At 67.9% G+C, this 229,296-nt stretch carries 213 protein-coding genes (2 of these 213 only partly in view); 118 read left to right on the top strand and 95 right to left on the bottom strand.

What is annotated here, in order from left to right; all coding sequences use genetic code 11:
- Positions 1-370, top strand: the 3' portion of a protein-coding gene (locus JOF56_RS40110) for a S1 family peptidase (protein WP_209644720.1). It extends 1,052 nt beyond the left edge of the window; only the last 370 of its 1,422 coding nucleotides appear in the window; the start codon falls outside the window, past its left edge; it ends in the stop codon at positions 368-370.
- A 226-nt stretch (positions 371-596) separates the two neighbouring features.
- Here JOF56_RS40110 and JOF56_RS40105 read toward each other — a convergent pair whose 3' ends face one another.
- The 5 genes from JOF56_RS40105 to JOF56_RS40085 all read right to left on the bottom strand — a co-directional run bounded on the left by JOF56_RS40105 (position 597) and on the right by JOF56_RS40085 (position 9,797).
- Positions 597-1,403 carry a hypothetical protein gene (locus JOF56_RS40105; RefSeq protein ID WP_245378569.1) on the bottom strand — a complete coding sequence of 269 codons (807 nt, stop codon included), beginning with the start codon at positions 1,401-1,403 and terminating at the stop codon, positions 597-599.
- Position 1,404: 1 nt separating this feature from the next.
- Positions 1,405-5,826, bottom strand: a complete 4,422-nt coding sequence (locus JOF56_RS40100; RefSeq protein WP_209644719.1) for an nSTAND1 domain-containing NTPase — start codon at positions 5,824-5,826, stop codon at positions 1,405-1,407.
- A 44-nt stretch (positions 5,827-5,870) separates the two neighbouring features.
- Positions 5,871-6,485, bottom strand: coding sequence for a hypothetical protein (locus JOF56_RS40095; RefSeq protein ID WP_209644717.1), 615 nt, complete (start codon positions 6,483-6,485; stop codon positions 5,871-5,873).
- 118 nt (positions 6,486-6,603) lie between these two features.
- Positions 6,604-9,045, bottom strand: coding sequence for an ABC transporter permease (locus JOF56_RS40090; RefSeq protein WP_209644715.1), 2,442 nt, complete (start codon positions 9,043-9,045; stop codon positions 6,604-6,606).
- On the bottom strand, positions 9,045-9,797 hold the full coding sequence (locus JOF56_RS40085) for an ABC transporter ATP-binding protein (protein WP_209644714.1): 753 nt from the start codon (positions 9,795-9,797) through the stop codon (positions 9,045-9,047). The genes JOF56_RS40090 and JOF56_RS40085 overlap by 1 nt, the downstream gene beginning before the upstream one ends.
- A 111-nt stretch (positions 9,798-9,908) precedes the next feature.
- Here JOF56_RS40085 and JOF56_RS40080 point away from each other — a divergent pair, with 111 nt between their 5' ends.
- The 4 genes from JOF56_RS40080 to JOF56_RS40065 are packed head-to-tail and all read left to right on the top strand — an operon-like array spanning position 9,909 to position 13,183.
- Positions 9,909-11,117, top strand: coding sequence for a sensor histidine kinase (locus JOF56_RS40080; protein ID WP_209644712.1), 1,209 nt, complete (start codon positions 9,909-9,911; stop codon positions 11,115-11,117).
- A gap of 9 nt (positions 11,118-11,126) precedes the next feature.
- The gene (locus tag JOF56_RS40075; protein WP_209644710.1) at positions 11,127-11,774 is read left to right on the top strand and encodes a response regulator transcription factor; all 648 of its coding nucleotides are present in this window, start codon (positions 11,127-11,129) and stop codon (positions 11,772-11,774) included.
- A gap of 46 nt (positions 11,775-11,820) precedes the next feature.
- Complete coding sequence (locus JOF56_RS40070) at positions 11,821-12,600, top strand: SDR family NAD(P)-dependent oxidoreductase (RefSeq protein WP_209644708.1); 780 nt, start codon at positions 11,821-11,823, stop codon at positions 12,598-12,600.
- Entirely contained in the window at positions 12,590-13,183 is a 594-nt protein-coding gene (locus JOF56_RS40065; protein WP_209644706.1) for a TetR/AcrR family transcriptional regulator, read from the top strand. Before JOF56_RS40070 ends, JOF56_RS40065 begins: the two co-directional genes overlap by 11 nt.
- On the opposite strand, the gene JOF56_RS40060 is transcribed toward JOF56_RS40065, so the two are convergent.
- The 5 genes from JOF56_RS40060 to JOF56_RS40040 all read right to left on the bottom strand — a co-directional run bounded on the left by JOF56_RS40060 (position 13,180) and on the right by JOF56_RS40040 (position 18,454).
- Positions 13,180-13,437, bottom strand: coding sequence for a fructosamine kinase family protein (locus tag JOF56_RS40060; protein WP_209644705.1), 258 nt, complete (start codon positions 13,435-13,437; stop codon positions 13,180-13,182). The two genes, JOF56_RS40065 and JOF56_RS40060, sit on opposite strands and share 4 nt — an antisense overlap.
- A 209-nt stretch (positions 13,438-13,646) precedes the next feature.
- On the bottom strand, positions 13,647-15,485 hold the full coding sequence (locus tag JOF56_RS40055) for an ABC transporter ATP-binding protein (RefSeq protein WP_209644703.1): 1,839 nt from the start codon (positions 15,483-15,485) through the stop codon (positions 13,647-13,649).
- A gap of 142 nt (positions 15,486-15,627) precedes the next feature.
- Entirely contained in the window at positions 15,628-16,422 is a 795-nt protein-coding gene (locus tag JOF56_RS40050; RefSeq protein ID WP_209644700.1) for an isocitrate lyase/PEP mutase family protein, read from the bottom strand.
- Between the two features lie 71 nt (positions 16,423-16,493).
- On the bottom strand, positions 16,494-17,405 hold the full coding sequence (locus tag JOF56_RS40045; protein ID WP_281065555.1) for a TauD/TfdA dioxygenase family protein: 912 nt from the start codon (positions 17,403-17,405) through the stop codon (positions 16,494-16,496).
- 53 nt (positions 17,406-17,458) lie between these two features.
- Positions 17,459-18,454 carry a LacI family DNA-binding transcriptional regulator gene (locus tag JOF56_RS40040; protein ID WP_209644698.1) on the bottom strand — a complete coding sequence of 332 codons (996 nt, stop codon included), beginning with the start codon at positions 18,452-18,454 and terminating at the stop codon, positions 17,459-17,461.
- 121 nt (positions 18,455-18,575) lie between these two features.
- Between JOF56_RS40040 and JOF56_RS40035 the strand changes: the two genes are divergently transcribed.
- The 5 genes from JOF56_RS40035 to JOF56_RS40015 are packed head-to-tail and all read left to right on the top strand — an operon-like array spanning position 18,576 to position 25,695.
- Entirely contained in the window at positions 18,576-19,667 is a 1,092-nt protein-coding gene (locus JOF56_RS40035; protein WP_209644695.1) for an ABC transporter substrate-binding protein, read from the top strand.
- Positions 19,667-21,193, top strand: a complete 1,527-nt coding sequence (locus JOF56_RS40030) for a sugar ABC transporter ATP-binding protein (protein ID WP_209644692.1) — start codon at positions 19,667-19,669, stop codon at positions 21,191-21,193. Before JOF56_RS40035 ends, JOF56_RS40030 begins: the two co-directional genes overlap by 1 nt.
- Positions 21,186-22,148: an ABC transporter permease gene (locus tag JOF56_RS40025; protein WP_209644689.1), complete on the top strand. Its 963-nt coding sequence runs from the start codon at positions 21,186-21,188 to the stop codon at positions 22,146-22,148. Before JOF56_RS40030 ends, JOF56_RS40025 begins: the two co-directional genes overlap by 8 nt.
- Positions 22,145-23,170 (top strand): ABC transporter permease, encoded by a 1,026-nt coding sequence (locus tag JOF56_RS40020; RefSeq protein ID WP_209644686.1) that lies wholly within the window; start codon positions 22,145-22,147, stop codon positions 23,168-23,170. Before JOF56_RS40025 ends, JOF56_RS40020 begins: the two co-directional genes overlap by 4 nt.
- A gap of 23 nt (positions 23,171-23,193) precedes the next feature.
- Positions 23,194-25,695: a LamG-like jellyroll fold domain-containing protein gene (locus tag JOF56_RS40015; RefSeq protein ID WP_307855468.1), complete on the top strand. Its 2,502-nt coding sequence runs from the start codon at positions 23,194-23,196 to the stop codon at positions 25,693-25,695.
- On the opposite strand, the gene JOF56_RS40010 is transcribed toward JOF56_RS40015, so the two are convergent.
- Positions 25,684-26,028 (bottom strand): acyl-CoA-like ligand-binding transcription factor, encoded by a 345-nt coding sequence (locus JOF56_RS40010; protein ID WP_443667633.1) that lies wholly within the window; start codon positions 26,026-26,028, stop codon positions 25,684-25,686. The two genes, JOF56_RS40015 and JOF56_RS40010, sit on opposite strands and share 12 nt — an antisense overlap.
- Here JOF56_RS40010 and JOF56_RS61125 point away from each other — a divergent pair.
- Positions 25,985-26,203, top strand: a complete 219-nt coding sequence (locus JOF56_RS61125) for an SDR family oxidoreductase (protein WP_443667632.1) — start codon at positions 25,985-25,987, stop codon at positions 26,201-26,203. The genes JOF56_RS40010 and JOF56_RS61125 overlap by 44 nt on opposite strands.
- 1 nt (position 26,204) lies before the next feature.
- Here JOF56_RS61125 and JOF56_RS40000 read toward each other — a convergent pair whose 3' ends face one another.
- Positions 26,205-27,284, bottom strand: a complete 1,080-nt coding sequence (locus JOF56_RS40000) for an FAD-dependent oxidoreductase (protein WP_209644680.1) — start codon at positions 27,282-27,284, stop codon at positions 26,205-26,207.
- Positions 27,281-27,946 (bottom strand): TetR/AcrR family transcriptional regulator, encoded by a 666-nt coding sequence (locus tag JOF56_RS39995; protein ID WP_307855467.1) that lies wholly within the window; start codon positions 27,944-27,946, stop codon positions 27,281-27,283. The genes JOF56_RS40000 and JOF56_RS39995 overlap by 4 nt, the downstream gene beginning before the upstream one ends.
- Before the next feature lie 180 nt (positions 27,947-28,126).
- Between JOF56_RS39995 and JOF56_RS39990 the strand changes: the two genes are divergently transcribed.
- The 9 genes from JOF56_RS39990 to JOF56_RS39950 all read left to right on the top strand — a co-directional run bounded on the left by JOF56_RS39990 (position 28,127) and on the right by JOF56_RS39950 (position 57,865).
- On the top strand, positions 28,127-28,984 hold the full coding sequence (locus JOF56_RS39990) for a 3-hydroxybutyryl-CoA dehydrogenase (protein WP_443667651.1): 858 nt from the start codon (positions 28,127-28,129) through the stop codon (positions 28,982-28,984).
- Between the two features lie 52 nt (positions 28,985-29,036).
- A complete protein-coding gene (gene pip, locus JOF56_RS39985) occupies positions 29,037-30,014 on the top strand; it encodes a prolyl aminopeptidase (protein WP_209644675.1) in 978 nt (325 codons plus the stop codon).
- Positions 30,015-30,148: 134 nt separating this feature from the next.
- Positions 30,149-31,459: a lysine N(6)-hydroxylase/L-ornithine N(5)-oxygenase family protein gene (locus JOF56_RS39980; RefSeq protein ID WP_209644672.1), complete on the top strand. Its 1,311-nt coding sequence runs from the start codon at positions 30,149-30,151 to the stop codon at positions 31,457-31,459.
- A 32-nt stretch (positions 31,460-31,491) separates the two neighbouring features.
- A complete protein-coding gene (locus JOF56_RS39975) occupies positions 31,492-32,529 on the top strand; it encodes an iron-siderophore ABC transporter substrate-binding protein (protein ID WP_209644671.1) in 1,038 nt (345 codons plus the stop codon).
- A gap of 72 nt (positions 32,530-32,601) precedes the next feature.
- Positions 32,602-51,357, top strand: coding sequence for a non-ribosomal peptide synthetase (locus tag JOF56_RS39970; RefSeq protein WP_209644668.1), 18,756 nt, complete (start codon positions 32,602-32,604; stop codon positions 51,355-51,357).
- 109 nt (positions 51,358-51,466) lie between these two features.
- The gene (locus tag JOF56_RS39965; RefSeq protein WP_209644666.1) at positions 51,467-52,618 is read left to right on the top strand and encodes an RES domain-containing protein; all 1,152 of its coding nucleotides are present in this window, start codon (positions 51,467-51,469) and stop codon (positions 52,616-52,618) included.
- 94 nt (positions 52,619-52,712) lie between these two features.
- Positions 52,713-55,631: a M36 family metallopeptidase gene (locus JOF56_RS39960; RefSeq protein ID WP_209644664.1), complete on the top strand. Its 2,919-nt coding sequence runs from the start codon at positions 52,713-52,715 to the stop codon at positions 55,629-55,631.
- Between the two features lie 93 nt (positions 55,632-55,724).
- Positions 55,725-57,194, top strand: a complete 1,470-nt coding sequence (locus JOF56_RS39955; protein ID WP_245378566.1) for an aldehyde dehydrogenase — start codon at positions 55,725-55,727, stop codon at positions 57,192-57,194.
- The gene (locus JOF56_RS39950; protein ID WP_209644661.1) at positions 57,191-57,865 is read left to right on the top strand and encodes a gamma-glutamyl-gamma-aminobutyrate hydrolase family protein; all 675 of its coding nucleotides are present in this window, start codon (positions 57,191-57,193) and stop codon (positions 57,863-57,865) included. The genes JOF56_RS39955 and JOF56_RS39950 overlap by 4 nt, the downstream gene beginning before the upstream one ends.
- Here JOF56_RS39950 and JOF56_RS39945 read toward each other — a convergent pair.
- Genes JOF56_RS39945 through JOF56_RS39915 form a run of 7 tightly spaced genes read right to left on the bottom strand, consistent with a single transcriptional unit; the run spans position 57,849 to position 63,812 of the window.
- Positions 57,849-58,421, bottom strand: a complete 573-nt coding sequence (locus tag JOF56_RS39945) for a MarR family winged helix-turn-helix transcriptional regulator (RefSeq protein ID WP_307855466.1) — start codon at positions 58,419-58,421, stop codon at positions 57,849-57,851. The two genes, JOF56_RS39950 and JOF56_RS39945, sit on opposite strands and share 17 nt — an antisense overlap.
- A gap of 38 nt (positions 58,422-58,459) precedes the next feature.
- The gene (locus JOF56_RS39940; RefSeq protein ID WP_209644659.1) at positions 58,460-59,308 is read right to left on the bottom strand and encodes a fumarylacetoacetate hydrolase family protein; all 849 of its coding nucleotides are present in this window, start codon (positions 59,306-59,308) and stop codon (positions 58,460-58,462) included.
- Positions 59,305-60,186, bottom strand: a complete 882-nt coding sequence (locus tag JOF56_RS39935) for a 3,4-dihydroxyphenylacetate 2,3-dioxygenase (protein WP_209644646.1) — start codon at positions 60,184-60,186, stop codon at positions 59,305-59,307. The genes JOF56_RS39940 and JOF56_RS39935 overlap by 4 nt, the downstream gene beginning before the upstream one ends.
- A complete protein-coding gene (locus JOF56_RS39930) occupies positions 60,179-61,639 on the bottom strand; it encodes an aldehyde dehydrogenase (protein WP_209644643.1) in 1,461 nt (486 codons plus the stop codon). The genes JOF56_RS39935 and JOF56_RS39930 overlap by 8 nt, the downstream gene beginning before the upstream one ends.
- On the bottom strand, positions 61,636-62,430 hold the full coding sequence (locus tag JOF56_RS39925; protein ID WP_209644642.1) for an acetoacetate decarboxylase family protein: 795 nt from the start codon (positions 62,428-62,430) through the stop codon (positions 61,636-61,638). The genes JOF56_RS39930 and JOF56_RS39925 overlap by 4 nt, the downstream gene beginning before the upstream one ends.
- Before the next feature lie 9 nt (positions 62,431-62,439).
- On the bottom strand, positions 62,440-63,630 hold the full coding sequence (locus JOF56_RS39920; RefSeq protein ID WP_209644640.1) for an NAD(P)/FAD-dependent oxidoreductase: 1,191 nt from the start codon (positions 63,628-63,630) through the stop codon (positions 62,440-62,442).
- Positions 63,627-63,812, bottom strand: a complete 186-nt coding sequence (locus JOF56_RS39915) for a ferredoxin (RefSeq protein WP_209644638.1) — start codon at positions 63,810-63,812, stop codon at positions 63,627-63,629. Before JOF56_RS39915 ends, JOF56_RS39920 begins: the two co-directional genes overlap by 4 nt.
- 138 nt (positions 63,813-63,950) lie before the next feature.
- On the opposite strand from JOF56_RS39915, the gene JOF56_RS39910 reads away from it, so the two are divergent.
- Genes JOF56_RS39910 through JOF56_RS39900 form a run of 3 tightly spaced genes read left to right on the top strand, consistent with a single transcriptional unit; the run spans position 63,951 to position 67,940 of the window.
- Positions 63,951-65,312, top strand: coding sequence for a glutamine synthetase family protein (locus tag JOF56_RS39910; protein WP_307855465.1), 1,362 nt, complete (start codon positions 63,951-63,953; stop codon positions 65,310-65,312).
- Positions 65,313-65,321: 9 nt separating this feature from the next.
- Entirely contained in the window at positions 65,322-66,581 is a 1,260-nt protein-coding gene (locus JOF56_RS39905) for a cytochrome P450 (protein ID WP_209644635.1), read from the top strand.
- An 18-nt stretch (positions 66,582-66,599) separates the two neighbouring features.
- Complete coding sequence (locus JOF56_RS39900; protein WP_209644632.1) at positions 66,600-67,940, top strand: pyridoxal phosphate-dependent decarboxylase family protein; 1,341 nt, start codon at positions 66,600-66,602, stop codon at positions 67,938-67,940.
- A gap of 89 nt (positions 67,941-68,029) precedes the next feature.
- Here the strand turns inward: JOF56_RS39900 and JOF56_RS39895 are convergent, their stop codons facing one another.
- From JOF56_RS39895 to JOF56_RS39875, 5 genes are all read right to left on the bottom strand, one after another.
- The gene (locus tag JOF56_RS39895) at positions 68,030-68,995 is read right to left on the bottom strand and encodes an NAD(P)-dependent alcohol dehydrogenase (RefSeq protein ID WP_209644630.1); all 966 of its coding nucleotides are present in this window, start codon (positions 68,993-68,995) and stop codon (positions 68,030-68,032) included.
- Positions 68,992-69,156: a helix-turn-helix transcriptional regulator gene (locus JOF56_RS39890; protein WP_209648754.1), complete on the bottom strand. Its 165-nt coding sequence runs from the start codon at positions 69,154-69,156 to the stop codon at positions 68,992-68,994. Before JOF56_RS39890 ends, JOF56_RS39895 begins: the two co-directional genes overlap by 4 nt.
- Positions 69,157-69,209: 53 nt before the next feature.
- On the bottom strand, positions 69,210-69,626 hold the full coding sequence (locus JOF56_RS39885; RefSeq protein WP_307855464.1) for a hypothetical protein: 417 nt from the start codon (positions 69,624-69,626) through the stop codon (positions 69,210-69,212).
- Between the two features lie 92 nt (positions 69,627-69,718).
- Positions 69,719-69,925 (bottom strand): hypothetical protein, encoded by a 207-nt coding sequence (locus JOF56_RS39880; protein WP_209644627.1) that lies wholly within the window; start codon positions 69,923-69,925, stop codon positions 69,719-69,721.
- A gap of 97 nt (positions 69,926-70,022) precedes the next feature.
- Complete coding sequence (locus JOF56_RS39875; RefSeq protein WP_209644625.1) at positions 70,023-70,355, bottom strand: hypothetical protein; 333 nt, start codon at positions 70,353-70,355, stop codon at positions 70,023-70,025.
- A gap of 186 nt (positions 70,356-70,541) precedes the next feature.
- On the opposite strand from JOF56_RS39875, the gene JOF56_RS39870 reads away from it, so the two are divergent.
- The 3 genes from JOF56_RS39870 (at position 70,542) to JOF56_RS39860 (ending at position 74,130) form a co-directional block, all read left to right on the top strand.
- Positions 70,542-71,996: an Asp23/Gls24 family envelope stress response protein gene (locus JOF56_RS39870; protein WP_209644623.1), complete on the top strand. Its 1,455-nt coding sequence runs from the start codon at positions 70,542-70,544 to the stop codon at positions 71,994-71,996.
- 159 nt (positions 71,997-72,155) lie between these two features.
- Positions 72,156-73,580: a serine/threonine-protein kinase gene (locus tag JOF56_RS39865; RefSeq protein WP_209644620.1), complete on the top strand. Its 1,425-nt coding sequence runs from the start codon at positions 72,156-72,158 to the stop codon at positions 73,578-73,580.
- Positions 73,581-73,650: 70 nt separating this feature from the next.
- Positions 73,651-74,130, top strand: coding sequence for a helix-turn-helix transcriptional regulator (locus JOF56_RS39860; RefSeq protein ID WP_245378565.1), 480 nt, complete (start codon positions 73,651-73,653; stop codon positions 74,128-74,130).
- Positions 74,131-74,135: 5 nt separating this feature from the next.
- Here JOF56_RS39860 and JOF56_RS39855 read toward each other — a convergent pair whose 3' ends face one another.
- Positions 74,136-75,695, bottom strand: coding sequence for an alkaline phosphatase D family protein (locus tag JOF56_RS39855; protein WP_209644617.1), 1,560 nt, complete (start codon positions 75,693-75,695; stop codon positions 74,136-74,138).
- 289 nt (positions 75,696-75,984) lie between these two features.
- Here JOF56_RS39855 and JOF56_RS39850 point away from each other — a divergent pair, with 289 nt between their 5' ends.
- Positions 75,985-77,109 (top strand): MFS transporter, encoded by a 1,125-nt coding sequence (locus JOF56_RS39850; protein WP_209644614.1) that lies wholly within the window; start codon positions 75,985-75,987, stop codon positions 77,107-77,109.
- Here JOF56_RS39850 and JOF56_RS39845 read toward each other — a convergent pair.
- Together JOF56_RS39845 and JOF56_RS39840 are read right to left on the bottom strand one after the other, a co-directional pair.
- On the bottom strand, positions 77,098-77,556 hold the full coding sequence (locus JOF56_RS39845) for a heme-degrading domain-containing protein (protein WP_209644612.1): 459 nt from the start codon (positions 77,554-77,556) through the stop codon (positions 77,098-77,100). The genes JOF56_RS39850 and JOF56_RS39845 overlap by 12 nt on opposite strands.
- Positions 77,553-78,584, bottom strand: a complete 1,032-nt coding sequence (locus JOF56_RS39840; RefSeq protein WP_209644609.1) for a Gfo/Idh/MocA family protein — start codon at positions 78,582-78,584, stop codon at positions 77,553-77,555. Before JOF56_RS39840 ends, JOF56_RS39845 begins: the two co-directional genes overlap by 4 nt.
- 55 nt (positions 78,585-78,639) lie before the next feature.
- Here JOF56_RS39840 and JOF56_RS39835 point away from each other — a divergent pair, with 55 nt between their 5' ends.
- From JOF56_RS39835 to JOF56_RS39800, 8 genes are all read left to right on the top strand, one after another.
- Positions 78,640-79,698 (top strand): ROK family transcriptional regulator, encoded by a 1,059-nt coding sequence (locus JOF56_RS39835; RefSeq protein WP_209644607.1) that lies wholly within the window; start codon positions 78,640-78,642, stop codon positions 79,696-79,698.
- Between the two features lie 12 nt (positions 79,699-79,710).
- A complete protein-coding gene (locus tag JOF56_RS39830; protein WP_209644604.1) occupies positions 79,711-80,349 on the top strand; it encodes a sulfotransferase family protein in 639 nt (212 codons plus the stop codon).
- Positions 80,350-80,491: 142 nt separating this feature from the next.
- Entirely contained in the window at positions 80,492-81,802 is a 1,311-nt protein-coding gene (locus JOF56_RS39825; protein ID WP_209644602.1) for a GlnX family signal transduction membrane protein, read from the top strand.
- A complete protein-coding gene (locus tag JOF56_RS39820; RefSeq protein ID WP_209644598.1) occupies positions 81,799-82,779 on the top strand; it encodes a glutamate ABC transporter substrate-binding protein in 981 nt (326 codons plus the stop codon). Before JOF56_RS39825 ends, JOF56_RS39820 begins: the two co-directional genes overlap by 4 nt.
- A 3-nt stretch (positions 82,780-82,782) precedes the next feature.
- Positions 82,783-84,108 (top strand): GlnX family signal transduction membrane protein, encoded by a 1,326-nt coding sequence (locus JOF56_RS39815; RefSeq protein ID WP_209644595.1) that lies wholly within the window; start codon positions 82,783-82,785, stop codon positions 84,106-84,108.
- On the top strand, positions 84,105-85,133 hold the full coding sequence (locus tag JOF56_RS39810; protein ID WP_209644593.1) for a glutamate ABC transporter substrate-binding protein: 1,029 nt from the start codon (positions 84,105-84,107) through the stop codon (positions 85,131-85,133). Before JOF56_RS39815 ends, JOF56_RS39810 begins: the two co-directional genes overlap by 4 nt.
- 17 nt (positions 85,134-85,150) lie before the next feature.
- Positions 85,151-85,531, top strand: coding sequence for an effector-associated constant component EACC1 (locus JOF56_RS39805; protein ID WP_209644590.1), 381 nt, complete (start codon positions 85,151-85,153; stop codon positions 85,529-85,531).
- Entirely contained in the window at positions 85,531-86,769 is a 1,239-nt protein-coding gene (locus JOF56_RS39800; RefSeq protein WP_209644587.1) for a caspase family protein, read from the top strand. Before JOF56_RS39805 ends, JOF56_RS39800 begins: the two co-directional genes overlap by 1 nt.
- A 46-nt stretch (positions 86,770-86,815) precedes the next feature.
- On the opposite strand, the gene JOF56_RS39795 is transcribed toward JOF56_RS39800, so the two are convergent.
- Complete coding sequence (locus JOF56_RS39795) at positions 86,816-86,965, bottom strand: hypothetical protein (RefSeq protein WP_209649135.1); 150 nt, start codon at positions 86,963-86,965, stop codon at positions 86,816-86,818.
- Here JOF56_RS39795 and JOF56_RS39790 point away from each other — a divergent pair.
- The 3 genes from JOF56_RS39790 (at position 86,958) to JOF56_RS39780 (ending at position 90,639) form a co-directional block, all read left to right on the top strand.
- Positions 86,958-88,892 (top strand): serine/threonine-protein kinase, encoded by a 1,935-nt coding sequence (locus tag JOF56_RS39790; RefSeq protein WP_245378564.1) that lies wholly within the window; start codon positions 86,958-86,960, stop codon positions 88,890-88,892. The genes JOF56_RS39795 and JOF56_RS39790 overlap by 8 nt on opposite strands.
- A 14-nt stretch (positions 88,893-88,906) precedes the next feature.
- Positions 88,907-90,172 carry a vWA domain-containing protein gene (locus JOF56_RS39785; RefSeq protein ID WP_209644583.1) on the top strand — a complete coding sequence of 422 codons (1,266 nt, stop codon included), beginning with the start codon at positions 88,907-88,909 and terminating at the stop codon, positions 90,170-90,172.
- Positions 90,173-90,240: 68 nt separating this feature from the next.
- Positions 90,241-90,639 carry an FHA domain-containing protein gene (locus JOF56_RS39780; RefSeq protein ID WP_209644580.1) on the top strand — a complete coding sequence of 133 codons (399 nt, stop codon included), beginning with the start codon at positions 90,241-90,243 and terminating at the stop codon, positions 90,637-90,639.
- Positions 90,640-90,773: 134 nt separating this feature from the next.
- On the opposite strand, the gene JOF56_RS39775 is transcribed toward JOF56_RS39780, so the two are convergent.
- Positions 90,774-91,271 carry a hypothetical protein gene (locus tag JOF56_RS39775; protein WP_209644578.1) on the bottom strand — a complete coding sequence of 166 codons (498 nt, stop codon included), beginning with the start codon at positions 91,269-91,271 and terminating at the stop codon, positions 90,774-90,776.
- Positions 91,272-91,362: 91 nt separating this feature from the next.
- On the bottom strand, positions 91,363-92,298 hold the full coding sequence (locus JOF56_RS39770; RefSeq protein ID WP_209644576.1) for a helix-turn-helix domain-containing protein: 936 nt from the start codon (positions 92,296-92,298) through the stop codon (positions 91,363-91,365).
- Positions 92,299-92,400: 102 nt separating this feature from the next.
- Here JOF56_RS39770 and JOF56_RS39765 point away from each other — a divergent pair, with 102 nt between their 5' ends.
- The gene (locus JOF56_RS39765) at positions 92,401-93,432 is read left to right on the top strand and encodes a saccharopine dehydrogenase family protein (RefSeq protein WP_209644574.1); all 1,032 of its coding nucleotides are present in this window, start codon (positions 92,401-92,403) and stop codon (positions 93,430-93,432) included.
- A 79-nt stretch (positions 93,433-93,511) separates the two neighbouring features.
- Here the strand turns inward: JOF56_RS39765 and JOF56_RS39760 are convergent, their stop codons facing one another.
- Both JOF56_RS39760 and JOF56_RS39755 read right to left on the bottom strand, forming a co-directional pair.
- On the bottom strand, positions 93,512-95,251 hold the full coding sequence (locus JOF56_RS39760) for an alkaline phosphatase D family protein (protein ID WP_209644571.1): 1,740 nt from the start codon (positions 95,249-95,251) through the stop codon (positions 93,512-93,514).
- A 19-nt stretch (positions 95,252-95,270) separates the two neighbouring features.
- Positions 95,271-96,104, bottom strand: coding sequence for an RDD family protein (locus JOF56_RS39755; protein ID WP_209644566.1), 834 nt, complete (start codon positions 96,102-96,104; stop codon positions 95,271-95,273).
- A 40-nt stretch (positions 96,105-96,144) separates the two neighbouring features.
- Between JOF56_RS39755 and JOF56_RS39750 the strand changes: the two genes are divergently transcribed.
- Entirely contained in the window at positions 96,145-97,152 is a 1,008-nt protein-coding gene (locus tag JOF56_RS39750; protein WP_209644564.1) for a stage II sporulation protein M, read from the top strand.
- Here JOF56_RS39750 and JOF56_RS39745 read toward each other — a convergent pair.
- Positions 97,149-97,544 carry a winged helix-turn-helix transcriptional regulator gene (locus JOF56_RS39745; protein WP_209644563.1) on the bottom strand — a complete coding sequence of 132 codons (396 nt, stop codon included), beginning with the start codon at positions 97,542-97,544 and terminating at the stop codon, positions 97,149-97,151. The two genes, JOF56_RS39750 and JOF56_RS39745, sit on opposite strands and share 4 nt — an antisense overlap.
- Before the next feature lie 96 nt (positions 97,545-97,640).
- Between JOF56_RS39745 and JOF56_RS39740 the strand changes: the two genes are divergently transcribed.
- Positions 97,641-98,495, top strand: coding sequence for an SDR family oxidoreductase (locus tag JOF56_RS39740; protein ID WP_209644561.1), 855 nt, complete (start codon positions 97,641-97,643; stop codon positions 98,493-98,495).
- A 9-nt stretch (positions 98,496-98,504) separates the two neighbouring features.
- Here JOF56_RS39740 and JOF56_RS39735 read toward each other — a convergent pair whose 3' ends face one another.
- The 8 genes from JOF56_RS39735 to JOF56_RS39700 form a co-directional block, all read right to left on the bottom strand.
- Positions 98,505-99,791, bottom strand: a complete 1,287-nt coding sequence (locus tag JOF56_RS39735; RefSeq protein WP_209644559.1) for a DUF58 domain-containing protein — start codon at positions 99,789-99,791, stop codon at positions 98,505-98,507.
- Between the two features lie 4 nt (positions 99,792-99,795).
- The gene (locus JOF56_RS39730) at positions 99,796-100,749 is read right to left on the bottom strand and encodes an AAA family ATPase (RefSeq protein WP_209644557.1); all 954 of its coding nucleotides are present in this window, start codon (positions 100,747-100,749) and stop codon (positions 99,796-99,798) included.
- 10 nt (positions 100,750-100,759) lie between these two features.
- A complete protein-coding gene (locus tag JOF56_RS39725) occupies positions 100,760-101,857 on the bottom strand; it encodes a DUF4350 domain-containing protein (RefSeq protein ID WP_209644555.1) in 1,098 nt (365 codons plus the stop codon).
- Entirely contained in the window at positions 101,854-102,456 is a 603-nt protein-coding gene (locus tag JOF56_RS39720) for a DUF4129 domain-containing protein (protein WP_307855463.1), read from the bottom strand. The genes JOF56_RS39725 and JOF56_RS39720 overlap by 4 nt, the downstream gene beginning before the upstream one ends.
- Positions 102,453-103,484: a YciC family protein gene (locus JOF56_RS39715; protein WP_209644554.1), complete on the bottom strand. Its 1,032-nt coding sequence runs from the start codon at positions 103,482-103,484 to the stop codon at positions 102,453-102,455. The genes JOF56_RS39720 and JOF56_RS39715 overlap by 4 nt, the downstream gene beginning before the upstream one ends.
- A gap of 155 nt (positions 103,485-103,639) precedes the next feature.
- Positions 103,640-103,852, bottom strand: a complete 213-nt coding sequence (locus tag JOF56_RS39710) for a DUF5703 family protein (protein WP_209644553.1) — start codon at positions 103,850-103,852, stop codon at positions 103,640-103,642.
- Positions 103,849-104,841, bottom strand: a complete 993-nt coding sequence (locus JOF56_RS39705; protein WP_245378563.1) for a YncE family protein — start codon at positions 104,839-104,841, stop codon at positions 103,849-103,851. The genes JOF56_RS39710 and JOF56_RS39705 overlap by 4 nt, the downstream gene beginning before the upstream one ends.
- Before the next feature lie 79 nt (positions 104,842-104,920).
- Positions 104,921-105,898: an aldo/keto reductase gene (locus tag JOF56_RS39700; protein WP_209644551.1), complete on the bottom strand. Its 978-nt coding sequence runs from the start codon at positions 105,896-105,898 to the stop codon at positions 104,921-104,923.
- A 118-nt stretch (positions 105,899-106,016) separates the two neighbouring features.
- On the opposite strand from JOF56_RS39700, the gene JOF56_RS39695 reads away from it, so the two are divergent.
- Together JOF56_RS39695 and JOF56_RS39690 are read left to right on the top strand one after the other, a co-directional pair.
- A complete protein-coding gene (locus JOF56_RS39695) occupies positions 106,017-106,844 on the top strand; it encodes an undecaprenyl-diphosphate phosphatase (protein ID WP_209644550.1) in 828 nt (275 codons plus the stop codon).
- Positions 106,845-106,858: 14 nt separating this feature from the next.
- The gene (locus JOF56_RS39690; RefSeq protein WP_209644549.1) at positions 106,859-107,560 is read left to right on the top strand and encodes a histidine phosphatase family protein; all 702 of its coding nucleotides are present in this window, start codon (positions 106,859-106,861) and stop codon (positions 107,558-107,560) included.
- A 6-nt stretch (positions 107,561-107,566) separates the two neighbouring features.
- On the opposite strand, the gene JOF56_RS39685 is transcribed toward JOF56_RS39690, so the two are convergent.
- Both JOF56_RS39685 and JOF56_RS39680 read right to left on the bottom strand, forming a co-directional pair.
- Positions 107,567-107,989, bottom strand: a complete 423-nt coding sequence (locus JOF56_RS39685; RefSeq protein ID WP_209648750.1) for a PPOX class F420-dependent oxidoreductase — start codon at positions 107,987-107,989, stop codon at positions 107,567-107,569.
- Positions 107,989-108,864 (bottom strand): NAD(P)-dependent oxidoreductase, encoded by an 876-nt coding sequence (locus JOF56_RS39680; RefSeq protein WP_209644548.1) that lies wholly within the window; start codon positions 108,862-108,864, stop codon positions 107,989-107,991. The genes JOF56_RS39685 and JOF56_RS39680 overlap by 1 nt, the downstream gene beginning before the upstream one ends.
- A 50-nt stretch (positions 108,865-108,914) precedes the next feature.
- On the opposite strand from JOF56_RS39680, the gene JOF56_RS39675 reads away from it, so the two are divergent.
- Entirely contained in the window at positions 108,915-109,304 is a 390-nt protein-coding gene (locus JOF56_RS39675; protein ID WP_209644547.1) for a MerR family transcriptional regulator, read from the top strand.
- On the opposite strand, the gene JOF56_RS39670 is transcribed toward JOF56_RS39675, so the two are convergent.
- Complete coding sequence (locus tag JOF56_RS39670) at positions 109,301-110,113, bottom strand: TetR/AcrR family transcriptional regulator (RefSeq protein WP_209644546.1); 813 nt, start codon at positions 110,111-110,113, stop codon at positions 109,301-109,303. The genes JOF56_RS39675 and JOF56_RS39670 overlap by 4 nt on opposite strands.
- Positions 110,114-110,177: 64 nt before the next feature.
- Here JOF56_RS39670 and JOF56_RS39665 point away from each other — a divergent pair, with 64 nt between their 5' ends.
- The 3 genes from JOF56_RS39665 (at position 110,178) to JOF56_RS39655 (ending at position 114,772) form a co-directional block, all read left to right on the top strand.
- Positions 110,178-111,812: a right-handed parallel beta-helix repeat-containing protein gene (locus tag JOF56_RS39665; RefSeq protein ID WP_209644545.1), complete on the top strand. Its 1,635-nt coding sequence runs from the start codon at positions 110,178-110,180 to the stop codon at positions 111,810-111,812.
- 288 nt (positions 111,813-112,100) lie between these two features.
- Positions 112,101-114,044 (top strand): DUF8729 domain-containing protein, encoded by a 1,944-nt coding sequence (locus JOF56_RS39660; RefSeq protein ID WP_209644544.1) that lies wholly within the window; start codon positions 112,101-112,103, stop codon positions 114,042-114,044.
- A gap of 137 nt (positions 114,045-114,181) precedes the next feature.
- Positions 114,182-114,772, top strand: a complete 591-nt coding sequence (locus JOF56_RS39655) for a Uma2 family endonuclease (RefSeq protein WP_209648749.1) — start codon at positions 114,182-114,184, stop codon at positions 114,770-114,772.
- Here JOF56_RS39655 and JOF56_RS39650 read toward each other — a convergent pair.
- The 3 genes from JOF56_RS39650 to JOF56_RS39640 form a co-directional block, all read right to left on the bottom strand.
- On the bottom strand, positions 114,750-115,736 hold the full coding sequence (locus tag JOF56_RS39650) for an LLM class flavin-dependent oxidoreductase (RefSeq protein ID WP_209644543.1): 987 nt from the start codon (positions 115,734-115,736) through the stop codon (positions 114,750-114,752). The two genes, JOF56_RS39655 and JOF56_RS39650, sit on opposite strands and share 23 nt — an antisense overlap.
- Before the next feature lie 148 nt (positions 115,737-115,884).
- Positions 115,885-120,165 (bottom strand): GH92 family glycosyl hydrolase, encoded by a 4,281-nt coding sequence (locus tag JOF56_RS39645; RefSeq protein ID WP_209648748.1) that lies wholly within the window; start codon positions 120,163-120,165, stop codon positions 115,885-115,887.
- A 133-nt stretch (positions 120,166-120,298) separates the two neighbouring features.
- The gene (locus tag JOF56_RS39640; RefSeq protein WP_307855462.1) at positions 120,299-120,880 is read right to left on the bottom strand and encodes a TetR/AcrR family transcriptional regulator; all 582 of its coding nucleotides are present in this window, start codon (positions 120,878-120,880) and stop codon (positions 120,299-120,301) included.
- Between the two features lie 102 nt (positions 120,881-120,982).
- Between JOF56_RS39640 and JOF56_RS39635 the strand changes: the two genes are divergently transcribed.
- Both JOF56_RS39635 and JOF56_RS39630 read left to right on the top strand, forming a co-directional pair.
- Positions 120,983-121,906, top strand: coding sequence for an oxidoreductase (locus JOF56_RS39635; protein ID WP_209644542.1), 924 nt, complete (start codon positions 120,983-120,985; stop codon positions 121,904-121,906).
- 159 nt (positions 121,907-122,065) lie between these two features.
- Positions 122,066-122,722 carry a class I SAM-dependent methyltransferase gene (locus tag JOF56_RS39630; protein ID WP_209644541.1) on the top strand — a complete coding sequence of 219 codons (657 nt, stop codon included), beginning with the start codon at positions 122,066-122,068 and terminating at the stop codon, positions 122,720-122,722.
- On the opposite strand, the gene JOF56_RS39625 is transcribed toward JOF56_RS39630, so the two are convergent.
- Positions 122,700-123,794, bottom strand: coding sequence for a tyrosine-type recombinase/integrase (locus JOF56_RS39625; RefSeq protein ID WP_209644540.1), 1,095 nt, complete (start codon positions 123,792-123,794; stop codon positions 122,700-122,702). The two genes, JOF56_RS39630 and JOF56_RS39625, sit on opposite strands and share 23 nt — an antisense overlap.
- 36 nt (positions 123,795-123,830) lie before the next feature.
- The gene (locus tag JOF56_RS39620) at positions 123,831-124,409 is read right to left on the bottom strand and encodes a TetR/AcrR family transcriptional regulator (RefSeq protein ID WP_209644539.1); all 579 of its coding nucleotides are present in this window, start codon (positions 124,407-124,409) and stop codon (positions 123,831-123,833) included.
- Between the two features lie 164 nt (positions 124,410-124,573).
- Between JOF56_RS39620 and JOF56_RS39615 the strand changes: the two genes are divergently transcribed.
- Complete coding sequence (locus JOF56_RS39615) at positions 124,574-125,443, top strand: NmrA/HSCARG family protein (protein WP_209644538.1); 870 nt, start codon at positions 124,574-124,576, stop codon at positions 125,441-125,443.
- Positions 125,444-125,468: 25 nt separating this feature from the next.
- On the opposite strand, the gene JOF56_RS39610 is transcribed toward JOF56_RS39615, so the two are convergent.
- Positions 125,469-126,623, bottom strand: coding sequence for a winged helix DNA-binding domain-containing protein (locus JOF56_RS39610; protein WP_209644537.1), 1,155 nt, complete (start codon positions 126,621-126,623; stop codon positions 125,469-125,471).
- 98 nt (positions 126,624-126,721) lie between these two features.
- On the opposite strand from JOF56_RS39610, the gene JOF56_RS59700 reads away from it, so the two are divergent.
- From JOF56_RS59700 to JOF56_RS39600, 3 genes are all read left to right on the top strand, one after another.
- Complete coding sequence (locus tag JOF56_RS59700; protein ID WP_281065553.1) at positions 126,722-126,847, top strand: MerR family transcriptional regulator; 126 nt, start codon at positions 126,722-126,724, stop codon at positions 126,845-126,847.
- Position 126,848: 1 nt separating this feature from the next.
- On the top strand, positions 126,849-127,484 hold the full coding sequence (locus JOF56_RS39605) for a PadR family transcriptional regulator (RefSeq protein WP_209644536.1): 636 nt from the start codon (positions 126,849-126,851) through the stop codon (positions 127,482-127,484).
- A gap of 132 nt (positions 127,485-127,616) precedes the next feature.
- Complete coding sequence (locus JOF56_RS39600) at positions 127,617-128,915, top strand: glycoside hydrolase family 18 protein (protein ID WP_209644535.1); 1,299 nt, start codon at positions 127,617-127,619, stop codon at positions 128,913-128,915.
- A 46-nt stretch (positions 128,916-128,961) separates the two neighbouring features.
- Here the strand turns inward: JOF56_RS39600 and JOF56_RS39595 are convergent, their stop codons facing one another.
- Entirely contained in the window at positions 128,962-130,068 is a 1,107-nt protein-coding gene (locus tag JOF56_RS39595) for an FAD-dependent monooxygenase (RefSeq protein WP_209644534.1), read from the bottom strand.
- A 142-nt stretch (positions 130,069-130,210) separates the two neighbouring features.
- Between JOF56_RS39595 and JOF56_RS39590 the strand changes: the two genes are divergently transcribed.
- Both JOF56_RS39590 and JOF56_RS39585 read left to right on the top strand, forming a co-directional pair.
- The gene (locus JOF56_RS39590) at positions 130,211-131,119 is read left to right on the top strand and encodes a TetR/AcrR family transcriptional regulator C-terminal domain-containing protein (RefSeq protein WP_307855461.1); all 909 of its coding nucleotides are present in this window, start codon (positions 130,211-130,213) and stop codon (positions 131,117-131,119) included.
- A 35-nt stretch (positions 131,120-131,154) separates the two neighbouring features.
- Positions 131,155-131,727, top strand: coding sequence for a PadR family transcriptional regulator (locus JOF56_RS39585; RefSeq protein WP_209644532.1), 573 nt, complete (start codon positions 131,155-131,157; stop codon positions 131,725-131,727).
- Here JOF56_RS39585 and JOF56_RS39580 read toward each other — a convergent pair.
- Together JOF56_RS39580 and pdxR are read right to left on the bottom strand one after the other, a co-directional pair.
- Positions 131,689-132,561: a PhzF family phenazine biosynthesis protein gene (locus JOF56_RS39580; RefSeq protein ID WP_209644531.1), complete on the bottom strand. Its 873-nt coding sequence runs from the start codon at positions 132,559-132,561 to the stop codon at positions 131,689-131,691. The two genes, JOF56_RS39585 and JOF56_RS39580, sit on opposite strands and share 39 nt — an antisense overlap.
- Before the next feature lie 42 nt (positions 132,562-132,603).
- A complete protein-coding gene (pdxR, locus tag JOF56_RS39575; protein WP_209644530.1) occupies positions 132,604-134,001 on the bottom strand; it encodes a MocR-like pyridoxine biosynthesis transcription factor PdxR in 1,398 nt (465 codons plus the stop codon).
- 66 nt (positions 134,002-134,067) lie between these two features.
- Here pdxR and JOF56_RS39570 point away from each other — a divergent pair, with 66 nt between their 5' ends.
- Together JOF56_RS39570 and JOF56_RS60355 are read left to right on the top strand one after the other, a co-directional pair.
- Positions 134,068-135,267, top strand: a complete 1,200-nt coding sequence (locus JOF56_RS39570; protein WP_209644529.1) for an MFS transporter — start codon at positions 134,068-134,070, stop codon at positions 135,265-135,267.
- A 58-nt stretch (positions 135,268-135,325) separates the two neighbouring features.
- Positions 135,326-135,880 (top strand): TetR/AcrR family transcriptional regulator C-terminal domain-containing protein, encoded by a 555-nt coding sequence (locus JOF56_RS60355; protein ID WP_209644528.1) that lies wholly within the window; start codon positions 135,326-135,328, stop codon positions 135,878-135,880.
- Here JOF56_RS60355 and JOF56_RS39560 read toward each other — a convergent pair.
- Positions 135,840-136,808 (bottom strand): Lrp/AsnC family transcriptional regulator, encoded by a 969-nt coding sequence (locus JOF56_RS39560; RefSeq protein WP_209644527.1) that lies wholly within the window; start codon positions 136,806-136,808, stop codon positions 135,840-135,842. The genes JOF56_RS60355 and JOF56_RS39560 overlap by 41 nt on opposite strands.
- A 105-nt stretch (positions 136,809-136,913) precedes the next feature.
- Between JOF56_RS39560 and JOF56_RS39555 the strand changes: the two genes are divergently transcribed.
- The 3 genes from JOF56_RS39555 (at position 136,914) to JOF56_RS39545 (ending at position 140,611) form a co-directional block, all read left to right on the top strand.
- Positions 136,914-138,095, top strand: coding sequence for an MFS transporter (locus JOF56_RS39555; RefSeq protein ID WP_209644526.1), 1,182 nt, complete (start codon positions 136,914-136,916; stop codon positions 138,093-138,095).
- Positions 138,096-138,105: 10 nt separating this feature from the next.
- Positions 138,106-139,236, top strand: a complete 1,131-nt coding sequence (locus JOF56_RS39550) for an epoxide hydrolase family protein (protein WP_209644525.1) — start codon at positions 138,106-138,108, stop codon at positions 139,234-139,236.
- Between the two features lie 82 nt (positions 139,237-139,318).
- Positions 139,319-140,611 carry an RNA polymerase sigma factor gene (locus JOF56_RS39545; protein ID WP_372448296.1) on the top strand — a complete coding sequence of 431 codons (1,293 nt, stop codon included), beginning with the start codon at positions 139,319-139,321 and terminating at the stop codon, positions 140,609-140,611.
- Positions 140,612-140,672: 61 nt separating this feature from the next.
- On the opposite strand, the gene JOF56_RS39540 is transcribed toward JOF56_RS39545, so the two are convergent.
- On the bottom strand, positions 140,673-141,209 hold the full coding sequence (locus JOF56_RS39540; protein WP_209644524.1) for a DUF3558 family protein: 537 nt from the start codon (positions 141,207-141,209) through the stop codon (positions 140,673-140,675).
- Between the two features lie 56 nt (positions 141,210-141,265).
- Here JOF56_RS39540 and JOF56_RS39535 point away from each other — a divergent pair, with 56 nt between their 5' ends.
- A complete protein-coding gene (locus JOF56_RS39535; protein ID WP_209644523.1) occupies positions 141,266-141,895 on the top strand; it encodes a CatB-related O-acetyltransferase in 630 nt (209 codons plus the stop codon).
- On the opposite strand, the gene JOF56_RS39530 is transcribed toward JOF56_RS39535, so the two are convergent.
- The 8 genes from JOF56_RS39530 to JOF56_RS39495 form a co-directional block, all read right to left on the bottom strand.
- Entirely contained in the window at positions 141,892-142,323 is a 432-nt protein-coding gene (locus tag JOF56_RS39530) for a nucleoside deaminase (protein WP_209644522.1), read from the bottom strand. The two genes, JOF56_RS39535 and JOF56_RS39530, sit on opposite strands and share 4 nt — an antisense overlap.
- Before the next feature lie 154 nt (positions 142,324-142,477).
- Positions 142,478-143,296: an LLM class flavin-dependent oxidoreductase gene (locus JOF56_RS39525; protein WP_209644521.1), complete on the bottom strand. Its 819-nt coding sequence runs from the start codon at positions 143,294-143,296 to the stop codon at positions 142,478-142,480.
- A gap of 9 nt (positions 143,297-143,305) precedes the next feature.
- Entirely contained in the window at positions 143,306-144,124 is an 819-nt protein-coding gene (locus JOF56_RS39520; protein ID WP_209644520.1) for a pentapeptide repeat-containing protein, read from the bottom strand.
- A 42-nt stretch (positions 144,125-144,166) separates the two neighbouring features.
- Positions 144,167-144,610, bottom strand: coding sequence for a VOC family protein (locus tag JOF56_RS39515; RefSeq protein WP_209644519.1), 444 nt, complete (start codon positions 144,608-144,610; stop codon positions 144,167-144,169).
- Between the two features lie 17 nt (positions 144,611-144,627).
- Positions 144,628-145,260: a dihydrofolate reductase family protein gene (locus JOF56_RS39510; protein ID WP_209644518.1), complete on the bottom strand. Its 633-nt coding sequence runs from the start codon at positions 145,258-145,260 to the stop codon at positions 144,628-144,630.
- Positions 145,257-145,733 carry an SRPBCC domain-containing protein gene (locus JOF56_RS39505; protein ID WP_209644517.1) on the bottom strand — a complete coding sequence of 159 codons (477 nt, stop codon included), beginning with the start codon at positions 145,731-145,733 and terminating at the stop codon, positions 145,257-145,259. The genes JOF56_RS39510 and JOF56_RS39505 overlap by 4 nt, the downstream gene beginning before the upstream one ends.
- A complete protein-coding gene (locus JOF56_RS39500; protein ID WP_209644516.1) occupies positions 145,730-146,068 on the bottom strand; it encodes an ArsR/SmtB family transcription factor in 339 nt (112 codons plus the stop codon). The genes JOF56_RS39505 and JOF56_RS39500 overlap by 4 nt, the downstream gene beginning before the upstream one ends.
- Before the next feature lie 47 nt (positions 146,069-146,115).
- Entirely contained in the window at positions 146,116-146,628 is a 513-nt protein-coding gene (locus JOF56_RS39495; protein WP_209644515.1) for a GNAT family N-acetyltransferase, read from the bottom strand.
- Between the two features lie 40 nt (positions 146,629-146,668).
- Here JOF56_RS39495 and JOF56_RS39490 point away from each other — a divergent pair, with 40 nt between their 5' ends.
- Positions 146,669-147,229 carry a helix-turn-helix domain-containing protein gene (locus JOF56_RS39490; protein ID WP_209644514.1) on the top strand — a complete coding sequence of 187 codons (561 nt, stop codon included), beginning with the start codon at positions 146,669-146,671 and terminating at the stop codon, positions 147,227-147,229.
- A gap of 4 nt (positions 147,230-147,233) precedes the next feature.
- Here JOF56_RS39490 and JOF56_RS39485 read toward each other — a convergent pair whose 3' ends face one another.
- Entirely contained in the window at positions 147,234-147,854 is a 621-nt protein-coding gene (locus JOF56_RS39485) for a DsbA family oxidoreductase (RefSeq protein WP_209644513.1), read from the bottom strand.
- A gap of 113 nt (positions 147,855-147,967) precedes the next feature.
- On the opposite strand from JOF56_RS39485, the gene JOF56_RS39480 reads away from it, so the two are divergent.
- Positions 147,968-148,261 carry an early set domain-containing protein gene (locus tag JOF56_RS39480; RefSeq protein WP_209644512.1) on the top strand — a complete coding sequence of 98 codons (294 nt, stop codon included), beginning with the start codon at positions 147,968-147,970 and terminating at the stop codon, positions 148,259-148,261.
- On the opposite strand, the gene JOF56_RS39475 is transcribed toward JOF56_RS39480, so the two are convergent.
- A complete protein-coding gene (locus tag JOF56_RS39475) occupies positions 148,258-149,205 on the bottom strand; it encodes a zinc-binding dehydrogenase (protein ID WP_209644511.1) in 948 nt (315 codons plus the stop codon). The genes JOF56_RS39480 and JOF56_RS39475 overlap by 4 nt on opposite strands.
- 132 nt (positions 149,206-149,337) lie before the next feature.
- Between JOF56_RS39475 and JOF56_RS39470 the strand changes: the two genes are divergently transcribed.
- The 7 genes from JOF56_RS39470 to JOF56_RS39440 all read left to right on the top strand — a co-directional run bounded on the left by JOF56_RS39470 (position 149,338) and on the right by JOF56_RS39440 (position 155,674).
- A complete protein-coding gene (locus JOF56_RS39470) occupies positions 149,338-150,399 on the top strand; it encodes a WXG100 family type VII secretion target (protein WP_209644510.1) in 1,062 nt (353 codons plus the stop codon).
- Between the two features lie 126 nt (positions 150,400-150,525).
- A complete protein-coding gene (gene rox / locus JOF56_RS39465; protein WP_209644509.1) occupies positions 150,526-151,953 on the top strand; it encodes a rifampin monooxygenase in 1,428 nt (475 codons plus the stop codon).
- 127 nt (positions 151,954-152,080) lie between these two features.
- Positions 152,081-152,260 (top strand): hypothetical protein, encoded by a 180-nt coding sequence (locus JOF56_RS39460; RefSeq protein WP_209644508.1) that lies wholly within the window; start codon positions 152,081-152,083, stop codon positions 152,258-152,260.
- 7 nt (positions 152,261-152,267) lie between these two features.
- A complete protein-coding gene (locus JOF56_RS39455) occupies positions 152,268-152,837 on the top strand; it encodes a MauE/DoxX family redox-associated membrane protein (RefSeq protein ID WP_209644507.1) in 570 nt (189 codons plus the stop codon).
- Positions 152,838-152,844: 7 nt separating this feature from the next.
- On the top strand, positions 152,845-153,375 hold the full coding sequence (locus tag JOF56_RS39450; protein WP_209644506.1) for a TlpA family protein disulfide reductase: 531 nt from the start codon (positions 152,845-152,847) through the stop codon (positions 153,373-153,375).
- The gene (locus JOF56_RS39445) at positions 153,372-155,201 is read left to right on the top strand and encodes an ABC transporter ATP-binding protein (protein ID WP_209644505.1); all 1,830 of its coding nucleotides are present in this window, start codon (positions 153,372-153,374) and stop codon (positions 155,199-155,201) included. The genes JOF56_RS39450 and JOF56_RS39445 overlap by 4 nt, the downstream gene beginning before the upstream one ends.
- On the top strand, positions 155,198-155,674 hold the full coding sequence (locus JOF56_RS39440; RefSeq protein ID WP_209644504.1) for a S26 family signal peptidase: 477 nt from the start codon (positions 155,198-155,200) through the stop codon (positions 155,672-155,674). The genes JOF56_RS39445 and JOF56_RS39440 overlap by 4 nt, the downstream gene beginning before the upstream one ends.
- Here JOF56_RS39440 and JOF56_RS39435 read toward each other — a convergent pair.
- The gene (locus JOF56_RS39435; RefSeq protein ID WP_209644503.1) at positions 155,643-156,497 is read right to left on the bottom strand and encodes a sigma-70 family RNA polymerase sigma factor; all 855 of its coding nucleotides are present in this window, start codon (positions 156,495-156,497) and stop codon (positions 155,643-155,645) included. The genes JOF56_RS39440 and JOF56_RS39435 overlap by 32 nt on opposite strands.
- Before the next feature lie 84 nt (positions 156,498-156,581).
- Between JOF56_RS39435 and JOF56_RS39430 the strand changes: the two genes are divergently transcribed.
- The 5 genes from JOF56_RS39430 to JOF56_RS39405 all read left to right on the top strand — a co-directional run bounded on the left by JOF56_RS39430 (position 156,582) and on the right by JOF56_RS39405 (position 163,380).
- Positions 156,582-157,031, top strand: coding sequence for a carboxymuconolactone decarboxylase family protein (locus tag JOF56_RS39430; RefSeq protein ID WP_209644502.1), 450 nt, complete (start codon positions 156,582-156,584; stop codon positions 157,029-157,031).
- Positions 157,032-157,332: 301 nt separating this feature from the next.
- On the top strand, positions 157,333-159,675 hold the full coding sequence (locus JOF56_RS39425) for an ATP-binding protein (RefSeq protein ID WP_209644501.1): 2,343 nt from the start codon (positions 157,333-157,335) through the stop codon (positions 159,673-159,675).
- Between the two features lie 99 nt (positions 159,676-159,774).
- On the top strand, positions 159,775-160,791 hold the full coding sequence (locus JOF56_RS39420) for an ATP-binding protein (RefSeq protein ID WP_209644500.1): 1,017 nt from the start codon (positions 159,775-159,777) through the stop codon (positions 160,789-160,791).
- A gap of 599 nt (positions 160,792-161,390) precedes the next feature.
- Positions 161,391-161,600, top strand: a complete 210-nt coding sequence (locus JOF56_RS39410; RefSeq protein WP_209644499.1) for a hypothetical protein — start codon at positions 161,391-161,393, stop codon at positions 161,598-161,600.
- A gap of 70 nt (positions 161,601-161,670) precedes the next feature.
- The gene (locus JOF56_RS39405; protein WP_209644498.1) at positions 161,671-163,380 is read left to right on the top strand and encodes an alpha/beta hydrolase; all 1,710 of its coding nucleotides are present in this window, start codon (positions 161,671-161,673) and stop codon (positions 163,378-163,380) included.
- Between the two features lie 207 nt (positions 163,381-163,587).
- Here the strand turns inward: JOF56_RS39405 and JOF56_RS39400 are convergent, their stop codons facing one another.
- The gene (locus tag JOF56_RS39400; protein WP_209644497.1) at positions 163,588-165,168 is read right to left on the bottom strand and encodes a peroxidase family protein; all 1,581 of its coding nucleotides are present in this window, start codon (positions 165,166-165,168) and stop codon (positions 163,588-163,590) included.
- A gap of 361 nt (positions 165,169-165,529) precedes the next feature.
- On the opposite strand from JOF56_RS39400, the gene JOF56_RS39395 reads away from it, so the two are divergent.
- The 13 genes from JOF56_RS39395 to JOF56_RS39335 all read left to right on the top strand — a co-directional run bounded on the left by JOF56_RS39395 (position 165,530) and on the right by JOF56_RS39335 (position 177,653).
- The gene (locus JOF56_RS39395) at positions 165,530-165,892 is read left to right on the top strand and encodes a hypothetical protein (protein ID WP_209644496.1); all 363 of its coding nucleotides are present in this window, start codon (positions 165,530-165,532) and stop codon (positions 165,890-165,892) included.
- Between the two features lie 1,147 nt (positions 165,893-167,039).
- A complete protein-coding gene (locus tag JOF56_RS39390) occupies positions 167,040-168,041 on the top strand; it encodes a beta-ketoacyl synthase N-terminal-like domain-containing protein (protein ID WP_209644495.1) in 1,002 nt (333 codons plus the stop codon).
- A complete protein-coding gene (locus JOF56_RS39385) occupies positions 168,038-168,892 on the top strand; it encodes a beta-ketoacyl synthase N-terminal-like domain-containing protein (RefSeq protein ID WP_209644494.1) in 855 nt (284 codons plus the stop codon). Before JOF56_RS39390 ends, JOF56_RS39385 begins: the two co-directional genes overlap by 4 nt.
- Positions 168,889-169,755, top strand: coding sequence for an SDR family NAD(P)-dependent oxidoreductase (locus tag JOF56_RS39380; protein ID WP_209644493.1), 867 nt, complete (start codon positions 168,889-168,891; stop codon positions 169,753-169,755). The genes JOF56_RS39385 and JOF56_RS39380 overlap by 4 nt, the downstream gene beginning before the upstream one ends.
- Positions 169,756-169,792: 37 nt before the next feature.
- A complete protein-coding gene (locus JOF56_RS39375) occupies positions 169,793-170,239 on the top strand; it encodes a nuclear transport factor 2 family protein (RefSeq protein WP_209644492.1) in 447 nt (148 codons plus the stop codon).
- 14 nt (positions 170,240-170,253) lie between these two features.
- The gene (locus JOF56_RS39370; RefSeq protein ID WP_209644491.1) at positions 170,254-171,210 is read left to right on the top strand and encodes an amidohydrolase family protein; all 957 of its coding nucleotides are present in this window, start codon (positions 170,254-170,256) and stop codon (positions 171,208-171,210) included.
- Complete coding sequence (locus tag JOF56_RS39365; protein WP_209644490.1) at positions 171,207-171,596, top strand: nuclear transport factor 2 family protein; 390 nt, start codon at positions 171,207-171,209, stop codon at positions 171,594-171,596. Before JOF56_RS39370 ends, JOF56_RS39365 begins: the two co-directional genes overlap by 4 nt.
- Positions 171,597-171,635: 39 nt before the next feature.
- Positions 171,636-172,634, top strand: a complete 999-nt coding sequence (locus tag JOF56_RS39360) for a fumarylacetoacetate hydrolase family protein (RefSeq protein ID WP_209644489.1) — start codon at positions 171,636-171,638, stop codon at positions 172,632-172,634.
- A gap of 44 nt (positions 172,635-172,678) precedes the next feature.
- Positions 172,679-172,930: an acyl carrier protein gene (locus tag JOF56_RS39355; RefSeq protein WP_209644488.1), complete on the top strand. Its 252-nt coding sequence runs from the start codon at positions 172,679-172,681 to the stop codon at positions 172,928-172,930.
- An 85-nt stretch (positions 172,931-173,015) separates the two neighbouring features.
- Positions 173,016-174,731 carry an acetyl-CoA carboxylase carboxyltransferase subunit alpha gene (locus JOF56_RS39350; protein ID WP_209644487.1) on the top strand — a complete coding sequence of 572 codons (1,716 nt, stop codon included), beginning with the start codon at positions 173,016-173,018 and terminating at the stop codon, positions 174,729-174,731.
- Positions 174,728-175,228, top strand: coding sequence for an acetyl-CoA carboxylase biotin carboxyl carrier protein (locus JOF56_RS39345; RefSeq protein WP_245378561.1), 501 nt, complete (start codon positions 174,728-174,730; stop codon positions 175,226-175,228). The genes JOF56_RS39350 and JOF56_RS39345 overlap by 4 nt, the downstream gene beginning before the upstream one ends.
- A 44-nt stretch (positions 175,229-175,272) precedes the next feature.
- The gene (locus tag JOF56_RS39340) at positions 175,273-176,637 is read left to right on the top strand and encodes an acetyl-CoA carboxylase biotin carboxylase subunit (RefSeq protein ID WP_209648743.1); all 1,365 of its coding nucleotides are present in this window, start codon (positions 175,273-175,275) and stop codon (positions 176,635-176,637) included.
- Positions 176,638-176,933: 296 nt separating this feature from the next.
- A complete protein-coding gene (locus JOF56_RS39335; protein ID WP_209644486.1) occupies positions 176,934-177,653 on the top strand; it encodes a demethylmenaquinone methyltransferase in 720 nt (239 codons plus the stop codon).
- Between the two features lie 72 nt (positions 177,654-177,725).
- Here the strand turns inward: JOF56_RS39335 and JOF56_RS39330 are convergent, their stop codons facing one another.
- Positions 177,726-179,282, bottom strand: a complete 1,557-nt coding sequence (locus JOF56_RS39330; RefSeq protein ID WP_209644485.1) for an MFS transporter — start codon at positions 179,280-179,282, stop codon at positions 177,726-177,728.
- Positions 179,283-179,544: 262 nt separating this feature from the next.
- On the opposite strand from JOF56_RS39330, the gene JOF56_RS39325 reads away from it, so the two are divergent.
- The gene (locus JOF56_RS39325; protein ID WP_209644484.1) at positions 179,545-180,156 is read left to right on the top strand and encodes a TetR/AcrR family transcriptional regulator; all 612 of its coding nucleotides are present in this window, start codon (positions 179,545-179,547) and stop codon (positions 180,154-180,156) included.
- Positions 180,157-180,163: 7 nt separating this feature from the next.
- Here JOF56_RS39325 and JOF56_RS39320 read toward each other — a convergent pair whose 3' ends face one another.
- Complete coding sequence (locus tag JOF56_RS39320; protein ID WP_209644483.1) at positions 180,164-180,508, bottom strand: hypothetical protein; 345 nt, start codon at positions 180,506-180,508, stop codon at positions 180,164-180,166.
- Positions 180,509-180,857: 349 nt separating this feature from the next.
- Positions 180,858-181,004 carry a hypothetical protein gene (locus JOF56_RS39315; protein ID WP_209644482.1) on the bottom strand — a complete coding sequence of 49 codons (147 nt, stop codon included), beginning with the start codon at positions 181,002-181,004 and terminating at the stop codon, positions 180,858-180,860.
- A gap of 345 nt (positions 181,005-181,349) precedes the next feature.
- Here JOF56_RS39315 and JOF56_RS39305 point away from each other — a divergent pair, with 345 nt between their 5' ends.
- Positions 181,350-182,018: a helix-turn-helix transcriptional regulator gene (locus JOF56_RS39305; protein WP_209644481.1), complete on the top strand. Its 669-nt coding sequence runs from the start codon at positions 181,350-181,352 to the stop codon at positions 182,016-182,018.
- A 154-nt stretch (positions 182,019-182,172) separates the two neighbouring features.
- Positions 182,173-182,460: a hypothetical protein gene (locus JOF56_RS39300; protein ID WP_209644480.1), complete on the top strand. Its 288-nt coding sequence runs from the start codon at positions 182,173-182,175 to the stop codon at positions 182,458-182,460.
- Between the two features lie 208 nt (positions 182,461-182,668).
- On the opposite strand, the gene JOF56_RS39295 is transcribed toward JOF56_RS39300, so the two are convergent.
- The 3 genes from JOF56_RS39295 to JOF56_RS39285 all read right to left on the bottom strand — a co-directional run bounded on the left by JOF56_RS39295 (position 182,669) and on the right by JOF56_RS39285 (position 183,863).
- Complete coding sequence (locus tag JOF56_RS39295; RefSeq protein WP_209644479.1) at positions 182,669-183,094, bottom strand: hypothetical protein; 426 nt, start codon at positions 183,092-183,094, stop codon at positions 182,669-182,671.
- Positions 183,094-183,291 (bottom strand): hypothetical protein, encoded by a 198-nt coding sequence (locus JOF56_RS39290; protein ID WP_209644478.1) that lies wholly within the window; start codon positions 183,289-183,291, stop codon positions 183,094-183,096. Before JOF56_RS39290 ends, JOF56_RS39295 begins: the two co-directional genes overlap by 1 nt.
- Positions 183,292-183,617: 326 nt before the next feature.
- Positions 183,618-183,863: a hypothetical protein gene (locus JOF56_RS39285; RefSeq protein WP_209644477.1), complete on the bottom strand. Its 246-nt coding sequence runs from the start codon at positions 183,861-183,863 to the stop codon at positions 183,618-183,620.
- Positions 183,864-184,079: 216 nt separating this feature from the next.
- Between JOF56_RS39285 and JOF56_RS39280 the strand changes: the two genes are divergently transcribed.
- The 6 genes from JOF56_RS39280 to JOF56_RS39255 all read left to right on the top strand — a co-directional run bounded on the left by JOF56_RS39280 (position 184,080) and on the right by JOF56_RS39255 (position 189,923).
- Positions 184,080-184,223: a hypothetical protein gene (locus JOF56_RS39280; protein WP_209644476.1), complete on the top strand. Its 144-nt coding sequence runs from the start codon at positions 184,080-184,082 to the stop codon at positions 184,221-184,223.
- A 980-nt stretch (positions 184,224-185,203) separates the two neighbouring features.
- Entirely contained in the window at positions 185,204-185,842 is a 639-nt protein-coding gene (locus JOF56_RS39275) for an urease subunit gamma (protein WP_209644475.1), read from the top strand.
- A complete protein-coding gene (locus tag JOF56_RS39270; RefSeq protein WP_209644474.1) occupies positions 185,835-187,661 on the top strand; it encodes an urease subunit alpha in 1,827 nt (608 codons plus the stop codon). The genes JOF56_RS39275 and JOF56_RS39270 overlap by 8 nt, the downstream gene beginning before the upstream one ends.
- A 3-nt stretch (positions 187,662-187,664) precedes the next feature.
- Positions 187,665-188,339: an urease accessory protein UreF gene (locus JOF56_RS39265; protein ID WP_209644473.1), complete on the top strand. Its 675-nt coding sequence runs from the start codon at positions 187,665-187,667 to the stop codon at positions 188,337-188,339.
- A 25-nt stretch (positions 188,340-188,364) separates the two neighbouring features.
- Entirely contained in the window at positions 188,365-189,108 is a 744-nt protein-coding gene (ureG, locus tag JOF56_RS39260) for an urease accessory protein UreG (RefSeq protein ID WP_209648741.1), read from the top strand.
- Positions 189,105-189,923, top strand: a complete 819-nt coding sequence (locus tag JOF56_RS39255) for an urease accessory protein UreD (protein ID WP_245378559.1) — start codon at positions 189,105-189,107, stop codon at positions 189,921-189,923. Before ureG ends, JOF56_RS39255 begins: the two co-directional genes overlap by 4 nt.
- Positions 189,924-189,981: 58 nt before the next feature.
- Here the strand turns inward: JOF56_RS39255 and JOF56_RS39250 are convergent, their stop codons facing one another.
- Positions 189,982-190,338 carry a hypothetical protein gene (locus JOF56_RS39250; protein ID WP_209644472.1) on the bottom strand — a complete coding sequence of 119 codons (357 nt, stop codon included), beginning with the start codon at positions 190,336-190,338 and terminating at the stop codon, positions 189,982-189,984.
- A gap of 104 nt (positions 190,339-190,442) precedes the next feature.
- On the opposite strand from JOF56_RS39250, the gene JOF56_RS39245 reads away from it, so the two are divergent.
- Complete coding sequence (locus tag JOF56_RS39245; protein ID WP_209644471.1) at positions 190,443-190,724, top strand: hypothetical protein; 282 nt, start codon at positions 190,443-190,445, stop codon at positions 190,722-190,724.
- A gap of 156 nt (positions 190,725-190,880) precedes the next feature.
- Here JOF56_RS39245 and JOF56_RS39240 read toward each other — a convergent pair whose 3' ends face one another.
- Positions 190,881-191,114, bottom strand: coding sequence for a GNAT family N-acetyltransferase (locus JOF56_RS39240; RefSeq protein WP_245378558.1), 234 nt, complete (start codon positions 191,112-191,114; stop codon positions 190,881-190,883).
- A 302-nt stretch (positions 191,115-191,416) separates the two neighbouring features.
- Between JOF56_RS39240 and JOF56_RS39235 the strand changes: the two genes are divergently transcribed.
- The gene (locus tag JOF56_RS39235; RefSeq protein WP_209644470.1) at positions 191,417-192,271 is read left to right on the top strand and encodes a hypothetical protein; all 855 of its coding nucleotides are present in this window, start codon (positions 191,417-191,419) and stop codon (positions 192,269-192,271) included.
- 212 nt (positions 192,272-192,483) lie between these two features.
- Here JOF56_RS39235 and JOF56_RS39230 read toward each other — a convergent pair whose 3' ends face one another.
- Positions 192,484-193,593, bottom strand: coding sequence for an Rv3169 family protein (locus tag JOF56_RS39230; protein ID WP_209644469.1), 1,110 nt, complete (start codon positions 193,591-193,593; stop codon positions 192,484-192,486).
- A 2-nt stretch (positions 193,594-193,595) separates the two neighbouring features.
- Positions 193,596-194,720 carry a phosphotransferase family protein gene (locus JOF56_RS39225; RefSeq protein ID WP_209644468.1) on the bottom strand — a complete coding sequence of 375 codons (1,125 nt, stop codon included), beginning with the start codon at positions 194,718-194,720 and terminating at the stop codon, positions 193,596-193,598.
- A gap of 146 nt (positions 194,721-194,866) precedes the next feature.
- Between JOF56_RS39225 and JOF56_RS39220 the strand changes: the two genes are divergently transcribed.
- Positions 194,867-195,745: an alpha/beta fold hydrolase gene (locus JOF56_RS39220; protein WP_209644467.1), complete on the top strand. Its 879-nt coding sequence runs from the start codon at positions 194,867-194,869 to the stop codon at positions 195,743-195,745.
- Here the strand turns inward: JOF56_RS39220 and JOF56_RS39215 are convergent.
- Positions 195,729-196,142, bottom strand: a complete 414-nt coding sequence (locus JOF56_RS39215; RefSeq protein WP_209644466.1) for a rhodanese-like domain-containing protein — start codon at positions 196,140-196,142, stop codon at positions 195,729-195,731. The two genes, JOF56_RS39220 and JOF56_RS39215, sit on opposite strands and share 17 nt — an antisense overlap.
- A gap of 93 nt (positions 196,143-196,235) precedes the next feature.
- Between JOF56_RS39215 and JOF56_RS39210 the strand changes: the two genes are divergently transcribed.
- The gene (locus JOF56_RS39210; protein ID WP_209644465.1) at positions 196,236-196,709 is read left to right on the top strand and encodes an Lrp/AsnC family transcriptional regulator; all 474 of its coding nucleotides are present in this window, start codon (positions 196,236-196,238) and stop codon (positions 196,707-196,709) included.
- Here the strand turns inward: JOF56_RS39210 and JOF56_RS39205 are convergent.
- The 3 genes from JOF56_RS39205 to JOF56_RS39195 all read right to left on the bottom strand — a co-directional run bounded on the left by JOF56_RS39205 (position 196,698) and on the right by JOF56_RS39195 (position 198,749).
- Entirely contained in the window at positions 196,698-197,843 is a 1,146-nt protein-coding gene (locus tag JOF56_RS39205) for an RNA polymerase sigma factor (protein WP_209644464.1), read from the bottom strand. The two genes, JOF56_RS39210 and JOF56_RS39205, sit on opposite strands and share 12 nt — an antisense overlap.
- A 7-nt stretch (positions 197,844-197,850) precedes the next feature.
- The gene (locus JOF56_RS39200; protein ID WP_209648740.1) at positions 197,851-198,258 is read right to left on the bottom strand and encodes a YciI family protein; all 408 of its coding nucleotides are present in this window, start codon (positions 198,256-198,258) and stop codon (positions 197,851-197,853) included.
- Positions 198,259-198,368: 110 nt separating this feature from the next.
- Positions 198,369-198,749, bottom strand: coding sequence for an ArsR/SmtB family transcription factor (locus JOF56_RS39195; RefSeq protein WP_209644463.1), 381 nt, complete (start codon positions 198,747-198,749; stop codon positions 198,369-198,371).
- A gap of 286 nt (positions 198,750-199,035) precedes the next feature.
- On the opposite strand from JOF56_RS39195, the gene JOF56_RS39190 reads away from it, so the two are divergent.
- On the top strand, positions 199,036-200,022 hold the full coding sequence (locus JOF56_RS39190) for a sodium:calcium antiporter (protein ID WP_209644462.1): 987 nt from the start codon (positions 199,036-199,038) through the stop codon (positions 200,020-200,022).
- Between the two features lies 1 nt (position 200,023).
- Here the strand turns inward: JOF56_RS39190 and JOF56_RS39185 are convergent, their stop codons facing one another.
- Positions 200,024-200,272, bottom strand: a complete 249-nt coding sequence (locus JOF56_RS39185; protein WP_209644461.1) for a hypothetical protein — start codon at positions 200,270-200,272, stop codon at positions 200,024-200,026.
- Positions 200,273-200,344: 72 nt separating this feature from the next.
- Positions 200,345-200,971, bottom strand: coding sequence for a TetR/AcrR family transcriptional regulator C-terminal domain-containing protein (locus JOF56_RS39180; RefSeq protein WP_209644460.1), 627 nt, complete (start codon positions 200,969-200,971; stop codon positions 200,345-200,347).
- Positions 200,972-201,063: 92 nt separating this feature from the next.
- Here JOF56_RS39180 and JOF56_RS39175 point away from each other — a divergent pair, with 92 nt between their 5' ends.
- Positions 201,064-202,464: an FAD-dependent monooxygenase gene (locus JOF56_RS39175; RefSeq protein WP_209644459.1), complete on the top strand. Its 1,401-nt coding sequence runs from the start codon at positions 201,064-201,066 to the stop codon at positions 202,462-202,464.
- Here the strand turns inward: JOF56_RS39175 and JOF56_RS39170 are convergent.
- The 3 genes from JOF56_RS39170 to JOF56_RS39160 form a co-directional block, all read right to left on the bottom strand.
- The gene (locus JOF56_RS39170) at positions 202,457-203,335 is read right to left on the bottom strand and encodes a hypothetical protein (RefSeq protein ID WP_209644458.1); all 879 of its coding nucleotides are present in this window, start codon (positions 203,333-203,335) and stop codon (positions 202,457-202,459) included. The genes JOF56_RS39175 and JOF56_RS39170 overlap by 8 nt on opposite strands.
- On the bottom strand, positions 203,332-203,850 hold the full coding sequence (locus JOF56_RS39165; protein WP_209644457.1) for a SigE family RNA polymerase sigma factor: 519 nt from the start codon (positions 203,848-203,850) through the stop codon (positions 203,332-203,334). Before JOF56_RS39165 ends, JOF56_RS39170 begins: the two co-directional genes overlap by 4 nt.
- A gap of 123 nt (positions 203,851-203,973) precedes the next feature.
- Positions 203,974-204,705: a class I SAM-dependent methyltransferase gene (locus JOF56_RS39160; RefSeq protein ID WP_209644456.1), complete on the bottom strand. Its 732-nt coding sequence runs from the start codon at positions 204,703-204,705 to the stop codon at positions 203,974-203,976.
- A gap of 142 nt (positions 204,706-204,847) precedes the next feature.
- On the opposite strand from JOF56_RS39160, the gene JOF56_RS39155 reads away from it, so the two are divergent.
- From JOF56_RS39155 to JOF56_RS39145, 3 genes are read left to right on the top strand one after another with little or no spacing between them, the layout of a single operon-like run.
- On the top strand, positions 204,848-205,108 hold the full coding sequence (locus JOF56_RS39155; protein WP_209644455.1) for a hypothetical protein: 261 nt from the start codon (positions 204,848-204,850) through the stop codon (positions 205,106-205,108).
- Between the two features lie 14 nt (positions 205,109-205,122).
- Positions 205,123-206,919: a glutamine--fructose-6-phosphate transaminase (isomerizing) gene (gene glmS, locus JOF56_RS39150; RefSeq protein WP_209644454.1), complete on the top strand. Its 1,797-nt coding sequence runs from the start codon at positions 205,123-205,125 to the stop codon at positions 206,917-206,919.
- Between the two features lie 52 nt (positions 206,920-206,971).
- Positions 206,972-207,364 carry a VOC family protein gene (locus JOF56_RS39145; RefSeq protein WP_209644453.1) on the top strand — a complete coding sequence of 131 codons (393 nt, stop codon included), beginning with the start codon at positions 206,972-206,974 and terminating at the stop codon, positions 207,362-207,364.
- Between the two features lie 6 nt (positions 207,365-207,370).
- Here the strand turns inward: JOF56_RS39145 and JOF56_RS39140 are convergent, their stop codons facing one another.
- Together JOF56_RS39140 and JOF56_RS39135 are read right to left on the bottom strand one after the other, a co-directional pair.
- On the bottom strand, positions 207,371-207,949 hold the full coding sequence (locus tag JOF56_RS39140) for a hypothetical protein (RefSeq protein WP_209644452.1): 579 nt from the start codon (positions 207,947-207,949) through the stop codon (positions 207,371-207,373).
- A 36-nt stretch (positions 207,950-207,985) separates the two neighbouring features.
- Entirely contained in the window at positions 207,986-209,098 is a 1,113-nt protein-coding gene (locus tag JOF56_RS39135) for an epoxide hydrolase family protein (protein WP_209644451.1), read from the bottom strand.
- Positions 209,099-209,161: 63 nt separating this feature from the next.
- Here JOF56_RS39135 and JOF56_RS39130 point away from each other — a divergent pair, with 63 nt between their 5' ends.
- On the top strand, positions 209,162-210,127 hold the full coding sequence (locus tag JOF56_RS39130) for a helix-turn-helix transcriptional regulator (protein ID WP_209644450.1): 966 nt from the start codon (positions 209,162-209,164) through the stop codon (positions 210,125-210,127).
- Here JOF56_RS39130 and JOF56_RS39125 read toward each other — a convergent pair.
- The 3 genes from JOF56_RS39125 to JOF56_RS39115 all read right to left on the bottom strand — a co-directional run bounded on the left by JOF56_RS39125 (position 210,112) and on the right by JOF56_RS39115 (position 212,063).
- Positions 210,112-210,336 (bottom strand): hypothetical protein, encoded by a 225-nt coding sequence (locus JOF56_RS39125; RefSeq protein ID WP_209644449.1) that lies wholly within the window; start codon positions 210,334-210,336, stop codon positions 210,112-210,114. The two genes, JOF56_RS39130 and JOF56_RS39125, sit on opposite strands and share 16 nt — an antisense overlap.
- 110 nt (positions 210,337-210,446) lie before the next feature.
- Complete coding sequence (locus JOF56_RS39120) at positions 210,447-211,262, bottom strand: alpha/beta hydrolase (RefSeq protein WP_307855459.1); 816 nt, start codon at positions 211,260-211,262, stop codon at positions 210,447-210,449.
- A gap of 15 nt (positions 211,263-211,277) precedes the next feature.
- The gene (locus JOF56_RS39115) at positions 211,278-212,063 is read right to left on the bottom strand and encodes a DeoR/GlpR family DNA-binding transcription regulator (protein ID WP_209644448.1); all 786 of its coding nucleotides are present in this window, start codon (positions 212,061-212,063) and stop codon (positions 211,278-211,280) included.
- A gap of 163 nt (positions 212,064-212,226) precedes the next feature.
- Between JOF56_RS39115 and JOF56_RS39110 the strand changes: the two genes are divergently transcribed.
- The 4 genes from JOF56_RS39110 to JOF56_RS39095 are packed head-to-tail and all read left to right on the top strand — an operon-like array spanning position 212,227 to position 215,683.
- Positions 212,227-213,105 carry an SIS domain-containing protein gene (locus tag JOF56_RS39110; protein ID WP_209644447.1) on the top strand — a complete coding sequence of 293 codons (879 nt, stop codon included), beginning with the start codon at positions 212,227-212,229 and terminating at the stop codon, positions 213,103-213,105.
- The gene (locus tag JOF56_RS39105) at positions 213,102-213,995 is read left to right on the top strand and encodes an ROK family protein (protein ID WP_209644446.1); all 894 of its coding nucleotides are present in this window, start codon (positions 213,102-213,104) and stop codon (positions 213,993-213,995) included. The genes JOF56_RS39110 and JOF56_RS39105 overlap by 4 nt, the downstream gene beginning before the upstream one ends.
- Positions 213,980-214,852 carry a 1-phosphofructokinase family hexose kinase gene (locus JOF56_RS39100; RefSeq protein ID WP_245378557.1) on the top strand — a complete coding sequence of 291 codons (873 nt, stop codon included), beginning with the start codon at positions 213,980-213,982 and terminating at the stop codon, positions 214,850-214,852. The genes JOF56_RS39105 and JOF56_RS39100 overlap by 16 nt, the downstream gene beginning before the upstream one ends.
- A gap of 3 nt (positions 214,853-214,855) precedes the next feature.
- On the top strand, positions 214,856-215,683 hold the full coding sequence (locus JOF56_RS39095) for a class II fructose-bisphosphate aldolase (protein ID WP_307855458.1): 828 nt from the start codon (positions 214,856-214,858) through the stop codon (positions 215,681-215,683).
- Here the strand turns inward: JOF56_RS39095 and JOF56_RS39090 are convergent.
- Complete coding sequence (locus JOF56_RS39090; RefSeq protein ID WP_209644445.1) at positions 215,653-216,864, bottom strand: MFS transporter; 1,212 nt, start codon at positions 216,862-216,864, stop codon at positions 215,653-215,655. The genes JOF56_RS39095 and JOF56_RS39090 overlap by 31 nt on opposite strands.
- A 33-nt stretch (positions 216,865-216,897) precedes the next feature.
- Here JOF56_RS39090 and JOF56_RS39085 point away from each other — a divergent pair, with 33 nt between their 5' ends.
- The gene (locus JOF56_RS39085; protein WP_209644444.1) at positions 216,898-217,791 is read left to right on the top strand and encodes a TIGR03619 family F420-dependent LLM class oxidoreductase; all 894 of its coding nucleotides are present in this window, start codon (positions 216,898-216,900) and stop codon (positions 217,789-217,791) included.
- On the opposite strand, the gene lspA is transcribed toward JOF56_RS39085, so the two are convergent.
- Positions 217,774-218,295 (bottom strand): signal peptidase II, encoded by a 522-nt coding sequence (gene lspA, locus JOF56_RS39080; RefSeq protein ID WP_209644443.1) that lies wholly within the window; start codon positions 218,293-218,295, stop codon positions 217,774-217,776. The genes JOF56_RS39085 and lspA overlap by 18 nt on opposite strands.
- A gap of 286 nt (positions 218,296-218,581) precedes the next feature.
- Here lspA and JOF56_RS39075 point away from each other — a divergent pair, with 286 nt between their 5' ends.
- The 6 genes from JOF56_RS39075 (at position 218,582) to JOF56_RS39050 (ending at position 228,421) form a co-directional block, all read left to right on the top strand.
- A complete protein-coding gene (locus JOF56_RS39075) occupies positions 218,582-220,354 on the top strand; it encodes an ATP-binding protein (RefSeq protein ID WP_209644442.1) in 1,773 nt (590 codons plus the stop codon).
- 108 nt (positions 220,355-220,462) lie between these two features.
- On the top strand, positions 220,463-221,242 hold the full coding sequence (locus JOF56_RS39070; RefSeq protein WP_209644441.1) for a helix-turn-helix transcriptional regulator: 780 nt from the start codon (positions 220,463-220,465) through the stop codon (positions 221,240-221,242).
- A 33-nt stretch (positions 221,243-221,275) separates the two neighbouring features.
- Positions 221,276-221,434 carry a hypothetical protein gene (locus JOF56_RS39065; RefSeq protein ID WP_209644440.1) on the top strand — a complete coding sequence of 53 codons (159 nt, stop codon included), beginning with the start codon at positions 221,276-221,278 and terminating at the stop codon, positions 221,432-221,434.
- Positions 221,435-221,671: 237 nt separating this feature from the next.
- Positions 221,672-224,584, top strand: coding sequence for a helix-turn-helix transcriptional regulator (locus tag JOF56_RS39060; RefSeq protein WP_209644439.1), 2,913 nt, complete (start codon positions 221,672-221,674; stop codon positions 224,582-224,584).
- Between the two features lie 34 nt (positions 224,585-224,618).
- Positions 224,619-227,945, top strand: coding sequence for a S8 family peptidase (locus JOF56_RS39055; protein ID WP_209644438.1), 3,327 nt, complete (start codon positions 224,619-224,621; stop codon positions 227,943-227,945).
- A gap of 323 nt (positions 227,946-228,268) precedes the next feature.
- Complete coding sequence (locus tag JOF56_RS39050; RefSeq protein WP_209644437.1) at positions 228,269-228,421, top strand: hypothetical protein; 153 nt, start codon at positions 228,269-228,271, stop codon at positions 228,419-228,421.
- Here the strand turns inward: JOF56_RS39050 and JOF56_RS39045 are convergent.
- Positions 228,391-229,296 carry the 3' portion of a tyrosine-type recombinase/integrase gene (locus JOF56_RS39045; RefSeq protein ID WP_307855457.1) on the bottom strand. 87 nt of this gene lie beyond the right edge of the window, so only the last 906 of its 993 coding nucleotides appear in the window; its start codon lies off the right edge, out of view; its stop codon occupies positions 228,391-228,393. The two genes, JOF56_RS39050 and JOF56_RS39045, sit on opposite strands and share 31 nt — an antisense overlap.

Here is a 229,296-nt window from a genome sequence, read left to right as displayed (position 1 = left end):
CACCACCCTTGTCCTGCTTTTCGCGATGGTCTGTGCCGGTGTGGTGGTCGTCGCAGGCGGGCTGGGTGTGCTGCTGCTGGTCCGCAGGAGGCGCGTGGTGTCCACAGCAATGGCCACTATGGACACTCCGCCGTACGGGATCCCTTTGCTACCAGTTGGTCTCGGCGATCAGCCACAGCACCACGGCGATAACGATACCGATAAGATTCACCGGAGCGACGCTACCGCCGGAGAGGACAAGACCGAGCACCAGACTCAGGCCCGCGACACCGACATAAGTCCGTGGTCCCCACTTGCGGGTGAGCCACGCACCGACAAGGCCGATCACGGCGACGGCACTGAGGATCGTACTGAGCGCCACAGCCTGTAGCACGCGGTCGTCGAAGTCGCGCCCAAGGTCGGCTTCCTCGGCCCACGCCATGATGCTGACCACGAGCACGAGTGTGTTGGCGAGGCTGAGCAGCACCAGCAGGATGATCGTACCGACGCCTTTGCGGGCCCGGGGCTCGGAGTCCTGATGCTGGATCATCGTACTTTCCTTTCGGCTCAACGTGATTGAGCAGAGGGTAAGGATGGCCGGGCAGCCGTGGCGAGGGTCAGGGCGGCGGAAGTTTCCGGTTTCGTGCCGCGCGGTGGACCTCGGCCAGATCGGCGGCGGTGACCAGGCGCATCTCGGCCGCGCGCCGGGCGACCGCGAAACGGATGTTCTGCAGCCTGCCGCCGTGCGGTGCCAGGTAGGGATCGCCACGCGCGCCGAACGCGATCGCGGAGATGACCCTGATCGCGTCGTCGACTCGTTGCGGCTGGTGGAGATTCCAGGCATAGCCGTGCCAGTGCTGTACCCGTTCGAAGATCTCCCGGTTGGACGGCGGACGCGGATAGTCGTCCGCGCCGGCGAGCCACGGTTCGGTCAACGCGAGCGCGACGAACCAGTCCTTGCTGTGTCTGACCAGGCCGGGCCCGGCCGTCGTGACCGGTCCGGTGCCCGCGTCGGGTGCGCCCGGCTGGACTGTGCGGCCGAGGTCGACTTCGATGCCGATCACGAGGTCCGCGAAGCCGCCGGTGGGGGTCTGCCTGCCCAGCAGGAGGACCAGTTGGTTCTCGCCGTCGTCGAGCAGCGCCGTCATCGACCGGGTCATGATCACCCGCCGGGCGCCCCCGGGCGCGTCGAACAGGCCGGACAGTTGGGCCTCACCGGCGCCCAGCCACGTCAGCGACACAGTGTCGGCGCCGACGTACAGTTCGGCCACGAGCCGGGACACGTGCGATGCGCACTCCGGCAACGTCAGGCCGATCGCTCCCGGCTTGAGCGCATAGTGCGGTGCACGCCCGAACAGCAGCGACTCGCCGGTGTTCAGCTCGACCGCGGCCATCGCGGTCCCACGGACGACGACTTTGGGCATGTCAGCTCGGGCAGACGGGCTGGTCGCCGCGGTCGGGTCCGAGAGCCTTCCACTCGTCGGCCAGGGTGTCGCGGTCGAGCACGGCACAAACCTGCCGGACGGCCTCCTTGGTGTCCAAAATGTACGTCCGCACGGTCCCGTCCGCGCTGGCGCTGGATATGTACTTGCCCGACCAGTCGAACGCCACGTCGTTGAGATCGTCCTCGTGACGTTCGAACCGTCCGGTGGACTGGTGGCTGGCGACATCCCAGAGCCGCATGATCCGGTCCTGGCTCGCGGTCGCGAGAGTCTTGCCATCCGGGCTGAACGTCACCCGGCGCACAGTCGCGTCATGGCCGGTGATCACGCCCGCGGGGGAACCGTCCCGGGTATGCCACAGCCGCACGAGCCGGTCCGATCCCGCTGTGGCCAGTGTCTGACTGTCCGGGCTGAACTCGGCGTCGGTGGCGATTCCTTCGTGCCCGGCCAGAATCGTCATCTCCGATCCGGGGTCGGCAAGGTTCAACAGCCCGACCTTGCCTGCTGAGAGCGTGACTGCCAGCGAACGGCCGTCCGGGCTGTACGAGAGCGCGGTCGGGTAGTTGACGTCCACCTTGTTCGCCTCGGCGTTGCGCGGCTCCTCGCGCGTGGGACGGCGGTTGGCCACCGACAGGTCGGTGGCCTGCAGGAACATGACCTCGTCGCGGTCCACGTTGTCGCGGGCGTCCGCCGGGGTCTTGCCGGCAACCGCGATCGTCTTGCCGTCCGGACTGTACGCGGCTTGGGTGAACTCTGTGCCAGGGCGGGAGAAACGGGCCTCCTCGGCACCGGTCACCGTGTTCCACACGATGACCAGACCGTCGTCACCGACGGCCACGATCTTCGCCCCGTCCGGGCTGAATTCGGTGTGATACGACTTGCCGGCCGCACCCTGCAGTTGTTTGACCATGTCACCGGTGGTCACGTCCCACAACCGCACCGTGCCATGCCCGCCTGCGGTCGCGAGGAGCTTTCCCTTGGGCTGAAACGCGACACTCACCAGGGCCTCGTCGCCCGTGCCGAGCATGGAGCGCTGGAACGCCCACACCGTGATCACACCTGCCGAGTCGGCGGACAGGAACGTATGCCCGTCACCGCTGACGGTCAGGCCGAACGTGGTGACCGATCCGGTGGCCAAGCCCAGTAGCTGCCGTCGGCTGGCCCGATCCCAGACGTAGACCGTCGTGCCGATGCCCGCGGCCATGATCCCGGTTCCGGTCGGGCTGAACGCCACGGTGGCGAGACCGCCTCCTACCGTGGTCATCACGTCGATCTGGGTCCACTTCGAGGTGTCCCACAGCCGGAGGGACCCGTCCATGGACGTGCTGGCGAGCTGGGTACCGGTGCGGTCGAACGCCATTGCCAGGACGTCATCCGTATGCCCGGCAAGGCTTGCGACGACGGCACCGTCGCTGACCCGGTGTATGTCCACATTGTTCTTGTTGGTCGTCGCGACGAGCGAACCGTCCGGGCTGTACGCCATCGCCAGGGAGTTCGCCGCGGGGAACCGGGCTCGCTCAACGTGCGACTCCACGTCCCAGACCGCGACCCCACGGTCGGTCCATGCCACGAAAGTCTTGCCGTCGAAGGATATCTGCCCGTCGATGCCCTTGTCCGGAACGGTGAACAGGATCTTGCGATCCGGCACGCTCCACAGGGTCACCTTGCCTTCGATCGGGTTCGCCGCCAGCAGGAACCGGCCGTCCGCGGTCATCGACACGGTGCGGAACCAGCCGTCGCCGTCGGCGAGCACCGTCAGCTCCCGGCGATTCGGCACGTCCCACAGCCGGAGCGAGCCGTCACGCCCGCCACTGGCCGCGATCTTCCCGTCGCCGCTGATCGCCACGGACGAGACGGCACCCTGATGGCCCTGCATCCGGCCCTTGTAGTGATCGGTCTGCGTGCCTAGCAGCGCACTGCGTCCTTCGGCGGTTTCGCCCGCCTGCCAGGAACCCAGTGCCGACAACGCCGCCCGGCGTGGGTCGGTGCCTCTGGCCAGGGAAGCTTCGGCGGCCAGTTGCCGTGACAGGTTCATCTGCTTGCCGATGTCGGCCCGGTTGCGTTCGTCCTGGGCGTCCTGTCTCAGCTCGGTCGCGACGACCACGGCACCGGCGGCCACCAGCAGCAGCACACTCAGCGCTGCCACCAGCGTGCGCAGCCGCCGGGTTCTGCGGCGCGCGGTGATCTGCCCGGCGTATTCGGCGGCGTTCGACCTGACCAGGAACTCTTGTTCGGCGGGCTGCAACTGGGTACGGCCGCGATCGAGCCACGAGTTCACGGTGGCGAGGCGGACACCGCGGTAGAGGTCGTCGCTGTGCTGTCCGGACTCGACCCAGACCCGGACCGCGTCGATGAACCTGCGGTGCTGCACCAATCCCGCCCGGTCCTCGTCGATCCAGTCGCGCAGTCTGGGCCACGCGGTGAGCAACGCTTCGTGGCTGAGTCGCGCGCCTGTCGCGTCGACGGTGACGAGCCGCGCGGCGATCAAGTTGTCCAGGATGTAGCCGCTGATCTCCTGCGGATCGACTCTGCGCCGCGCGACCGTGCCGTCGTCGGAGACGGCCACCAGACGTAACAGGATCCCGCGAAGTGCTTCTCTGTCGGCATGATCAAGCCTTGCGAAGATGTCCTCGGCGGTCCGGGAAACAGCGCCGTCGATTCCGCCGGCACGGCGGTACGCGGCGAGCGTCAGCACAGAGCCTTCGCGGTAGTTCCACGCTTCTCTCAGAGCGTGTGCCATTCGCGGCAAGGCGCCCGGGTCGTAGCGCACCTCGCCGCGTACACCGAGGTCGGCTATCAGACGTTCCGGCAGGCCGGGTTCGATCTCGACGCCGAAGTCTCGGGCGGGCTGGACGATCGCCTGCCTGAGCTCGGTCGCGTCCATCGACCCGAGCAGCACGGGTGCGGTGAGAGCGGGCATCAACGGGTTGAGTTCGATGCATCGGTCGACAAGGTCCGCGCGCACCGCGAGGAGGGCCAACGCCGGTCTGGCGTGTGCCAGGGCCGTGGCGAACGCCCGCCGGTCGGCTTCGGGGACACCGTGGGTGAACAGTTCCTCGAACTGGTCGACCACGATGATCGACCGGCCGGCCCGCGCGCAGATCTCGCCGAACTTGGTGGGGCGCTGGCGGATGGACTGGGCGATGTCCGCGGCGGCCATCCCGGTGTGCGGCGCGATCGCAGCGGCCAGAAAGCCGATCGGATCCGAGCCCGGCGTGATCACGACCTGCGGCCATGCCGGGTCGTCAGCCAGTTTCGGCAGCAGACCGGCGTGCAGGACTGACGACTTGCCTGCGCCGGACGCGCCGACGAGGACTACCGGTTCGCCGCCGTCGAGTTGTTCTGCCAGGCGTACCAACAGTTCTGTGACGACGTGATCGCGTCCGTGGAACAGGTCCGCGTCCGACTGCTCGAAGCCGATCAACCCGGGGTAGGGGCAGGTCGGCGGGTAGTTGTGCAGGATCGGGAGCGTGCTTCCCTTGCGGGGCGAACTCGACCGCAGAATCGCCCGCACGATTTTGCCCTGGTCCTCAGTCGACTGAGCGGCGCGTGTGGTGACGCCCGCGTAGGCGGCTTCTCCCGCCGCCTTCATCATCGCGGTCGTCGTCGCGAATCGGCGTGCGGGCTCCTTTGCCATGCCGCGCATGACAACCGCGTCGAGCTCCCGGCTGATCGTCGGCACGAACACCGAAGGCGCGGGCGGAGGCTGCAGCAGGTGCGCGGCGACCTTCGCTGCCGGGTCCGACGCCGGATGCGCGAGCCGCCCTGTCAGGCATTCGAACAGGACACACGCCAGCGAGTACTGGTCCGAGCGACCGTCGACCGCGCCTGCGGACATCCGCTCGGGCGCCATGTAGTCCCAGGTGCCGATCAGGTCCCCGGACCGCGTCAAGGCTGTGGCCTCGGGCGATGTCTCCCGCGCGATCCCGAAGTCGGCCAGATAGGTCTGCCCGTCGTCGCCGATCAGGATGTTCGACGGCTTCACATCGCGGTGGATCAGGCCCCGTTCGTGCGCGGCGTCCAACGCCAACGCGACCTGCGACAGGATCCGGATCGTACGATCCACCTCGAAGGTCCCGGAACCCAGACCGCGCCGCAGGTCCGTGCCCTCGATGAGTTTCATGTCGAGGTACAGATCGCCGTCGATCTCCCCGAAGTCGTTCACCGGAATCACGTTCGGGTGCTTGAGCCCGGCCGCGATCCGTGCCTCCCGGCGAAACCGCACCCGGTATTCGCGGTCGGTGATCGAACTCGGCAGCCGCTTCAACGCGACCACGCGATCGTGAACAGTGTCGTAGGCGCGGTGAACCACACCCATCCCACCCTGACCAAGCAGCTCAAGAATCCGATAGGGCCCGAAAACAGGCATGTCGGTGGAACCGGTGTCGGTAGCGCCCGCGACCATCGCCCCAACCTACTGAGCAACCAGGACCCGCTGGGGCGGCAGATCTACCCACTGTCTCGCTCGCTCGTGACCGCGGTGGCGGCGCGACAGTGCCTCACGGGTACCTCTACAGGCACCAGGATCTCGCCGAGCCACGCGGCCAGTTCGGATAGATCCGTCCTGGGCAGGCGGCTGCCCAGTGCGGCGGGACACACGATGAGCCGTTCGCCGGCGCGGAGCACCACCTCCACCGAGTCTCTGTGTTCCCGCAGCATGATCTCCCTGAGGTCCACGATCTCCACCACAGTCCGGCGGAACCATCCGGCGACCACGACACGGTCCGGTCGTATCTCAATCCGGTGGAACGCATGCGCGAACCGCACCGCACCGATCGCCAGGTGCGCGGCACCGTAGATGACCAATCCCCCGAAGGGAGCACTGACGAACACGAGGAACGCGAAGCTGAAGGCCTCACGCAAGGCTCTCAAGAACAGATTGACAAGCGGCATCACGGCCACAAGCAGGCCGAACTGCGCCAGGGCCGCGGCAAACACCAACGCCAGCACACAGACCACAGGTGCGAGTACCGCACGGAGACCGCCGGGCGCGAGGCGCAGCCGAAACCCGGCATGTCGTCTACGTACAACGCGACGCAGTGATCGCGGCACCTTCGCCGTCATAGCCGAACAGTATTGCGTGGCCCCTGATGCGCATCAGGGGCCACTGCATTTAGGACTACGACCACAGTGAAATCTGACAGTGACGAAAACGCCCTTCAAAGCAGCCGGGAACGAAGCCCTACTCGCGGGTGAGGACGGTGACTTTGCCGCGGGTGATCCGGCGGGCGGGGAGTCTGATGGCGAGCAGGCCGATGGCGGTGGCCAGGGCGACGATTCCGATGTAGACCAGGGGAGTGCCGTCCGGGATCGGCGAGCCGGCCAGGTTGAGGCCCAGGAAAGCCAGGGGCAGCACGGGAATCGCGGATCCGGCCACGACCGCGATGCCGACGACGATCCAGGATTCGACGCGCATGACGCGCAGGACCTGGCGCCTGGTGCCGCCGACCAGGCGGAGCAGGGACAGTTCACGGCCGCGGTCCAAAGTGGCCGTGACGAGGGTGTTCACCACCGACAGGGCGACGTAGAGCATGATCACGCCGAGCAGGATGCGGTTGAGCCAGAGGTTGGCCTGCTGTTCGTCGTCGAGGGCCACGACGAGGCCTTGGCGATCGGTGACCTTGAGGCCGGGGTAGGGCAGTGCCTGCAGGCCGTCTGTGTTGCCGCTGACCAGGATCGAGTCCGCGGTCCGGTTGACGGTGTGCGGGATCAGGACTTCGTGCGGCATCAGGATGTCGCCGAAGCCGAGGTTGTCCTTGAACACCGCGACCACGGCCGGGTTGATCAGCGTCCGGTCGCCGAGGTACATCGAGATCCGGTCGCCGGCCTTCTTTCCCGCCCATGAGGCCGTGGTTTCGCTGAGTGCCACAGTGTCTCCGCGCAACGCGCCAAAGTCGCCTGTGGTCGCGGTCAAGGAGAGGGTGCCTTTCAATTGGGAGGCATCCACGCCATGAGCGCGTGACTTGGTGAGTGGTTCGGAGGCCGCGTCGGGATCCAGGACGACGACTTCGCTGCCGACCAGGGGAGTGGCGGCGGTGACGCCGGGGACGGCGCGTGCGGCGGTGGCTGCGTCGGCAGGGAGGCCGTTGGGGGCGGTGAGGACGTAGTCCGCTGTGGTGGCGGCGCGGGCTTGGTAGAGCGTGGCTTCGGCCATGGTGGTCTGGCTGTAGAACTGCGTGACCGCGAAACCGATCGTGAGCACGAGCGGGGTGACGGCCGCGGCGAGGCGCCGGGAGTTGGCCATGCTGTTGCGGGCGGCCAGATATCCGGCGCTGCCGGGCGAGCGCAGGAGAGGACGGCCGATGAGCCGGGTCGCGGCCGACACGAAGACCGGCCCGAGCAGGCCCAGTCCGATCACGGCCAGCAGTGACGACATCCCGGCCGGGGCGATGGCCGGCTGCCCCGGGATGACCAGAGCGGCGACAGCGCCGGCGACCGCAAGTGCCAGCAGCACGAATCCTGAGATCAGGCGCGCTTTACCGAGCCTGCGAGGTTCGACGGCGGCCTCGCCCAGCGCCTCCACGGGTTTGATCCGAAGCATCCGGCGGGCGGAGGACCGGGCCGCGATCTGTGCCGCCGCCACACACAACACGATCGCGGCGAGCATCGGTACGGGACCGACGGAGAGTTCGAACTCCGCGGGGATGATGCCGATCCTTGCGAAAGCGTCGCGCAGCGCGTACCCGGCGAACAGGCCCGGCCCGACACCCAGCACAGCACCGGCCCCGGAAATCAGCAGGGTTTCCGTGCCGATCAGGCGCCGGAGCTGACGAGGTGTCGCGGCGACCGCGCGCAGCAAGGCGAATTCACGCCGCCTTTGGTTGAGCACCAGGGCGAGCGTGCTGCCCGTCACGAAGATCACGATCATCAGCACGAACCCGGAGAACGAGCTGGTCACGATCATCAGGATCATCCGGGACTGCGCGCCGTCGGAGGATTCCGCCTCGGACCGGTTCACGCCGGTCAGCACACTCACGTCCGGGTTGGCGGCGAGTGCGTTCCGCACGGTGTCCGGATCGCCGAACACACCGATCGCGGCGATTTTGCCCGGGTCGCCGGACAGTTGACGCGCGACGTCATCGGAGAAGAACACCGCCGGTGGCCCGTCGGCGATCCCGGCGACCCGGTACGACTCGGATTGGGACCGCACTGAAAGCGGGATCGTGTCGCCGACCGAAACCCCCGCCCGGCCGGTGAGCACGACATCGCGCGGCCCGGCAGGCGCCTGCCCCGCTTTCAGCGTGTAAGGAGCCAGTTCCGCGCTGGCCCAGCCGTGCCCGGACGTGGGCCCGTCCGGCGCGAGCACGGGAAAGTTCACGTCCCCGATCGCCTTGCGGACGCCGGGAATCCGGGTCACCTCGTCGACCAGGCGTGCGTCGACGGGCACTCGCCCGGCGAGGCTCTCGCTGTGGGACATGCCGTCCGCGGTCGCGCTGACCGTCTGGTTTCCGCTGATCACGGCCGGCGCCGCGGCGTACCGCTGGACCGGGACGCCGCCGAACAGCCCCGACTGCAGCAGAATCCCGCACGCCGTGAGCAGGATCGACCCGCCGAACAAGGCGAGCAGTGGCGCGACGAAGGCCCCTTTGCGGGCCTTGATCGCCTGCCAGGCCATCCCGTACATCACCAGTCCCCCAAAGTCGTCATCCGCGTGGCCACGAGGTCGGGCGTCGGCCGGGCGACCTCGTCGACCACACGGCCGTCGGCCAGGAAGATCACGCTGTGCGCGTGTGACGCGGCCACGGGGTCGTGCGTGACCATCACGACGGTCTGGCCGATGCTCTCCACCAGGTCACGCAGCAACGTGAGGACCTGCGCGCCGGTGCGTGTGTCCAGGGCGCCGGTGGGTTCATCGGCGAAGACGACCTCAGGGCGGGTGATCAGGGCTCGGGCGATGGCGACGCGTTGCTGCTGGCCGCCCGACAGCTGACTCGGCTTGCGGTCCAGGTGCTGGGCCAGGCCGACCCGGCCGATCACCTCGTGCAGCCAGGCCCGGTCGGCCTGCTGCCCGCCGAACCGCAGCGGCAGGGTGATGTTGTCCAGGGCACTCAGCGACGGCACGAGGTTGTAGGCCTGGAAGATGAAGCCGATCCGGCTGCGGCGCAGCTCGGTCAGCGCGGTCTCCTTGAGCCTGCCGAGGTCTACGTCACCGAGCCGGACGGTGCCGGAGGTCGGCCGGTCAAGCCCGGCCGCGCAGTGCAGGAACGTGCTCTTTCCCGACCCGGACGGCCCCATCACGGCCGTGAACCGGCCTCGCCGCAGCCGGAGCGTCACGCCGCGCAACGCGGTCACCGCGCCATCGCCCGTTCCATAGGTCTTGGCCACGGAGTCCAGCTGGACTGCGTACTCCTGACTGGTCGTCACTGGTGTTGTCATTCCCCGCTCCTGCTCGTTGTCGGGAGCGACGGTAGGTTCCCGGGCGGGGTCACTGACATCCCGCGCACTGCCAGATCCACGGTGGAGCGCGCTCTACCATCGGGGAGGGACATGAGGCAGGCGCTGGTGGCGGTGTGGCCGTCGTTGCGCTACTTGCTGGTGGGGTTCGTCACGGCGCTCGCGTCCTGGATCGTGCTGTCCGTGGTCCTGGTGAGCCTGGTGGTGTATCCACTGCTTCCGCACGCGGTGCGGTTGATGCGCCGGGTTGTGGCGTACGACCGCGGGCGGGTGGCGGCCTTCTCCGGCACGGCCATTCCGGAGCGCTACGAGGAGTTAGGCGGTTCGCTCGTTCAGCGGGTCGTGACAGCGGCGTCCGACCCGGCGACCAGGCGCGACGTGGTGTGGCTGTTGCTGCACGCGTTGACCGGGATGCTCACCGGCGGCCTGGCGGTCGGCATTCCCAGTGCCGTGGTGCAGAACGCGTTGGCACCGCTCTACTGGTGGGCCATCCCAGGTGGAGTCGGCACCTCGTTCGGGATCGTTGTGGACTCTTGGTCGCTGGCCGCGGCCAGTCCCGTGGTCGCAGTCGCGCTTCTGCTGCTGGGCCGTTGGCTGATACCGGTGATGGCGGCGTGGGACGTCCGCTGGTCGAGCACACGGCTCGCGCCGCCGAAAGCGACTCTCGTGCAGCGGATGGCCGAGCTGACCGCGACCCGGGCGGCGGCGCTGGAGGCGCATGGTGCCGAGTTGCGCCGGATCGAGCGCGATCTGCACGACGGCACGCAGAATCGCCTGGTTGCCGTGGTGATGATGCTCGGCATCATGGAGCGTTCGCTCAAGCGTGACCCGGATTCCGCGCTCCCGCTGATCGTCAAGGCGCAGGACGCCGCCACCGACGCGCTGGCCGAGCTCCGGGACGTGGTTCGCAGCATCCATCCGCCGGTGCTGGCCGATCGTGGGCTCGATGGCGCTGTGGACGCGCTCGCCGCGCGGAGCCCGATTCCGTGCACGGTCGCCGTCGATTCTGTTCGCCGGTTGCCCGCCGCGGTCGAGTCGGCGGCGTACTTCGTCGTGGCGGAGGCGTTGACCAATGTGGCCAAGCACAGCGGAGCCACGCAGGTCACGGTACGGATCTCCATGTCGGGCGACGCCCTGACGATCGAGATCGCCGACGACGGCCGCGGGGGAGCCGACGAGGACGGCGGCACCGGGCTGAACGGCATCCGCCGGCGGATCGCCGCCTTCGACGGGCAGACCGCGGTGACTAGCCCGCCAGGCGGGCCGACTGTCGTGCGAGCCGTTGTCCCGGCTGGAGCGTGAGAGGAAACCATGCGGATCGTGATCGCCGAGGACGACGCCCTGCTGCGTGAGGGCATGGCGTTGTTGCTGCGCAGTGAAGGCCTGGAGGTGACCACGGCCACCGACAATCCTGATGACCTGCTCGCCGCGCTGGACACCGACAAGCCGGATGTGGCGGTGGTCGACATCCGGATGCCACCCACGTACACCGACGAAGGCCTGCGCGCCGCGGTGGAGGCACGCAGGCGTTATCCCGGCCTGGCTGTGCTGGTGCTTTCGGCGTACGTCGAGGACAGCTATGCCGAGGATCTGCTGGCCGGGAACGGGGGAGGAGTCGGCTATCTGCTCAAGGAGCGGGTTGGCAAGGTCGCGGACTTCCTCGACTCGCTCAACCGGGTAGCCGCCGGGGGAACCGTGCTGGACCCCGACGTGGTGGCCCAGCTTCTGGTGCGCCGCAAGGCAAGCGACCCGATCCGGACGCTGACGGCGCGGGAACGGGAAGTGCTGGCGCTGATGGCCGAGGGCCACTCCAACACCCAGATCGGCGACGCGCTGGTGATCAGTGCCGGTGCGGTGCACAAGCACATCGGCAACGTCTTCGGCAAACTCGGCCTGCCTGCCGGGGACGGAGGCGGTCACCGCCGGGTCCAGGCGGTGCTGGCGTACCTGCGTTCCTAGAACTTTTTTCTATAAGTTTGTTCTAGTTCTGGATTAGGCTGCCGGGATGATGGCAGTGGTCACCGGTGGCAGCCGTGGCATCGGATACGCCGTGGCTGAGGAGCTTGTGCGACGAGAGTGTCAGGTGGTGGTCGTCGCGCGGGACCGTGCGCGCGGCGAACAGGCTGTGTCGGCATTGGGGCCGGCCTCACTCGTGGTCGCTGATCTGTCCACGATCGCGGGCATTCAGTCGGCGGCAGACCAGATCCTCGATCAGTGCCCGAAGATCGACGTGTTCGTGCACAACGCGGGGATCTGGCCGACCAGGCTCGTGCGTACGCCCGACGGGCTGGAGCAGGCGTTCGCGGTCAACCATCTGGCGCCGTTCCTGCTCAATCACCTGCTGGAGCCGCGACTGCGGGACAGCGCCACCCGGGTCGTGCAGGTCAGCGCCGGGCTGTTCGTCAAGGGCCGCTACGACCCGCAACGCACACCCACCGGCGAGGACTTCCACCGGATGCGGACGTACTGCACCACGAAACTGGCCAACCTGCTGACCGTTCCCGTGTTCGCCGAGCGCTGGCGGAACACCGGTGTGACCATCGACGCCGTGCACCCCGGCGTGATCAAGACGGATCTCGGCGACACCGGTGGCCTGCTCGGCCTGCTGATGAAGTTCGTCAAACGGTCCTGGGCGCCACCGGCGTCGGGCGCCAAGCCTGTGGTCCGGCTCGCGTTCACCACTGGCAACGGCCGGTACTTCGACCAGAACGCGCTCGCCGAAGGCCCGAAGGATCCTGTTCTGGCACAACGAGTCTGGGACCAGGCGGTGGCCTATGTCCCCTAAGCAGCAGCGCGGCACCGAGACAGTCGACCGGCTGCTGTCCACAGCCTTGGACGTGTTCGCCAAGTCCGGTCAGGACGGCTTCACCGTCAACGCCGTCATCGCGGCCAGCGGCGTCAGCCTGGGCAGCCTGTACCACCACCTCGGTAGTTTCGACGGCCTCGCTGCCGCTCTGTACAGCAAATGCATGACGCAACTGTTCGACGAGCTCATCGCCGCGTTGCAACGCACGCGTACCGCGCGCACAGGTGTCCGCGCGCTTGTGGTGACATACCTGCGTTTCACGGAGGAGCACCCAGCGGCAGCCCGGTTCATCCACGCGTCGGCCTACGCTGGCTATGTCTCCGCGCACGCAGCACAGATCAATGCCACCAAGGCACCGCAGCTTGCGGCTGTCGCCGGCTGGCTACGGCCGCACGTCGCGTCCGGTGAGATCGTCGACCTACCGGAACCGTTGATCGAGATCCTGCTGATCGGGCCGGTGGCAGAGACCTCCCGCCGATGGCTGTCGGGCGTACCCGGTATCGACATCGGACAGGCGATCAAGGTCCTGCCTGATCGGATCTGGCGCTCTCTGCAGGCCTAGGCCCCAGCTCGGCGGAACGGCCTGAGAGTGGCGCGGACGTGCTGCGCCGCGCCCCAGTCGTGGTCGAACTGGGCGATCACGGCCAGGTGCTGACGCAGCTGGATCAACGGCATCCGGGCCCGCCAGTCTTCGTCCAGGCCGGTCAGCTCCGCGTAGACGTCGAAGAACCGGTTCGCCTCAGGCGGATGCGGAGTGCACCACAGGTGCGCCAGGTCGACCTCGGCCCATGTGTAGGAGATCGCCGGGTCGATCAACGCGGGCCGGCACGTCGGCGAACGACTTGACGAACAGCGAGGGCCCGCTGGGCCGGACGGCGACGCCTGCGAGCGCAGCGACCCCGCCTTCGACCGGCTCGACTGCCGTGACGTCGGTCAGTCCCGCTGCGTGCAGGCGGTCAAGCAGCAAGGAGGCGATCGGCACGGGAACGCAGGCTACCTCAGCCTCGCCGTGCCGATCTTCCACGCTAGCTGGTCATGACCGTCGGTGTGTCCTCGTCGAGGAAGCCGCCGGACTGGTGGTGCCAGAGGCCCGCGTAGGTGCCCTGCAGCCGCAACAGTTCCTCGTGTGTGCCCTGCTCGACGATCTGGCCCCGGTCGAGCACCACCAGCTGGTCCATCCGGGCCACGGTGCTCAGCCGGTGGGCGACCACGAGGGCGGTCCGGCCTTCCATGAGTTTCCACAGTGCTTGCTGGACAAGGATTTCACTTTCGGAGTCCAGGGCGCTGGTGGCTTCGTCGAGCAGCAGGATCGGGGCGTCACGCAGGATGGCGCGGGCGAGCGCGACACGTTGCCGTTGGCCGCCGGACAGCTTGATGCCTCGTTCGCCGACCATGGTGTCGAAGCCGTCGGGCAGGGCCTCGGCGAACTCGGTGACGTGTGCTGCCTGCGCGGCCTGGTGGATCTCCGCGTCGGTGGCGCCCGGCCGGGCGAACGCGATGTTGTCGCGCAGCGTCCGGTGGAACATGGCCGGGTCCTGGGGGACGTAGGCGATCAGGCTGCGCAGGTCGGCCTGGCGCAGTTTGGCGATGTCCTGGCCGCCCACCAGGATCCGGCCCTCGTTGACGTCCATCAGCCGCAGCAGCAGGCGGGTGAGTGTGCTCTTGCCGCCGCCGGACCGGCCGACGAGGCCGATCTTGGTACCGCCCGGCACTGTCAGATCCAGCCGGTCGAACAGTGGCGGCGCTCCCGCGTGTGCGAAGGTCACCTGGTCGAACCGGACGTCCGCGGTGGTCTTGCGCAGTGGTTCGGGCGAGTCCGGGTCGAGCACGGTGGGCGGGTCGAGCAGGAGCTCGGTGAACTGGGCCGCCTCGGTCAGCGAGCTTTCCATCCTGCGGTAGATCTGGTTGAACTCGAACATGATCCGGGTGGCGTTGCTGAAGTACGTGAACGTCACCACGATGGCCTCCACGCCGAGCTGCCCGCCGCTGAGGCTGACGGCCAGGAACAGCCCGAGCGCGTTGGTGAGCACGGACATCGGCGCGACCAGCGTGTCGATCCGCAGGTTGGCGTAGTCCCATGACCGGACTGCGATCCTGCGTTGCTCGGCGACACGAGACTTGTGCTCGGCCGCCTCGCGGGGTTCGGCGGCGAACGCCCGCACGGTCTCCATGTTCGCCAGGCTGTCGGCGACATGGCCGGACACCCGGGCGATCGCGGCTTCCCGTTCGTCCACAAGCGCCTGACGGCGGCGGACGAGCGGCGCTATGCCCAGGCCGGTGATCACGATCAGGCTGACGAGCACGACCACGAGCAGCGGGTGGTACTGCCACAGCACGACCGACGCGAAGGCCAGCGGCACCACGCTCGCCAGGACGGAGAACGCCAGCGTGTCGACGAACTCCTCGAACCGGTAGGCGAAACTCAGCACCCGCTTGGTCAGCGACCCGGCGAAGTTGTCATGGAAGAACGCCGCGTCCTTGGCGAGCAGCTCGTTCATCCCCTCGACCGCGAGGTTCTCGATCCCGCGGCCGTCGAGCCGGTTCAAGCAGTGAATTCCCAGCCGCCACACGCCTTCGGCGAGCAACAGCAACCCGCCGAACCCGAGAACATAAGGCAGCACAACGGATGCGGTCACGGTGCCGCCGTCGGCGATCCGCGCGGCGAGCTCCGCGACGATCAGCGGTGTAACATAGAACAGAACGGTATTTCCCAGCGCGGGCAACAAGAGTGCGGGTACGGCGACCCGCCGCCGCCGGGCGATCTCACGGCCGTAGTAGCGCAGTGCCAGCAGCACCGCTGATTTGCGCGTGGACGAACCGCGGCGCGGATTCCCATCCTCGCCGCGTGATCCGGGCGCAGTCATATCCTCCCCTTCGACGCACGTCCGAGCACCAGCCCGTCCATGTTGCCCCAAGAGGTGCAGTCAACTCGACCGAATATCCACGCCATTCCCTGTCACCGCGATCCCCGGCGAGCAGAATCGCGCCGGGGACCACTTGGCTGCCCTACTTGCTGAGCGCCTTGTTCGTTGCGTCGTAAGGGATTCCTTCGGCAGTGCTGTCGTAGGTGCCGTGGGTGAGCAGTTCGGCGGTCGCGCGGGCAGCCACTGCGTAGGCGGCTTGGGCGATGGCAGCGCCCAGGCTGATTCGTACAACACCGACGTTCGCGAACTCGGCGACAGTCGGCGCGCCGGCCCACGCCATGACCGCGATCGGCAGGGGACCGGCAGTCAGTTCGGCCAACGCGGGCAGGTCGATCAAGCCGGGAACGAACAAGCTGTTCGCGCCTGCCTCGGCATAGACGGCGGCCCGCTCCAAGGCCGCGGCGAGCCGGTCTTCAGCAGCGGTCACACTGGTGAGGTAGATGTCCGTGCGGGCGTTGATCCACGCCGGGATACCCAGACTGTCGGCGGCGGCCCGCGCGGCGGCCAGCCGTTCCGCCTGCTCGGCCGGCGCAAGCAGGCGCCCGTTCTCACAGTCCTCGATGTTCACTCCGACCGCACCGGCTTGCAGCACCGCAGTCACCGTATCGGCAACGGATCCGTAACCCGCTTCAATGTCAGCCGTGACCGGCACGTCAACCGCCCGCACAATCCGCTCGACAACCGCGGCCGACCGGTCAGCACCGAAATCCACTCCGTCGGCCACACCCAGCGACCACGCGACCCCCGCGCTCGTCGTCGCGATCGCCTTGGCCCCAGCCCCCGCAATCGTGACAGCCGACGCCACATCCCAGGCATTCGGCAACAACAACGGCTCACCAGTCTTGTGCAGCCCGGCAAAGGTCTCAGCTGAACTCATGATCAAGACCCTACTGCCGGGCGCAGCCCGCACGCTGGCGATTTTCGGACACCACCCGGGGTCACGTACCGCTAGCTTGAATAGTGGGAGGCGTCGCCCTGGAGGGGGATGCTGTGGACTCCGTCGATGCTGACTGGGATGTCGCCGGCGAGGGTGATTCGGTGCAGGCGGCGGGGGAGGTCGTTGTAGTCGGAGATGGCGTAGTGCTGGGTGGCGCGGTTGTCCCAGATGGCGACGTCGCCGTCCTGCCACTGCCATCGGACGGTGTTCTCCAGGCGGGTGATTCGGTTCTGCAGGAGGTGGAACACTGCGTTCGACTCTGCTGTGGACAGTCCGACGATGCGTTTGACGAAGTGGCCCAGCAGTAAGGCCCGTTCGCCGGTCTCGGGGTGGATGCGGACAACGGGATGTTCGGTCTCGTAGTAGTCGGAGACGAACTCCGATCGGTAGCCCTGTTCTTTGACGTCGATGCCGCCGATACGTTCCTTGTCGACCTCGGCGGCGTAGTCGTACACATTGGAGTGTACCGCCCACAGCCGGTCCACCAGGGCTTTGAGGGCGTCCGGCAGACGATTGTAGGCGGTGACTGTGTTCGCCCAGACGGTGTTTCCGCCGTACGGTGGCAGGTGCACGGCACGCAGGATGCTGACCGCCGGGACCCTGTCTACAAAGGTCACGTCGGTGTGCCAGCTGTTGGCCTTGGAGTACTCGGAGTCCACCGGCAGAATGTGTGGATTGCCGTTCTTGACCGTCGGGTGCCCGAGGGTGACCTCGCCCAGCAGGCTGCCGAAAGCGAGTTGTCCCTGGTCGTCGAGGTGGTCCTGGCCGCGGAAGAAGATCACTTTGTTGGCCCGCAAGGCGGCCCTGATCGCCTCGATGTGGGCGGCGGGCACGTCGCCTCCCAGCCGTACTCCGTCGATTCGTGCGCCGATGTCCGCACCGAGCTTGGTCACGGTGAGCTCGGTGCTCAGCTGAGTCGTCATGGCTTTGACGCTAGGGCGAACGCGCAGCGAGCGAAACGCGTCTCAGATTCTGGTCAGCCTGTGGTGCTTTCGCGGACCTCGAGTGTGAACGGGATCTGGATGTCCTGAGGCGCGCCGTTGTCGCCGCCTGCCCGGTGGTGGATGAGATCCACGGCGGCGTGGGCGAGCGCGGTCTTGTCCGGGGCGATGGTGGTGAGCGACGGCAGGCTGTACGCGCTGTGCTCGGTGTTGTCGAAGCCCACGACAGCAATGTCTTGCGGCACATGGTATCCACGCTCTGCCGCGGCGCGCACGGCACCGAGTGCGAGCATGTCGTTGAAGCAGAACACGGCATCCGGTGGCTCGGGTAGCGTCAGCAGCCGGGCCATGGCCGCGGCGCCATCGCTGTGGTGGTAACGCATCGCGGTGGCGACGAGTTCGGGCGCCTGCGGCAGATCCGCTTCGGACAACGCGTCACGGTATCCGGCGAGCCGCTGGGTCGCGGTGCCGCGATTGGGGTTCTGGCCGATCACAGCGATCCGGCGGCGGCCCATGCCGATCAGGTGCCGGACGGCCACCTGGGCGGCGCGCACGTTGTCGATCCCGACGTGGTCGATGGGCACGTCCAACGCGTGCTCGCCGAGCAGGACCATCGGGATTCCGCTGGCGTGCTGGGTGAAATCGGCCTTCTCCAGCGCCTCGGGGCTGATGATGGCGCCGTCGACCATGTGGGGGCCCAGCGAGGCGAGAGTGGCGCGTTCGGCGTCGCGCACCCCTTGGGTCTGTTCGATCAGGACGCTCCAGTCGTGCCCGTGGGCCGCGGTGATCACGCCGCCGGCGAGCTCGCCGAAGTAGGGGATGCTCAGCTCCGGCACCATGAGCGCGATGAAGCCGGTGCGGCCGCGGCGGAGGTTGCGGGCGCCGACGTTGGGCTTGTAACCGGTTGCGGCCAGAGCCTCTTTGACGCGGCGCTCGTTCTCCGGCCGGACGAACGAGTAGCCGTTGACGACGTTGGACACCGTTTTCACCGACACGCCGGCGAGTTCGGCTACGTCCTTGAGGGTTGCCACCCGGGAAGCGTATCAAGGACGGGCATATTTACAACGTTGTACCAACGATGTAACGTCGCTAGGGTGATCGGCGCCACAGCCGGTCCGGTGCGTGTTCTCGCTGGTCAACGAGGAGTCAGCCATGCTCGCCACCGGTTTTCCCCGTCCCATCCACTTAGGCCGCGTTGCCGGCGCGTCGTTGTGTGCGTTGCTCGTTATGTCCGGGTGTGCGAAGTCCGAGGAAGCGGCCGCGCCGCCGCAGGCGCAGGGCAGCGGCGGCGCGCAGGCTCCCGTGGCACAGTCCACCGCCGGACCTACCTGCACGCTGAGCCAGTACGGCGGCGACAAGATCGATCTGAAGAACGCGATCGTGGGTTTTTCCCAGTCGGAGAAGGAAGCCAACCCGTTCCGGACCGCCGAGACCCAGTCCATCAAGGACGAGGCCGCCAAGGCCGGGGTCAAGCAGCTGCTCACCACGAACGCCAACTCGCAGCTGAGCAAGCAGATCTCCGACATCCAGGACATGATCAACAAAGGTGCGCAGGCACTGATCGTGGCCCCGCTGAACTCAGACGGCCTCGAGCCCGCACTGTCGGCCGCCCGGGCGAAGAACATTCCGGTGCTCACCATCGACCGTAAGGTCAATTCCACCGCCTGCAAGGACTACGTCGCCTTCCTCGGCTCCAACTTCGTCGAGCAGGGCAAACGGGCCGCCCAGGAAATGGCCAAGGCACTGGGTAACAAGGGCAAGGTCGCGATCCTGCTCGGCGCGTCGGGCAACAACGTCACCACTGATCGCACCAACGGATTCATCGACGAGCTGAAGGCCTCCGCACCGGGCATCCAGGTGGTCGCCCAGCAGACCGGTGACTTCGCCCGGGAGAAGGGCCAGCAGGTGATGGAACAGATCATCCAGGCTCAGCCGGACATCAACGGTGTCTACGCGGAGAACGACGAGATGGCACTCGGCGCACTCGTGGCCCTGAGCGGCGCGGGCAAGAAACCCGGCACCGACATCCAGATCGTCTCGATCGACGGCACCCGCAACGCGGTCCAGAAGGTCACCGACGGTGAGCTGTACGCGGTGGTCGAGTCCAACCCGCGGTTCGGCCCGCTGGCCTTCCAGACCCTCAGCACGTTCCTCAGCGGGCAGCCGGTCTCGCAGACCGTCGTGATCAGCGACAAGCTCTACGGCAAGGACAACGCCTCCGCCGAACTGGCCAACTCGTACTGATGGCCGGCCAAGCGGTGCTGGACGCCCGCGCCATCGGCAAACAGTTCCCCGGTGTGACCGCCTTGTCCGAAGTGGACCTAACGCTCGCGCCGGGCGAAGTGCACGCCCTGGTCGGCGAGAACGGCGCGGGCAAGTCCACCCTGATCAAGGTGCTCACCGGGGTGTACCCGCCCGACGGCGGTGACCTGCGTTTCCAGGGCCAGCCCGTGCGGTTCGGGCGGCCGCTGGACGCGCAGGCGGCCGGTATCAGCACGGTGTACCAGGAGATCAACCTCGTACCGCTGATGTCGGTCGCCGCCAACCTGTTCCTCGGCCGGGAGCCCAGATCCCGGCTCGGGCTGATGGACTTCCGGGCGATGAACGCCGCGGCGAAGCAACTGCTCGATTCGTACGGCGTCGACGTTGATGTGAAGCGTCCACTGCGGACACTGGGTGCCGGTGTCCGGCAGATGGTCGCGGTCGCCAGGGCGGCAGCGACCCACGCGCGGGTGGTGATCCTCGACGAGCCCACGTCATCGCTGGAACCTCGCGAGGTCGACACTCTGTTCGCGATCATCGAGCGGTTGCGGGCGGACGGCGTCGCGGTGCTGTACGTCAGCCATCGGCTCGACGAGCTGTACCGGATCTGCGACACGGTGACGGTCCTGCGCGACGGCCGGAGAGTCCACTATGGGCCGTTGGCGGAGTTGTCCCGCTTGCGGCTGGTGGCGTTGATGCTCGGCCGGGGCCTCGAGGAGATCCGCCGCGAAGGGACCACCCGGTTCGAGGCGGGCACGACCGAGGCCGCGGACGCGCCAGTGCTGGCCGCGACCGGTCTGAGCAGCGAACACCGGTTGTTCGGCGTCGACATCACAGTGCGGCCGGGGGAGATCGTCGGGCTCGGCGGCCTGCTGGGCGCGGGACGCAGTGAGACCGTGCGGGCCATCGCGGGCTCATTGCCGCTGGACTCCGGCACGGTGTCGGTGGCGGGCAAACCCGTGCGGACCGGCTCGGTCGCCGCGGCCATGCGGGCAGGGGTGGTGATGCTGCCCGAGGACCGGAAAGCCGAGGGTATTCTCCCCGATCTCTCGGTCCGCGAGAACATCGTTCTGGCGGCGTTGCCCCGCCTGTCGGCCGCGGGCATGGTGTCGCGGCGCAGACAGGACGCCATTGTGGACACTTTCGTCCGGCGGTTGCGGATCAAGGCTTCGAGCGTCGATCAGCGTGCCGGGGAGCTGTCGGGCGGCAACCAGCAGAAGGTGCTGCTGGCCAGACTGCTGTGCCAGGAGCCGAAAGTCCTGCTGCTGGACGAACCGACCCGCGGTATCGACGTCGGCGCGAAGGCCGAGGTCCAGGCACTGGTGGCGGAACTGGCCGCCGAAGGGCTCGGGGTCGTGCTGATCTCCTCGGAGTTCGAGGAGGTCGTCGAGGGCTCGGATTCGATCGTGGTACTCAGGGAAGGCCACGTGGTCGGGCGGTTGCGCGGAGCCGAGGTGACAGAGGCCGCACTGATCGCAGCGCTCGCGGACGGAGGCAGCGATGATTGACACTGTTGCCGCCGAGACCCGGGTCCGGCCGAAACGCCTGCTGCGGGACTACGGCGTCTACGCGGCACTGGGCGTCCTTGTGCTCTACAACCTGGCGTTCACCGAGAACTTCGCAAGCCTGGCGAACCTCAATACCCAGCTGGTCCAGGTCACCCCGATCCTGATCGCGGCCCTGGGCATGGCCTTGGTCATCGGGACCGAAGGCGTCGACCTGTCGGTCGGTTCGGTGATGGCGCTGGCCGCGGCACTGCTTCCGCTGTATCTCGGATACGGCCTGATGCCCGCGTTGATCGTGGCACTGGCAGGCGGGGCGCTGTGCGGGTTGTTCAGCGGAACGCTCGTCGCGGTCGTGGGAATTCAGCCGATCGTGGCCACGCTGGCGCTGCTGGTCGGCGGGCGTGGGCTGGCGCTGGTGCTGGCCGACGGACGGCTCAAGGACATCCGCAATCCGGCGTTGCTGGAGCTGGGTGCGGGCAAGGTGCTCGGCATCCCGATCGTGGTGCTCATCGCGGTGGTGCTGACCTTGCTGGTCGGATTCCTGGTGCGGTACACGACTTTCGGACGGCAGCTGGTCGCGGTCGGCGGGAATCGGGCGGCCAGCGAACTGGCTGGGCTGCCGGTCCGGCGGGTGCTGATCGTGACCTACGTGATCAGTGGCGTCCTGGCTGCGATCGCGGGCATTGTCGCGACCGCGCGGCTGACGGCGTCCGACCCGTCGGCGATCGGCCAGCTGTCCGAACTGGCCGCGATCACCGCGGTCGTGGTCGGCGGAACGCCCTTGTCCGGCGGGCGGGTGCGGATTCTCGGCACAGTCGCGGGCGCCCTGCTGATGCAGCTGATCTCCGCGACGTTGATCAAGAACAACCTGCCCACGTCGATGTCGCTGGTGGTGCAGGCGGCCATCATCGTCGTCGCGGTCTTCCTGCAACGGCCACGCCAGGGAGGTGGCGGATGACCGTCGTGCGTCCGGAGGTCCCGGTGGCCATAGAGGGAACCGCCGACAGTGGCGTGACCAGGCGCGAACAGTTGGCGGGTCTGGTCCAGCGCCGTGGTTCGGTCGTGGTGCTCGCGCTGGTCGTGCTGATCTCGGCCTTCGCGTTCGATTCGTTCGCGACGGTCGACAACGCGCGCAACATCGCCATGCAGAGTTCGTTCCTGGCGATCATCGCGCTGGGCATGACCTTCGTGATCATCTCCGGCGGCATCGACCTGTCGGTCGGCTCGGTCTATGCCCTCGGTGGTGTGCTCGCCGCGTACGGAGTCCAGTGGGGGAGCCTGGCCGGACTGCTGCTCCCGCTGGTGGTGTGCGGCGGGGTCGGCCTGCTCAACGGCGCCTTGGTGGCGTACGGCAGGCTGGCGCCGTTCATCGTCACCCTGGCGACCTTGCTGGGCGCCCGCGGCCTGCTGCTGGCGATCACCGATGAGGGCGCCACCACCCGGCTCATGCCGCAGGATGCAGTGCTCACCAAGGCTGGACAGGGCACCTTCCTCGGTCTGGGCATCCCGGTGTGGATCGTGATCGCGTTGTTCGCTGTTGGTGTGCTTGTGTTGCAGCGCACCAGGTTCGGGCATTCCGTCCTGGCCATTGGGGGCAGTGCGGAAGCTGCCCGGCTGATGGGCCTGCCGGTGGCCAGGCGAACCATGGGGCTCTACGCCGGCAGCGGCCTGCTCGCGGGGCTGGCCGGCGCGTTGTCGGCGGCTTACTACGCTTCCGGCGTCACGATCGTCGGCGTCGGCATGGAGTTGGACGCCATCGCCGCGGTCGTGATCGGCGGAACGTTGCTCACCGGCGGCGCCGGGACCGTCGGCGGCACGCTGGCGGGCGTGCTGCTGCTGATGGTGATCCAGAACGTCATCAACCAGATCGGCACCTTGTCCTCGCACTACCAATCCGTGGTCAGCGGCGTGTTTCTGGCCATCGTGGTCGCCGTCCAGGCATATCTGAGCCGGGCCCATCTCGGCAAATCCCGCTCATAACCGCTCGTAAAGGAGGTTGCCCAGTGTCGAGAACCCCCACGACGAGAAGACTCATCACTCTGTTAGCCGCCGCGCTGACCGTCACGGCGCTTACTCATGCTCCGGCGTCCGCGGAACCACGCTGGAAGCCCGGGAAACCCCCGCTGTCCACACCGTGGACCAGCCAGGTCGGCCCGAACAACGCACTGCCGGAATACCCCCGGCCGCAATTGACCCGGGAACGGTGGCGAAACCTCAACGGCGTCTGGGAATTCGCCGGCGCCGCACCGGGGGAGGCGCCGCCGGTCGGTGACACACTCGCCGAACGGGTGCTGGTGCCTTACCCGATCGAGTCGGCACTGTCCGGGATTCAACGCCGCGAAGACCGGATGTGGTATCGCCGATCGTTCTCTGTACCCGACGACTGGCGCGTCGGCCGGGATTCCCGGCTGCGACTGAACTTCGGCGCGGTCGACTACGACGCCACGATCTGGGTGAACGGCAAGCAGGTCGGTACGCACCGCGGCGGCTATGACTCGTTCAGCCTGGACATCACCGACGCGTTGACCCGGCGCGGTCAGCAGGAACTGATCGTCGGCGTGACCGACCTGACGGACGCGACCTGGCAGCCCGTCGGCAAACAGCGCAATGTCCCCGACCGGGGGATCTTCTACACCTCCAGCTCAGGGATCTGGCAGACCGTGTGGATGGAACCGGTGGCGTCGGCCAACATCACCCAGCTCGACCAGACACCGAGCCTGTCCGACAGCACACTCCGGCTGACCGCACGAGTCGAGGGTGACACATCCGGTCTGGCTGTCGAGGCGGTCGCTTATGACCGGAACCGCGTTGTCGGCAGGGTTGTCGGTGCGCCGAACAGTGCGCTCAAACTCCCTGTCCCGAACCCGAGACTGTGGTCGCCGGATTCGCCTTTCCTCTATGACTTGAAGGTCCGGCTTGTTCGCGGGTATCGGACCGTGGACAGCGTCGGTTCGTACTTCGGCATGCGTGAGATCGGCATGAAACCCGGTACGGACGGCAAACTCCGGATGACGCTCAATGGCAGGATCCTGTTCCAGATGTCCACACTGGACCAGGGATTCTGGCCGGACGGCATCCACACCGCGCCCACCGACGCGGCCCTGCGGTTCGACCTCGAACAGCACAAGGTCCTCGGCTTCAACACCGTGCGCAAGCACATCAAGGTCGAGCCGGACCGGTGGTTCTACCACGCCGACAAGCTGGGACTGCTGGTGTGGCAGGACATGCCGGCGATGAAGACGTCCAACCAGCTGCCGCCGCCGGACGCCCAGCAGCAGTTCGAACGCGAGCTGCACACCATGGTCGACAAGCACAAGAACTTCACGTCCCTGGTGGCATGGGTGCCGTTCAACGAGGGCTGGGGCGAATGGGACCGCACGGCGACCGGGCGGATCGCCGACTCGGTGAAAGCCCAGGATCCGAGCCGGCTCGTGAACGCCCACAGCGGCGTGAACTGCTGTGCCTCCAAGGGGGATTCCGGTCGGGGCGACATCCTCGACCACCACGCCTACCTCGGACCCGCGGCACCAGCTCCGAGCGCATCGCGTGTCGCCGTGGACGGTGAACACGGTGGTTTCGGCCTGGAAGTAGCCGGGCACATGTGGTTCGGCGAAGGACACGCCTACGAGATGACGCCCGACTCGGCCACACTGACCCGTCGTTACGTCGAGAACCAACGCGATGTTCTCGCCGTCGCGCAACGCTGCGGGATCAGCGCGGCCGTCTACACCCAGATCACCGACGTCGAGCACGAGGTGAACGGCTTCTTCACCTACGACAGGCAAGTCCGCAAGATGGACTTCAAACAGGTCAAGGCCGTCAACGACGCCATCGTCCGATCCGCGGACGGCACAGGCAGCCCGAATCCGCCGGGACCCGGCACCCCAGGGCCTGACGGAATCACGTTCTATCCGTTCGAGGAAGCCGCCGGCACCACGACCGCCGACACCGTCGGCAAACACAACGCCACCCTGACCGGCGGCGCGGCCTGGACCGCGGGCCATCCCGGTTCCGCGGTCCAGTTCAACGGCAGTACCTCCACTGTGGACACAGGTGCCAGCGTCCTCGACACAGCGGGCAATTACACGGCCGCAGCATGGGTGAAGCTCGACAGTCTCGGCGGATTCGCCACCGCGGTCAGCCAGGACGGCCCCAGCAACAGCGCCTTCTTCCTGCAGTACTCCGGCGCTGACAACCGGTTCGCCTTCAGCTTCGCCGGAGTCCGTGCCCTGGCTCCGACCGCCCCGGAGGTCAACCGCTGGTACCACCTCGTGGGTGTCCGGGACGTCCGAGCGGGTTCGTTGACGCTGTATGTCGACGGCCAGCCCGTGGGCACCGCGTATTCCTGTGATGGCGGCCCAGGCGCTGGCAATACGGTCATCGGGCGCGCCAAGTACAACGGCGGCCCCGTCGACTACTGGCGTGGCGCGATCGACCAGGTGCACCTGTTCGACCGTGCATTGCCAGCCGCGGAGGTAACACAGCTGTACACCTCAGGACGCTGAGTCGTTCCCCTTGGTCCCGCCCGGCGATTTCGGGCGGGACCAAGCCATGTCTTCGCCGAAGACGGCAGCGAGCGCCTTCGCGATCATGTCGGGCAGCGGAGTCCGGCCGTCGTCCTCGGCCCAGCGCACCAACGCCGTGTGCAGTGCGGCCAGGCAGGCGCTGGCCGCCGCCTGGGCCTGGAACGCTTTGTCGTCCTTGACGGCATCGGCCTCAAGAGCGGCGACGATCGCCTGCTGAAGGGCGTAGTGGTTGTCCAGGTGTTTGGCCCGCAAGGCCGGTGTGGAGATCATGAGCCGCAGACGCGCCAGCAGAAACTGCTCATCTCCGGTCAACGCGGTGGCCGAGTCGATGAGCGCCCTGCCGATGCGGCGGACCAAAGGCTGCTCGCTGGGCGGTCCCGACGACATCGCCGATGTGGTCGCGTTACTCGCCTCGGATGCGGCACGGTGGATCACCGGTCAGGTCATCGACGCGAGTGGTGGCCTGTTCCTCGGACCGCGCGTCTGATTCAGGCTGCGGCGTGGCCGGCCATCTGCGCGACCACGCCGTGCGGTGCGTCGGCCTGGAAGCAGAGTTCGAGACTCGCGGCGGACATGGCGGCGGCGGCCTTGCTGCGCGCGAACATGGTCTGCTCGTACTTGAGCAAGGCTTTCTCTGGGTCCTGCGGATTCGCGGCGATGGCCAACGCGAGTTCGGCACCGTCGAGCATCGCCAGGTTGGCGCCCTCGCCTGCGAATGGGGACATCAGGTGGGCGGCGTCGCCCAGAAGGGTCACGCCGGGAGTGCGTTCCCAGCGGTGTCCGACGGGCAGTGTGTGGATCGAGCGGGAGACGAGGCCGGTGTCCGCGTCTGTGATCAGCGCATGGAACTGCGGATCCCAGTCGGCGAACTGCGACAGCAGGAACTCTTGTGACAGTTCCGTTTGCCGGGTGCGTAGTGCGACATAGATGTGCAGGCGGCCGTGGGGTTCGCGGTGGGCGAGAAACCCTTTTCCCTCACCCAGCGCGAACATCATGCCCGGCCCGACGAGATCGGCGGCGGCCGGATGACCGTTGTCCGCGTCGAACAGGTTCACCTCGGCGAAGCAGATGTCGGCGCGGACCGGTGTGGCCTCGGAGACGAGCGGCCGGATTCTCGACCAGGCTCCGTCGGCGCCGATCAGTAGGGGAGTGGTGAAGGAGGTTCCGTCGGCGAGGGTGACCTCGTGTGTGCCGTCGCCTCGCGGGTGTGCCCCGGTGACTTTGGCGCCCCAACGGACTGGGGTGTCCTTGAGGAAGAGGTCGCGCAGGTCTTTCCGGTTCACTTCCGGCCTGCCGACTTCGTTGTCGTTGCGCCAGTGAAGGGTGGCGTGCCTGTCGTAGATGCGGGTGGCTTCGCCACCGGGAAGGATGATCTCGCGGAATTCCTCGAACAGGCCGGCCGCGCGGAGGGCTTCCTGGCCGGATTCCTCGTGCATGTCGAGCATGCCGCCCTGGTCCCGTGCGGTGGGCGACGAGTCGAGATCGTAGACAGTCGCTTCGATCCCGTTGCGGCGCAGTACCCGGGCGAGCGTGAGACCGCCCAGACCGGCACCGACGATGGTGATCATTCTGATGGCTCCCTTGGTGTGCTGCGTGTTCCGTTGATCAGGACCCGAAATCCCCACGCGAGCCGTTGGGGCCCGGAACCGCTGAGAAGATCGGAACCGAGCGCGGCGATGTGCGGATGGGTCTTCGGGGAGGCGTTGCGCACCGCGGCTTCGACCAGATCCCAGTCCGCGGGGGAGTCGCCAGCCTGGTGCTCGGCAGCGGTCGCGGTCGCCGTCTGCAGCAGCAGATCGATTCCCCAGGCCGCCTGTCCAGGCGGGATCCCGCCCTCGGACAGCAACGCCAGCACGGCTTCGACGAGATTGAGGTAGTGGGGCCCGGACGGCCGGGCCACCAGCGCGGACTGCGCGAGACCAGGATGGTCGAACAGGACCTTCGTGTACGAGGTGAGAACCTCGACCAGCCGGTCCTGCCATTCTCCCTTGCCAGGGCGCAGATTCACGGTGCCCAGCAGCTCGTCGAGCACGGCGGCGTGCAACTCGGCCGTGTTGCGGACGTAGACATACAGCGAGGCCGCTCCGGTATCGAGTTCGGTCGCCAGCCGGCGCATCGTGACCCGGTCGAGGCCTTCCGCCTTCATCAGCCCGACGGCGGTCGCCACAATCCCTGCCCTGGTCAGAGCCGGTTTCGCCGGTCGTTCCCGGCGGCTTCGCGGTGCGTTCACGACGCCAGCGTACACGAACATGTTCGTTACGAACACGTTCGTCAGATCTTGTGCGCGCCGGTACGATGGCCATGGGCTGCGGGCAGGCGGCCGTGTGAGTGTTCCGGCACTCTGGCCACTTTTGCCGCCCGATGCCGCGATCCGCGCACTCACCAGCCGAAACGCCTTGCGATGAAAGGGATTTCCATGGTGGAACGCGTCGGAGTGGTCGGCTGCGGCACGATGGGGGCGGGCATCGCCGAGATCTGCGCCCGGGCACACCTTTCGGTGAAAGTGGCCGTCAGCGGCCGCGACTCCGAACACTGTGGCCGACGGCGCCTCGCAGCGTCGCTGGACCGCGCGATGACCAAAGGCCGGATCACGGGCTTCGACCGCGACGACGCCCTCTCCCGCATCATCTTCGTGCACACGATCGACGACCTGGCCGACCGGCAACTCGTCATCGAAAGCGTGACCGAGGACGAACAGGCCAAGCTCCACCTCTTCAAAGACCTCGACAGAGTCATGGCGGCGCCGGACGCGGTCCTGGCCTCGAACACGTCCTCAATCCCGATCATCCGGCTCGCGGCGGCCACCAGCCGCCCCGAGAACGTCATCGGCATCCACTTCTTCAACCCGGTGACGGCCCTGCCCCTCACCGAACTCATCGCCTCACTGTCCACAAGCGACAAAACCAGGGCCGCCGCGGAACACTTCGCCGCCTCCCAGCTCGGCAAACAAGTGGTCTGGTCACCCGACCGGGCCGGCTTCACCGTCAACGCCCTGCTGATCCCCTACATCCTGGGCGCGATCCGGATGGTCGAATCCGGCTTCACCTCGGCCGAAGCCGTCGACCGGGCCATGACCCTCGGCTGCAACCACCCCATGGGGCCGCTGCAACTCGCCGACCTGATCGGCCTGGACGTCGTCACATCGATAGCCGAGGCGATGTACCAGGAGTACAAAGAACCGCTCTACGCTCCACCGCCGTTGTTGCTGCGCATGGTCGAAGCCGGCGCCCTCGGCAGGAAAGCGGGCCGCGGCTTCCACGCCGCATGATCAGGATCGGCCGCATCCCTTGCGTCGGGCACTAGTGCGCGATCATGGCTGTATGGCGAATACATCCGATGACGGGCGTTATCGATCGACCGAGCCACACGAGTCAGGCATGTTGGACGTCGGCGACGGCCATTCGCTGTATTGGGAGGTGTCGGGCAACCCTGACGGCAAGCCGGCCGTCGCGCTGCACGGTGGTCCCGGCTCGGGGAGCTCTCCGAGGCTGCGGAGCCTGTTCGACCCGGACCGCTACCGCGTGGTCCTGTTCGACCAGCGCAACTGCGGGCGCAGCACCCCTTCGGCGGCCGACCCGGTCGTCGACCTGTCGGCGAACACCACCCAGCACCTCGTCGCCGACATCGAGGCGCTGCGCGTCCACCTGGGAATCGAGCGCTGGCTGGTGTTCGGTGGCTCGTGGGGCGTCACACTCGCTCTGGCCTACGCGCAGGCATTTCCGGAGCGGGTGACCGAGATGGTGCTCGCGGCCGTGACCAGCGGCGACCGGCGCGAGACTGACTGGATCACTCGTGACATGGGCCGCGTTTTCCCGCGCGAGTGGGAACGGTTCCGCGTCGGCGTGCCCGCCGCCGAACGCGACGGCGACCTGTCAGCCGCCTACAGCCGGCTGCTGCACGATCCCGACCCCGAGGCCCGGGCCACGGCCGCACACCGATGGTGCGAGTGGGAGGACACGCATATGTCGCTGGCTCCCGACGCCGAACCGTCCCTGTCGATCGCCGACCCGGCATTTCAGCTGGTCTTCGCCCGTCTGGTGACCCATTACTGGTCCCACGGCTGCTTTCTGGAAGACGGGCAGCTACTGCGTGACATCGAACGGCTCCACGGGATTGCTGCCGTGTTGATCCACGGGCGGTACGACGTCAGCGGTCCGCTCGACACGGCCTGGGCGCTGCACCGGGCCTGGCCCGGAAGCGAGCTCGTGGTTCTCGACGACACCGGTCACCGCGGCGGCGGCATGACCACGGCGATCATCGCCGCCACCGAGCGCTTCGCCCGCGGTCAAGGCGAGTAATCGGCCCCGGCACAGGGCGACCAGCTCCGCCGGTCTCGGCGAAAAGCGACGTGCATCACCCTTCGTCGGTAGTAGTTGAGGCTCACCTAAGTTAGGTTAGGGTGACCTTGATTGCGACCGATGGTAGGGCGGGTATGACAGACGGTGCAGTTCCTGGAGTTCCGGTCTTTGACCTCGTCGGTGTGGGTTTCGGGCCGTCGAACCTGGCCATGGCGGTCGCCCTCGCGGAGTACAACGAGCAGGCGCCGCCGGGGCTGAGGGTGACGTCCCAGTTCCTTGAGCGGCAGACCACGTTCGGCTGGCATCCGGGCATGCTGATCCAGGACGCGACGATGCAGGTGTCGTTCCTCAAGGACCTGGTGACGCTGCGCAATCCGGCCAGCCGCTTCAGCTTCCTGTGTTACCTGCAGGCCCGCGGCCGGCTGATGGACTTCGTCAACCACAAGACCTTGTTCCCGTTGCGGATCGAGTTCCACGACTATCTCGAGTGGGCCGCCGCGCAGGTCGACGACGTGGTGGCGTACGGCCGTGAGGTGGTGGCCGTCGAACCGATGCCCGGCGGGGAGTACTTCGACGTCCGCGACAACACCGGGAACGTGATCCGGGCACGCAACCTCGTGCTGGGTACCGGGCTGCGGCCGCGGATGCCCGACGGCGTGCGGCGCGGCGATCGCATCTGGCACAACAGCGAACTGCTGTCGCGGATCGACGAGATCGAGGATCCGCAGCGGTTTGTGGTCGTCGGTGCCGGTCAGAGCGGCGCGGAGGTCGCCGCCTTCCTGCACGAGCGGTTCCCGCGGGCCGAGGTCTGCCCGGTGTTCGCCCGGTACGGCTACAGCCCGTCGGACGACAGCGCCTTCGCCAACCGGATCTTCGACCCGGAAGCGGTCGACCAGTTCTACGATTCGCCGCCCGCGGTCAAGCAACAGCTGCTGGGCTACCACGCGAACACCAACTACTCCGTGGTCGACATCGACCTGATCAACGAGTTGTACCGCCGGGAGTACCAGGAGAAGGTCCGCGGCACCCGGCGGCTGCGCATGTTCAACGTCTCCCGCACCACCGAGGTCGTCCGGACCGGCCAGGGTGTGCGGGCCACGGTCGTCTCGCTCACCACGGGCGAGCAGACCGTTCTCGACGCGGACGTCGCCGTCTTCGCGACCGGCTACCTGCCGGCTGATCCGTTGGCACAGCTGGGTGAGCTCGCCCGGTACTGCCTGCGGGACGAGGAGGGCGCGCTGCGCGTCGGGCGCGACTACCGGGTGTGGACGGCGCCGGAGGTGAGCGGCGGCATCTACCTGCAGGGCGGGACCGAGCACACGCACGGGATCACGTCGTCGCTGCTGTCGATCACATCGGTCCGGGTCGGGGAGATCCTGCAGTCCATTGTGGATCAGCGGCCACTGGTCCAGGCACCGCGGCCGGCGTACGCCGTCAACGGATGATGCCACCTACCCCGAAAGGTCGACCAAGAGCGATGTCCCCAACCTTGGCGCGCCGCCTACCGGCGGTACTCGTCGCCGGTGTCCTGACGCTGTCGATCGCGGCCTGTGGCAGTCAGCCGCCGGCCACCTCAACGGCACAGACCGGCTCGGCCGCGCAGCAGCCCGCGGCAAGTGCCTTCCCGGTCACGATCGAGCACAAGTTCGGCAAGACCGAGATCAAAACCGAACCCCGACGTGTGGTGTCGCTGGGGCTGACCGATCAGGACGCGATGCTGGCCCTGGGCGTACGCCCGGTCGGTGCCACCGCCTGGTTCGGTGAGCAGCCCTACAGCAACTGGCCGTGGGCCGACAGCAAGTGGGGCGACGCACGTGCCGAGGTGATCAGTGACGGCAACCAGGTGCAGTACGAGAAGGTCGCCGCGCTGCGGCCGGACCTGATCATCGGCCAGTACGCCCAGGTCACCCAGGAGCAGTACGACAAGCTCTCGCAGATCGCGCCCGTGGTCGCGCAGAACGCCAAGTTCGAGGACTACTCGACGCCGTGGCGGGAGATGACCACCACCATCGGCAAAGCGCTGGGCAAGGAGGCGGAGGCCAAGAAGCTCATCGCCGGCACCGAGGCCAAGTTCGCCGAGATCCGCAAGGCACACCCGGAGTTCGAGGGCAAGAAGGTGATCGTCGCCGACAGCCCGGCCGCCGGGCAGTACGGCGCGTTCGCCCCGGCCGACCCGCGCACGGTGCTGATGACCGAGCTCGGGTTCAAAGTGGACGACAAGCTCAGCGGCCAGACCAAGGACGGCAAGCCGATCATGTTCGGCGACGAACGGCTGGATCTGCTCGACACCGATGTCCTGGTGCTGATGCCACCGGACAAGGCGTCCATCGACCGCGTCAAGGGCACGCCGGTGTACCAGAAGCTCCAGGTGGCCACCGGCGACCGGGTGGTCTACCTGCCCTACACCGAGCCTCCCGCCGGTGTGGCGCTGACGTTCGCGACGGTGCTGAGCATCCCGTACGCGCTCGACCAGATGGTTCCGGCGCTGTCCCAGGCAGCCAAGAAGAAGCAGTAGTTCGTAGCTGCCGTGACCGTGCCGCCGCCGATCTGCCGGCGGCACGGTCACGGCCATGCGCTGAGGAGTGCGATGTATCCGCTGACCAGGGCACAGGCCGGTGTCTGGCGCGCCCAGCGATTCGAGCCGGACAGCCTGATCTTCAACGTGGGCAATGTCGTCGAGTTGCGCGGCGATGTCGACGTCGACCGGCTGGCCGACGCGGTCCGCCGGGCGACCGACGAGGCCGGGGCACTGCATGTGCGATTCGTCGAAGCCGGCGGAGAGGTCTGCCAGGAGCCGGTGTCGTGGGGAGACTGGCCACTGCGGGTGCTGGACTTCAGCGACCGGCCGGATCCGGACGCCGAGGCCGACGCGTGGATCCTCCAGGACTGCCTGCGTCCGCTCGACCTCGGCCAGGACCGGCTGTTCACCCAGGTGATCATCCGGCTCGCCGCGGATCGTGTGCACTGGTACTTCGGCGCGCACCACATCGTCGTCGACGGGTACGGCATGTGGGCTGTCACGGCAAGGGCCGCTCAGCTCTACGCCGATCCCACCCTGCCGCCGGTCCGGCTGGCACTGTCCACTGTGGTCGACAGCGAGGCCGGATACCTCGCTTCGGAGCAGTTCCGGTCCGATCGGGAATTCTGGCTCGACCGGACGGCCGACCGGCCGGATCCGGCCCGGCTGGTCAGCCTGACCGGCCAGTCCGCCCAGCAGATCCTCCGCCGGTCGGCCGAGCTGCCCTGGGGGCAGGCGCAGAAGGCCGCGGCGGACAACGACATCCGGTTGTCCGGCCTGTTCATCGCGGCAGCCGCCGGGTATGTGCACCGAGCCACCGGAGCCACGGACATTTCTCTCGCGCTGCCGATGACGACCCGTGTGACGCCGGAACTCCGGGCCGTGCCCTCGATGTTGTCGAATGTGTTGCCGCTACGGCTTTCCGTGCGTCCGGACAGCACTCCGACGCAGCTGTACGCGGCGGTCGCGAGCGAAGTGCGGGCGATGATGCGGCACAGCCGTTATCGTGCCGAGGACATCGCCCGTGAACTGGGCCTGCCCGGCGGTTTCCCGGAGATGGTCGGGCCGGGCGTCAACTTCGTCGCGTTCCCGCAGCAGATCAAGTTCGGTGAGCACGGCACGAGACTCCGTAACATCCGCCCCGGCATAGTCACCGACCTGACGATCGGCGTGCTGGAGGTCGACGGGACGATCTCGGTCGAGTTCGCCGCCGACGGTGCCGTGTGCACGCCCGAGGAGCTCGCCGCCCACGAACGCCGTTTCCTGGCCGTCCTGCAGGGAATGATAGCGCACCCGGATCGGCCGATAGGGTCGATCGACCTGGCCACGCAGCCGGAGCGCGATCTGGTCCTGGAGTTCGGCCGTGCGTCACGCGAGGTCGACGAGGTCACGTGGCCGTACGCGTTCGAGCGGCAGGTCGCGGCCAGGCCTGATGCGATCGCGATCGTGTGCGAGTCCGAGCAGTTGACCTACGCGCAGCTCAACGCTCGCGCGAACCAGCTGGCGCGGCTTCTGCGGGAACGTGGAGTGCGCGCGGAAGACGTTGTCGCGGTTGCCTTGCCCAGGTCGATCGACCTGGTCGTGGCCTTGCTGGCGGTGATGAAGGCCGGTGCCGCCTACCTGCCGCTGGACCTGGACCACCCGGCTGACCGGATCGCCTTCATGCTCGCCGACGCGGGCGTTCGCACCAGTGTGTCCATTTCGGATCTGGCCGACGGGCTGCCGGGGGCTGTTCTGCTCGACCAGACCGACCTTTCCGCGCTGCCCGGCTCAGACCTTGACCTACCGATCGCGCTGGATCAAGCCGCGTACGTGATCTACACGTCCGGCTCCACGGGCAAGCCCAAGGGTGTCATCGTCTCGCACGAAGGCATCGGCAGCCTGATCGCGACCGCGGTCGACCGCATCGGCATCACCCCGGACAGCCGTGTCATCCAGTTCGCGTCGGTCGGCTTCGACGTGACCGTGTGGGACCTGTGCATGTCCCTCGGCGTCGGTGGCCGGGTGATCATGGTCCCGGCCGAGCGCCGGGTGGCCGGTGCGGCGCTTACCGATTACATCGCCGAAAACGGCGCCACGAACATGATCCTGCCGCCGTCACTGGTGGCGGCCCTGCCGCCGGAGTGTGAGCTGCCGGAAGGCGCGGTGCTTATCGTCGGCACTGAGACCGTTCCGGCCGAACTGATTGCCCGGTGGGCGAAGCGCCTGCGTGTGGTCGCGGCGTACGGCCTGACCGAGGCGACGGTGAATTCCACACTGTGGATGGCCGAGCAGGACTGGACCGGGCCGGTGCCGATCGGCAAACCGGACCCCAACACCCGTTGTCACGTCCTGGATTCCGCGTTGCGCCCGGTGGGCGTCGGTGTGGAGGGCGACCTCTATGTGGGTGGCCGTGGCTTGGCCCGTGGGTACCTGGGCCGGGCTGGGCTCAGCGCGGAGCGGTTCATCGCGGATCCGTTCGCCGGGCCGGGCGAACGGATGTACCGCACCGGTGACCGGGCGCGCTGGCGGGCCGACGGCAACCTGGACTTCCTCGGCCGGTCCGACGGCCAGATCAAGATCCGCGGCTACCGGATCGAGCCGGGCGAGATCGAGAGCGTGCTGATGGCCCACGAGGCCGTCGCCCAGGCTGCGGTCATGCCCCGGCTGGACCACCGAGGTGTGAAACGCCTTGTCGGCTACGTCGTCGGCGACATCGATCCGGCGCGGGTACGTGAGCACGTGGCGGAGGCGCTGCCGGAGTACATGGTGCCGTCGGTGATCGTGCCGATGGACGGGCCGCTTCCGTTGACGCCCAACGGAAAACTGAACTACAAGGCGCTGCCCGAGCCGGAGTGGACCGGCATGGCCGGTGACGCGGCTCCGCAGACGGACACCGAACGGACGCTTGCCGCACTGTTCGCCGAGGTGCTGGGGCTGCCCTCGGTCGGCGCGCTGGACGGGTTCTTCGAGCTCGGCGGCGACAGCATCGTGGCCATCCAGTTGGTCAACCGAGCCCGCGAAGCGGGCCTACGGATCAGCCCGCGTGACGTCTTCACGCACCGCACCGTGGCCGGGATCGCGGCTGCGACCACCGAGCGGGACATACCTGCGGTGCACGAGCCAGGCACTGGCACCGTCCAGCCGACCCCGATCATCCGGTGGCTGCGCGAGGCGAACGCACCGGTCGACGCGTTCTACCAGGCCGTGGAGCTGAAAGTACCGGCCGAGTTGAGCTACGTCCGGCTGCTCACGATGCTGCAGGCCGTGCTGGACAAGCACGACATGCTGCGTGCACGCCTCACCCCGGACTGGACGCTGCAGGTCCCCGAACCCGGCGCAGTCCGCGCCCAGGACATCCTGTCGCTCAGCGGGGGACTGTCCGACGCGGTAGGGCGCCTCGATCCGGCGGCCGGGCGGATGCTGCAGGCGGTGTGGCACGAAGATCGCCAACGGCTGCTGCTGGTGGGCCACCACCTTGTGGTCGACGGCGTCTCGTGGCGCATTCTGTGCGACGACCTCGCCGCGCTCTGGGCGGGCCGCGACCTCGCGCCGGTGGGCACCTCCATGCGCACATGGGCCCGACTGCTGTCCGAAGTGGACCGGTCGACCGAGCTGCCGGTCTGGCAGCGGCAGCTGGCTGGTTCGTCGGTGTCGTTGGGCCGGCCGCTCGACCCGGCTGAGGACTTGGCGCCCACGGCGCGCTCGCTGACAGTGTCGCTGCCGTCTGAGCAGACCTTGCCGCTGCTCACCAGCGTTCCGGCGGCGTTTCACGGCTCGGTGAACGACGTGCTGCTGACCGCGCTGGCCCTGGCTGTCGGTCAAGGACAAGACGTTCTGGTCAATCTGGAAGGACACGGCCGCGAGGAGCACGTGGCCGGCGCGGACCTTTCCCGCACGGTCGGCTGGTTCACCAGCATGTTCCCGGTTCGCCTGGCGCCCGGCGGCACCGCTGTCGCGCCCGCGCTCAAGCGCATCAAGGAACAGCTGCGGGCGTTGCCGGACAACGGGATCGGCTTCGGGCTGCTGCGCGAGTCGCTGGCCGGGCAACCCACGCCGCAGATCCTCTTCAACTACCTGGGCCGGTTCTCCGCGACCGACCACGACTGGCGTCCCGCTGTGGACGCGGACCCGCTCACGGCCGGGATCGATCCGCGAATGCCGCTGCGGCACGTCCTCGAGGTCAACGCGATCGTGCGCGACAGCGACCACGGACCTGTCCTGGACACGACGTTGTCCTGGCCTGACGCGGTGTTGACGCAGGACCAGGCCGGCATCCTGGCCGACAGGTGGCTCGCGGCTCTCCGGGAGCTGTCCGGCCACACCTTCGACGCCGGGCGCACGTCGTCGGACTTCCCGCTGGTGAACCTGACCCAGGACGAGATCGACGAACTGGGTGATGTCGCCGACGTCCTGCCGTTGTCTCCGCTGCAGGAAGGCCTGTTCTTCCACTCGCTGTTCGACGAGTCCGCAGTGGATGCCTACGTCATGCAACAGGTCGTCACTCTGCGCGGCGATGTCGACGGTGACGCCCTGCGCCGGGCTGTCCAGGCCGTGGTCGACCGGCACGACTCCTTGCGTGCCGCGTTCCGCCAGCGCCCGGACGGGACTGTTCTCCAGATCATCGGCGCCAAAGTCGAGCTTCCCTGGCGCGAAGTGTCCGGTGCGGACGTGCGCGAGATCGCCGAGCGGGATCGGGCCACCCGGTTCGATCTCGAAGCGGCTCCGCTGCTGCGGGCCACGTTCGTCCAGGGCACGAATGACCAGCACTGGCTGGTGCTGACCGTGCATCACATCGTCGTCGACGGCTGGTCGACGCCGATCATGATCCGCGAGTACCTGTCGATGTACACGCTCGACGACTCTCTGCCATCGCTGCCCCCGGTGACGCCGTACCGCGACTACCTGAGCTGGCTGTCCACAAGGGACAAGTCTGCCGCGCGTAAGGCCTGGCAGGAGGCGCTGGAAGGTCTTGCCGAGCCGACTCTTCTGGCCCGGGGTGAAGCCGACGCTGCGAAGTTCAGCCTCGAAGAGGTCAGCGCCTCGGTCGACGAGCACCTGACCGCCGCGTTGGTGACGGTCGCCCGCGAGCGGGGTATCACTCTCAACACCTTGATGCAGGGCGCTTGGGCGATCCTGCTCAGCGCGCTGGTGGGACGCGACGACGTCGTCTTCGGCAGCACGGTGTCCGGTCGCGCGGCCGAACTGCAGGGCGTGGACGCCATGGTCGGCCTCTTCGCCAACACGCTTCCGGTTCGAGTGCATGTCCGGCCGGGTGAGTCGATCGCCGGGTTGCTGTCCCGTGTGCAGACCGAGCAGTCGGCGCTACTGGACCACCAGCACGTCGGCCTGGCCGAGTTGCAGCGGATCAGCGGTCTGCCGGAGTTGTTCGACACCCTGGTCGTGTTCGAGAACTACCCGGTCGGCCAGGAACTGACCGACCCGGCCGGCGCGATCGCGTTCGGCGGCCTGGACTTCTTCGGTGCCGGGCACTACCCGCTGACCGTGCTCGTCCTGCCCGGTGAGCGGATCTCCCTGCAGTTCATGCACGACGCCAGCCGTCTGCCCGAGCTCGAGGTCCGGCACTTCGCGGACCGTTTCATCCGAGTCCTCGAAGCCATCGCCGCCGAGCCCGCCAAGACGGTCGCGGCGATGGACCTGCTGACAGCGAGGGAGCGGGACCACCTCACCGAACTCAACGCGACCACCCGGACCGTCCCCGAACTGACGCTGGCCCAGGCGTTCGCCGACCAGGTCGGACGGACTCCGTCCGCGCCTGCGGTCATCTTCGAGGACACCACCCTGTCCTACCGCGAACTGGATCAACGCGCTGAGGGTCTCGCGCGGAGGCTGCGGGCCAGGGGAGTGGTGCCAGGTCAGTTCGTCGCTGTCGCGGTGCCACGGTCGGCTGAGTTGATGGTCGCGTTGCTGGGCGTTCTGAAGGCCGGTGGCGCGTATCTCCCGCTGGACACGGACTATCCGGCGGAGCGGATCGAGTTCATGCTGTCCGACTCGGGCGCGCGGCTCGTAGTCACGGTCCCCGGCATCGATCTGCCAGGCGGTCCTGACTGCGTGTTCGTGGACGGGCCGGACACTGAGGCGGCAGGACCGCAGGCAGGGCTCGATGACCCGGCCTACCTGATCTACACCTCGGGATCCACCGGCCGTCCGAAGGGCGTGGTCGTCACCCACCGCGCGATCTCCAACCGGCTGCGGTGGATGCAAGGGGCGTATCAGCTGCGTGCAGACGATCGCGTGCTGCAGAAGACCCCGGCGAGCTTCGACGTGTCGGTCTGGGAGTTCTTCTGGGCGATCTGCGAGGGCGCGGCCGTCGTACTGGCCCGTCCGGACGGGCATCGGGACCCGGCCTACCTCGCCGATCTGATCTCGAAGCAGCGCATCACCACGCTGCACTTCGTGCCGTCGATGCTCGCGGCTTTCCTTGCCGAGATGGAGACTTCGGCCTGGGCGGGGAGCCTTCGCCGGGTCTTCTCGAGTGGTGAGGCGCTCACCGGTGAGGTGGCGCGGCGCTGGCGCGACCTGACCGGCGTGCCGCTGCACAACCTATACGGGCCGACCGAGGCTGCTGTGGACGTCTCGTGGTTCACCTATGACGGAACCAGGGGAGCGGTGCCGATCGGCTGGCCGGTGTGGAACACCCGCCTGCACGTCCTTGATGTGTACCTGCGGCCTGTCTCGCCGGGGGTTCCTGGCGAGCTGTACATCGCCGGTATTCAGCTGGCCCAGGGCTATCATGTGCGGGCCGGGCTGACGGCCGAACGGTTCGTGGCTGATCCCTTTGGTGCGCAAGGGGAACGGATGTATCGCACGGGTGACCTCGTGCGGCGCCGGACCGACGGTGCGATCGAGTATCTCGGCCGCACCGACCGGCAGGTCAAGATCCGTGGCAACCGCGTCGAGCTCGGCGAGATCGAGTCGGTGCTGGCCAGCCAACCGGGCGTGAACGGCGCCGCAGTTGTGGTGCGGGACAACGCCTTGGTCGGCTACGTCGTCGCCGACAACGTCGACACTGCCGATTTGCGGGCCGCGATGGAAGCCGCGTTGCCGGCGCCGATGGTGCCCAGCACATTTGTCGTGCTGCCCGAATTCCCGCTGACACCCAGCGGCAAGCTGGACCAGAACGCACTGCCCGTGCCCACCCGCACCAGGACGAGCAGGACCGGTACGGACCGGGAGCGCGAGCTCGCCGAGATCTTCGCCGACGTGCTGAGGGCCGGTGAAGTAGGCGTCGACGACGACTTCTTCGTGCTCGGCGGCGACAGCATCCTGTCGATCGCGGTGTCCAGCCGGGCCCGCAAACTGGGTTTCCCGGTCAGTCCGCGCGACGTCTTCGAACACCGCACCCCGTCTGCCCTCGCCGCTCTCGGTGAGGGCGTTGTGGCCAAGCAGGCTGAGGCGGACGGCGTCGGCGATGTGCCGTTGCTGCCGATCGTGCACTGGCTGCGGGAACGCGGCGGCACGATCAACCGGTTCAACCTGTCCGCCCTGCTGGACGCGCCGGAGTCGGTCCCCGAGGCCCTGCAGGCACTTCTGGACCATCACGATTCGTTACGGCTCAAGCTGACCAGGATCGCGGGCATCCTGTGGTCGCTGGAAGCACAGCCGGTCGGCGCCGTCAGCGCTGCGGGCATTCTCCGCGAATCGTCCGATGTGGACATCGAGGCCGAGGCGGACGCGGCGGTCGGCAGGCTTGACCCCGACGCCGGGGTCGTGGTGCAGGCCGTGTGGTTCCGTGAGCTCAGCAAGGTGCTCCTGGCCGTGCACCACCTGGCTGTCGACGGTGTGTCCTGGCGGATCCTCAGCGAGGACTGGGAGGCGCTGTCCCAGGGCCGCCCACTCGACCCGGTGGGCACGTCCTATCGGGCGTTCGCTCAGCACATCAACGCTCAGGCGGCCTCGCCCGCGCGGCTGGAAGAGCTGCCGCACTGGGCCGAAGTGTGCAAGCCAGGAGCAGAGCTGCTGCCCGGAATGCCGACGGGAGCGATCGGCACGGCCAGGCAGCGTGTGTTCCAGTTGTCAGCCGAGCAGACTGCGAACGCGCTCGGCGGCAACGTCACCGAAGCACTGCTGGTGGCCTTGCGTAACGCGGTCACTGCCTGGCACGCCAGGCATGATCGTGCGGACTCCGACCTGCTGGTGGACATCGAGCGGCACGGTCGTGAAGACCTGGACACCTCTCGGACCGTCGGCTGGTTCACCAGCATCCAGCCGGTCCGGCTGATCGCGGGCGACAGCGTGCAGGACGTCCAAGAGCGGCTGCGTTCGGCCCCCGACAACGGCCTGGGTTACGGCATGCTGCGGCACCTCAACGCCCAGACCGCTGCGATGCTCGGCAGGTTGCCGCAGGCCCAGGTGCTGTTCAACTACTACGGCCGGGTCAGCGAAATCGGCCCGGTGTTCGCGCCGGATCCTGACCTGGGCATGCCGTACTTGTTGCAGGTCGACGCGGTCTGCCTGGACGGCCCTGACGGGCCGCGGATGACCGTCACGCTCAGCGGTTCACTGTCCGAACAGGACTTCGCCGAGCTGGACGAGGGCTGGGAACTACCTGGCAGGCAGCAGGAGATCTGGCCGCTGTCACCCTTGCAGGAAGGCCTGTTCTTCCACGCCAGCTACGACCAGTCGGCGCTGGACGTCTACACCGTGCAGGACGCGTTCGAACTCGGCCACCGGGTCGACGTGGACCGCCTGCGCCGTGCGGCCGACGCACTGCTCGCGCGCAACCCCAACCTGCGTGCCGGATTCACGAGCGAAGGCCACGGCCGTCCGGTCCAGTACATCGTCGACGCGCCGGAAATCCCGCTGCAGGTCGTGGACCTCACCGGTGCCGAGAACCAGGACCAGGAGGTCGAGCGCCTGCTGGCGGCCGACCGGGCGAAACGGTTCGACCCGAACGAGCCGCCGCTGTGCCGGCTGCTGCTGATCCGGCTGGGCGAGACCCGCGATCTGCTGGTGATCATCCATCACCTGCTGCTGTGGGACGGCTGGTCGGAGAACCTGTTCCTGGAGCAGCTGTTCCACCTCTACGAGCACGGCGACGCCTCGCGGCTGCCCAAGCCGGGCTCTTACCAGGACTACCTGGCCTGGCTGGACCGGCAGGACAAGGACGCCACCGCCGCGGCCTGGCGTAAAGCCCTGGCTGGGCTGGACGAGCCGACGCTGTTCGGCCCACCGGACCGCAAGGCCGAACCGTCCATTCCGGAACAGTGTTACGCCCAGCTGTCCGCGGAACTGTCCGACCGCCTGCGGTCGGAGGCACGGGGCAACGGCCTGACGATCAACACCGTGCTCAACGCCGCGTGGGCACTCACGTTGGCCGAAGCAGTCGGCCGTGACGACGTGGTCTTCGGCAGCACGGTCGCGGGCCGGCCACCGGAGATCGAGGGCGTCGAGAACATCATCGGCCTGTTCCTCAACACCATTCCGGTACGGATCAAGTTCGACCCGTACGAGTCGGTGCTGCAAATGCTGCGGCGTGTGCAGTCCCAGCGCGTGGAGTTGATGCCGCACGAGTACTACGGTCTCGGCGAGATCCAGCGTGAAGCCGGGCACGCCAGGCTGTTCGACGCGCTCTACGTGCTGCAGAACTTCGTCGACGAGGACACGTTCGACGAGTTCCGGAACCGTTACGACATCAGCAAGTCCGACAGCGTCGACGCCACCCACTACCCGGTCGGCCTGGTCGTCACACCGGCCACGCGGCTACGGCTGAAACTGTCGTTCCGGCCCGATGTCCTGGACCGCCCGTTCGCCGAAGGCCTGCTCTCCAAGTTCGTACTGGTGCTGCAACGGCTGACCGCGGACATGTCCCGGCCGGTCGGCGCGCTGGACCTGTTGTCCCTGCGCGAACACAAGGAACTCACCGCGCTCTGGGACTCCACCAGCAACGAGATGTTCCCCGAGACCGTCGCGGACATGCTCGCCTCCCAGTCGGCCCGCACCCCGGACGCGATCGCGCTGGTGTTCGGCGATGAGCAGGTCACCTACGCAGAACTGGACGCCCGGATCAACCGGATGGCGCGGCTGCTGATGGCAGGCGGTGCCGAGCCGGAGCAGGTGATCGCGCTCGCGCTGCCGCGTTCCATCGACATGGTCGTCGCGTTGTTCGCGGTGCTGCGGACCGGTGCCGCGTACCTGCCGCTGGAACTGGACTACCCGGTCGAGCGGCTGGAGATGATGATCGCGGACGCCAAACCGATCACGCTGGTCTCCACCCGCGCGGTCGCAGCGCGTCTGTCCGACGGCACGCCCAGGGTCCTGCTCGACCAGACCGATTTCACCGACATCCCCGGTGGCCCCCTGGAAGGTGTGGAGCGGCCGCAGTTCAGCCTGGAACACCCGGCGTACGTGATCTACACGTCCGGGTCCACCGGCAAGCCGAAGGGCGTGGTCACGCCCTACCGCGGCCTGACCAACATGCAGTTCAACCACCAGGAGGCGATCTTCGCGCCCGCGATCGCCTCGGCGGGCGGGCGCCGGCTGCGGATCGCGCACACGGTGTCGTTCTCGTTCGACATGTCCTGGGAAGAGTTGCTGTGGCTCGTCGAGGGCCACGAGGTGCATGTCTGCGACGAGGAACTGCGCCGGGATGCCCGTGCACTGGTGTCGTACTGCGACGCCAACAAGATCGATGTCGTCAACGTGACCCCGACGTACGCGCACCTGCTGATCGAGGAAGGCCTGCTGGACAACCACCGGCCCGCGCTCGTTCTGCTGGGCGGCGAGGCCGTGTCGGAGACCGTGTGGTCGCGCCTGCGGGACACCGAAGGGACGTACGGCTACAACCTGTACGGCCCTACCGAGTACACGATCAACACGCTCGGCGGCGGCACCGACGACAGCGACACCCCCACAGTCGGCAAACCGATCTGGAACACCCGTGCGTACATTGTGGACCGTTGGCTGCGGCCGGTTCCGGACGGCGTTCCCGGCGAGCTGTACATCAGCGGGACCGGCCTGGCCCGTGGTTATCTCGACCGGCCCAGTCTGACCGCGGACCGGTTCGTGGCCGATCCGTTCGGGGCACCGGGCGCACGGATGTACCGGACGGGCGACCTGGTCCGGCGACGGCCGGACGGCAACCTGGACTTCCTCGGGCGCACCGACGACCAGGTCAAGATCCGTGGCTACCGGGTGGAACTCGGCGAGATCGAGACCGCGCTCGCTCAGCACCCGAGGATCGCGCAGGCCGCCGTGGTCATCCGCGACGACCGGCTGGTCGGCTACATCGTCCCGGCGGAACTCAGCGGTGCGGCCCGGGATTCCGTTGAAGCCGAGCAGATCGGCGAATGGCAGCAGATCTACTCCGACGAGTACACCGAGATCCCGACTGCGGTGTTCGACGAGGACTTCGCCGGCTGGGACTCCAGCTACGACGGCAAGCCCATCCCGGTGGAGCACATGCGCGAGTGGCGCGCGGCGACCGTGGACCGGATTCGTTCGCTGCAGCCAAAACGGATCCTTGAGGTCGGTGTGGGTACGGGTCTGCTGATGTCGCAGCTCGCGCCGGACGCGGAGGCGTACTGGGCGACGGACTTCGCCGCGCCGGTGATCGAGAAGCTGCGCCGCGACCTGCAGCGGGACCCCGCACTGGCCTCGAAGATCGAGCTGCGGGCACAGCCCGCGCACGTCACCGACGGGCTGCCGGGCGGGTTCTTCGACACCGCGGTGATCAACTCGGTGATCCAGTACTTCCCGAGCGTGGACTACCTGACCCAGGTGATCACGAGCGTGCTGGACCTGCTCGCGCCGGGCGGCAAGCTGTTCATCGGCGACGTGCGCAACCTCAGGCTCGCACGGGCGTTCCAGACCGGCATCCAGCTGTCACGCGCCACCGGCCAAGCCGACGCGGCCCAGTTGCGCCGCGCGATCGAGCGTGGCGTGTCGCTGGAGAAGGAACTGCTGATCGACCCGGACTACTTCAGCCGATTCCCGGGCACCGAACTGTGTACCAAGCGAGCCCGGCAGCACAACGAACTGAGCCGCTACCGCTACGACGTGGTGATCTACCGTGCGCCCGCGGAGACCGTGCCGGTGGCCAAGGCGCCTCGCCTGGTCTGGGATTCGGTCGAGGATGTGGAGACTGAGCTGCGTAGGCGGCCAGACGTGCTGCGCGTGACCCGTATCCCGGACGCCCGGACAGCCGGTGAGATCAACGCGATGCGGGCGTTGGACGAAGGCCGTCCGGTGTCTGAGGTGTTCGGGCATCTGCAGGCAGGCGGCGGGGTCGAGCCGGAAGACATGCACGCGCTGGGCGCACGGCTCGGGTATCACGTCCGTACAACGTGGACGGCGGGCCATGAGGGCTGTTTCGACGCCGTGTTCACGGTTTCGGACGCGTTGACCTCCGGGCTGTACCTGCCGGGCCAGGCTCCGGCTCTGGCGAACACACCGACCGCGGCCCGCGGCACCAACGCGCTGGTGCAGGAGTTGCGTGAGGACCTCAAACAGCGGCTGCCCGAGTACATGGTGCCCGCGGCCTTCGTCACGCTGGGCAGCTTGCCGTTGACGGACAACGGAAAGCTGAACATCAAGGCCCTGCCGGACGCGGACCCGGCGGTCTCACTGACCGTGAGCCGGGCGCCGGAGAACGAGACCGAAGAGATCCTGTGCGCCCTGTTCGCCGAGGTGCTCGGACTGCCCGAGGTCGGCGTCGAGGACAACTTCTTCGACCTCGGCGGCCATTCGTTGCTGGCCACGCGGCTGATCAGCCGCGCCCGCACCGAACTCGGCGCGGAACTGGCGATCCGTGACCTCTTCGAAGCGCCGGCACCGGCTTTGCTGGCACTGCGTGCCTCGGACGGCGAGCCCGCGAGGCCTGCGGTCCGGCCGTACGACCGGCCTTCGCGAGTCCCGGTTTCCTTTGCCCAGCAACGAATGCTGCTGGTCGACCGGATCGCCGGGGGAGACCTCGCCTACAACTTCCCGCTCGTGTTCCGCGTGCAGGGGCTGGATGTGCGGGTGTTGCAGGCCGCGGTGAACGATGTCGCCCAGCGGCACGAGTCGTTGCGGACTGTGTTCATCGACGGTGAGTTCCAGGAGATCCTGGACGTCGAGCCACCGTTCGTGGTGGCGCCTTATTCGGCGGAGGCCGTGGCTGACTTCGTCCGGCGCCCGTTCGACCTCGCCACCGAGATCCCGTTGCGGGTCGGCGTGTTCGAGGACGGCTCCGAGCACGTGATCGCGGTCCTGCTGCACCACATCACTACCGACGAATGGTCTGACCGGCCATTGCTGATCGACCTGACCACGGCGTATCGCGCCTGGTCGGCCGGCGCGGCACCGGACTGGGAGCCGTTGCCGGTGCAGTACGCGGACTACACGCTGTGGCAGCGTGACCTGCTCGAAGAGGTCGGCCAGGCCCAACTGGACTTCTGGGTCGACGCGCTGGGAGACCTGCCCGAGGAACTGACCCTTCCGGTCGACCGGCCTCGCCCGGCGGAGCGAACCGGCGAGGGCGGCAAGGTGCAGGTGGAGCTGTCCCCGGACATGGTTCGTGCGCTGCGTGAGCTGTCGAACCGGTCTGGCGCGAGCATGTTCATGGTGTTACAGGCCGCTGTCGCGACCCTGTTGCACCGACTGGGCGCGGGCATGGACATCCCGCTGGGCGCGCCTGTCGCGGGCCGCACCGACGCTGCCGTGAACGACCTGGTCGGGTTCTTCGTCAACACGGTGGTGCTGCGTACGGATCTGACTGGGAACCCGACGTTCGCCGGGCTGCTGGCCCGGGTGCGGGAAGCCGACCTGGCCGCGTTCTCCAACCAGGACGTGCCGTTCGAACGTGTCGTGGAGACGGTCAACCCCGTCCGGGCCGCCGGGCGGAACCCGCTGTTCCAGGTCATGCTCGGCTACCACGTGCGGACGGGCGTCGAAGAGAGCGTGCTCGGGCTGCCCGCGCAGTGGTACCCGCTCGACACCGGGCAGGCCAAGTTCGACCTGCACTTCACGTTCGTCGACCGTACCGACGAGATCACCGTGCAGTTGGAGTACGCACGCGACCTCCTCGATCCGTCCACAGCGGACAGTCTCGCCGCCCGGCTCGTGACGTTGCTCGGCCAGGTGTCGGCGCAACCCGACCTGCCGGTCGGCAACACAGACCTGCTGTCGGGCGACGAGTACCGGACCGTGGTCTCGGAGTGGAACTCGACCGCTCACCCGGTGCCCGCTACGACATTGCCCGCGCTGTTCTCAGCGCAGGTCGCCCGGACGCCTGACGCGGTCGCCGTGGTGTTCGAGGACGTGTCGCTGACCTACGCGCAGCTTGATGCGAAGGCCGCCAACCTGGCTCGATTCCTTGTTTCGCAAGGAGTTCGGCCGGACTCAGTGGTCGCGGTGGCGCTGCCCAGGTCGCTGGAACTGCTGATCGCGCTGTACGCGGTGCACAAGGCCGGAGCCGCCTACCTGTCGGTGGACCTCGACTATCCGGCCGAGCGGGTTTCATACATGCTGTCCGACGCGCAGCCCGCGTACGTGATCGACAACCCGGCTCTGGTCGGCGACCCGTCTGCGGCGGATGCCGACCTTGCCGCAGTTTCGCCGCATCACGCGGCATACGTGATCTACACGTCCGGCTCGACCGGACGCCCCAAGGGTGTGGTCGTGCCGCATGCCGGGATCGTGAACCGGCTGCTGTGGATGCAGAACACCTACCAGCTGAGCGCCGACGACCGGGTACTGCAGAAGACTCCGTCCAGCTTCGACGTGTCGGTGTGGGAGTTCTTCTGGCCGTTGATCACGGGCGCGACGCTTGTGGTGGCGAAGCCGGAAGGCCATAAAGACCCGAGGTACCTGGCCGGGTTGATCCAGTCGCACGGCATCACCACGGCGCATTTCGTGCCGTCGATGCTGGATGCGTTCCTGGCCGAACCCCAGACCGCGGCCTGCACCAGCCTGCGCAGGATCTTCGCCAGTGGCGAGGCACTACCTGCCGAGGTCGCGGCCAAGTTCTTGCGGTTGCTGGGCGCTGAGTTGCACAACCTGTACGGCCCGACCGAGGCATCAGTGGACGTGACGTACTGGCCTGTCACGGACACCGGCCGGGTGCCGATCGGCCGTCCGGTCTGGAACACCGAAGTCTACGTGCTCGACGCCGGGCTCCGCCCGGTCCCGCCCGGCACGGCCGGCGAGCTTTACCTCGCAGGCACGCAACTGGCCCGTGGCTACCTGAACCGGCCTGGTCTGACGGCTGACCGGTTCGTGGCCAATCCCTTCACACCCGGGACACGGATGTACCGGACAGGCGACCTCGCCCGGTGGAGCGCCGACGGCGTGCTGGAGTTCCTCGGCCGCGCCGACGACCAGGTCAAGGTCCGGGGCTTGCGGATCGAGCTCGGCGAGATCGAGTCGGTGCTGCTGCGCGCTCCGGACGTGTCCCAGGCCGTTGTCGTGGTCCGTGACCAGCAACTGGTCGCATACATCGTCGGGGAGGTGCCTCGCCGGGAGCACCTGGCCGAGGCATTGCCGGAGTACATGGTCCCGGTGTCGATCGTGGCACTGGACGAGCTTCCGTTGACACCGAGCGGGAAGCTCGATCGCAAGGCGTTGCCGTCGCCCGTGTTCGAGGTGTCGGACTCCGCGCCGCGGACCGGGCTGGAAGCGGCGTTGTGCGAGTTGTTCGCCGACGTGCTGGGCATCGACCGGATCGGGATCGACGACGACTTCTTCGCCGTCGGCGGGCATTCCCTGCTGGTGATGCGGCTGGCCGGGCGGATTCGCGCAGAGCTTGGCCGGGAAGTCACGTTGCGGGCCGTGTTCGACGCGCCCACAGTCGCCGGACTGGCCGCACGGCTTGGCTCTGAGGGCATGGCCCGCCCAGCGCTCGCATCCATGCAGCGGCCCGAGCGGATCCCGCTGTCGTTCGCGCAGCACCGCCTGTGGATCCTCGACCAGGTCGAAGGCCCGAACGCGACGTACAACATCCCGTTGGCCTGGCGGCTGTCGGGGGCGTTGGACATCGCAGCCCTACAGGCCGCCCTGGCAGACGTCCTGGCCAGGCACGAGGCCCTGCGGACCGTGTTCCCGGCCGACGCGGGCACGCCCTATCAGTCCATTCAGGACGCTCCTGGCGTGCCGTTGGTCGCCGAGCAGGTGACCGAGGGTGAACTGGCTGGGCGGCTGGACGAGGCGGCCGGGTACACATTCGCGCTCGACTCGGAAATCCCTGTGCGGGCGACGGTGTTCTCCATCGCGCCGGATGATCACGTGCTTCTGCTGCTGGTGCACCACATCGCGGGTGACGAGTGGTCTAGCCTTCCGTTGGCCAAGGACCTCGGCACGGCGTACACCGCCCGGCTCGCTGGCAGCGCACCGAGCTGGGAACCGCTACCCGTGCAATACGCCGACTACGCGCTGTGGCAACGTGACCTGGTCGCTTCCGTGGCCGGATCCCAGCTGGAGTTCTGGGCGGAGACACTGCGTAACCTGCCGGACGAACTGACCCTGCCGACCGATCGGGCCCGCCCCGCCGAGGCGAGCTACCGGGGCGCCCAAGTCGACGTCGCCGTGCCACCGGCTGTGGAAGCGGCGTTGCAGGAACTGGCCCGCAAGCACGACGTCAGCATGTTCATGCTGTTCCACGCCGTGATCGCAACGTTCCTGCACCGGATCGGTGCGGGCACCGACATCCCGCTCGGCACCCCGATCTCCAGCCGCTCGGAAGCGGCGCTGGCGGATCTCGTCGGGTTCTTCCTCAACACCCTGGTGCTGCGGACGGACCTGAGCGGCGACCCGGCGTTCACCGAGTTGCTGACCCGGGTCCGGGATGCCGACCTGGCCGCGTTCGAGCACCAGGACGTGCCGTTCGAGCAGGTCGTGGACGCGGTCAATCCGGTGCGGACCCTGGCCCGGCACCCGTTGTTCCAGGTGATGATCGTCTACCTGGCCGAGGGCGCGGGCACACCAGGCTTCGGGGACCTGACGGCTCGGATGGAGCCCGTGGGCCAGCACACCGCCAAGTTCGACCTGTCGTTCGACTTCGTCGCCGGGTACGGCGGCCGGATCGAATACAGCGCGGACCTGTTCGACCGGTCCACAGTGGAGCGGATGGCGGCCGGGCTGAGCGTGCTGTTCGAAGCCGTCGCGGCCAACCCGGACGCCCCGGTCGGGCAGCTGGCGATTCTCGGTGACGATGATCGTGACCAGATCCTGGGGGAGTGGAACGCCACCGAGCTGGATGTTCCACAGTCGACAGTCGCCGCCTTGTTCGAGGCGCAGGCTCAGCAGGACCCCTCCGCGGTCGCGGTCGTGTCGGATGACGTGAGCTGGACGTTCGCGGAACTCGACGCCCGTGCCAACCAGTTCGCCCGGATGCTTGCCGCCCAAGGGGTCGGCCCGGAGCAGATCGTGGCCTTGCAGCTGCCACGGTCGGCGGACTATCTGATGGCGATTCTGGCTGTGCACAAGGCCGGTGGGGCGTACCTGCCGATCGATCCGGACCTGCCGCAGCAGCGGATCGACGCGATGCTGGCCGACGCACAGCCGAAGGTCGTGCTCACCGAGATCCCCGCTCTGGACGGACAATCCACCGACGCACTCGGTGATGTGGGACTGTTGCCCGGGCATCCGGCGTACGTGATCTACACGTCCGGCTCGACGGGCACGCCGAAGGGTGTCGTGGTCAGCCACCAGAGCGTGGTGAACCTCTTCCACAGCCACCGGGAGACGCTGTACCGCCCGGTCGGCAGGCGGCATCTGAAGGTGGGCCACGCGTGGTCGTTCTCGTTCGACGCGTCCTGGCAGCCGCAGTTGTGGCTGCTGGACGGGCATGCCATCCACCTGATGTCCGACGAGACACGCCGTGACCCGGCACTCGTGGTCGAGGAGATCACGCGGCACGGCATCGACTTCATCGAGCTGACACCGTCCTTCCTGGCCCAGACGGGTCTCGTGGACGACTGCCCGCTCGCCGTGGTCGGCTTCGGCGGCGAGGCAGTGTCCGACGCCCTGTGGGCCAAGCTCCGCGCACTACCGCGAACCGAGGCGTACAACCTTTACGGCCCAACGGAATGCACAGTCGACTCGTTGGTCGCCCGAGTCGCCGACAGCTCGAAGCCAGTCGTGGGCCGTGCGGTGCACAACGCCCAGGCATACGTGCTGGACGCTCACCTGCAGCCCGTTCCTCCGGGCGTGACAGGGGAGCTGTACCTCGCGGGCGCCGGGCTCGCCCGCGGCTACCTCGGCCAGACAGCCTTGACAGCATCCCGGTTCGTCGCGAACCCCTTCACCCCCGGGGCCAGGATGTACCGCACCGGCGACCTCGCCAGCTGGACACCGGACGGTCTCCTGGAATACGGCGGCCGCACCGACGACCAGGTCAAGGTCCGCGGCTTCCGGATCGAACCAGCCGAGGTCGAGTCGGCGATCACCCAGCACCTGGCGGCGCGGGAAGCCCTCGTGCTCGTCCGGTCCGGCAGGCTCGTCGCCTACGTGATCGGCGATGAAACCGACCTGCGGCCCCACCTGACGGCATCACTACCGGACTACATGGTGCCAGCCGCCTTCGTGTGGCTCGACAGCTTCCCGGTGCTGAGCAACGGAAAGCTGGACCGCAACGCGTTGCCTGCCCCGGACTTCGCGGCACTGTCAACCAGGCGCCCACCCAGCACAGACCTCGAACGAAAGCTGCTCGACGTCTTCACCACCGTGCTGGACCTGTCAGACCTGGGCATCGACGACGACTTCTTCACCCTCGGCGGCGACAGCATCCTGGCCATGCGCCTCGTAGCCCAGGCCCGCGAGGCAGGCCTGCCGATAACCCCACGCCAACTCTTCCAACACCGAACAGTCGCCGGCCTGATCAGACTCATGGAGGAGGTTCTGCCAGTTTGACGCGCACCCGTCCCACATCGGGAAGCGGCAGGCACTTCCGGCTGGACGATCTGTAGCCGGAGTTCACTCTGTGGAACCTCGGTGTGGTGGCGGGTACTTCGATGATCACATGGGGCGGCAACGTTTCGATGATCTGGCGGTCTGTCCGGGCTGTGTCCACGATGTGACGCTGCGCCGGCGGACAAGTGAGCACCTGAGCGAAGGAGACTGCTCGTTCTGCGGGGCCACGGCCGCCGCGCCTTTCGAGCAGTTCATGGACATCGTCATGGAAGCAGTGCATTTCCTCTTCGTGGTGGCCGAGGGCACGGATGCGGAGGTTCTCGACCCGGCTGAGGTTGCCTACGCGGTCTGTGAAGGCGACGTCACCGATGATGTACTGGAAGCTGTCGCGGCCGCGATCGCCGACCGGTCAGCCACCGATTTCTACCGGTCGAAATCGTCCTCCAGCCAGGCTCTGGGATGGGGGTGGAACGCGTTCTGCGAGAAGGTCAAGCACACTTCGCGCTTTGTCTTCCTGTCGGCTCCGGAGCAACCGCCTCGGCGGCCCGGCGATTTCACCACCGTCGAGCTGCTGGAAAAGCTGGAAAAGATCATCCTCGACCACGACACGCTGTTGCCGGTGCCCGCGGGGCGGATCTTCTGGCGCGGCCGGAAGGTCGATTCGCCCGGCAGGCTCGCCCAGTACGGCACCGCTGCCGCCCTGGGTTCACCGCCCAGAGCCAAAGCGTCCAACAGCCGGATGAGCCCGGCTGGTATCTCCATGTTCTACGGCAGTGACGACATCGACACCGTGGTGGCCGAGATCGGCCATGACGCCAGGCGTTACGTCATTGTCGGGGCGTTCGAGACGACCCGGGACCTCACCCTGCTCAATCTCGCCGACCTGCCACCGCTGCCGAGCCTGTATCACGAAGCCGGGCGCGAGCCGCACTACTACGACCTGAGATTCCTGCATTCGTTCGCTGTGGACCTGGGAAAACCCGTCACGCTCGACGGCCGGGAACGCATCGAGTACGTCCCGACCCAGGTGGTGACCGAATATCTGCGGTTCATCCCGGACTTCGCCGTGGACGGCATTCTTTTCCGCAGCGCGCAGAACAACGGCGTCAACTGCGTGTTGTTCTGCGACGCGAGCGGCTGCGTCGATTCCGGAGCGAAATCTGGGTCCGATGAAGGGGCCTGCCTGCGGCTTCTGCCGGACACGGTCCAATGGGTCCGAATCGCGGCCAAGGCCGTGATCGGGCCCGATCGGCACCGGTGAGGGGCAGGTGCGCTACTAACGGACGTATCGGGCACCGGCGGGAAGCGGAAAGCTGGCACGCACAACTCCACAAGGTTCAGGAGGCACGCGAAGCATGCGAAGACCAGCTTTCCGGCGGGCCACGGCGCTGGCGGTGACCGGGATCTTATCGGCGAGTCTGCTGTGGACGGAGACGGCCCTGGCCGCTCCCGAGGGCCAGGGCCCGAGTCAGATCCAGGGTGACACGCACGGCGATGGGGACGTGGACAACCGTCCCGGGGCGACAGAGCCCAGTGCACAGCAGCGATCGTTGACGGCTGAGCGCAGCACTTCGGTGCGGTGGAACAAGTACGGCACACCGGCGACGCTGTTGCCGAAGGCCGGGGTTCAGCAGCGCAAGGCACTGGGCGATCCGGTGGCGATCGCGAAGGCCTATCTGACGGACAACACCCTCGCGTTCGGGATCGGCCAGCAGGCCGTCGACACGATGGACGTCCTGGTGAGCCGGCCGATGGGTGAGGGCTCGTACGTCATGCTCCGGCAGAAGTTCGGGGCGACGCCGTCCTTGCTGGACGGCTTGGCTGTGTTCGGCATTCGCGACGGCGCGGTGATGTATCTGAGCTCGACGCTCAGCCGCGCGTCGGCCGCACCGGAGCCCGCGACCATTTCCGAGGCGGACGCCCTGAAAGCCGCAGCCGCCGATGCGGGCCTGGCAGGTGACGAGCTGGCGACCACACGGGTGCAACTGGGTGCGGTGCCGATGCCGCAGGGCCCGGCCCGGACGGCCTACCAGGTCGTGGTGATGGGCAAGGACCAGAACCTGCCGAAGGGCTACACGACGTACATCGACGCCAGGACAGGGCAGGTCCTGGTGCGTGAGGACATTGTTGATCATCATGCGGACAATCCGGAGTGGGAGGTCTTCCCGGCCAACCCGCCCGCGGACTACTCCTCACGCGACAACCGCGTGAAGTGGTGCCTGGTCAAGGCACCCGGTTGTGAACGTGCCGTGAGCACGGCAGACCGTGGGCTCGCTTGGGACGCCGACCCGGTCACGGGAGCAACGACGCAGACTTCGGCCGGCAACTCGGCACGCGGCACCGAGAAGTGGGACGACCTCGCCAGCGGCACGGTCGGCACGCGTACCTCGGCGCCGAGCGCGACGCGGGACTACACCTATCCCTGGACCAACCAGTGGAACAAGGAGAAGTGCAACCCGTCGGTCTTCGCCAGCCCGCAGCAGAACGACATCGACGCGGCACTGGCCAACCTGTTCGCGTCGCACAACCGCATGCACGACTGGTCGTACTACCTCGGCTTCACCGAGGAGACCTGGAACATGCAGGCGACCAACGGTGACCGCGGCGGTCTCGGCGGCGACGCCGAGCGCGGCAACGCGCAGGCAGGTGGACGCGCGGGTGGCGCGCCCCCAGGCTTTCCGTCACGTAACAACGCCAACCAGGCGACGCCTCCTGACGGCGTGCCGCCGACGACGAACATGTACCTGTGGCAGCCCACGCCCGGCGGGTTCTACGCGCCGTGTGTTGACGGCGACTACGACATGTCGGTCATCGGGCACGAGTACAGCCACGCCATCAGCGGCCGTCTGATCGCGGGCCCGAACAGCGGCTGGTCCGGTGCGCAGGGCGGCGCGATGAACGAGTCGCACTCGGACCTGTTCGCAATGGAGTACCTGTACGAGTACGGGTTCAAGCCGCGCGGTGACACGCCGTTCGTCACCGGTGGGTACGCCACAGGCGACAACAAGGCCGGCATCCGTAACTACGACATGAGCAAGAGCCCGCTCAACTACAGCAACATCGCCTACGACCTCGTCGGCCAGCAGGTGCACGCGGACGGCGAGATCTGGAGCGCGACCAGCTACGACGTCCGCCAGGTCATGATCGACAAGTACGGCCTGGGCACGCCGGCGCTGCAGCGGGCGTGTGCCGACGGCAAGCAGCCGGTGGAGAAGTGCCCGGGCAACCGGCGCTGGGTGCAGCAGGCGTTCGATGCCTTGCTGCTCAGTGCTTCCGGCGCGGTCAGCTACGTCGACATGCGTGACGCGACACTGGCTGCCAACGAGATCCGGTTCGGCGGCAGGGACGTTCCGCTGCTGTGGAACGCCTTCTCGCAGCACGGCCTCGGTCAGGGCGCGCTCAGCAACGGCGGCAACGACGCCGACCCGATCCCGAGCTTCGCTTCGCCGTACGATCGCAACGCGACGCTGCGCCTTTCTCACAGCGGCAACGCGCGGCTCTACGTTGGTGACTACGAAGCGCGTTCGATTCCGGTCGCCGACACCGATCCTGCAACGCCGTTGCCGGACACGGTCGAGATCACGGCGGGAACGTACGACTTCATCGTGGCCGCGGATGGCTACGGCAGCACCCGGATCAGCAACCGCCGCCTGCACCCGGGCGAGCGCGACACGATCCGTCCGCTGTCGGCGCCGAACGTGGCGTCGCGCAGTCTGGGTGCGACGGCCAGCGGTGACGGCGTCAACCTGGAGAAGCTCATCGACGACACCGAGGCGTCCAACTGGGCGTCGGTCGGCTCGCCGGTGGCGGGCAAGAGCGTCCGGGTGGACCTCGCCGGCGACCGGCCGCAGTTGGTCAGCCGGGTTCAGGTGAGCGCCCAGCTGCGTCCGCAGGTGACGCAGGATCCTGATCCCGACCCGCAGAACCGGTTCACGGCTCTCCGGCGGTTCGAGGTGCTGTCGTGCAACGCCGCGATGGGCAAGGACTGCGCGGACCCGACGAACTACCGGAAGGTGTACACCAGCCCGGCCAACGCGTTCCCGGCGGACGTGCCGCGGCCGACCGCGCCCGATCTCGCGGCCCGGTCGTTCCGCATCCATCCGACGCTGGCCACGCACTTGATGGTCCGCGTGCTGACCAACCAGTGCACCGGCACGCCGGAGTACGCGGGGCAGCAGCACAACGACCCGCGTTCGACGAGTGACTGCACCACAGGCAACCCAGCCGTGGCGCAGAGCGTGCGGATCGCGGAGTTCCAGGCGTTCTGGATCTGATCATTTCCCGACAAGGGACCGCTCGCAGAGGGCGGTCCCTTGTTCATACCTCCGTCTGGCGTTATTGTTTGGGCTCAAATGATGGAGGTGTAGATGCCTGGCTACGAGGGCTGGCTGAGTCTCGCCCAACAGTTGCGACCGGCTGGTCATCACCACATCAACGGCGTGGATGAGCCTGGTCAGGCGTCTTTCACTGTCGTCTCGCCTCGCGACGGCAAGGTCCTGGCGACAGTCGCCGACGCGGGGAAGAAGGAGGTCGACCTCGCCGTCGCGGCTGCCCGGCGCGCCTTCGACCACGGCCCGTGGCCGCGGTTGGCACCGGTGGAGCGCGGGCGCTTGCTGTTGCGGCTCGCGGACCTGATCGAGGAACACCGCGCCGAACTCGCCCTGACCATCAGCCTGGAGATGGGCAAACCGATCACCGACGCGCACGACATCGAACTGCGCGCCGCGATCAACACATTCCGGTGGTACGGCCAGCTTGCCGACAAACTCGTCGACGAATCACCCCGGACCGCCCTGGACTCCCTGGCTTTGGTGACGCGGGAGCCGGTCGGTGTGGTGGGCGCGGTGGTGCCGTGGAACTTCCCGCTCACGCTCGCGTCGTGGAAGGTCGCTCCGGCACTCGCCGCGGGTTGCACTGTGGTCCTCAAACCGTCCGAGTTCTCGCCGTTGTCCGCGCTCAGGCTCGGCCGGCTGGCGACTGAAGCCGGTCTGCCTCCGGGTGTGTTCAACGTGGTCGCCGGAGACGGGCCGACCGCGGGACGTGCGCTGGGGTTGCACCCGGACGTGGATGTGCTGGCGTTCACCGGGTCCACGGCCGTCGGTCGCCATTTCCTGCACTACGCGGCGGATTCGAACCTCAAACGGGTCTGGCTGGAGCTGGGTGGCAAGTCTCCCAACATCATCCTGCCGGACGCCCCGGACCTGGACAGGGCCGCGGCCACAGCGGCATGGGGAATCTTCTTCAACCAGGGCGAAATGTGCACCGCGCCGTCCCGCCTGCTCGTGCACACCTCCATCGCCTCCCAGGTCACCGACGCCGTCATCGCCGCCGCCCAAGCCCTCCGCGTCGGCGACCCACTCGACCCGTCGACCCAGATGGGACCGTTGGTCAGCGAGCACCATCTCGGCCGCGTCCTGGCCCGTATCGCCGGCGCGGCCCGGCTACGGACAGGCGGCGAACGCACTTTGGCCTCGTCCGGCGGCAGTTTCCTGGCCCCCACCGTGTTCGACCAGGTAAGCCCCGACTCAGCCATCGCCCGTGACGAGATCTTCGGACCGGTGCTGTCCGTACTCACCTTCGACACCGTCGACGAGGCGATCGCCCTCGCCAACGCCACCGAATACGGCCTGGCAGCAGGACTCTGGACCGCGGACCTGTCGACCGCCCACCAAGTCTCCCGCGCCCTGCGAGCAGGCACAGTCTGGGTGAACTGCTACGAGGAAGGCGACCTGACCGTCCCCTTCGGAGGAATGAAGCAATCCGGCAACGGCCGCGACAAGTCGGCGCACTCGCTGGACAAGTACACCGAACTCAAGACAACCTGGATCCAGCTGTGAGGCCACTCATCGCGATCCCGGCCCGCTTCGCCGCCTCCACATCGGCCTTGCGCTACGCCGCCGAGGTCAACGCCCGCGCCCTCATCGAATCAGTCTGGCGCGCGGGCGGCGAACCAGCCTCCATCCACCCAGACCTCACTGGGCTTGAGACCCGCCTGTCCCGCTTCGACGGAGTCCTCCTGCCCGGCGGCGGAGACCTCGCCCCCAACCTGTACACCGACCAGGCCCACGACAGCGTCTACGACGTCGACCATGACCAGGACGCCTTCGACCTGGCCGTCGCGCGTCGCTGCCTGGAATCCGGCTTGCCGCTCCTCGCGATCTGCCGCGGCCTGCACGTGGTGAACGTAGCCCTAGGCGGAACCCTCGACCAGGACATCCCCGGCCACAAACACGTCGTGCACCCAGTCAGCCTCGCACCCGACTCCACGGCAACCAAGCTCACAGGCACCGACAAAATCGCCGCTTCCTGCTACCACCACCAACGCGTCGCCACCCTCGGCCAAGGCCTCACCCCAACCGCCTGGGCCACCGACGGCACAATCGAGGCCTTCGACCTACCCACCACAAAAGGCTGGTTCACAGCAGTCCAGTGGCACCCCGAGGACACCGCCGCCCAGGACCCCGCCAACCAGGCCTTGTTCGACGCCCTGGTCAAGGCTTCTGCTTAGGCCTTCTGCCGCTGCGGCGGGGTTTGGGGTCGGCGCCGTTGAGCAGGGTGAGGCGCCGGTCCTCGCCCTGGGTTTCGACCTGCATGACTATTTTGCGCAGGGAGTCGGCGAGGCGGAGGCATTCGTCGACCGAGAGGCCTTCGGTCACGAATGCCTCTTCGGCGTTGAACTCCGGGAAGAGGCGGACCATCAGTTCTTCGCCTGCCTCGGTGAGGCTGAGCAGGACGAGGCGGCCGTCGGAGGGGTGGCTGGAGCGCTTGATCAGGCCGCGGGACTCCAGCGTGCCCACTACTCCGGTCAGGGTTCCCTTGGAGATCCCTGCTTCGTCGGCGACGTGCCGGGTCTCCATCTCGTCCCAGATCCAGACGACCCAGAGCACCACGAAGGCTGTCCAGGTCAGCTCGGAGTTGCGCAGGACCGAGTTCTCGAAGTGCTGGCGCACGGCGGCCGCGGCGCGGTGGATGTTCGCGACCGCGGCCATCTGCTCGTGTCTGATGGGGGTGGCGCCGAGTTTGGCCTGCACCAGTTTCTCGGTCTCGGTGACTGATCGCTTCACGGGCGCCCTCCATCGTTCGATGCCAAATGATAAAGGTGTCAGCTTCGCCGGGGCGGGCGGATGCCGCGGAACTCCCAGTCGCCGCCGAGTGCGGTGGACAGCACCTCTTCGGACTCGGTCGGCTGCGCGCCGACGTCCGGGCGGATCCCGGTGGGGCCGCTGACAATCCGGTTCGTCAGCCGTCCCAGCCCTTCGACTTCCACCTCGACCACGTCACCTGGCTGCACGGGCCGGGAGTTCGCGGGCGTGCCGGAGAGCAACACATCGCCAGGCACCAACGTGATCGTGCGGGCGATGTCGGCCACCAGATAGTGCATGTCCCACGCCATCTCGTCGGTGGAACCGTCCTGCACGACCGAACCGTTGACAAAGGTCCGCAGATACTTGCCGTGGAAATCCCAGTCGGTGACCAGACCGGGCCCCAATGGGCAGAGTGTGTCGGAGCCCTTCACCCGCAACATCGACCCGGCGTCGGTGTCCCGGAAATCGTGCAGTCCGAAATCGTTGGCCACGGTGTAACCGGCGATGTACTCGCCTGCCTTCGAAGGCGAGATGCCACGGCATGTCCGGCCGATGACAATCGCGACCTCGCCCTCATAGTTGAGGTATTTCAAGCCGTGCGGCCGGATCACGGTCCCGCCGTGCGCGTTGAGCGACGAGACGGGCTTGTGGAAATACGTTGGCGTCGCCGCCGGCTTGATCTGGAATTCCTCCACACGGCTGCGGTGATTGAGATGCACCGCGACGATCTTGGAAGGCTCCACCGGTGGCAGGTGCACGGCTTCGGACGCCTTGACCCGGCGGCCGTCCCCGGCCACCAGCTCCGCACCGTCACGGACAACCTGAACGGCCACGCCGTCCAGCAGAATTCGGCGGTACTCGGTCATGACTGTGTCCACCCGTCGGCCGGACGGTCGAACCAGATGTGGATCTGCCCGGTTCCGACCGAGTTCTCGTATTCGCTGAACAGCTGGCCGGGCGCGGCGCAGGCCTGCTCACCGAGTGCGCCGATCATCATCAGGTAATGCCCGAACCGTGCCTCCGGTTTGACCTTCAGATAGTCCGGCATGGTCTGCAACACCTGATCGTGGCGGCCGGCTTCGAACCAGGCGATGCGTTCGTGGTCGGCTTCCCGCGCCTGGTCGGAGAAAATGTGCTTCGGGTCGCTGGACTCGTGATCACGCAGTTGACGCAACGGCCAGAAAGTGTGCGACAGCGCGCCGGACGCGATCAGCAGGACCTTGCGGTCGGTTTCCGCGATACCGTCGGCCAAAGCCCGGCCCAGCCGGAGGTGGTCCTCGGTATCACCCGTCTGGCACACCCCGATCGACACCCAGCGCTTGTCCGGGACACCGAGATACGTCCACAGATTGATGGTGGCGTAGTAGATCGGCAGGTATTCGTCGTCGATGGGCGTGATCCATGTGCCGTGCTTGTCGGCGAATCGCGCCACATTGGCCGCGAGCTCCGGGTCGCCGGGGAAGTCGTACGGCATCCGGCACATCCCGCGCGGCAGTTCCTCGGAGGTGAACAGGCCCGCGCGGCGGTTCTGAGCCGTGACCACGAACTCCACCGTGGTCGCCCAGTGCGAGTCCAGAACGACCACGGTGTCGTAGTCGAGCGTGTCGAAGACTTCCCTGCGCAGCCGCTGCAACCCGGGAACGAGGCTGATCTCCTTGCCCTCGTTGAGTTCCCGGCGCTCAGCCTCGGGCAGTACGATGGTGGGCACGTGCGAGAGCAGCCCCGCGCCGACGATCTCACCCATTGTTCTGCCATCCTTTCGGGGCCATCACGGTGTTCTTGATGTCGCAGTAGAAGTCGAAACTCCAGGTGCCGCCTTCCCGGCCGACGCCGGACTGGCGCGCCCCGCCGAACGGCGCCTGAAGATCACGCACGAAGAAGCAGTTCACCCAGACTGTCCCGGCCACCAGCCGCGCGGTGACCCGTTCGGCCCGCTGTCTGTCACCGGTGGCGACAGTTGCGGCCAGGCCGAAACGGGTCCCGTTGGCGAGTTCGACCGCTTCCTCTTCGGAGGAGAACGTCTGCAGCGTGAGCACCGGCCCGAAGACTTCTTCCGTGATGATCTCGGCGTCCGGGGCCATGCCGGTGATCAGCGTCGGCCGGTAGTACAGACCGCCGAGATCCGCGTTGGGCTCGCCGCCGAGCAGCGCGGTCGCACCCGCGTCAAGCGCCCGCCGCACAAACCCGTCGATCTTGTCGACCTGCCGTTGGTGAATGTTCGGCCCCATGTCGGTGGCTTCATCGCGCGGATCGCCTTGCTTCAGCGAAGCCGCACGAGCGAGGAACCGTGCCGTGAACTCGTCGGCGATGGAGGACTCGACCAGCAGACGGGTCGCGGCCAGACAGACCTGGCCCGCGTTGTCGTACTGCTCGACAGCCAGGTCGACAGCCAGATCAAGGTCCGCGTCCGCGAAGACCAGCAGCGGCGACTTCCCACCCAGTTCCAGGCTCAACGGGGTGAGGTTGCGTGCGGCAGCCTCTGCGATGCGTTGGGCAGTCGGCACCGATCCGGTGAAGCTGATCCGGCGGACGCGAGGATCCGCGACCAAGGCCGCGCCCGCCTCAGCGCCGTAACCCTGCACCACGTTGAGAACTCCGGCTGGTAGCCCGGCTTCGTGCGCGATGTCGGCCAGCAGGGAAGCGGTCAGCGGTGACCACTCAGCGGGTTTGAGAATGACCGTGTTACCCGCGGCCAGTGCGGGCGCGACCTTCCACGTGGCCAGCATCAACGGCGCGTTCCACGGTGTGATGAGCACGCTCGGACCGGCCGGATCCCAGGACACGTGGTTGGCGTGGCCCCGTGTTTCGAAGTCGTCATGGCCGAGGCTGAGCAGCCAGTCGGCGAAGAACCGGAAGTTGTGCGCGACCCGTGGCATCACGCCACGGCGATGCGACCGCAGCAACGCTCCATTGTCGACGGTCTCGACGTTGGCCAGATCCTCCAGCCGTTTTTCCACACCATCGGCGATGGCATGCAGGATTCGGGCCCGCTCTGCCCGAGAAGTAGCCGCCCAGGCAGGAAACGCGTCCGAGGCCGCAGCCACCGCAGCCGCGGCCTCGGACGCGCCGCCGCGAGAGATCTCGGCGATCAGGCTGCCGTCGATGGGGGAGTGGTCGGGGAAGGTCTCCGGCGACGCCACCCGCTGCCCGCCGATCCAGTGGCGCGTGTCGAGGAGAACACCGGCGATCTCGGTCATGGCGCTGTCCTCTCCAGCAGTCGTCCGCCGTCCCAGGTGACACCGACCTGGCGGTAGTACGCGCCGATCAGCTCATGGATCTCCAGCCGCGCGAGCTCCTCGGTCGGCGCCTCGAAGACCGAGACATCCGCGTCGGCCGACCATGGTGTGCCGCCTTCGAAGGACGCGGCGCCGGACTCGATCAGCTCGTCGAACGCCGGCCCTTCGCCTTTCGCGATGGCGGGCAGCCTGCGGTTGTGTGCCATCGGGTGGCCGTTGACGAAACCGTTGGTCTCGGCCGGCTCGCGCAACGTGATCACGGCTTGCGCCAGGCGCCGGTCCGCGGCCGCCAACGTGGCGCCGAACCGGGCACCGGCCTCGATGCGCGGTGCCGGGCCGTACGGATGCGGCCTGGTCATGTGGATGGAACCGAGCTTCTTCGGATAGCCCTGGTGCAGTCCCCGGGCGATGGCGAAGTCCTTGTCCACCCAGATGTAGACGCACCGGGAGTACGTCTGCCCCTGGTACTGGCAGCGCACCACGACAAAGGCCTCTTTGTACTGCGACCGCACGGGATCCAGCAGCTCCTCGCGGGAGTCCGAACAGGACTGCCAGTCCGCCCAGATCAACGCGACCGCGCCGGGGTCCTGCTCGGCGAGGTCCAGCGAGTCCGGCAGGAGCTCACGCACCCGCGCCGGATCGGTGCGGTACTCGATGGTGATCAGGTCGCCCGAGTAGTGCCACGGCGGCTCGGGGATCAGCGACGAGCGGCCGGTCGCCGACTGGGGACCGAAAAAGCCGCGGAGGGCCACGACATACTCCTAAGGGGTCAGCATCTTGGCGCGGTAACGGGCTGCACTGCTTGTGGCTTTCGGGCCGCCCAGGGCGACCACGCCGACCAGGCGATCCCCGGCGTGATACCCGACGACGACGTCCCCGCAGACGTCCCCGTCCAGCACCCGGTGATCACCGGTGCCGAGTACGGGAACGCCGAAAGACTGCAGCCGGTACTCGTACTGGTCGCTCCAGAACGAGGGCAGGGGAGCGAAGACGGCATCGTCGTGCGGGGCTTCGGCCAGTTCGGCCACGAGCGACTTCGCAGCGCGTTTGGCCGTGTCCCCAGGCGTGCTCCAATGCTCGACACGACGTGGAATGCCGTCGTAACGAGCGTTCGGGTACCTGGCGATGTCACCCACGGCCACCACGTTACGGAGGCCGACGACCCGCATCCGGTCGTCACACAACACGCCGTCGCTCAGGTCGAGTCCATTGCCCTGCAACCACTCGGTACTCGCGATCGACCCGACTGCCTCGACCACGACGTCAGCCGGGAGCGTGCTGCCGTCGCTGAGCGCCACCGCGGTGACCCGGTCGGTTCCCTCGAAACCCACCACACCGGTGCCCAGTTCGAAACGGACACCACGGTCTTCATGGCGGCGCAGCAACTCACGTGCGAGCAGGTCACCGAGCGGCCGAAGCATCGGCAGAGGTTCGGGTTCGACGACAGTCACCTCGGCGACACCGAGCCCGACAGCGGTCGCGGCCACTTCACAGCCGATGAAACCGGCCCCGACGACTACGACTCGAGCTCCGGGATGCGTCAGAGCTTCGCGTAGGCCAATAGCGTCGGTGAGCGTGCGTACGGCGTGACGGCCCTGCGTTGGGCCTGCGCACCTGAGTCGACGCGGCCGCATGCCCGTCGCGACAACCAGCCCATCGAAGGAGAGTTCGTCGTCGCCGAGCTGGACGACCTGGTCGGCAAGCCGGGCCCCGGTCACGGAAGTACCCAGCCGCCACTGCACATCGGCCGCGCTCGCGCGAGGCGTGAAGGCCAGCGATTCGAACGTCGCCTTGCCCGCCAGGGCCTCTTTGGACAGTGGCGGCCGGTTGTACGGCATGTGCGGCTCGTCGCCGACGACCACGATCTCACCGGTCCACCCGGCCGAACGCAGCTGCTCGGCGGCGCGCAGGCCGCCCAGCGAGGCGCCCGCGACCACGATCCGGCCGGTCATGTCAGCGTGATGGCCTGGAGCGGGCAGACGTCCGCCGCGTCCTCGATGTCCTCCCGCAGCGCGTCGTCCGGCTCGGCTACGTAGACCAGGTGGCCGTCCGCGTCGAGCTGGAAGACGTCGGGTGCCGAGAACACGCATTGGCCGTGGTCCTGGCACTTGTTCATGTCGACGACGACCTTCATGGCGGACCTCCGGTGAGTCGTTTGACCTCAAACAATCTAGGTCGGGGATCGCCTCAGGTCAACCCTTGCGCCGGGGGTGTGCCGACCATACTGTTTGGTGTCAAACGATGGACAGTTCCCGTCCGCGAGGAGACACCAGTGAGCTCCGCCGGCCCCACCACAGAGCAGGCCCAGCAGCAGGTCGAACGGCTTTCGGCGCTGGGCATCGACGTTGTCCGGGTGACCTATCCCGATCTGCTCGGGATAGACCGCGGCCGCGATGTGCTCTTGCATCACCTGCCCGCAGCCTGCGCGCACGGCCTGGCTTTCTGCCGCGCCGTGTACCACACGACGCCGCGCGGGGGAGTCGTCGACGCTCCCGGCGGCCTGCAGGAAGGCCTGCCCGACATCTCGATCCGCCCCGACCTGAGCACGCTTGTGCCGATTCCGTGGGAACCGGGCGTGGCCTGGTGCCTGGGCGACCCGATCGACGTGGTCACCGGCGCACCCGTGGCCGAATCACCCCGTGACCTCGTGCGCCGGCTGGCCGGGACGTTGTCCGGATCGGGCCTGACCGCGGTCGTCGGCCCGGAACTGGAGTACTTCCTGCTGGAGCCGGATCCCGGCTCGGCGCTCGGCTGGCGGCCGTACCAGGAGATCACCGGCAACGTGTACTGCAGCGGACGCCGCGGCGACCCCGACGGCCATCTGCTGCGGTCGTTGCGGCACCTCGACCAGCTCGGAATCGGCGTCATCTCGGGCAATCAGGAGTTCGACGGCGGCCAGTTCGAGATCAACCTGACCCACTCCGCCGCGCTCGACGCCGCTGACCGGTCGTGGCTGTTCAAATCGGCCGTTCGGGAACTGGCCCGGACCGAAGGACGGCTGGCCACGTTCATGGCGAAACCGTTGAACGCCACCGGCGGTTCTGGCTTCCACCTGCACGTCTCGTGTACCGACAGCGAAGACCGCAACGCCTTCGAAGACCCCGGCCAGCAGCACGGGCTCGCTGTCCCGGCGCAGTACGCGATCGCCGGACTGCTTGCCCACGCCCCCGCGATCAGTGCCCTGCTGAACCCGACCATCAACTCCTACAAGCGTTTCGGACCGGACACACTCGCGCCGTGGCTGATCGACTGGGGCCTGGACAAGCGCAGCGCCATGCTGCGCGTCCCGCCCGAGCGCGGCAGCGGAACACGGCTCGAACTGCGTCTCGGCGACGCCAGTGCCAACCCGTATCTGGCCACCGCCGGTCTGCTGGCCGCGATCCATCTCGGAATCCGGGCCGCCGCACTGCCGCCACCGCCGTTCGAGGGCTACGGCTACGACGCGGCCTCCGCGCCGCAGCTGCCCAGGACCCTGGACGCCGCGCTGGACGCCCTCGAAGCCGACACCGAGCTCACCGAACTGCTCGGAAAGCCTTTCACCGACGCCTATCTGGCGTACAAACGCGACGAGTCCGACCGGTTCCACCGGCATGTGACCGATTGGGAGTTCGCGGAGTACGCCCAGCACATCTGAGGACACGTGATGTTCGACCCGCTACCGCTCGGCCAGGTCGACCTGGCCGACTACGACAACTTCACCGACGGTGTGACGCCGTGGCGCATGCTCGACACCCTGCGCCGTGAGGATCCTGTGCACTGGCAGCCGGAACCGGCCCCCAACCGCGGATTCTGGTCGCTGACCACGCATCGCGACATCGTCCGCGCGCACCGCGACCCCGAGACGTTCACCTCCACGAAGTTCGTGAACCTCGAAGAGGTCGACGACGACCAGATCGCGATCCGGCGCTCGCTGCTGGAGACCGACGGGCTGCGGCACCTCGCGATGCGCAAGATCCTGCAGAAGCAGTTCATGCCCCGGGTTCTGGCCACCTACCAGGACTTCCTGCGCGGCCTGACGGCAAGGACACTGGACGCGGCGCTGGCCAAGGGCACGTTCGACTTCGTCGACGAGGTGGCCGCCGACTTCCCGATCAACGTGCTGGCCCGGCTGCTGGACGTGCCTGAGCACGACACCCAGCAACTGATCGACTGGGGCAACCGGATCATCGCCAACACCGACCCGGACTACGCCGATGTCCTGCTCGACAGCTCGGAAAGCGAGCAGTACCGGCACCTGCCGTTCCGTAGCCCGGCCTCGCTGGAGGTCTTCGACTACGGCCGTGAACTGGCCGCCCAGCGCCGAGGTGGCGACGGCACCGACCTGGTGAGCAGGCTGGTCAACACCATGCCCCAGGACGGCGTGCCACTGTCGGGACAGGACTTCGACAACAACTTCCTGCTGCTGGTGGTCGCGGGCAACGAGACCACCCGGCACGCCATCTCGCACACCATGCTGGCCCTGATCGAGCACCCGGACCAGCTGGCCAAGCTCCGCGACAACCCCGGTCTGATGCCGGTCGCGGTGGAGGAGTTCCTGCGCTGGGCCACGCCCATCTACCACTTCCGGCGCACCGCGACCAGGGACGTCGAGATCGGCGGGAAGAAGATCAAGGACGGCGACAAGGTCGTGCTGTGGTTCGCCTCCGGCAACCGGGACGAGGAGGTCTTCGCCAATCCCTACGACTTCGACGTCACCCGGCCCAGCAACGACCACGTCACGTTCGGCAAGGGCAGCCCGCACTTCTGTATGGGCAACGCGCTCGCCCGGATGGAGATCCAGATCATGTTCGAGGAGCTGCTGCCGCGCCTTGCCGACATCCGGCTGGCCGGCGCGGTACCGCGGGTACGCTCCAATTTCATCAACGGCATCAAGCACCTTCCGGTGACGGTCACTCTCGCCTGACTTCCAGGAGCACAACCAATGGATCTGCAGCGCTGGCTCGCCGCCGCCCTCGACTCCAATGTGGACTGGTCGCGCTCCTTCGGTCAGTACGCGAGGCATCCGTCGCTGGAAGTCACCGACGACCGCTTCGCGGGGGTGTTCGCGCAGCTCACCGAGCGGCTGAAGGACAACTACCCGTTCTTCCACCCCCGGTACGCCGGCCAGATGCTGAAGCCGCCGCACCCGGCCGCGGTGGTCGGCTACCTCACCACGATGCTGATCAACCCGAACAACCACGCCCTCGACGGCGGGCCCGCGACAGCGACCATGGAACGTGAGGTCGTGCAGCAGCTGGCGGAGATGTTCGGCTACGAAACGCACCTCGGGCACCTGACCACGAGCGGAACGATCGCCAACCTCGAAGCCCTGTTCGTGGCACGGTCACTGCATCCGTCACTGGGCGTCGCCTACAGCGCCGAAGCCCACTACACGCACAGCCGCATGTGCACAGTCCTGGGCATCGAGGGGCACAGCGTCCCGGTCGACCCGGCGGGCCGGATGGATCTCGATGCGCTGGAAGACCTGCTGCGGACCGGGCGCGTCGGCACGGTCGTGCTCACCGCGGGAACGACCGGGCTCGGCGCCATCGATCCCATTGACGAGGCACTCGGTCTCCGGGAGAAATACGGCGTCCGGATCCATGTGGACGCCGCCTACGGTGGTTTCTTCACGCTGCTGGCAGGTGAGCTCGGAATTCCGGCCGGTCCGTGGCAGGCCGTCGCCGCGGCGGATTCCATCGTGATCGACCCGCACAAGCACGGCCTGCAGCCGTACGGGTGCGGTGCGATCCTCTTTCGTGACCCCGAAGTCGGCAAGTTCTATCTGCACGACTCGCCGTACACCTACTTCACCTCGGATGAGCTGCACCTGGGGGAGATCAGTCTGGAATGCTCCCGGGCAGGCGCGGCGGCGGCCGCTCTGTGGCTGACATTCCAGCTGATCCCGCCGACCCGGGACGGACTGGGCGAGGCACTGGCCGCCGGACGACGGGCGGCCATTCGCTGGGCCGAGCTGATCGACAAATCCGAAGTGCTCGAGCTCTACCAGAACCCCACGCTCGACATTGTCGGCTACTTCCCCGCAGCGCGGTCATTGTCGGCTGTGGACGCCGTGAGTGCCCGGATTCTCGACGCCGGCATGACCGCTGACGACCCGGTGTTCCTCAGCACTTTCCGGGTGTCCGCCGAAGCCTTCCTGGCTCGTCATCCCGATCTGGATGCCGACGTGAAAGGCGGCAGGATTCTGCGGAGCGTCCTCATGAAGCCGGAATCCGAGGACTACGTCGACCAGTTGCACGCCCGCCTCGAAGCGCTCACCTGACCTCACACCGGCCAACGCGGTTTTGCCCCCAAAGTGGCTTTCGGAGCGCTGGGTGCCCCCAACGCCACTTTGGGGGCACCCAGCCTTCGTCAGATGATGACGACGGTCTTGCCGCGGGCGCTGCCCGCCTGCAGGTCCTTGATCGTGCCGGGCACCTCGGCCAGGCCGCACGTCCGGCCGATCACGGGCTTGACCTTGCCGTCCTCGATCATCCCGATGAGGAACTCGAGGTCCTTCCTGCGTTCGATCGCGAGAACGTTGCGCAGCCGGTGGCTCACGAACGGCGACAGCAGTGTCGCGCCGAGGACACGCTCCATGCCCCCGAGCCAGATTCCGCCGTTCTCACCACCGACCAGGACGAGCATTCCCTTGGGGGTCAGGGCGCGCCGGACTTCGGTCAGCTTGCGGTTGCCCGCGATGTCGAAGACCACGTCGTACCGGCCCGCCGGGATCTGCTGCGAGGTGTAGTCGATGACGTGGTCCGCGCCGATGGACTGCACCAGCTCTGTTTTCGCCGTGCTGCAGACACCGGTGACCTCGGCGCCGAACGCCTTGGCCAGCTGCACGATGTACGTCCCGACACCGCCCGCGGCGCCGATGACCAGAACCTTCTGCCCGGCCTGGATCTTGGCCGTGTCCCGGACGGCTTGTACCGCGGTGATCCCGGAGATCGGGATGGCGGCGGCCTGCTCGAAGGACAGGCTCGCCGGCTTGGGCGCAAGTCTGGCCGTGGTCGCGGTGACGTACTCCGCGAAGGTTCCGTTGGTGGCGGTACCGACCACGTCGTCGCCGGGCTTGAAGTCCGTGACGTTGGCGCCGGCCGCCTCGATCGTTCCGGCCATCTCCCGGCCCCGGACCGGGACTTTCGGCCGCTTGAGGCCGAAACCTAATCGGAGCAGGTACGGTTCGCCGGTCATCAGGTGCCAGGTGCCTGCGTCGATCGCGGCGGCACGGATGCGGATGAGCACCTCGTCCGGCCCGGCCACCGGCATGTCGATGTCCTTGAACTGCAGGACATCCGCCTGGCCATAGGTGTCCTGGGTGATCGCCTTCATGATGTCTCTCCTGGGTATTGGAAAACGTCTTCAAGCCGGACTGCGAACACACGCGCGATCTGGAACGCCATTTCCAGCGAGGGGGAGTACTTGCCCTGTTCGATGGCGATCACCGTCTGGCGGGTGACGCCGATCCGGTCGGCCAGCTCGGCCTGGGTCATCTCACCGTGCTCGAACCGCAGTGCGCGGATGGAGTTGGTGACCTTCGTGGGCTTCACTGGAAACCCCGGCGGTAGGCGGCGACCTTGGCCGCCGAACCGAGGACGCCCGACAGGGTGAAGCCGAGGTAGATCGCGTTGGCGATCCAGAAGTGGTCGGCCTCCGCCATGGCCAGGACCAGCGCGGTCAGCCCGCCGATCGCCACAAAGGACTGTCCGATGTGGTCGCCGAACCGGCCGATCTCCAGATCCCGCTGGTCCTTGACCCGGCTGCCCTTGGGCACCCGCATCGACGCGGCGATGTTGAGCACGATCTGGATGACGATCGCCGCCCCCAGCGTCCACAACATCGGCGCCACATACGAAGCGTCCGCCAGCCGTCCGGGCATGGTCAGGACGATCACCAGATACACCACACACGAGATGCTTGCGACCACTCCCATGGTCCAAGCACTTTGTTCTTCGACAGTCACGCCACCTCCCATGTAAAGCAAACTTGACACGGTCAATGTAAAACACATCAGACTTCGTGTCAAAGCTTCTTTACATGGGAGGTGGTCCGGGGTCAGACCCTGTTGTACTGGAAGTACCAGCCACCTTCCGCCTGATAGCAGCCCCAGGCAGGGAAGATCTGGTGGTAGCGCTCCATGTCGGGCTGGCAGGATTCCTTGGTCGGGTACGGCCCCACGGTGATCCAGTTGGTCGCCTGTGCCACGCCAGGACTGATGGCGATCACGGCGACGGCGGCCAGGCTGGCGGTGATGATGCGCATTGCTGTCCTCCTCGGCGAAAGACTCGATGACATCGTGCCCGCCCGCCAAGGTCGGCCACACCGCCGATCGGTGGTGTGGTCTAGTCCAATGCGGTCGCTAGCGCACGACGCGGCAGACAAGCGAGTCCGAGGGACCTCGCAAAGCGCTCATGACCACATCGATGGTGAGGTACTTACAGGCCAGGTACGGGTTTCCGGAGCCGACGTACTGAAGACCGCCGGGGGAGCCGCTGGCGTAGCAGCGCAGCCCACCGCTCTCGTAGAAGCCGATGGTCGCCGAAGAGCCGACATTGGCATGGCAGTAGTCGCCGATCGACGACGGCCCGAAAGGCACGTCCACCACAGCGGCTTGCGCGGGCGCCGCAGTGGCCAGCGCCAGGGCGCCGCCGATCAGACTGGTCGCGGCAAGGGTCACGGCACGTCTCAGCATGGATCCTTCTTTCCCGGTGATCACAGGTCGGCATCCGAAGTGGACTGTCACTCGTCATTGTGGGAAGCGCCCATCCGGTCGTCATCGTTGCGACGATCAGCGCATCGGGCGCGGGCTGGCCAGGATCCCGATTCTAGGGCACCACGTCTCGAGCTGAACATCGCTGGGACACAAGGAAATCTCGAAATGGGGGTGGGTGACCGCGGTCACACGCGGACTGCTTATCATGACGCCGTCTGCTTCTCCCCTCCCCGAAGTCCTCCCTCTCTCGAAAGGGAACCCACCGTGCCCGAGATCATCAGCTCCCTCTTCGGCCGCTCCAAGAACGACACCGTCACCTCCCGCGAGGAGGCCACAGTCACCACGCTCGCCCCGACCGGCAGCGTCCAGACCGACAGCACCGAGATGGGCGGCGCGGAGGTGGTCGTTACCGAAGACACCAGTGCTGCCAACGCAATCGACGTCGAGCCGGCCGACGCCACAGTGGTGGAACCAATCGACGAAGCCACCGCAACCGAGGACACCGCCGAAGACACCGAGGCTGCCCCGAGCGCGGATGACGTCGCCGACTCCACCGACAGCGACTCCGAGAACGCCGCCGCCGAGGACACCGCTTCTGAGGACGGCGACGACGTCGCCGAGGCGGACGCTGCTGAATCGGATGGCGCCGAGGCGGATGCTGCCGAGTTGGACGAAACCGGGGCGGATGACGCCGCCGATCAAGCCGGCGACGAAGAACCCGTTGCGAGCGAGGCCACGGACGAGGCCGCCGTGGAGGAGTCCGACGAAGCCGCTGCGGAAGAAGACCTCGCATCGGAAGCCGCCACTGAGGACACCGAAGACACCGCCGACACGGAAGCCGAAGACGCACCGGCCGCCGAAGACACCGACGCTGACGTGACTGACACCGAAGAGGCCGGCGACGCCGAAGCTGTCTCTGCAGAGGCGGAAGACGCGCCGGCCGCTGAAGAGACTGACGTTGATGTGGCTGACGCCGAAGACACTGCAGATGCTGAAGCTGTCTCCGCGGAAGCGGAAGACGTACCGGCTGCTGAAGAGGCCGACGTTGACGTGCCTGACGCCGAAGCTGTCTCTGCGGAGGCAGAAGACGCACCGGCTGCTGAAGACACTGACGCTGATGTGACTGACACCGATGAGGCCGAGGCTGCCCCCGCGGCCGCTGAAGTCGGACCGGCTGCCGAAGAGACCGACGCCGAAGAGACTGACGCCGAAGAGACTGACGCTGTTGTGGCCGACGCGGATGCTGCCGCGGCCGATGACGTCGAAAAGCCTGATGAGGCCGAAGAAGTCGAGCCGGTCGTGGTGGCCGAGACCCGTCCCGCTGCGGGCTCTCGCGGCAACGTCACGGTGGACGACAGTGTCGTGGTGAAGGTCGTGACCATGGTCGCCGGCAAGGTCAACGGTGTGCACAGCCTTGACGACGGCGGTATTTCGGTTGAGGTGGCCGACAACGTCGCCACGATCAAGGTATCGATGGCCATCGAGTACGGGCACGCGATCAAGGCGTTGGCCGGGCAGATCCGGGTCGACGTGATCGAGGCCGTCGAGCAGTTCCTCGGCCTGGATGTCGCGGCGGTGGACGTCCACGTGAGTGACATCCACCCGCCGGCTGCCGCCTGAGTGGACGGACGTGGGCTCGGTCTTGGGCGCGGGGGTCGGCCCCAAGACCGAGTGCCGGTCGGCAGCCGCAGGTCCGGGCCGGTGTGCTGATATTTGTCCCAGCTTGTTGCTGGTACATTTCCAGTGTCCCTGACGTGCGTGAATCCGTATCATGTGCAGGTGACCGCTGCAGGTGAGCTTATCGCCGGACGATACCGTCTGGAGAGCGAAATCGGCCGCGGCGGCATGGGGGTTGTCTGGCGCGCCCAGGACGAGTTGCTCGACCGTGTGGTCGCGGTGAAACAATTGCTGGCCAATTCCGAGGTCGTCGGCGGCGACTCGGAGGACGTCGTGGCGAAAGCCCAACGGGAAGGCCGGATCGCCGCGCGATTACAGCACCCCAATGTGGTTTCGGTCCACGAGGTCATCGTGCATTCGGGCCGTCCCTGCCTGGTGATGGACTACATGGCGGCGCAGAGTCTCGCCGAGGTGATCGCCGCGCGGGGCCGGCTGCCGGTCGACCAGGTCGTCGACGTCGCCGAAAAGGTGGCGTCCGCGCTGGTCGCGGCCCATCGGGCCGGGGTGGTGCACCGGGATGTCAAGCCCGAGAACGTCCTGATCGGCTTCGACGGCAAGGTCAAGATCACCGATTTCGGCCTGTCCAAGGCCACCGGCGAGGGGTCCACGACCAGGGCCGGTTTCGTGGCAGGCACCCCTGGTTTCCTGGCGCCCGAAGTGGCCAGTGGTGCCGATATGGGCTATGCGTCGGACGTTTTTTCGCTCGGTGCCACGATGTACACGGCGATCGAGGGGCAGCCGCCGTTCGGCGACCACGAGAACAAAGTCGAGCTGCTGATGCGCTCGGCCCGCGGCGAGATCATTCCGCCCCGGTACAGTGGCCAATTGACGCCACTTCTGCTGGCCCTGCTCGCGGCCGACCCGAAAATGCGGCCGACTATGCGTCAGGTGCAAGAGGAACTTCAGGCCCGCAGGATTCCGCAGACCGGCACGATCGAGCTGAAACTCGTGCACGCCGGCAATCAGGCCAGCGGCGTCGCGCTCGCTGAAGCACCGTCGATTCCGATGATGCGTGCCAGCGCCCCCACACGTCCGCCGGCACGGCCGGCACGTCCGGAAAGGCTCGACTCGCGGTCGCGTGCGGGCCTGATCGCGGCAGTACTGGTGGCCGCCGGTCTCTTCGGCGGAATCATCGTCGCGGTCACCTCCGAACCGGAGAGCGGGACCATCCCGGCACCGGCTCCACCGGCTCGTCCCGCAGGTGACGCGGGAACAAAGTGCCAGCCCGCGATCGTGGAAACGGCACCTGGGCAGGACGGTATCGAGGCGACAGTCCAGGTGTGGAACCTGGCCAACGAGCCGCTCGACGGCTGGACCGTGCGGTGGACGATGCCCGCCCGGCAGCCGGTCAGAACAGTCGCCGGAGCACGGCTGTCCCAGGAGGCGTCCGGGGCGGACGTGCTGGTCACAGTCGACTCGCCGGCCGCCATTCCCGCGCGCGGGAGCGTGCGGTTCAGCTTCGTGGCCGGTGGCGACGGGCAGGTGCTGGACGGCCTGCGGATGCGGTGTGACGCCGACGTTCTTTGACCAAAGATGTTATTCTCGGTCGTAGCGCACGGAGGGGCCTGTTTCTCTGCGACGAGAGGTGGCTGCCCCGTTGGAGCGCGATGAATTCGGGATGCTCTGCGAGACCTTACGAGAGCATGTCGCCGACCTGATCACCGGTCGGCGTGGCAATTTCACCGAGCAGGTCCTGACAATAGGCGTCGGTGGCGAGAAGTACGCGGCTGATATCGCAGGTGTCGCAGTATACGGCGATGCGGGCACGGTCGCGACCGTTATTCTGACGTTGAAGCCGGAACACACCCATTTCGAGGAGTCCGTCACCACGCGGCGTAAAAAAGTCCTCACCGAGATGGATGCGAAAATCCTGGAAGGGGTCGCGGCCGGTGTGCCGACCGTCCGGCTGGCCGCCATGGTCGATCTCAGCCGGGGCGGTGTCGAATACCATGTGACGAGCCTGCTGCGAAAGTTGAAAGTGCCCAACCGCACTTCGCTGGTGTCCAAAGCCTACGCGCAGGGAATTCTCGTACCGGGAATCTGGCCGCCGAAAGTCGTGCCCGACTTCATCATCTGAAGCCGTCACCCGGTGCTGAGCGTGAGCGTGGTTATCGGCGTGAGGTCATCCGCTCTTTCGATGACCACATCGGCTTCACGTCCGCTGATTCGCAACGTGGCAATGGCATTGACGACATAAGGACCGTCGATCCGCTTCCAGTCCAACGGTTCGGGCGTGATTCGTCGCTTGAGCCACCAGCGGGTGAACGCCGACAGCGGTCGCGACCAGCCGAGGTGGAAGAACGGCCGCAAGAAGCCTGCAACGTGGTTATGGAAGGGGGAGCAGACGAGCTGGAACACCTTCGCGTTGACCGGCGTGCCGAAGCTGGCCTGCGCGGTATAGACGTGGTGCACGTCGCCGGACAGCACACAGACGGTGGCGGCGTTGCCTTCCGCGCTGCGCCGGATAAGCCTGGTCAGACGGTCGAACGAGTCGCGAAACGCCGCCCAGTGTTCCAGGCTGGCCTTCTGGCGGATCTTCTCGGAGAACCGGCCGCGCCTGCCGGGTTTGGCGCAGCCGATCTCGTTGATGCTCTGCATGTCGCTGATGGCCCGCGGCAGCAGCCATGGCAGTGACGATCCGATCAGCAGGTGGTCGTAGTCGCCTTCGGCATTGGCCTCCAGCCATTCGAACTCGTCGTCACCGACCATCCGCCGCTGCCCGGACAGGATCCGCCCGGCCCGGGTGTCGATCATCAGCAGTCGGACCCGGCCGAAGTCGCGCCGGTAACTCCACTGGGCCTGCTTGCGGCCGTCGGCCTCCCGGATGGCCTCCGTCGCGAACGACCGCAGCACGTCGATGGCATCACCCTGAGTGGCAAGCACTTTGGTGTACACCGGATCGACGGCCAGGTCCGCAGGCGAGAGATTGCCGATGTGCTGGTAGATCCAGTACGAGACCAGCGCGGACGTCTCGCGCTCGGCCCACCAGCCGGTCGCCTCCATCCGCTCGCGCCAGGCCGACGAGGTGTTCCAGTCGTTGATCACGTCATGGTCGTCGAGGATCATCGACGTCGGCACGGTCGACATCAGCCATCGGTTCCACCGCGTCGACCACGACTCGTGGTAGAGGTGCACGTACTCCTCGAAGTCCGCCACCCCCGGCGGATGGTCGACCGAACGCCGCCGGCCGATCCAGTCCTTCGTGGACCTGGACAGCTCGTCGGCGTAAACCTGATCTCCCAGCAGCACCAGCGAATCCGGCCACAGCTGATGATCCTGCCCGGCCATCCGCTGGGCATAGGCGGCGATCGCGTCCCGGCCCATCCGGGGATCACCCGCCTCAGGCATCCGGCACGAGCCGAACACCATGGTCAGATCAGTACCACTGAAGGTCCGAATCCGGCTCGGCGGCAGACCGTCGACCGGCCAGGCCTGCTGCCCGTCCAGATGCACTTCGTACGGCGTGCTGCCTTCAGCCAGGCCCGTCACGACGACAAGCGCGTAGTGGTGCGCCCCGACTTGGAACGTCCTCGCCGCAGCTCCGGCGATCTCGACCGTGCACGGGCTGTCTGTCTGCACCCACACTGTCGCCGAGGACGTGTCCACATACCGCAAGATCGGGCCAAGCACCAGCTCTGGCAACAGCGGTCTCCTTGTCGGTCCGGACGCCCCGCAGATCCTTTCACCCGGACTCCGCTGGGCGGAACCCCGGTCGATCCCGCCCAGCGGTACTGCCGGGGTTGAGGTAGGTTGCTGCGCGTGACTTCTCCGGAGGCCTCAGAACGGTAGCCGCCCAGCGATCGGCTGGGCGGCGGATCAGCGGTGTGCGGGATGGCTGCTGTGTCCGCGTGAGTGCTGCCGTTTGCCTCTCTGGCGCGTGTTTCCCCCGGACATCGGGCCGCGCCGTGACTTCTGGAGTAGGTCGTTCACGATGCCTGTCGTGGTTTTTGTGCTGGCTGCCGCGGTGTTCGCGCAGGGCACGTCCGAATTCATGCTTTCAGGTCTGTTGGCGGAGATCGCCGCCGACTGTGGTGTCTCGATCGGGTCGGCGGGGTTGCTGACCTCGATGTTCGCCGCCGGGATGGTGATCGGCGCGCCCGCGATGGCGGTCGCTGTCAGTGCCGTTCCCCGGCGTACGGCGCTGATCGGGTTCTTGGGGTTGTTCTGTGCCAGCCATGCCATGGGTGCTCTCACCATGGACTTTGCGCTGTTGCTGAGCACGCGTGCGGTCGCGGCGATCGCGAACGCCGGGTTTCTCGCTGTCGCGCTGGCGAGCGTGCCGGCACTGGTCACGAGTGACGCCGTGGGCCGGGCGACGTCGATCCTTCTGTCCGGAGTGACAATCGCGTGCATCGTCGGTGTGCCGGCTGGGACTGTGCTTGGTCAGGCGCTGGGTTGGCAGTCGGCGTTCTGGGCGATCGCGATCATCACCGCGGTGGCGTTGGCCGCATTGTGGGCGATGACCGGCACAACGCTTGAAACGCCGCACCAGAACGGGATCGGGCCGGTGCGGCGTGAGTGGCGAGTACTCGGCGGCCGTGGACTGATCGTCACGGTTGTGCTGGGTGTACTGGTCAACGCCTCGACGTTCGCGGGCTTCACCTATCTCGGCACCATTGCCGCCGCGCTGACGGGCCCCGCCAGTCCGTGGATTCCCATTGCCCTGGCGCTGTTCGGCATCGGCTCGTTCATCGGAGTCACCCTCGCCGGGCGCCACGACGGCCGGTACCGCACCGTGGGGACCGTCGCGCTGGCCGGAATCTGGCTGGCAGCGGTTCCTTCTGTGCACACCCTCACCGGCCTGCTGGTGTTCGCGCTGATCACCGGCGTCGGCGCATTCGGTATCGGGGCCACTCTGATCGCGACGATTGTGCGGACAGCCGCGCCGGCCGCGCCGCGTATCGCCGGCGCGATCGCAACGACCACTTTCAACATCGGTGCGGTCGTAGGCCCGGCCGCCGCCGGACTTGTTGTCGGCAGCGGCGCGCACTACGCACTCTGGGTCAGTTTTGTCCTCGCCGGTGTCGCGGCGCTGGTCAGCCTGCTAGCGGGCTAGGAACGAGGTCAGCTGCTCGACCACGAAGGCGTGGTCCTCGGCCTGGGGCAGCCCGGAGACCCCGACCGTCCCGATCGGACCTGTACCGCGCAGGATGATCGGGAACACGCCGCCGTGCGCGGCGTACAGGTCGGGGTCGAGCCGGGACTTCTCCTCGAACGTGTCGCCGGCCTCGCGGTGCAGTGTGCCGATGTAGAACGAGCTGTGGCCGTAGCGGTCGACGACCCGGCTCTTGCGGTCGATCCAGGCGTCGTTGTCCGGCGCTGTGCCTGGCAGGGCGGCATGGAACAGGCGTTGGCCGTTGCGGCGCACGGAGATCACCACCGGCAGTGAGCGTTCCCGGGCCGCAGCGAGCAGGTACTGGCCGAGCGCGAGGGCGGTCTCGTTGTCGAACCGGTCGAACTGCAGCCGCTCTTCCTGCTCGGCGAGTTCCTTGCTCGTTGTCACAGTGTTTCGACCTTTCCGGAGTGGGCTGAGCGGAACGCGCCCTCGATGACCTGCAACGCGTACTCGGCCGACTCCGGCCGTACGGGTACCGAACCGTCCCGGATGGATTCGTAGAACTCCTGGTACGCACCCAGTTCGCTGGGGACGGGCTGAACGTCGTCGAGCAGGCCGAGTTTGCCCCACGCGCTCTGCGGTTCCTCGCCCCAGCCAGGGTCGCCCGGTCGACGGCCTGCGGCCAGGGCGTCTTCCTGGCCGTCGAGGCCGTAGATCGTGAACGCTGCCTTGCTGCCCAATACGCGGAATCGGGGGCCGTGGTTGGCTGCGGTCGCGCTCATCCAGAGGTGTGAGCGCACACCGTTGGCGTGCTTCAACGCGACGAAGGCGTCGTCGTCGACCTGGACACCCGGCCGCCGGAGATCGAGCTCCGCGTACACGGTGTCCACTGGGCCGAACAGGTCGACTGCTTGGTCCACGAGGTGCGCGCCGAGGTCGTAGAGCAGGCCACCGGCCTCCTCGGGCGCCCCGAACTCACGCCAGTTGTCCCACACGTCCGGGATCCAGCGCTCGTAGCGGGACTCGAAGCGCTGTACCTCACCGAGCCGGCCGTCATCGACGATCTTGCGTACGGTCCGGAAGTCGCTGTCCCACCGCCGGTTCTGAAACACCGTCAGCGGTACGTCACGTTGACGGGCGGCCTCGATCACCTGGCGAGCTTCTGCCGACGTGGGTGCGAACGGTTTGTCCACAATCACCGGAATGCCCGCTTCGATCGCAGCGAGGGCGAGCGCGACGTGCGTACGGTTCGGCGTCGCCACGACGATGAGGTCAAGCGGCGTCTGGAGGAGTTCGGCGGCGTCGCTCAGGATGGGCACGCCCGGGTTCTCGGCGGCCGCCTGTTCTTGGCGTGCAGGGGAACGGGTCACGATCGCGGCCAGTGTCAGGCCGGGTGTGGCCGAGATCAGCGGCGCGTGGAAGACGCGGCCGGCGATGCCGTAGCCGAGTACGCCGACACGCAAATCGGATGCCATGACGGCTATTAAAGCAACACTGTAGATTAATTGCGAGCCGTGCGATCATGGTCACGTGGCCGACCTGGGATTCCTGCGTGGATACAACGACGCTGTCATCCTTGGCCTGACCCGCGGCGGCGAGGCGATGACCAGGGTCGAGCTGGCTGATCGCGGCGGGCTGACCCCGCAGGCGGTGTCCAAGATCGTGACCAGGCTGATCGCGGCCGGGCTGATCGAGGAGACCGGCACCCGCAACATCGGCGTCGGCAAACCCCGAACGTTGCTGCGGCTGGTGCCGCAGAGCCGGTTGGCCTTCGGCGTGCACGTCGAACGTGACGAGCTGCGAATCGCCCTGGTCGATCTGGCCGGGACAGTGCTCGACTGCGTGGTGACGCCATTGCCCGCCAGGTTCAGTCCGGCCATCCTGATCGACGAGCTCGCCCGGCACATCACCGCGATGAATAAATCCGTGCCGGACGACCGGCTCCTGGGTGTGGGCATCGGCATCGTCGGGCCGCTGGACCACCGCAACGGTGTTGTGCACGACGCGACCGGGCTGACGGGCTGGCACGACATCCCGTTGCGTGATCTCGTCGCCGAGCGCCTCGGCATACCGGTGACCGTGGACAAGGACACGAATGTGGCCGTCGTCGCGGAAATGTGGCGCCGTGGCCAGGGCTTCCGTGACGCGGCTGTCGTGTTCGCCGGCACAGGCCTGGGTGCAGGCCTTCTTCTTGATGGACGCGTACATCGTGGGGCGCGCTCAGGTGCGGGCGAATTCGGGCACACCACGATGTTGCTCGACGGGCCATTGTGCGCGTGCGGCAGGCGGGGCTGTGCCGAAGTACTGCACAACCAAGCGCTCGCTGCGGGCGACCGCAGGCGTGCCATCAAGGTCCTCGCCGCGGCGACCACGGATCTGGTTCGGCTGCTGGACATCGAGCACATCGTCCTGAGTGGACGTTCCATCCTCGGTGCACCCGAGGCCTACCTCGACGGTATCCGCGCGGCCCTGCCCGCCGACGGCTGGCTGCCAGTGGAAGTGAGCCTCGCGGTGCTCGGCCAGGACGTGGTGGCCGCCGGTGCTGCCATGCTGGTACTCGACGAGTTCTTCACGGTCGGGCCGGTATGAAGGGGGATCGGGATGGTGCAGGTCATCGGCGCCGGGTTCGGGCGGACCGGCACGGCTTCGTTGAAGCGGGCGTTGGAGCTGCTGGGATTCGGCCCGTGTCATCACATGAGCGAGGTCCTCAAACAGCCGCAGACCACGGTCGGTTGGACGGCGGCACTCAACGGCGACCGCACCGCGCTGCCGCCGTTGCTTGAGGGCTACAAGGCGACAGTCGATTTCCCGGGCTGCCTGTTGTGGCGTGAGATGACCGAGTTGTACCCAGACGCCAAAGTCGTGCTCAGCGTGCGTGACCCAAAGAAGTGGTACGACAGCGCACGGGCAACGATCCTGAGTACGGAGCCCCGTGAGATGCCACAGGACATCGCCACGCTATTGCGGCCGTTCTCCGAGGCGATGGCGGCCCGGGGATTCCGCAGGGACCTGAGCGAGGCCGACACGATCGAGGTCTTCAACCGGCACAACGAATCCGTGCAGGCAGGGGTGGATCCGCGCAAACTCCTCGTCTACGAGGTGAGTCAGGGCTGGGCGCCGCTGTGCGAGTTCCTCGATGCCGAGGTTCCTGACACGCCGTTCCCACGGGGCAATGACTCGGCATCGTTCCGCGAGAACGTCAACCGGCTGCTCAAAGACGGCATTGACGACTTCGTCTGAGGTTATGGTGACGATATGTCTTTCGGCCGTTTGTGCCTGAGCACGATTCACTCGAAAATGTGACCGGAGACCGGTAACAACCGGCCACCCTTCCCGATGTCCGTGGTGCGTGTCACCCGGCGCGGCGCGGAGGGGGCTGCCGGTGCGAAGTGGGGTTGTCGAGCGGTCAGTTCAGGTGCGCCGGTGGCTTGCCCGCTATCGCAGGCGAGCGCCTGGCCAGCTCACCCTGCTGCTCACTGTTCTTGTCCTGTTGTGCCTGACGACCGGTGCCGCCTGCGCCCTGGATCTGCAGCGCAGAAAGGACGAACTGGCTGGGATCGCCGACCGCAGTGCCCCGCTGACCGGTGCGGCGGTGGACATATACCAGTCGTTGTCCGACGCGGACGCCACTGCGGCGAGCGCCTTTCTGCTTGTCGGGGGAGTGGAACCGGCGGAACTGCGCGAGCGGTATCAGCTGAATATCGCCGAGACATCGACCGCGCTGACCACCGCCTCGGCCGGTTCGCCGACCGGGGAAAGCGCGGTCACCGTCACCGAACTGGCGGCGTATCTGCCTGTTTACACCGGACTGGTGGAAGCAGCGAGAATGTACAACCGGCTGGGTATGCCGCAGGGTGTGTCCTACTTGAGGGAAGCCTCGCATCTGGTGCAGTCGAGAATGCTTCCTTCGGCGCAGCGCCTTTACCGGGCTGAGATCACCCGATTGGCGGAGGCGCAGGCGAACGCGAGTGTGGTCGGCTGGATTCTGCTCACGTTGGGGATTCTGGTGGTGGGGGGATTGGTGGCGGCCCAGATCTACCTCGCGCGCACGACCAGACGGATCCTCAACAAGGGTTTGCTCGTCGCCACGCTCGCTGCGGTAGCCGCTGTCTCCTGGTTCACCGTCGCGACGACAAGCGCGGCCGAGCACACCGCGGCAAGCCGTCACGAAGGCTCTGCGGCGGTTGAGGCGCTTGTAGAGGCGCGGATCAAGGTCCTGGAAGCCCGCAGCGACGAAGCGCTCACATTGGTCGCTCGCGGCGGCGGCAAGGTCTACGAAGATCACTTCAACGGCGTGAAGAGCCGCCTCGAAGGCGGGGAAGGGCTGCTCGCCCAGGCCAAGGCCGCGGCGGCCAGCCCGCAGGCCGGCCAGGCGGTGGACAACGCGATCACGGCATGGCAGGCGTGGCTGGTCAGCCACCAGGCGTTGCGAGACAAGGACGACGAGGGCGACTACAACGAGGCCATCCGTCTGGCCGCCGACCAGGGGCCGTCCGGCGCGGGCCGACTCTCGTCCACAGTGGACGGCCAGTTGGGCGAGGCCATCAGGCATGCGGCCACGAGGTTCGAAGAGGAGTCGGCGAAGGCGGGCGGCGCGCTGTCGACCGCGGACATCGGCGTGGCCCTGCTGATGGTGCTGGCCGCGCTCGGTGTGGTTGCCGGATTCGCCCCGCGGCTCCGGGAGTACCGGTGAAGCGGGTGATCGCGGTAGTCGCCGTGCTGCTGAGCAGTTGTGGTGCGGACCCTGTGGTCGTGCCGGCGCGGCCGGTGCCTTCGGTGACTGTCCTGCCGTCGGGTGTGCAGATGCCGGCCGTGATCCCCGATGCGGTGCCGGAGACGTGCAATCCCAAGGCGAGTCTGCGTCCGCTGGAGCCGGCAGGTGTCATCCCGCCGGACAGCACGATGGCCAGGATCCAGGAACGACGTCGGCTCGTCGTCGGCGTGGGGTCGAGCGCGTACCGGCTCAGCCATCGCAACCCGCTCACCGGCCGGATCGAGGGGTTCGAGGCGGACATCGCCCGGGAGATCGCCAAGGCCATCTTCGGTGACGACCAGGAGAGCCGGATCCAGTTCCGGGCGTTGAACGCCGCCGACCGGATCGCCGCCGTGCGGGGCGTGACCGACAACGGCGAACCGGTCGAGAAGGTCGACATGGTCCTGGCCGCGATGACGATGACCTGCGAACGCTGGCAGAAGGTGGCATTCTCCGCGGAGTACTTCTCCGCCGGTCAGCAGATCCTGGTACCCCACGGGTCCAGCGCGCAGAGCCTCGCCGATCTGGGCGGCAAGAAGGTGTGCGCGTCGGCCACGAGCACGAACATCCGGATCATCGCGCAGTCCCGGCCCGCGCCGATCCCGGTCGCGGCCGCGAACACGAGTGACTGCCTGCTGTTGCTCCAGCAGGGGCAGATCGACGCGGTGTCCACCGGCGACGTGATCCTGGCCGGACTGGCCGCGCAGGATCCGGCGATGGAGATCAGGGGACCGCGGTTCACCGACGAGCCGACCGGGATCGCGATGTCCCTCGACGCACCCGACCTGGTCCGGTTCGTCAACGGCGTGCTGGCGGAGTTCATCCGGGGCGGGAAGTGGAAATATCTGGAAACACTCTGGTTTTCCCCGCAGATCGCCGACGCGGTCCCGCCCACGCCTCAGTACCGGTCGGAGTGATGCGTGGACCTGCGTGAACGGATCCTGCGGCGGGTCGCCCGGCCCCCTGAGCAGCTGGGCCTGATCCTTACCGGGCTCGTGCTGGTGTGCCTGATCACCGGTCTGGCCGGGCTGCTCGACGTCCAGCACCGCCGTGACGTCCTGGTCGGTGTGGCAGACCGGAGCAGCCCGCTGGCCGGCGCGGCTCTGACGGTCTACCAGTCACTGTCCGATGCGGACGCGATCGCCACCGGTGCGTTCCTGACCGGTGATCAGGCACCGGCCGATCTGCGTGCCAGATATCGCACGGACATCACCGAAGCGGCTTCCGCGCTGAGTACCGCCGCGGCCGGAGCGCCGGACGTCAAGACCGCGACGGCGGTGGCGGAACTGACCGCGCTGCTGCCGATGTACACCGGGATCGTCGAGAAGGCCGAGACCAACAACCTGCTGCAGAAGTCCGTCGGCGCGGCCTATCTGCGAGAGTCCTCCGGACTGGTCCGTGAGCGGATGTTGCCTGTAGCGCAACAGTTGTTCCGCGACGAGATGGTCAGGCTGTCGGTGGCGCAGGACGATGCGGGCTCGTTGGCCTGGTTCCCGCTCACCATCGGCGGCCTGGCGCTCATCGCGTTGCTAGCGTCGCAGGTCTATCTGCGTCGGACGACAAATCGGACGCTCAACGCCGGACTGCTGGGCGCGAGCGTCGCCGTGGTCGCGGCGCTCACCTGGCTTGTCGCTGCCTCGGCGACTGCGGTCGGACACAACGACGCGGGCCGGGAGGGCGGCAGCGTGCCTCTCGAAGCGCTGGCCGAGGCCCGGATCACGGTCCTGACGGCCCGCAGCGAAGAGGCCCTGTCCCTGGTCGCCAGGGGGAACGGACAGCGATACGAGGACGGATACAAGCAGGCGCGGCAACGGCTCGACGGTGACAAAGCCCAGCTCGGTTCCTTCGCCGCGGCCCTCGACCGCATCGGTGACGCGCCCATCCGGTCCACTGTGGAGTCCGCGGTCGGCACGTGGCAGCGGTGGCGTACCGACCACCAGCAGCTGCGGGAGCTGGACGACAAAGGCGAATACATCAAGGCGGTGCGCCTGGCGACAGGCGTCGACACGACGTTGCAGGAGGCGATGCCCGCGAAGATCGAGCAGGACAACACCGGCACCCTGGCCGCGGACGTCGACAAGAAGCTGGGGGAGGCCGTCGGGCAGGCACAGTCCGTCTTCGACGACCAAGCCGCGCGGGCCGTGAACTCGTTGAGCGTCGCCGATGTCGGAATCGCGATCCTGATGCTTCTGGCCTGTGCGGGTGTCGCGTTCGGGATGGCACCGAGAATCCGGGAGTACCGATGAGGATGCTGATACTCGTCTGCACGCTGGCGCTGGTGGCCGGCTGCGGCGCAGGGCCGGCGGACACGATCTCCCGCAGGCCGCCGTTGACAGTGGCCGAGGCGATGCCGCCCGGTGCCGAGGTGATGCCGCCTGTCTTCGTGCCTGATTCCCCCGAACCACAGGCCGACCTGCCGGCCCAGTGCGCGCCGGGCGCGGGGTTCGACGCGCGGGCGATCAGCCTGCGGCCACCGGCGACGATGCCGCAACCGGGCGTGATGCCACCGGACAGCACGATGGCCAAGATCCTCAAGCGTGGGCGGCTGCAGGTCGGCGTGGACCAGAACCTCAACCTGATCAGTTCGCGCGATCCGCACACCGGTGTGATCGAGGGGTACGACATCGACTTCGCCCGGGAGATCGCCCGGGCCATCTTCGGTGATCCGGAGAAGATCCAGCTGCGGGCGGTGACCTTCACCAACAACTTCGACGTGCTCAAGAACAACGAGATCGACCTGCTGGCGGACTCGCTGACGATCACCTGCGAGCGCCGGTACAAGCTGGGTGTCGCCTTCAGCACCAACTACCTGGACTCCGGGCAGCGGGTCATCGTCCGGAAGCGATCTCCGTACCAGGGACCGCAGGACCTGATCGGCGGGAAGGTGTGCGCACCGGCCAAGACAACCTCGATCCAGCGGATCCGGGAGTACGGAACGCCCGGCCGGAGGCTGGTCCCGGTCGCGGTCACGGAGTTCTCCGACTGTCTCGTGCTGCTGCAGCAGGGCCAGATCGACGCCATCTCGACCACGGACACCGTGCTGCAGGGCATGGTCGAGCAGGACCCGACGCTCAGGCTCGCCGGCGACCGGATGTCCGACGAGCCGCACGGGCTGGCGATGCGGGACACCGAGCCCGACATGGTCCGGTTCGTCAACGGCGTCCTCGAGCAGATGCGCAACGACGGCCGCTGGGCGGCGATCTACGCCAAGTGGCTGGGCAGACTCCCGCCGGAGCGGGAGTTCCCGCCGCGCGCCGCGTACATCGACTAGTTCTCAAGGAGCACGACATGCAGGCCTCGATTGAGATCGGTGACAGCGCCGACGACCTCGCCGAGTTCGAGTCGCTGCACAGCTGGCTGGCCGAGTCGGCGTCGTTGCGGGGCGCACTCACCCTGGAACAGACGATGAAGCCGGGGGAGATGGGCGCGGTCTCCGACGTGCTGGTCGTGGCGCTCGGCAGCGGGGGAGCGGTGACCGCGCTCGCCGCGTCGCTGGGATCGTGGCTGTTCAGCAGGCGATCGCACGTCAAGATCAAGGTGACGGCGGCGGACGGGTCGAGCATCGAGCTGGATGTCAAGCGCGCCAAGGGCGACCAGGCCGGGGTGGAGGAGCTGCTGCGGGAGACGCTCAACCGGCCGCCCAAACAGATCGACTCGGGCGAGGCGTGATGGCACGACTTCCCGAACCGGGACGGTCCCGGGCAGTACTGATCGGCACGGGCGACTACCAGGATCCGGCCCTGGAACCGTTGCCCGCGGTCGCCAACAACCTCACGGACCTCGCCGGTGTGCTCACGGCCCAGCAAGGCGCGGGCCTGCCCGGCGGGCACTGCGAGGTGTTAAGGGACCCGCCCGCGCAGGCCGCTGTCGGCGACCACATCGTTGCCGCCGCAGGCGCGGCCGAGGACGTGCTGTTGGTGTACTACTCCGGGCACGGCCTGATGAGCTGGGACGGCAACAACGAGCTGTTCCTGGCGTTGCGGGACACGAAGACGAAGCAGCTGCGAACCTCGGCCCTGCGCTACGCCGACCTGCGCCAGGACATCCTCGACAGTTCGGCCAAGACCAAAGTGCTGATCCTGGACTGTTGTTTCGCCGGCCGGACGCTCGATCACACCATGTCGGAGCCCGCGGACACACTGCTGAGCGAAGTGGACATCGCCGGGACGTACGTGCTGGCCGCGACCGAGAACCGGGCGCTCGCCCCGCCTGGCTGGCGCAACACCCTGTTCACCGGCGAGCTGCTACGCCTGCTGTGGGAAGGCGTCGCCGCCGAGCCCGGTGTGCTGCTGACCCTGGACGTGCTGTTCAGGGAAGTCCGTGCCGCGATGAGCCGGCACAACTGGCCGGAACCGCGTAGCAACAACCGGAACTCGGCCGCGCACCTGGCGCTCGCCTACAACGCTTCACACGAGCTGCGTAAGGCGATCATCGCGTTGAAGGCGAGGCTCGACGAGCTCGCGGCCGAGGAGACGCTGACCGAGCAGACGTACGCGCTCGCCTCGGACAAGATCGCCGAGCCCAACCTACCGCCGCACTCCGCCGCGGCGCCGATCCTGCGCGAACGACTCGCCGTCGCGGAACAGTACGCCCCGCAAGGTCGTCTGCCTTCGGCCGCGGCACTGGCCGACATGTCCGCTGCCGTAGACGACGCGCTGAGCAAAACCCGCGACGCCAGGGAAGTCGCCATCGGGTCGATCGACCGGCGAGACCGGTTGCGGGGCCGGCTCAAGGGCTATCAGGCGATGGCCGTGCGCCTGCGGATCGCAGAGGAAGCGGAGGTCGGACAACGTTACGTACTGGCCCGCGATCTGCTGTGGACCCAGCCGTGCGACCTCGGTGCGGCAACCCGCGCGGTCAACGCGTTCCAGCGGGCAGTCACGGATCGACGGGAGAAGCTGCGTTGAGTAAGTGTCTGCAGCCAGGCTGCCCCGGATCGTATGGCCCGCACGGCTATTGCGACGAGTGCGGCCACAAGGAGCCATCAGCCCAGCCGCCCGAACCGCCCGCGCCTGTCTCCACACCGACACCAGATCCCAAGTCGACCCCTGGCTCGGTGCCGCGCAGCAGACCGTCCGGACGGGTCACTCCGTCCATGCCCATCGTGCCTCCCGCACGGTCGAACCGGGGCGGTATCGGCGGAGGGTGGTTCGATATTCCTCTGGTACCGCCCCGGGATCCGGCCGGCACAGCCTTGCCACCCCCTGAAGTGCCTGAGTCACAACGGTTCTGCCGTACGTGCGGCGCGCCTGTCGGCCGGGAGCGCAACGGCAGGCCGGGCCTGACCCGTGGGTTCTGCACCAAGGACGGCACACCGTTCTCGTTCGCGCCGACGTTGTCGGCAGGCGACTTGGTCGACCGCTACGAGATCGACCGGTGCATCGCCCGCGGTGGCCAGGGCTGGATCTACCTGGCCCGCGACACGCACCTGAGCGACAGCGGGGCCGAGCACCACGTTGTCCTCAAAGGACTGATCGACACCGAGGACCAGGAAGCCGTCGAGCAGGCGGTGCAGGAACGACGGTATCTGATCGATGTCGACCACCCGAACATCGTCAAGATCAACGACTTCGTCCAGCACCCGGATCCGCTGACCGGGACGATGGCCGGCTACATCGTCATGGAGTACATCGACGGCCGGTCCTTGCTGGAGCTGCACCGCGGCCACCGGGACGAACTCGGCCGGCGGGCGTCGATGCCGCTGGCGCACGTGCTGGCGTACGGCCTGGAAGTCCTGCAGGCGCTCGGCCACCTGCACGAGAAAGGCCTGCTGTACTGCGACTTCAAGCCCGACAACGCGATGCAGACCGGTGATCAGCTCAAACTGATCGACCTCGGCGCGGTGGTCCGCGCGGACAGCCTGCCCAGGACGTTTCTGGGCACTCCCGGCTACCAGGCGCCCGAGGTGGAGGAGACCGGGCCGTCGGTGCTGTCGGATCTGTACACCGTCGGACGCAGCCTGGCCGTGCTGAGCTTCAAGTTCGAAGGGTTCTCCGGCAAGTTCCGTCACACGCTGCCGCCACAGCAGGACATCCCGCTGCTGACCGAACAGGAGTCGTACTACCGGTTCCTGCGCAGGGCCACACATCCCCAGCCGGAACTCAGGTTCTCCTCGGCCGCGGAGATGCGCGGCCAGCTTGAGGGCGTACTGCTGGAAGTGCTGTCCGCACAGGACCAGGAAGCCCGGCCGGCCGTGTCCACCTGGTTCACCGTGGAGCGCCGGACCTTCGGTACCGACGCGGGCGTGGCCGACCAGGTCGACTGGTCCGCGGTGGGCCAGGCGCTGCCCTCACCGCTGGTCGACCCGCGTGATCCCGGTGCCAGCTACCTGGCCGCGATCGCGGCCGCGGACCCGGACGACGTGATCGAGATGCTGGTCGGGATTCCGGTGAGCAGCCCGGAGGTCGTGCTGCAGCTCGCGGGCGCCCGGATCGCGGCAGGCGAGATCGAGGCTGCCCGCGAGGGCCTGGACGACTATGCCGAAACGGCACCGCACGACTGGCGGGTCGCCTGGTATCGCGGGCTGGCCGCGCTGGCGGACGGCGACCCGGATGAGGCTCGCACCGAGTTCGAGATGGTCTACGACGCACTGCCAGGCGAGCTCCCGCCCAAACTCGCCCTCGCCGCGTCGGCAGAATGGGACGGTGACGACCGCGCAGCCGGTCCGCTCTACCAACGCGTCTGGCACACGGACAACCGGTACCTCAGCGCGGCATTCGGCGTCGCCCGGGTGTCACGGCGGTCCGGCGATCTGACGGCGGTCATGGCCGCCCTCGACGACGTACCGGCGGGAACGCAGTGGCACGTGCCCGCCAAGATCCTTGTCCTGCGCGCCGCACTGGACTGGGTGTCGGCCAACCACGACTTCTCGGACACCGGCATGGTGCTGGGCCATCCCCTGGAGGACCGGCCGCTGCGTTTCGGCCTGGAGAAGGCCTATCGCGACCTGGCCAAGGTCACCGACGACATCGACCGGCGGATCGCGCTGGTCAAGGCGGCCAACAAGGTCCGGCCCCGGACGCTTTTCTGAGAAGGAGGCTGGCGATGGACTTCGAGCTGCACGTCGACCACAACAAGTACCTGCCCGACGGAGGCCGCGTGATGGACGCGGTGGTCTCGGTCAGCGCGCTGGACGGCGGCCGGCGGGCACACGCCCCGACCGCAGCCGAGGTGATCATGATCGACTGCTCGGGGTCGATGGAGGGCGAGAAGATCATCGAGGCCAAGCGGGCCGTGAACGTGGCTGTGGACCAGTTGCGCGACGAGGTCGCTTTCGCTGTGGTGGCGGGCAATTCGGCGGCCCGGATGGCGTACCCGCCCGGCGAGACCATGGTGCCCGCCTCGCCGGTGACCCGGGCTGAGGCCAAGGCGGCGATCCGCAAACTGCGTGCCGAAGGCGGAACGGCCATCGGCACCTGGCTGGACCTGGGCAACCATCTGCTCGCCGGGCAGGACGCCGACATCAAGCACGGCATCCTGCTGACCGACGGGCACAACATCCATCAACGGCATGAGGACCTGCTGGCCACTTTGGAGCAATGCCGGGGCAAGTTCGTCTGCGAGACCCGCGGTGTGGGCAAAGGCTGGTCGGCCGAACCGCTCAACGCCATCGCCGACGTGCTGCTCGGCACGGCCGACGGCCTGCCCGACGCCAAGACCCTGACAGCCGAGTTCCAGGCCATGATCGAAGCCGTGATGGGCAAGACGACAGCGAACGTGACGCTGCGGCTGTGGTGCCCGCGCGGATCCCGGCTCCGGTTCGTCAAACAGGTCTTCCCGGACATCCTGCCGCTGACCGAGAACGGCACCCCCCTCAGCGACCTGATCACCGACTACCCAACCGGGTCCTGGGGCGCGGAGACACGGGACTACCACCTGTCGGTCGAGCTGCCGGCCGGCAAGAAACTGGGGGAGGAGGTGCTCGCCGCGCACGCCCGGATCGTGGTGGCGGACAACGTCGTCGCCGAGGGCCTGATCCCGGCGAGCTGGACCGACGACGCCGCACTGTCCACAAAGATCAATCAACGCGTGGCGCACTACACCGGGCAGCAGGAACTCAACGTCGTGACGCAGGAAGGCCTCGCGGCACTGACCGCGGGCCGCAAGGACGAGGCCACCGCCAAACTCGGCCGGGCCGTCCAGCTGGCAGCCGAGTCCGACCACCACGACACACTCCGGGTCCTCAACAAGATCGTGGACGTCGTCGACGCGCCGACCGCACACGTGCGGCTGCGTGACGACATGGAAGACGTCGACGCCGAAATGGCGTCGGTGAAGTCCCGCAAGACCGTGCCCTGGCGGAAACGCTGATGTCTCTCTGCCCACGCGGCCACGATTCGCCTGGCACCACCGGATACTGCGAGCAGTGCGGCGCCCGCATGATCAGCTGGCGCCTGACCGCCCGCGCCGACCACAAGTACTACGAGTTCGTCCTGGCCAACGGCGGCCGCGAGATCCCGTTCCCGGCGTTCTGCCCAGAACGCCGTTTCGACCTGCGCCGAGGCCGTCTGCTGATTGGCCGCCGGTCGGTCAGCCGAGGCATCGAACCCCAGATAGACCTGACGGGCCCACCCGAGGACACCTCCATCGGCCGCTCCCATGCGCTGCTCGTGACGCGCCCTGACAACTCCTGGGCCGTGGTCGACCTCGACTCGGTGAACGGCACCTACCTGAACTACTCGCCGGACCCGATCGAGCCGAACGCCTCGGTGCCAGTGGGCGACGGCGACCTCATCCACCTCGGCGGCTGGACCACCCTCACCCTCTCCGCCGGATAGCCCCCCACTCTTGCCTCCGTCAGAAGTTCCTGCCCTGAGGTCCACTTCAACTATGACTACGTCCACAGTTGATATCTCTAGTGATGAAAATACCCAAAACCGCACCGACCAGAACATCGCCTGCTGGGGGAGAGCTACCGGGACGGGTCGGCGACCAGGCGGAAGAGGTCGCGCGTCGGGTGTACGTCGACCAGGATGCTTGTCCCGACTTCGATGATCTCTTCGCCGGCGATGAGGTGGCTCGTGGTGAACGGCGGCCGGCCCGGCACGGTGACCAGCATCCGGATCCTGGTGCAGCGGTCGTCTTCGCCGCACGACACGTGCTGTGCGGACGTGACCTCGCCCATGACGCGCACGCCGGCTGTGTCCAGGTCACGCCACACGCGCTGGTCCCGCACGGTGCCGACGATGGCCAGAAGCAGGACGACCACGGTGAGAGGGATCCAGATGAGGCCGGTCACGACGACGGCTGTCTTGTCGTCCTCGGGGACGTAACCGCCGATACCGGCCAGCAGGATCAGGGGACCGGCACACACGACCAGAAGCCCGAGCACAGTCCAGAACGGCTGCTCGAAAAAGCCCGTCGGCCGGTTCATCGGGCCTTCGGCCTCGGGTATTCCACCGCTCGTCACGGCGTGGCCCGCCTACCGCCGGGAAGGGAGGCCGAGGCAGTTCGCGAGCGTCCTGACACGGGCGGAATATATCGGACCTGATCCGTAGGCCTCACGCTCGGAACGTCCGGCGGTAGGCGTCGGGCGGTACGCCGATTGTGCGGTGGAAGTGGCGGCGCAGTGTTGTCGCTGTGCCCATACCCGCGGCCGAGGCGATCAGGTCGATGCTGTCGTCTGTGGACTCCAGCAGTTCCTGGGCGCGGCGGATTCGTTGTGTCAGCAGCCATTGCAGGGGAGTGGTGCCGGTGACTGACCGGAAGTGGCGGGCCAGGTGACGTGAGCTCATGTTCGCCTGGCGGGCCAGGTCCTCGACGGTGAGTGGCTGGTCCAGCCGCAGCATGACCCAGGGGAGCAGGTCGGCCAGGGGATGGCCGTCCTGTTCGGGCACTGGTGTGGTGACGAACTGGGCCTGGCCACCGGCCCGGTGGGGCGGCACGACCAAGCGGCGGGCGGCGACGTTGGCGACCGCCGAGCCGTAGTCGCGACGGACCAGATGCAGGCACAGGTCCATCGCTGCGGCCTTGCCCGCGGACGTGAGCACAGTGCCGTTGTCGACGTAGAGCACGTCTGGGTCGACCTCCACGCGGGGATAGCGCGCGGCCAGTTGCTCGGTGTGGGCCCAGTGCGTGGTGGCGCGCAGCCCGTCCAGCAGGCCGGCGGCGGCGAGTACGAACACGCCTGTGCACAGGGAGACCACGCGTGCGCCGGCCTCGTGGGCCGCACGTACCGCCTCGACCAGATCGGCCGGCGGGTCCTCGTCGACGTCAGCCAAAGCGGGAACGATCACGGTGCCGGCGTCGGCCAGCCGGTCCAGCCCGCAGTCCGGCTCCACCAGGAACCGGCCGACCCGGACGGCTTGCGTGCCGCACACCTTGACGTCGTACCAGGGTCCTGACACGGCATCGGGACGGGAGCCGAAGACCTCGTAGGCCAGGGCCAGCTCGAAATGCAGCATCCCGTCGGTGGCGGCGACCGCGACAAAACGCATGTCGGAAAGTGTACGGGTCGTGTCGTTCCGGACACTGGTGCCGGTCGATCAACGGCGACATGATTCTCCCAGTTGATCACTTCAAGAACGTGGGAGCAGGAAATGGGATCGGGTCGGAACGTGGCAGTGTTCGGCGCTTACGGGCACACCGGGCGGTTCGTTGTGGCGGAACTGCGCGAGCGTGGATACGCCCCGCTGCTGCTCGGTCGCGACCAGGCCAAGCTGGAGACGATGGCCGAACTGGGAGAGGTCCGGCAGGCATCGGTCGGTGACCCGGCGTCGCTCGATCGCGCGCTGGACGGTGCCGACATCGTGATCAACTGCGCGGGGCCGTTCGCCTCGACTGCCGCTCCGCTGATCGAGGCGGCACTACGTGCTGGCATCCCGTATGTCGATGTAGCCGCCGAGCTCGAGGCGAACCACGACACGTTCACACACTTCGCGGAGCGTGCCCGCGATGCGGGGACCGTGGTGGTCCCGGCGATGGCGTTCTACGGCGGTCTCGGCGACCTGTTGGTCACCACCGTGATGGGCGACTGGACCGCGGCGGACGAGGTGCACGTCGCCTACGGCCTGAGCAGTTGGCACCCCACCGCTGGAACGGTTGCCTCGGGTGTGGTCTCGGGGGAGCGGCGGGGCGGCCGCCGTGTCCGCTTCACCGGCGGGCAGTTGGAGTACCACACCGACGCCCTGCCGACTCTGGAGTGGTCCTTCCCCGCGCCACTCGGCAAGCAGAGCGTCATCGACGAGTTCACCATGGCCGATGTCATCACCGTTCCCAGCCACCTGGATGTCCCGGAGGTGCGTACCTACATGGCCGCCAAGGCGGCTGCGGACCTGTTCGCTCCTGACGCCGCAGCGCCGACCGCCGTCGACGAGAGCGGTCGCTCCGCGCAGACCTTCGTCGTCGACGTCGTCGTCCGATCAGGTGGTACGGAACGCCGCGTGGTCGCCACCGGCCAGGACATCTACGCCATCACAGCGCCGCTCGCGGTGGAGGCCGTCGACCGCATCCTCACCGGTCGGACCAAGGCCACCGGCGTCGTCTCCGCCGGTGCGGTCTTCGACGCGCCGGACTTCCTCCGCGCCTTGTCCGCGCACCTCACGCTGGAGGTCCCGGCACTTCAATCATGACTATAGATACCGTCCATAATCCATGTGACGAAAATACCTGAAACCCGCCCAGACCGAACTGGTCTGGGCGGGAGTTCGTTCAGGCGGGGTTGTCGGACCGGGCGCCGACGGGGCCTGTGGCGGCGGTGACCTTGCGGGACCCGGCGAGGGTCTGCCAGCTCCGCAGGTAGGCCGTCGTGGTTGTCTGAACCGCGACCGGGTTGGGCATCGCGCTGGTCGGGAGCGGAGTGTGGTGGTAGTCCGCCTGCACTCGCTCGGGCGTGACGTCGATCAACGTGTACCCGTGCCCGACGCCGTCGAGGAACTTCACGTTCGGGTTGGCCGCGCGCAACGCTCCCTCAAGCACACGCGTGGCGGTGACGAGGGCCTCCGGAGGAGTGCCGGCCGGCAGCCGGCCGCGGACGATTTCGTAGAAACCGTCGCTGGTGACCGACGGTGTCACGAACTCGACGCCGGCCGAGTTCGGCAGGTCGATGGCCCAGGACGAGTGGATGTCGCCGGTGAGCACGACCGTGTCGGAGGCCTGGGCGGCGAGGTGGGTGAGCAGGGCTGACTGGTCGGCCTGATATCCGTCCCACTGGTCGGAGTTGATCAGGGTCAGCTCGGGCGGGACGCCGACCGCCGCGCCTGGGAAGCGCAGCGGGCCGAGGACGACCTGGTTGCCGATCAGGTGCCACGGCCGCGCGTCGGCTGTGTTGTTCTTCAGCCAGGTCAGCTGTTCCGGTTCGAGCAGGTGCCGGGCGGGGTCTGCCAGCTGGGCGTCGGCAGCCGGGTTGACGCCCAGCGGGATCAGGCCGCCGCCGCTGGTGGAGAACGGCGGCAGGTTGACCTGGGCGCTGCGGTTCTGGCGTGTCTCGATCACCGACAGGTCGCCCAACGGCCCGAAGGTGAACTTGCGGAAGAACCGGGTTCCCTGGTGCGGGACGACGCGCTGCTCGGGCAGCCGGAACGGCATCCACTCCAGGTACGCGCGGTAGGCGTCGCGGCGTCGGGCGGCGAAGCTGCCTTCAGTGGCGTCAGTATGGTTTCCGGCGCCTGAGTCCCATGCGTTGTCGGCGACCTCGTGGTCGTCGAAGATCGTGATCCACGGGTGCCGGCGGTGCGCGAGAGCCGCGTCCGGGTCGGCTTTGTGCAGGGCGTGCCGCAGGCGGTAGTCGGTCAGGGTGAGGATCTCGGTCGGCGGGATGTGGTCGCGGACGCCGATCAGCTCGGGCGGCCCGGACCGGTCGGCTCCGTTGCCGTACTCGTAGAGGTAGTCGCCGAGGTGCAGCACGAAGTCCAGGTCGTCGCGCTGGCCCAGCGCCCGGTAGGCCGAGAAGTACCCGCCGGTGTAGTTGCTGCAGGAGACCAGGCCGAATCGCAGCGCGTGCAGGTGGCCGGCTTCGTCGGGTGCGGTCTGGGTGCGGCCGACCGGGCTTGTCTCGCCTTCGGCGTGGAATCGGTAGAAGTAGCGGGTGTACGGCTGCAGGCCGGTGACGTCGACTTTGACCGTGTGGTCGGTGGATGCGTTGGTGTACACCGTGCCGCGCTTGACCATGTGCCGGAAGTCGCTGTCCCGCGCGACTTCCCAGTGCACGCACACCGGCCGGCCGAGGCCGCTGCCAGGAGTGGCGATCCGGCCGCCGGCGGGCGGGGGAGTGGCTCTGGTCCAGATGATCACGGCATCGCCGGTCGGGTCACCACTGGCCACGCCGTAGCCGAAGATCCCGTCGGCGGCGGGGGCCGCTGCGGCTTCGGCGGTGAAGACACGCAACGGCACTGCCAGGGCGCCGAGTGCGGCGCCCTTGAGAACGAGTCTGCGGGTGGGCTTGTCAGTCACGCTAGAAACCCCCAAGTAGCTAGCTGGGCGGCGCGAACGGGCCGTCCGATGGTGGTGTGGTCGGGAACGCCTCCTCAACCGGCGGTTGAGGAGGGATCTGTGGGTGGCGGCCTTCTTCGCGGTTGCGGCGTTCGGCCAGTACGGCTGCCAGGTAGGCCGGGATCGGGACGTTCGGCGGTATCGGGGTGCCGAGGTGTGCGCTGACTTCGCCTGCCAGGCGGTAGCCAAGGGATGCTGCGGCGTCGTGGGTGAGTTGGTGGACCCGGCCGAGGTATTGGCGGACGGCCAGTGCCAGGTCGTTGGGCAGTGCGGAAACCTGTTGGGTCGCGGCCCATCCGGCAAGCGGCGGCGGCATGTAGACGGGCCCGGCGACCTGTTGTTGCGGGACGCGTTCCCGTACGACGAACGTGCCTGCGAGCAGGTCGCCCACTCGTTGGCCGTTCTTGGACGACAGTGACACGACGACGGCGACCACGCCGAGCAGGCCCAATCCCCAGAAGTCCACGAAGAAACCGGCGAGTGCCCGGACAATGGCGTGCCGGAAGCGGATCGGCCCGCCGTCGGTGCGTACGGTGCGTAGCCCGAGGGCGGCTTTGCCGATCGTGCGGCCGCGGGTGAGGGTTTCGGCGGTGGTGGGGTAGCCGACCAGTACGAGCACGATGACGACCAGGGTGACTGTGGCGGCGAGCGCGCTGTCGAAGCCGATGGCGTCGCCGGGCACGATGAGCAGGAACGCCAGTAGCAGGGTGATTGCCTGGATGAGGACGTCCAGGGCGAAGGCGAGGCCGCGGCTGGCGAGTTTGGCCACGCGCAGTTCGAGCAGCACTGCCTCGCCGCTGACGAGATCGGACATCGTGATCTACCCCCCTGATCAATGCGGAATAGTACGGGGTGTGGACATCGATGTGTTCGTTGCTGCGCATCGCGCGGAGTGGGATCGGCTGACGGAGCTGGTGCGGCGGTCCGGTTCGGTGCGCGGTCCGGAGGCCGATGAGCTTGTCCGGCTGTATCAGCGGGTCGCGACGCATTTGTCGATCGTGCGGACCGAGGTGCCGGATCCGGCTTTGGTGGCGCGGTTGTCGGCGTTGGTGACGCAGGCGCGGTCGGCGATCACGGGGACGCACAGTCCGGCTTGGCGTGAGGTGGGGTTGTTCTTTTCGCGGCGGTTGCCTGCGGTGCTGTATCTGGGGTGGCGTTGGTGGGTGCCGACCGCGTTGGTGTTCATCGCGGTGTCGGGTCTGGTGGCGGCGTGGATCGCGGGCAGCCCTGATGTGCAGGGCAACATCGCCGCGCCGGAGGAGATCAAGGAGTTGACCAGGCCGGGCGGTAGTTTCGAGACCTATTACTCGAGTGGCCCGGCGAGTTCGTTCGCGGCGCAGGTGTGGACGAACAACGCGTGGGTGGCCGCGGGTTGCGTGATGCTGGGTGTGCTGTTCGGTGTGCCGGTGGTCGTGATGTTGTGGATGAACGCGGCGAATGTGGCGCTTTCCGCGGGTCTGATGTTCGCGGCGGGCCGGGGTGAGGTGTTCTTCGGGTTGATCTCGCCGCATGGGTTGCTGGAGTTGACGGCGGTGTTCGTCGCGGCGGGTACCGGGTTGCGTCTGGGGTGGACGGTGATCGACCCACGTGGACAGTCGCGGGCGCAGGCTTTGGCTCAGCAGGGCCGTTCTGTGGTGGTCGTGGTGCTCGGGTTGGCGTGTGTGCTGGCGGTGGCCGGGGTGATCGAGGCGTTTGTGACGCCGTCGGGCTGGCCGACGTGGGCGCGTGTCGGCATCGGGGTGGTGGCTGAGGCGTTGTTCTTGTCGTATGTGTTCGTTCTGGGTCGTCGGGCGGCGTCGGCTGGCGAGACGGGTGATATCGACGCACGATATGCGGGTGATTCGTTGCCGGTTTCGGCTTAACCTGCTTGGGCTGTGTGCGTTTCGTCGTAGGTGTCGCGTGCTTCGAGCACGTTGCCCAGTTTGTTCTCCACCCATTTGGTCAGTGCCCACACCTGTTCGGCGACTTCTTGTCCCAGCGGGGTCAGTGAGTAGTCGACGCGTGGTGGGATGACCGGTTTGGCGTCGCGGTTGACGAATCCGTCGCGTTCGAGGGTCTGCAGTGTCTGGGCGAGCATTTTCTCGCTGACGCCGCCGATTCTGCGGCGTAGTTCGCTGAACCGGTATGAGCGCTCCAGCAGGCACGCGAGGACCAGTACGCCCCAGCGGCTGGTGACGTGTTCGAGCACGGCGCGTGAGGGGCATTGGGGCTGGGTGACGTCTGGCTTGAACTCGGTGATTTCCCTGCTGGCCATGCGTGCACCTTACTTCAAAGTGGGTACTTTCGCCGAGTTAGTACCACCCCTAGGGTGAGCACGCGGAGTGAATCGACACAGGGAGCAAAGGATCCTATGAGCATCGTTGTCACCGGGGCGAACGGCCTGCTCGGCCGGCTGGTCATCGCGGATCTGCTGGAGTCCGGCGTGCCGGCGGCCGATATCAGGGCTGTTGTGCGCAGCCTCGACAAGGGCGTCGGTCTGGGTGTCGCCTTGCATGTGGCCGACTATGACAATCCTGAGACGTTCGCGGGTGCGTTCCAGGCGGGGGATCGGGTGCTGCTGATCTCGGGGACGGATGTCGGCAGGCGGGCCGCGCAGCATGGCGTGGTGATCGACGCGGCGAAGGCCGCCGGTGTCGCGCAGCTGGCGTACACCAGTGTGCTGGGTGGTCCTGAGGCGGATTTCGTGCTGGCCGCCGACCACCGTGCGACGGAGCAGCTGATTCTCGATTCTGGTCTGCCGTACACGTTCCTGCGTAACGGCTGGTATTCCGAGATGTACTTCCAGGACTTCGCGGGGATCGTGCAGCGCGGCGAGATCGTCAACGGTGTCACCCCTGACGGCAGGATCGCCACCGCGACCCGTGAGGACTTCGCCGCTGCGGCCGCGGTTGTGCTGACCGGGGACGGGCACGTGAACAAGGCCTACGAGCTCAGCGGGGATGTCGCGTGGACGTTCAAGGAGTTCGCCGACGAGATCACCCAGCAGACCGGCAAGCCGGTCACCCACCAGTACCTGCCGCCGGCCGAGAACAAGCAGCTGCTTGTGTCCCTGGGGATCCCGGAGGGTTTCGCGGATCTGCTGGTGGACGTGGACGACGCGATCAACCGTGGCAAGCTGGCCGGGACCTCGGGTGACCTCTCGCGGCTCATCGGGCGTCCGACCACGCCGATCGCGGAGACGATCGCCCAGGCCGCGCAGGCCTAGGGACATGCCCTAAAGGCGTCCGGCGGCCTTCAACGCCAGGTAGGCGTCCGACAGTGCCGGGGCGAGTTCGTCGGGTGTCGCGTCGACGATCTCCACGCCCCGGCGCCGTAGGACGGCGGCGACGTGCTGGCGTTCCTGCAGGGTTCGTGCTGCCGCGGCGGCGTCGTACACGGCTTCGGCGTCGCCGCGGGCTGCGGCCATTTCCGCGATGCGTGGGTCGGCGACGCTGGCGAGCAGTACGAGGTGTCGTGAGGTCAGCATCTGCAGGACTGGCAGCAGGCCTTGCTCCAGGGGGTCCGGGTCCAGGCCGGTCAGCAGGACCACGAGGGAGCGCCTGCGTGACCGGCGCAGGATTTCCGCGACCATCCCGGAGGCGTCCGATTCGACCAGGGCGGGTTCGAGGGTGGCCATGCCGTTGACCAGTGCGGGCAGCAGGTCGGCGGAGCCTTGCACGCTGGTGCGGACCTGCCGGTCGTAGGCGAACAGGTCGACGCGGTCGCCGGCGCGGGATGCCAGTGCGGCCAGCAGCAGGGCCGCGTCCATGGCGGCGTCCAGGCGGGGGATGTCGCCGACGCGTCCGGCGGATGTGCGGCCGGTGTCCAGGACGATCATGACGTGCCGGTCCCGTTCGGGCCGCCAGGTCCGGATCATCACGTCGGTGGAGCGGGCTGTCGCGCGCCAGTCGATCGAGCGGACGTCGTCGCCGGCGACGTAGGTGCGCAGGGAGTCGAATTCGGTGCCTTGGCCGCGGGCGAGTGTGCGTAGCCTGCCGTCGAGGTCACGCAGTCGTGCCAGCCGGGCCGGCAGATGTCGTCGGCTGGTGAACGGCGGCAGTACGCGCACGGTCCATGGAATGGCGTGAGAGCCTTGCCGTGCAGCCAATCCCAGCGGGCCGAACGCTCGAACCGTGACGCGGTGGGCCATCCGGTCGCCGCGCCTGCTGGGAGTCAGGGCAGTGGTGACGGTTTGCTGTCCGCGTGCCCGGATATCGATGGTATGCCGGTCTTCTGCGCCAGCGCTGGGTGGCCAGGCGTCGCGCAGCAGTCCACGGACCCGGCCTGGTCCGGGATTGGTGATCGTCAGCGTTACCGAGGCGGGTTCGCCGAGACGGACCATCCGGTCGCCGCCGCGCGTGAACGTCAACGCCTGGACGGGTCCGGCCAGCGCGAGGTCTGCCACGATCGCGAGCAGGACCACGCCGGTGACCACTGCGATCCCGGTCCATGAGGGGATCAGGAACCCGACGACGAGCGCGCCGAGCAACGCGAGCAGGCCGGCGCGGCCGGTGACGGCCATGGTCTCAGCGGGGGACCGGCACGGCTGCGAGCACGCCGTCCAGTACCCCGTCGGTCGTGGCGCCTTCGAGTTCGGCTTCGGGCCGTAGTTCGAGGCGGTGACGCAAGGCAGGCCGGGCCAACGCTTTGACGTCGTCGGGTGTGACGTATTCGCGGCCGGACAGCCAGGCCCAGGCTCGTGCGGCGGCGAGCAGCGCGGTCGCGCCACGCGGTGACACGCCCAGGCGTACCGCGGGGGAGTTCCGGGTGGCGCGGCAGATGTCCACGATGTATCCGAGAACCTGCTCGTGCACGGTCAATGCGCGGACCGCGGCGCGTCCGGCGTCCAGGTCGGCCTTGCCCGCGACCGGCTGGATCCCGGCGCCGGCGAGGTCGCGTGGGTCGAACCCGGCGGCATGGCGGGTCAGGATGCCCACTTCGTCGTCGCGCGACGGTGTGGGCATGGTCAGTTTGAGCAGGAATCGGTCGAGCTGGGCTTCCGGCAGGGGGTATGTGCCCTCGTATTCGACGGGGTTCTGGGTGGCGATCACGATGAACGGGTCGGGCAGTGGCCGTGGCGTGCCGTCGATGGAGACCTGGCGTTCTTCCATGGCCTCCAGCAGCGCCGACTGTGTCTTCGGGGGCGTGCGGTTGATCTCGTCGGCGATCAGCAGGCTGGTGAACACCGGTCCTTCGCGGAAGACGAAGTCGGCTTTGTGCGGGTCGTAGACGACCGAGCCGGTCACGTCGCCGGGCATCAGGTCGGGGGTGAACTGCACGCGGGTGCACTTGAGGTCCAGTGCCCCGGCGAGCGCGCGTACCAGCAGTGTCTTGGCCACGCCGGGAACGCCTTCGATGAGTACGTGCCCGCGGCACAGCAGTGCGATGATCAGCCCGGTGACCGCGGCGTCGTTGCCGACGACCGCCTTGCCCACTTCGCTGCGCAGTGCGATCAGCGCCGCACGGGACTCGTCCGTCATCCGTTCCCCCTCACAGTGGACCTATTTCATCAGTCAGCCGGTCCAGGTCCCCGGCCAGGTCGACCAATGCCTGTTCCGTGCCGGGCGGAGGTCCACAAAGGACCATACGGGCGTCGCGGCCGGTGTGGGCTGCGACAGCGTCCGCGACGGCTTCGGGCGTGGCGTCGGAGGTCAAGCCCAGCAACGGGATCAGCCGGTTGATGGCGGAGCGTCGCAGTGCGTCGGCGGCGTGGTCGGTCGCGCCGGCGCGGCGGTAGAGCCGGGCGCGGCCCTCGGCTGTCTCGGCGGCACGGACCACGACCGGCAGCGGCTCGGTGACCACCGGGCCGAGTCTGCGGCCGCGCCACAGCATGAACAGCAGGATCGCGATCACGACCTGGCCGAGGCCGAACTTCCAGCCCGGCGGGATCAGGTCGTAGAAGGACTGTTGGCCGCCGTCGCGGGCCGGGTCGGCCAGTGACGGCCGGTACCAGACCAGGCGCTGGTGCTGTCCGAGCAGGCGCAACGCCAGTGCGGCATTGCCTTCCTCGGCGAGGGTCTCGTTGGACAGCGGCGCGGCGCCGCCGAGCAGGATTGTCTGGGACCGCGCGACCAGGGTGCCGTCGTAGCACGAGAACTCGTCGGAGTAGGTGATTCCGCCGATGCGTGCGGCTCCGGCGGCGCGGGCCGCGGGCAGGGAACATCCTGGTTCGCGGGTGCCGGTCGGGACACTGGCCGCACTGTCGACACCCGGGATGAGGGCGCCGACGGCGTCTCCCTGCGGTGCGATGGCGACGACCGTGCGGGCCTGGTCGCGCAGTTGGTTCAGCCGGACCGGGTTGACCCAGTTCGGCTGGGTGATCAGCAGTGTGGCGCCGCCGTCGAGGGCTTCACCGGCGGCCTGGGCGGTGTCCACGGGGTGGATCTGGACGCCTTGGGCGGTGAGCAGCCTTGCCACGGCACGGCTTCCCGTCGGGGCGACCGAGTCCGGGTCGAGGGCGTCCAGGCTGGGGCTGTCGCGGAACAGCGACATCACGATCACCGTGGCGAGCACGATCACCCCGATGATCAGCGGGCCGCGGGCGGCGGCCCAGATCCGCCGGGCGTCGGGGGAGACGGACGTGCTCATCGGCGGGCGCCGTCCAGCGCCAGATCGAGGTCCACCAGGCTCTGATATCCCGCCGCGGTGGCCGGGTGGCCGCCATACCAGACGTCGTCGAACAAGCGGGCTGACGCGCGCAACGCGTCGGCGTGCTCGGGAAGCCAGCGGCCGGCCTCGCTGGCGGCTTCGTCGACGGTCCGGCCGGAGCGCGGGTCGAGCACGTGACGTTCCTCCAGCCCGCGGACGATCGCACGGAACCGTTCCCGTACGGCTTCGGCGAGATCTCCTTGCGCTGCGGCGGTTTCCGCGGCTCGACGGTGATCGGCCGCGGTCAGGACGCGGTCGCCGAACACTGTCGCGCTCGTGGTGCGGGCGAGCTTGCCGACCTTGAGCCGTACCCCGATGGCGATGCCCAGCAGCACCACCATCAGGGCCACGATGCTCCACAACCCGCCGGGCACCACGGATCCGACGCTGTCGAACAGGTCGCTGAGGCGTTGCAGCACCCAGCGCACCGCCTGGGTGAACCACGACGGCTCGGCGTCCCGGTAGGCCGGGTCGGACAGTTCCCGCAGCGCGGCGTCCCGGGCCTGGTCGCGGCCGATGTCGACCGGGATGTCGCTCACCAGGACTGCGGGGCGGGCCCGCCCGGGTACGGCGGCGGGGGAGGCTGCGGCGGGGTCATGCCGGCCTGGCGGGCGAGTTCGATGTCCATGCCTTCCCGGCGCATCCGCCGGTCGATGTAGATCAGCGTGGTCACGCCGGAGGTCAGCGGCAGCGTGATGGCCTGGGTGATGATCGTGCCGATCGTGGTGAGCAGGTACGCCGTCTCGTACTGCGGGTCCAGGCCGGTGACCGAGCTGAGGTCGCCGTTGATCAGCGAGAACGGCAGGCTGATGATCAGGCTCAGCAGGAACGTCAGCAGCGCGGTGAGCAACAGGATCCCGAACGTGCGCCACCACGCGTCGCGCATCAGCACACGGGAGCGTGTCATCGACCGGCCGACGGGTGCGCCTTCAAGGATCAACGCGGTGCTGGCCAGGCTGAACAGGATGTAGAGCCACACACCCGGGATGACGAACACGATCGCGCCCGCCGTGACGAGCAGTGTGTAAAGCAGGCTGACCGCGACCAGGGCACCGAAGCGGGGCCGGACATGTCCCCAGGCCTCGCTGACGGTGATCGGCTGGCCGAGCACGGCCTTGCCCATCACGACGGTGAGCAGCCCGTTGAGGATCATTCCGGCCAGGATGCCGATGATCAGCCCGGGGATGCTCACCAGCAGCGAGATCCGCAGCAGTTCCAGGTCACGGTCGGCCTGGTCCATGCCTGAGGTGAAGTCCGGGGTGAACACCGTGGTCTGGGTGACCAGGAAGATCGTGATGCCGTAGACCAGCAGGTTGGTGACCGCCGAGATCAGCACCGAGATGCCCAGCATCTGCTTGGGGTAGGTCCGCATGGTGGTGACCGCCCCGTCGAGGATCTCGCCCAGCCCCAAGGGGCGCAGCGGGATCACGCCGGGTTTCGGCGCCTGCTGCGGGCCGTAGTACATCGGCGGTGGCGGTGCCGCGGGATACGGCTGCTGCTGCGGCGCCGGGTCCTGCGGTCTGTCCGACTGGTCGTCGGGTGCGGACCACCCACCTGATTCACTCACCTGAAACCCCCAAACAAGACCTGACAGGTGGGCCCAACTCTAGGGCCACGGGGTGTTCGGTGTATCCAGGGATCTGCCTACCGACTGTGCTCGCGCGGAAACCGCCCCGGCGAGCGGATGCCGGGGTTGGGAGGACTGTATCCGCCGCTGGGCGGCTAGATCATCAGTCCTGGCACGCCGGCGCGGGGGCGCCTCCGGCGTAGTACCACCCTGCGGGTGCCGTCCGAGTACAGCCGTACCCGGGACAACTCCCAGCCTGCGAACTCTGCCTGGATCGACAGCTGGACCGCCGCGGTCACCCGGGACACCCCCGGGGGCAACTTCAGCGGCCGGTACTCCCAATCCCCTTCAACCACCCCATCGTTCACGGCTGCATCACCTGAACTCCTCCACCGGTCGCGGACGCGACGAACACCCGCCCGCTATCCGGGTCGACGGTCACCGAATTCGGTTGAACGACGGTGGGGAACCGGTATTTCTCGGTCGGCTCACCACCGGCGACGTTGTAGCCGATCACCTCGTTTCGCTCGGTCAGGGTGACCCACGCCAGGTCACGCTTGGGGTCGTACGCGATGCCATAGGGCGCTCCCGGGACGGGGTAGCGCTGTTTGAGCAGGATCGGGCCGGTCGAGAACGCCAGCAACGCGCCACCGCGCGTGTCGGTGACCAGGACACGGCCGAAACGGTCGGTCGTCGCGTTCGTCGCGCCCTGCCCGGCGCGCTGCCCGGCGCCGACTTTGCCCTCGCCGAGGTTGAGGTCGAACACCGCGGTGCGCAGCCGGTCGAGCACGACCGTGTTGCCACCGGCGGTGAGGACCTGGTCGGCGCTGAACATGCTGCCGGAGATCTGCTTCTGCGTCTTGCCTGCCTGCACGACGTCCACGGCCTTGCGGTCGCTGAGCGGCACGAGCGTCGTGTCGCCCTCCTGCAGGGCGGCGCCAGGCACACCGTCGACCGTCTGGACCGAGGTGGTCCCGGCCGGCAAGGACACCTTGACCAGCTGTTTCGTCGAGGCCACCGACGCGAGCACACCGTCGGGCAACACGGTCAGCGCGGTGGCCGGCCCAGGCAGCGAGACCGTCCTGGGCGCCGCGGCCGGGTCGACGAGGCTCAGCAACCGCAGCTCAGGGCCGGTTGTCGCTAGGGCGAGCTGTTTGGCCTGGACGACGGCCGCGATCGCGGTGATCTTGTCCGGGAGCGGGACGACGGTCCCGGCGGGCTTGGACTCCGCGGGGGACGTGGCCGGGCCCGCGGCCGTCACCGTGTCGGTGACCTGTAGCTCGTCGCGCGGCTCCGCGGTCGAAGAACACCCGGCAAGCAGGCTCGCGCCAGCCACCACGGCTACCAGCCGATGCAACAGCAACCTCCACGTGTTACGTCCCGTTCACCCAGCATCCCCGATTCGCGCCCCTAGGTCACGCACTAACCGGGTGCTTTCACCCCAGCCGTTGCTCCGGGTAGCCGAGTTCGATGCCGCTGATGTCGTCCAGCGCGGCCCGGATGGCCGCGGGCAGGGTCAAGTCTTCCGCAGCCAGTGAACCGGCCAGCTGCCCGGTGTCCCTGGCACCCACCACCGGCGCGATCACCCCAGGCCGGTCGCGTACCCAGGCCAGCGCCACGGCCAGCGGCGAGGTCCCCAGCCCGTCCGCGGCCGTGGAGACCGCCTGCACGATCCGCGCCGCACGCTCGGTCCTGTGATGCTCCACATACGGCGCGAAGTGCGCAGACGCGCCGCGCGAGTCCGCGGGCGTGCTCGTGCGGTACTTGCCGGTCAGCACGCCACGCCCCAGCGGCGCCCACGGCAGGATCCCGATGCCGTGATGCTCCGCGGCGGGCACGACCTCACGCTCGATACCCCGCTCGGCCAGCGAATACTCCACCTGAGTGCTCACGATGGGCGTGGCCCCGGGCGACATCAGCTGCATCGACGACGCGGTCGCCAGCTGCCAGCCCGAATAGTTCGACACACCCGTGTAGCGCACCTTGCCGCTGCGCACAGCCACGTCCAGCGCCCCGAGCGTCTCGTCGAGCGGGACCGAATCGTCCCAGGCGTGCAGCTGCCACAGATCGATGTGGTCGACACACAGCCTGCGCAGCGAACCGTCCAGCGCGGACAGCAACGCACCCCGCGACGCCCCGCCACCGAACGGGCCCTCGGTCCGGCGTGCGACGGCCTTCGTGGCCACGATCACCTCGTCGCGCGGCACCAGGTCGCCCAGCAGGCCGCCGAGGATGCGCTCGCTCTCGCCATCGGTGTACACGTCCGCGGTGTCCACAAGGGTGCCGCCGGCGTCCACGAACGCCGACAGCTGGCTGGCTGCCTCCTCGGCTTCGGTGTCCCGGCCCCAGGTCATCGTGCCCAGGGCCATCCGGGACACCCGCAGGCCGCTGCGGCCCAGGTGTCGATACTCCACGGCGCCTGAGCCTAAGGGCTGGCGATCACCGGGGCCGGGTAAGGGCCCCGCTGTGGCGGTAGGCCAAGATTCTTGCCGGAACACCCGGATTTGATCTTCACGCGGCAGGAGTGGCGGCTTGGACTGGATGCAGGCGATCGTGCTCGGACTGGTCCAAGGACTGACCGAGTTCCTGCCGATCTCCTCCTCGGCACACCTTCGGGTGGTTTCCACACTCGGCTGGGGGACGGACGCGGGTGCCTCGTTCACCGCCGTCACCCAGCTGGGCACCGAACTGGCGGTGCTGATCTACTACGCCAAGAAGATCGGGGTCCTTCTCGGCGCCTGGTTCAAGGGCTTCTTCAGCGCCGCGGTCCGGCGGACCGACGACTACCGGATGGCCTGGTACGTGATCATCGGCTCGACGCCGATCGCGTTGCTCGGCGTGGTGTTCAAGGACGAGATCCGCACCTCGCTGCGTAACCTGTGGATCACCGCCACAGTCATGATCGTCTTCGCGGTGGTGCTGGCGGTGGCCGACGAGATCGGCAAGCAGGCCCGGGCCGACCTCACCCTCAAGGACAGCATCACGATGGGCCTGGCCCAGGCCATGGCCCTGATCCCCGGGGTGTCGCGCTCGGGCGGCACGCTCACCGCGGGCCTGTTCCTCGGCCTGGACCGCAAGTCCGCGACGGACTACTCGTTCCTGCTGGCCATCCCGGCGGTGTTCGGCGCGGGCCTGTTCAGCATCCCGGACGTGATGGACAAGACCGGCCCGGGACCGCACGCCTCGACCGCCCAGATGATCGTCGCCACGGTGATCGCGTTCGTTGTGGGCTACGCGACCATCGCGTGGCTGCTGCGGTACGTCTCGCGACACACCTTCTCGGCATTCGTCTGGTACCGCATCGTGCTCGGCGTCGTGCTGATGGCGCTGCTGGCCACGAACACCATCCCGGCGACCTAAGTAGGCTCAGGATCATGGCGACAGTGATCCTCTTACGGCACGCACGCTCCACGGCCAACGGCTCGGGCGTGCTCGCCGGGCGCACCCCGAAGGTGTCGCTGGACGACTCAGGGGTCAAGCAGGCCGCCAAACTCGTGGAGCGTCTCACCGACGTGCCGCTGGCGGGCATCGTCGCCTCACCGCTGTTGCGCTGCAAGCAGACGGTCGCGCCGCTGGCCGCGACGAAAGAGATCCCCGTGGTCACCGACGCCCGGCTGTCCGAGGTGGACTACGGCGAGTGGACCGGCCGCAAGCTCAACACCCTGGGCAAAGAAGAACTGTGGAAGGTCGTGCAGCAACACCCGTCCGCAGCGGTCTTCCCCGGCGGTGAAGGCCTCGCCGCCGTACAGGCCCGCGCGGTCGCCGCGATCCGCGCGCACGACGCACGCATCACCGCGGAGCACGGTCCCGGCGCGGTCTGGGTGGCCTGCAGCCACGGCGACGTGATCAAAGCCATCCTCGCCGACGCACTGGGCCAGCACCTCGACTCGTTCCAGCGAATCGTGGTGGACCCATGCTCGGTGTCGGTCGTGCGCTACACCGACACACGGCCATTCGTGCTGCGAACCAACGACAACGGCGGCGAACTGGCCAGCATCGTGCCACCGAAACCCAAGAAGACCGGCCGCAAGAACGCCGGTGACGCGGTCGTCGGCGGCACGACCGGAAAAGCCTGACCGGTCTCAGCGGACCTCGGCGCCGTACACGCGCTCGACCGTCATCACCATGAGCACCCGGCGATCGGACACCATCACCGATCGGTACTCCTCCCAGTCCGGGTGCTCCCCGGCGGCGGCGCGGTAGTAGTGCACCAGCGCCTCGACCTCCGAGCCATGCGGGTCGGTTCCGGGGCCGGTGAGCCTCACCGGGCCTTCGGCGGTGGCCCACGACCAGCCGTCGGCACTGGTGACCTCGAGCGCGGCCCGCGGATCCCGGCGAAGGTTCGCCGTCTTGGCCCGGCCCTCGGTCATCGACACGTAGAGGACACCGGCCGTCCGGTCGTAGAAAGGCATGACCGGCGACAGTTGCGGCAGACCGTCCGACTTGATGGTCGCCAGCACGCCCAGCCGGCTTTCGGACAGCAGCGTATGCGGATCGAACACGATCACTCTCCCGGGGACTTACGGAACTGCTCGATCATCGCCGCGTAGCCGTGGCCGCCATGCCCGGCCGCCACAGCACGGTCGGCCACCGCCTTGATCAACCGCGGCAGGTCGGGATTGACACCGAGTGACTCGCTCTCGTCGATGAGGTGATCCATCGCGCCGAGATGAGTGTCGATAGTGGAGTCGTAGGCCGGGTACGTGCCGTCGTCGATCTGCTTGGCGTACGGCGGCAACCAGTCGCCCACGGTCCCGATCAGGTTGCGAGCGAACGGCTCGAACACCGAGGCGTCCACACCCGCGGCGCCGACGAGGGCCGCGCCCTGCAAGAAACCGTTCAGAACACTCCACATCAGGCCCAGCAACGCCACGTCGTACAGCGAAGACAGGCCATGGTCGTCACCGAGATACGTCGTCGCCGCGGCAAGGCTCTTCAAGACCGGCTCGTACGAGTCGAAAGCCGACCGCGGTCCGCTGTACAGAACGACAGCGTCCGCCGTGCCGATCGCCTGAGGGATGGCCATGATCGCGCCGTCGAGGTAGGTGACACCGCGTTGCGCCGCCCATGCCGCGGTCTCACGGGCGGTCTGTGTCGTGCCCGAAGTGAGGTTGACCACCACCTTGCCGTCCAGGACCAACGGGTCGAGAAGTTCGTGCACAGCGGCGTAGTCCGAGACGCAGACGACCACGAGCGGGCTGGCCGCGACAGCCTCGGCGGGGGAGCCGGCGAGCGTCGCGCCTTGGGCGACAAGGTGTTCGGCCTTGGATGCCGTGCGATTCCATACGGTCGTGGGGTGCCCGGCGCGCAGGAACGTCCCGGCCAGCGCCTGGCCCATCAGCCCCAGGCCGAGCACGGTCACAGGTGGGTTGGTGATCATGGCAGAATCATCGACCTTCACACCGGTATGAAGGTCAAGGGGAAGTCGTCATGCTGATCGGGGAACTCAGCCGCCGCACCGGCGTGCACACACACCAGCTGCGCTACTACGAGTCGCAGGGCCTGCTCGAACCCGGGCGTGGTGCCAACGGCTATCGCGAGTACCACGACGACGCGCTGGTGACCGTGACCCAGATCAGGAAGCTGCTCGAAGCCGGGCTCTCGACCCAGGAAATCGCGTTCCTGCTGCCCTGCGCCACCGGCACAGGCCCCGACCTGGAACCCTGCCCCGAACTCCTGGACACCCTGCGGGCACGCCTGCAAGGACTCGAAGACCACATCGACACGCTGACACGCACCCGCGATGTCCTGCACGACTACATCAACACCACCGAACACCGCGTGTCACAGCACTACCCGCCCTGCGACCTGACGGCCTAGCTCCTTTTCATGCGATAGGCGCGCTGCTGGCAGGCGCGGGAGCAGTAGTCGCGAGGCCTGCCCTTGCCGGTGACCTCCACCGGCTTGCCGCACACCCGGCACGAACTTTCATCACGCTTTTCATCACGAATGAGGGCGGCGATGCTGTCCAGAACCCGCTCCAGGCCGAACTCGAACGGGTCCAGCGGCTTGTCGTAACCGCCTTGCTGGTAGATCCAACTCAGGGTCGGGTACTGGTCGAGGTGCTGATAGAGGGAGTCGCGGGCACCCCACCACTCGTCGTGAGTGACACCCGACCGCTGTTCCGCCTCGGTGGTCTGCACGACCTGGCGCGCGGCGCTTTCGACGAATCCGCCCAGCAACGTCACCACACCGACGATCTGCGCGGGCGGCAGGCCGGCCCGCCGGGCCCCGGCCAGGGCCTGCTCGAAGATCGCGACCGCGTTCGGGCCCGGGACGGTACGAGGCCCGGCCGACTCGATCAGCCAGGGATGCCTCCGGTACCGGGCCAGGCCGGCGCGAGCCCACGCCGCCAGCTCGGCCCGCCAGTCCGGCCAGTCGCCCGGCTGGGTCTGGTCGGCCATGGCGGCGTCACGCATCAGTTCGACGAGCTCGGCCTTGCCCGGGACGTGCCGGTACAGCGACATGGTGGTGAAGCCGAGCTTCTCCGCGACGCGCCGCATTGACACCGCCTGCAGGCCCTCGGTGTCGGCCAGCCCGATCGCGGTTCGCACGATCACCTCGAGGTTGAGCGCGCGCTTGGCTGTTGTCCCCCAGAGCAGTTCGGTACTGCGCTCCGGATCCGGCATCTTGACCTCCAACCCTGTATATGATGTATACCATGAGTGTACGCCATACACTAGGAGGAAGATCGTGAAATTGTTCGTGTCGCCCGTCGGCGACGACTCGGGTCCCGGCACGCGGGAGCAGCCGTTCGCCACGGTGGAACGGGCTCGTGCCGAGGCGGAACCCGGCGCGGTGGTCAACCTCCGCGGCGGCACATACCGGCTGACGGAACCGTTCGTGCTGCGCGCCGAGGACTCAGGCGTGACGTATCAGGCCTACGAGGGTGAAGAGGTCGTGATCAGCGGCGGCCGCCGGATCACGGAGTGGAACGGGGGAGGGGAAGGTGTTCGCACGGCAGATGTAGCGGGGCTGGCATTCCGTCAGCTGTACGTCTCGGGACGCCGTGCCGCACGCGCCTCGGTGGACCTGACCGAGAAGATGACCAGGACCGACACCGGCTATGACGGCGCTCCGGCGTGGGACGGCGACGTGGAGCTGGTCTACCGGGGCGTCTACCCCTGGTCGGAGGCACGCATCCCCGCCACCGGGAACTCCGGCGGGACACTGACGATGGCCCAGCCCGCGTTCGGCCGGGCCCTGGAGCTCTACCGCGCGGTGCTCGGCTGGCTAGGCCCGGACACCGTCTACGGTGTGGACAATCCGACGTCGGCGGAGAACAGCCCGGCATTCCTCACCCCGGGCACATTCGCGCTGAGCGGGGACGTCCTGCACTACTTGCCTTTACCCGGCGAGGATCTGTCCGACGTCATCGCGCCGGTCCTGGAAATCCTGGTACGCGGCGAAAACGTCCAGGACATCGTGTTCCGCGGCATCACGTTCGCCGACGCCACCTGGCAACAGCCCAGTTCCGCGGAAGGATTCCTGCACTACCACGGCAACGGCCACTACACCGGCGGCGAGATCATCACCGTCGAATTCGGCGAGGGCGCCGGCTCGGTGAAAGTCCCCGCCGATGCGGCGACCATGCCCGGCAATATCGTCTTCACCGACTCCGCGCGGATCACCTTCGAGGGGTGTCAATTCACCCGCCTGGGCGGGGTCGCCCTGGAATTCCAGGGCACGAGCGACGCGAACACCGTGCGGGACAGCACTGTCACCGAAGTGTCCGGCGGTGGCCTGGTCATCGGCGGCGCGGCACGGGACTGCCGCGTGGAGGACAACCACATCCACCGGATCGGCCTGGACTACCATGGTTCACCCGCGATCCTGGTGTCCGGCACCACGAACGCCGTCATCGCGCACAACGAGGTCCACGACGTCCCGCACGCCGGCATCGTCGTCTACAGCGGCACCGGCACCCAGGTCCTGAACAACCTGGTGCACAACACAATGCAGGTCCTGGCCGACGGCGGCGGCATCTACCTCGCCGGCCCGCAGGGCACATCCTCCGCCGACGGCGCCCTGGTGCGCGGCAACGTCGTCCGCGACACCATCACGCACTACAACTTCGCGCTCTACACCGACTACGGCGCCGCCTGGATCACGGTGCAGGACAACGTCATCCACCGCAACGACAAGCCTGTGGTCCTGGAAGTCTCACCGCCGCTGGACAATGTCTCGTTCATCGGCAACTTCTGGGACGCCGACCCCGGCAAAGCCCCCGACGCGGTCACGCTGACCGGCAACACGGTCCTGGCTGACGACGAATTCGCCACCACCCCGGCGGTCGCGGCCATCGTGACCGCCGCCGGCCGCCGGTAGGAACCTGGGACTGCCGTCCTCGCGACGGCAGTCCCTCACTATCTACGCAACTACGACCACAGTTATTTGCCAAAGTGACAAAACAGTTCCCCGGTAAACGATTCTGCTTCCGGTTCCAGCGAAAACACCCCCGCAATCCACGAAAGGAGGGCGCGCTTCCCATTTTCACAGTAAATAGCGGTAGGCCGTTCGGCGGCTGACCGGTTGTCAACTGGTGGGTACCGTCGGTGACCTGCCTGGGCCTTTCCTCCCGTTCGGGCAGTCCCTGCTGCGATCCGGAGGTAATTCATGCTGCGATCTCGACGCGGCCTAGTGGTGGGGTCCGTTTTCGCTGCCGTGCTGATGACGACCGGTGTCGTCACGGCCAGCGGTTCGGACACACCGCAGGACGCGCAGTTCATCTACCTGGCCAATCGGACGTTCGATCCGGCACGGACGAGTGCGCGGACGGTGGGCGAACAATCCGGCAATGGCGCCTATCTCGTTCAGTTCCGCGCGCCATTGACCGACACGCAACGCGCACAATTGCGCGGAATGGGCGTCAGAATCGGCACGTATATTCCTGATTTCGCCTATGTCGCCCGGATGGATACGGCGGCGAAGAAATCAGTGTCGGGTTTGGATTTCGTGCGATGGCTCGGTGACTACCAGCCGGCCGACAAGGTGGGGATGACGGCGTCGAGGGCCGCCGTGGGCCAGTACCTTGTCACGCTGGTCGAGGCGGACTCCGCAGACCAGCGCGCGGTGGCCGAGCGCGTCAGGCGGCTCGGCGGACAGGTCGATTCCGTCTCCGAGAGCCGCCAGCACCTGTCGGTGGTCCTCGGCTCCGGCCAGGTCGCCCAGATCAGCCAGCTGCCCGAGGTGCTGGCGATCGGCGCGCTGTCGGCGCCCGAGACGGACATCAACACGGCACGGGAAGCCAGCGGCGCCAACGTGATCGAGTCCGCGGGCGGCTACCGCGGGCAGGGCGTCCGCGGCGAGGTCATGGACGGTGGACTGCGCGCCACGCACCAGGAGTTCCGGGCGCGGCCGCCGGTCCTGCACGGCTCGAACTCCACCGACACCAGCCACGGCACGTCCACCTACGGCGAGATCTTCGCCCAGGGCGCCAGTGCCATGCACCGTGGTTTCCTGCCCGAGGCGCAGGGCATCATCGCGACCTACAACAAGCCGGACCGCTACGCCCACACCCGTGAGCTGGTCGACCCGGCCGGACCGTACCGCGCGGTGTTCCAGAGCAACAGCTGGGGCAGCGCGTTGACGACGTCGTACACGACGGTGTCGGCGGCGATGGACAGGATCGTGTTCGATCACGACATCCTGATCTGCCAGTCGCAGTCCAACGCGGGCACCCGCAGCTCGCGCCCGGAGGCGTGGGCCAAGAACGTGTTGTCGGTGGGCGGCCAGTACCACTACAACACCTTGTCGCGCACCGACGACAGGTGGAACAGCGGAGCCAGCATCGGCCCGGCCACCGACGGCCGGATCAAGCCGGAACTGTCGAACTACTACGACGCCATCAACACGACATCGTCCTCAAGCGACACGTCCTACACGACGTCGTTCGGTGGCACGAGCGGCGCGACGCCGATCACGTGCGGCAACGCCGGTCTGCTGTTCCAGATGTGGGCCGACGGCGTGTTCGACGGCGGTCCCGGCAAGGGGCGTGACGTGTTCGCCGCGCGTCCGCACGCGTCGACCGCGAAGGCCCTGCTCATCAACACGGCCAACCAGTTCCCGTTCACCGGCACCACGCACGACATGACCCGCACCCACCAGGGCTGGGGCACAGCGAGCGTCGGCAACCTCTACAACCTGGCCCGCGCCAACGGATGGACGCTGCCTGTACTGGTCAACGAGACCGACCTGCTGACCAACGGCCAGACCCGCCGCTACCCCGTGACGGTCTCGGCGGCCAAACCGTTCAAGGCAACCCTGGTCTACACCGACCCAGCCGGCAGCCCCACATCGTCGGTCACCCGGGTCAACGACCTCACCCTCCGCGTCACCGCCCCGGACGGAACCGTCTACTACGGCAACAACGGCCTGTCCGCGGGCACCGTGTCCACGCCGGGTGGTTCACCGAACACTGTGGACACCGTGGAGAACGTCATCCTGGACTCGGCCGCCCCCGGCACCTGGCAGGTGGAAGTGATCGCCAGCCAGATCAACGCCGACGGCCACGTCGAGACCACAGCGACTGACGCGGACTACGCGTTGGTCGTGCAGTAATCAGAACGAACCAGTACTGCCCCTCGTGAACAGCCAGTTCGCGAGGGGCAGTCACATGCGGTGACAGGTAGGCTCTCTATCGGGTTCGCATGCCCGTGCAACGCCGGCGGGCAAGGTGAGGAGGAGCCGTGACCGCGATGGAGCACTGGCCGACACAGTTGTACACAGTCGGTGAGTACGCAGCGCTCGGCGAAACCGAATTTCGAACCGAGCTGCAGGAGGGCCACCTCTTGATGTCGCCAAGCCCGAAGCGGCGCCATGTGTTGGGGATCAGGGCACTGGCCAGGCAGATCGAGGATCAGCTGCCAGGCGGCTTCGAGTGGGAGGTTCTCACTGAGATCGATCTTGACCTGGGTCTGGTCCCGCCCGATCAGCCTGGGACTGTGCGGCAACCGGATCTGATGGTCGGTGATGGCCTGGCGTTCGAGCGGGCCGAGGACAACGGCGAGACGATGAAGGCGGCTGACGTCCTGCTCGTGGTGGAGTTCGTATCACCAGGCTCGCGCCGGATGGACTACAAGATCAAGCGATCGGAATATGCCGATGCCGGGATCCGGCACTACTGGATCGTCGATGTGAAGGAGCCGATCTCGCTGCGCATGTGCGAGCTCACCGAGACTTCGGGCTATGTCGACAAAGGTGAGGTGATCGGCGGATTCACCACGGCGGAGCCCTTCCCGATGACCATCGACCTCGCAAGCCTGGTCAGGCGGCGAGCTGAGGGATGACCTTGTCGCCGAAGAGGCGGATCGAGGCCAGGACCTCGTCTGGTGGCAGGCCGCCGACATCGATCAGGACAAGGTGTGCGTCGAGACCCAGCAGGCTCTGCAAGGCGTTGAGCCGGTCGGCGACTTCTGCGGGATCGCCGCAGACCGCAGCGCCCTCCATGAGGGTGTCGATGTCCAGTGCCTGCCCGTCGCCCCGCCACGGCTCGGCGAACGCGGCGTAAGCCGACAGGTAGGGCCGCCACAGCTCGCGTGCGTTGCTCGGGGACACGAAAACGTGGCTGGGCAAGGCGACCCGGCCGGGCCTCGTGAGGCGGGACCGATATCGGGCCACCACGTCGGCGTACGCGTCCGGTGAGCGCAGTGTGCTGGGCAACATCAGCGGCATGCCCAGCTCAGCCCCCAGATCCGCGGAAATCGCGGAGCCGCTGCCGATCCACACAGTGGGGTGCGGTTTCTGCAGAGGCCGAGGCGTGGTGGTGACGTTGGCCAGCGGAGTACGGAACGTACCGTTCCAGGTGACGTTCTCCTCCTGCAGCAACTGCAGCAGCAACCGGAGATACTCGTCGAACCGGGGCCGTAGATCGGACGGCTCGATGCCGAACGCGAGATCGGTCTCCTTGGAAACACCACGCGCGACGATGAGCTCGGCCCGGCCACCGGACAGAACGTCGAGAGTCGCCAGCTCCTCCGCGACACGAACCGGATCGCGGTGCGGAAGCAGAGTGACGCCAGTGGACAGCCGCAACGTCGAGGTACGCGCGGCAATGGCAGCGAGCAGAAGCTCCGGCGCGGAGACGATGTAGCGGGTGAAGTGGTGTTCACCGATGGCCACCCCGGCGAACCCGGACTGCTCGGCGACGACGGCCTGCTCGACCATGGCATGCACCCGGTCAGGCTGGGACACCGACTGCCCCGTGCGTGGGTCCGGCAGGTGATCCCCAAGGATCAGCAGGTAGACCTCCACGGACCGAGATCCTACCGGCGGCCCCGGAAATCTGTGGACAACCACCACCAGCGGATCTTCGATGCCCCAGAACTGTCAGCCCCCACGGCTAGGCTGGATGTCGGGGGGCCGTGGCCGCAGGCATACGCACCCACGGCCACGGAACAGGTCAGATCTGGGCGCACTGACCTGTGCGGGGCCCGTTGACCTGGTTGGTCAGTCCGTTGTTGGTGGGAGCCGGGTTGTTGCCGGTGCAGCTGACCGGGCCCTGGACGGTCGACGAACCGACGACTGGGCCCTTGTTGTCCACTAGCGACACTGGGCCGCTGATCCGGGCGGCGCCGAGGCTGACCTCGCCGCGGGTTGCGGTCAGGGTGACGGGTCCGTTGACCTTGGTGCCGATCAACGCCACCGCCGCGGCCTGGGAGCCGGTGACCGGTCCATTGATGGCGCCGCCGAAGGCGTAGAGCGAGGCGCCCGCGTCGATCTGGACTGGTCCGCCGATGGTGGCGTCCTGCAGGCATACGACGCCGGTGACGCGCAGCGGTCCGGTGTGGGTGCCGGTGATCGTCTGGGTGCACGCCGGGGTCGGTTTGGCCAGGAACTCGATTTCGGCCAGGGTGACCGGCCCGCCGAACTCCAGCCGGTACTGGGTGTAGCGGCCGGGTTTGGCGACCTTGAACGACTTGGTCTGCCGGCGCCACGGGAAGCTCTGGGCTTTGCGTTCGTCCACCACGGCCCAGTTCTTGCCGTCGAAGGAGCCTTTGAGCACCCAGTCGCGGGCGTCCGCGCCGGTGGCCTTCGCCGAGGTCACTGTGTAGAACTCGACGATGTCGTGTGGCCGGGCGGGCGTGAAGGCGATCTGCGAGACGGTCGCCTCGGTCTGGGAGTCGTTGTCGAACAGCGGGCCGGTCAGGTTCGAGGTGTCACGCAGCGGTTTGGCGACCTCGGTGCCCGTGGTCAGCGACGGCGGGACCGCGTCGGCGCCAGTGCCCCACGCGGAGGGCTTGGGTCCCATGTCGAAGTCCAGCGTGCCGCCGCCGGCGAGCTGATCGTGGGTCAGGAACGTCTTGTCGTAGGGCCTGCCGTTGACCTTCAGGCCTTGGACGTAGATGTTCTGCTTGGAGTTCTTCGGCGCGTTGATCACCAGTTTGCGGCCGTTCTCCAGGTTCACCGTGGCCTTGGTGAACAGCGGTGAGCCGATCGCGTAGGTGGGGCTGCCCATTTGCAGCGGGTAGAAGCCCAGTGCGCTGAAGATGTGCCACGCGGACATCTCGCCGTTGTCCTCGTCGCCGGGGTAGCCCTGGCCGATCTCGCTGCCGATGTAGAGCCGCGAGGTGATGTCGCGGACCTTCTCCTGCGTTTTGTAGGGCTGGCCGGTGTAGTTGTACATGTACGGGATGTGGTGCGAGGGCTGGTTGCTGTGCCCGTACTGGCCCATGCGCACGTCGCGGGCCTCGAGCATCTCGTGGATCGTCCCGCCGTAGGAGCCGGGGAAGCGCGCGGTCTCGGGGTCGCTGAAGAACCTGTCGAGCTTGGCGGCGAGTTTGTCGCGGCCGCCGTAGAGGTTGGCCAGGCCCTGGCCGTCGTGCGGGACGGTGAAGGCCATGTTCCAGCCGTTGGTCTCGGTGTAGTCGTAGCCCCACACGCGCGGGTCGTAGGTCTCGGGGGTCGTGCGCCACTGGCCGTCTTCGGACTTGCCCTGGAAGAAGCCGATGGCCGGGTCGAACATGGTCACGTAGTTCTGGGCGCGGTTGCGGAAGTATTCGGCGTTGTCCAGGTACTCCTGTTTGCGCGGGTCGCCGGGGGCGGCGCGGTCGTGCAGGGCCTGGGCCATCTTGGCGATGCCGAAATCGTTGATGTAGCCCTCCAAGGCCCAGGACATGCCTTCGCCGGTGGAGGTCGGGGTGTAACCAAGGAAGATCGACTTGTCGATGCCCTTGCGGCCCACGCTCTGGTCGGGCGGGGTGACGGTGGCGTTGCGGACGGCCGCGTCGTAGGCGCCGCGGGCGTCGAAGTTGGTGATGCCCTTGAGGTAGGCGTCGGCGAAGGAGACGTCCGAGCTGGTGCCGGTCATCAGGTTGGCGTAGCCGGGGGAGGACCAGCGGGAGATCCAGCCGCCGTCGCGGTACTGCTGGACGAACCCGTCGACCATCTCACCGGCCTGCTTGGGGGTGAACAGGGCGTAGGCCGGCCAGGTGGTGCGGTAGGTGTCCCAGAAGCCGTTGTTGACGTAGACCTTGCCGTCGACGATCTTGGCGCCGGTCTGGGTGGGGGTGTCAGGCCCGGTCTTCGGGACGAACGCGCTGGCGTACTTGTAGGCCGGCCGCTGGGGTGTGCCGGTGTTCTCGAAGCCGGAGTTCGGGTAGAGAAACAGCCGGTAGAGGTTGGAGTACAGCGTGGTCAGCTGGTCCTCGGTGGCACCCTCGACGGTGATGATCTTGAGTTTGTCGTCCCAGGCCCGCTGGGCACGGGCACTGACGGCTTCGAGAGTGTCGCCGGCGGCGATCTCCTGCTCGAGGTTCTTGCGGGCCTGCGCGACACTCAGCAGTGAGGTCGCGATCCGCATGGTCACGGTCTTGTCGGCGCCGGCGTCGAACTTCAGGTAGCCGGTGACGCTCGGGCCGCCGCCCCCGGGCAGCATGCCGCCCGCGGTCACGGGCTTGTCGAACGTGGCGTAGACGAACAGCCGGCCGGCGCCCGCGGACAGTCCACTTCGGACGTCGGAGTAGCCGGTGATGGTGCGGCCCGCCGGGTCCAGGGTCAGGCCGCCGTTGTTGTCGACGTTGTCGAAAATGAGGTTCGCTGCGCCGGGGAAGCCGAAGCGGAACATCGCGGCATGGTCGGTGGGTGCCATCTCGGTTTTGACGCCGTTGTCGAACTGCACGCTGTAGTAGTGCGCTTTGGCGGTTTCGTTGCTGTGCTTGAACGGCAAGGCGCGGGCGGTACGGCCCGCGTTGGGGGTGCCGTCGGCTGTGGACGGCATGATCTGGAAGGTCTGCCGGTCGCCCATCCAGGGGCTGGGTTCGTGGCTGGCGGAGAAGGCCTGCAGGGTGGGCAGGTTGTCGGCATTGTTGCCGCGGGCGTAGTCGTAGAGCCAGCTGGTGGAACCGGCGTTGGTGACCGGGGTCCAGAAGTTGAAGCCGTGCGGCACGGCGGTGGCCGGGAAGTTGTTGCCGCGGGAGAAACTGTTGGTGGCGTTGGTGCCACGGGTGGTCAGGACGTGGTCCGACAGGGCGGCGTAGGTCTTGCGGGCCGGGGCGCCGGCGATCTTGACGTCGTCGACCCAGCCTTTGAACCCGGTGGGGCCCTTGGGGTTGTCGTAGGCGAGCAGGATGCGGTCGATCGTCTTGCCTGCGGCGATCTTGCCGATGTCGGAGACGATGTTGTTCCACTGCTGGGTGTAGAGGGTGCGGGAGGCGGCCTGGCCTTGCGGGGTCAGGGCGTTGCCGTGCTGGTCGAGCGCGCCGAGGTCGCTGAGGTAGGTGCCGTCGGTGAACGCGAGGTCGATCGCGGCGTGGGTACTCGGGTAGTTCAGGTCGTCGAGCAGGAACTCGGGGAAGATCAGATACGACAGCTGGGTGGCCGGGGTGACGACAACGTTGACGTCGAACACCTTGTTGTAGGAGTACGCATGCCCTGTGGCCAGGTGGGTGCCGACGTAGCGGAAGGCCTTACGGCCGGTGAACCCGGTCTTCGGACGGGCGGTGAAGGCGCTGGTGGGGCCGTCGCCGACGGTGGTGGTCATGTTCGGGGCCACCGTGATGCGGGACTCGTCCTGCGGCGTGGTCTCGGAGAACTGGACCTCGGCCAGTTGCACGATCGGATCGCCGTTGTTGGCGGTGAAGTCCAGGCGGTAGTAGAGGTATTCACCGCCACCGGCGAACGTGTACTGCTTGGTCTGGAACCGTTGCTCGAAGCTCTGGCCGGTCCGGGTGTCCAGAGTGGTCCAGTTCTCGCCGTCGGTGGAGCCTTTCAGGGTCCAGTCGCGTGGGTCGCGGCCGGGGAAATCGTTGGCCGAGGTCAGCGCGTAGCGCACGACGCCGACCGGCTCGGCGAACTTGAACCGCACCCAGCCGGTGGGTTCGAACACCAGCCACTTGGTGAGCGGGTCGGCGTCGACGAGGTTCTCCTTGACCTCGTCGGAGCCGGGGTTCTCGCCGTTGGCGGTGATCTCGGTGACCCGGTCGGTGATGTCGCCGGGGATGCGGGTGGGATCGTCGCCGTTGACCCCGGCCGCCTTGGGATTGCCCGCCGGGTCGGTCTCGGCGGTGCTGGTCCAGGTCGGCTGGGTGTCGCCCGGCTCGAACGACGAGGAGAAGTCCGTGGGGCCTCCAGGCTGGGCGGCGGCGGGATTCGCCAGCAGTGTCGTCGACAGTGTCACGCCTAAGGCGGCGGCCGCCAGGCGTGTGGTTCCCAGTCTTGGCCAGCCGGTCCGCCGGTGCCCCATCGTGCTCGCCTCCGCGTCGAGGAAAGGTGAGGAACTCACGGCCCTGCCCTGGGCCGCGCGCCACAGGACAACCCAGGCTGACATCGATGTCAAGACGTTGACACCGACCTGTCCGCCGGCTACGGCAGTTGGCCTACGACGACCGGGGGAGCCCGCCGAGCACGATGTCCACTAACTGTTCGGCGAAGTCGGTCGGCAGTTCGGTCTGGCGGACCAGCACCCGGTACCAGATCGCGCCGGCGAGTAAGTCCACTGTGGTCGCCGGGTCGGCGCCCGGCGCGATCTCGCCGCGCGCCACGGCGCGTTCGAAGATGGGCCGCTCGGCCTTGAGCCGCTCGGCACACAGCGTCGCCACGAATTTCGCCAGGCCGGGGCGGTCGAGGCCGCCCAGTGAGGCCCGCGTGACCCGGCTGCCCTCCTCGCCGGTGAGCAGGTCGATCACCTGGTGGGTCACCGCGATCAGGTCGCCGCGCAGGCTGCCGGTGTCGGTCACGTCCACCTTCAGCAGGTCGGTCTCGACGAATGCCGTGCACAGCAACTCGTCCTTGGACGGCCACCAGCGGTAGATGGTGGTCTTGTTGACCCCGGCGCAGGCCGCGACCCCCTCGATGGTCAGCCCGTCGTATCCGTGCCGGACCACCAGGTCGAGGGTGGCCCGGTAGATCTCGGCGGCCTGCCGGGGGCCTTTCCCCGGGCGCCTGGTCTCGCTGAACACGTCCAGAACACTACGCGACGTTGCGTTGCGCCGCCAGTCGGAGTAGCGTGAAACGCAACGCACCGTTGCGCCACGGGGCGAGCTCGCAAGGAGGAACAAGCTATGAGTGCGAAGTGGACCGCGGCCGACATCCCGGACCAGACGGGCCGGATCGCGGTGGTCACGGGGGCCAACAGCGGTCTGGGGCTGGTGACGGCCCGGGAGCTGGCGCGTGCCGGTGCCCATGTGGTGGTCGCGGCGCGTGACCCGAAACGCGGCGCCAGGGCGATCGACGAGATCACAGCCGCGGTGCCGCACGCCGACCTGGAGTTCCAGCCGCTGGACCTGGCGGATCTCGGCTCGATCGAGCGGTTCGCCGGGGCGATGTCCATCCAGCACGACGGACTCGACCTGCTGATCAACAACGCCGGCGTGATGGCGTTGCCCTACCAGCGGACGGCGGACGGATTCGAGCTGCAGTTCGGCACGAACCACCTGGGCCACTTCGCCCTGACCGGCCGCCTGGCCGGATTGCTGACCGAGCGGCCGGACTCCCGCGTGGTCACCGTGTCCAGCGGCCTGGCCCAGCGAGGCCGGATCGACTTCGGCAACCTCCAGGGCGAGCGGAAATATCAGAAATGGGCGGCGTACTCCAACGCCAAACTGGCGAACCTGCTGTTCGCCTTCGAACTCGACCGCCGCCTGCCCCGCGTCGGCAGCTACGCCGCCCACCCCGGCTTCGCCGCCACCAACCTGCAGCCCGCGTCCGCCAAGGCCACCGGCAACAAACTGGTCGAACTCGTCGTCGGCCTCGGCAACAAAATCATCGCCCAGGACATGGCCATGGGCGCACTGCCCACCCTGTACGCCGCGACAAAACCCGACCTGCCCCGCGGCTCCTACGTAGGACCGGACGGCTTCATGCAACAACGCGGCCACCCCAAAATCGTGCGCGCCATCCGCGCCGCCTACGACGAGGACACAGCCCGCAAACTCTGGGAGGTCTCCGAAAAGCTGACCGGCGTCCACTTCGGCGCCCCCGTCTAGACAAGCTGCCGATGTCCTGAAACTCCTCCAGGATTCAGCCGTCCGCGGAACGCTGAGGCCGCGGACCTTGAAACTTCCTCGGCTAGCGAACAGGCCGGGTCGAAGGTATTGAGGCGGCCACCGGGAGGCCGGGACAGGGCGGGCTGGGACCATGGCGGGATGACTGCCGCCTTTGTCCGGGCAAACACGCGCCTGGGGACTGCCCCGCATGTGCCGGAGATCCAGCTCTATCTGGCTGATGACGCGATCGAGTTGTGGGAGCGGGTGGAGGCCGAGGTCGGGGAGACTGACCTGGCGCCGCCGTTCTGGGCGTTCGCGTGGGCAGGCGGTCAGGCGCTGGCGCGGTATGTGCTGGACAACCCGTCGCTGGTGGCTGGGCGGCATGTGCTGGATTTGGCGGCCGGGTGTGGCGTGGTGGCTCTGGCGGCGGCCAAGGCAGGCGCGCGGCGGGTCGTGGCCAACGAGATCGACCCGTTCGCGATCGATGCGATCGCCCTGAATGCCGAGGTCAACGCGCTCACGGTCGAGTCGGTCCTGGGCGACATGCTCGACGGTGACGCCGACGGCGCCGATGTGGTGCTGGCCGGTGACATCTTCTACGACAAGGCGGTCACGTCGCGGATGATGCCGTTCATCCAACGCCTGCAGGCACGCGGCGTCACCGTGCTGGTCGGCGACCCGGGCCGGGCGCATCTGCCGCAGGAGAAGTTCGAGAAAGTCGCCCGGTATGAGATCTCGGTGCCCAAGGCACTGGAGGACGCGGAGGTGAAGACCACGACGGTGTGGCGTCCGCTCAGTCCGGTTGATGGCGGCTGATCACCGCGGCGAGCGTGTACACCGGGGAGGAGTCCAGCTTGTGACGGGCCGCGTCGTAGCCGCGGGTGATGCGGATGTCGTTGTGCGACAACAAGTCCTGGACCTTCTCGATGGGGACGCCATTGGCCAGCAGCGTCGTGGCGACGGTGCGGCGGGAGGTGTGCGGGGTGATGCTGTCGGCTGAGGCCAGGCCGGCTTCCCGGGCGTAACGGCGCAACGCGATCCACACGTCCCGCTGGGTCAGCGCGCGGCCGCCGACCTTCGACGGGTCGCGCGGGTGCGGGGTGGTGACCAGCAGCGGGCCACGGGGTTCGCCTTCGCGCGCCGTGCGCAGCTGCAGGTAACGGTCGAGCGCGGCCAGGACCGGAGGGGCGAGCGGCACGAAGTCCCGGGTCTGGCCTTTCTTGGTGTACCAGAGGATTCGATGGCCGCGGTCGTAGGCGAGGTCCTCGACCTGGGCCGTGGTCACACCGGACACACGCAGCCCGGTGTGGAACATCAGTGACAACAAGGCCGCGTCCCGATGCGCCGCCTCACTGTTGACCCGTTCGGCGCGCTGGTTGACATGGTCAAGCAGCGCGGCGGTCTCCGCCTCCGACAAGGCCGGGAACGGTGACTGCTGATCCAGTTTGGGCCGCTTGACCGCCGACACGGGGTTGCGCTCGGCGACGTCATTGTCCTCAAGGTACTGATACCAGCTGGAAATCGCGGCCAGCCGACGCGCCACAGTGGACGATGAGGCCTTCCGCAGTGAACCGTCCTTGGCGGTGACCGTCAGCGTCGCCTTCCACGCGTCCACATCGGCCCGGCGCGCCTGCAACGGGTCCAGCCCGGTCCGCCGGCACCAGTCCAGCCACGCACTCAGATCCGCGAAATACGCCCGCCTCGTGTGCTCGGTCTTGTCCGCCTCCAACCACAGCACCGTCAACGCCCGGATCCCATACCGGTCACCCGGATCCACCGGCGGCAACGCGGGCAACGTCTGCACCGCGTCCGCAAGCTCGGCCCGCAACGCAGCCGGATCGCCCGGCTCGACCTCACGCCCCGCCCGCCGGACAAGATCCCCAGTCATGCCCTGATCATTCCACTCGGGCCCGGAACATGTCGGCTATGGGCGCAGGCCGTTGACGAGCAAAGCCAGCAAACGGTCGGGCAGGTGCGGGTCGTCGCTGTCCTTCTCGGTCACCAGCGAGATGCCGTTGACCAGTTTGAGCAGGTCGACCAGCTTGACGTCCGCGCGGACAGCGCCTTCCTGCTGGGCACGGTCGAGCAGGCGGCCGCCGGCGCCGTAGATCATTTGGTGGCATGAGCGCGCCACGGCCGAGTCGGCGTTGTTCAGCGCGACCATGAGGGCGGTCGCCAGGCCGCGATAGGTGTTCGAGTGGTTGATCACCAGGCGCAGGAACTGCATCAGGCCCTCACCGGCGTCCGGTGCCGCCAGCAACTCTGTGGCCTGGTCGAGCAGGGCCTGGATCTGCAGCTGGAAGACCGCCTCGATCAGATCCAGCCTGGTGGGGAAGTGCCGGTAGAGAGTGCCGGAGCCGACACCGGCCCGTTTGGCGATGTCGTCGAGTGGCGCGTCCGTGCCGTGCTCGGCGAATGCCGCTTTGGCCGCGTCGAGCAGCCGTTCATAGTTTCGCCGCGCGTCCGCGCGCATGGGCCGGACGGGGTTGGCCGTGCTCGCCATCAAACACCCCTTGCGTAACCGGGGACTGTCTCCGTATGGTAGACCGCATAAGCGGGGGCTGTCCCCGTTTAAGGTCGGCGTCGTCCTTTCCTGCGCCATTGTCCCGCAACGGGCTGATCAGGCTGATAGGGGCGCGCAACCTTGATATTTCTCCGGAGGACGGCATGATCCTGGTACTCGGCGCGACCGGCCAGCAGGGCGGCGCGACAGCACGGCATCTCATCGCGCGCGGCACGCACGTCCGCGTCCTGGTACGCGACACGGGCACTCCCGCCGCTCAGGCACTGGCTGAAGCCGGAGCCGAACCGGTCCTTGGCGACATGAGCGACGTCGACTCCCTCGAATCGGCCATGGCCGGAGTCAGCGGTGTGTTCAGCGTCCAGCCGCCGGGCGGCGACGAATTCGAACTCGGCACCAACGTCGTGGACGCCGCAGCGGCAGTCGGTGTGGACCACCTCGTCTACGCGTCCGTCGCAGGCGTCGACAGGGCCAACAACATCGGGAGTTGGGCGACCAAACAGCGAATCGAACAGCACATCCGGTCGACCGGCCTGCCCACGACATTCCTGCAGCCGGTGAAGTTCATGGAGAACCTCACCCATCCGCGATTCCTGGACACCGCGACGGGACAGCTCAAAGAGCCGTGGGACCCCGACACCGCCACGCAGGTGATCGCCGTCGACGACATCGCCGTGTTCGCCGGCATCGCCTTCGCCGACCCGGCAACCTACACCGGTCAGGCCCTGGAGCTCGCCGGAGACGAGCTGTCCCACAAGGACATGGCCGCGGCGATCACTGAGGCCATCGGGCGGACCGTCACCTACCAACACCTCACACCGGAGCTTCTCGCCGCGCACTACCCGGAGCTCGCCCGGAACTACCAGGCGGCCCTGGACTTCATGGGCAAGAACGGCGGCTGGCACGCCGACATCCCGGCGCTGCGGGTGATCCACCCAGGCCTGATGGACTTCCGCACATGGCTGGACCGCGTCGGCGGGGCCAAGATCAGCGCGTTGTTCACCGATCAGGCGTGAGCCGGGCAGAACAGAGCCGTTCTGGTCAGAGCGACAGCTTGCGTTCCAGCGGGGTGCGGAAGCGGGGCGTGACGCGGACACCGTCGAGCCAGTGGTGAAGGCGGGCGGCCTCGGCTGTGATGGCGGCTGTTGGCTCCTTTCCAAGGTCTTCCAACAAGTTGAACACGATCTCGCCGTCCGCGCGCTGGGCCCAGCCGCCGACTATCCGGCCGTCGGCCCAGACTGTCGGGCCGATGTTGCCGGTGCGGTCGAACAGGGCAGGGCCGTGCGGCCCGAGGAACCAGTCGCGGGACTGCCAGCCCATGGGGGTGGGATCGAGGGCCGGCAGGAGCGCGACCCACGGGTCCGGGGTGGCCACCGGTTCCAGGTCGCCGGCCAGGGCGATGCCCGGGGTTCCGTCCAGGTCCACCTCGGCCGGGCCGAGCTCGGCCAGCGCCTTCTTGGTCTGGCCCGCCGTCCAGCCGGTCCACCACCGCAGGTCCGTGATCGGGGCCGGACCGTAGGCGGCGAGCCACCGACGGGCCAGCTCGACCCGCGCGGCCTCGGGTGGCCACGTGGCCCGGGCCGGTAACCAATCGTCCAGAGTGGACCACGAGTACTGGCCGCTGAGCCACGACCCACGCGGCCGGCCGCGCACGATCCGGCCGTCGGCAGCCAGCAGCCCCAGGACACGGGAGGTGATGAACGCCTTCGCCCCATAGCTCTTGTCCGGCGCGTACACGAGCTCGGTCCGCAGGCGGGGCTCATCCTGCGAGAGCTCCGCGGCGGTCGCCGAGCCCCGAGCGGCCAGCGCGGCCGCCACCGAATCCTCCACTTCGGACAGCCATTGACCGTTCTTGCCCACTGGGGCCAGGTGCTGCTCCAGGCCACGCCGCAGCCGCGCGGCCACATCCCGCGTGCAGGCCTCCTGGACGACAGGGACCAGACCGGCACCCACCACGAACATGGTGCGGCGCATCCCCAGCATCCGCACCACAGTCCGGTCCTCGTACAGCGCGCGCTCGACTGCCGGGATGTCAGGCACGCGCTGTCGGGCGGCGGCAGCCAAGTGAACAGTCGCCGGATCGGTCGCGTGCAACGCCACCATGGCCTCGGCCACCTCGTCGACGGCCGCCGCCCTGGCCGCCAGCAGGTGCCGCACGCCAAGCCTGGCCCGCCGCTGCCCGATCCCGATTTTCATGACTTCGTCTTACCAGGCCCCTCTGACAATTACCGCGTTCGGCCTGGTCACGGCTTGTGCACGGATCGTCTGCAACGTGGGCCTAATAATGTGGCTCCATGACGCCGCTGACCGCCATCCGTGAGTACGCCAGGCTCGTGCGGGAAGGCCCCGGCAACGAGAAAGACCGCTTGGAGCTGATCACCTGCAAAGTCCAGGGCGCCGTCGGCGGGCTGTGGACCTGACATGTCCGCGACACGGCTGCTGGTACTCGGCGTGGTGCGCGGGTTCGGCCGCGCGCACGGCTACCTCATCCGCGCCGAGCTGCTCCGATGGGGCGCGGAGAGCTGGGCGAACATCAAATGGGGCTCGCTGTATCACGCGCTGCGCAAACTCGCCGAGGAAGGCCTGCTCACCGCCGGTGACATCGACGAGGCCGGACGCGTCGACCATGAGATCACCGCACGCGGCGAAGCGGAGTTCTTCCGGCTGCTCAAAGCCGCCCTGCGGGAACCACAGCCGCGCCCGGACATGCTCGCCGCCGGGCTGTCGCTGCTGCCCGCGCTGAGCAGGGCCGAGGCGATCGAACTGTTGGAGGTCCGCCACCGCACACTGCGCACCAGCCAGGACGAATACCAGCACCAGAACGACAACTGGGAGCGTGCGCCGCACATCCGGGAACTGTTCGGCCTGTGGACCCACACCGCTGCGGGCGGTGCACAGTGGACACAGCAGATGATCCGGCGCCTGCGGGCAGGGACGTACCTGATGGCGGGGGAGCCCGGCGCGGTGTTCGGCGTCCCGGGCGCGTGGCCGCCGGACGCCGAACTCGCCGGGTATGGTCCAGACAACTACTCGCCAATACCTGGCCCATCTGGTTGATCGCCCACGTCACGCCGCTATTTTCCACCGGTGTGAACTGTCCGATTCCGCCGTTCGGGCGTAGCTGTGGTCTAGACCTCGATCTAACGTGGTCCAGACCATAATGTCGCCGCTGCGAGCGCGAGGAGAACCATGGTCAACAGGAGATGGGGCGCCCAGGTGGTCCTGGCTGCGGCCTTGTCGATCGGGCTCGGGGCCGTGACCGCTCCGGCCGAGGCCCATTCGTACCACGACGGCGCCCGCACCGTCGGGTACTACACGCAGTGGAGCATCTACGCCCGCAACTTCCCGGTCCGGAGCCTGGTCGACAACGGCACCGCGGCGAAACTGACCCACCTGAACTACGCGTTCGGCTTCCTGGACGAGCAGGGCAAGTGCGTCAGCGCCGACCCGTGGGCCGACTACCAGCGCCCGGTCCCCGCCGAGCAGTCCGTCAACGGCAAGGCCGACGAGGCCGGACAGCCGTTGTCGGGCAACCTCAACCAGCTCAGGCAACTCAAAGCCAAGTTCCCCCAACTGCGCATCTACATGTCGGTCGGCGGCTGGACCGGGTCGAAATACTTCTCCAACGCCGCACTGACCCCCGAATCACGCGCGGCACACGTGAAGTCCTGCATCGACCTCTGGCTGAAGGGCAACCTGCCGGGCGCGCCCGCGGGCGCGGCGGCCGGGGTGTTCGACGGCATCGACCTGGACTGGGAATGGCCGGGCAGCGAAGGCAACCCCGGCAATGTCATCCGGCCGCAGGACAAGCAGAACTTCACCAGGCTGCTGTTGGAATACCGCCTGCAGATGCTGCGGCTGGGCTGGCAGAACCGCAGAACCTACGACCTGACCGCGTTCCTGCCGGCCAACCCGGCGATGATGGACCGCGGCTTCGAGATGGCCAAGGTGTACAGCCTGCTGACCTTCGCCACGGTCCAGGGCTACGACTACCACGGCTCGTGGGACCCGCTGACCAACCAGCAGTCGGCGATCCGCAACTCCGACGCCGACCCGACCTCGCCGAAGTTCTCCAGCCAGGTCGTGGTCGACGCGATGCTGCAACGCGGCGCCCAGCGCGACAAGATCGTGCTCGGCGTGCCCTTCTTCGGCCGCGGCTGGACAGGCGTGACCAACCAGAACCACGGGCTGTTCCAGCCGGCCACCGGTCCCGCACCGGCCACCTACGAGGCCGGCAGCGAGGACTACAAGGTCCTCAAGAACCTGGTGGGCACCGGGACCTACAAGGTGTACCGCGACGAGAAGGCCGGGCACGCCTGGCTGTTCGACGGCACCACCTTCTGGACCTACGACGACCCGACCGAGATCAAGCGCAAGGCCCGCTTCATCACCGACCGCCGCCTCGGCGGGGCCATGATCTGGTCGCTGGACGGCGACACCGCCAACGGTGAGCTGATCACCGCACTGCAGCGTGGCCTGCGGCGCTGAATGGACCCCCTTGTGGGTGGCCCACCCCTGGCCACCCACAAGGGACTCAGTACACCGGCAGGGTGATGCCGTTGGAGATGCGCCGCATGGTCTCCGGGTCGATCCGGCGTTCCTCCGACCGGGACGCGGCCAGCGCCACATCCTGATTGGCCGCCACGAACCCGCGCATCTTCTGCTCATAGGCCGCGAACCCGCCGCCGTAAGCCATTTCGCCCGCCAGCACGTACGCGCCGACCAGCGCCATCGTCGTGCCCTGGCCCGACAACGGCGACCCGCAGTACGCCGCGTCACCGACCAGCGACACCCGGCCTGAGGACCAGGTGGGCATCCGGATCTGGCCCATCGCGTCGAAGTAGAAGTCCGGCGCCCGCATCATCTCCGCCAGCAGCCGCGGCACCTGCCAGCCCGCGCCGGCGAACCGGTCGGCGACCAGCTTGCGCTGCTGGTCCAGGTCGCGGTGATCGAAATCCAGCAGCGGCGACTCGAATCCCAGGAACGCGCGGACCTCGTCGTTGGTACGCGTGGTGTACACCCCGGCCAGCCCGCCCTCGGTCTGGTGGAAGGTCTGCCAGCGGTCCAGGCCCAGGAAGTTCGGCACGGTGAACACCGCGAGATAGGTGTCCAGATGCGTGAGGTACTGCGACTCCGGGCCGAACACCAGCGAGCGCACCGTGGAATGCAGCCCGTCGGCGCCGATGACGTAGTCGAACCGGCGCCCGGCGCCGCGCTCGAAGGCCACCGTCACGCCCTCGTCGTCCTGCGTCAGACCGGCGATGGAATCGCCGAACAGGTGCTCGACGTCGTCGCGGGTCGCGTCATAGAGGACCTCCGACAGATCGGACTTGAGGATCTCGATGTCCTCGTTGTCCACCACCCCTCCGGTGAGCGTCTCCTCGGTGCTGCGCATCAGCTCCGCGCCATCGGCGTCCACAAAGGACATCCCGGTGGTGTGGGTGCGCAGGTCGCCGATCGCGTCGAGCAGGCCCATCCGGTCGACCACGGTCAGTCCGACTCCGCGGACGTCGATCGCCTGCCCGCCGGGCCGTATCCCGGGCGCCCGCTCGACGATCGTCGGGGTCATCCCGTGCCGCCGTAGCCAGTACGCCAGCGCCGGCCCGGCCACACTCGCACCCGAAATCAGCACGTTCGACATCTACTCGTTCCCCTCGTGCGTACGCTGTATTGAACTGTCCTAGCGACCGTACAACATGCCCTTTTAACTGCGCAAACATGACTCGACCTGTCCTATGACAGGTGCGGTATGCTGAGCGCTGTGTACTAGTACAGGAGGTGTGGTGGAGCCGCCGTATGCCCGGATCGTCACCGAAATCCGCAGACGCATCGACGCCGGCGAACTGAAGCCGGGCGAGCGGGTGCCCTCGACGCGGCAGATCTGCCAGGAGTGGGGCGTCGCGCTCGCAACGGCCACCAAGGCGCTGACCGCGCTGAGCCAGTCAGGCGACGTGACCGCGGTGCCCCGGGTCGGCACGATCGTGGCCGAGCGCGCCGACCGGCCACGAGAAGCGCCCGACCAGCGGTTGACGGCCGCCGAGATCATCCGCGCGGCGATCGACATCGCCGACGCCGAAGGGCTTCCCGCAGTGTCGATGCGCGGTGTCGCGGCCAGGCTGAAGGTCGGGCCGATGTCGCTCTACCGGTACGTGCACAACAAGGACGACCTGATCCTGATGATGATCGACACCGCCTGGGGCGAGACGGCCCTGCCCGCCGCGCCGCCCGATGGATGGCGGGCCCGGTTCGAGACCGCCGCGCGTCTACAGTGGACACTGCATCGCCGGCATCCCTGGCTGGCCCGCGCGATGCCCCTGAGCAGGCCACTGCTGCTGGGCAACATGCTGGCCCACGCCGAGTGGATGTTCCAGGCGATGGCCAGGCTCGGGCTGTCGGCGGAAACCATGATGGACGTGCACATCACGATGTACAGCTACGTGCAGGGCCTCGCGGTGAACCTGGACGCCGAAGCCGAGGCGCAGGCCGACACCGGCCAGACCCAGGAAGAATGGACCGACGGCCGGGCCGCGCTGTTTCAGGAAGTCGTCGCCTCCGGAGCCTTCCCGGCCTTCACCGACGTAATGGCCCGGCTGGAGGGCGCGGGCTACGACTTCAGCTACGACGCCCTCTTCGAGTTCGGCCTGCGACACCTGCTCGACGGCCTGGCGGCCGGAGTCCTGCGAGATGCCTGACTGCCGTCCTGGATGGCTGACTAGGCTGACGGGCCATGTCGGCGACACGGTTGCTGGTGCTTGGGGTGGTGCGCGGATACGGCCGCGCCCATGGGTATCTGATCGGCAGTGAGCTGCTTGCCTGGGGTGCCGACCGGTGGGCCAACGTCAAATGGGGCTCGATCTACCACGCGCTCAGACAGCTGACCAAGGCCGGTTCACTCATCGAGGACAACCTCGCCACCCGCACGGAGTACGAGATCACCGCGCACGGTGAGCAGGAGTTCCAACGGCTGCTGCGCAACGCGATCCGCCAGCCCGAGCACCGCCCCGACATGCTCGGCGCCGGCCTGGCCCTGTTGCCCGCGTTGTCCCGGCAGGACGCGATCAGTCTGCTGGGGCAACGCCTTGCCGCGCTGGAATCCGAACGCGACGACGCCGGGGTTCAGTTGCGGAAATCCCGCGGCCCGGAACACATCGGTGAGCTGTACACGCTGTGGGAGCAGTCCGCGCAGTCCGGCGCGGACTGGACCCGGGGGCTGCGGTCGCGGCTGGAAGCCGGCAAGTACGTGATGGCCGGGGAACCCGGTTCACCCGGCGAGCCCGGCAGTTGGCCCGCCACCGACTGACCCGTACTGTCCATTCAGGACCACAGCTGGAGCCCGCAGGACACCGTCGAACGTGGTGACCGCACTGCCGTTCAGCAGCACACGATCACCGCGCATCGCCACACGCACGACACCCCTGCGCTTGGACGCCTGCAGGCCGACGAGAGTGTCCTTGCCCAGCCGCCTGGCCCAGTACGGCGCCAACGCCGTGTGCGCGCTGCCGGTCACCGGATCCTCCGGAATACCGTCGGCCGGGGCGAAAAACCGGGAAACGAAGTCGTGGCCGTCGGCCTGCGCGGTGATGATCACACCGCGGATGTCGTCGTCGCGCTCGATCCTCGCGATCGCCGTCATGTCCGGCACGACACCGCGCACCGCGTGCTCGTCACGCAGGACCACCAGCAGATCCCGCAACGCACCCGTGCGATAGACCTCCACAGGTTCCGCGCCGATCGCCTCGGCGAGCCCCGCGGGCGGAGGTGCCTGAACCGGGGGAGAGGCGGGGAAGTCGAGGGTGATGCCGCCGTCGGCGAAGCTGTGGGCGATCAGGATTCCGCGGCGCGTGCTGAACCGGACCGTGGCAGGCGTGCCGCGGTCTTCGTGCAACGCGTGCGCCGCGGCCAGCGTGGCATGCCCGCAGAGGTCCTCTTCGATCTCAGGTGTGAACCACCGCAAGGCGTAGTCCGCGTCCTGGCTGTCGAGCGGAAGGACGAACGCGGTGTCCGACAGGTTGGTCTCGGTCGCGACCCTCCTCATCCACTCGTCGTCCGGCCAGGTGCCCTCCAGCAGGCACACACCCGCCGGGTTCCCGCGAAACGGCTGATCGGTGAAAGCGTCGATGATCCGGAACCGCATGATCCGACGCTAGAGCCCGCGCGGCCGCCCACCCAGGGCCAATTACGCCGAATTGGCTCGGGACAACCGCCGCAGGCCCTCGGCGATCCGGTCGAGCGGGATCCCGCCGTACCCGATCACCAGGCCATGCTGTGGCCGCGTGCCACAGAAATCAGCCAGCGCCTGCACGCCCACGCCCTCCGCCCGGGCCCGTGCGACCACCTCGGCGACGTCGCTCTCGGCTCGTGCGCACAGATGCAGCCCGGCCGCGGACGGCACCAGTTTCAGCCATCCGAAGTCGCGCTCGAGTGTGCTGGTGATCAGCTCATGCCGGGCTGCGTACTGCCGGGTCGCCTTGCGGATGTGCCGGGCGAGCAGGCCCTCGTCGATGAACTGCGCCAGCGCGCCCTGCGTCACCACGTCGCCGTGCCAGTCCGCCAGCTGCCTGGCCGTCACCAGCGCCGGACGCAGCGACACCGGCGCCACCAGGAACCCGACTCGCAGCATCGGCAGCATGGTCTTGGAGAACGACCCGACATACACCACGCGTCCCGCCCGGTCGATGCTCTGCAGCGGCTGCAAAGGACGATCGGAGAACCGGTACTCGCTGTCGTAGTCGTCCTCGACCACCACCGCGTCATGCCGCTGCGCCCACGCCAGCAACGCCGTCCGGCGCGCCAGCGACATCGGCGTGCCCAACGGGAACTGGTGCGACGGCGTCGTGTACACCAGCCGGGCATCCGCAGGCAGTGCACCGACATCCAGGCCCTCACTGTCGACCGGGACACCCACCACCCGCGCACCCAGCGACTGGAACAACCGCCGAGCCGGCGGATAACCAGGCTCCTCGATCGCCACGCAGTCACCCGGATCCACCAGCACCCGGCCGACCAGGCCCAGAGCCTGCTGAGCGCCCTGGGTGATCAGCACGTCGTCGGCGCCCGCCTGTACCGACCGCGACACCCCGACATAGCGCGCGATCGCCGCCCGCAAACCCGCGTGCCCCGCCGGATCGGCGTACCGGGCGTCCAGGACCACCCGGCCACGCAGCTCCCGCGCGACCAGCCGGCGCCACGTCTCCAGCGGGAACAACGCCCCGTCCGGCACACCCAGCTGGAAGTTGTACGGCACCGCCGAGTCCAAGGCCGGCGGCGGGATCGACTCCCACAACCGCCTCGGCCGGGCCGCACCGTGCACCGCCCGCCGGGAAGCCCGCTTGACCGCCTGGTCACTCACGAACGTGCCCGCGCCCACCCTGCCGACCAGGAAACCCTCCGCGGTCAGCCGCTCATAGGCATCGGTCACCGTCGTACGCGACACCTCGAGCCGCTGCGCGAGCTCCCGGGTCGGCGGCAGCCTTTCCCCTGGCCGCAGCCGTCCGTCGACGATCGCCTCCAGCAGCCCGCGGTAGATCCGCGCGGACAGGTCACCACGACCTGCCAGGCTGACGTGAAAGTCCATTGGTCCATTCAGTTTGGCAAGAATTGGCTCTAACAGCCGACCAATCTACCTCCTAGTTTCTGATCCATGCGCAGACTCGCGGCAGCCCAGCTGACCAACTCCATCGGCGACGGTGCGTTCTACGTGACCTCGGCCCTCTACTTCACCCGGGTGGTCGGACTGTCCGCGACCCAGGTCGGGCTCGGCCTGACGATCGGCTGGGCGGTCGGATTCCTGACCGGCGTGCCACTCGGCCACCTCGCCGACCGGCGCGGCCCGCGCACCACCGCGATCATGCTCGCCGTCGCCACCGCAGCGGCGATCAGCCTGTTGCTGTTCGTCCGCTCGTTCGCTCCTTTCGTCGCCGCCATCTGCCTCTACACCAGCGCCCAATGCGGCCTGACCGCCGCACGCCAGGCCCTGCTGGCGGGCCTGGTCTCCCCGCAACTGCGCACCAAGAGCCGCGCGATCATCCAGGCCGCGGTCAACGGCGGCATCGCCGTCGGCGCGGGTCTGGGCGGGCTCGCCCTCTACTTCGACACCGCAAGCGCCTACCTGGCGATCTTCGCCATGGACGCCGCGACCTTCCTGGTCTGTGCACTCATCCTGCGACCACTGCCCGAGGTCCCGCCCGCACCCGGCACCGGACCGAAACTGGCAGTGCTGCGTGACCGGCCGTACGCCCTGCTGTCGCTGCTCAACACGATCATGCTGCTGCACGTCCCGCTGATCACCCTGGCCACGCCACTGTGGATCGTGCAGCACACCGACGCGCCACGCTGGATGGTCTCCGCGATCCTGTTGGTCAACACCGTGTCCGTGGTGCTGTTCCAGGTCCGCGTCGCCCGCCGCGTCACCTCGCTGCGTACCGCGACACGCTCCATGCGCCGCGCCGGCCTGATGCTGCTGGTCTCCTGCGCCGCGTTCGCCCTGTCCGCGCTGGGCACCTCGGCCTGGGTCTGCGCCGCCATCCTGCTCGCCGCCGCCCTGATCCAGGCCTACGGCGAGATGATGCAGTCAGCCGGCGCCTGGGAGATCAGCTTCGCGCTCGCCCCGCCCGACAAGCACGGCCAATACCAAGGCCTGTTCGGCAACGGCCTCGCCGTGGCCCGCGTAATCGCCCCACTGCTGCTGACCACCCTGATCGTGGCCTGGGGAATCCCCGGCTGGCTGGTGCTCGGCGGCATCTTCCTGATCACCGGCGCGGTAATCGGCCCGGCCGTGCGCTGGGCGGAACGCACCCGGCAGGCCAGCGCCGAACCCTCGCTCGCACCATGCCCCGCATAGTCACTTCCCCCGTCTCTATCGGCGATAGGGCAACTCTACCACTGATAGAGTCCGGTGTGTGGCGCGACTCGACATCCAGCGAATCACCGATGTGGCCGTGGAACTTCTCGACGAGGTGGGCCTGGCCGAGCTGAGCACCCGGCGGCTGGCGGCCAGGCTGGGCGTGCAGTCGCCCACGCTCTACTGGCACGTGAAGAACAAGGCCGAACTGCTCGACCTGGTGGCCGAGGCGATCTGCGCCGGTCCGGCCACCATCGATCCGGCCCTGACCTGGCGCGAGCAGCTGACCATCAGCCTCCGGCGGTTCCGTGATCTCCTGCTGTCGCACCGGGACGCCGCGGCGCTGCTGCGTGAACGGCCACCCATCGGCCCGCGCAGGCTCGGGCACCTCGAGGCCACGCTCCGGATCCTGCGCCACGCCGGATTCGCCGAAGCCGAAGCGGCAGGCATCGCGCGACTGCTCACCGCGCACGTCCTGGACTCCACACAGGACCCGCAGGCCCCAGATCAATTCGACGCCGATCAATTCAGCCTCGGCCTGGAGATCATCCTCGACGGGCTTGAGCTGCGCCTCACACGGGCAGCACCGTCCCGGCCCGCTTCACCGTCCTGATCACCGGGGCGGTCTCCATCGCCCAGGTCGCGTCCAACGCGGACACCCGCTCGGTCAGAAACCGGTACAGATCGCCGGTGTCACGGCAGTTGACCGCCGCGGTGAGGTTGGTCGCGCCCGTGGTGACCGCCGCGAATGACACTTCCGGGTGATTCGCGAGAGTCTCGGCGGTGCCGACCAGCCGCGACGGCTGCACGCTCATCCAGAGCCGGGCCTCGGCGTGGAAACCCAGCGCCGCGGGCGGAATGTCGAGCATGTAGGACAGGACTCCGCTGCGCCGCAAGTGATCCATCCGCCGTTTGACCGTCGAGTCCGACCAGTCGGTCACCGACGCCAGCTCCGCGTACCCCGTCCGGCCATCGAGTGACAACGCCCCCAGCAACGCCTTGTCGCCGGCGTCCAACGTGATCGGTGTGTCGTCCACGGCCGGTGGTTCCGGCCGCAGCGCGTCGACCTGGTCCGCGTTGAGCCAATGCAGGCCTGACCACATGGTTGGCAACGCGGTCGCACGCAGGATGGAATGCGCCGACACGGACGTCACACGCCTGGTGCGCGGCAGTTTCGACAACAGCAGCGCGTCCCGGTCGCCGACACTGCGAGCCTGCGTGTTGCAGGAGATCTCGGTGCCGCCGGACAGCAAGTACACCCACGAGGTGTCCGGTCGGTCCGCCAACGCCGCGGCCACCGCGGTCGCGGCGTCCGGCGTGCACTGCAGGCGCAGCGTCCACGCCGTATAGCCGAGGCGAGCGCCATTGATCGCGCCCACGACCCGCATGACCCCCGCGGAACGAAGCCGCTGGTAGCGCCGCGCGACCGTGTTCTCCGAGACGCCGATGACGCTCGCGATGGTCCTCAGCGGAGCCCGGCCGTCGATCTGCAGCGCGTGCACGAGGCCTCGGTCGACGTCGTCCAATATGACGGTATCCACCAGTCAAGCCTAACTGGTGACAGTTTCCTGCACAGAGGGCGGCTGATGGCATGGCGATCGACGTGACGGCCTGAACCTTGGGGCCTCGTCCACGTAAGGAGAACCATGCGGAAGTGGATTCCACTCGTCGCGATCTGCCTGGGATCGCTGCTGTTCCTGATCGACACCACCGCGGTGACCGTCGCGCTACCGGACATCGGGCGCTCGTTCGCGGCGCCGCTGAGCGGGCTGCAGTGGGTCCTCACCGTGTACACGCTCGTGCTTGCCGTGCTGATGCTGCCCGCAGGGTCCATTGCGGACCGATACGGCCATCGCAAGGTGTATCTCGCAGGGCTCGGGGTGTTCCTGGCCGCGTCGTTCGTCTGCGGTGTGGCACCAGGGATCGAGGTGTTGATCGCGGCCCGGGGTGTGCAGGCGGTCGGCGGGGCGGCGATGGCTGTGACCACGTTCGCCCTGATCGGCAGCTGCTATTCCGGTCGTGACCGCGGTGTCGCGATGGGTATCTGGGGCGCGGTCAACGGGCTTGCCGCGGCTGCCGGGCCGATGCTGGGCGGCGTGCTCACCCAGTTCTGGAGCTGGCGCGCGATCTTCCTGATCAACCTGCCGCTGGTGGTGCTCACCGTCGTGGCGACGCTGCGCATCCGGTCCGCGGATGGCAACCGCGACAAGAAGTTCGACCTGTTCGGGCTCATCGGGCTGTTCCGCGGGTCCTCGTTCAACGCGATCATGGTGTGCACCGGGGTGTCGGCCAGCGTGTTCGCCTGCCTGGTCTACAGCTCGGTATGGCTGCAGTCCACGCTGGGGCTCGGCCCTGTCCGGGCCGGTCTCGCGCTGGTTCCCTTGGCACTGAGCATCTTCGTGACCTCCACGCTGGCCGGGCGGCTGCTGCACGACGTCACGCCCCGGATCATGATCAGCGCGGGATTGCTCCTGGCCGGTGCCGGGTGCGCCCTGCAGGCCGGTCTGGATGAGAGTTCCACGACGGTGTCGATCCTGGCCGGGCTCGTCGTGACAGGCGTGGGCGTCGGGCTGGTGATGCCGTCGATGGGTGGCGCGTTGCTGGGATCTGTTGCGCCGGAACGGTTCGGCATCGCCGTCGGCGCCATGACCACCTGCCGTCAGCTCGGCCAGAGCGTCGGCGTGGCCGTGCTGGGGCTCGTGTACGAGTCAGGCGTAAGCCCTGCCGACGGCCTCAACCTGGTCTACCTGACCGCCGCCGTGGCCGGGTTCGTATCTTCTGTCCTGGGTTTCCTGCTGATCAGGAAAACTGTCGGTGCAGGCGTCTAGCGTCACCACCATGAGCAGTGACATCGACCCCTTCCGCAGCGAAGTCCCGCAGGCCGACCTCGACGACCTGCGGGACCGGCTGGCCAGGACCCGCTGGCCGGACGAGTTGCCCGGCGCGGGCTGGGACTACGGCGTGCCGCTGGAGTACCTGCGGGAGCTCGCGGCCCACTGGCAGACCGGGTACTCGTGGCGTGAACACGAGGCCCGGCTCAACGAGTTGCCGCAGTTCACCACGGTCATCGACGGCCAGAAGATCTACTTCCTGCACGTGCGGTCGCCGGAGCCGGACGCCTTACCGCTGCTGCTCACCCACGGCTGGCCCGGCTCGGTGCTGGAGTTCCTCGGCACGATCGGGCCGTTGACCGACCCACGCTCCCACGGCGGCGACCCCGCCCACGCGTTTGACCTGGTCATCCCCGCGATCCCGGGTTTCGGGTTCTCCGGCCCGACGACCTCGGCCGGCTGGGAGATCCACCGCGTCGCCGCTGCCTGGGTACAGCTCATGGACCGGCTGGGGTACTCGCGATACGGCGCGCAGGGCGGTGACTGGGGATCGATCATCTCCCGCGCGGTCGGCGCGCTCGCGCCGGATCGCGTTGTCGGCGTGCACGTCAACTTCCTGCCCACCGTGCCGAGGGAGCCTGTCGAACTGTCGCCCGAGGACGAGGCCCGGGTGGAGAGGATGCGCAAGTACCTGGCCGCCCCGGCCGGATACATGCGCCAGCAAGCCACCCGGCCGCAGACACTGTCCTACGCACTGACCGATTCCCCCGTCGGCCAGCTGGCCTGGATCGCGGAGAAGTTCACCGAATGGACCGACCCCACCAGCACCATCGACCCCGAATGGCTGCTGACCAACATCTCGCTCTACTGGCTGACCGGCACCGCGGGCTCCTCGGCCCGCATGTACTACGAATCCCAGGCCACCCGCGCCAAACCCATCGCCTGCGCAGTCCCGCTCGGGGTCGCGGTGTTCCCGCACGAACTCGTCCTGCCGGCCCGCGCACTGGCCGAACAGCAACACCCCATCGCCCACTGGACCGAGTTCGACCGCGGCGGCCACTTCCCCGCACTGGAGGTGCCCGATCTGCTCGTCCCGGACGTCCAGGAGTTCTTCGCCAAGCGCAGGGAGCCGGCCTGACGCGGTCGCCGGGCTGGACTGGATCGGCGCTGTGAGGTGAAAGGCCCCAGAGTGTCGGTGCCTGGTGGTTAGATGCGGGATCGTGACAGGCGTGCCAACGGTTACCGAGACCCATCAGGCGATCGACGCGGTCTGGCGGATCGAGTCGGCCCGGGTGATCGCCGGGCTGGCGCGCATCGTGCGGGACGTCGGCCGGGCGGAGGAACTGGCGCAGGACGCCCTGGTCGCCGCGTTGGAGCAGTGGCCGGAGCAAGGCGTGCCGCAGAATCCGGGCGCCTGGCTGATGACCACCGCCAAACGCCGGGCCATCGACCATGTCCGCCGTGAGCAGGTGCTGGCGCGCAAGGTGCAGGAGCTCGGGCACGAGATCGAGACCGGCGGAGCCAGTCCCGAGCCGGACATCGACGCCGCGCTGGACGACGACATCGGCGACGACGTGCTGCGCCTGGTGTTCACCGCGTGCCACCCGGTGCTGTCCACCGAGGCCCGGGTCGCGCTGACGCTGCGGATGCTGGGTGGCCTGTCCACCAAGGAGATCGCCCGCGCGTTCCTGGTGGGCGAGTCGACCATCCAGCAACGCATCGTGCGCGCCAAGCGGACCCTGGCCGACGCCAAGGTCCCCTTCGAGGTCCCGGCCGCGAACGAACGGGCCGGCCGGCTGGCCTCGGTCCTCGAAGTGATCTACCTGATCTTCAACGAGGGCTACTCGGCCACCGCGGGCGACGACTGGATGCGCCCGACGCTGTGCGCGGAGGCGATGCGGCTGGGCCGTGTCCTGGCCGGCCTGACGCCCAAGGACGCCGAGGTCCACGGCCTGGTGGCGCTGCTGGAGATCCAGGCCTCACGCGCCAAGGCCCGGACCGACGCCCAGGGCGAGCCGATCCTGCTGCTGGAGCAGAACCGCGCACGCTGGGACCACATGCTCATCCGCCGCGGACTGGCCGCGCTGCAACGAGCCGAGGAACTCAGCGACACCCGCGGGCCGTACACCCTGCAGGCCGCGCTCGCCGCGTGTCACGCCCGGGCGAAAACCGCTGAGGAGACCGACTGGGCGCGCATCGCCGCGTTGTACGCCGAGCTGGCGGACCTGATGCCGTCGCCGATCGTGGAGCTCAACCGGGCGGTCGCGTTGTCGATGGCGTTCGGCCCGGAAGTCGGCCTGCAACTGGCGGACATGCTGGTCGACGAACCCAGCCTGAAGTCGTATCACCTGCTGCCCACGGTGCGCGGTGACCTGCTGGCCAAACTCGGCCGGTTCGAGGAGGCCCGCACGCAGTTCGAACGGGCCGCGTCGCTGACGGCCAACGCACGCGAGCGGACATTGCTGCTGGAACGGGCCGAATCCTGTGCCCGGGGTGAGGCGCCGGCCCGTTGAAACCCTCAACCAGACGTTGAGACTCGCACCCTCAAGTACACCTTGAGACTAGCCTCTGACCTCACCATTTGAGGTTGGTGACCACCTTTTGCAACACCGGCACCGACCGGTCGCACTCATAGGTCTTCGGTGCCGGATCAAGTGCACCGGCCTGCGCGGACTGGCTGCTGAACTGCAGCCACGGGGTGCCGTTGCCGACATACACCAGGCAGTACAGGCCGTCGTCGGCCAGGACCGAGCCCTTCTTGGCGCCGATGTCGAGGGTTCGTCGCGCGCTGGTGACGTCCGGGAACTCCGGGGTGTTGAGGTTGAGGCTGAGGTAGGCGTCGCCGCCCGGGGCCTCCCAGCGGCAGCCGCGGCCGACGTTGGGCAGGTCGTCGACCGTGGCTTTCACGGCCGTGCCGACGTGCGCGCTGGCCTCGGCGTCGGTCAGCAGCGTGCACGGATCTGTGGCCACGTGGACTTGGGATGACGGCGGTGGCGGCGGCGCGGATGTAGGAGCGGGCTCTGAGCCGCCGCAACCGGCCAGTGTCAGGACGGCCGCGGACGCGGTCACGATTCGTGTGATCACCAGGAGTCCTTGCAGGGTGGTGTTCATGACACGGAACGTAGTGGCAAGAGACATCATGGTGCCGGGCTGAAAACATGGTCAACATGCCCGCCGATCCCACAGTCCTGCACCCCATGCCCGGCCAGCCCCGGGTGGTGCAACTCAAGCCGCTGCTGACCTCGCCGTTGATCGAGGTCGGGGAGTACTCCTACTACGACGACCCGCACGACGCCACGGGCTTCGAGACCAACAACGTCCTCTACCACTACGGCCCGGACAAGCTGATCATCGGCAGGTTCTGCGCGTTCGCCGCAGGCACGCGGTTCATCATGAACGGCGCCAACCACCGGATGGACGGCCCGTCGACCTACCCCTTCCCGATCATGGGCGGCGACTGGGCCCAGCACATGGACCTGCTGACCGGCCTGCCCGTGCGGGGCGACACCATTGTCGGCAACGACGTCTGGCTGGGCATGAACGTCACGGTCATGCCGGGCATGAAGATCGGGCACGGCGCCATCGCCGCCGCCGGATCGGTGATCACCAGCGACATCCCGGACTACGCCATCGCGGGCGGCAACCCGGCCAAAGTCATCCGCACCCGTTATCCCCAGCCCGACATCGACCGCCTGGTCGCCCTGGCCTGGTGGGACTGGCCCGCCGAACACATCGACGCGCACGTGTGCACCATCATGTCCGGCACCGTGGACGAACTCGAAGCCGCGAAACCCTAGCTGTAAAAGCCGTCGATCGGGACGCGTGCCTCGTCGAACAGCGCGGGACCGTCCTGCTGCACGGTGGGCCAGCCGCCGCCTGGGTTGAGCTGCAGCAATTGGTCGGTGGCCAGTGCGAACACCACGCGGCCCAGGCCGGAGCGCTGGATCGCGCCGGTGCACATGCCGCAGGGTTGGCAGCTGGTGTACATCGTGGTTTTGGCGGCGGTGTCCCCGTCGAGGTTGCTCGCCGCCCATTTGGCCATCTTCAGTTCCGGATGGGCGCTGATGTCGTTGTCGCTGGTCACGGTGTTGTGGGCCTCGGCGAGAACGGAGCCGTCCGGGCCGACGAGCAACGAGCCGTACGGTGCGTCGCCGGTTGCGCGGGCGTGCGCGGCCAACGCGATGGCGCGGCGCAGGTGTGTCTCGTCGTCGGGTGTGACTGTCATGCAGTTCCGCCTCCCCGGATTTCAATGTTTGGTCGCGTTGGGTTGGCACGGTTCAGTTCGGTGCGTACCGGTGGCTGGCTTGCGTCACGTTCCCCTGAGGTGCAGCTGGGAAGCACTAGACCTGATTTCGATCGTGAGGTTGACACAAGGGGTGTCATGCGGATTCCCTCCAGTTCGCGGCTACCGTCGCCAGGGCTTGCCAGGCCACGTGCGGACGTGTTGTCTCGTCAGGGTCTCCACCGAACGTGTCCAGCAGGACCGTGTGCGCGCCCAGCTGACGTAGCTGCGACAGGTCGTCGACGATCTGCTCGATCGTGCCCACGCCTGCGGTGCGGTCCGGATCGGTGACGGGCTCCGACGTCAGGCGCAGCGTGATGCGGGGTGCGAACAAGGGCACGGTCTGCTCCTGGAGCACAGAGCGCAGCCACGGCAGCGTGACCCGCAACGGATGCCACGCATCGCCGAGCTGGATCGCGCGCCGCAACGCGGCATCGCTGTTGCCGCCGACCCAGATGGGGATCCGTCCCTTGCCGTAATCCGCCTCGTTCTCCCACGCGGCACGCATCGCCTGGATGTACTCGTCGGTGATCTTGCCGCGACGCTCGAAGGGGACACCGAGCGCCTCGAACTCCTGACGCGCCCAGCCCACGCCGACGCCGAGGATCAGCCGGCCACCGCTGAGCTGGTTGAGGTTCGCGGCCATCCGCGCGGTGAGGAGGGGATGGCGGTACGGCACGATCAGCACGGTCGTGCCGAGCAGGACACGGCTGGTGATCCCGGCCAGCCACGACAACGTCGTGAACGGCTCGTAGAACGGCGCCGGATACTGCGCGGCCACATCCGGCGTCACCGCCACGTGGTCGGACATCATCAGCAAGTCGTAGCCAAGACCTTCCACCGTCTGCGCCCAGTCACGCAGCACCGCGGGGTCCGTACCAGGCCCGAAATTCGGGACGTTCACGCCAATCTGCACGGCGACACGCTATCGCCTGCGCTTGCCGGCAGGTGCCTGTTCCCAATGGCCGGGCCGCTCCAGCGCGGCAGGGACCTTCGTAGCCCGGTCGCCCCGGGCGGCGTTGAGCTGAGCCTGGGTGAGGAAGAAGCTGCCGGTCAGATCGGCACCCGAAAGATCGGCGTCCCGCATGTCCGCGCCGATCAGGTCGGCTGTCCGCAGATCCGCGCCACGCAGATCGGCCCCGATCAAGTACGCCCCGCGCAGGCTGGCCGCACGCAGATCGGCGTTGCGGAGCCTCGCGCCGATGAGGTCCGCGCCGCGCCGGTCCTTGCCACCGCGCCCGCGCACGAGCTCGCTCGTCTCCAGCAGCAACGCGTTGACCTTCTGCCGGTGTGCGGGAACATCCAGCTCGATCAGCACTTCCGCGTCGGCGTACGTGAGCTTCTCGGTCTCCTCGAGCACACCGCGCAGCCGCTCGTGCAGCGTGCTCGCGGCCGGCAGCGTCAACGCCTCGGTCAGGTACCAGAGCAGTTCGTGCAGCTGACGCATCACCGGGAAGACCTGGAACATCTGCTTGGCGGTGCCGGGGGAGCCGCGCCACGAGTTGCCCTCGAAGGTCACCTGGGAGACCTTCTGGCCCGCGCCGAAGCAGTCGAACACCGTGCACCCCGGGAAGCCCTGCTGCCGCAGCGTGCTGTGGATGCCACAGCGATAGTCCTGCCGCAGGTTGGGACAGGGCTTCCCGGGGTCCTTGGTGATCGCGAAGTCCGCCGACGCCGCGAACGGCAGCGCCACACAGCACAGCCCGAAACAGTTCTGACAGTCGGCTCGCAGGCCTTCGGGCATCGCGCTGATGCTGTTCTCCTCTGGTGGCGGACTACGGCAAGGCTAGTCCCACTGGGTCTGCGGCTCGCCGGGACGGTGCACGCCGAAGCTCCACTCGTAACCCTCAAGGTCGATCACGCGACCCCGGTAGTTACCCCACGGCGTCTCTTCCGGGACGTACACGCTGGTCGCGCCGTTGCCGACGGCCTGCTCGTGGAGGGTGTCCACCTCGGCCTTGCCGGGCAGGGTCAGATACATGCCCAGCCCGGTGGTGTCGCCCTTGCGCGGGGCGCGTTCATAGCCGTCGACATCGCTGAATATGATGATCACCGCGTCGCCGAGGCGCATCTCGGCATGCGCGATCCCGCCCTGCTCATCGGGGAAGCTCATGGTGGTCTCGAACCCGAAGGACTTGGCCAGCCATTCCATCGCGGCGAGGGCGTCGCGATAGCCGAAGTAGGGGTGCACGCTGATCTGGTTGGTCATGCGGCACAGCTTTTCGGTCATTGCGGTCAGTTCCTGACCTAAGTGGAGACGAATGCGGTGACGCCCTCGTATTCGGCCACCGGGGCGGCGCCGGAAGGTTCGTACTCGAGCAGCAGCATGCCGCTTGCCGTCACTTCGTGGCCGACGAGCCGCAAGCCCATGGATTCGTTCGGATGGTCCAGCAGCCGCCGTCCGGTTCCGATCATGGTCGGCGCGACGACGAGCCGGAGCGTGTCGACGAGGCCCGCGGCCAACAGGGCGTTGCCGAGTCTTGCGCTTCCGTGGATCTGGAGTTCCCGTCCCGGCTGGGTCTTGAGTTGCCCCACGGTCTGGATCGGGTCGCCGCGCAGCAGGGTCACCGGGTGCCAGTTTCCTTTGGTGAGGGTGCTGGTCACCACGTACTTCGGCAGTGCGTTCATCCGCTCGGTGAACGGGTCGTCCGGGTCGGTGATCCGCGGCCAGTCCCGGGCGAACGCCTCGTAGGTGCGCCGCCCGAGCAGCAGGCCGTCCGCGAGATCCAGCCACTCGGAAGTACGCCGGACGAAGAGTTCGTCCAGGTACGGCACGAGCCAACCGCCCCGGGTGAAGCCGTCGCTGGTGTCCTCGGCCGGTGAGCCGGGGCCCTGGCTGACCCCGTCGAGGGTGACGAACTCGGTGAGGGCGATCTTCATCGTGCGGCCTGGTTTTCGGCGAGGCCGGCGAGTTGCTTGGTGACCGTGCCCCAGCCGTCGATGAAGCCGAGTTTCTCGTGGCGGGCGCGGGAGGCCGGATCGCCGTGCCGGACAAGGACCCGGTAGTCCGTGCCATCGGGATGATCGGCCAGCGTGATCTCCGCGGTCATGCCGACCGGCTCGGGTTGCGCGGGGCGCCAGGCGCTGTCGATCGCGTTGGTGAACACGATCCGCTCAAGTTCGTCCACGACAAGGAAGCTCGCGTTGACGTGCGGGACGAACTCCACCCCGTCGTCGCTCATGTGTGTCACGAGCGCACCGCCGGGCCGTGTCTCCAGGCGGTCGACACGGCACACGGTCGGAGCCGGGAGCCACCACTGGGCAAAGCGCGCGGGATCGGTCCACGCCTGCCAGACCACAGCGCGGGGCGCGCGGATGATCCGCTCCAGGGTCAGGTCGAGATCGGGGTTCACGGTTGCTGCTCCTCGGGGTCGGTGACGAGGCGTTCGAGCCGGTCGGTGCGCTCTTCCCAGATCAGGCGCTGCTCGGCGAGCCAGTCCTCAAGCAGGGCCAGCCGGTCGCGGTTTAGCACGCAGGTGCGTACGCGGCCGGACTTGACCGTGCGGATCAGGCCGTTCGCTTCAAGCGTCCGCACATGCTTCATGAACGAGGGAAGAGTCATCGGGAACTCGCGGGCCAGATCGCCCACGCTCGTCGGGCCGCGGCCAAGACGCCGGATGACGCCACGCCGGGTCGGGTCGGCGAGCGCGACGAACACCCCGTCGATCTCAGCCGAATACTGTGCCATGCGGCTAAGTATGGCCGGTCGAGACACTTAGCTCAAGGGCAAAGTATTCAGCTCGGTGGGTCGTCGCCCGCGACGAGCTCTCGCTGAACCCAGGCCACGTCGCGCCACGCGCCGTTCTTCCAGCCGATCCGCCGATACGTGCCGACCGGTTCGAACCCCATCGCGCGGTGCAGACCCTCGCTCGCGTCGTTCGGCAACGTCATGCCTGCGGCAGCCATGCGGTACCCACGCTCAGTCAGACGCTCGAACAACACCTCGTACAGTGCGCGCCCGCCACCCTTGCGCCGTACACCTAGCTCCAAGTAGACGCTGACCTCACATGACCACCTGTAGGCCTCACGCGCCTTGAACGGACCGCCGTAGGCGTACCCGATGACACGGCCGTTGTCGTCCTCCAGCGCCAGCCACGCGTGTGTGCTCAGCGCGCTGGCTATGCGCTGCGCCATTTCCGCCACTGTCGGCGGTTCGTACTCGAACGTGATCGCGGTGTCCGTGACGTATGGCGCGTAGATCGCCGCGCACGCCTCAGCGTCGAGTTCCGACGCGTCCCTCACCTTCATGAAAACTATAGTAGCCACAACTGGCGCTATAGTGACAAGCATGACCGACGCGCTGTCCGACTCCCTGGCCACGACCCTGCGTGAGGCCCGCGCCGCCCGGGACATGTCGGTCAACGCCCTGGCCGAACGCTCCGGCGTCTCCCGCGCGATGATCACCAAGATCGAACGCGGCGACGCCCAGCCCACCGCCGCCCTGCTCGGACGCCTGTCCGCCGCCCTCGGCATGACCCTGTCCGAACTGGTCGCCCGCGCCGAAGGCACCAGTCAGCGCCTGGTCCGCGCGGCCGAGCAACCGACCTGGACCGACCCCGAGACCGGCTACGTCAGGCGCGCGATCTCCCCGCCCGCCGGCGGCCCGCTCGAACTGGTCGAGGTCGAACTCCCACCCGGCGCCGTGGTCTCCTACCTGGCCGACTCCTACACCTTCAAACACCAGCAGCTCTGGATCCTGGCCGGCCACCTACGCTTCCGCGAAGGCGACACCGACCACGAGCTCGACGCCGGCGACTGCCTCCAACTCGGGCCACCCACCCCATGCTCGTTCATCAACCCCACCGACACGCCATGCCGCTACCTCGTCGCCCTGGCCAAACGCCAATGAGACGCTAGTCGGCGTCCCAGGCCTGGCGGAGGGCCTGGGCGAACACCTCGGTGGGCTGGCCGCCGGACACGCCGACGCGGCGGCCCAGGACGAAGAAGGGCACGGCTCGGGCGCCGAGTTCGGCGGCGTCGCGTTCCTCCTGGCGGACGTCGTCGGCGTAGGCGGCCGGGTCGTCGAGGACTCGTTGGATGTCGGCTTTCTCCAGGCCGACGGTGACCGCGACGTCCAGGAGTGTGTCGCCGGTGAACAGGGAGCGGGCCTCGGCGAAGTTGGCGTGGAACAGGGCGGTCATCAGTTCGTGCTCGAGGCCGTGGGCGCGTGCGAGGTGCAGTACGCGGTGCACGTCGAATGTGTTGCCGACTTCGCGGTCGGTGCGGTAGCCGAGGCCTTCGGCGCGGGCCATCTCGGCGACGCGCTGTTCCATCTCGGCGGCTTGGGGGCCGTAGCGGGAGGTCAGCATGTCAGCGACGGACTCGATGGTGTCGCGGCTGGGATCCAGTTCGAACGAGCGGTAGACGACCTCGACCTCGTCGCGGTGCTCGAAATCGGCCAGCGCGGCCTCGAACCGCGTTTTGCCGATGTAGCACCAGGGGCAGATGACGTCACTCCAGATCTCCACGCGCATGCCTTCGAGCATAGAAACCCACTGGGTACATACCTTGAAGTAAGCGGGTGCACGGTGTGTGAGCACGCATGTGACCCGATCGGGTAAAGCGGGTGTGTGTTTGGCTGGTAGCCATGATCAAGACGCGGTCGCAGAAGAACGGCATGGTCACCGTGACGTGGGTATTGCCCGCGGACGTGCACGAAGGCCCAGTGAGTGTCGTGGGCTGCTTCAACGACTGGACACCGGGAACGCACGTGCTGGGCAAGCGGTCCAACGGCACCCGCTCGGTGTCCTGGACCGCCGCGCCCGGTACCGAGACTCGTTTCCGGTACCTGGGCGACGGCGGCTACTGGTTCGGCGACCCGGACGCGGCAACCGACGGCGTCAACAGCGTGATCGTCGTTGAGCCAGGACTGCGAAACTAGGGGACCAGCACCACTTTGCCGGTCGTCGCCCTGCTCGCCAGCGCGGCGTGCGCGGCCGCGGCCTGCGACAGCGGAAACGCCTGCACCGTCGGCACAAGCGTCCCCTCGGCCGCCGCAGCCAGGGCTTGGCCTTCGAAGTCCGGCGCGTCCGGCAGGCCTTCGATCATCATCAGCAAGGCGTTGGTGACGGTGACATCGCGCGACGCGTCGGGCGTGAACTCCTGCCGCGACGCGTTGCCGATGCTGACAAACCGTCCACCCGGCACGATCCGGTCGTACGCGGCCTGCGCCTTGTCGCCACCCACCCCGTCGAGCACAACCGTGACGCCCTCGAGCGTCTTCGCCCAGCCTGGCTCGTTGTAGTCCACCGCGATGTCCGCGCCCAGCTCACGCACCGCTTGTACCTTCGCGGGCCCGCCAGCCGCACCGATCACTGTCGCACCCAGGTTCCGTGCGTACTGCACGACCAGACGGCCGATACCGCCCGCTGCCGAGGTCACCAGCACGACGTCCTCGGGCGTCAACTCGGCGACGTGGAGCAGTGCCAACGCGGTGAACCCGGTGACGACCATCGCGACCGCCGCCTGGTGATCCAGTCCGTCCGGGATGACCCGCACCGAGCCCACGTCCGCGACCGCCAGCTCCGCGTACCCGCCAGGCGTGCCAAAACGCGTCACGACATCACGGCCAACCCACGAGGCGTCCACATCAGACCCCACGGCGTCGACGACTCCCGCGACCTCACCGCCGAAGATCGCCGGCAGTTCCGGCAACGGCGGCGCCATGCCACCGTCGCCACCTGCCCGCATCACGGTCTCGATGTGGTGCACACCCGCCGCTTTCACCGCGATACGTACCTGCCCCGGCCCGGGGACGGGATCCTCGACGGTCTCGTACCGCAGATTCTCCGCGGGCCCGAACGTGTGCAGAACAACGGCGTGCATCAGCTCTCCTGAAGGTTGTGATCGTGTCCTTCCCCGAGCCTGCAACCTCAACAATGCTTGAGGTCAACCCTGGCTGTCATGACGTCTGTTCAGCCCTCCCGTCCGGCAGGTGCCGGCCCATAACGTGATGGAATGACGCCCAGCGAGGGATACGCAGTCGTCCCGGACGCGTTGACCGCACACGCCCGGCAACTGAACACGCTCGCAGACGAGATGCAGGCGATAACGGACGCAGCGCACACCAAGATGCCCGGTGATGCGCTCGGCGAGGTCGGCCAGTCGTTCACTTCGTTGATGGAGCAGTTCGTCACAGCCGGGGCCCGCGCTCTGCAGTCGGGTATCAACGCGATGCAGGCGACCGGAACCGGTGTCCAGAGCAACGCGAACACGTTGGAACAAAGGGAAAGCACGACCGCGGCGACCTTCGGCGGCCAGCCCGCCGCGGAAACGACGGTCGAGCCGACCCGGTCGCCTCAACGTGTTCCGGAGGACAGCGCGCACCTGCAGCTGGCGAACTACACGGCACCGCCGGCTGGGCCGGTGCCCAGTCAGTCCGAGTCTTCGTGGAGCCAAAGCCCGGCCCGCACCTGGGATCTGCACGTCGGCGACGACCAGTGGAACCCAGCCGGGTCCGGCCCGGGGACTCCGTCGCCGATGACAGCCGACGCGCGAGCCCAGCTCGCCGACCAGCTGACCCAGCAATCGCAGATCAGCCCGGCTGTTGCTGATCTGGCCGTCGGACTGGCTCCCGCCGGCACCAACAGGGTCATCATCGGCGAACCGGGCGTCGGGGCGGCCGTGCAGTTCTACAACGATCACTCGATCCCTTACCAGGACCGGGACGAGTCCGGCCAGATCCGCAGCGACATGCTCCTGGAAGGCAACGTCCGAGAGCCGCTGGGGCAGCGGGACGTCGCGGTCCTGGGCGGCGGCCAAGACGGGCTATGGGCCGCGTTGGCCGATACCTCCGCACGTTTCGGCGGCCAGCCGGGAGAACTGTGGATCCAGGTTCCGGAGGGCCGCGATGTTCAGGCGGTGTTCAAGGATTTCATGTCTCCCGACCAGGCCGACACCCTCGACGCCGCCACCCGGAACAGTTTCTCGAACATCGACGTGACATTCATGACCCCTGAAGGGATTGTGCTGGGCACGGTCTCGAACGCCGACCCGTCCGTCCGCAATGGACAAAAATGAGCAAAGGCAAGGAACCTCGTTCCTTGCCTCTTCTAACGTATAGCGCACCTGGGGTCTTGCGGCAAGACCCGGGTTGTGCTGCACACTCACCCGCCTAAGCCAGAACAGTGCCGAAGCGGGGGTTTCGTGATAGACGTGATCGTTGCCGGTTGTGGACCGACCGGCTTGATGCTGGCCAGCGAATTGCGATTGCAGGGCGTGCACGCGCTCGTGCTGGAGAAGGACACCGAGCCGACCAAGGTCGTCCGCGCGCTCGGCATGCACGCGCGCACCATCGAGGTACTGGACCAGCGTGGCCTGCTGGAACGGTTCCTCGCGGTGGGCCAGCAGCACCCGGTCGGTAGTTTCTTCGCCGGCATCGCCAAGCCGACGCCGGAGCGGCTGGACACCGCACATCCCTACGTTTTGAGCATCCCGCAGCCCACCACCGACCGCCTGCTGACCGAGCACGCCCTCGAGGTCGGTGTCGAGATCAGGCGTGGCTGTGAGCTGGTCGGGCTCAGCCAGGACGATGACGGAGTGACCGTCGAACTGGCCGACGGCACGCAGCTTCGCTCGCGCTACCTCGTCGGTTGCGACGGCGGCCGCAGCACGGTCCGCAAACTGCTCGGCATCGACTTCCCCGGTGAGCCAAGCAAAGCCGAGACGCTGCTGGGCGAAATGGAGGTCGCCGTACCGCCGGAGGAGCTGATGGCGGTGGTGGCCGAAATCCGCAAGACCCAGCTTCGGTTCGGCGCCATGCCCCTGGGCAACGGGGTGTACCGCGTTGTCGTGCCTGCCGAGGGCGTGACCGAGGACCGCGCGGTCCCACCGACCTTCGAGGAGGTCAAGCAGCAGCTGCGGGCGACCGCCGGCACCGACTTCGGCGTGCACTCACCGCGCTGGCTCTCGCGTTTCGGCGACGCCACCCGGCTGGCCGAGCAGTACCGCAGTGGCCGGGTGTTGCTGGCCGGCGACGCGGCACACGTCCACCCGCCCGCCGGTGGGCAGGGCCTCAACCTCGGTGTCCAGGACGCGTTCAACCTGGGGTGGAAACTGGCCGCCGAGGTCAACGGCTGGGCACCGGAAGGGTTGCTGGACAGCTACCACACCGAACGGCGTCCTGTGGCCGCCGTCGTGCTGGACAACACCCGCGCGCAGATGGAGCTGATGTCCACCGAGCCAGGGCCGCAGGCCGTGCGCCGGCTGGTGTCGCAGCTGATGGACTTCGAGGAGGTTCGCCGGTACCTGATCGAGCAGATCATCGCGGTCGGGATCCGTTACGACTTCGGCGAAGGGCCTGAACTGCTCGGCCGGCGGCTGCGGGATGTGGAGCTCAAGCAGGGGCGTCTCTACGAGCTGATGCGCGGCGGCCGCGGGCTGCTGCTGGATCAGACCGGCCGGCTTTCGGTTGCGGGCTGGGCGGATCGAGTCGATCACGTCGTGGATGTCAGCGAGGAGCTGGACGTGCCCGCGGTGCTGTTGCGGCCCGACGGCCACGTGGCGTGGATCGGTGAGCACCAGCAGGATCTGCTCGGCCGGCTGTCCAGGTGGTTCGGCGCCGCCGCCGGCTGAGTGCCTCTTTCGGCCGTTGACACGCCGCCGGGATCGGCGAAAAGTAGGTTGTCGTTCCGCTCTGGGGCCGGGGGGTCGCGGAACATGATTCCTTGTGCCTCTCGGCCATCGACGACAAGGAGGACCAGTGCTCAAAAAACTGGGGAACCTGGGCGATCGGCTGCTGACCCGGCTGGTGCCCAAGGTGGTCGCCTCGGCCGGCACGCAGGGGTGCACGGGCATCTACTGCGGCTGCATCGCCGGCTACGACTCCTACCGCCTGACGAACGAGAGCTCCTGCAGCAAGTGTCGCTCGTCGATCTGCTGATCAGCAGATGAACCATGTCAGTCTCGCCTGTGCCGTCACACTGGCCGGGGTTTTCCTGGCTGCCGTGTGGAACAAGCGCAGCAGGCTCCGTTTCGAGGTCTTCGTGGCCACTGCGGGGCCGCTGAGCCTGCTTCCTCGCCGATGGCGTGGCAGGGCTGCGGCCGCGGTGACGGCAGCCGAGTCGGCTGTCGTCACCGCTTGTGCCGTGGGCGCCGTACTCGCGGTCCTCGGTCAAGGCGGAACCGTGCTGCTGCTGGGACTGCTTGGCGCCGGGGCGCTTCTGCTGATCTTCACTGTCGCAATCGGACTCATGCTACGGCGTGGTGAACGCGCGCCCTGCCACTGTTTCGGCACGCGTGACACACCACTCGGACTCGCGCACGTCGTGCGCAACCTGTTCCTGCTCGCGCTGTGTGTCCTGGGATCGCTGGGCGATTCGAGCGGATTCGCCGTCCCCGGGGTGGTGCTGGCGGTGGTGGCCGGTTTGTTGGCCGCCACGCTGGTGATCCGGCTGGACGATCTGCTCGCCTTGTTCAGCACCACCTCACCGCGGCGCCCGACGGGGAACCTTCGATAGGAGTCGCATGCCCTACCTTGTCGCCGCGGTGATCCTCGTCGGCGTGCTGGTCATCATCGACCTGATCCTCACCCTCGGCGTGATCCAGCGGCTGCGCGAGCACGCCCGGCTGCTCACCCAGGCACTCGAAGGCACCCAGAGCGTCGCGGACTTCATGCTGCCCGCCGGATCGCCACTGCCCGGACTGCGGGCCACCACAGTGGACGGCACCGCCGCACCGGACACCGGGCCGCTGCTGATCGGATTCTTCTCACCGACCTGTCACGCCTGTCTGGAGCGGCTGCCCGGCTTCGTCAGTTACGCCGACGCGTTCGACGGGCGGGTACTCGGCGTGGCGGTCGGCGCGCCCGAGGACGTCGGCGACATCGTCGCCAAACTGCGTGGGGTCGCCGACGTGGTCATCGAACAGGTGGACGGTCCGCTCGCGAAAGCGTTGCAGGTCAAGGGAATGCCCGCGATGGCCACGGTCGGCGCGGACGGTGTCGTGGTGGCCAGCGGGTTCGAGTTGGCGGCCCTGCCGAGTCTCGTCACCACGTGACGACAAGGCGTGGCGCCGTCGAGGCGTTGGGGGTCGCGTGGCGCGCGGCACCCGCGGTGCTGGCCGGATACCTGGCCGCCACCGTGCTGGGCGGAGTCGTTCCGGTGCTGGTCGCGTGGCTGACCAAGCTCGTACTCGACCGGATCGGCCCTGCCGCGGCCGGTGAACTGCTTGTCCTGGCCGGTGCTCTGGCCGTGTCCGGGGTGTTGCTGGTCGTGGTCGCCCAGGCCGCGAAGTACCTGCAGCTCGAGCTCGGCCGACGGATCGGGCTGCTCACCCGTGACCGGCTCTACACCGCGACCGGGCGGCTCGGCGGTCTGGCCCGGCTGGAGGACCCGGCGTTCCAGGATCGGTTGCGGATGGCGCAGCAGCACAGCCGCAATGGTCCGTCCGCGGTGGTCGACGGTGTGCTCGGTGCCGCGCAGTCGGCCCTCACGCTGCTGGGTTTTCTCGCCACACTGGCCACGTTGAACTGGCTGATGGCGGTGGTCGCCGTGGTCGCGGGCGGGCCGGCGCTGATCGTCGAGCTACGGCTGAGTCGGCGCCGCGCGGAGGTCATGCAGGGCATCACCCCGGCCGAGCGTCGCGAGTTCTTCTACGCCGACCTGCTCACCAGCCTGGAAGCGGCCAAGGAGGCACGGCTGTTCGGCCTCGGGCCGCTGTTTCGCAGGCGCATGCTCACCGAGCTCAGTGCGGCCGACGCCGAGCGCCGGGCGTTGGACCGGCGCGAGTTCGCCGCGCAGGGCATGCTCGGTGTGCTCAGCGCGGTGGTCGCGGGTGGCGGGCTGGTCTGGGCGATCTTCGCCGCACGCGACGGCCGGCTGACGATCGGAGACGTGGTGGTGTTCGTCGCCGCGGTCGCCGGAGTGCAGGCAGCGCTTGGCATGATCGTCGACAAACTGGCCACGGCGCACAACGCGTTGCTGCTGTTCGGCCACTATCACGCGGTCACCCGCGCGGAGCCCGATCTCGGCGAGTCCGCGCAGCCGGTCGCGGTCGAGCCGCTCGAACGCGGTATCGAGTTCCGTGACGTGTGGTTCCGTTACAGCGACAGCCATCCATGGGTGCTGCAGGGCGTCGACCTGTTCATCCCGTTTGGACAGTCAGTGGCTCTGGTCGGGCACAACGGCGCCGGCAAGAGCACCCTCGTCAAACTCCTGTGCCGGTTCTACGACCCCACGCGTGGCGCGGTGCTGTGGGACGGCGTCGATCTGCGCGACCTGTCGCTGGCCGAGCTGCGCCGCCGGATCAGCGCGGTGTTCCAGGACTTCATGTGTTACGAGCTCAGCGCGCGGGAGAACATCGAACTCGGTGACGTCGACGGCGCCGACGACCTCGGCGATGACCGGCGCGACGCGGTGGCGCTCGCCGCGAAACGAGCCGGGATCCACGATCTGCTCGACGGCCTGCCCCGCGGCTACCGCACGTTGCTGTCCCGGATCTTCATCGACGAGGAGGACAAGGCGAACCCGGAGACAGGGGTGCTGCTCTCCGGCGGGCAGTGGCAGCGGGTCGCGCTCGCGCGGGCGTTCCTGCGTGACGCGCGGGACCTGCTGATCCTCGACGAACCCGCGTCCGGTTTGGACGCCGAGGCCGAGCACGCGATCCACACCGAGCTGACCGCGCACCGAGCCGGACGGACCAGTGTGCTGATTTCGCACCGGCTCGGCTCGGTCCGTGACGCCGACCGGATCGCGGTCCTCGTCGACGGCCGGGTGGCCGAGCTCGGGACCCACCACGAGCTCATCGAGGCGGGCGGGACCTACGCCCGTCTGTTCCAGCTGCAGGCAAGTGGATACGAGAGCCGGGCAGGGGCAGCGAAATGAGACGACTCACCGTGGGCCTGCTCGGACTTGGCCTGCTCGTCGGGGCCGCACGCTGGGCAGCGGGCCGATGGTCGGCGGTAACCGTGTCAGGCGACAGCATGAGTCCCGCCTTGTCGGACGGGGACCGGGTTTGGGTGCGGCGCTCGTCATTGCCGCGGCTGAGGGTGGGAGACATTGTCGTCGCCCGGGTGCCGGGCATTGCACGTACGCACGAACCAGGCCCCCGCGACCGCGTCTGGCTGATCAAACGTGTGGCCGCACTGCCGGGCGACCCGGTACCGCAACCTGTGTCCGCCGCGGTCAGCGGCGACAAGCGAGTACCGCCAGGACACCTGATCCTGCTCAGTGACAACGCCGCCGACGCCGTCGATTCGCGCCAGTTCGGCTACGTCGCCCACGAACTCGTCCTCGGCCGGGTCGTCAGGTCCCGTCAGCAGTGGTTCACTCTGGCCTCGGCAGATCCATCGAGGTGAGTCGGGCCGGGTCGATCACGACCGCGATCCCGGCGACCCGGCCGTCGACAACGGTGAACGCCATGACCGAGAGCGGAGTGCCGTCCTCGCGCCAGGACACGATCCCGGGAAGACCGTTGACGAGCACCTCCCGCGCCCGCACAGCCAGGCCCGAAGCCAGCCGCAGCCGTGCTCCGGCGGCGACCTTGGTAGCGCCAAGCACAACGATCGCACCATCGGGTGTATCGACGGTCAGTTTCACCTCGGGATCGAGCACACGCAGCAACTCCTCGAAGTCACCGTGGCGTGCCGCGGCCAGGAAAGCCTGGACCACCTCCCGCTGTTCCCGTCCCGCGACCGTCGGCTGCCCGCTCGCCTGCACCTTCTTGCGGGCGCGGCTGGCGAGCATCTTGGTGGCGCCGGCGGACTTGCCGAGAATCTGGCCGATCTCGTCGAACGGCACCGCGAACAGATCGTGCAGCACGAACGCCAGCCGCTCACTCGGCCTGAGCGACTCAAGGACAACGAGAAGCGCGAGCCCGACCGAGTCAGCGAGCGCCACGTCGTCCTCAGGCACGGGCCCGTCGTCGACCGTCACGACGAGCTCGTCGTAGGACGCCTCGGGGCGAGCCTGGCGCGAGCGCAGGACATCGAGGCTGATCCGGCCGACCACCGTGGTCAGCCAGCCTGCGAGGTTGTGAATGGCCGCGGTGTCCTGGCGCGAGAGCCGCAGCCATGCCTCCTGCACCACATCCTCGGCGTCGGCGTGCGACCCAAGCATGCGGTAGGCGACCCCATGCAGCCGGTCACGCTGGGTCTCGAACGTCTCGGCCACGTCGGTCATGGTTGTTACCTTCCTCGGATCCGCTTCGTCATAGGTGATGACGGGCCCAGAGGGCCACAGGTAACCGACGAAGGAGCAACACCGGTGCAGGCACGCATGAAAAGCCAGGCGAACCCCGACGTGATCACCGCGATCCAGCAGCTCAACAAGACAATTCACGCCGCAGGCGTCGACCCGCTCCTGCTCGGGCTGGTCCACCTGCGCGCCAGCCAGATCAACGGCTGTGGCCCCTGCGTCTTCGCCGGGGTCACCTCAGCGAAGAAGCAGGGAGAGACCGAGGAACGCCTGCACAACGTGGCCGCCTGGCGCGAGACCCCCTTCTTCACCGAACAGGAACGGGCGGCCCTCGCCCTCACCGAGGCCGCCACCCGCATCCAAGACGGCGCCCCCGGCGTCACCGACGAAATCTGGACCGCAGCCGCCACACACTTCGACGACAAGCAACTGTCGGCGATCATCCTGAACATCGCCTTGACCAACTTCTTCAACCGGATCAACCACACAACCCGGGAGCAGGCCGGCAAGACCTGGTGAGCCGGTTGCGTGCCGCTCAGTAGACAGACGCCGAGTTCTGCTTCGCCCAGTTCTTCTCGGCGTCTAATGGCCGTTGACGAGACTGCGTCAGCCCTTGCCGTTCCCCGATGCCGGGCTGCTGCCGCATTCTTGACGCTTGTCGGTTGCTCCGGGGATCTTTCTTCCGATACTGGAGGAACGTGCGGTGCATCGCCAATGGTCATGGTGAACGCATCGTGGCCTCTGGTGGCCTCGCTGAGCGCGCCCGGCTCGGGGCCTGGATGGCACATCGAACGTGGGACCTCACATGTCGTGCACCAGCGTGGAGCATTACCTTGGCAATCTTCCCGCCGAGGTCACCAGTTTCGTGGACCGCCGAAGGGAGATCTCCGAGGCCAGGCGGCTGTTGTCGGCCAGTCGGCTGCTGACGTTGACTGGTGCCGGTGGGGTGGGCAAGACGCGGCTCGCGCTGCGGGTGGCGGCTGGGGTGCGGCGGGCGTTCGCCCATGGGGTGTGGCTGGTGGAGCTGGCTGGGTTGCGGGATCGGACGCTGGTGGCGCACACCGTGGTGCAGGCGCTGGAGATCCATGACGACACCGGGCGTGAGCCGCTGGGGCTGCTGGTCGATTTCCTGCGGGACCGACAGGTGCTGCTGGTGGTGGACAACTGCGAGCATCTGGTGGGCGAGTGTGCCGTGCTGGCCGACTTGGTGCTGCGCGGGGCCGCCGGGCTGCGGATTCTGGCCACCAGCCGGGAAACCCTTCGGGTGTCCGGTGAGCAGGTCCTGCCGGTCGATCCGCTGTCGGTCGGTCCGCCCAACGCCTCGCGGCCGGCCAGGACCGGTCCCGGGGATGCTGGGGATGGCGCGGTGGTGTTGTTCGCTGAGCGCGCTGTGGCGGTGGTGCCGGCGTTCGCGGTCACCGCTGAGAACCAGGAGCAGGTGGCTGGTATCTGCCGTCGGCTGGACGGCCTGCCGCTGGCCATCGAACTGGCCGCGGCGCGGCTGCGGGTGTTCTCGGCGCATCAGATCCTGGCCCGGCTGGACGACCGGTTCGGCCTGTTGACCACCGGTCCGCGTACGGTGTCGGCGCGCCATCGGACCCTGCGGGCGGTGATCGACTGGAGCTTCCAGTTGTGTAGCCCCGATGAGCAGGCAGTCTGGGCGCGGGCCTCGGTGTTCGCCGGCAGTTTCGGGTTACCGGCGGCCGAGGAGGTCTGCGCCGGTGAGGATCTGCCTGCCGACTCCATCGTCGAGTTGCTGGCCGGGTTGGTGGACAAGTCGATCCTGATCCGGGACAACCACAGCACGCAGACCCGGTACCGGTTTCTGGAGACGCTGCAGCAGTACGGGCAGAACGAGCTGCGCCAGGCCGGCCAGCAGGACCGGCTGCGGCGCCGGCACGCCGACTGGTACCTGCACCTGGCTGAACAAGGCGAACGGGAGTGGTTCGGCCGCGACCAGGCCGCCTGGTTGCGGCGACTGCGACTCGAGCACGCCAACCTGCGCCTCGCACTGGAATTCCACCTCACTCGCCCCGGCCAGACCCAGGCTGGACTGCGCCTTGCCGCAGCACTGTCGTTCTACTGGGGCCACTCCGCCGCGCTGACGGAAGGACGACAGTGGCTGGACCGGGCACTGGCTCTGCACGCCGAGCCGAGCAGGCACCGAGCCAAGGCGCTGTGCGCCATCGGCTTCATCGCGAGCCACCAGGGACACCTTCAGGCTGCTGTCCGCTGGTTGGAGGAGGCGCAGGAGCTGGCCCGCCAGGTGGGCGACGCGTCCATCCTGGCCTGGGCCACCGAGCGACTGGGAACCTCCGCGATGTTCAGCGGCGATCTGGACCGCGCCGCCCCGCTGCTGGAGCAAGCGCTGGCGCGGTACCAGGCCCTCGGCGAGCCGGACAACCTCGGCGCGGTGCTGGCCCGTCTCGCCCTCGCCGGCACTCGTGTGCTCCGCGGAGACCTAGCCGGCACGGTGGAACTCAGCCAGGAGGCCCGCATCATCTGCCGGGCACACGGCGACCGTACGTACCTGGCCTACGCGCTGACCCTCCTCGGCCGCGCCCAGTGGGCCGGGGGCAACCTGGCGGAAGCGGCCAGGTCCGCTCAGGAGGCTCTGCGGCTACGGCGAAGCGTGCCCGACCCCGTGGCGCTCATGCTCTCCGTCGAATTGGTCGCCTGGATCGCCGAGACAGCCGGCGAGCACGAGCGGGCCGCCGTCCTGCTCGGCGCGGCCCATTACATCACGCGGACCTTCGGGATCTCCGGGCTGCTCCATTCCGCGGCCTTCGCCGTCCCGCATCGGGAGTGCCAGGCGCGCACCCGCCAAGCCCTGGGCACCCCTGCGTTCGAGGCTGCCTTCCAGCGCGGCACCGAACTCGACCTCGACCAGGTCATCGCCTACACCCTCGGCGAGAGCTCCCAGCCTGTCCCCGTGGCTGCTGCCGCCGCCGACGAACCACTGGCGCCGCTGACCCGCCGCGAACAGCAGGTCGCCGAGCTGGTCGCGCAAGGACTGTCCAACAAGGACATCGCCGCCCGGCTGGTGATCGCCCAGCGTACCGCGGAAGGCCATGTGGAGCGCATCCTGACCAAGCTCGGCTTCACCACACGCACCCGACTCGCTGCGTGGGTCTCCCGACAACGAGAAGGCCGAGACCGATGATGGCAGGCCGCCTGCGTGGGGTCTGTGGCTGATCGGTGAGGAAGCCTGGATTCCGCGGCGCTGGAACTGCTCGATCATTCGCGCCGGGATGCCGCGACCGTGCTGGCCGAATTCCTGGCGGACAAGCACCTGCTGCTCGTGCTGGACAACTGTGAGCACGTACTGGCGTGTTGTGGACACCTCGTAGCCCGGTTGCTGTCGGCTGCTGCGAGGCTGTCTGTGCTGGCCACCAGCCGGGAGCCGCTGGGCATCCCCGGTGAACAGCTCTGGCCCGTCCCGCCGCTGTCCGTGCCGCCGGCCGATGGCGATGCTCAGGTGCCGGAACAGTCCCCGGAAGCTCTGGTGTTGTTCGAGCACCGAGCGAGTGCGGTCGCTCCAGGTTTCACGGTGGGCCAGGACAACTGGCTCGCGGTGGCGCGGTTGTGCCGGCGGCTGGACGGTCTGCCGCTGGCGATCGAACTGGCCGCCGTCCGGATGCCGATCTTGTCCGCGGAGCAGATGCTGGAGCGGCTGGAAGACCGGTTCGCGCTCCTGACGGCCGGGAGCCGCACGGCCCTGCCGCGCCATCAAACCCTGCGGGCGACGGTCGACTGGAGCTTCGAGTTGTGCTCGGAGCCGGAACGGGCGCTCTGGGCGAGGTGTTCGGTGTTCGCCGGGGACTTCAACCTGGACGCCGCCGAACGCGTGTGTGCCGGTGCGGGGCTGGCCACCGGCGAGGTCTTCGAGGCGGTTTCCGGGCTGATCGACAAGTCGGTTCTGGTCAGGGACGAATGCGGGCATGTAGTGCGGTACCGGATCCTGGAGACCATCCGCGAGTACGGGCGGCAGCGATTGGAGCAGGCCGGTGACACGGCTGCGGTGCTCCGCCGGCACCGCGACTACTACCTGCACCTGGCTGAACAGGCCGACGTGAACGTTAGTGGCCCTCGCCAGTACGAATGGGCCGAGCGTCTGCGGGCCGAGCGGGCCAACATGGGGGCGGCGCTGGATTACTGCCTGACGCGGTGCAGGCAAACGACGACGCCGGCCAGGCCCGTGCGCACTACGTCCTCGGCTGGGCTTGGGAACAACGCGCCGACTTCCACAAGGCGCTGGACCACGCGTGCCATTCCTTGAGCCTGTTCCACAACTCGGGCACACCGGTCTGGACCGCGCTGGCACTGAATGCCGTGGGATGGTTCCACACCCAGCTCAACGACTACGAAGCCGCCCGTAGTCACTGCGAACAAGCCCTTCCGCTGTTCCGCGAGCACACGGACCGCAACGGCGAAGCGCAACCCTCGACAGCCTCGGCTACATCGCCCACTGCACCGGCAAGCTGTCCGAAGCCGCCACACACTACTCGACGGCTCTTCAGCTCTACCGAGACCTGGACAACGCCTACTGTGCGGCGTCTACTTTGGACCACCTCGCGGAGACCCACCTCGCAGCCGGCGCCACGGACCTCGCCACGGCCACGTGGCAACAGGGCTTACGACCTCTATGAGGCCCAGAACCGAACAACCGAATGCGACCGGGTGAGCCGGCACCTCGGTACTACTGGCGGTGCTCGTATTGGATCAGGAACTGGTGGACGAGTTGGTCGGTGATTTCTTCGGTACAGGGCACTGACACTTTGTCGCCGTCACCCGCACCCTGGACATCATCACCGAAGTCTGCGGCCAAGCATGCGCCGAACTGCGGTCCACTGTGGAAGTACTGCGTGATCCCGTGCCGTGCCGCCCAGTCTCACCGACCTCGACGCGATCCGGACAGTCGCGGCAGGCGAGTCGCTGCTATCGGCCGGTTCCCCTTCCCGGCTGTTCGCAGTCGACCAAGCCGGGCTGGCGCTCGCGTTAACCGCGATCGACCTGCTCGCCTGGCCCCAGACGACGTGCGCGTCGGGTATGCGCGCTTCACGCCCCATACCCAGTGGGGCCAGGTGAATGGCTCACTTGGGCCGTGGGTTTTCTTGGCCGAGACTGGTTTCTACCACCGGATTGTGGGGAAACGATCATGGAAGCTGCACAGGAGTTCTCGGCTCGGCGTAGCCTGCTGCTCGCCGTGGGAGTCGTCGTCGCGTTGATCGCCGGCGTTGTTCCGGCATTCCCCACTCCTGCGGCTTCGTCTGCGGTGCCGATTCCAGAGCGGTATCTCACCCAGCGCATCGAGTGGAAGTCGTGTTTCCCGCAGGGACCTCCATCTGGTTTGCCGCCGGGGTCGGAACGGTTGGAGTGTGGGTCGTTCGCCGCGCCGCGCAACTGGAACCGGCCGGAGGACAAGATCGACGTGGTGATCGCGGTCAGCCGCCTGCGCCCGGCCAGTGGCGCGGAACCACGGGGCAGCGTGCTGGCCAACCCGGGTGTTCCCGGCGTGCCGGGACGGCTCCTGCCGTTGGTCTTCCTGCAGGCGGACCGGGGCAGGCTGCTGGACAATATGGAGGTTGTCGGGATCGACGTACGGGGGACCGGCGACAGCACCAACGTCTCCTGTGGCAACGCCCCCTCCAGCTCGTTGGATCCGAGGGACCGCAGCGCGGCCAATCTCGACCTGATCCTGGACACCATGCGGCTCCTCGCCAGGTCCTGCCAAACTCACTCGGGCGAGCTGGGCCGCTATATCACCACCGAGCAAACCGTGCGGGACCACGATCTGTTGCGGCACCTGCTGGGCCAGGAGAAGATCAGCTGGATCGGGTACTCCGCGGGCACCTGGCTGGGTGCCTACTACGCCACCTACTTCCCGCACCGGGTGGACAAGTTCGTGCTGGACTCGAACGTCGAGTTCACCACCGGCTGGCAGGCGGCACTCCGCTGGCAGCCTCGAGGCTACGAACGCCGTTTCCGGGAACATTTCCTGCCTTGGGTGGCCACGTATGACAACGTGTACCACCTGGGCACCACCGCGGAGGCTGTGCGGCAGGTCTACGAACAGGTACGGGCCACACTGACCGAACGGCCGGCGGAAGTGGACATCGACGGTGAAGTGCTCACGGCCGACGCGGTGACGCTGGACTCGGCCATCATCATGTCGTTGTACACGAAGTATCTTTTCCCGAAGCTGGCCAGATTCCTTCGCGCGGTGCGTGCGGCGGCCGGAACATCCGGACACGCGATCGCGTTTGGCCAGCCGCAGCAGGCAGCCGCCCAACTCGAAGCTGCGAAACGACGGCCGCACGGTCCGCCACTGCCCATGCAAACGCAAGGACAGCAAACCGAGGACGCGATCACCGCGACGATGTCGGCCATCACCTGCAACGACACCCCATGGCACGGCGATCGCACCAGCCTCATCCGAGAGTCGGAACGCCAAGGACGCCGCTACCCACTGCCCGGCTGGTACAGCATCTTCCAGCAGTGTGTGTTCTGGAAACGTCCGAACCTGTTCCTGCCTCAACCGACCGGTCAAGGCGTGCCGCCGGTGCTCATGGTGCAGTCGACGCACGACCCCGCCGCCCCTATCGAGGGCGCTGAGCGAGCCCACCGACGGTTCACGGGCTCCCGGCTGCTCACCGTGACCGGTGAGGGCGACCACACCATCTACGCCGGCGGCAATCCCTGTGTCGACAACCAGGTGGAAGCATTTCTGGTCGACGGCGTGGTACCGGCTGGCGACCTCAGCTGTCCAGGAATGCCGCTACCACAACCAGACGCTCCTCCACGGCTGACGAACCCGCTGCAGGCCCTTGTGAAGTTTCTTGGCCTGACTGGCCCGCTGCCAAAATAGGACGTCCAGAAAGTCGGTAGATTCCGAGAATCTGGGCCGGGTTGAAGCGCAGACACTTCGCTGCGCGGGCACTGACACTTTCCTGCGTTTCGGGGACAGAGCGGCTGCGCGTCGTGGAAGGCGCGAGGAAGGTGTCAGCAGTCGCGCAAAAAAGCGTCAGTGACCGATTCGGATGAAAGGGCACGATGCCATCGTCTGAACGGCTGATCACTGCCCGCGGCTGGTCGGGTCAACCCTGGCGAAGGTGAGCAGGTCGACCATGGTGAAGTCACCGGTCGACCCGTTGCGTCCGGGCAACGTCGGCCGCCAGTTCCGGCGGACCGCCAGGTAGGAGGCCGGGTCCAGCTCCAGCAGCCCGATGAACACCTCGCCGATCAGCCTGGCCCCCACCCCGGCGAGCGTGATGCCGTCGCCGAGCAGTTGGCCTTCCTTGAGGACGTAGTACCAGAGCGGGGTACTGGCATCCAGTCCGGCGCCCAGCGGCCGCAGCTCGGGAAAGCTGTCCGGACCGAGCACCGGGATGCCCATCGCGGTGGCGATTTGCTGGCCGGACGGAAGCGACCAGGTCAGGTGCCGCAGCAGATTGCGCTGAGGCAGCGCGGTCGGCGGGTCGCCGGACGGGATCGCGGCCAGCGGCAGGTTGAACAGCGGCGTGGAGATCCTGGTGTCGATGCGCTTGTTGGGACGGACGTTGCCGTCGCCGAAGTTGAAGAACGTCTGCCAGCCGATGAACCGGCGCGGCGCGCGGGCGCCGCCGCGCAGGTCGACTGGGTCCCGTTGGCCCTGCCCGGTCGGGTCGAAGATGAAGCCGAAGAAGGCCGGGGCTCCGGTCGCGGGGTCGCCGCCGGGGTCGCCGCGCAGGTTCGCCCGGTAGGACGGCCGGATCATGCTATGTCCGAACCGGTAACAGGCGCCCTGGAACTCCACCGGCATGAAGTGCTGCCCCGGCGACGGCCGGTAGAACCGGCGACCGTGCGTGAGAATGTCCCGGGTAATGCCAAACGTGATGATCTGCGGCAGGAACTCGTGCACGATGATCCACTGGTAGTGCCAGGTGACCAGGCGCCGTGCCTTGTCGAAGACCTCGTCGGCCGGCACACCCTGGGACCGCAACCGGTCGACGACCCGATTGTGGAACAGTAGGAAGGCGGCGTGCATGCCAGAGATCATCAGGTTCTCGTCGTTGCGCGGATCGGCGATGATCGCCACGTTGTCCGCCCGCCGTGGTACGTCCTCGAAAAGGCCACCGCTCTCCACCTTGAACTTCACCCGGTCGGCCGGGTCGTAGAATTCTGGATTGACGTTGGGGCCGCCGCCATACACCGAGTCGAGCGACAGTGTCGGATTGCGCGTATTCGGTGATGTCCTGGGATTCGTCGGCACCCCGAGCGGTGAGTTGTTGTCGAAGGTGAAGTCGTGGTCGACGAACTGACCGAAAAATGTCGTGCCGGCCGTATGGAACGGATTGTCCGGGTTGTTGGGACTCAGCTCCGGGTTGGTGATAAGCCGGACCGGCCCCTCCTGTAGCGGATCCCTGGCATCCATCAACCCGCCTGGCCGACCGAGCTCGCGCAGCGCAGCCCGAACCTGGTCGTTCGCCGGCGCGAACGGCGGCAATTTGAAGATGCGACCAAAGAATCTGGGCGAGGTGGCCGCAGGCTCGACAACCTCTTCGGCGAATGCCGCACCAGGTCGCAAGGTGACCGCTGTGGCCGCGCCCGCGGTGACGCCACCGAGAAATCCTCGTCTACTGAGGCCTGTCCGCTTGTCATTGTCGCTCGACCCCATGTCGTCCTCCCACGAGCGTCAGTAGCAGGGAACGCACTCCGGGATAGAAATTGTCCGCATATGCCGCGCTGCCGCTATGACGAGAATCTCCTAAGCGTGGCATGAAGTACCTAGTAGTAGGGCAGTCGCACTTACAGATCATGAAAGGCCAGGATTGATCTTGCCCTTGCGCGGCGTGTCCTCCCGGATCCTGATCGATTCATGATCTACGCAAGGGTGGATGAGGTACGCGGAGCCGGACAAGCGGCCACTTACATTTTCCGGACACCTGGTCGAATACTAAGACTCTGCTTCACTTGGTCGCGTCAATTTCATATTCAACCAACCTCGCTTTACTCACTGTAAAATCAAGGAGGACTAGATGAGCAAATACTGGTTGCGGACGGTCGGGCTGACGATGGCGCTGGGTATTTCCCTGCTGGGCTTCGCCGGCTCTGGGCACGCCGCGCTGCAAGAACCCAACTGTGGCCACTTCAAAGCAGACAAGTCGTGGGGGTCCGCCGAGGGCAAGGTCTGCTGGAAAGGTGGACGGTCCGAGGGGAAGGTGCGCGACAAGGAAGATGACGGGAAGTGTGTCTGGGTACGGCTGTGGTACAAGATGGAAGATGGCAGCACGAAGACGCTTGACTCCTCGAAAGCATGCGGAAAGGGCAAAGTCAAATCCGTCGCGAATTCCTCGCCGAAGAAATCCGTTTCTGTCAAGGGTAGCCTCATGCGGGGCTAAATGCGACAGATCGCCCCAAATAATGAACCGCCGATCGGTGTGTGCGGCGGTATGGGCTCCAGTACTTGCGAACTGGTGCGCTGCCCGCTGGGGGACGTGCGCCGCTGACTATGTAAGCGTGCGCAGGGAGAGGCTGCCATGCATAGCCGTATCCGTGGGCCGGTTTTGCGTTGGTCTGGGCCGTCATGGTTTCGGCTTGGCTAAGGGTGGCGAGCACCAGCATCCCCGCTGGTGCTCGCCACCCTTAGAGTGACAGCAGCCGCGTCCGGACGTGGCCGTGATCGACATCAGAATGCCCTGGCCGGGCAGGACCGCGGCAAACCGCCACCGGCGGGTCAGTCCGCCCAGCCGGTGCACCACCCGATTCGCAGTTTGCAGTACACATCAGCAGGGAAATTGCCACGCAGCGGCTTGCGACCATGACTTATGCACATCGCTTGGTCAGTTCAGGGCGATTATCTCCGCGGTCCGGGTCCGGCGAAACAGCGGCGCCTGGCGTGCTCTCGTCAGTGGCCACAGGCTGCCAGCGTAATAGGGATCAGCCTTGTCACGGGGGCTGCTCTGGCGAACGAGGGGGCCAAAAAACTGGCCCCTTGCGCTCGTGGCGTTTGCAGGAGGAGAACTGGAGTTGGGACAACTTTTTCGCAGCGCTTTCGGGTGCTGATCGGAAATATGCATACAACTCTGGAAGCCTTGGGAGACTTATGGATTTCTTTACGTGATCGGTCAGTTCGAGTGTGATCGTAACCATTTCTGGCCAGAATTGCGACTGGCGTCGTGGCCCGCGCTTTCGGCACGGCCGAAAATCGTTCCGGCTGCCACATGAGGAGTAGTGCCCCCGGATACCTCCGGGTCTTCTGCCCATCTGGTGGAACTCGCCTTTCGTACCGGTATCGCGCGTGATTCGCCTTGCCGGGAGAAATAATTCGCAATTTTGTCGGCGAGATGGAGTTCGAGGGAGCAGCGAGTGGGTAGTCGACGATGCGTTGTCGTGACGGGAGTCGGAGCGGTTTCGCCTGTGGGCACTGACGCCGAATCCCATGCTTTGGGCATGATGGCCGGTTGGCCGGTGTGTGAGGCGCTGGGGTTCGAGGGGTTCGATCATGCGATTGGCTGTCGGGTCGGCTTGGTCGGGGAGACCGATGGGTTGCCGAGGCATGTCGGTCTGGGTTTGCACGCGGTCCGGGAAGCGGTGGAGGACGCTGGGTTGTCCGGTCGGGAGCGGGCCGAGATCGATGTGATCGGGGCGACGGCGATCGGCGCGGCCGTGGAGTTGGAGGTGGCTTACCGCGCGGGGGTGGCCCCGCAGGCCGGGGTGTTCGCCCTCGACCTGTTGACCGAGCGGGTGCGGACGGAGCTGGGTGGCGGTGCTCGCCGTTTGACGGTCGCCACCGGGTGCACGACGGCGTTGGACGCGCTGGGCGCTGGGGTGGACGCGGTGGCGTCCGGTCGTTCCCCGCGGGTATTGGTGGTGGCCGCGGAGGCCCCGTTGACGCCGGCGGTGGTGGCCGGGTTTCAGCGTATTGGCGCGTTGTCGACCCGGCCGGTGCCGCCGGCGCGCGCCAGTTGCCCCTTCTCGGCCGAGCGGGACGGGTTCGTGCTCAGCGAGGGGGCGGCGGCGGTGGTCCTGGAGGACGCGGCGCTGGCCGCGGCCAAGGGAGCGCGGCCAGCGCTGGAGGTGTGCGGCTGGGCATCGGTGTCGAGCGCCTATCACATGACCGGCATCCGTAGCAGCGGTGAGGACGTTGCCCGGTCGATCCGGCAGGCCCTGGACGACGCGGGTGTGTCCGCGGACGCGATCGACTGTATCGACGCCCATGGGACGTCGACCCTGTTCAACGATGCCGCCGAAGCCGCCGCCTACGCCGACGTCTTCGGGAAGCGGTCGGCTTCGATGCCGGTGGTGGCGCAGAAGGGCGCGATCGGTCACTCTTTGGCCGCGTCGGGCCTGCTGGAAGTGGTGAGTCTGGCGGTCCTGCTCCCCAAGGAGGTGCTGCCGCCGGTGAAGAACACCACCGTGGACACCTTGGCCGAGCCGGTGGATCTGGTGCTGGGTGAGCCCCGGCACCTGCGGCCGGAGTTCATTGTCAAGAACAGCAACGGCTTCTGCGGCCTGCACAGTGCTTGTGTGCTGCGGGTGCTGTCATGAGGGCCAGGGTCGACGGGCTCGAGGTGTTGGCGAGCCGGGTGCTTCTCCCGGCCGAGGGTGAGACGGTCAGCCTGACCACCGAGCGGCCTGGCGAGCCGGTGATCCGATTGCCGGCTTTCGCCGAAGACCCGTGCCGGGCTGAGGGAGTGCCGCCGCGACTGGGCCGCCGGACCGACCGGTTCGTCGCGCTGGCGTACCGGGCGGTGTCGGAGTTGGTCGCTCCGCTGGTGATGCCCGAACCGGAGCGGGTGGGCGTGTTCTTCGCCGCCACCCGCTGCGGCTACAGCTACGCCCAGCCGCAGTTTGACGCCCTGGTCAGCCGGGGACCGCGGGCGGTGCAGCCCTACTTGATAACCACGTGGTTCGCGACGGCGGCCACCGGCGAGGTCACCGTCGGGCTGGGCTACCGCGGGCCTGCCAAGACCACGACCGGTCGCCTGTCCGGTTTCGCCGAGGCCCTGTGGCTAACCAGGGATGCGCTGGAACGGCAGGCCGTGGACGTCGCCATCGTGGGCGCGGCGGAGTCCGTAGTCGCCCCGTTCGCGGTGCTGAACTGGTCGCCGGAGCGGCCGCTGCCGACAGCGGGCGCGGCGGAGGGGGCGGTCATGTTCGCGGTGCGGCAGCCACCGGCCACTGGCCCGAGTGCTGCCGGGGTGTCCCTGCGGGGCTTGCACTACGACGATTCCGTCCGGTCCACCGCCGCTGACCAGCACTGGATTCCGACGCTCAGCCTCGCCGCCGAGCTCGCCAGGCGCATCGCCGGGGCCTCCGAGGTCGACGGCGACGTCGAGGTCACCCTGGGCGCCGGGTACCGCGTCACGGTGGGACACGGGCTCGGGGAGGCGGCGTGACCAGAAAGGATACCGAAATGATGGATCTCCCGGCGGAGACAACGGTCCCTGAGGAGGTCGCCGACCGGTCCTCGGCTGGTCCGCTGACCGGCCGGGTGGCGCTGGTCACCGGCGGCAGCCGGGGAATCGGGCTCGCTTGCGCGGCCGAGCTCGGCAGGCTCGGCGCCACCGTGGTGGTCTCGGCCACCAGCCCGGACACCGTGCACAAGGGGCTCGCCGCCCTGCGCGAAACGGGTGTTGACCGGGTGGCCGGGCACGTGGCCGACGTGCGCGACCAGCGGCAGGTCGATGCGCTGCTCGACGCCGTCATGACCGCGCACGGCAGCTGTGACGTGCTGGTCAACAATGCCGGCATTGGCGGCATGACCCCCATCGAGAACACACCGGACGAGGTGTGGGACCGCATTATCGGCACCAACCTGACGGGGGCGTTCCGGGTGACCCGCGCCTGGGTGCAGCGTTCGGGGGCGCTCGAAGGCGGCTGGGGCCGGATCATCAACATCGCCTCGACGGCCGGCAAGCAGGCCGCGCCATTGGGGCTGGTCTACGCGGCGAGCAAGCACGGCCTGGTGGGGATGACCCGGACGCTGGCCATCGACCTGGCGGGCAGCGGGATCACTGTCAACGCCGTGTGCCCCGGCCTGGTCGATACAGACCTGACCGCGGGGCTCATGAAGCAGGCGGCCGAGGCGATGTCGATGACACCTGCGGAGGTGCTGCGGATGCGCAACAAGCTTGTACCCATCGGCCGGCACCTGCGCCCGGACGAGGTGGCCCGCATGGTGGGTTTCCTGGCGGTGCCCGAGGCTGAATCGATTACCGGACAGGCCTTCAACGTGTGCGGCGGAATGGGCGTCAACTGACCGCGCGCAACGCGGAATCGAATTCGAAGGAGCTGAAATGGTTGATCGCACACCCCATTCGAACGTGGAATTGTTGCGAGCCGTCTATGCCGATTTCCGCCTGCTGAACGAATTCGCCAGACAGGACATGGTGCTGCACGCCGCCGGATCCCGGGGCATCCTGACCGGCGACTACGTCGGCAAGCAGGCCGTGCTGGCCAGGGTGCTGGAACTGTACCGGCGATCCGGAGGATCGCTCGTGCTGAGCGCGGACGACATCGTCGCCAACGACCATTTCGGTGTCGTACTGGGTCGCCTGGCCGCGAATCGTGCCGGCCGCAGGTTGGAAGGCGAGGTCTGCGGGGTCTGGCGATTTCAGGACGGGCTCATCGTGGAGCACTGGGAAAACTGTGCGGACTGGCCCGCGGCTGAGCGTTTCCTCATCGACGAATTCGACGAAGAAGCGGATGCCGAACCAGCCGATGCCCGGCATTCGACCGGCTGACGGGGGCGGTGATGATGGACCGCATTGACATGCACCACCACGCGCTGCCGGACGGCGTCATCGAACTGATGCAGGAGCTCGGGTTGCCCACCCCCGTTGTGCGGTGGCGCCTGGAGACGACTCTGGACGTCATGGACGCGAACAAGATCGAGGCCAGCGTCATCTCCAACGTCTTCCCTTGCGACGTGCTCGGCGACGCGGCACTGGCGCGGCGGCTGACCCGGCAGGTCAACGAGGCGGCCGCCGAGGTCGTCACCGCCCGCCCGGACCGGTTCGCGTGCTTCGCGATGCTGCCGCTGCCCTATGTTGACCTCGCGCTGGAGGAGGCAGCGTACGCACTGGATGACCTGGGAGCCGAGGGCGTGGTCCTGCTGCCGCACGGCGGCGACCGGTATCTGGGCGACGCGATGTTCGACCCGCTGTGGGCGGAGTTGAACCGCCGCCGGGCGGTCGTCCTCGTCCATCCGCTGGATTTGCCGCAGGGCAGCGCGCCGGGCGTGCCGTCGGTGTTCGCGGACTACCTCCTCGACACCACGCGGGGCGCGATCCACCTGATCACCTCGGGCACCCTGGACCGCTACCAGGACATGTCGATCATTCTGTCTCACGCGGGCGGGTTCCTGCCCTACGCCGCCACCCGTGTCGGGTTCGCCGCCGCACTGGCCGGTGTGGATCACACCACCGTGCGGGACAAGATCCGCCGCTTCTACTACGACCTGGCGCTGTCGGTGCCCTCGGCGCTGCCCAGCCTGCTCGCCACGGCCAACCCCGGCCACATCGTCTACGGGACCGACTGGAGCGGTGTCCCCGCCGCAGTGGTCGAGCACGGCACCCGCGCCCTCGACGAGACCGGCGTGCTCGACGAAGCCACCCGCCGGGCGGTCAACCGGGACAACGCCCTCCGCTTGCTCCCGGGCCTGGCCCACCGCCTCGGCGACACACACCGGATCGAACACGGAGGATCGGTATGACCGACGACCGAGCGGACGCGGACGCGATCCACGACCTGGAGAAGCAACTGTCCTGCGCCATGCGAGACGGCGACGCGGACATCCTCGACGCACTGTGTGCCGACGAGTTGGTCTACGTGCACTCCAACGCGACCCGCGACGCCAAGCCCTCTCTGCTGGCGAAGATCCGCAACCAGGAACTGCGGTGCACCGAGGTACGGCACCAGCCCGAGGACCACGTGGTCGTCATCGGTGACACCGCGGTCGCCGCTGGCACGGTGACCGGGACCGTGTACGTCAACGACCGCGCCATCGAACTGCACAACCGCGCCTTGGCCGTGTGGGCCCGCCACGGCGGGCCCTGGCGGCTGATCGCTTACCAGTCAACGCCCATACCTCCACGGTGAGTGGCCAGGGCCAAGAACACCAGAGCAGGAGAACATGACATGAGATTGGGCTCCCGGCGCACCGGGACGCGTGACGGCCAGCTGGTACTGGTCACCCCGGACCAGCGGCGGGCACTGCCCGTTGACCACATCGCGCCCACCGTGCAGTACGCGCTCGACCACTGGACCGAGGTCGAGGGCCCGCTGCGCGCGGCCGACGACCGGTTGAGGTCGGGCCGGGCGGCTGGCGTGGAACTCGCCGACGGCGACCTGCTGGCGCCACTGCCCCGGGCCTACGCGTGGATCGACTGCGCCGCTTACCCGCACCCCATGGAGTTGCTCGCCCAACTGCAGGGCACTGAGCCATCCGATCCCGCCCAAGCCCGCCGCACACCGTTTTACGACGGGGTCGGCCAATTCATCGCCAGCGGCCAGCCGCTGACGACCCTGAGCAGCGACGAGATGGACATCGAGGCCGAACTCGCCTTCGTGCTCGCCGACGTCGAACGCGCCGCGTCGGAAAAGGAAGCATGCTCGGCCATCATCGGGATCACCGTCGTCAACGACGTCACCCTCAGAGACCTGCTGCGCCAGGACCTCGCTGTCGGCATGGGTATCTATCACGCCAAGCCACCGAGCAGCATGGCGCCCACCATCGTCACCCTTGACGAGCTCGATGACTGCTGGGACGGCCAGTTCGTGCACGCCCAGATGCACAGCTGGGTCAACGGCCGGCTGATCGGCCGGCCCGACACGGCGGTGGACATGGCCGCCACCGTGCCCGAACTGATCGCCCAGGCCGCCCGAACCCGGCCACTCACCGCCGGCACCGTGCTGGCCACCGGAACGGTGTCCAACCGCGACCCTCAAATCGGCGCCGCGTGCCTTGGCGAACTGCGTATCCGGGAAACCCTCGCCCACGGTGCCCCCACCACCTCCTTCCTCCGGCCCGGGGACCACATCGCCATCGACCTGCGCGCACACGACGGGTCTGTGGCCGGAACGCTCCACCACACCATCGCGCCCGACCCCACGACCGGCCCCGTCGCCGAGACGTGAGAGGTCCGCGCCTCTCATCTCGCGACACGATCAAGGGAGCAACAATGTCAGAAACCACCGAGATCCTCGTGGGCTTCGCCCGCATCATCCAGGACGTCACCGCCGGCGCGGTGACCCAGCAGGACGTGACCTTCGAGAAGTCCTTCGCCGACGACCTGGACCTCGACTCCCTGGCCATGGTGGAGGTCGCCGTCCGGGCAGAAGAGACATTCGGCGTGAGAATCCCCGAGGACGAAGTCCCCAACCTCAAGACCGTCCGAGACGCGGTGAACTACGTCTCCACCAACGCCGCGTGAGCCGCATGGAGCCACGCCTCCACACCGTCCGAACGGTCGTCGGCATACCGAGGTGGGGGACGAGGGATGAGGGAGACCGCAGGAGATGACGACCACGATGAACCGTGCGCCCGGCGCGTCTGGACAGGCGAGCGCCGAGAACGACTGGCTGGTCTGTGCAAAGTGCCGTTCGCTGTTGTACCGAAACCGGTTCGAGCGTCTCGCCCAGGTGTGTTACGAGTGCGGCTGGCATGCACCGTTGACTGCGCGGGACCGTCTCGGCCAACTCCTCGACGCCGGCTCGGCCAAGCTCGTCGAGCCGGGCCCGTCCGTGCACGACCCGCTCGGTTTCACCGACCTGGTGCCCTACAGGGAGCGGCTGATGAAGGCACAACGGGCGACCGGCCTTGATGATGCCGTGCAGGTGGTTCGGGGAGCCGTGCGGGGCAACCGGGTCGTAACGGCTGTCATGGACTTCCGGTTTCTCGGTGGCAGCCTCGGTACCGCCGCGGGCGAGGCGGTCGCGACGGCCGCGGAAACCGCGCTCGCTCACCGGGTTCCCCTCGTGTTGGTCACCGCCTCCGGTGGAGCGCGGATGCAGGAGGGCGTACTGTCGCTGATGCAGATGGCCAAGACCAGCAACGCGATGGCCGCGCTGGACGAGGCCGGCCTGCTCACCGTCACCCTGGTTACCGATCCGACTTTCGGTGGAGTGGCCGCGTCGTTCGCGACCCTGTCCGATGTGATCGTCGCCGAGTCGGGTGCCAGGATGGGATTCGCCGGGCCCCGGGTCATCGAGCAGACCGTTCGGCAGCGCCTGCCGGACGGCTTTCAGTCCGCCGAGTTCCTCCTGAAGCACGGCCTTGTCGACGACGTGCGCAGCCGGACGGAGCTGCCGCAGGTGCTGGCCGTGTTGCTCGGTGCGACCCGGTCGGCCTGCCCGGATTGGGGACGCGGCGAGACCGATCCGGTGGTGCGCGACCCCGGCCTGTTGGAACGTAAGGACATCGAGCGGGTGATCGAGCTCGCCCGGCATCCCGATCGACCGACCACATTGGACCACGGAGCAACCTGGTTCGACGGTTTCCTCGAGCTGCACGGCGATCGTGCCGGCGCCGACTGCCCCGCGATCGTCGGCGGCCTGGCGAACCTGGACGGGCTGCCGACGATCGTGATCGGGCATCAGAAGGGACACACCACCGGCGAGTCGATCCGGCGCAACTTCGGGATGCCCGCACCGGCCGGCTACCGCAAGGCGGTTCGGCTGATGCGATTGGCCGCGAAGCTGCGTGTTCCGGTGGTCGCGCTGATCGACACCCCGGGCGCCTATCCCGGCATGGACGCCGAGCGGCACGGCCAGGCGAACGCGATTTCCGAGTGCCTGCGTGTAATGGGCGGCCTTCCAGTGCCCGTGGTCAGCGTCATCACCGGAGAAGGCGGCAGCGGGGGAGCGCTGGCGTTGGCTGTGGCCGATCGCGTGCTGTTGTGCGAGAACGCGATCTATTCGGTGATCAGCCCTGAGGGCTGTGCCGCCATCCTATGGCGCAGCCCTCAGGCCGCCGCGAAGGCGGCCGCCGCCCTACGCCTGGATTCCCGGTCGTTGCTGGAGTTCGGCGTGATCGATGGAGTGATCCCGGAGCCACGCGGTGGCGCGCATCGCGACCCGGCCCGCGCCAGCCTGCTGGTTCGCGACGCCGTGAGATGTGCCCTGCGCGAGCTGCGTGGCCGCGACGGCGAGGAGTTGGTGGCCTCTCGGCGGGAGAGATTTCGTCGGCTTGGGTTGGTCGAAACGACGATGGAGACCGAGGTGGAGGCGAGATGACCAGGTCGGGCACGCGCCCTCCGCCGGACATGAGCCCGCTGGAATCGGAGATGAGCAGGCTGGGTGCACAGGACGCGATGGAGATCCTCGGCCGCAGCCTCGCCGAAGTGGTCCGCGCCGCGCCGCTGGTACCGAGCCGAGCGCGGGTGCGGTTCGGCTGCGCGAGCATCGAGGTCGAGTGGCCGCAGGCGGAAACCGGCGGACCAGGGTCGCCACCGGTGCCGGATCCGGTCGACGCGGCCGACGGATTGCGGGAGGTGCGCGCTCCGTTGGTCGGAACCTTCTATCGGGCTCGCGAACCAGGTGCCCGGCCGTTCGTCGAAATCGGCGACGAAATCGAGGCCGGGCAGCAGGTCGCGATCGTGGAGGCAATGAAGCTGATGAACCCGATTGTCGCCGAGGATGCCGGACGGGTCGTCGAGATCCTTGTCGGAGACGGGGATCCGGTGGAGTACGGCCAGTCGCTGCTCCGGCTGGAGCAACGGGCCGAGGAGTGAATGAGGTGCCTTTGGCTGCAGCGTACGCGGATCCGGGCAAGCCGTTGTTCGACAAGGTGCTTGTGGCCAACCGTGGCGAGATCGCCCTGCGCGTGGTCCGGACGTGTCAGGAGATGGGAATCCGCTCGGTCGTCGTGTACTCCACCGCCGACCGGGACTCGGCGGCCGTGCTAGCGGCCGATGAGGCGGTGCAGATCGGGCCTGGTGCGCCCAGGCGCAGCTATCTCTATCCACCGATGATCATCGAGGCCGCCCTGCGTACCGGAGCGCAGGCCATCCATCCCGGATACGGCTTCCTGTCGGAGGATCCGGACTTCGCCGAGATCTGCGCGCGCAGCGGCCTGGTGTTCATCGGTCCTCGCCCGGAGGTGATGACCAGGCTCGGCGACAAGGTCCTGGCGCGTGAGCTGATGAGCGAGGTGGGGCTGCCGGTGGTGCCTGGATCGGCCCGTGTGGTGAGCGACCCGGCTGAGGTTCTCGCCACTGTCAAACGGATCGGCTTGCCAGTGATCATCAAGGCTTCGGCGGGCGGCGGCGGACGCGGCATGTCGGTCGTGCGTGATTGGGACGAACTGCTACCCGCGTTCCGAGCCACGCGCGCCGCGGCGCGTGCCGTCTTCGGCGACGAACGGGTGTACCTGGAGCGGTTCTGGGAGCGGGCGCGGCATGTCGAAGTGCAGGTGCTGGCCGACGGCCACGGCAACGTCGTGCACCTTGGGGAGCGGGACTGCTCGGTGCAACGCCGCCACCAGAAGCTCGTAGAGGAGAGCCCGGCGCCGGGCCTGGCCCCGGAAATGCGCGCCAGGCTGACAGATGCGGCCGTGCAGGGCGCGTCGGCCGCCGGTTACACCGGAGCGGGGACCTTCGAGTTCCTGGTCAACGGGGATCAGGCCGCGTTCATCGAGGTCAACTGCCGGATCCAGGTCGAGCATCCGGTGACGGAAATGGTCACCGGCATCGATCTGGTCCGCGAGCAGATCCGGGTGGCTGCCGGGCTTCCGCTTTCGGTGTCCCAGCAGAGCGTGCGTATGTGCGGTGTCGCCGTGGAATGTCGGGTCAACGCGGAGGATCCCAGCCGCGACTTCGCGCCCTGTCCGGGCGAGCTCACCGAGTTCGTTCCGCCGGGCGGACCCTTCGTACGGGTGGACACGCACGCCTATCCGGGTTGGTCGGTCCCGCCGCACTACGATTCGCTGCTGGCAAAGGTGATCGTCTGGGCGCCGGACCGAGAGCAGGCGCTGTGCCGGATGAACCGCGCGCTGCGTGAATTCCGCATCGGCGGGCGTGGCATCCGGACGACCAGAGACCTACTCCGGGACGTCCTGGCTCACCCGGCGTTCCGGGCGGGTGAGCACGGCACGGCGCTACTGCGTCAGCTGGACGAAATGAACGATCTGGCCATGCGGTGAGTCAACCGTCAGTGGATGGTTGGTTAGCGCACTCATTGATCGACGGTGAAACTGATAGCAGCCCGTCCAACTCACAATCTTGCCGTGGTCGATCGGCCATCGATCCGGACTGTCGCGGAAGCAAGCCCGCGGCGGACATCAGGTTCGGGTGTCCAATTCAACGGCAATTTTCTCCTGCCGCCGGTGGAATGGACCGCGCCGCTGCGATCATCGCTGTTTCTCGAAGGTTTCGACCAGTGAACGGCCACAATATACAGCGGCGGTCAAATGGGCTCGGTCCGTCATACAGTGGCCATATGAGGCGCGCAGGATTGGACAAGGATCCGCACGCGGTCGCTTCGATGTTCGATGAAGTGGCTCGCCGTTACGACCGGACCAACACGCTCATGACGTTGGGTATGGACCGGCAGTGGCGAAAACAGTTCCGCGCCGCGGCTGGCACCGGGCCGCGTGACCGTGTGCTCGACCTGGCCGCCGGGACCGCGGTCTCCACGGTGGAACTCCAGCGGGACGGGGCGTTCTGCGTCGCGGCGGATTTCTCGCTGGGCATGCTTCGCGCGGGAGCGCACCGGAATGTCCCCTCGGTCGTCGCGGACGCGCTCCGGCTGCCATTTGCGGACAACGTTTTCGACGCAGTGACAATTTCTTTCGGCTTGCGCAATATCGCGGACACTGTGGCCGCGCTCACCGAGATGGCCCGGGTGGCCCGGCCGGGTGGCCGGCTAGTCGTCGCGGAGACCTCCACCCCGTCCCCGCTGAGCCTGCGGAAGTACCTGGAGTACCTGATGGGCGCACTGCCCGCGATCGCCCGCCGGGTGAGCAGCAACCCCGATGCCTACGTCTACTTCGTCGAGTCCCTCCGGGCCTGGCCCAACCAGGCCGCACTCGCCCAGTTCATGTTCAAGGCCGGCTGGACCGACGTCGCCTGGCGCGATCTCAGCGGCGGCATCGTCGCGCTGCACCGGGCGACGAAGCCCGCGCACCCCGCGCACCCCGAGCGGTCCGGCCGGGCGTAGCGCCGGCGGTCACTGCGCGTTCCTGGCGCCCGGAGCCTTCCGCGGACACGGCGTTGTTGTTCTGACGCCGGGTCACCGAGGGCCTGCGTTTCCGCGCTGTCCTTCTCGTGGGCCGTCGCTCCCCGCTGTCGCTTCTCGCGCTTGCCGGCCCGGCAGTACGACCAGTGCGACGAGCACCCCCACCGCAGTGACCGCAGCCCCAAGGAGCAGCGCGTCACCGAACCCTTCGACGAACGCCTCCCGAGCGCTCTCGATCAGCGCCCGCCCCTGATCCCCGCCGATGGACGGCGCGACTGCTGTGGCGGCACCGATCGAGTCGCCGACCGCCTCCGCGGCGGGACCCGGTAGCCCGTCGAGCCTGGGCAGCGCGTCACGGTAGGACGTGGTGAGCACACTGCCGACCACGGCGATCCCCAGTGCTCCGCCGACCTGCATAGCCGCATCGGTGACTGCGGAGCCGGCCCCGGCCTGGCCGGACGGTGCGGCCGCCAACATGGCGTCCGCCGCGGCCGGCATGCCGAGCCCCAAGCCAAGGCCGAAGAGCGCGAGGCTCGTCAGAACCCGGGTCTCCGACTCGATTCCGGCCCCTGCGGTCAGCGCCAGCGATCCGGTGATCAGCACAAGGCCCGCCGCCACGACCCACCTCAGACCGATGCGCTCCACCAGCTTTGGCGAGAGGGGGGCGGCGGCGATCACCGTGGCGATCGGCAGCAGCCGCAGACCCGCCGCCAGCGGTTCGTACGAGAGCACGAACTGGAGGTACTGGGTGAGGACGAACAGCACGCCGAACATCCCGAAGGAGAGGGCGGTGATGGCGGCCGCGGCACCGCTGAACCGTGCATCGCGGAACAGTTCAGGTTGCAGCATCGGGTGCGGTGCACGCCGCTCCCACAGGACAAACGAGACCAGCAGCAGCGTGCCGCCGCCGAGCGAGCCGATGATCACCGGGTCACTCCAGCCGTTCCTGGACGCTTCCACCAGTCCGTACACGAGCGCGACCAGGCCCAGCACTGAGAGCAGGACGCCGAGCAGGTCGAGTCCGGGGTGCTTCTCATTACGCGACTCGGGGATCAGCCACAGCCCTGCGACGAGGGCCACGATCACCACCGGGACGTTGATGAGGAAGACGGAGCCCCACCAGAAGTGCTCAAGCAGCAGACCGCTGACCACCGGGCCAAGCGGCACACCAAGGGCTGCCGTGGCGGCCCAGATGCCAATGGCCTTGGCCTGTTCTTCGGGCGGGAACACGTTCTTGATGATGGAAAGCGTGGCTGGCATGATCATCGCCGCTCCGACGCCCATGGCGGCGCGCATCACGATCAGTGTCGTGGAATCGTCGGCGAAGGCTGCCCCCACCGAGAACCCCATGAACAGCAGGAGCCCGACGAGAAGCAGCCGCTTGCGCCCAAAGCGGTCGGCGAGAGTGCCGCAGAGCAACAGCAGCCCGCCGAAGGCCAGGGTGTACGAGTCGATGATCCACTGGAGTTCCGTGCTGGTCGAGCCCAGGCCGGTCTGGATCTTCGGCAGCGCCAGATTGAGGATCAGGTTGTCCAGGCCGATCAGGACCAGACTGAGGCACAGCACGGTGAGGATCTGCCAGCGGCGCCTATGGACAGTTGAATGGTCCACGGTCATCCCTCTTTCGGTGATGTGGGAACCGCGCCCGGACAGGGAGCGACAGTTGCCTGTCGTTCATGGAGATTCCGCGGGGCGGGAGGCTGGATACAGCAGAAGGCTCTGTGGCCGATGGCGCAGTTCGCCGGAGTGAGACCGGGGACGACCGCCTTGGACACGATCGGGTTCGACGGATGCCCGGCGAAGCCCAGCACGACGAACCCTCACGACATTACGATACCAAAGTTCCGGAACTCGGGTATCGTATAGAAACATCATGCCGAATCCAGCACCACGACTGGGCCGCCCCAGGGACAGCCAGACCGACCAGGCCGTTCTCTTGGCCGCGCGCGAGCTCCTCGCCGAGTCCGGCTACAGCCGTGTGACCATGGACGCGACCGCCGCCCGCGCGGGCGTGGGCAAGGCCGCGATTTACCGCCGGTTCGGCTCCAAAGCGGAGCTGCTCTTCGCCGCGGCCGTACACGGCATGGACATCGAGCCCCCTGCAGACTCCGGCTCGCTGCGCAGCGACCTGCGCGCGATGGCCCACGTCATCCACGAGCGGCTCACCACGCCCGCAGCCCGCGAAGTGATACCGGCGGTACTGGCCGAGGCGTCCCGCGACCCCGCCCTGGCCGCCCGGTTCCAGAGCACGTTCGTCGCCCAGGAGCGCAGGGACCTCGAAGCGATCATGGAGCGCGCCTGGCGGCGCGGCGAGTTGTCGCGGCCAGTGGATCCCACACTCGCACATCTGCTGCTGGGCGGCCCGCTCTTCGTCGCCCTGTTCGTCTTCCCCCATCCACTGGACGAGGACCGTCTCGATGACATCGCGTCGGTGATCGCCGCAGGGCTCATCGCCCACACCACCGGGCCCCCGCGGTCAGGGTGATCAGGGGTCAGCGCTTACGGCGGGCCACCAGCAGCACCAGCTTGCGGGTCTTGCACCCTCCGGTGGCCCGAGGCTCGTCCTGCAACTGCAAGACCGAGGCCAGCGACCTGATTGTCGTGGTGGTGCGATGGGCGGCGATGGCGTTGCGTTGCTCGCGGGTGCTGGCGTCGATGTAGACCTGGCTGGTGGCCAGCGAGGCGTGCCACCCGGCGGGTGCCCTCCTCGTAGTACAGGCCGGTGTCCATGACGCGGCCCTTGGCGTTAGGTCGCCGCTCGCAGCGTGGACAGTGGTCGAGGTTGCGAGCTCTCGGTGTTGACCCGAGGTGTCGAGATCGGACGGGGCGAAGGTCACGGGGCTCCTGAGTTGATCGACGAGCAGCCGGGCGACTGGAAGAGCTGGGTGTCCTAGACCCGCAGCAGCTGGCGCTGGTTCGTTAGCGGCGCCGCGCCGATGGCCGAGTAGATGCCTATCCGCGATCGGCACCGACTGTCTGTACTCTTGCCTGCAAGACTCGGCCGGGCCATGTCGGTCTGCCACGTGAGCAACTCGGTCGTGTGATTTCTCCAACCAGCCCGTACCTCCAGGGGACTGCACCCGGTCAGTCCAATCTCTGTACCCGTGATTGCGCGGAAGAGGCCTTTCACCCGATGTTGCCCAGGTTCTCGTCGCTGCGGCGGGCGAGGTGGTTATCAGGCCGTTCTCACTGCGGGACTTCGTCACCCACCGTGCCACCCACACCTACCACCGCAACATCGCCGACGTTCTCCGCGCCGTAGCCAGTAACGCACCACCTGTCGGTGGCGTGCGAGTGCTGCGGGATCGTCCGATTCGGACGAACACTGCGCACCGCCGCGGAGCTCCCTTGTCGCGTGGTCGAACCAGAGCCAACGGCGTGAGTCACCTTCGCGTCGTGGAGGACATCGACCGCGCCGGCGCCTCGACCGGGAAACAGGCAGCCACCGAAGAGCCAGCTGTGTCGCGCGTGGCCCGCGACTTCCAACGGTCGGTGACGGCTTTCTGCTGTTCCCGCCGACCAACTGCCCTGGATGGTCAGCTCTGCAGGTAGGTGAGTACAGCGCGGACGCGGCGGTGGTCGTCGGTGTTGTCAGGTGGCAGGTCGAGTTTGGTGAAGATCGCGTTGATGTGCTTGGCGACGGCCATGGCGAGCAGTCGGGCTATTCCTTTGCGCTTTATGCGCTCGCCCTGGCTGAGATGCCCCCGGGGCGACCTCGAACAGGCGACCAAACACGCGCAGGAATCGTTGCGCCTCAAGAAGACCTTCAACGACCTTCCGGGCATGGCTTTGGTCGTCGACCTGCTGGCCTCGATCGCGTCCGCGGCGGGCGACCGTGCGCGGGCGGCGATGTTGCTCGGCGCGGTCCAGCAGGTCTGGGCCTCGATCGGTGGGCAGGTCCGGATGGGTACCCAGAACGTGATCGCCCCGCACGAGGCGTGCGAGCGGCAAGCCCGCCACGCCCTCGGCGACCGTGCCTTGGAAACTGCCTACGCTCGCGGTGCTGAACTCGGCCTCGACGAAGCCGTCGCCTACGCGCTCGGAGGGAAACCCGCGCCCGTCACCTCGGCCTCCACCGCGAGGGGCACAGCGAGCACGCCGCTGACCCGCCGGGAGCAGCAGGTCGCCGAGCTGGTCGCGCAAGGCCTGTCCAACAAGGACATGGCCGCGCGGCTGGTGATCGCCCAGCGCACCGCCGAAGGCCACGTGCAACGCATCCTGACCAAGCTCGGCTTCACCACGCGCACCCAGCTCGCCGCCTGGGTCACCTGGCATGGGAAAGACCGAACCCATGACGGCGCGTACCCGGGCCGGGTCGGCTGGTGGGCAATCTGCCGGGCGCGGTGACGAGTTTCGTGGGTCGCCGACGCGAGATCGCCCGCGCCGTGCGGCTGGTGCGGCGGGCCCGGCTGGTCACATTGACCGGGGTGGCCGGGGTGGGCAAGACCCGGCTGGCGTTGCGGGTGGCCGCCCAGACACACGAGGCCTTTCCCGGACGGGGGTGCGGCTGCTCGAATTGGCCGCGCTCACCGAGGACAGGCTGCTGGCCCAAACGCTCGCCGACGTCGTGGGGGTATCCACGATCAGCAGGGACGGCGGCCTGCTCTGGACCTGCTGGCGGACAACAGGTGCTGCTGGTGCTGGACAGCTGCGAGCGCACTGCGAACAGGGCGTCCGTGACGCACTCGGGAAGAAGCAGTTCACCGGGCGCCCTGGGACATCGTCGCAGGTCAAGGCTGTAACCGGCGTATCTGAATCGGTCACTGACACTTCCTTGCGCGACCGCTGACACTTCGCTGCGCGAGTACTGACACTTTGCTGCGTTTGCCGGGACAAACAGGCTGCGCGTCATACCTGGGACGCGCGAAGAAAGTGTCATCCGTCGCGCAGAAAAAAGTGTCAGTGACCGATTCAGCACGAGTCATAAGGTCACATTATCTGGCTCGCTCGATCGGTTTGCGCGGTGTGTGTGCAGGCTCTGCGCTCGCCCCGGCGGTCTATGACCGGCGCCGAAGCAGTTTGACCTCGATGCGGGGATCCAGCGCGTGCACTCGGGCCGTGCCATCGGTGATCGCCGCCCAGCCGCGGACCCGGCACGCCGCCACGACATGGGCGACGGCCAGGGCGGTCCAGTCGGTCAGGGCTTCGTCGGGCTCGTCCGCCTCGGCGAGGAGCACACCGACGTCGCTCGCGCGACTGCGGTCCAGCGGGTCGATCACCGTGACCGGCAGATCAAGCAGCACACCGATCGCGTCGTGCACCGAGGACGGAGCTGTCGCACACGCGAGAGCCAGGGCGGTGGACGGCACCAGCAAGGTCGCGCCCTGCTCCACCGCTGCCCACACCACCGCCTGCGCATACGGATCGGCATGGGCGAAGAAGGTGATGGCGGGAGTGTCGAGAATCCAGCCGGTGGCGTGCATCAACCAGCGTCAGCAGTCCTCGGCGGCGGGAAGGGGTTCTCCACGCCGTAATGGTCGCGGTAGACGTCATCGAGTGCCCACGCGGGCGGCTGCCCGAAACGCCGCTCCAGCAACGCGAGCGCGGCCGTGCGCCGCTGCTCGGCCATGCCGTCGATGGCCTCCGGGCTATCCATGCCGGTGTTGCGCGGGTCGGGCATGTGACTACGGTACCGGATCACCGGGCACATGTGAGTTCGCTGCTACAAGCAGCCACGTTGGTCACGGACCGTGGCGGAAGACATCGCCGGGCGACCCAGGTGTCGAACCTGTCGCCGCCCTCGAGGAATCCCGTAGCGTCTCAGTCCACAACAGACCGACGCCAAGGTGGATGCGGAGGCGTCTGGCCCCCTCTCATACCACCAGAATGGCCAGGTGTAGGGCACATGGGTGCATGTTCGGGTGGGCAGTCCTCGGTGTCGGCGCCGAGCAGACGGGCTCAGCCATCACTGTCCTGTCGACGTCGCTGGCAGCTGCCGAACATTCACTACCAGCGCCATACGAGTTCGGTCCGGGTCGTTTCCGCCAGGTTCGCACACGCCTGCTCGGCGGTCGTGTCACCGGCCTGGATGCGGTGCAAGAGCCATAGCAGGAACTGCACATCGATATACCAGGTGTCGGGCCGTCGTTCCCCTGAGATGGCTCGACCGCCGGCCAGGACCTGGAACACCGCCTTCTGCCGTTGATCGCCGGCTTCGAACTCTGTCGTCAACGTCTGGCCAGGCCCGAACATCGACTTACACTCCATTCCGATTCATAGTGATCTTGGTCGTCACGGTCGTAGTTGTCCGAGTGGTGATGGTGATCGTCTGGTGCTCCGCACTGGCGGGACCGAACTGTGCTGGCGGACCCGTCCTACGGCGTTCCTACACGGAGCGCGCCGAGGTCGACATCTTGTTGTGCCTGTTGAGTATTCGCCGGGTGGACATCCCTGCTCACGATCACGAAGGTGGGCCAGTGCCTCGGCCGCGACGGCGGTATCCCGACGGTCACCGGGACCATCGCGTTCGTAGTCGACAAGACCGGCGAGCTCGTCGGGGCACAGCCGGGACAGGTCGCGACGGTTCCCGTGCGGTGGATGTGGCTGCCGTGACTGCCTCCTTTCCCCGTTCGAGTGCCAGGTCCGCTGCTCGCGGTTCAGTGCCGCCGAGCTTGTCGGACCACCGCGCCCGGCCCAAATGCAACGCCACTTCGCCGCCGTCTCAAAGATTCGCAAACTCCCTCACAAGATGAACGTTGCCAGTCGATCACAAACGACGTGATGGTCAACCTGCCGAAGGGCACGGTCATATATCAACAACGTCAGCCCAATCAGTTCAATGAATGCCTGACCGGCCCGCCTCAAAGATCTCGATACAAACTCCTGTCTCCCCCCTAATGACCTTGAGGCAACCTCGACGATCATCATTTTGATGTTGCCCGCCTGGCCAGATCGCCCAATTGGCGGGAAGGATAGCCAGTAGGTGAGAAACCGGCAAAGATAGCGACGTTACCGAAACATCCCATGATACGCATGAATACGTGGCGCATGGCGGCTAGTCCAGCTACTTGCCTGGTCAACGCCATAATTTCACGACGCCGCAGGCCGGTTGTCGACGGCGAGGTGTGCATTGTGGACGATCGTATAAGGGACGGCTCGGCGGACAGATTCGGTGCGAGGAGCCTGACGCGGTCTCCGATTGGGGCGCAGCCCGAAATGGCGACACAACCGCCATCTACCGGGTCCCTGCGGGTGCCGGTGCTGGTGATGCGGGCCGAACTCGCGGCGGGTCTTTCCGATCTCCCGGTGGTCGGACCGCACGTGCCGGCGGACCTGGATCTGTGGCTGACAGGTCTGGACATCGTCGCGGTGAATACCGCGCGGAGGTCGGCCGCAACCGAGGTGAACAACGTACTCGATCACATCGACACTGATCGGCGGGTGGCCCGAATCCCCGAGGAGGGGCTGCCGAACAAATTCAGGTTCGGGGTTGTGGTGACCGCAGGCGGGCGGCGTATGGCACAGGGCGCCCCGGATGGCGCCGGTCCGTCGCCGTCGAGGGGGCGTGCTCCGAGTCAAGGAAGAAGGACGACATGCATCTGACTCCCCATGAGCAGGAGCGCCTGCTCATCCATGTGGCGGCGGACGTCGCCCGGCGGCGCCGGGAACGTGGCCTGAAGCTGAACTACCCAGAAGCGGTGGCGCTGCTGACGGTGCACATCTTCGAAGAGGCCCGGGCGGGGCAGCCCGTGAAGGACATAATGTGCTCTGGTCGCAAGCTGCTACGCCGTGAGGAGCTGATGGACGGCGTCCCGGAGATGATCGAGAACGTCCAGGTGGAGGCGACCTTCCCGGATGGCACGAAGCTGGTGACGATTGACAAACCCATCAAGGAGCCGAAGGAGCCGCCGCTGGTGCATCCGGGGAAGGTGGACCCCGCCGACGCGGGACCTATTCCATTCAATGAGGGGCTGGAGGTGACGACGGTGAGTGTCCGCAACACCGCAGACCGCCCGATCCAGGTGGGTTCGCACTACCACTTTTTCGAGGCCAACCCTGGCCTGGAATTCGATCGCAAGGCGGCCTACGGCAAGCGGCTGAACGTGGCGGCCGGGACCTCCAAGCGTTTCGAGCCCCACCCCGGAACCGAGGACGTCGAGCTGGTGCCCATCGCGGGCGATCGTGTTGTGCGCGGCCTGCGCAAGGAAGTGGGAGGACCTCTCGATGCTTAAGGCATGGAACGACCCCCCGTACCGGAATCCACTGGAACGCTACGAGTACATCGAGTTGTTCGGGCCGACGGTGGGCGACCGGATCCGGCTCGCCGACACCGCCTTGTCCATCCAGATCACCGAGGACTGGGCCGGCGGGCCCGGACGCAGCGGGAACGAGGTCGTCTTCGGCGGCGGCAAGGTGATCCGTGAGTCGATGGGCCAGTCCAGCATCCCCCGCGATCCCGGCCCTCAGGAAACGCGCAGGCCCGCGGACACTGTCATCACCGGCGCGGTGGTGCTGGATCACTGGGGTGTGGTCAAGGCGGACGTGGGCCTGCGCGACGGCAAGATCCAGGCACTGGGCAAGGCATACAACCCCGAGACGATGGACCCGTCGCACTGGAACGACAAGCGCCCCGAGAATATCGTGATCGGCCCGGAGACCGAGGTCATCTCGGGCAAGGGCCGCATCCTCACCGCCGGCGGTGTGGACACGCACGTGCACTTCATCTGTCCGGAGCAGATCCGGGAGGCCCTCGCGGCTGGGGTGACCACGCTGATCGGCGGCGGAACCGGTCCGGCCGAGGGGTCCACCGCCACCACCGTCACGCCCGGGGCGTGGCACCTCGCCCGGCTCTTCGAGGCGCTGGACGAGTTCCCCGTCAACATCGGTCTGCTCGGCAAGGGCAGCACCGTGTCTGAGGCCTCGCTGTACAACCAGGTGGACGCAGGTGTCGTGGGCTTCAAGATCCACGAGGACTGGGGAGCCACTCCCGCGGTCCTCGACGCCTGTCTACAGGTCTGCGACGACACCGGCGTGCAGCTCGCCCTGCATGCGGACTCGCTGAACGAGGCCGGGTTCGTCGAGAGCACGAGAGAGGCCATCGCCGGGCGTTGCCTGCACGTCTTCCACATCGAGGGCGCGGGCGGTGGCCATGCCCCTGACATGATCACCATGGTGGGTCAGAGCAACGTCCTCCCCGCTTCGACCAGCCCGACCCGTCCCTTCACGCTCAACACCGTCACCGAACACATGGACATGATGATGGTCTGCCACCACCTCAACCCGGAGATCCCGGCGGACGTGGCCTTCGCCGACTCACGGATCCGCCCTTCCACCATGGCGGCCGAGGATGAGCTGCACGATCTGGGCGCGATCTCCATGATGTCCTCCGACGCCCAGGCCATGGGCCGCATCGGTGAGATGATCATGCGTACCTGGCAGACCGCGCACGTGATGAAAAACCGATACGGACCCCTGCCTGGAGACAACGACTCGGACAACCACCGCGCCCGCCGCTACGTCGCGAAGTACACCATCAATCCCGCGATCGCCCAGGGCATCGACCACGTGGTCGGCTCGGTCGAGGCCGGCAAACTCGCCGATCTGGTGCTGTGGGAGCCGAAGTTCTTCGGCGTCAAACCGCACCTGGTCGTCAAGGGTGGCCAGATCGCCTACGCCCAGGTGGGCGACGCCAACGCGTCGATTCCCACGCCGCAGCCGATCCTGCCCCGTGCGGTCTGGGGAGCACAGGGCCGGGCTCCCGCGGCGAACTCGTTCAACTTCGTCTCGCAGCGGGCCCTGGACAACGGGCTTGCCGACCGGCTGGGCGTCGGCAAGAAGTTCCACGCCATCACCGACACCCGGGGCCTGAGCAAGAGCGACATGCGGGAGAACAACCTCACGCCCGTCGTCAAGGTCAACCCCAACACCTACAAGGTGACTATCGGCGGAACCACAACATCGGACACGAAGACCTTGGTGGAGCAGGGGCCGGTGAACCTGGAGCCCGTCGTCGACGAGCTGCCGATGGCCCAGCGGTACTTCCTGTTCTGACCGATGAGCCGCGCAGCCCTGCTCATCCTGGCCGACGGCCGCTTCCCCGCCGGAGGACACGCGCACTCCGGCGGAGTGGAAGCCGCTGTCGCCCGCGGAGCGATCCGTGACGCGCACAGTCTGCGGGCCTGCTGCCAGGGGCGACTGCACACCACGGGTCTGGTCGCCGCGGCGCTGGCCGCCGCGGCGGCTGCCGGATACGACCCGCTGGCACTGGACGAGGCCGCCGACGCCCGGACCCCTGTCCCGGCGCTGCGCGACATCGCCCGGAAACTGGGACGGCAGATGATGCGCGCCGCACGCGCCGTGTGGCCAGCACCGGAACTCGACCAGCTCGCCCGCGACCGTCCGCAGGGCGTTCACCAGCCTGTGGTGCTGGGCCTGGCCGCCCACGCGGCCTGCCTGACGCCTCTGGACGCCGCGTACGCCGCCGCGTACGAGAGCATCAGCGGCCCAGCCGCCGCGGCCGTACGACTGCTGAGCCTCGATCCCTTCGACGCCACCGCCGTCCTCGCCCGGCTCGCCGACGACCTCGACCAGGTCGCCGACCGTGCCGCACGAGCAGCCGACCGCGTGGCAGCCGAAGGCACCACCGTTCTGCCCGCCACCTCCGCGCAACTACTCGACATCACCGCCGGGCAACACGCCCTGTGGCCGGTACGCCTCTTCGCCTCCTGACCACCCTCCTTTCGCGACCACCCTCCTGGAGACCTCCGTGCACCTCGACAACCCCGAAACCGTCCCCCACCGGCACACGCACAGCGCCGGCCCCGCCCGACCTGCCGGCCCCGCCCGACCTGCCGGCCCCGCCCGGCCCGACGGTTCCCGCCGCGCGCTGCGGATCGGCCTGGGCGGGCCGGTCGGCTCCGGCAAAACCGCCACCGTCGCCGCCCTCTGCCAGGCCCTGCGTGACCAGCTGTCCATCGCCGTCGTCACCAACGACATCTACACCCGCGAGGACGCCGACTTCCTGCTCCGCAACGCGGTCCTTCCCGCGGAGCGCATCCTGGCCGTGGAGACAGGCGCCTGCCCGCACACCGCGATCCGTGACGACATCTCCGCCAACCTCGAAGCCGTCGACCAGCTGCAGGCGACTGTCGGTCCCCTCGACCTCATCCTGGTCGAATCCGGCGGCGACAACCTGACCGCCACCTTCTCCAAGGGCCTCGTCGACGCGCAGATCTTCATCATCGATGTGGCCGGCGGCGACGACATCCCCCGCAAGGGCGGCCCCGGCATCACCACCGCTGACCTCCTCGTGATCAACAAGACCGATCTGGCTCCCTACGTCGGCTCGGACCTGGAGACCATGGCCACCGACGCCAAGCGGCAGCGCGGCGACCTGCCCTTCGCCTTCACCTCACTCACCGCCGACGACGGCGTCCGGCCGGTAGCCGACTGGATCCGCGCACGCCACACCGCCTGGACAACCGTCCCCGCGGCATGACGACCACCCCGCCACCCACCCAAACTCCACCGCACGCCAGCAGAGGTGTCCACGCCGCCGCCCGCATCCGGGCCACCAGCAACGGCTACCTGACCACTGTGTCCCTCCTGCACAGTGACGGCCCCTTCCATCTGCGCCAGCTCCGGCACCACGGCACCCAGGCACGCGTCTGCGTCCTCAGCGCAATGAGCGCGCCGCTGGGCGGAGACAGACTGGCCATCGACGTCACCGCCGAAGCGGGCGCCGAGCTGGAGATCACCACCTCCGCCGCCACCCTCGCTCTGCGCGGCGCCACCACCGACCACGCCACCTACGACGTGACACTCACGGTGGGAGAACACGCGACCCTGTATTGGCTGCCCCAGCCGCTCATCAGCACCCACGGCAGCAACCTGCGGCAGACATGCACCGTGGACCTCGCACCCACCGCCCGGCTCGTCCTGCGCGAAGAGGTGATCCTCGGACGCGCCCACGAATCCCCCGGCAACCTGGCCAGCCGTCTCACCGTGCATCGAGACGGCCGCCCGCTGCTCGCCCAGCAGACCACCTTCGGCCCATCAGCCCCCGGCTGGGACGGCCCCGCCGTCCTGGCCGGACACCGCGCCACCGGCCACATCCTGATCGTCGAACCGGCCTTCGCGAGCACCCCACCCGCCCCCCGCCTGCTCGGCGACGAACCAGCCAACGGCCAGGGCATAGTCGCACCACTGGCCGGCCCCGCCCTCCTGGCCACGGCCCTCGCCCCGACAGCGACACACCTACGGCACCTACTGGACGACGCCGTCCGCCCGTCTCACCCGACCCGGCACGGATGACGCCGTCGCGGGCCGACTCGCCAGAGACCGGCGAACCCGGCCCAGAGGCGAGGTTCGGTCAGCAGCCTTCCTGTTCGCCTAAACGGCCACACAGCCCAAAGAAACGGCATTCGAGCAGGTCGCGCACATTGAGATCACGCGACGCGTCCTCAACCTCGGCGAGGGCCCGGACCAGGCTCGGCTCCGCCCCGGGCTCGATCGTGGTCACCGAGGCCTGGTGCGCGGCGCAGCCACCACCGACGTACCCGGCTCCACCAACATAGATCGCAACGTCGACATCGTCGTCCGAGGGTTCGAACCACACTTGCGGACGATTCGGTGCCCCATCGATCCGCGCGAACCACACACCCTGGAAAGCCGGGGAATATTCCCACGCAGGAGTCCCGAACGCCTCGCCCGTGTCGACCAGCGGCATGTCCTTGCGTTGCAGTCGCACGCTGGTCCCGCTCGTGCTCAAAGCCCTGGACGACGCCCGCCAGCTCGACGAGCTCACCGACGAAGCCGAGGACTTGTAGCGCGATGGCCACACTCAATGATCCGAACATGGACCTGCAAGAGTTCGCGCAGGAGCTGGCCTACGCCGTGGAAGGTCCGGATCGGGCGGCGCTGGCCACGCTGTCGCCGGAGGCACGGCAGGCGCAGCTCGCCGCCCGACACGCGCTGCACAAGTACCTGACCGACGTGTGGCAAGCCGCGAAACGACGCGATGAAGATCCAGCCAACAATCCCGAGTACACCGGCATCGCCGCACTGCGGGATCTGATGATGTACCTGGTCGAGTTCACCTCCCAGGCGGAGTGAGGTCACCAGGCGTGCCATCAGCATCGCGCTCCGCGACAGCCATGCCCGACACAATGGCGGCAACCCGACAGTGCAACCGCGTGGTCCACTTAGGACACTAAGGGCTACTGAGGGCATCGCGAATTGCGCCACTTCACGCGATCTTCACGGCATCACTCATCTAGGTTCCAGACGCAGGATGGTTTCTTCGATTTCGGTGTCCCGAGCGCGTGCGTAGGAGATCTCGGTGCCGACGACTGTGAAGCCCGCCTTCTGCAGGACCCTGAGCGATCCGAGGTTGTCGCTGGCAGCGCGCGCATGCAGGGGCCGGACCTCGACAGTGTCGAGGAACAGGGCGAGGGCCTGACTGGTCACAATACCCGGCTGCGGACGGCTGAGCTGCGGCGACACCGTGATAACAGTCATTATCACTGAACTAATCTCTGGCTTTAGTTACGCGTAACTGACACGCGATACCAATAACGCTTACGCGTAAGCGACTGAGATATGCTGGTCGTATGGGTGAAGAGGCTGAAGACCGGGGAAGTTGCGCGCTGGATGGGTGTGGGAACTTGTTGCCACCTCCGGCTCGGGATGAGCGGGGGCGGTTGAAGGGCGGGAAGCCGGTTCGGTACTGCAGTAAGGCGCATGCGGATGAGGCTTCGCGCCGGCGCCGCGCTCTGGAGGCGGTTGGCGTCGAGGAGCCGTTGCTGATGTTGCGGAACCTTGGCGGTGAGACGCGTGAGGCGATGGATGCCGCCCTCACCGAGTTCGCGGAGATCCGGCGCCGGTGGGATGAGCTCGATGCGGGGGCGGTGGCGCAGTCGGCGAAGGACCGGGCCGATACGGCTGAGGCTCTGTTGAAGGTGCAGCGGGCCGAACGTTCGGCTGACGACGCCGAGCGGGCCAAGGTGGATGCTGTCGCGGCGGCGGCCAAAGACCGTCAGTTGCGGGTGGAGGCTGAGCAGTCGGCCGAGACGGCGATCAAGGAGGCCGAACAGGCGCGGAAGGCCGCGTGGGAACAGACCGCGGAGCATGAGCGGGCCCGTGGGCAGGCTGAGACCCGCGCGACCCTGGCTGAGCAGGGGCAGCGGGACGCATTGGACATGCTGGAGTCGGTGAAACGCGAACTGCGTGACCTGAAGATCCTGCAACAGGACACGCTGCGGCGAATGACCGACGCGCTGGCTGTGGCGGAACGTGCGGACACGGCCCGGGAACTGGCCGAGGCGAAGATCGCCGGTGCTGAGGAGAAGGCCCGGCTCGCGGGTGACGCGGCGCAACGTGCACAGCAGGAAGCCGAGACCGCCAGGGCCGGTGAGCGCCAGGCGTGGTCAGCCGCCGAGGCCGGAGCACAACGGGCACAGCAGGACATCGACGCCGCCAGGCGCGCGGAAACCCAGGCCCGGGCCGACGCGGAGACCACGATCAAGACCCTGTCGCAGGCGCAGGAGGTCCTGGTGCAGCGGCTGACCGAGCAGGACACACAACTGCAGGCCCTGCGAGCACAACTCGAAGCCGCTCACGAGAAGGAACGCACGGCACTTGACCAGCCGGCTGCACCCTAGTGAGTTACCGTTGTGTGTCCTGCTCGGACGGTGGCCGGGGCAAACCGTGCGAACGGTCCGTTCGCACCGTCTGGTGTTGTTTGGCCGGAACCACTGGTGGGGTCGCGTTCGTTCCGTGGTTGAAGTCGTGCACGGCGAGGACGTCGGAGGCTCAGTCGGGATCTCGAAACAAGCCATCGGCCATCTCGTCGTTGGGTGGTGGCCGATTCAGGTCATGGGGCCACAGCGCCCCAGTCGGCGAAGCCGGACGGGTCGTGCCTGCCGAGGCTGGCGTGTTCGAACAGGCCCCAGCCCTCGGCGCCGTCGCACCACGCGTGCGCGACGTGGTCGATCACGCCGTAGGGAACGCGCCCGGCGATGGCGGGGTCCGTGAGGTCGTAGGTGCGCGATGCAGACCAGCCTCTGCCCTTCCACTGGCCGTGCGACCAGTCGGGATCGCCGCCATAACCGGCGCCGACGTGCAGTGGGATGAATGTGCCGGTGTCCACTTCGATGGTCAGCGGCTTGCCGTCCGGGGTGGTGAGGGCGATCCGCGCGGACACCGGGATCCTCGTGCCGGAGCGGTAGTCGATGTGGATCCGGGGCCAGCCCAGCTGTTCGGTGCGGCCGTCCGCCCACACTCGTACGGCGTCGTTGAGGGTGCGCCAGCCGTTGGGTTCCTCCTGCGCGATCACCACGACGGCGAAGTCGTCGAACCGCAGTGGCATGTACAGCCACCAGAACCCGCCGGCCGGTTCACTCGCTGCCCGGCCGGCGGGTTCTGGTTCGCCGACCAGCCGGATGCCCCACGACCGGTCCCTCGCCCCGGTCCACCGGGACGAGTCGGCCTCGATCTCGTGCCCGTCCCAGTGCACGGTGCCCTGCCAGCTGCCGACCTGCGCGAACCGGGAGGCGTCGATGACCGGCCGGCCGCCGGTCATCAGCAGGTGCGGCGGTTCGGCCACGGGGGCGAACGCGCCGGTCCAGGTCAGGTCGAAGCCGAAGTCGTCGTGCTCGCACACGACCCGCAGCCGCCGCAACGGTTCGATCACCTCGATGCGGTATCCGCCGACCTGTTGCTGGATGCCGCGTTCGGTCAGCGCGTCGGAGAACTGCACGGACCACTGGCGGTCGCCGTGCCGGAGGGTCGCGTAGGCGTCGATCACGCCGAGGTTGGGGTAGACGCCGAGACCGGTGACGAAGAACGTGCCACCGTCCCGGTCGTGTCCGTTGAGGTAACAGCGGTCGTAGAAGTTGCGGTCGCTGGTCCCCACGCGCGCGAAGGACAGGGGTGTCTGGTGGATCGGGTACTCGTCCAACGGCACGGGCCCGGTGGTCGGCATTCCTACTCCCACTCGTAGTTTCCGGACAACATCGCGTCCAGGCTGGCGCGATGCAGCACGTAGTCGTCGGGATCGGCGGGTACGGTGTCCTCGCCGAAATGGATCATCCGGCGCTTGATCCGGGCCATCACGATGGCGTGCCGCACGGCGGCGTACACGAGGTAGAACTCCATGTCACGCGGGGTGTGGCCGGTGACGTCCCGGTAGTGCGCCAGCACGTCGCCGTGCCGCAGGAAGTCCGGCAGGCCGGGCTGGTCGAACATCGTGGCGATGTCCTGGAAGAACCGGTGCAGGAAAATCAGCCAGCCGAGGTCGATCTCGCGTGGCCCGAGCGCGGCCATCTCCCAGTCCAGGACCGCGACCGGGGTGAATTCGTCGTAGATGATGTTTCCGGGCCGGGCATCGCCCCAGGTGAGGACGTCCGGGCCGGGGTCGGCCGGCCAGTGTTCGGCCAGCCAGGCGAATCCGCGTTCGATGAGCGGGATGGGGAAACCGTCGTCGGCCAGCGCCCATCGATACCAGTCGTGCTGGTCGTCGACGTGGCGGCGCAACGCGGGCCCCGGTCCGTCGAGCGTGGGGAGTCTCGTGGCCACGTCAGTGATCCCGTGGATCTGGCCGATGGTCTGGATGGTGTCGCGGGCGAGCAGTGCGCGTTGCGCGGGCGTGGCCTCGGCGAGCCAGCCGGTGAACACATAAGGCGGGTTGTCGGCCGGGATACGACCGGAGACGTGCCGCATCACGAAGAACGGCGTCCCCAGGGGACGTTCGTCGGGCTCCAGCCAGCACAGGTCGGGCACCGGCACGTCGCTGGCGGCCGCGACCTGCTCGATGATCTGGTACTGCTGCACCAGGTCATAGGTGCGGAACACCGGGAAAGAGCTGTCCTCCGGTGCCATGCGCGCCACGAACGACCCGCCGCGGGACTGGCCGTCCAGCGTCCATTCGGCGTCGAACAGCACTGAGGCACTGGACAGCCCGCCGGATTGGGGCCGGTGGATGGCGGTGATCGTGGGCGGCGTGCCGGCGCCGATCACCGCCGCCAGCCATGTCGCCAGGTCGCCGGCGAGTTTGTCGAGGGCACGGTCGGTGGTGGTGAGCTGGCGCCACTGTCCGGGGTCAGGCGTCATCGTTGACCTCCTGAGTGAAACGAGTTCTCGACGTTGAAGGATTCTCTTGCATCGACAAGGCCGCTGACGAGACCAGACGCATGAAACGTGTTCTTGATGTCGGGGGCGGGGCTGGTGTCGCGGAGGTTTTGACAGAGAATCGGGGGATGAGCGAGCAGACGGCCGAGGTCAACGGCGTCAGGATCTGTTACGAGACGATCGGCGACCCGGAAGGCCGGCCGTTGTTGCTGGTCATGGGCCTGGGCGGGCCGATGATCTGGTGGGATGACGAGCTGTGCGAGCTGTTGGCCGGGCGGGGTTTCCGGGTGATCCGGTTCGACAACCGGGACTGTGGCCGGTCGCAGTCGATGCGTGGCCGCGTGTCGCTGGTCGGGTCGTTCCTGCGGCAGCCACCGCCGTACACGCTGGCCGACATGGCCGATGACGCCGCCGCGCTGCTCGAGCATCTCGGGATCGAGGCGGCACACGTCACCGGGGTGTCGCTGGGCGGGATGATCGCGCAGACGCTGGCGATCCGGCATCCGCAGCGGGTGCTGTCGCTGGTGTCGGTGATGTCCACGACCGGCGGCAGGCTGGTCGGCTGGCCCAACCCGCGTGTGCTGCCGTTCCTGCTGGGCAAGGCACCAGCCGGGCGCGAGGCGTACATCGACGCGGTGCTGGCGACGTTCAAGCAGATCGGGTCGCGCGGGTTCCCGTTCGACGAGGACAGGATGCGTACCCGCGCGATCCGGACCTATGAGCGCGGCATCAACCGGGCCGGGACGTTGCGTCAACTGGTGGCGATCACGTCGGCGGGCGACCGCCGGCCACAGCTGCGCAAGCTGCGGATTCCCGCGCTGGTGATGCACGGCAAGCGTGACCGGCTGGTACACGTCTCCGGCGGCCGCGCGACCGCTCGTGCCATCCCGGACGCGGAGCTCGTGCTGGTGCCCGGGATGGGCCACGACATACCGCGTGCGGTGTGGCCTGCCCTGGTCGACGGCATCGACCGGACCGCGAACCGGGCGCTCAGCAGTCGCACGTGATCGCGTTGACGGGCGCGGTGAGCGGGTCGGCGGCCTGGCGCACAATGCCGTCGAGGGTCTGCAACGGGAAGCCTTCGCGGATCCAGTACTCGATGCCGCCGAGCATTTCCTTGACCTGGTAGCCGAGTTTCGCGAATTCGAGCGCCGCCCTGGTGGCGCCGTTGCAGCCAGGACCCCAGCAGTAGGTGACCACCTGCGCGCCCGGGTCGATCATGCGCGGCGCCACGGTGCGGATCTCGGCGGTGGGCATGTGCACGGCGCCGGGGATGTGGCCTTGGTTCCAGCCCGCGTCGCCGCGGGAGTCGATCAGCACGATGGCGTCCATGCCCTGGTGAACGTCGGTGACGTCGGTCTGGAACTCCAGGCGCGCGGTGAAGAATCCGACTGCGTTGGTCATGCCGGAAACGGTAGTGACCAGCGATCATGACAGGAAGTGGCGATCAACGGCGTCGGGCTTGTATTGCCGTGGAATCCCTGCTAGTCATGCCCCATGGCCGATGAATTCCCGGACAGCACTGATTGGCGCATCCTGGAGGAACTCCAGCGCGACGGCCGGGCCAGCTACGCCGACCTCGCCCGCGCGGTGTCGATGTCTCCGAGCGCGGTGACCGAACGCGTACGCCGCCTCGAACAGGCCGGGATCATCCGTGGCTACACCGCGGTCGTCGACGCCGAGCAACTCGGGTTCGTGATCATGGCGCTGATCCGGCTGCGCTACCCGTCGGGCAACTACAAGCCGTTCCACGAGTTCCTGGCCACCACACCGGAGATCATCGAGGCGCACCACGTCACCGGCGAGGACTGTTTTGTCCTCAAGGTCCTGGCCCGCTCGATGCGTCACCTGGAGGAGACGGCCGGCCGGATCAGTGGTCTCGGCCCTGTCACCACAAGCGTCGTGTACTCCAGCCCGCTGCCTCGCCGCGACCTGGGCAAGAGCCTCGCCTCTGGCAGATCACCCGCGTAGCTGGGCGTTGAGGCGGGCGGCCTGCCGAGTGAGGTGCTCGCGTTCGGGGAGGTTGGGGGCTGATTGGGCGGCTTCGGCGTAGAGGCGGGCCGCGGTGGCTGGGTCGCCGTCGCGCTCGTGCAGGTATGCCGCGACGGCGGTGTGGCGGGGCAAGGTGGGATCGAGTTCCGCGAGGGCGGCCAGGCCGGCTTGAGGACCGGTGGCTTCGCCTACCGCGACGGCTCGGTTGAGACGGGCTACAGGGCTGTTGGTGAGGCGTACCAGTTCGTCGTACCACTCGACGATCTGCGGCCAGTCGGTCTCGGTGGTGGTCGGGGCGTCGGCATGCAGGGCGGCGATTGCTGCCTGGGCTTGGAATTCGCCGAGGCGGTCACGGGCGAGGGCGTTCTGGAGTACGTCGACTCCCTCGGCGATCAGGTGGGTGTTCCACAGGCTGCGGTCCTGCTCGGCGAGGGGCACGAGCCTGCCGTCGGGGGTGGTGCGGGCGGGGCGGCGTGCGTGGTGCAGCAGCATGAGCGCGAGCAGGCCGGCGACTTCCTCGTGGTTGATTCTCGCGGCCAGTTGGCGGGTGAGGCGGATGGCCTCGGCGGCGAGGTCGACGTCGCCGGAGTAGCCCTCGTTGAAGACCAGGTAGAGCACGCGCAGCACGGTGGCCACGTCGCCGGGCTGGTTGAACCGGACGCCGGAGACGGTGCGTTTGGCCCGGCTGATGCGCTGGGCCATGGTGGCTTCCGGGACGAGGTAGGCCTGCGCGATCTGCCGGGTGGTCAGGCCGCCGACCGCGCGCAGGGTGAGCGCGACGGCCGAGGCGGGTGTCAGGGATGGGTGCGCGCACAGGAAGTACAGCTGGAGTGTGTCGTCGACCATCTCGGCTGGGCCGGGCGTGGGTTCGTCCTCGACGCGTACCTCGCGGTGCCGCCGGGAGTTGTCCGCGCGGGTGGCGTCGAGGAATTTGCGCCAGGCCACGGTGATCAGCCAGCCCTTGGAGTCCCGGGGCGGGTCGTCCGGCCATCCGCGCACGGCTTCGACCAGGGCGTCCTGCACGGCGTCCTCGGCCGCCGCGAAGTCTGCTCCGCGACGGACGAGGACGCTGATCACCGTGGGGGTGAGGGCCCGCAGCAGGGGCTCATCCACGTGCGTGTCACTCCGTGATGGTCGGGGGCACGCCGTAGAACGGGCGCAGCTCGAGCCACTCGTGGATGGGCTTGCCGCCCGCGCCGGGAGCCGCGGACAGTTCGCCCGCCAGCTCGAGCGCCCGGTCGTAGGTCTCGACGTCGATCACCATCCAGCCGGCGATCAGGTCCTTGGTCTCGGCGAACGGGCCGTCGGTGACCGGCGGGCGACCCTCGCCGTCGTAGCGGACGAACGTGCCTTCCGGGGAGAGCGCCTGACCGTCGACGTACTCGCCGGTGCCCTCCAGGCGGGTGGCGAAGTCCTGCATGTACTGCACGTGGGCGGAGACCTCGTCGGGCGTCCACCGGTCCATGGGCACGTCGTTGACCGCCGCCGGTGCGCCGCGGTAGTGCTTGAGCAGCAGGTACTTGGCCATTGTGGTCTCCTTGGTGCGATACGGCCCATTCTGGCCGTGTTCACCGCGGGGACGCAGCCGGGCCTGGGTTCTCGACATCCCGCGCGGAACTTTTTTCCAGCGGGATGTTTTCAGTCCTTGACCTGGTCGTGCATGGGGCGGTTGGGATGGCGGGGGGTGGGTGGGTCGGGCGCGAGGGTGCCGTCGGGGGCGATGTGCTCGAAGATCTGCTCGACCAGGGTGAGCACGTGGGGGTCTTCCACGGCGTAGATCTGCCGACGGCCGTCGCGGCGGGCGGCTACCAGGCCGGCGAGGCGGAGCTTGGCCAAGTGCTGACTGACCGCGGCCACGGTGGTACCGATGCGGTCCGCGAGCGTGCCGACGTCGTATTCGTGGCGGGCCAGCAGCCACACGACGTGCAGCCGTGTCGGGGCTGAGAGCAGCGCGAACGTGGCGGCCGCGGACTGCAGTTGCGGCCGGGTCGGCTCGTCGGGTGGCGTCGGTTGACTCATGGCGCGATGGATTCTTCCCGAACGAGGCCTCCGCCACAGTCTGACACTTGCGCAATTGATTGACAATTAGCGGGGCCTACGGCAGGGTTGTCACCGAACGAAGGGGAGTAGCCCCCAACGCCCGGGTCGACATGCTGGCGCCTCGCGCCCGGCCCGGCGGCCTCGCACGGTAGTGCGGGGCGGGCGAGACCTTCGACCTGTTCGGCGTGCACCAACTGGCGCGCCATGGGTCGAGGTCTGCGGCGTGCACCGGAGAGTTTCGTCCCGCGGTGCGGGAGGAAACGGCGTGATTCATTTCGTTCTGCTGATCGTCTGCGCGGTCGCGATCTATCTGTCGTGCGAGTGGTTCGTCAACGCGGTGGAATGGCTCGGCCGGCGGCTCAACGTCGGGACCGTGGCTGTGGGAACCGTGCTGGCCGCGGTGGGCACCGCGCTGCCCGAGAGTGTCGTGACCTTCGTGGCCGTGGTGTTCGGCCAGACGCCTGAGCAGCGAGATATCGGTGTGGGTGCCGCGATGGGTGGCCCGTTGGCGCTGGCGACCGTGGCGTACGGCGTGATCGGCTGGAGCCTGCTGGCCAGCCGCCGCCGGGGCGGCAGCGAGGACTGGGGTGATCTGGACAAGCTCGCCAAGGACCAGTCGTGGTTCATGGCGGTGTTCGTGGTGAAGGTCGGGCTCGGGCTGGTGGCGTTCGCGATCAAACCGTGGCTGGGCCTGCTGTTCTTCGCGGTGTATGCGGCGTATTGCATCCGGGAGATGCGCCAGCAGGACCATGGGCCGCAGGAGCAGCTCGAACCGTTGAAGCTGCAGCGCAACCGCGCCGAGCCCGCGACGTGGGCGGTGGTGGCGCAGACGCTGGGCGCGCTGGCGGTGATCTTCGCGGCGTCCCGGTTGTTCGTGGTGCAGCTGGACACCGTCGGGCCGATGCTGGGGTTGCCGGCGGCGTTGACGGCGTTGCTGCTCGCGCCGATCGCCACCGAGCTGCCGGAGATCATGAACGCGGTGATCTGGGTGCGGCAGGGCAAGACGAAACTGGCGCTGGCCAACGTGTCCGGCTCGATGATGGTGCAGGCGACCGTGCCCAGCGGGTTCGGCCTGCTGTTCACGCCGTGGCGGCTGGACGGCATGTTGCTGATCGCCGGCGGGGTGACGCTGCTCGCGGTGCTGTATCTGCTGATCACGTTGCGCTCGGGCAGGTTGAGCGTGCGGCGGCTGTCGACCGCCGCTGCGTTCTACGGCTTGTTCGCCCTCGCGCTGGTGCCGTCGTTCACGTGATTCAGGTGGTGAGCCGGTGGGCCGCGGCCGGCCGGCCACCCGCGAACGCCACCACCCGGAAGTCCTGTCCGGGGTGGACGCCGGTCACCGTGGTCGTCATCGGTTCGCCGTGCAGGGCAAGGCAATCCACCCGGTGGCCGTCGAGGTAGAACTCGGCGCGATCGAGACCTGCGGTGTCCAGGCCGACGGTCAGCCGTCCGGACACCAGCGAGATCGCCACGACCAGTTTGTGCACCGCACCGTCTGACATCGCCCGCTCCCTTCGGCATCCGCGCTGAACGCCTCCGCATTGAACAGAGCCGGGACGGCGGGCTGTGATACCTCAGGTGCGCCAGGTGGCCACGCCGGTGATGATGGCCTGCAGGCCGCGGGTGTAGCGGGCGTCGAAGCCGTCGAACAGACTTTTCCCGGCCGCGGCGGCCAGGGGGACGTGTTCGCCGACCATGCGTTCGGTTCGCCGGTCGATGTCGTAGCGTTCGTCGCGCTGCCCGGGGTAGTGGTACACGGCCTGTTCCTCGATGACGAACCCGATCGTGTAGCTGTGGATCGTCCAGAACACCTGGCCGGCGTCCTCGAGGGTGAACCCGGCGTTCACCATCAGTCGCAGTGACGCTTCCTGCTGCTGGTAGACGCTGGTGTCGGTGAGGAACGTGCCGGCGAACATCTTCGCGCCGTCGCGGTAGCGCAGCAGCATCTGGCGCAAGCCGGTGCCGTAGGTGGCCGCGAACTCGTCCCAGGGCTGGCCGGCGGGCACCGGCTGGACGTGGTCGGTCAGCAGGGTGGTGGCCATCTCGTCGATGAGGTCCTGCTTGTTCTTGAAATGCCAGTACAGCGCCGGGGGCTGGACGTTGAGCTCGGAGGCGATCTTGCGCAGGGTCAGCGCCTCCAGGCCGACGTCGTCGAGCACCTGCAGTCCGGTCCGCACCACGGTCTCCCGGTCCAGTGCCACTCTCGCCGCCCTCCTCGGATTCAGGGTTGACACTTTAACAGCATTAAGTTTACCTTAATGACGTTAAATTGAATGACATTAAGGAGCGTTTGATGACAAATGTGCTGGTCGTCGGGGCGGGTCCGACAGGGCTGACGCTGGCTGTGGACCTGGCGCGGCGCGGGGTGAGCTGCCGGGTGATCGACAAGGAGGTGACGTTCCCGGCCGGGTCGCGGGGCCGGGGCATGCAGCCGCGCACCCAGGAGGTGTTCGACGATCTCGGCCTGATCGAGGCGGTGCACGCGCACGGCTCGGTCTACCCGCCGATCCGCGCCTACCAGGGCGGCGAGGTCGTCTGGGAGGGCACGATGAGCGAGTATGTCGAGCCGTCGGCGGACGTGCCGTACCCGAATCCGTGGATGATCCCGCAGTGGCGGACCGCCCAGTTACTGCGTGACCGGCTGGCCGAGTTCGGCGGCGCGGTCGAGACGGGCACCGAGTTGGTCGGGTTCGAGCAGGACGAGGACGGTGTGGCCGCGACGCTGCGCCGTGACGGTGTGAACGAGCGGGTGCGTGTGGCGTACCTGGTCGGCGCGGACGGTGGGAAAGGACCGACCCGGCGGATGCTGGGTGTGCCGTTCGACGGAGAGACTCGGGACGACATCAGGATGCTGATCGCCGATGTGCGTGTCGAGGGCCTGGATCGGGATCACTGGCACCTGTGGCGGGAGCCGATGATCGGGTTGTGCCCGTTGGGCGGGACTGACTCGTTCCAGCTGACGATCGCCGATCCGGACCGCGAGCTGAGCACGATCGAGCAGCTCGCGGCGTATTTCGCCGAGCGGACCGGGCGGACTGATCTTGGGCTGTCCGGCCTGACGTGGCTGACGGTGTGGCGCCCGAATGTGCGGATGACCTCCCGGTTCCAGGTGGGGCGGGTGTTTCTGGCCGGGGACGCCGCGCATGTGCATCCGCCGTCAGGTGGTCAGGGCATGAACACCGGTGTGCAGGACGCCTACAACCTGGGGTGGAAGCTCGCGGCCGTGCTGCGCGGCGCGCCGGAGGTGTTGCTGGACAGCTATGAGCAGGAACGTCTGCCGGTGGCGGCGCATGTGCTGGGACTCAGTGAGCGGCTGCTGGCTCGCAGGACGATGCATCGGGGTCACGAGGAGCGTCAGCTCGGGATCACCTATCAGGACGGCCCGCTCGCGGTGGACGACCGGCCGTCGCCGGGGTCGGTGGTGGCGGGTGACCGCGCACCGGACGGTCCGTGTGGTGATGGGCGGAGGTTGTTCGATGTGTTCCGTGGCCCGCACGCCACTGTGCTCGCGTTCGGCGCCGAGTGCGAGGGTGCCGTGCGGGTCACGGATCCTGAGGCTTTCCGGATCTATGACGTCGAGCCGGGAACGTTGGTGCTGGTCCGGCCGGACGGGTACATCGGTGTGATCACACGGGATGCCGGGCGTCTCGGGAGCACCGGCTGGTACTCCCGGGACGCTGCGATGGTCAGCTGACCTTGAAGTCCGGCGTGAGCACCAGCGGAGCCAGCTGCTCGAGAGTCAGCGGCGGCTGCGCCATGGGGCCGTCAGCCGACTCGGCGTTGTTGGGCTGCTTGGACTGGGCGACGACCACTGTGGTGCCGTCCTCGTAGCGGTAGGCGACGGCCTGGTCGATGCGTGCGTCCTTGGACTGGGTGACCACGCCGACCGTCTTGCCCTGGACCACCCTGGTCTCGCAGGTGCCGCCGATGCCCCAGAAGTTTTTGGCCAGGTCGCACACGTCGGTGGGCCCGGAGCCACCGGGGGTGACCGTTTCGACCATCACCCGGCCGGTTCCCGCGTTGGACGACCCCTGTTTGGTGACCGCGACCGTTGCCTGGTACTCCCAGATCTGCTTGTTCTTGTCGCCGTTGATGTAGTCCCTGAACTGGGACTGGCTGGTGGTGACCGGGAGCTTCGGGTCGCCCTGGTGGGTCGCCTTGGTGTCCACAGTCAGGGTGCTGGGCATCTTCGCCTTCAGCGACTGCAGCAATGCCTCGCCCTTGGCGGCCTGGGGGCCGTTGCGGGCGGTGCGGTCGGTCTGGCCGTCAGGGAACTGGGTCTCGGTGCCGCCGCCATCCTTGCCGGTCCCCACCACCCCTGTGTTGGCCGGTGGCTGGGCGGCCTGGTCGATGGGCAGCGGGGTCTCGCCGGGGCTCAGGGCGAACGCGGTACCCACGGCCATCGCGACCACGGCAACACCGGCCGCGGCGCCGGCGAACGTGGCACGACGGCGCTTGTGGGCACGCCTGGCCGAGTCGAGCGCCGCGTTGGGATTCATCGACGGTGGGGGGCTGCTGGCCACCATCACCTCTCGCAGACTGTCACGCAGTTCCTGCTCGTTCATCGGGACGTCCTCTTTCGATCAAAGGCGGGTGTGGAGTGAACGGCGAGCAGGTCGCGCAGCGTCTGCAGCCCCCGCGCGGCCTGGCTCTTGACCGTTCCGGTGGAACAGTTGAGGGCTTTGGCGGTCTCCTCGACCGACATGTCCTCCCAGTAACGCAGCACCAGTACCGCCCGCTGTCCCGGCGGCACCTGCCGCAGGGCCGCGAGCAGCACCATCCGGTCCTCCGGGCCGGCACCGGTGACGGCGGTGTCGGCCAGGTCGTGGGTGACGCTTTCCTTACGGAACCAGCCGAGCCGGCGTTCGGACAGGAAGGTGCGCACCAGGGTCTGGCGGGCATAGGCGTCCAACGCCTCGTGTCTGGTGATGCGTTTCCAGGCCAGGTACAGCTTGGTGAACATCACCTGGACAAGGTCCTCGGCTCGGTGCCAGTCGCCGCACAGCAGATACGCCGTGCGCCGCATGGCATCCGACCGCGCCGCGAAGTAGTCCGCGAACGCGGTGTCCCGATCGGTCATCGATCCCCCGGTCTGGGTGTGGTGTCTTGAACTCGGTACTGGTGTTGCGTTCCTGCACTAGTCACGCCCGCCGCGGCCCGGCGGGTTGCACGCCGCCCCAAAAAGGATCAGCCCGGTAGAAGATCACGATCTTCCACGGTGGCGGGCGACGACGAACGCGCTGGCGGCGTTGTGCTTTTCGGCCAGGTCGTGGCAGGTGAGGATCTCGAAGCCGTGGTTGTCCAGGTAGTACTCGAGTTCCTTGGGGTAGAGCAGCCGGAACTTCACGCTGTCGCGGACCGGGCCCTTGGCGCGGCGCCAGATCCGTTCGCGCTGCAGGATCTGCTGGGCGGGGTGGAAGGTGTACTCGGCGATGGCGTCGGCGCGCAGGTCGGGGATGTCGATGTGGAAGTCGCGGGGCAGTTTGCCGGTGCGTAGGGGGTCGATGAGTTCCAGCAGGAGCAGGGTGCCAGGGGCGCTGTGGGCGGCGTAGGTGGCCATTACGCTGTCGATGTCGCGGTTGGTGTGCACGTTGGCCAGGGTGTAGCCGAAACTGGTGATCGCCTCGAAGGTGCGCTCCAGCCGCAGGGTGCGCATGTCGCCGGTGCGGAAGTCGATCCCGGGCCGCTGCCGGCGAGCGAAGTCGATCATCGGCTGCTGGTAGTCGACACCGGTGGCGTCCGGGATGTGGCGGGTGAGGTACTCCAGGTCGCGGCCGGTGCCGCAGCCGATGTCGAGCAGGCTGGCGGGCATCCGGCCGAGCTGGGCCTGGAAGATCGCCTCGGCCAGTCTGGCCACGGCGTGCCGGGCGCCGTCGTAGACCACCTCGTAGAGCTCGGGGTGCCGGTACAACAGGTTGCTGACCTCGGGGTCCATGGCGTCGATGGTGCGCACCCACAGTGACCGGGGGCCAGCACAGCGGGTGAAGTTCACTCGGTCGTGAGTAACGTCGCTTCTGTGCCCGATTCCGGGCACAGAAGTTGAGTTCGGGGTGGTTGGGGTGTCAGGCTCAAGCGCCATGGCGCACAGCGAGCTTGTCCTGCACGTGGTGGCGTCGACCGGGCTGGCCCCGGAGACAGCGGCGAGGCTGGTGGCCGATGTGATCGCGTACTTCGGCGAGACGGCTGAGCAGTTCGTCCGGCGGCGGCATGCCGAGCTGCGACGCAGGCACATGGGCAACGCCAGTATCTGGCCGGTGATCGCGGCCGAGCTGGCGCAGCGGCGGGTGATGGCGCCGCAGCTGTCGGAGCGTCAGCTGCGGCGGATCGTGTACGGCTGAAAGGGGAGAGTTCTATGTGCGGGATCGTCGGCTATGTGGGTCATCGGGACGCTGTTCCGGTGTTGCTGGAGGGACTGCATCGGCTGGAGTACCGCGGGTACGACTCGGCTGGGGTGGCGTTGGTGCACCGGGGCCGGCTGAAGGTGCACAAGGCCGCGGTACGGGTGCGTGAGCTGCGCGAGCAGGTCGGCAAGGCGCCGGGCGTGGTGGGTATCGCGCACACCCGGTGGGCCACGCACGGTGAGGTCACCGACGTCAACGCCCACCCGCATACCGACACCTCGGGCCGGTTCGCGGTGGTGCACAACGGGATCGTGGAGAACTCCGACGAGCTGCGCGCGAAGCTGCAGGCCTCGGGGGTCACGCTGGTCTCGGAGACCGACACCGAGGCGCTCTCGCATCTGATCGCGGCGGCCGCGGAGTCGCACGAGACGCTCGAGGAGGCCGTGCGGGCGGCGCTGCGCGGGGTGGAGGGCACCTACGGGCTGGTCGTGCTGGACGCGCGCCGTCCGACCGAGCTGGTGGTCGCGCGTAACGGCAGCCCGATCGTCCTGGGCGTCGGCGAGGGCGAGATGTTCATCGCCTCGGACGTCGCGGCGCTGGTGCGTCACACGCAGCGGGTGGTGTACCTGGAGGACGGCGAGATCGCGACGGTCCGGGCCGGGGACTTCCAGACCACGGGCCGTGAGGAGACCGTGGAGCTGGCCGACGAGGACTACCAGCTGGGTGAGTTCACCGACTTCATGCGCAAGGAGATGGCCGAGCAGCCCGAGGCGGTGCGCCGGGCGCTGCGGGGCCGGCTGGACTCCCGGTTCGCCACCGCGCACCTGGGCGGGCTGCGGCTGGACCCGCGGGATCTGCGGGATGTGCGGCGGGTGAAGTTCCTGGGCTGCGGCACGGCTTATTACGCGGGTCAGATCGGCGCGAACCTGGTGGAGGAGCTGGCGCGGATCCCGGCGGACGCCGAACCGGCCTCGGAGTTCCGCTACCGCAACCCGGTGGTGGATTCCGACACGTTGTACGTGGCGATCAGCCAGTCCGGCGAGACGCTGGACACGCTGGCCGCGGTGCAGGAGCTCAAACGTAAGGGCGGCAACGTCATCGGCGCGGTGAACGTGGTCGGCAGCGCGGTGGCCCGTGAGTGCGGCAGCGGGGTGTTCCTGCACGCCGGGCCGGAGGTGTCGGTCGCCTCGACCAAGGCGTTCACGAACATGACGGTGTCCTTCGCGATGCTGGCGCTGCTGCTGGGCCGGGTGCGGGACCTGTCGGCGGCGCACGGGTCGCGGCTGGTGACGGCGTTGCAGGCGTTGCCGGACCAGATCGCGTCGATCCTGGAGGCCGATGACGAGGTCGCGGCGATCGCGAGCAAGTACGCCCAGGCGCAGCACATGTTCTTCATCGGCCGGGTGCGTGGCTGGCCGGTGGCGCGGGAGGGCGCGCAGAAGCTCAAGGAGATCTCCTACGTGCACGCCGAGGCCTATCAGGCCGCGGAGCTCAAGCACGGGCCGCTGGCGTTGATCGATGCGCAGATGCCGTCGGTGGTGGTCGTGCCGCAGGACGAGTTGCTGGCCAAGAACATCGGCACGATCGAGCAGATCAAGGCCCGCGGTGGCCCGGTGATCGCGGTGACCAACGCGTCCTTGCCCGAGGGCCTGGCCGACGCGGTGATCCAGGTGCCGCGCAACGAGCCGGAGCTGGACCCGATCCTGCTGACCATCCCGTTGCAGATGCTGGCCTACCACGTGGCCGCCGCGCTGGGCCGCGACATCGACAAGCCCCGCAACCTCGCCAAGAGCGTCACAGTGGAATAGAGGTCCGATTCGTTCAAGACCGTCCTGGTGGGCCTGTCCTAGCGTCGCGGGTATGACAGTTCGGTTGAATGTGGTTGGAATCGTGGTCCAGGACATGGGCCGCTCGCTGGCGTTCTACCGTCGCCTCGGCCTGGATGTGCCGGCCGGGGCCGACGGTGAACCGCACGTTGAGGCTGTGCTGGCGGGCGGGATGAAACTGACCTGGGACACCGAGGCGACCATCAGGTCGTTCATGCCAGGCTTCCAGCGCCACGGGCACGGCAACGACGGCATGTCGCTGGCGTTCGAGCTGGACAGCCCAGCCGAGGTCGACACGTTGTACCAGGAACTGGTCGACCTCGGCCATCACGGCGAGATGAAGCCGTGGGACGCGTTCTGGGGTCAGCGCTACGCGGTGCTGCACGACCCGGACGGCAACGGCGTGGACCTGTACTGCGCGCTCTGACACGGGTCAGGACTCATCCTCACCTTCCGGTTCAGGGTCGTCGTGCTGGTGCGAGAGGCGCCTCTTGCGCTTCTCGTTGGTGAGGTCCAGTTGCAGTGATGAGCCGTCCGGCCAGGTCAGCTCCCCGGTGTGGATGTTGATGGCCGGGTAGGCCTCGTCCTGGCCGGACCACAGCCGGTTGAGTTTGGGGCGTCGCCTGCCGGTGACTGTGACGAGTACGGCCAGGCTGTCGGACCACAGCAGCCACGGTGTTGTCGTCCAGTGGTTGCGGCAGGCGTCGGCGAACGCCACCGCGTGCGACTTGGCCTTGCCGCGGACGATGTCACGGCGATGCGACACCACGCTGCCGATCTCCAGCGTGATGAGCGATACCGTGAACACCCCCACGGCGCGGCTGCCCCAGAACAGCTGCCGGATGCCCCACAGGATGCTGTGGGCGCCGATCTTGGAGCCGTCCCGCCGACGCCCCCGGACGTCCTGGTAGTGGGGCCAGAATCTCGCCAGCGGGATTCCGTAGGGGAAGTAGTGGTCGTAGGCCTGGTCGGCCAGGTCGTAGGCAGGGTGGTGCACTCGTTTCCCCCTCATGGTCCCTTTCGGGATCATGATCCCGGCCGTGGCCGGTCAGAGGGAGCCGAAAAACGACTGGATGTCGGCGACGAGCAGGTCGGGGGCCTCCATGGCCGGGAAGTGGCCGCCGCGGTCGTATTCGGTCCAGTGTGCGACGTACTCGCCGCCTGGGGTCAGCGACTTGACTCCGTAGTCACCGGCGAACACCGCGAACCCGACAGGCACGAATGGACCGTCGCCGCCGCTCCAGGCCATCTCGGCGTTGAATGCCTCGTAGACGAACTGTGCCGAGGAGGCGCCGCTGCCGGTGAACCAGTAGAGGCTGACCTCCGCGAGCAGGGCGTCGCGGCCGACGGCGTCGTCGGGCAAGGCCACGGCGGGGTCGGTCCACTCCTGGAACTTCTCCACGATCCATGCCAGCTGGCCGGCCGGTGAGTCGGTGAGTGAGTAGCCGAGGGTCTGCGGCCGGGTGGTCTGCAGGTGCAGGTAGCCCAGGCCGCGGGTGGCGAACCCGTTGAACCGCTCGGCGCGGTCGAGGTCTTTGCCGGTCAGTCCGTCCAGGGCCACGGGTCCGGCGAAGGGGAACGGCCCGGGACCGTTCATGTGCACGCCCACGACGTGTGTGCCGTAGGTTCCCATCATGCTCGCGGCGATGCCGGCGCCCGCGTCGTGGGCCTGGATGCCGTAGCGCTCGTAGCCCAGGCGCTGCATGAGTTCGGCGAATGCGGCGGAGGTGCGCTGGGTGTCCCAGCCGGTGCGGCTGAGCGGGGTGGAGAAGCCGAAGCCGGGCAGCGACGGGATCACCAGGTGGAAGTCCGCGCTGAGCGGCTTGATGATCTCCAGGAAGTCCAGCACCGAGCCGGGCCAGCCGTGCAGGACCAGCAGCGGGGTGGCGTTCTGGCTGGCCGAGCGTACGTGCAGGAAGTGGATGCGCTGGCCGTCGATCTCGGTGATGTACTGCGGGAACTCGTTGAGCCTGGCTTCCTGGGCGCGCCAGTCGAATTCGGTGCGCCAGTAGTCGGCGAGCTCCTTGAGGTAGTCCAGCGGGACGCCGCGGGTCCAGCCGGTGCCGGGCAGCTCGTTCGGCCAGCGGGTCATGCTCAGGCGCAGTGCCAGGTCGTCCAGTTCGGACTGCGGGATCTCGGCGCGGAACTCGGTGATCGTCATGGCACCAACGCTAGAGCCGATTGCGGAAAGGATCGTTCCGCAATCGGTGGGAGGATTCTTGTCATGACGACATCGGCTCGGTTGCTGAGGTTGCTGTCCTTGCTGCAGTCCCGTCGTGACTGGACGGGCCCGGAACTGGCCGGCCGTCTGGAGGTCACGACGCGCACGATCCGCAACGACATGGACCGGCTGCGGGGCCTGGGTTATCCGGTGGAGGCCACACCGGGTGTGCAGGGCGGCTACCGGCTGGGTGTGGGTGCGTCGATGCCGCCATTGCTGCTGGACGACGACGAAGCCGTCGCGGTGGCGGTGGGGTTGCGCACGGCGGCCAGCGGAATGGTCGACGGGATCGAGGAGACGTCGGTGCGTGCGCTGGCGAAGGTGGAGCAGATGCTGCCCTCGCGGTTGCGGCGCCGGGTCAACGCGGTACAGACCTACACCGTGACGGTCCCGCCGTCAGGCCCTCGTGTGGACGCCGATGTGCTGGCCACGATCGCCGCGGCGTGCCGGGATCACGAGCGGCTGCGGTTCGACTACCGCGATCACTCCGGGACGGCGTCGCTGCGGGTGGCGGAGCCGCACCGGCTGGTGAACTCGGGCCGCCGCTGGTACCTGGTCGCGTGGGACGTCGACCGCGCGGACTGGCGGACATTCCGGGTGGACCGGGTCTCGCCGCGCACACCGACCGGGCCGCGGTTCCGGCCGCGCGAGGCCCCGGAGGTCGCGGACTACGTCACGCGAGGCGCGACGATGGCGACCTGGCGCTATACGGGCCGGGTGCGGCTGCTGGCGCCGTTGGCTTCGCTGGAAGGCCGGTTGCCGTCGGTGGCCAGTGTGGAGTCCTCTGATGAGGACAGTTGTGTGGTGCTGGTGGGGTCGGATTCGCCCGTGATGCTGGCGCACCACATCGGCCTGCTGGACGTGGATTTCGAGGTGCTCGGCCCGCCGGAACTGGCGGAGCGGGTGCGGGCGCTGGCCGCCCGGTATGCCCGGGCGGCCGGCTCGTTCGATGCTCAGTGGACCGGGTAGAGGTAGACCGCGGGCGGCTCGCCCTCACAGTCGTAGTCGGTCCACCAGCCTTCGTCGATGCCGTGGTTGCCGGCGCTGAGGCATTCCGACAACTGCTTGAACGGCCCGATCGGGTCTCCGGCGGCCAGTGCGGTGCCTCCCGTGCCCAGCAGACCTGCGATGGCCAGTGCTCCCGCGACCGCTGCGGTGCCGATCTTGTTCCGTGTCACAGTGTTCCTCCCTTGGACTGTGCGTCCAGGGTGCAGAAACAGTGTTCCCGCTGGCCAGGGACTCCGTACTGATCAAGCCGGGAGGATTTCCCGGGATCTTGAGGGGCGGGTCAGGACGGCAGCAGGGCGGTGACCGCGTCGATCAGCTGGGGTCCGTCGAGCAGGATCCGGTCGTTGTGGTCGGCGCCCGGGATTTCCACGAGCCTGGCCGATCCGGCTTTGGCGACGTCTCTGCTCTGCCCGGGCGGCACGATGCTGTCGGCGGTGCCGAGCACGACGGTGATGGGTGCCTTGACCCGGGTGATGTTCTCGGCGACCGGGAAGGTGTCCCGGAGCATCAGGCGTACGGGCAGGAAGGGATAGTGCTCCTGGCCGGTGGTGGCAAGATCGGTGAATGGTGACCTGAGCACCATGCCAGCGGGCGGGTGCTCCACGGCGAGTTCGGTGACGACCGCGGAGCCGAGGCTTTCGCCGTAGTAGATCAGCTGTGACGCCGGGACCTGCAGATCCTCGGTCAGGTAGCGGTGTGCCGCGCGAGCGTCCTGTTCGAGGCCGTCCTCGCTGGGGCTGCCGGAGTTGCCGCCGTAGCCGCGGTAGTCGAACAGCAGCACGGCCAGTCCTGCTCGCGACAGTGCCGCGGCCAGGGGTGCGCGGGAGGCTCGGTTGCCGGCGTTGCCGTTGGCCACGAGGACCACCGCGTACGAGCCGGGCCCGCTGGGCGGCACCAGCCACGCGCCCAGGTCGAGGCCGTCGCTGGTACGCAGGACGATGTCGGTGGCGCCGGGCAGGATCTCGCCCGCGGGCGGCACGGGTGAGGTGTCGGGCAGGTAGATGAGTTTGCGCTGGAACAGCCAGATCGCGCCGAACAGCAGCACGATGGCCGCGGCGAGGGCGATCAGCACACGGATCACTCTCGCACGGGTCACGGCCTGATTGTCGGCTCAGGCCCGGATGACCTGCACGCCCGCGTCGGTGAACTCCGCGACCACGGCCTGCTCGGCGCCGGAGTCGGTGATGAGCACGTCGACCTGGCGGATCTCGCAGATGCGGGCGAAGGCGTGCCGGCCGAGTTTGGAGGAGTCGGCGACCACGATCACCTGCCGGCCGCGGGCGACCATCAGCTGGTTGATGCTGGCTTCGCCTTCGTTGTACGCGGTGGCCCCGGCGGCGGCGCTGACCGCGTCGACGCCGAGGAACAGGTGGTCCAGCGTGAGCTGTTCGAGCACGAGGGTGCCCAGCGGACCGGTCAGTTCATAGGACTGGGGGCGCACGACCCCGCCGGTGACCACGATCTTGACATGCTGGCGCACGGTCAGTTCGTTGGCGATGTTCAGTGCGTTGGTCACGACTGTGAGTGCCGCTTCGGGGCCGCCCGCGTGCAGGTCTGCGCGTGTGGCGAGCGCGCGGGCGACTTCGGTGGTGGTGGTCCCGCCGTTGAGGCCGACCACGGCGCCGGGCCTGATCAGCGCGGCGGCAGCGCGGGCGATGCGTTCCTTCTCCGTGGCGTGCCGGGCGGTCTTGTAGCGCAGCGGCAGGTCGTAGGAGACGTTGTTGGCGGTGGCGCCGCCGCGGGTGCGGGTGACCATCTGCTGCTGGGCCAGGCGGTCGAGGTCGCGGCGGATGGTCGCGGTGGACACGTCCAGCTCGCCCGCCGCCGATTCGACCTCCAGCCGCCCGTCACGCGCGATGATCTCCAGCAAGGCGTTCCATCGCTCGTGCGACGCCATGAATGTTCCTCCAGCCCGGTGCAGGCACTCGATCGGTGCAGATCGTCACAGTAAACAGCGCCGAACGCCAACAACCACGCCCAGCCTTGCGTGAAACTGCACTGTCTGACCTACTATGAAGCAGAATTGCTCATAATCACGCAGCACAGGTTATCGGAGTCGTATGAGTCACGCGTCGCAGGAGATCGCCAGCCAGCCCGGCTGCTGGCGCACGGCCATCGAGCTCGCCGCCGACCGGCCCGCCGGACTGCCGGCGCCGGGTGAGCGCGTGGCGGTCATCGGGTGCGGCACGTCCTGGTTCGCCGCGCAGGCCTACGCGGCGTTGCGGGAACGGGCTGGACAGGGGGAAACGGACGCCTGGGCGGCCTCGGAGTTCCCGTCGGGCCGCCGCTACGACCGGGTGATCGCGATATCGAGGTCGGGCACCACGACAGAGATCCTGCGGGCCCTGACCGACGTCGGCTCCCGGTCGAAGACGACCGCGATCACCGGAGTGGGCGCCGGTCCCGTGCGGGATCTGACCGACGACGTGATCACGCTGGACTTCGCCGATGAGCAGTCGGTTGTGCAAACCCGGTTTCCGACGACATCGCTGGTGTTGCTTCGAGCACACCTCGGCGAGGACGTCTCGGCACTGCCCGAGCACGCCGAGCGTGCGCTGAGCGTGCCGCTGCCGAACGACTGGAACGGGTTCCGCCAGTACACGTTCCTCGGCGCGGGCTGGACGGCAGGGCTGGCCAACGAGGCGGCGCTGAAGGTCCGCGAGGCCGCGCAGGCCTGGTCGGAGTCCTACCTGGGCATGGAATACCGGCACGGGCCGATCGCGATCGCCGACGTGGCGTCGCTGGTGTGGGTGTTCGGCGACGCGCCGCACGGGCTGATCGACGAGGTCCGCGCGACCGGCGCGCACCTGGAGGTGTCGTTGCTGGACCCGCTGGCCGAACTGGTGCGCGCGCAGCGGCTGGCGATCGGACTGGCCGTACGGCGTGGACTGGACCCGGACGCGCCGCGCAATCTCACGCGGTCTGTCATCCTGACATGACCGCTGGACCGACCGTGGCGTTGGATGTCGGCGGGACGCTGATGAAGGGCGCGGTCGTTGATCGCGACGGCACCGCCAGGGCCGTCGAGCAGCGGCCGACCCTTCCTCAGCCGGACACCGTCGAGGGCATCCTGCGGTTCGCCGCGGATCTGGCCGCCGCCGCGGGCGCACCGGATGCGGTCGGGCTGGCCGTGCCGGGCATCGTGGACGAGCAGCGCGGCATCGCGCGGTATTCGACCAACCTGGGCTGGCGCGACCTGCCGCTGCGCCGGATCGCGAGCCAACGGCTCGGCCTGCCGGTCACGCTGGTGCACGACGTGCGGGCCGGTGCGCTGGCCGAGCGTGAATTCGGGGCGGCCCGGGATGTGGCGGACTTCCTGTTCCTGCCGATCGGGACCGGGATCGCGGGCACCGTTTTTGTCGGTGGCGCGCCGTATCGTGGCGCGGACGGGATGGCAGGGGAGATCGGGCACGCGCCGGTACCGATTAATACGGGGCCGGTCGGTGATGAGCCGTGCGCGTGCGGGCAGCGTGGCTGTCTGGAGACGTACGCCTCCGCGGCGGCGCTGGTACGCAGGTACGGGCAGCCCGGCGTGACAGCGGCGGAAGTGGTGGCGCGCGCCGGGCACGATCCCGACGCGCAGCGGGTGTTCGCCGACGCGGTGCACGCCCTGGGGTTCGCGCTCACGACGTACACGATGCTGCTGGACCCGGCGTTGATCGTGATCGGCGGCGGGCTGGCGGAGGCCGGCGAGACGCTGCTGGCCCCGGTGCGCGCGGAGCTGGCGGCGAGGGTGTCGTGGCGTGTGCCGCCGCCGGTGGTGAAGGCCGCGCTGGGTGCTTCGGCGGGGCGGCTGGGCGCGGCGATCTCGGCATGGCGGTCGTCGTGATCCTGACTGTCACGTTGAACGCGGCGCTGGACGTGACCTATCGAGTGGACGCGTTGCGGCCCGGCGGCACGCACCGCGTCGAGGATGTGCACACGCGCCCAGGCGGCAAGGGCGTCAACGTCGCCGACGTACTCACGCAGCTCGGTGAGCAGGTGGTGGCCACCGGGTTCGCCGGGCCGCAGTTGCGTGCGCTGCTGCCGGGATTCGTGCCGATCGCCGCGGAAAGCCGCCGCACGGTGGCGGTGCTGGCCGGGGCCGAGGCGACGCTGTTCAACGAGCCGGGACCGGTGATCAGCGCAGGGGAGTGGACGGCACTGCTGAGCGAGTTCGACCGGCTCGCGGCGGACGCGGATGTCGTGGTGCTCTCCGGGCGCCTGCCAGGCGTCGCGCCTGATGCCTACGCCCAGCTGATCACGCGCTGCCCGGCGCCGGTGATCCTGGACGCGGAAGGTGACTGCCTGCGGCACGGGATCGCCGCGGGGCCGACGTTGATCAAACCCAACCAGGACGAACTCGCCGGACTGCTCGGCCGGGAATCCGGCCACCCAGCCGATCTTGCCGCTGAACTGGGCGTGAACGTCGCAGCAACGCTCGGTTCGGACGGTGCTGTGCTGTCGACGGCCGACGGTGTCTGGCGTTCCCGGCCGCCACGCGCGGTGACCGGGAACCCGACGGGAGCCGGGGACGCGTTCACCGCCGCGCTGGCCGTGGGACTCGCGCGAGGACGGTCCTGGCCACAGATACTCGCCGACGCCGTGGCGTTGTCGGCAGCCGCGGTGGCCGTGCCGGTCGCGGGCGCGTTCGACGCAGCGATGTACCGCGAATTCACCGACCTCGTCACCGTAGTGAAGGACTGAACAGTGCTTGTGCCGACATCGGAGATCATCGACCAGGCTGTGCGGGCCTCAGCCGGGGTCGGCGCGTTCAACGTGATCACCCTGGAACACGCCGAGGGCGTCATCGCCGGCGCGGAGAGCGTCGGCAAACCGGTGTTGCTGCAGATCAGCCAGAACTGCGTGCGCTTCCACGGCGGCCGGCTGATGCCCATCGCCGCCGCGACCGCCGCGGTGGCTGCCGAGGCGTCCGTGCCGGTCGCGCTGCACCTCGACCACGTCGAGGACGACACCCTGCTGCGTCAAGCCGCGGACGCCGGGTTCGCCTCCGTCATGTACGACGCCTCCCGCCTGCCGTACGCCGAGAACGTGGCGGCCACGCGCAAGGCCGCGGACTGGGCGCACGGCCAAGGCCTGTGGATCGAGGCCGAACTCGGCGAGGTCGGCGGCAAGGACGGTGCACACGCCCCCGGCGTCCGCACTGACCCGGGCGAAGCGGTGAAGTTCGTCGAGGCGACAGGCGTGGACGCGCTGGCGGTCGCCGTCGGCAGCTCCCACGCCATGACCACACGCACCGCAGCGCTCGATCACGACCTGATCGCGCGGTTGCGTGACGCCGTGCCGGTGCCGCTTGTCCTGCACGGATCCTCAGGCGTGCCGGACGAGCAACTGCGTGACGCGGTCCGGCACGGCATGGTGAAGATCAACATCGGGACGGCCTTGAACGTGGCGTTCACCGGCCGCATCCAGGCCGCGGACCTGAGCGTGTCCGACCCCCGCAAGTACCTCGCCCCCGCCCGCGACGCGATCGCACACACCGTGGCTCACTTGCTGGGTGTACTGGCCGGCAGCTGATCAGGCAGCGGGATCCTCCGCAGCACCAGCACCGCACCGATCCCGACCACGCACAACCCGGCCAGCAGCAGGAATCCCGCAGTGAACGTGCCCGTGGCGTCCTTGAGCCCGCCCAGCGCCCAGACCGCGGTGAACCCGCCGAGGTTGGCCCAGAAGTTGCCGAACCCGCTCAGTGCCCCGGCCACCGAGCGGCCGAGATACTGGATCGGGATGGCGAACAACGGCCCGAAGTACAGCTGGATGACCACCGAGTTGACCGCGACCATGACGATCAGCAGCACCAGCGAGTCCACCAGCACCAGCCCGACCAGCGACGCCGCGATGACCGCCAGCGAGACACCCACCACCGCCTGCGGCCGCCCGGTCTTGTCGGCCAGGTAGCCGCCCATGATGTTGGACGGAGCGGTGAGCGCGGCCCCCAGCGCGACCAGGAACCCCGCGGTCTGGATCGAATAGCCCTTCTGCACCACCACGAACGTCGGCAACCACATGATCACGCCGTGCGTCGCGGCCAGCCGCACGAACTGGATCACCGCGGTCACCGCCACCACCGGATGCCTGATCAGCCTCGGCAACTCCCGCAGCGGCGGCTGCCTGCGGGCCACGGCATCCGTGCCGCTGTTGCCGACCAGCCAATACAACGCGAGCGTGACCACACCCAGGCCCGCGCACACCAGGAACACACCCTGCCAGCCCAGCGGCCCCACCAGCAGCGGACCGACGAGATTCAGCACGATGCTCGAGGAAAACCCGCCCGCCACGTACAGGCCCATCGCCGTGGCCTGCTTGTCGGTGGGGAACTGGCGGCCGATCAGGATCAGCCCGGGCGCGAACGCCATCGAACGCAGCACGCCACTGACCGCCTGGTTGACCACCAGCCACCCGTAGGAGTCGATCACCGCGAACCCACAGGCCAGGATGTTCACCCCGAGCAGGCCGACGAGGAACATCTTCTTGGTGTCCACCCGGTCGGCCAGCACACCGACCGGGATCTGCATCAACGCGTAGGTGAACGTGGACGCCGCCGCCAGCGTGCCGCCCTGGGCGAAGCTCAGCCCCAGGTCATGGCGGATCAACGGCAGGAACAACGCGATGCCGCCGGTGACGAGGGCCTGCGAGCTCTGGCACAAGACGATCAGCGCGATCGAGACACCCCGACGGTTGCCGATGATTCCCTCCACACCTAAGAGTTCTCATCCAGTATGTTCGCGGGTATGCGAATTGGCTTCAGCTTGCCTCAGGTAGGCGCCCACGCACACCACTACGACCAGCTTCCCGCCTACGCCAAGGCCATCGAAGAACTCGGCGCGGACAGCCTCTGGGTCTCCGACCGCGTCCTCGCCCCGGTCAACCCGACCGTCGGCTACGCCGGCACCGACGAAATCCCCGAAGCATTCCACTCCGTACTCGACCCGCTGGCCCTCGTCGCCGCCGTCGGCACCGTCACCCAACGCGTCACCATCGGCACCAACGTCCTCATCGCACCCTGGTACCCACCGATCCTGCTGGCCCGTTTCCTCACCACCGCCGACATCATCACCGGCGGCCGCCTGATCACCGGCTTCGGCACCGGCTGGTCACCCGAGGAATACGCCTCCGTCGGCGTCCCGATGAAACAACGCGGCGCCCGCCTGGAGGAATGCCTCGACATCCTCGACGCCTACTGGACCACCAACCCCGTACAGCACCAGGGCGAACACTGGACGATCCCGCCCACCTACGTCGAACTCAAACCTGTACAGCGCCCACGCCCACCGGTCTACCTGGCCGCGTTCGCCCCCGCGTCCTTCGCCCGCGCCGGCCGCCGCGCCGACGGCTGGATGCCCATGATGGTGCCCAGCGCCGACTTCGACCCCGCCTTCCTCACCGCCGGGATCACCGCGATCCGCACCGAAGCCGAGAAAGCCGGCCGCGACCCCGACACCCTCGACACACTGCTGCGCGTCAACCCACGCCCCGGCACCACCGTGCAGAACATCATCGACGGGATCGAACTCGCCCGCGAGAAGGCCGGGATCAACCACGCCTACCTCGACGTCAACTTCTACCGCCACCACGCCGAAGCACTCGACATCGCGGGCCAGGTGTACTCAGCTGTCCGGGGCTGACTGCTCCCTGTTGTTGTTGCTGGTACTGGCGAACAACGCCGGTACCAGCAACAACACCGCACCGCAGAACAACACGATGTCCGCGACATTGCCCACGAACCAGCCGTTGTAGTCGATGAAGTCCACCACGTGCCCACGCGCGAAACCCGGATCCCGGAACAACCGATCCAACAGGTGCGTCACCGCGCCACCCAGCAACAACGACAACGCCACCGCCTGAACCCGCGACGACGGCTGCATCGCGAACTTCACCAGCACACCCACCGCCACCGCGGTGATGATCGTGAAGATCCACGTCGACCCGGCACCGATCGAGAACGCCGCACCGGAGTTGTAGAGCAGCCGAAACTGCAGGAAATCGCCGAAAACCGGCACCGGAGCCTGCCCGGTCAACGCCGACACGGCCCAGAACTTCGTCCCCTGATCCAGCAAGACGACGAACACGGCCACGGCGAACACCACCGGGAGCCTGGTGACAAGCGGGCGGGAAGCTGTGCTGTCCATTGACCACAACCCTAGTCCAGCGCCTTGTCCCGCATGACACGCCGTACAACCGGCTCCCGTCGTAGTCTGCCCTGATAGGACAGGCGGAGGACGAGGCGGACCGTGAGTCACGACCATGGCTTGACGAGGCGGCCGGAGCGGACGCGCCCCGCCGCACTGCGCCATGTGTCACGGGACCGGCAAGAACGTGCCAACGTCCAGCCGTTCCCCAGCGGAACACCCCACCAGCCCGGACAGTACGAACTACGCAGCGGCGTTCCCGCTGAGACCGAATAGGGGAGCGGGGATGATCAACACAATGCCGGCCACCGAAGCCGGCGAACCCAAACCCCGCCTCGCCGGCCGCGACGACGCCATCGCCTACGTCGTACGCGCCGCCACCACCGCCGCACGCCCCCTCGTGATCCTCACCGGACCAGCAGGCGTCGGCCGCAGCAGCGTCCTCGACCGCGCCCGCGACCAGATCACCGCACAACACACCGCCACCCTCACCATCCCCATCCATCCCACCGAACGCGACAAACCCCTCGCCCTGGCCACCCGCATCGCCGACGAACTCGACGCACCCGGCCTCACCGCCGCCGTCCGGGAAAGACACCGCCGCCAAGACCCCCTCGTGATCTTCCTCGACGACCTGCAATGGGCCGACCCCGAATCCCTGCGCGCCCTGGGCAACGTCCCCGCAGGCGGCAACATCACCTTCGTCTGCGCCCACCACACCACAACCACCCGCACCCTGCCCCCACTCGACTCCGTCGAACTCATCCGCCTGCGCCCACTGAACGCAGCCGACGTCACCCTCATGCTCACCGACCTCCTGCACGCCAAACCCGTCCAGGACATGACCGACACCCTCTACCACGGCAGCAACGGCATCCCCGCCATCGTGCGACTGGCCATCGACGGCTACCGCCGCGCAGGCAGCCTCCGCATCGTCGACCGCAACGCCTACCTCGTCCCCACCAACCAGCCACCCACCCCCACACCACAACACCCCGGCTTCGACGCCCTGCGCGCCCTCGGCACCCCCACCTGGCCCGTCATCAAAGCCCTCGCCGTCCTGCACCCCCTCGAACACCACTCCATCCCACTCATCGCCACCGCCGTCGGCATCCCCGAAACCGACGTCGAACACATCCTCACCGGCCTGGAAGCCGACGAACTCCTGCACAGCAGACCCTGGCGATTCCGCACCCCGCTGCTGGCCACCTGTCTCACCGCCTGCCTCGGCCCCTACGAACGCCACGAACTGGCCCGCCTGGCCGTCCTCGCCCTCGAAGACGGCACCGCCACCTGCGACGACCCCCGCTTCCTACCCGAACAACTCGTCAACGCCGGCAAACTCGTCGACAACGACCAAGCCGGCACCACCCTGCTCACCCACGGCACCGCCACCGTCGTCGACGACGAATACTTCGCCAAACGCTGGCTCGAAGCCGCCGCCGCCCGCCTCACCGAACCCCAGCAACGCGCCACCGCACTGTTCATGCACGCCGTCACCTGCGGCTACCACAGCGACTTCCGCTCCGCGGTCGACACCGTCAACACCGTCGTCACCTGCTACGCCGACCAACTACCAGCCGAAGCCCTCCAAGAAGCCCAGATCATCCGCATGATCGGCCTCGGCGCCATCGGCGACCACCGCACCCTCCACGAAATCGCCGACCACCGCTGGCGCATGCTCCTGGGCGACGAAGCCGACCAGATCATCGGCCGCGCCTTCGCCCTCTGCTTCACCGACCGCTGGCAGGAAGCCCAAACCCTGCTCGCCGACACCCGACCCACCTGGTCGACCGGCAACGACTCCGCCATCACCTACGGCAACACCATCGGCAACGCGATCACCATGCTCTGCGGCCGCCCCCAAGCCTACGAACAGATGCTCGCCGACATCACCACACACTGCCCCCTGTTCACCGAACACCGCCACCGCCCCGGCCTGCTCGACACCCTCGCCCGCACCCTCCTGCTCATCGGCGACGCCACCCGCGCCGAACAACTCTTCACCACCCACGGCCAACCACCCGAACGCCGGCTCACCGGCATGCGCGCCCTGTAAGCCGCCGCCGCGGGCAACTGGGACGACGCCCTCACCCACGCCAGACTCAGCCTCGCCACCGGCTCCACCCTCGGCCACCTGCTCGGCCACACCATGGTCTGCCGCGACATGGCCACCATCCTCATCGCCCGCGGCCAGATCAACGCCGCCCGCGCCGTCATCGACTCCGCCCGCATCGCCGAAGCATCCCTGCCACACCTGCTCAACATCCCCGAAGCAGACCTCGAATACATCCTCGGCAACCCCGCCCGCGCCCGCATGCTCGTCCACAACGGACTCACCTCAGCCGACGAACACGGCGTCGTCGTCGGCACCGACGAACTCTGGCTACGAGCAGCCCTCGACGACCTCGCCGTCGGAGCCCACGCCGACGCAGCCGACTCCGTCACCGAACTCAACCAACTCGCCGAACAACTCGGAACCGGACGCGCCCACCGCAACCACCTACTCGCCTCCGCCATCGTCAACCACGATCACCAAGCCGCCACCGCCGCCGTCACCCTCGCCCGCGAACGCGAACAACCCCACGAACTCGCCGACACCCTCATGACCCTCGCCGCCCACAACATCGGCGACCCCACACAACTGCGCGAAGCCTACGAAATATTCGGCAACCTCGACGCTCTCCTGCCACGCGCCCGCCTACGCCACCTCATGCGCACCCACGGCATCACCATCCCCGGCCGCAACGTCACCATCAGCGAAAACGAACGCCTCCTCGCCTCCCTCATCGCCGACGGCCTGACCAACCGCGAAGTCGCCACAGTCCTGGCCACCACCGAGAAGAACATCGAAGGCCGCCTGTCCCGCCTGTTCCAACGCACCGGATACCGCTCCCGCGTCGAACTGGCCACCGCCATGCTCACCGGCGAATACACCCCGTACTGATAATTGTCTTGACACCACCGCTATAAAACAAGGGTGTTACGCAAGTACCCCCGCACCCACCACCTGGAATCCTCCCGGCTGCAGCCCGGCGACGAGGACATGAACTCCGTCGCCTTCGCCCACATCCGGGAGAAGTTCACCGTGGTCGAGGAAAACTCGACGGGGCGAACGTCGACTTGGACCAGTCCGTAGCCGTCGTGGACCAGGGGGACGCTGTGGAACAACGTGCGGAGCCGCTCGACCTCGGTGCGTGCCGCCGGGCGCAGCATCTCAGCCAGGAAGGGGTTCCCGTAGTCCTGGCGGAAAAATCAACGGATTTGGCGTGACCTGTGGAAACGCCGGGGCCGCCGATCATCGCAGCGATGATCTCCTATATGTCTGAGCCCCGCCCGGCTAGCGTGAAGCCAGCGCCGGGAAGGATGGTCAGGGTTGCGGGAGTCTGGTGGGCCGGGGCGGCGGCTCGTGTCGCCGGCGTTGGTCGGACGCGGTGAGGAACTCGCGCAGGTGGCGGCGGCGGTGTCGCGGCCGCCGGCCGTGGCCGTCATCGAGGGCGAGGCGGGCATCGGCAAGACCCGGCTGGTCGCCGAGTTACGGACACAACTGGGCAAGGCCGGTGGCCGCCAGCTGCTCACGACCGGGTCCTGCCGGCAGATCCGGGAGCCGTTCCCGCTCGGCCCGGTCATCGAGGCGATCCGCGGCCTGCGCGAGCACCTCACGGCCCGGCGGCTGTCCCCGCTGGCCGGTGCGCTGCGCCCGCTGCTGCCCGAGTTCGGCGATGCGCTGCCACCGCCGTTGCCGCCGCTGGACGACCGGCCGGCCGAGCGGCACCGCGTGTTCCGGGCCCTGGTCGAGGTCCTCGGATCGGTCGACGCGCTCGTCCTGGTCCTCGAGGATCTGCACTGGGCGGACGAGCAGACCATCGACTTCATCCGCTACCTACTCGGCGAGCCGCCCGTGTGGCTGTCGCTCGTGGTCACGTTCCGCGGTGAGGACGCCGCGGCGACTGTACGGGCATTGACGGCGAAACCGCCCGCGGCGGTGACCCGCAGCCATCACCAGCTGGCCCTGCTCGACGAGCGCCAGACCGGTGCGCTCGCCGGCGCCATCCTCGGCACTCCCCGCGTTTCCACGGATTTCGCCGCCTATCTGCATCGGTGGACCTCCGGGCTGCCGTTCGCGGTGGAGGAGGTGCTGGCGCTGCTGCGGGCACGGGGCGAGCTGGCCCACCGCGGCGGCTGGGCTCGGCGGGCGCTGCAGCGCCTCGACGTGCCGACCGGCATCCGCGACCCCATCCTGGAGCGAGCCGCCGGTCTGTCGCCCGGTGCGCGGACGGTGGTGGAGGCCGCGGCGGTGCTCCACACCGCGATGCCGGCGGACGTGCTGGTCGCCACCAGCCCGAACCCTGCACCACACGCGCTCGACGAGGCGGTCGAGGCCGGCCTGTTGGCCGAGTTCCCCGACGGCGACACGCCGCGTATCGGGTTCCGGCACCCGCTGGCGGCGCAGGCCGTGTACGACCACATGCCGTGGACCCGCCGCCGGCGCCTGCACGACCGGGCCGCGGCCGCCCTGTCCACAGTGGAACCGCCCCCGCTCGGGCAGCTGGCCCACCACCTGCGCCACGCCGGCCAGGTCGCCGAGTGGGTCGTCGCTGCCGAGCGTGCTGCCGACCACGCCATTGCGCTCGGCCACGACGACGAGGCGGTGCTGCTGCTGGAGGAGGCGCTGCGGCACGCCGCGCTCACCGCCGACCAGCGGGGCCGGCTCGCGGTGAAGCTCGCGCGGACGGCAGTGGAGGCGCTGCACGCGCGCGACGTACGCGACGTGCTGCTCGCCGTGCCCACAAAGGACCTTCCCGAGCGGATCCGGGGCGAGCTGCGGTTCTGGCTCGCCCTGCTGCTGGAGCAGAGCGGTGACGACCCACGCCGGGCCCATGGGCTGCTCGCCCAGGCGATCGGGGAGCTCACCGAACGGCCGGACCTGCGGGCCTGGGCGATGGTCTTCCTGGGGACGCCGTCCGGTGGTCCGCAGACGTCGCTGGACACCCACCTGCGGTGGCTGTACCGGTCGCTGGAGCTGCTGCCCGAGCTGGCGGATCCGGCGCAGGAGACGCTGATCCTCGGCAAGGTCGCCATGGTTCTGACCACCGTGGGCGATCCGAAGTGGCGCAAGCTCACCGAGCAGATGAGCGAGTTGACCGGCGGGACACCGCGCCGACGCCGGGAGGTGAACGCGTACGACTCGGTCGGGACAGGCGCCGGCTACGCCGGCCACCACAGCGAGGCCCGGGACCTGCTGACCGCCGCCGTCGAGGGCGCCGTGGCCACCGGCATGCACCGGCTGGAGCTGCGAGCCCGGTCAGACCTGGCGCTGCTCGATTACAGCACCGGCCGCTGGGACGGGCTCGGCGAACGGGCCGACCTCCTGGCCGAGGAGCTGTACGACTACCAGGCGGGGCGGGTCGGTGTGGACGTCGTCGCCGGGTGCCTGGCGTTCGCGCGGGGTGAGCTGGCACTCGCGGCCGAGCGGTTGCGGGCGGTCATCGCGTGGATCCGGGACACGGGCGAGTTCGACCTGCTCCCGCTGCCGGTGGCGGCGTCGCTGCGGCTGGCGGTGGCGCGCGACGAGGCCGGGTCGGCCCTGGCGGCGGCGCGGCCGGCCCTCGCCAGCGTCGAGTCCGCGGGAGTCTGGCCGTCCGCCGCCCGGATCCTGCCGCCGCTGGTGGCCGCGATGGTCGCCGCCGGCCAGATGGACGAGGCACGTACCGTGGTCGCTTGCTGGGCCAGGCCGCTGCGGGCCCGGGAGGTGCCGCTCGCCGCGGCGGTGCTGCCGCACGCGTACGGGATCCTCGCCGGGCAGGCAGATCTCTTCCTGGAGGCCGCCGGGCACTACGAGCGGCTGGAGTGCCCGTACGAAGCGGCGCAGGTGCGCGAGCAGGCGGCCGTGCATCTGCTGGCGACCGAACGGCAGGCCGCGGATCAGCCCTTGCAGGAGGCCCTGGCGGCCTACCGGCGGCTGGGGGCGACCTGGGACACCCGCCGGGCCAGCGGCATCGCCCGCCGCCACCAGGTCCGGCTGCCCGCCCCGTACACGGGAGGCACCCGCGGCTACGGCGATGCCCTCTCGCCGCGGGAGCGGGAGGTGGCGCACTTGGCGGCGGCCGGGCGCACCAACGAGGAGATCGCGCGCAGCCTGTTCCTGTCGCCGAAGACGGTGGAGAAACATGTCGGGTCCGCGCTGCACAAACTCGGCCTGACCACCCGGCGGGCGCTGGCCGGCCGCCTCGCCATGACCGACGATGGGCAACAGCGAACGCGAATATTGGGGGATTTTCCCCCATAGCTCGCGGTCGGCCACGGCGCCGAGACTGATGACCATGCACAGAAAAGGGACAAGCCTGCTACGCGCTGTGACAGCGGTCGGTACGGCGGCGGCCGTGGTCGCCGCACTGACGGTGCCCGCCACCGCAGCCGCCGCCGAACCGGATCCCGGGACCGCCCACGGGCCCGGGATCCGCCAGATCACGCTCATCACGGGCGACGAGGTCACGCTGGACAGTCAGGGCAAGGTCGCCGGGCTCCGGCACGGCCCCGGCCGGGACAACGTGCCGATCCAGGTCCGCAAGGTCAAGGAGACCACCTATGTCCTTCCGTACGACGCCCAGCGGCTCATCTCCACAGGTGTCGTCGACCGTCGCCTGTTCAATGTCACCGAGCTGGGCCGGGCCCAGTACGACGCGGCCCATCGGATGCCGATCATCGTCACGTACGCCAAGAACGCTCAGCCCGCCGGCACCCGCGCCCAGCTGTTCGCGACCGAGGGCCTGAGCAACGCCGTACCCCAGCCCACGGCCTCGTTCTCATCGATCAACGGCGAGGCGCTCACTGTCGCGGCCAAGGACACCACCGCCGCCTGGCGCGCCTTCACCCAACCGGCAACCGACAAGTCAAGGACACTGACAGCCGCGCCCGGGGTGGCCCGGATCGCCCTGGACTTCCTCGTGCAGGCCAGCCTGGACCAATCCGTGCCACAGATCGGCGCCCCGCAGGCATGGGCGGCCGGGTACGACGGCACCGGAACCAAGATCGCGATCCTCGACACCGGCATCGCCAATGTCGAAGACGTCGCCAGCAAGATCGTGGCCGCCAAGAACTTCACCACCTCCCCGGACGGCGACGCCTTCGGCCACGGCACCCACGTCGCATCCACCGCGGCCGGCACCGGCGCGCACTCCGGCGGCAAGTACAAAGGCGTCGCACCCGGCGCCACGCTGCTCGACGCCAAGGTGCTCGCCAACGACGGCGGCGGCTACCTCTCCTGGCTCATCGACGGCATGCAATGGGCCGTCGACCAAGGCGCCAACGTCGTCAACCTCAGCCTGGGCGCCGACGACGACGCCGGCATCGACCCGCTCGAGGAGGCCGTCAACAACCTGTCCGCCACGTCGAAGACGCTGTTCGTCGTCGCCGCCGGCAACGACGGCCCCCTCCCAGGCACCATCAACTCACCCGGCTCCGCCGACGCCGCCCTGACCGTCGGCGCAGTGAACAAGCAGGACGAACTCGCCGAGTTCTCATCCCGCGGCCCACGGCTAGGCGACCGCGCGATCAAACCCGACCTGACCGCCCCCGGCGCCGCCATCACGGCCGCCGCCGCCCCCAACAGCATCCTGGAGGCGAAGGGCGCCCCGGTGTCCAACGGCTACATGACCCTGTCCGGCACCTCCATGGCCACCCCGCACACCGCCGGCGCCGCCGCCATCCTCGCCCAGCAGCACCCCACCTGGGACGGCGAACAGATCAAGGTGGCCCTGACCGGCTCCACCCGGCCGAACGCGAAGGCGAACGCCTACCAGCAAGGCGCCGGCCGCCTCGACGTGGCCACCGCGGTCAAGCAGACCATCATCGCTGAGCCCGCCTCACTGAACTTCGGCCTCGCCGAGTACCCGCACGACGACGACAAGCCGATCAGTCGCGGCCTGACCTACCGCAACGCCGGCACCACCGACGTCACCCTGGACCTGGCCGCCACCGGCACGGACCCCGCCGGCGGGCCCGCCCCCGACCGCATGTTCACCCTGAGCAGCACCAAGGTGACCATCCCGGCCGGCAGTTCCACCACGGTCACGGTCACCGCCGACACCACCGTGCCGAAGCTCACCGGCCTGTTCCTCGCGGCCGTCACCGCCACCACCGGCAGCCAGCACATACGCACCGTCGGTTCCGTCGATGTGGAAGTCGAGACCTACGGCGTGTCCGCCATCGCGATCGGCCGCGACGGCAAGCTGCCGGAGGACGGCGAGATCCATACGCTGAACCTGACAACCTACGAGGACTACTACCTGGACCCCACTGAGGCCGTCCGGCTGCCGGCAGGCCCGTACGCGATCAGCACCCACTTCTACAACTTCGCCAACGACCTGCTGCGCAGCGAGGACTGGATGGTCCAGCCATACCTGACGGTGACCGGGGCCACCACGGTGAAATTCGACGCCCGCGACGCCAAGCCCCTCACCTTCTCCCTCGAAGGCGAGAAAGCGGCAGCCGATATCACCCTCGACTTCCGCCTCGAGACACCTGCCGGCGAGAACCGCCTCGACATGGCATGCTGCTCGAACTTCTACCCCGAGGGCATCAACACCACCCAGATCGGCCCCCCGCCACCCGGCTTGTCGATGGTCTCCCACGCGACCGCTGCCTGGCGACCGGGCGGCGGCAACGCGGAGTACCACGCCTTCGACGTGCACCAAGGCAGCTTCTACACTGGCTACCACAGGACCATGAAACGCTCCGAGTTCGCGCGGATCACCACGACGGTGGGCGGCTCGATGCCAGGCAAGACCACCTGGATCACCGTGCTGGACAGCGAGGTCGGCGTGGCCGGCACAAACGAGTACCCATCGCCGGGCACCATCGACATCTACGTCCAGGGCGACGCCACCACCTGGCAGACCTACGTCTTCCAGCGTTCCCCCGGCTTCCATCTGGACGCGATCTACCTGGACCAGCCGAAGACCTACAAGAAGGGCGGGCACTACAAGGCGAGTTTCAACGTCGGCGTCTTCAGCCCGCTCGTCGACCCCGCCAAAGGCGCGCTGTTCCGCAAGGGAAGCACCATCTCCGGAAGGACCTCCCCGTTCTCCGACGGAGCCGGCCACATCGGCTCCAGCGAGTACGACCAGACCACCGGCACCGCCACGACCCTCTACCGCAACGGCACACAGATCGCCACGGCCAAGGACATCCTCGACAACCTCGACGGATTCGACGTCCCCGCCGACAAAGCGACCTACAACCTGGTCAGCACCGCGAACCGGAAGGGCATGGTCTCGACCGCGTCGACCCTGGTCACCTCCTCCTACACCTTCACCTCCGCCCGCCCCGCCAGTGGCGTCACCGAGACCCTGCCGGCAGCCGCCGTGCGGTACGCCCCCAAACTGACCGTCGCCAACACCAGCCCGGCCGGCAAGACCATCGTCGTGCCGATCACCGTGCAGACCTCGCAGTACTCCGGCGTCAAGCCGGTCATCGTCGAGGTGTCATACGACCGGGGCAGCACCTGGCGCAAGGCGCAGGTCACCGACAACCGCATCCAGGTCACCAACCCGGCCGCAGGCGGCAGCGTGTCGTTGCGGGCAACCGTCAGCGACGCCAACGGCAACTCCACCGTCCAAACCATCATCGACGCCTACCTCACCGCCTGATCCCCGCCGATCGCGGCATCCACAATCGACCCGGTCGGTACAGGATCACCACCCGCCCTTCCCGCAAGGATCGATGACGATCGGTACTCGCGATGGAGGGGACCCCGGATACGCCTCAGAAGATGGGTACCCGCGGTGGGCACGGCGACGGCCGTGCCCACCGCGGGCGCGCCGGCCCCGCAGGCACTCGCAGCGGCTGATTCTGGGGCCGCTCGGACTGACGGACACCGCGACGCCGCCCGCCGAACCCCCTCCTGGATCTCCAGCGGCGGTGACATGATCCCGACTCCCACAACGGCGCCGCCGTCGGCCACACGGCGCTGATGTACAGCACACCCGACGGCAGCAAGGCCTTGACCGCTGCGCTGAACTGCGTGGACGACGCCAGCCTGTCCATCGCAACAGCATTCCAGAACGCCCGGCAAAGGCTCCTCAACGAGGTCTTCTACGAGTCGGCCAAACCCGACAAAGCCTGATACGTGCGGTTGCCCGCAGCGGCAGCCCGACGCTCCTTGCCGGTTGCCTCAATGTAATTCTGGCTGGTGTTGAGATTGGCGTGCCCCAGGAGGGCCATGATCTCCGTGGCGTTCGCACCGTCTTCGGCGAGCCGGGTCGCGAAAGTGTGGCGCAGCGCGTGCAGGTTCGCGCCGGTGGGCACCTGGTCGCGGATGCCGGCCCACCGGTAGCTGGCCTTCACCAGGTAGTCCAGACCGCCACGGCCGATCGGCTCACCGCGATAGTCCAGCAGCAGCGCGGAGTTCGGCCCGAATCGCTGATGCGGGAACCTCGTCGCGCACGACGCCAGGTATGCGTCGATCACTCGCTCCAGCGGTGGCTCGATCGGAATGGACCGTTCCCGGCTTCCCTTGCCCTGCACGTGAAGCCGCTGCTCGCCTGGCCGCCCGACCACCGAGGACCGTTGCAGCGCCCGCACTTCCGCAGACCTCAGCCCGGCGACCAGACCGAGAGCCAGCACCAGGACGTCCCGCTCCGGCCACGGATCCCTGGCCCGCCTCGCCCCGGCGGCCGCGGCCGCCAGCAGACGCTCCGGAGTGTCCTCGCCGCGCAACGGTTTGGGGGCCGATGGGGGAGCCTTGGGCCTGGTCACGGCCCCCATCGGATTGCCTTCGAGCAGGCCGTCGGTGACACAGAAGGTCAGGAACTGGTTCCAGGTCGACCAGGCCCGCGCCACCGAGGTCTTGGCATGCCCGTCCGCGAACTCTCCGAACGCACCCCGCAGAGCCAGGACCGTCAGGTCCTCGAGAACCAACGAGCCGACGGCCTTGTCAGCGGTCCGCGCCAGCAAGGCGTTGACACCGTGCAGGTCCCGCCGGTAGGCGGCCGTGGTGTG

The organism is Kibdelosporangium banguiense (assembly GCF_017876405.1).
GTDB lineage: Bacteria > Actinomycetota > Actinomycetes > Mycobacteriales > Pseudonocardiaceae > Kibdelosporangium > Kibdelosporangium banguiense.
This window is presented reverse-complemented; position numbering and strand designations above follow the sequence as displayed.

Excerpts from the sequence above, each read along its gene's own strand:
- JOF56_RS39175 (WP_209644459.1), top strand. The coding sequence starts at position 201,064 with ATGACAAATGTGCTGGTCGTCGGGGCGGGTCCGACAGGGCTGACGCTG.
- JOF56_RS39335 (WP_209644486.1), top strand. The coding sequence starts at position 176,934 with ATGAGGCGCGCAGGATTGGACAAGGATCCGCACGCGGTCGCTTCGATG.
- JOF56_RS39790 (WP_245378564.1), top strand. The coding sequence starts at position 86,958 with ATGCCCATCGTGCCTCCCGCACGGTCGAACCGGGGCGGTATCGGCGGA.
- JOF56_RS39795 (WP_209649135.1), bottom strand. The coding sequence starts at position 86,965 with ATGGGCATGGACGGAGTGACCCGTCCGGACGGTCTGCTGCGCGGCACC.
- JOF56_RS39960 (WP_209644664.1), top strand. The coding sequence starts at position 52,713 with ATGCGAAGACCAGCTTTCCGGCGGGCCACGGCGCTGGCGGTGACCGGG.
- JOF56_RS39670 (WP_209644546.1), bottom strand. The coding sequence starts at position 110,113 with ATGCCGGATCCGGAGCGCAGTACCGAACTGCTCTGGGGGACAACAGCC.
- JOF56_RS39585 (WP_209644532.1), top strand. The coding sequence starts at position 131,155 with ATGTCGGCGACACGGTTGCTGGTGCTTGGGGTGGTGCGCGGATACGGC.
- JOF56_RS39250 (WP_209644472.1), bottom strand. The coding sequence starts at position 190,338 with ATGCCGCTGGTCGACACGGGCGAGGCGTTCGGGACTCCTGCGTGGGAA.
- JOF56_RS39900 (WP_209644632.1), top strand. The coding sequence starts at position 66,600 with ATGGATCTGCAGCGCTGGCTCGCCGCCGCCCTCGACTCCAATGTGGAC.
- JOF56_RS40075 (WP_209644710.1), top strand. The coding sequence starts at position 11,127 with ATGCGGATCGTGATCGCCGAGGACGACGCCCTGCTGCGTGAGGGCATG.
- JOF56_RS39965 (WP_209644666.1), top strand. The coding sequence starts at position 51,467 with ATGGGGCGGCAACGTTTCGATGATCTGGCGGTCTGTCCGGGCTGTGTC.
- JOF56_RS40055 (WP_209644703.1), bottom strand. The coding sequence starts at position 15,485 with ATGACTGCGCCCGGATCACGCGGCGAGGATGGGAATCCGCGCCGCGGT.
- JOF56_RS39255 (WP_245378559.1), top strand. The coding sequence starts at position 189,105 with ATGACGACCACCCCGCCACCCACCCAAACTCCACCGCACGCCAGCAGA.
- JOF56_RS39345 (WP_245378561.1), top strand. The coding sequence starts at position 174,728 with ATGACCAGGTCGGGCACGCGCCCTCCGCCGGACATGAGCCCGCTGGAA.
- JOF56_RS39275 (WP_209644475.1), top strand. The coding sequence starts at position 185,204 with ATGCATCTGACTCCCCATGAGCAGGAGCGCCTGCTCATCCATGTGGCG.
- JOF56_RS39595 (WP_209644534.1), bottom strand. The coding sequence starts at position 130,068 with ATGTCGAACGTGCTGATTTCGGGTGCGAGTGTGGCCGGGCCGGCGCTG.
- JOF56_RS40065 (WP_209644706.1), top strand. The coding sequence starts at position 12,590 with ATGTCCCCTAAGCAGCAGCGCGGCACCGAGACAGTCGACCGGCTGCTG.
- JOF56_RS39455 (WP_209644507.1), top strand. The coding sequence starts at position 152,268 with ATGAACCATGTCAGTCTCGCCTGTGCCGTCACACTGGCCGGGGTTTTC.
- JOF56_RS39350 (WP_209644487.1), top strand. The coding sequence starts at position 173,016 with ATGACGACCACGATGAACCGTGCGCCCGGCGCGTCTGGACAGGCGAGC.
- JOF56_RS39615 (WP_209644538.1), top strand. The coding sequence starts at position 124,574 with ATGATCCTGGTACTCGGCGCGACCGGCCAGCAGGGCGGCGCGACAGCA.
- JOF56_RS39055 (WP_209644438.1), top strand. The coding sequence starts at position 224,619 with ATGCACAGAAAAGGGACAAGCCTGCTACGCGCTGTGACAGCGGTCGGT.
- JOF56_RS39970 (WP_209644668.1), top strand. The coding sequence starts at position 32,602 with ATGTATCCGCTGACCAGGGCACAGGCCGGTGTCTGGCGCGCCCAGCGA.
- JOF56_RS39385 (WP_209644494.1), top strand. The coding sequence starts at position 168,038 with ATGAGGGCCAGGGTCGACGGGCTCGAGGTGTTGGCGAGCCGGGTGCTT.
- JOF56_RS39840 (WP_209644609.1), bottom strand. The coding sequence starts at position 78,584 with ATGGCATCCGATTTGCGTGTCGGCGTACTCGGCTACGGCATCGCCGGC.
- JOF56_RS40030 (WP_209644692.1), top strand. The coding sequence starts at position 19,667 with ATGGCCGGCCAAGCGGTGCTGGACGCCCGCGCCATCGGCAAACAGTTC.
- JOF56_RS39475 (WP_209644511.1), bottom strand. The coding sequence starts at position 149,205 with ATGCACGCCGTTGTTCTGCACACGTTCGGGCCCGCGGAGAATCTGCGG.
- JOF56_RS39070 (WP_209644441.1), top strand. The coding sequence starts at position 220,463 with ATGGCCACCATCCTCATCGCCCGCGGCCAGATCAACGCCGCCCGCGCC.
- JOF56_RS39580 (WP_209644531.1), bottom strand. The coding sequence starts at position 132,561 with ATGCGGTTCCGGATCATCGACGCTTTCACCGATCAGCCGTTTCGCGGG.
- JOF56_RS39500 (WP_209644516.1), bottom strand. The coding sequence starts at position 146,068 with ATGGCACAGTATTCGGCTGAGATCGACGGGGTGTTCGTCGCGCTCGCC.
- JOF56_RS39375 (WP_209644492.1), top strand. The coding sequence starts at position 169,793 with ATGGTTGATCGCACACCCCATTCGAACGTGGAATTGTTGCGAGCCGTC.
- JOF56_RS39135 (WP_209644451.1), bottom strand. The coding sequence starts at position 209,098 with ATGACGATCACCGAGTTCCGCGCCGAGATCCCGCAGTCCGAACTGGAC.
- JOF56_RS40085 (WP_209644714.1), bottom strand. The coding sequence starts at position 9,797 with ATGACAACACCAGTGACGACCAGTCAGGAGTACGCAGTCCAGCTGGAC.
- JOF56_RS39325 (WP_209644484.1), top strand. The coding sequence starts at position 179,545 with ATGCCGAATCCAGCACCACGACTGGGCCGCCCCAGGGACAGCCAGACC.
- JOF56_RS39605 (WP_209644536.1), top strand. The coding sequence starts at position 126,849 with ATGTCCGCGACACGGCTGCTGGTACTCGGCGTGGTGCGCGGGTTCGGC.
- pip (WP_209644675.1), top strand. The coding sequence starts at position 29,037 with ATGGCGAATACATCCGATGACGGGCGTTATCGATCGACCGAGCCACAC.
- JOF56_RS40100 (WP_209644719.1), bottom strand. The coding sequence starts at position 5,826 with ATGGTCGCGGGCGCTACCGACACCGGTTCCACCGACATGCCTGTTTTC.
- JOF56_RS39075 (WP_209644442.1), top strand. The coding sequence starts at position 218,582 with ATGATCAACACAATGCCGGCCACCGAAGCCGGCGAACCCAAACCCCGC.
- JOF56_RS39355 (WP_209644488.1), top strand. The coding sequence starts at position 172,679 with ATGTCAGAAACCACCGAGATCCTCGTGGGCTTCGCCCGCATCATCCAG.
- JOF56_RS59700 (WP_281065553.1), top strand. The coding sequence starts at position 126,722 with ATGACGCCGCTGACCGCCATCCGTGAGTACGCCAGGCTCGTGCGGGAA.
- JOF56_RS39980 (WP_209644672.1), top strand. The coding sequence starts at position 30,149 with ATGACAGACGGTGCAGTTCCTGGAGTTCCGGTCTTTGACCTCGTCGGT.
- JOF56_RS39145 (WP_209644453.1), top strand. The coding sequence starts at position 206,972 with ATGACAGTTCGGTTGAATGTGGTTGGAATCGTGGTCCAGGACATGGGC.
- JOF56_RS39920 (WP_209644640.1), bottom strand. The coding sequence starts at position 63,630 with ATGACCGGCCGGATCGTGGTCGCGGGCGCCTCGCTGGGCGGCCTGCGC.
- JOF56_RS39295 (WP_209644479.1), bottom strand. The coding sequence starts at position 183,094 with ATGCACGCCACCGGCTGGATTCTCGACACTCCCGCCATCACCTTCTTC.
- JOF56_RS40105 (WP_245378569.1), bottom strand. The coding sequence starts at position 1,403 with ATGCCCAAAGTCGTCGTCCGTGGGACCGCGATGGCCGCGGTCGAGCTG.
- JOF56_RS39655 (WP_209648749.1), top strand. The coding sequence starts at position 114,182 with ATGGAGCACTGGCCGACACAGTTGTACACAGTCGGTGAGTACGCAGCG.
- JOF56_RS39360 (WP_209644489.1), top strand. The coding sequence starts at position 171,636 with ATGAGATTGGGCTCCCGGCGCACCGGGACGCGTGACGGCCAGCTGGTA.
- JOF56_RS40045 (WP_281065555.1), bottom strand. The coding sequence starts at position 17,405 with ATGACGACTCAGCTGAGCACCGAGCTCACCGTGACCAAGCTCGGTGCG.
- JOF56_RS39400 (WP_209644497.1), bottom strand. The coding sequence starts at position 165,168 with ATGGGGTCGAGCGACAATGACAAGCGGACAGGCCTCAGTAGACGAGGA.
- JOF56_RS39890 (WP_209648754.1), bottom strand. The coding sequence starts at position 69,156 with ATGACCCAGGCCGAGCTGGCCGACCGGATCGGCGTCACCCGCCAGACG.
- JOF56_RS39895 (WP_209644630.1), bottom strand. The coding sequence starts at position 68,995 with ATGAAGGCGATCACCCAGGACACCTATGGCCAGGCGGATGTCCTGCAG.
- JOF56_RS39510 (WP_209644518.1), bottom strand. The coding sequence starts at position 145,260 with ATGAAGATCGCCCTCACCGAGTTCGTCACCCTCGACGGGGTCAGCCAG.
- JOF56_RS39930 (WP_209644643.1), bottom strand. The coding sequence starts at position 61,639 with ATGACCGAGATCGCCGGTGTTCTCCTCGACACGCGCCACTGGATCGGC.
- JOF56_RS39735 (WP_209644559.1), bottom strand. The coding sequence starts at position 99,791 with ATGGCCGTCACCGGCCGCGCCGGCCTGCTCGCGTTGCTCGGCGCGCTC.
- pdxR (WP_209644530.1), bottom strand. The coding sequence starts at position 134,001 with ATGGACTTTCACGTCAGCCTGGCAGGTCGTGGTGACCTGTCCGCGCGG.
- JOF56_RS40050 (WP_209644700.1), bottom strand. The coding sequence starts at position 16,422 with ATGAGTTCAGCTGAGACCTTTGCCGGGCTGCACAAGACTGGTGAGCCG.
- JOF56_RS39870 (WP_209644623.1), top strand. The coding sequence starts at position 70,542 with ATGGGGGTGGGTGACCGCGGTCACACGCGGACTGCTTATCATGACGCC.
- JOF56_RS39110 (WP_209644447.1), top strand. The coding sequence starts at position 212,227 with ATGAGTCACGCGTCGCAGGAGATCGCCAGCCAGCCCGGCTGCTGGCGC.
- JOF56_RS39285 (WP_209644477.1), bottom strand. The coding sequence starts at position 183,863 with ATGTTCGGGCCTGGCCAGACGTTGACGACAGAGTTCGAAGCCGGCGAT.
- JOF56_RS39210 (WP_209644465.1), top strand. The coding sequence starts at position 196,236 with ATGGCCGATGAATTCCCGGACAGCACTGATTGGCGCATCCTGGAGGAA.
- JOF56_RS39115 (WP_209644448.1), bottom strand. The coding sequence starts at position 212,063 with ATGGCGTCGCACGAGCGATGGAACGCCTTGCTGGAGATCATCGCGCGT.
- JOF56_RS61125 (WP_443667632.1), top strand. The coding sequence starts at position 25,985 with ATGAGCCGCAGACGCGCCAGCAGAAACTGCTCATCTCCGGTCAACGCG.
- JOF56_RS39235 (WP_209644470.1), top strand. The coding sequence starts at position 191,417 with ATGTTGCGGAACCTTGGCGGTGAGACGCGTGAGGCGATGGATGCCGCC.
- JOF56_RS39600 (WP_209644535.1), top strand. The coding sequence starts at position 127,617 with ATGGTCAACAGGAGATGGGGCGCCCAGGTGGTCCTGGCTGCGGCCTTG.
- JOF56_RS39440 (WP_209644504.1), top strand. The coding sequence starts at position 155,198 with ATGAGACGACTCACCGTGGGCCTGCTCGGACTTGGCCTGCTCGTCGGG.
- JOF56_RS39675 (WP_209644547.1), top strand. The coding sequence starts at position 108,915 with ATGCTGATCGGGGAACTCAGCCGCCGCACCGGCGTGCACACACACCAG.
- JOF56_RS39100 (WP_245378557.1), top strand. The coding sequence starts at position 213,980 with ATGGCGGTCGTCGTGATCCTGACTGTCACGTTGAACGCGGCGCTGGAC.
- JOF56_RS39625 (WP_209644540.1), bottom strand. The coding sequence starts at position 123,794 with ATGACTGGGGATCTTGTCCGGCGGGCGGGGCGTGAGGTCGAGCCGGGC.
- JOF56_RS39550 (WP_209644525.1), top strand. The coding sequence starts at position 138,106 with ATGAGCAGTGACATCGACCCCTTCCGCAGCGAAGTCCCGCAGGCCGAC.
- JOF56_RS39130 (WP_209644450.1), top strand. The coding sequence starts at position 209,162 with ATGACGACATCGGCTCGGTTGCTGAGGTTGCTGTCCTTGCTGCAGTCC.
- JOF56_RS39880 (WP_209644627.1), bottom strand. The coding sequence starts at position 69,925 with ATGCGCATCATCACCGCCAGCCTGGCCGCCGTCGCCGTGATCGCCATC.
- JOF56_RS39470 (WP_209644510.1), top strand. The coding sequence starts at position 149,338 with ATGACGCCCAGCGAGGGATACGCAGTCGTCCCGGACGCGTTGACCGCA.
- JOF56_RS39755 (WP_209644566.1), bottom strand. The coding sequence starts at position 96,104 with ATGTCCGATCTCGTCAGCGGCGAGGCAGTGCTGCTCGAACTGCGCGTG.
- JOF56_RS39435 (WP_209644503.1), bottom strand. The coding sequence starts at position 156,497 with ATGACCGACGTGGCCGAGACGTTCGAGACCCAGCGTGACCGGCTGCAT.
- JOF56_RS39810 (WP_209644593.1), top strand. The coding sequence starts at position 84,105 with ATGAGGATGCTGATACTCGTCTGCACGCTGGCGCTGGTGGCCGGCTGC.
- JOF56_RS39450 (WP_209644506.1), top strand. The coding sequence starts at position 152,845 with ATGCCCTACCTTGTCGCCGCGGTGATCCTCGTCGGCGTGCTGGTCATC.
- JOF56_RS39975 (WP_209644671.1), top strand. The coding sequence starts at position 31,492 with ATGTCCCCAACCTTGGCGCGCCGCCTACCGGCGGTACTCGTCGCCGGT.
- JOF56_RS39160 (WP_209644456.1), bottom strand. The coding sequence starts at position 204,705 with ATGGACCCCGAGGTCAGCAACCTGTTGTACCGGCACCCCGAGCTCTAC.
- JOF56_RS39245 (WP_209644471.1), top strand. The coding sequence starts at position 190,443 with ATGGCCACACTCAATGATCCGAACATGGACCTGCAAGAGTTCGCGCAG.
- JOF56_RS39495 (WP_209644515.1), bottom strand. The coding sequence starts at position 146,628 with ATGAAGGTGAGGGACGCGTCGGAACTCGACGCTGAGGCGTGCGCGGCG.
- JOF56_RS39805 (WP_209644590.1), top strand. The coding sequence starts at position 85,151 with ATGCAGGCCTCGATTGAGATCGGTGACAGCGCCGACGACCTCGCCGAG.
- JOF56_RS40095 (WP_209644717.1), bottom strand. The coding sequence starts at position 6,485 with ATGACGGCGAAGGTGCCGCGATCACTGCGTCGCGTTGTACGTAGACGA.
- JOF56_RS39140 (WP_209644452.1), bottom strand. The coding sequence starts at position 207,949 with ATGAGGGGGAAACGAGTGCACCACCCTGCCTACGACCTGGCCGACCAG.
- JOF56_RS39850 (WP_209644614.1), top strand. The coding sequence starts at position 75,985 with ATGCCTGTCGTGGTTTTTGTGCTGGCTGCCGCGGTGTTCGCGCAGGGC.
- JOF56_RS39745 (WP_209644563.1), bottom strand. The coding sequence starts at position 97,544 with ATGGCCAGCAGGGAAATCACCGAGTTCAAGCCAGACGTCACCCAGCCC.
- JOF56_RS39220 (WP_209644467.1), top strand. The coding sequence starts at position 194,867 with ATGAGCGAGCAGACGGCCGAGGTCAACGGCGTCAGGATCTGTTACGAG.
- JOF56_RS40000 (WP_209644680.1), bottom strand. The coding sequence starts at position 27,284 with ATGATCACCATCGTCGGTGCCGGTCTGGGCGGTCTCACGCTCGCCCGG.
- JOF56_RS39765 (WP_209644574.1), top strand. The coding sequence starts at position 92,401 with ATGGGATCGGGTCGGAACGTGGCAGTGTTCGGCGCTTACGGGCACACC.
- JOF56_RS39530 (WP_209644522.1), bottom strand. The coding sequence starts at position 142,323 with ATGACAGTCACACCCGACGACGAGACACACCTGCGCCGCGCCATCGCG.
- JOF56_RS39740 (WP_209644561.1), top strand. The coding sequence starts at position 97,641 with ATGAGCATCGTTGTCACCGGGGCGAACGGCCTGCTCGGCCGGCTGGTC.
- JOF56_RS39915 (WP_209644638.1), bottom strand. The coding sequence starts at position 63,812 with ATGAAGGTCGTCGTCGACATGAACAAGTGCCAGGACCACGGCCAATGC.
- JOF56_RS39370 (WP_209644491.1), top strand. The coding sequence starts at position 170,254 with ATGGACCGCATTGACATGCACCACCACGCGCTGCCGGACGGCGTCATC.
- JOF56_RS39830 (WP_209644604.1), top strand. The coding sequence starts at position 79,711 with ATGGTGCAGGTCATCGGCGCCGGGTTCGGGCGGACCGGCACGGCTTCG.
- JOF56_RS39085 (WP_209644444.1), top strand. The coding sequence starts at position 216,898 with ATGCGAATTGGCTTCAGCTTGCCTCAGGTAGGCGCCCACGCACACCAC.
- JOF56_RS39200 (WP_209648740.1), bottom strand. The coding sequence starts at position 198,258 with ATGGCCAAGTACCTGCTGCTCAAGCACTACCGCGGCGCACCGGCGGCG.
- JOF56_RS39215 (WP_209644466.1), bottom strand. The coding sequence starts at position 196,142 with ATGACCAACGCAGTCGGATTCTTCACCGCGCGCCTGGAGTTCCAGACC.
- JOF56_RS39480 (WP_209644512.1), top strand. The coding sequence starts at position 147,968 with ATGATCAAGACGCGGTCGCAGAAGAACGGCATGGTCACCGTGACGTGG.
- JOF56_RS39290 (WP_209644478.1), bottom strand. The coding sequence starts at position 183,291 with ATGCCCGACCCGCGCAACACCGGCATGGATAGCCCGGAGGCCATCGAC.
- JOF56_RS39630 (WP_209644541.1), top strand. The coding sequence starts at position 122,066 with ATGACTGCCGCCTTTGTCCGGGCAAACACGCGCCTGGGGACTGCCCCG.
- JOF56_RS39770 (WP_209644576.1), bottom strand. The coding sequence starts at position 92,298 with ATGCGTTTTGTCGCGGTCGCCGCCACCGACGGGATGCTGCATTTCGAG.
- JOF56_RS39620 (WP_209644539.1), bottom strand. The coding sequence starts at position 124,409 with ATGGCGAGCACGGCCAACCCCGTCCGGCCCATGCGCGCGGACGCGCGG.
- JOF56_RS39305 (WP_209644481.1), top strand. The coding sequence starts at position 181,350 with ATGCGCTCGCCCTGGCTGAGATGCCCCCGGGGCGACCTCGAACAGGCG.
- JOF56_RS40025 (WP_209644689.1), top strand. The coding sequence starts at position 21,186 with ATGATTGACACTGTTGCCGCCGAGACCCGGGTCCGGCCGAAACGCCTG.
- JOF56_RS39645 (WP_209648748.1), bottom strand. The coding sequence starts at position 120,165 with ATGGGGCACCGGCGGACCGGCTGGCCAAGACTGGGAACCACACGCCTG.
- JOF56_RS39780 (WP_209644580.1), top strand. The coding sequence starts at position 90,241 with ATGATCAGCTGGCGCCTGACCGCCCGCGCCGACCACAAGTACTACGAG.
- JOF56_RS39515 (WP_209644519.1), bottom strand. The coding sequence starts at position 144,610 with ATGACCGAAAAGCTGTGCCGCATGACCAACCAGATCAGCGTGCACCCC.
- JOF56_RS39485 (WP_209644513.1), bottom strand. The coding sequence starts at position 147,854 with ATGCGCGTGGAGATCTGGAGTGACGTCATCTGCCCCTGGTGCTACATC.
- JOF56_RS39535 (WP_209644523.1), top strand. The coding sequence starts at position 141,266 with ATGCCCGCCGATCCCACAGTCCTGCACCCCATGCCCGGCCAGCCCCGG.
- JOF56_RS39395 (WP_209644496.1), top strand. The coding sequence starts at position 165,530 with ATGAGCAAATACTGGTTGCGGACGGTCGGGCTGACGATGGCGCTGGGT.
- JOF56_RS39225 (WP_209644468.1), bottom strand. The coding sequence starts at position 194,720 with ATGACGCCTGACCCCGGACAGTGGCGCCAGCTCACCACCACCGACCGT.
- JOF56_RS39170 (WP_209644458.1), bottom strand. The coding sequence starts at position 203,335 with ATGAACGAGCAGGAACTGCGTGACAGTCTGCGAGAGGTGATGGTGGCC.
- JOF56_RS39365 (WP_209644490.1), top strand. The coding sequence starts at position 171,207 with ATGACCGACGACCGAGCGGACGCGGACGCGATCCACGACCTGGAGAAG.
- JOF56_RS39785 (WP_209644583.1), top strand. The coding sequence starts at position 88,907 with ATGGACTTCGAGCTGCACGTCGACCACAACAAGTACCTGCCCGACGGA.
- JOF56_RS39875 (WP_209644625.1), bottom strand. The coding sequence starts at position 70,355 with ATGCTGAGACGTGCCGTGACCCTTGCCGCGACCAGTCTGATCGGCGGC.
- JOF56_RS40090 (WP_209644715.1), bottom strand. The coding sequence starts at position 9,045 with ATGTACGGGATGGCCTGGCAGGCGATCAAGGCCCGCAAAGGGGCCTTC.
- JOF56_RS39680 (WP_209644548.1), bottom strand. The coding sequence starts at position 108,864 with ATGATCACCAACCCACCTGTGACCGTGCTCGGCCTGGGGCTGATGGGC.
- JOF56_RS39555 (WP_209644526.1), top strand. The coding sequence starts at position 136,914 with ATGCGGAAGTGGATTCCACTCGTCGCGATCTGCCTGGGATCGCTGCTG.
- JOF56_RS40080 (WP_209644712.1), top strand. The coding sequence starts at position 9,909 with ATGAGGCAGGCGCTGGTGGCGGTGTGGCCGTCGTTGCGCTACTTGCTG.
- JOF56_RS39955 (WP_245378566.1), top strand. The coding sequence starts at position 55,725 with ATGCCTGGCTACGAGGGCTGGCTGAGTCTCGCCCAACAGTTGCGACCG.
- JOF56_RS39905 (WP_209644635.1), top strand. The coding sequence starts at position 65,322 with ATGTTCGACCCGCTACCGCTCGGCCAGGTCGACCTGGCCGACTACGAC.
- JOF56_RS39540 (WP_209644524.1), bottom strand. The coding sequence starts at position 141,209 with ATGAACACCACCCTGCAAGGACTCCTGGTGATCACACGAATCGTGACC.
- JOF56_RS40035 (WP_209644695.1), top strand. The coding sequence starts at position 18,576 with ATGCTCGCCACCGGTTTTCCCCGTCCCATCCACTTAGGCCGCGTTGCC.
- JOF56_RS39230 (WP_209644469.1), bottom strand. The coding sequence starts at position 193,593 with ATGCCGACCACCGGGCCCGTGCCGTTGGACGAGTACCCGATCCACCAG.
- JOF56_RS39165 (WP_209644457.1), bottom strand. The coding sequence starts at position 203,850 with ATGACCGATCGGGACACCGCGTTCGCGGACTACTTCGCGGCGCGGTCG.
- JOF56_RS39800 (WP_209644587.1), top strand. The coding sequence starts at position 85,531 with ATGGCACGACTTCCCGAACCGGGACGGTCCCGGGCAGTACTGATCGGC.
- JOF56_RS39050 (WP_209644437.1), top strand. The coding sequence starts at position 228,269 with ATGTACAGCACACCCGACGGCAGCAAGGCCTTGACCGCTGCGCTGAAC.
- JOF56_RS39195 (WP_209644463.1), bottom strand. The coding sequence starts at position 198,749 with ATGAGTCAACCGACGCCACCCGACGAGCCGACCCGGCCGCAACTGCAG.
- JOF56_RS39185 (WP_209644461.1), bottom strand. The coding sequence starts at position 200,272 with ATGTCAGACGGTGCGGTGCACAAACTGGTCGTGGCGATCTCGCTGGTG.
- lspA (WP_209644443.1), bottom strand. The coding sequence starts at position 218,295 with ATGGACAGCACAGCTTCCCGCCCGCTTGTCACCAGGCTCCCGGTGGTG.
- JOF56_RS39610 (WP_209644537.1), bottom strand. The coding sequence starts at position 126,623 with ATGAAAATCGGGATCGGGCAGCGGCGGGCCAGGCTTGGCGTGCGGCAC.
- JOF56_RS39730 (WP_209644557.1), bottom strand. The coding sequence starts at position 100,749 with ATGACGGACGAGTCCCGTGCGGCGCTGATCGCACTGCGCAGCGAAGTG.
- JOF56_RS39635 (WP_209644542.1), top strand. The coding sequence starts at position 120,983 with ATGAGTGCGAAGTGGACCGCGGCCGACATCCCGGACCAGACGGGCCGG.
- JOF56_RS39940 (WP_209644659.1), bottom strand. The coding sequence starts at position 59,308 with ATGACCGAGTACCGCCGAATTCTGCTGGACGGCGTGGCCGTTCAGGTT.
- JOF56_RS39660 (WP_209644544.1), top strand. The coding sequence starts at position 112,101 with ATGCTGCGATCTCGACGCGGCCTAGTGGTGGGGTCCGTTTTCGCTGCC.
- glmS (WP_209644454.1), top strand. The coding sequence starts at position 205,123 with ATGTGCGGGATCGTCGGCTATGTGGGTCATCGGGACGCTGTTCCGGTG.
- JOF56_RS39270 (WP_209644474.1), top strand. The coding sequence starts at position 185,835 with ATGCTTAAGGCATGGAACGACCCCCCGTACCGGAATCCACTGGAACGC.
- JOF56_RS39265 (WP_209644473.1), top strand. The coding sequence starts at position 187,665 with ATGAGCCGCGCAGCCCTGCTCATCCTGGCCGACGGCCGCTTCCCCGCC.
- JOF56_RS40070 (WP_209644708.1), top strand. The coding sequence starts at position 11,821 with ATGATGGCAGTGGTCACCGGTGGCAGCCGTGGCATCGGATACGCCGTG.
- JOF56_RS39155 (WP_209644455.1), top strand. The coding sequence starts at position 204,848 with ATGGCGCACAGCGAGCTTGTCCTGCACGTGGTGGCGTCGACCGGGCTG.
- JOF56_RS39405 (WP_209644498.1), top strand. The coding sequence starts at position 161,671 with ATGGAAGCTGCACAGGAGTTCTCGGCTCGGCGTAGCCTGCTGCTCGCC.
- JOF56_RS39520 (WP_209644520.1), bottom strand. The coding sequence starts at position 144,124 with ATGCCCGAAGGCCTGCGAGCCGACTGTCAGAACTGTTTCGGGCTGTGC.
- JOF56_RS40020 (WP_209644686.1), top strand. The coding sequence starts at position 22,145 with ATGACCGTCGTGCGTCCGGAGGTCCCGGTGGCCATAGAGGGAACCGCC.
- JOF56_RS39725 (WP_209644555.1), bottom strand. The coding sequence starts at position 101,857 with ATGAGCACGTCCGTCTCCCCCGACGCCCGGCGGATCTGGGCCGCCGCC.
- JOF56_RS39105 (WP_209644446.1), top strand. The coding sequence starts at position 213,102 with ATGACCGCTGGACCGACCGTGGCGTTGGATGTCGGCGGGACGCTGATG.
- JOF56_RS39690 (WP_209644549.1), top strand. The coding sequence starts at position 106,859 with ATGGCGACAGTGATCCTCTTACGGCACGCACGCTCCACGGCCAACGGC.
- JOF56_RS39490 (WP_209644514.1), top strand. The coding sequence starts at position 146,669 with ATGACCGACGCGCTGTCCGACTCCCTGGCCACGACCCTGCGTGAGGCC.
- JOF56_RS39570 (WP_209644529.1), top strand. The coding sequence starts at position 134,068 with ATGCGCAGACTCGCGGCAGCCCAGCTGACCAACTCCATCGGCGACGGT.
- JOF56_RS39935 (WP_209644646.1), bottom strand. The coding sequence starts at position 60,186 with ATGGGTGAGATCGTCGGCGCGGGGCTGCTCTCGCACGTGCCCACCATC.